This window comes from Flavobacterium gelatinilyticum (assembly GCF_027111295.1).
In the GTDB taxonomy this organism is placed as follows: domain Bacteria; phylum Bacteroidota; class Bacteroidia; order Flavobacteriales; family Flavobacteriaceae; genus Flavobacterium; species Flavobacterium gelatinilyticum.
Window position 1 is genome coordinate 2306859 of sequence record NZ_CP114287.1, and the last position, 230686, is coordinate 2537544.

Here is a 230686-nt window from a genome sequence, read left to right on the forward strand (position 1 = left end):
TTTGATATAAGTATCTTTGATCTTAGTATCAAACCATTTTGCAATAGCGTTGATTTGTTTTTCTTTTAATGCTAATTCTTTAATTTTAGTGTAATCTTTAGCATAATCAGCAGTATGCTCGTCAATTCTGTTGGTAACCGTAATCAACTTGTATGTTTTCTTACCTCTGTCATCTGTATTTAAAAGAGGCTGTGAAATTTCATCATCTTTTAAATTAGAAACCTGTCCATACAATGTAGGGTCCATTTTTGTAAGTTCGAAACGTGTATCCTGAGTATTTGGATTTACTAAAGTACCTCCGTTAGCTCTTGTTTCTTTTTCATCAGATTCATTTCTTGCAGCATCTGCAAAAGAAATTTCTTTGCTTGCAATTTTAGCTCTGATATTGGTAATTCTTTCTTTTGCATCTTTTAAAGCACTTTCAGAAACTGTTGGCGCAATCAAAATATGACGTAATTCAACTTCCTGACCTTTAATTTTATCTACCATAATAATATGGAATCCAAAACTGGTTTCAAACGGAGCTGAAATCTCTCCTTCCTGCAGACTAAACGCAACATCTTTAAATTCTTTTACGAATGGTGTCTTACGGGTCATTTTATAATATCCTCCATTAGGCGAAGACCCTGGATCCTGTGAATATAAAACTGCTTTTGTAGCAAAACTAGAACCGTCTAAAACATCCTGTCTGATAGCATTTAATCTGTCAATTACTTTTTGTTTATCTTCTTTTGAAACTTTTGGTTCAACTACGATCTGTGCTACTTCCATTTCAGCACCAAAAGTCGGAAGTTCTTCTTTAGGTATTTTTTTGAAAAAATTACGAACTTCCTCAGGCGTAATTTCTACTTCTTTTACGATTTTATCTCTCATTTCTGAGGCCAGTTTCTGCTCTTTTAAGATATCGGCAAAATACGTTTTAAATTCTTCTACAGAACTCTTTTTATAGTAAGCTACAACCTTGTTGATATCTCCAACCTGCTGCGTCATATAATTCAGACGTTCTTCCATCATACTTCTAACTTCGGCATCACTTACAATAATACTATCCTGAATAGCCTGGTGTGCATATAATTTGTCTTCTAAAAGTTTTCCAAGCATCTGGCATCTTGTAATATCTTTAATATTCCCCCCCTGACTTGTTATTTCCAGAAATCCTTTGTCGATATCAGAATCAAGTACAATATAATCTCCTACCGTTGCAATAATACCGTCAACTTTAAGCTTTCCGCCCGAAGGAATTTCAGCTGGTTTTTCAGCCACAACATCAGGAATTATCTCTTGTGCTGCTGCAATTGAAGTGAAAAAAAGTGAAAAACAAAACATTATTACAAACTTGTAATCAATTGTTTTTAGCTGTAATTTTTTTAATAACATTTATTCAGAATTTTATTTTAATGTAAAATCGCTTTGGTATTTAATTCAATTTTAAACTTTTAGAAACACTAAAAAGCCTAAATAATAAATCTCGGTTCTTTTAACTAATAACGAACAAAAATAACAATTCAATTACATAATACAACTATCAGCAATAGTATTAACAAAAAATTATGGGACAGAAATAAAATCAAATAAAGTACGGATTTATTTTAAGCCCTTTTACGGCACGGAATCAAACGAAATATTGCTTTGAAGTACAAAATTTTTTAATCATAAAAAAAGTTCTCAACACTACAACGTTTTCGTAAAAAACTATTTTCTTACAAATTAAAACCGAATCAAAAAAAACCTACATTCGTTACGTAATTAATAATTTACAGTATCTAAAAATATCAATATAAATGTTTTTGATGTTTAAAATTAAGAATTACAAAATTTACTATTTAACCTTAACCACATCTATTATGAAAAAACCTATTGCAAAATTATGTTTGCTGGCTGCTGTTACCACATTTCTCTATTCTTGCTCGGAAAACGAAACAAACGAAATTGAAGCAAAAGCAGAAAGCAAAGAATTTCAAATCATTAACGTAACACATCACGATGGAAAACCTTTTAGTACCGGCGATTCTAAATCGTCGCTGACAGGGAAATATGTTGATAATCCGGGAGGAGGTGTTATGATGCAGGCCTTTTACTGGGATGTTCCTGCGGGCGGAAACTGGTGGAACACAGTAAGCAGTAAAGTAACTGCCTGGGGAAATGCTGGAATTGGTTCGATCTGGCTTCCTCCTGCTTCTAAAGCACAAAACGGAGCTTTTTCGATGGGATATGATCCAACAGATTATTTTGATTTTGGAGATTACAATCAGAATGGAAGCGTAGAAACCAGATTTGGTTCTAAAACCGAATTGGTAAACTTAATTACAGCTGCTCATAATGAAAATATTAAAGTTTATGCCGATATCGTTATCAATCATAACAGCGGCGGACAATCTGAAGCTAATCCTTACACCGGAACCAATACCTGGACGAATTTCAGCGGTGTAGCCTCGGGAAAATTTACTCGAAATTACAATGATTTTTACAAAAACAGTTACGGAAACAATGATGAAGGTGCATTTGGAGGCTTTCCTGATTTATGCCATGCAAATCCTCATGTTCAGGACTGGCTGTGGCTGAGAGCTGACGGAGTTGGGAAATATTATAAAAACACGATGAAATTTGACGGATGGAGATTTGATTATGTTAAAGGTTTTGGTCCGTGGGTAGTAAATGCATGGAATGCAAATGTAGGCGGATTTTCTGTTGGAGAATACTGGGATTCAAATGTAAACACTCTTGAATGGTGGGCTAATAATGCCAATAGTTCTGTTTTTGATTTTGCCTGTTATTATAAAATGAACGATGCTTTTGACGGAAATAATCTTGCGCTTTTAAATGATGACATGATGTGGAAACGTAATCCATACAAAGCCGTTACTTTTGTAACCAATCATGATACGGATGAAATCTGGAGCAAACTTCTGGCGTATTCGTATATATTGACTCACGAAGGATATCCAACTATCTTTTACAGGGATTATGAAGAATGGTTAGACAAAAACAAGCTGAATAACCTAATCTGGATTCACAACAATAAAGCAACCGGAACAACTTCTATTTTATATTCTGATAATGACGAATATGTAGCAAGAAGAAACGGCTACAATGGAAATCCGGGATTGGTAGTTTACATTAATAATTCTGACACCTGGCAGGAAAGATGGATTCAAACCAATTGGGCCAATACACAAATTAAGGATTTCACAGGAAATTCAACCTGGTACCCGACTACTCAGGCAGATAAATGGGTAAAAATACAATGTCCTCCAAAAGGATATTCAATTTGGTCAATTAATCAGTAATTTAAAATGACTAATTCAAAGGCTGTTCGTTTGAACAGCCTTTTTTATTAATTTTTTCGCTCTCAAAAGAACCGAATATTTTTATTAAGCGGTAATTAATAGTATTTTTGCAACCTATTTATACGAAATATGAGCTTTTTAAAAGAAATACAACGCAGAAGAACATTTGGAATTATATCGCACCCTGATGCCGGTAAAACTACATTAACAGAGAAATTACTGTTATTTGGAGGTGCTATTCAGGAAGCAGGAGCAGTAAAAAATAACAAAATTAAAAAAGGAGCAACGAGTGACTTTATGGAAATCGAACGCCAGAGAGGTATTTCGGTTTCGACTTCTGTACTTGCTTTTAATTATAAAGACAAAAAAATCAATATCCTTGATACTCCGGGACACAAGGATTTTGCCGAAGATACATTTAGGACTTTAACCGCTGTTGATAGTATAATCGTTGTAATTGACGTTGCAAAAGGGGTTGAGGAGCAGACTGAAAAATTGGTTGCCGTTTGTAGAATGCGTAACATTCCGATGATTGTTTTCATCAACAAACTGGACCGTGAAGGTAAAGATGCTTTTGACCTGATGGATGAAGTTGAACAGAAATTAGGTTTAAAAGTAACACCTTTAAGTTTCCCTATCGGAATGGGGTATGATTTCCAGGGAATTTATAATTTATGGGAAGAAAACATCAATCTTTTCAGCGGAGACAGCCGCAAAAACATCGAAGAAACAATTGCTTTCTCTGATGTTCAGAACAATCCTGAATTAGATAAAATTGTGGGTGAAAAAGCAGCCAATAAACTTCGTGAAGAATTGGAATTGATCGATGAAGTTTATCCAAAATTTGAGCGTCAGGATTATTTAGACGGAAAAATCCAACCCGTATTTTTTGGTTCTGCTTTAAATAATTTTGGAGTTCGCGAATTATTAGATTGTTTCATTACAATTGCACCATCTCCAAGACCAAAAGATTCAGAGACCAGAACAGTTGATCCCGCAGAAGAGAAAATGTCCGGTTTCGTATTTAAAATCCACGCTAATATGGATCCGAAGCACCGTGACCGTTTAGCTTTTATTAAAATCGTTTCGGGAACATTTGAAAGAAATAAACCCTATTATCACGTTCGTCAGAAGAAAAATTTAAAATTCTCAAGTCCGAATGCCTTTTTTGCAGAGAAAAAAGAAATCGTAGATATTTCTTATCCGGGAGATATCGTAGGATTACACGATACAGGAAACTTTAAAATTGGAGATACTTTAACCGAAGGCGAAATTATGAGTTTTAAAGGAATTCCTAGTTTCTCTCCGGAACATTTTAGATACATCAACAATGCCGATCCAATGAAAGCTAAACAGCTGGAAAAAGGAGTTGATCAGTTAATGGATGAAGGTGTAGCACAGTTGTTTACACTTGAAATGAACAATCGTAAAGTTATCGGGACAGTTGGGGCACTTCAGTATGAGGTTATTCAGTACCGTTTGGAGCACGAATACGGTGCAAAATGTACTTATGAAAACTTTCCTGTCCATAAGGCCTGCTGGGTAAAACCTGACGATGCAAAAAATGAGGAATTCAAAGAGTTTAAACGTATTAAACAAAAATTTCTTGCTCATGATAAATTTGGTCAGTTGGTATTTTTAGCCGATTCTGATTTTACTATTCAAATGACACAGAGTAAATATCCTTCTGTGAAACTATACTTTACATCAGAATTTGATTAATACTTTATTCAATAAATATGTAAAAGGCTGTCTAAAAAAAATAGACAGCCTTTTTTATTTACATTCCCCAATATGTAAATCTGATTATCGTTCAGTGTAATTAATTCCTAGTCCTCCGGCAATATAAATCCTGGTAAGTTCATCTTGACTCACTATTATATTCTGCATCAAGACATTATTTTTAACTGATTTGATCGAAAAAGATATTTCTTTTGACAAATAATAGTCATTTCCGCTAACTGTAATCATTAGACTTTTACTATTCTTTAAAACTTTTGTTTCTATAGCAAACTCTCCTGTCTTAGGATTTACAGTTACAGGGTTTGATGAAGCATTAACGGCGAGCATTAAATTTGAATATTCTTTTCTGTCGAAGGGTTTTCCTGTTTTAGCTTCTAGTAATTTTCCTTTTATTGTTATTGAAACTTCTTCGTTTACTTTTTGGCGATAAGCTGCTTTACCAACTTTATAACCATAAGGTTTTGGACTTACTTCAGTTTTAACTGGCTCTTTTTCTTGCGCTGTAAGATTTGAGGCCAGTAAAACAGATGCTGCAACTGCTGCATATTTTAAAGTATTCATCTTAGAAGTTTCATTGTATTCAAATTTCTCATTTAACTGTGTTGTTTTCAGTCTCGCACAAATATTTTTGTCTTTGTTTTCTGCAATGAATTTAGCTACTTCTGAATTCGTTTTTTTGCTCAAATCAATTACATTTTTCATGCATGAATTACAAAATGAACCTCCTGTATTAGGAATCATTTTATCAAAATTTTCAGAACAAGGATCTGCAATTTCTAAAGTGAATCTCTTTTTCATACTTTACTCTATTTAAATTTAAATCATTCCTGATGACTCCTATTTATATAGAGCATATTTTTTAAGAAAAGGTTGGGAAGGAAAAAAGAAATATTTCAAAATTTATAAAGAACAAAAAAAAGCGCTGATTCAATCAGCGCTTCTCTTAATTTGAATTAAATCAACCTTACTAAGTCATTATATTTCAAAAATTAATCTTTCATAGGCTTAAGCAAATTAAAACAATACTTAACCAAAAAGAAATTTAGTCGATGAATGCAAATTAAATCAGTTCAAATGCACTTTGTCTCAACTATATACAAAAAAAAGACCCCAAATAAATGGGGTCTTTTAAAAATTTATGCTTGTCCCGCAGGACCAAAATTAAGCGGTATTGGTGCTTGTTCCGTTTCTTTGATTTCGCCATGAGCTGCTTCAAATCTGTGGATATTTTCACCTATTGCTCTTAATAATCTTTTAGCATGTTGTGGTGTCAAAACAATTCTTGACTTTACCTTGGCTTTAGGAATCCCTGGCATAATGCTCACAAAATCTAAAACAAACTCTGATGATGAGTGATTAATAATCGCAAGATTAGAATAAATTCCTTCTGCGATAGTTTCGTCTAACTCAATATTAATTTGATCCTGTTGTTGTTTCGGATTACTCATAGTTTCCTAATTAATAAATGTATTCTTCTTTATTAGCCATCATTTCGTTGTAATCGTCTTTAGATCCTACGATAGTGTTATCGTATTCTCTCATACCAGTTCCTGCAGGAATTCTGTGTCCAACGATTACATTTTCTTTTAATCCTTCTAAATCATCTACCTTACCAGCTACAGCAGCTTCGTTAAGTACTTTCGTTGTCTCCTGGAATGAAGCCGCAGAAATGAATGATTTAGTTTGTAACGAAGCTCTTGTAATACCTTGAAGAACTGGCGTTGCAGTTGCAGTAATTACGTCTCTTGCTACAACAAGATTTTTATCATTTCGTTTCAATAATGAATTTTCATCACGTAATTCACGAGGTGTAATGATCTGACCTGGTTTCAATACTGAAGAATCTCCCGCATCTTCAACCACCTTCATACCATATAATTTATCATTTTGAACGATGAAATCTTTAGTATGAATTAATTGATCTTCTAAGAATAAAGTATCACCAGGATCCTGAACTCTTACTTTACGCATCATTTGACGAATAACTACCTCAAAGTGCTTGTCATTAATTTTTACCCCTTGTAAACGGTAAACCTCTTGAATTTCATTTACCAAGTACTGTTGAACAGCAGCCGGACCTTGAATTCTTAAGATATCATCTGGCGTAATTGCACCGTCAGACAATGGAACTCCCGCTCTTACGAAGTCATTTTCTTGTACTAAGATTTGGCTAGAAAGTTTAACTAAATACTTTTTAATTTCACCAAATTTAGACTCGATAACAATCTCACGGTTACCTCTCTTAATTTTTCCAAAAGATACAACACCATCAATTTCAGATACAACAGCCGGGTTAGAAGGGTTACGAGCCTCAAGCAGCTCAGTAATTCTAGGAAGACCTCCCGTGATATCGCCCGCTTTAGAAGAACGACGTGGGATCTTAACTAATACTTTACCTGCTTTAATTTTCTCTCCATTCTCAACCATTAAGTGTGCACCTACCGGTAAGTTGTAAGAACGAATTAATTCACCTTCTTTACCGTAAACCAATAAAGTTGGGATTAATTTTTTGTTTCTAGCCTCAGAAATTACTTTTTCCTGGAAACCAGTCTGCTCATCGATCTCAACCATGAACGATTGTCCTTGCTCTAAATCCTCGTAAGCAATCTTACCAGTAAACTCAGAAACAATTACACCGTTATATGGATCCCATTTACAGATTACAGTTCCTTTAGCAACAGTATCTCCATCATTTACAAAAATACTAGATCCATAAGGAATGTTATGTGTATTTAAAACAATTCCGGTTTTCTCGTCAACTAATTTTAACTCAGTTGAACGTGAAACTACGATATCAACAGAGTTTCCTTCGCTGTCTTCTCCTTTAACTGTTTTTAAATCTTCAATTTCAAGTCTACCTGCAAATCTTGTAATAATACTAGACTCTTCAGAGATACCTCCGGCAACCCCTCCAACGTGGAACGTACGAAGTGTTAACTGTGTACCTGGCTCTCCAATAGACTGAGCGGCAATAACTCCGACAGCTTCACCTCTTTGTGTCATCTTACCTGTAGCTAAGTTTCTACCGTAACATTTAGCACAAATACCTTTTAAAGCTTCACAAGTTAATGGAGATCTAACTTCTACTTTCTCAATTGGAGAAGCTTCGATAGTTCTCATAATTGATTCAGTAATTTGCTCTCCAGATTTAACCATTACTTCGTTAGTAAGAGGATTAATAACGTCTTGTAATGCAACACGTCCTAGAATTCTCTCTCCTAAAGATTCAACGATTTCCTCATTTTTCTTCAATGCTGCAACTTCAACACCTCTTAAAGTTCCACAATCTTCGATGTTAACAATAACATCTTGAGAAACGTCATGAAGCCTTCTTGTCAAGTAACCAGCATCGGCTGTTTTAAGAGCCGTATCCGCAAGACCTTTACGAGCACCGTGAGTAGAAATGAAGTACTCAAGGATCGAAAGACCTTCCTTAAAGTTAGAAAGAATCGGGTTTTCAATAATCTCACCACCACCGGCAGTAGATTTTTTAGGCTTAGCCATCAAACCACGCATACCAGTTAACTGACGAATCTGCTCCTTAGAACCCCTCGCCCCAGAGTCAAGCATCATATATACAGAGTTGAAACCTTGCTGGTCTTCTCTAATATTTTTCATTGCCAACTCTGTTAACTGAGCATTCGCTGAAGTCCATACGTCAATAACCTGGTTGTAACGCTCGTTATTTGTAATAAGACCCATGTTATAGTTAGTTGAGATACCTTCAACTTGCTCTCTGGCATCTGCAATTAACTTCGTTTTTTGTTCTGGGATTCTAATATCACCTAAAGAGAATGATAAACCTCCTCTAAATGCGAATTTATAACCCATATCTTTCATATTATCCAAGAAAGCTGCCGTTGTAGGTACATCAGTCACACTTAAAATGTGTCCGATAATATCTCTAAGGTTTTTCTTAGTCAATACGTCGTTGATATATCCAGCTGCTTCAGGTACTACTTCGTTAAATAATACACGCCCTGCAGTTGTTTGAATAATTTTGTACACTAATTCTCCAGCGTCATTAAAATCTTTTGCACGGATTTTAACACGAGCATTCAATTCTAATCTTCCTTCGTTTAATGCAATATTTACTTCTTCAGCAGAGTAGAAAGTCAAATCCTGACCAATAATTTTGTGATCTTCTGTAGAAATACGCTCTTTGGTCATATAGTATAGACCCAAGACCATGTCCTGAGAAGGTACAGTAATTGGAGCACCATTTGCAGGGTTCAAGATATTGTGAGAAGCCAACATTAATAATTGTGCCTCTAAAATAGCCTCTGGTCCTAATGGTAAGTGAACCGCCATCTGGTCACCATCGAAATCGGCGTTGAATGCCGTACATACTAATGGGTGTAACTGGATCGCTTTTCCTTCAATTAATTTTGGCTGGAATGCCTGAATACCAAGTCTGTGCAAAGTAGGAGCACGGTTAAGTAATACTGGGTGTCCTTTAATTACGTTTTCAAGGATATCCCAAACTACAGGCTCTTTTTTGTCAATGATTTTCTTAGCAGATTTTACTGTTTTTACAATACCTCTTTCGATCAACTTACGGATAACGAATGGTTTGTATAACTCAGATGCCATATCTTTTGGCAATCCGCACTCATATAATTTTAACTCTGGACCAACGACAATTACCGAACGAGCAGAATAATCCACACGTTTTCCTAAAAGGTTTTGACGGAAACGTCCTTGTTTACCTTTTAACGAGTCAGATAATGATTTTAATGGTCTGTTTGATTCTGTTTTAACAGCAGAAGCTTTACGTGTGTTATCGAATAATGAATCTACAGATTCTTGCAACATACGTTTCTCGTTTCTTAAGATAACTTCTGGAGCTTTAATCTCCATTAATCTTTTCAAACGATTGTTACGGATGATTACACGACGATATAAATCGTTCAAATCTGAAGTTGCAAAACGACCTCCATCAAGTGGCACAAGCGGACGTAATTCCGGCGGGATAACTGGAACCACTTTCATAATCATCCACTCAGGACGGTTTTCACGGTTTTCGTTAGACTCACGGAAAGACTCAACAACTTGTAATCTTTTTAAAGCCTCAGTTTTTCTTTGTTTAGAAGTCTCGTTGTTAGCGCTGTGTCTTAATTCATAAGATAAAGCATCTAGGTCAATACGAGCTAATAAATCCATAATACACTCTGCTCCCATTTTGGCAACAAATTTATTAGGATCTAAATCGTCTAAATATTGGTTTTCTTGTGGAAGAGTATCTAAAATGTTTAAGTATTCTTCTTCAGTTAAGAAATCTAATCTTTGTAATGATTCTCCATCTGCATTTTTAGCGATACCAGCTTGGATTACTACGTATCTTTCATAGTAAATGATCATATCTAATTTCTTAGATGGAAGACCAAGGATATAACCAATTTTGTTTGGAAGAGAACGGAAGTACCAGATGTGAGCAATTGGCACAACAAGGTTGATGTGTCCTACTCTATCACGACGTACTTTTTTCTCAGTAACTTCAACACCACAACGGTCACAGATGATACCTTTGTAACGAATTCTTTTATACTTACCACAAGCACATTCGAAATCTTTTACTGGTCCGAAGATTCTTTCACAGAAAAGTCCGTCACGCTCTGGTTTGTGAGTTCTATAGTTAATTGTTTCTGGCTTTAAAACCTCTCCTCTTGATTCTTTTAGGATAGATTCTGGTGAAGCCAATCCAATAGAGATTTTGTTAAATCTTTTTACTGGATTTTTATCTTTATTGTTTCTGTTATTCATCATAGTTTTTACTATTGATTTATTTGCAATTAAAAAATTGATTCTTAGCCTAGTCTAAAGTCAAATGTCATAAAGTTGTAAAGTCACGAATGACTTTAGGCTTTGGACTTTCAAACTTTCGACTTAAAACACTACCTCGGGTTACTTCTCTAAACTTCAAATTCTTGTCTGAAGCGCTAGTTATAAAATGCCTCGCATTGTTATAAAAAATCGGAACGGGTTACGGGTATAAATCTTTAAAAACTTATTATAAATGAGTAATCAGTCCCATTAAAAAATGAGACCGATTACAAAACTTTTATTATTCTTCCAAACGAAGATCTAATCCTAGACCTTTCAATTCGTGCATTAATACATTGAATGATTCTGGTAAACCTGGTTCTGGCATAGTTTCACCCTTAACGATAGCTTCGTAAGTTTTAGCTCTACCAATAACGTCATCAGACTTAACAGTTAAGATTTCACGTAGTGTACTAGAAGCTCCATAAGCCTCAAGTGCCCAAACCTCCATCTCTCCAAAACGCTGACCTCCGAATTGAGCTTTACCTCCAAGTGGCTGTTGCGTAATCAATGAGTATGGTCCGATAGAACGTGCGTGCATCTTATCATCAACCATGTGTCCTAATTTAAGCATGTAAATTACACCCACAGTCGCTTTTTGTGCAAAACGCTCTCCAGTTCCACCATCAAATAGGTAAGTATGTCCAAAACGTGGTACGTTAGCCTCATCAGTCAAAGCGTTGATCTCGTCTAGAGAAGCACCGTCAAAAATTGGAGTAGCAAATTTTCTACCCAAGTTCATACCAGCCCAACCTAATACCGTCTCATAAATCTGACCGATGTTCATACGTGAAGGTACTCCAAGTGGGTTCAACACGATATCAACTGGCGTTCCGTCTTCCAAGAAAGGCATATCTTCATGACGAACGATTCTAGCAACAATACCTTTGTTACCGTGACGACCCGCCATTTTATCCCCTACTTTCAACTTACGTTTCTTAGCAATATAAATCTTAGCTAATTTCAAGATTCCAGATGGTAATTCATCTCCAACTGTAATAGTGAATTTCTCTCTTCTTAAAGATCCTTGTAAGTCGTTCAGCTTAATTTTATAGTTATGAATCAAATCATTAACCATTTTATTAGTAGCATCATCAGCAACCCATTGACCTTTGCTCAAGTGAGCGAAATCTTCTACTGCGTAAAGCATTTTTTGAGTGTATTTTTTACCTTTTGGTAAAACTTCTTCACCCAAATCATTCATTACACCTTGAGATGTTTTTCCGTTAACGATCAAGAATAATTTTTCAACTAATCTGTCTTTCAATTCAACAAATTTAGTTTCAAACTCCATTTCTAAAGCGCCTAAAGCATCTTTATCCTGAGTACGTTTACGTTTATCTTTTACGGCTCTTGCAAATAATTTTTTGTCAAGAACTACACCATGTAAAGATGGAGAAGCTTTTAATGAAGCATCTTTCACATCACCAGCTTTATCCCCGAAGATTGCACGAAGCAATTTCTCCTCTGGAGTTGGATCTGATTCCCCTTTTGGCGTAATTTTTCCGATCAAAATGTCGCCAGGTTTAACCTCTGCTCCAATTCTGATCATCCCGTTTTCATCTAAATCTTTAGTAGCTTCTTCAGAAACGTTAGGAATATCGTTTGTTAACTCTTCGTTTCCTAACTTCGTATCTCTAACCTCTAATGAATAATCATCAACGTGGATAGATGTAAAGATATCATCACGAACTACTTTCTCAGAAATTACAATCGCATCCTCGAAGTTATATCCTTTCCATGGCATGAACGCAACTTTTAAGTTTCTACCTAAAGCTAATTCTCCATTTTGAGTAGCATATCCTTCAGACAATACTTGACCAGGAACAACTCTGTCACCTCTTCTTACGATAGGTTTCAAGTTGATACTTGTACCTTGATTGGTTTTTCTAAATTTAATTAAGTTGTACGTTTTCTCATCAGCATCAAAACTTACCATTCTCTCGTCTTCTGTACGATCGTATTTAATAGTAATGATGTTAGCATCAACGTATTCTACAGTTCCATGCCCTTCAGCATTGATTAATACTCTAGAATCTGAAGCTACCTGACGCTCTAAACCTGTACCAACAATCGGTGCTTCAGGACGGATCAAAGGAACTGCCTGACGCATCATGTTTGATCCCATCAACGCACGGTTCGCATCATCATGCTCCAAGAAAGGAATCAAAGATGCAGAAATCGATGCAATCTGGTTAGGAGCAACGTCTGTATAATGTACTGAAGTTGGCTCAACAACCGGGAAGTCACCCTCTTCACGAGCAATAACATTACCAGCAGTGATTTTACCATTATCATCCATCTCAATGTTTGCCTGAGCAATCATTTTTCCTTCTTCTTCCTCAGCACTTAAATAAATTGGTGCGCTTTCTAAATCAACTACCCCATCTGTTACTTTACGGTAAGGAGTTTCGATGAATCCCATTCCGTTTACTTTTGCATAAACACCTAGAGATGAAATCAAACCAATGTTTGGTCCCTCAGGAGTTTCAATCGGACATAAACGACCATAGTGAGTATAGTGAACGTCACGAACCTCGAAACCAGCTCTCTCTCTCGAAAGTCCACCTGGTCCAAGTGCAGAAAGTCTTCTTTTGTGTGTAATCTCAGCTAATGGATTCGTTTGATCCATAAATTGAGATAACTGGTTAGTACCAAAGAAAGAGTTGATAACTGATGATAATGTTTTAGCATTAATCAAATCAATTGGAGTAAACACCTCGTTATCTCTAACGTTCATTCTCTCACGAATAGTTCTAGCCATACGTGCTAAACCAACACCGAATTGTTGAGACAATTGTTCACCAACTGTTCTAACACGACGGTTTGATAAGTGATCGATATCATCAATCTCTGCTTTAGAGTTGATCAATTCGATCAAATATTTTACGATTGTAATAATATCCTCTTTAGTAAGCACTTGCTTATCCATAGGGATATCTAAATCTAATTTTTTGTTCATTCTGTAACGACCTACTTCACCTAAGTTATAACGTTGGTCAGAGAAGAACAATTTATCTATAATACCACGAGCAGTTTCCTCATCAGGCGGTTCAGCGTTACGCAACTGACGGTAAATGTGCTCTACAGCTTCTTTTTCAGAGTTTGTTGGATCTTTTTGTAACGTGTTGTGGATAATAGCATAATCTGCTTGGTTATTATCCTCTTTGTGTAACAAAATAGATTTTACGTTAGAATCGATGATCTCTTCAACATTATCTTTGTCGATAATGGTATCACGATCAAGGATGATTTCGTTACGCTCGATAGAAACTACCTCTCCGGTATCTTCATCAACGAAATCCTCGTGCCATGTGTTCAAAACACGTGCAGCAAGTCTTCTTCCAATATATTTTTTAATTCCTGTTTTAGAAACTTTAATCTCTTCCGCTAAGTCGAAAATCTCTAAGATATCTTTATCTCTTTCGAATCCGATAGCACGGAATAAAGTTGTTACAGGTAATTTTTTCTTTCTATCGATATACGCGTACATTACGCTGTTGATATCTGTAGAGAACTCTATCCAAGAACCTTTAAAAGGAATTACTCTCGCAGAATAAAGTTTAGTTCCATTTGCGTGGAATGATTGTCCAAAGAAAACCCCTGGAGAACGGTGTAATTGAGATACTACAACACGCTCGGCACCATTGATTACAAAAGTACCACTCGGAGTCATGTAAGGAATTGTTCCAAGATAAACATCTTGTACAATTGTTTCAAAATCTTCGTGTTCTGGATCTGTACAGTATAGTTTCAACCTAGCTTTTAAAGGCACACTATAAGTAAGACCTCTCTCTATACATTCTTGAATTGTATAACGTGGTGGGTCAACAAAATAATCTAGGAACTCCAATACGAAGTTATTTCTCGTATCTGTAATTGGGAAGTTTTCCATGAAGGTATTGTATAACCCTTCGTTGCCTCTTTCGTCAGATTTCGTTTCTAATTGGAAGAAATCCTTAAAAGATTTAACCTGAACATCCAAGAAATCCGGATAGTCAGGAATGTTTTTTGTCGAGGCAAAATTCAATCTTTCAGTCTGATTTGTTATCATCAATGGACAAAATTTTGATTAAAAAAAAGTAATTTTTTTTGTGTAAAAACACACTGCGTAGTTTATACTTTCTTTTTAAAATCAATACATCTTTAAAAATAAACCAACAAAATTTAGTTCAATTTTCTTTCTTCGTATCGATCAAAAACTTTTTCGTATTTTAAACTATTTGATAATAAAATTTAATGGATTTTATTATACGAAAAATGGTTTAGGCCTTTGAGTGTTAACTCAGGACCTAAACCTAGTTCTTAAAACTGAGTTGAATTATTTAAGCTCAACTACAGCTCCAGCTTCTTCTAATGATTTTTTAAGACCTTCAGCCTCTTCTTTAGAAACACCTTCTTTAACGTTACTTGGAGCACCGTCAACTACATCTTTAGCTTCTTTAAGACCTAAACCAGTTAATTCTTTAACTAATTTTACTACAGCTAATTTAGAAGCTCCAGCATCTTTCAATACAACTGTAAATTCAGTTTGTGCTTCTTCAGCAGCACCTTCTCCACCACCAGCAGCAACTACTACAGCTGCAGCAGCAGGCTCGATACCATACTCGTCTTTTAATATTGTTGCTAATTCGTTAACTTCTTTAACTGTTAAGTTAACTAATTGTTCTGCGAATTGTTTCAAATCTGCCATTTTTTTCTATCGTTTAAAATGATTTGTAAAAATATAATTTATTTATTGTGCGCTAATTAGGCAACCAGGAAATAGAATTTCCCGTTTTTGTTATTAAGCTTCTGTCTCCTCGCTTCCAGCGAATTGATTTTGCAAAGCAGAAATAACTCTTTGAGCCGGAGATTGTAATAATCCAATGATTTCTCCAATAAGCTCTTCTTTAGATTTAATTGTAGCCAATGCATCTAATTGATTGTCTCCAATATAAACTTCAGAATTGATGTAAGCTCCTTTTAAAACTGGTTTATCAGATTTCTTACGGAAATCTTTGATAATTTTTCCAGGTGCATTAGCCACATCAGAAATGAATATAGCACTATTACCAGTTAAAACTGTAGGTAAATCACCATAATCATTAGCAGAAGCTTCCATTGCTTTTGCAAGCAAAGTGTTCTTTACAACTTCTAATTTGATACCCGCTTTAAAACAAGCTCTACGCAAGTTTGAAGTTGTCTCTGCGTTTAAACCAGAAATATCAGATACATAAATGATATTTGTACCAGCTAACTGCGCAGTTAAATTTTCAATCGCGATTGATTTTTCTTCTCTAGTCATACTAAAAATTTTTAACTACCAATTATACTGCTTTTGGGTCTAATGCAATAGCAGGACTCATAGTGCTTGTAAGGTGAATACCTTTGATGTATGTACCTTTAGCAGCAGTTGGTTTAAGTTTTATTAATGTTTGAATAATTTCGTGTGCGTTCTCAACGATTTGCTCAGCTCCAAAAGAAACTTTCCCAATACCAGCGTGAACGATACCAGTTTTATCAACTTTAAAGTCAATTTTACCAGCTTTTACTTCTTGAACAGCTTTAGCAACATCCATAGTTACTGTACCTGTTTTAGGGTTTGGCATTAAACCTCTAGGTCCTAAAATACGACCTAATGGACCTAATTTACCCATAACAGCCGGCATAGTGATGATTACATCAACATCTGTCCAACCGTCTTTAATTTTTTGTAAGTAATCGTCAAGACCAACGTGATCTGCTCCAGCCTCTCTTGCTTCAGCCTCTTTATCCGGAGTAACCAATGCTAATACTTTAACGTCTTTTCCTGTTCCGTGAGGTAAAGTAACCACACCTCTAACCATTTGATTCGCTTTTCTTGGATCAACACCCAAACGAACTGCGATATCAACAGACTCATCAAATTTTGCAGAAGCAACAACTTTAATTAATGCAGCAGCATCTTTTAAAGAGTATAATTTGTTCTTTTCAATTTTTGAAGCAGCCTCTTTTTGCTTTTTTGTTAATTTTGCCATTTCTTTTTCTTAATTAAAAAGGAGCATCTCCTGATACAGTTATACCCATAGATCTAGCTGTTCCAGCAACCATACTCATCGCTTTTTCGATTGTAAAAGCATTTAAGTCAGGCATTTTGTCTTCAGCAATAGCTCTAATTTGTTCCCAAGTAACGCTAGCTACTTTTTTACGATTAGGCTCACCAGAACCAGATTTTAGCTTTGCAGCTTCCATTAACTGAACTGCTGCTGGAGGAGTCTTAACAACAAAATCGAATGATTTGTCTTTGTACACAGTGATTTGCACTGGACAAATTTTGCCAGGTTTATCCTGAGTTCTAGCATTAAACTGCTTACAAAACTCCATGATGTTAACCCCAGCAGCTCCTAAAGCAGGTCCAACCGGTGGCGACGGGTTCGCAGCACCTCCCTTAACTTGTAGTTTAACTACCTTACTAATTTCTTTAGCCATTTTTAAAAAATTTAACACTGCAATCAATTGGAAGCGATTGCAATGGTTTATTATAGTGTAACAAAAAATTATACTTTTTCTACTTGCATAAAGCTTAATTCTAATGGTGTTTTTCTTCCGAAAATTTTAACCATAACCTCAAGTTTACGCTTTTCTTCATTGATTTTTTCAACCGTACCATTAAACCCATTAAAAGGACCATCAATTACTTTAACAGTTTCCCCTAAACTAAATGGAATTGAACGAGTATCTGTATTTACAGTAAGCTCATCCACTTTACCTAACATACGATTTACTTCAGAAAGTCTTAAAGGAACAGGTTCCCCTCCTTTAATTTCTCCCAAGAAACCAATTACACTTGTAATAGATTTAATAATATGAGGAATCTCACCAACCAAGTTAGCTTCAATCATAACATATCCAGGAAAATACACTTTATCCTTAGACATTTTTTTCCCCTCTTTTACAGTAACTACTTTTTCAGTAGGTACCAGAACCTGGGAAACATAATCTTCCATCCCTAATCTGGCAATCTCAGTTTCGATGTAAGCTTTAACCTTATTTTCCTGGCCGCTTACAGCTCTTACTACATACCATTTCTTCACATTATTATCTGCCATCACAAAAAAATTATCCTTTTAACCAGTTAAAAAATCCAGCCAAAGCTTTTGCAAAAAATTCATCTACTCCCCAAGTTGCCAAAGCGAACAGAATCGAAAATACAGCCACAACGATTGTCAATTTCTGAACTTCTGCCCAAGTAGGCCAAGTAACATTTGACTTTAATTCTTCGAAAGCCTCTGATAAATAATTAGTAACTTTTGTCATTTGATATATTTTTTATTGCACGGGCGGAGGGATTCGAACCCCCATCAACGGTTTTGGAGACCGCTATTCTACCCTTGAACTACGCCCGTAATTAAAGCCAGTGATTAAAAAATAACCACTGGCTTTTTATTTATTTTAATAGAATTACTCTACGATTTCAGTAACCTGACCAGCACCAACTGTTCTACCACCCTCACGGATAGCGAAACGTAAACCTACGTTCATAGCGATTGGGCTTAATAAAGCAACCTCGATAGTTAAGTTATCACCTGGCATTACCATCTCTACACCTGCTGGTAAAGAAATAACTCCTGTTACGTCAGTTGTACGTACGTAGAACTGTGGACGGTAGTTATTGTGGAATGGAGTGTGACGTCCACCTTCTTCTTTTTTCAAGATATAAACCTCAGCTTTGAATTTAGCGTGTGGTTTTACTGAACCTGGCTTAATAATAACCATACCTCTTTTGATATCAGCTTTATCAATACCTCTTAACAATAAACCTACGTTATCTCCAGCTTCACCTCTGTCAAGGATTTTACGGAACATCTCAACCCCTGTAATAGTAGAAGTTAATTTTTCAGCTCCCATACCAATGATTTCAACAGGATCTCCAGTGTTAGCAACTCCAGTTTCGATACGACCTGTAGCAACAGTTCCACGACCTGTAATTGTAAATACGTCCTCAACTGGCATCAAGAATGGCTTAGCAACGTCACGTACCGGCTCTTCGATCCAGTTATCAACAGCTTCCATTAATTCGATAATTTTAGGTACCCAGTTTGGATCATTGTTTAATCCTCCTAAAGCAGAACCTTGAACTACAGGACCATTATCTCCATCATATTCGTAGAAAGATAATAAATCTCTAATTTCCATTTCAACAAGCTCTAATAACTCAGCATCATCAACCATATCCACTTTGTTCATGAAAACAACGATTCTTGGAATACCTACCTGACGTCCTAAAAGGATGTGCTCACGAGTTTGTGGCATTGGACCATCTGTAGCAGCAACTACTAAGATAGCTCCGTCCATTTGAGCAGCACCAGTAACCATGTTCTTTACGTAATCCGCGTGACCTGGACAGTCAACGTGAGCGTAGTGACGGTTAGCTGTTTCGTACTCTACGTGTGATGTATTAATAGTAATACCTCTTTCTTTCTCCTCTGGAGCGTTATCGATTTGATCAAACGATTTTGCTTGACAGTAACCAGCATCTGACAATACTTTTGTAATTGCAGCAGTTAATGTAGTTTTTCCGTGATCTACGTGTCCAATTGTACCTATGTTTAAGTGCGGTTTGGAACGATTAAAATTCTCCTTTGCCATTTTACTTAATTTTTAATCTTAGTTATATATTAATTTTCAATTTCCTACTTACTTGAGCCAATGTCGGGATTTGAACCCGAGACCTCTTCCTTACCAAGGAAGCACTCTACCCCTGAGCTACACCGGCAGAGTTTTAATTTTAGATTTCAAATTCCTGATTTTAGATTAAAAACAAATCTAAAATTCGAAATCACATAATCCGAAATTAAAATTTGTGGGGAGAGCAGGATTCGAACCTGCGAAGTTCACACAGCAGATTTACAGTCTGCCCTCGTTGGCCGCTTGAGTATCTCCCCATAATTTTAAATTCTCAGTATTTTAAAGAACCTATCCTAAATCGCATTTAGAATATTTTTAGAGCCGATAGAGGGACTCGAACCCACGACCTGCTGATTACAAATCAGCTGCTCTAGCCAGCTGAGCTACATCGGCAATACATTAAAAAAGTCCGCTATTTCTAACGGACTGCAAATGTAGCTATTTTATCTTTTAATCAAAACATTTTTTAAAAAAAATTTCAATTAAATGTGTGCTCTTATTTTTTCTTTCCTTTTCACAAGTAAACGTTCTAATGATTCCGCCGAAAGCTCAACCGCCTCCTCAAATGATTTACACTGTTTTTTTACCAGAAATTCATCCCCTGGAACATTAATCTTAATCTCTACCGCCTTATTCTCCTTATCACTTGTTCTTTCAACTTTTAAAAAAACATCAGCCGAAACAACTCGATCATAATACTTCTCGAGCTTATCCATTCTTTCCTGAATAAAATCTACCAATTTTCTGTCGACAGTAAAGTTAACTGCATGAACATCTACCTTCATAATACAAATTTTAAAAAGTTAAACATTTCAAGAATTACTATTTATTCCTCGGATGAGCATCTGCATATACTTTTTTCAGCTCAGCTAAGCTGTTATGAGTATAAACCTGCGTTGATGCCAAACTGGAATGCCCTAATAATTCTTTAACTGAATTTAAATCTGCCCCGTTATTTAATAAATGAGTCGCAAAAGTATGCCGAAGCACGTGAGGACTCTTCTTTACCTTTTCAGAGACCCTACTAAAGTAAGAATTTATTAATCGATACACAAACGATTCACTCAATTTTAACCCTTTTTTCGAAATAAAAAAACAATCAGAATCCACAACTTCTTCAACAGATTCACGTTCTTTCAAATACAACACAATCTGCTCTTCAACAATAGGCAGAAGCGGAATTATGCGTTCCTTATTTCTTTTACCCAAAACCTTAATTGTACTTGAAGACAAATCAACATTTTTCATCAATAAATTTATCAATTCTGCACGTCTCATTCCAGTAGCATAAAAAAGATCCACAATAAGCTTATCCCTCACTTCTTCAAAACCAGAAACAGAACCTACACCAAACATCAAATCATTTATTTCTTTTTCAGAAAACGGAATCTGAACATTTTTCGGTGTTTTCAAAGCCTTATGCTTCAGCATCGGGTTCACCTCAATTTGTTTTATTTTCAAAAGAAACTTAAAAAAAGCTTTTAAAGAAGCCATTTTTCTATTCACAGAGACATTAGAAATCCCGCTATCAACCAGCGAAACAATCCAGCTTCTAATCTGACTATAATTTACCTTCTCAACTCCATCCTGCTCAAAATTATCCCGATTAAACTCCTCAAAAACATCAATATCCTTAAGATAAGCTATAATCGTATGCTGAGAATATTTCTTTTCCAGCTGCAGATAATCACGAAACGCTTCTTTACTTGACTGCATACAAATAATCTTTTATAATCTACCTTCAACCAATACACGATTCAGAATATTTTCAAAACAAAAAACCGTTAGTATCAAAATTATAACATTTTGACAACTAACGGTAATTATTTCTGAAAAGCTTACTATTAACTTTCTAAACTATCTTTCAAAGTTTGGATGTAAGCAGCTTTTTGAATTTGAGCTCTTTTTACAACAGAAGGCTTAATAAAAGCAGTACGTGCTCTTAATTGACGAACAGTTCCTGTTTTATCAAATTTTCTTTTATAGCGCTTTAATGCTCTATCGATATTTTCTCCGTCTTTAATTGGTATAATTAACATAATATAGACACCTCCTCTCGTTAAGGCTGCAAATGTAAAAATTAATTATTAATTATGAGTTATAAATTATTATTTTTTTCTGTTAAATGTAAAATGTGAAAAATAAGATGAAAAGCACATTTCACTTTTACAAAATTTACTCCTTCAATAAATTTCTGGAAATAACTAATTTTTGAATTTCAGTTGTTCCTTCACCAATTGTGCATAATTTAGAATCTCTATAAAACTTTTCTACAGGAAAATCTTTTGTATAACCATAACCTCCATGAATCTGCACTGCTTCATTTGCAATCTTTACACAAGCTTCTGAAGCATACATCTTTGCCATTGCACCGGCTGTCGTTACCGGTTTATGGTGTTCTTTTAAGTAAGCCGCTTTATGCAGTAACAATTCCGAAGCTTCAATTTCTGTTGCCATATCAGCCAGTTTAAACGAAATTCCCTGAAAATTACTAATCGGCTGTCCAAACTGATGTCTCTCTTTAGAATACTTCAATGCTGCTTCATAAGCTCCTTTTGAAATTCCTAATGACAATGCCCCAATAGAAATTCGGCCTCCGTCTAAGATTTTCATCGCCTGAACAAATCCCTCACCAACTTCTCCCAGCCTGTTGGCATCCGGAACACGGCAATTGTCAAAAACCAGTTCAGCAGTCTCACTGGCACGCATTCCTAATTTATTCTCTTTTTTACCAGAAGAAAAACCAGCCATTCCTTTTTCTAATATAAAAGCAGTCATTCCTTTAGAATCTCCTTTTTCTCCTGTTCGCACCACTACAACTGCTATATCACCAGATATGGCATGTGTAATAAAATTTTTAGCTCCGTTTATAATCCAGAAATCACCATCTTTAACAGCGGTAGTATTCATGCCTCCTGCATCAGAACCTGTGTTATGTTCTGTTAATCCCCAAGCGCCAATAAATTCTGCAGTTGCCAATTTGGGAAGATGCTTTTTCTTTTGTTCTTCGTTTCCAAAAGTCAGAATGTGATTTGTGCAAAGTGAATTATGCGCCGCTACTGAAAGCCCTATCGAAGGATCGACTTTTGAAATTTCTGTAAGCACAGTAATATATTCGTGATAACCCAATCCTGCCCCTCCGTAATCTTCCGGCACTAAAATCCCCATAAATCCCATTTCTCCTAATTTTTTAAAAAGATCAACAGGAAAGATCTGGGCTTCGTCCCACTCCATTATAAAAGGTTTTATGTTTTTTTCTGCAAAGTCTTTTATGGACTGAACAATCATGGACTGCGTTTCGTTATATTCAAAATTCATTGTTTCGCTATTTTTTAGAACTCCAAATATAAACTAATTATTTTTGCTTTTTCAACAGGAAAACCTTTAATTTTTGATAAATCCTCAATATTATTAAAATTTCCGTTCATACTTCTATAAATTACAATTTGTTTTGCAAGTGTGTATTTGAAGTACGGGAATTGAGACAATTCCTTTAAAGAAGCGTCATTTATAGCAATCTTTTTAAAACCGGAAGGCATGACAACTTTGAAACGATTGTTTAATTCTGCAATTACTTCCGGAGAAAGTCCCCAAACATCCTGAAGTTGTTCCATAGACACAAAACCTCCTAAAATTTCTTTCTGTTTTATTATTCGCAGAGAAAGTGCTTCGCCAATACCGTATAGTTTCATTAGATCTTCCTGACTTGCTTCATTAATATCCTGCAGTACTATTTTTTCCTTATTATAGTGAGGTTTTTTATCGAATACTTTTCTTTCTTCTTTGAATTCTGTTTTATTTTGTTTCCAATCCGGAAATTTAAAAAGTGGTGACAATACTTTTAACAACGAATCTGAGACCTGTGTTACTTTCTGAAACTCTTCGGCAGAATTCACATATTTATTTTCTTTTCGAAAAGCCAGCAGACGGTCTATTTCCTGAGTAGACATTCCAAGTTTATACCCTCTATAATCGGAAATAAAATTGGGGTTGAATTTGTATACCGTATATTTTGTTTTTAATTTTTCCTCCTTTTGTAAGTCAATTTCTTTTTGAAGCAACATCCACTGATCTTCTTCTACGGAAGAATAATAGGGCTGGCTAAAATCTGCAAAAAAGTAAAATAACTGTAAAGCAATCACAACAATAAACAATAATACGATACCTGTTTTCTGCTGGTTTGAGAACTTAAAATAATGATTAAGCAGCTTAAAATTCATTATCGATGAAATTTATTAGAATTATGAAAGTGCAAAAATCATAAGAATTTACTTATTTAACAAGAAAAATAACAGAAACTAAAATTTTCAAATAGTTAAACATACACTAATTCTTTCTCAATTAATTTAATGAATCTCAGGTATCAAAACAAACCCTGTATTTTTTTCCATTAAAAATTAAACATTTTGTAACTTAAAACATGATAATTGTTTTTATTTTTTACAAAAAACTATACATTTGGAACTTAATAACAAATAAACCAATAATATAGTATGTCAATTTGGAGAGTTAAACCAATATCAGCCTTTGAGGCCGATATGAAAAAGAGTGATTTAAAGAGAGTCCTTGGAAAATGGAGTCTTACTGCCATTGGAGTTGGTGCCATTATCGGTGGAGGAATTTTTGTACTTACCGGTACGGGAGCTTATTACCATGCAGGTCCAGCCTTAGCAATTTCGTTTATAATCGCAGGTATTGCCTGTGTGTTTGCAGCGCTTTGTTATTCTGAATTTGCCTCAATTTTACCTGTTGAAGGATCGGCGTATGCTTATGCTTACGGTACAATTGGAGAAATTTTTGCCTGGATAATCGGCTGGGGACTTATTCTCGAATATGCAATGGGATCTATGACGGTCGCCGTTTCCTGGTCAGGATATTTTAATAAATTACTCAAAATATTTCACATTCAACTCCCTGAATGGCTTACAACAGATCCGGCAACGTATACCGGAGAAGGTTTCTCAATGAACCTTCCGGCTTTCCTGATCGTTATTTTGGTTATTTCACTGCTTATTAAAGGTACAAAAAGTGCCGCTAAAGCTAATAATGCTATTGTAATCCTTAAAGTTTCTGCGGTAATATTTGTAATTGTAGCAGGACTTTTCTTTATCAATACAGCAAACTGGAGTCCTTTTATTCCTGAGGCTACTCAGATTATTGAAAAAGAAACTACTCACAATGCTTACGGAATTGGTGGAATTGTATCCGGAGCTGCTGCAATTTTCTTTGCTTATGTTGGTTTCGATGCTGTATCTACTCAGGCAGGAGAAGCTATTAATCCTAAAAAAGATGTACCATTTGCTATTATTGCTTCTTTATTAATTTGTACTACTTTATATATTCTTGTTTCTTTAGTTTTAACAGGAATGATGAATTACCAGGATTTTAATCCGCTTGGAAAATATCCTGAAGCAATTAAAGCTCCTGTTGCTTATGCATTTGACATTGCAGGACAAGGCTGGGCTGGCTTTATTATTACTATTGCCGCTACTATTGGACTTGTTTCTGTATTAATGGTAATGATCATGGGACAATCAAGAATTTTCCTTGGAATGTCTAAAGATGGTTTAATTCCGTCTGTTTTCTCAAAAGTTAACCCTATATCTGGTACACCAAAAACAAACTTAATGATTTTAGGAGGTATTATTGCCACGGTTGCTGCTTTTACTCCAATTAACAAATTAGCCGATATGACTAGTTTTGGTACTTTATTTGCCTTTACAATGGTTTGTATTGCGGTGTGGATCTTAAGAGTAAAACAACCTGGACTAAACAGAACTTTTAAGGTTCCTGCTTTACCAATTATTGCTGTCTTAGGAATTTCTATTAATACCTACCTTATTATCAATTTGAGCTTAGATGCTCAGTTATTATCTATTGGATGGCTTGCAATTGGTATTCTGGTTTATTTTGGATACAGTAAAAGAAGGTCAAGACTTAACGACTCTTCTGAAGAATAAGAAACAAAAAAACTCCAAATTTAGATTTGGAGTTTTTTTTATAAGTCAAATACAGAAGTTCTTTTTGAACGGATTAAGTCTTTCAGCCGAATCCAGAAAGCAAGTGTAAGGTAAACTCCAAAACCTAAACCTGCTGTTACAAACGAAATGTAAATAAAAAACAGCCGCACGCTCGTAACACGCATTCCCAGCTTATCTGCCAGTCTTGAAGATACATGAAAACCGTATTTTTCAAAAAAGAATTTGAGTTTTAAAATTGCTGACATTTTTTAATTTTAGATTTTAAATTTTTCGACCGCTTTGCCGTCGGATTTACAAAAGTACAAATTATCTAATTGCCGCATTTTCTTATTATCTAATTATTTTTAAGCAGTTCAAGTCCAAGAGCACATTTTAAGCAGGCTTTTTGATTGCAGTATTCATTTTTTAATTCCAATAAAGTCTGGCTTTCGAATGCATTTTTAGATTTAACTCCAAATAAGCTGAACTTATCAATAACCGCATTTTTCTCGGTATCAACTTCATTCATAAATTCAATTAGATCTTCGGCTGTAGATTCTCCCATTATGTCAGCATAGGTAAACTGAAACGGTATAATTGTATTGATGATCAGTAAATCTAAAAATGATTTAGAGATTGCTTTTGATTTTTTCGAACTTTCTTTATCAAACTGATAATGATTCTGCCAGTACGGGCTTACCGATACATTCAATAAATCGTAAACACTTTTAGCTGATTTAAGCGCAATTATTTTCGAAAACAAGTTTTGATACTTATGATACAAATTTGCCAGTTGAGAAAGTCGTATAGTCGGAAAATTATCGGGTCTGTGTTTAAAAAAGTGAACAGCATCTATATGTGATTTTTCAAGCTGATATTTATGCAGCAGAAAAAAATATCTGAATTTTAAATCTTTAAAATATACATCTTCTTTTTCAGATTCTAACAAACCTGCCGTTCCTAAAAATAATGCTTCGAGATTTTCGACTTCAAAACTTTCTTTTCTGATAACCGAAAACGGAATCGATTTCGCCATTTGCAGAAAAGCATTTCCATTTGTATTCAATCCGAAGTTTTTGGCTAACAAACAAAATAATACCGCTTCAAAATCCTGATTGGTTTCTTCGAGTAATTCACAAATAAACTTTGACTTGCGTTCTAACCGTTCAAAAAACAATCGTTCCTGCCAGTTTTTAAAAACGAAATCATCTATTTCTTTGATTTGTCTTTCGCATGAAATCCATGTCTTTGGAAAAAGCAATGCCTTATAATTTTGAATTAATTCCGGATCTACATAATCTTTTAGTACCAAAACCGGAATTTCCGTATTATCTTCTCTAAAAATAGCGGTATCATTTTCCCAGACAACATGCAGAATCACATTTTCATAAGCGGGATCTTTTTCATGATTGTGCAAATACCAATCTGAAGATTTCAAATGTACCTCTACATTTCCTGCCCATTTCTGGTCTGCGATTTTAATATGGGCGTTGAAAAAATCAGGTCCGGCAAGTTCTAAATAATCACCCGTTTTAATAATCGTAACTGGTTCATTCCGGACGGTCATTAAATTTAAGGTATTGAATTTTTTGAATTTCCAGAGATAATGAAGAAAGTCTTCTTTCATTTTTAAATTTTATTTGTGTAACAAAATTTAAAAATAACAAATTTAATATTATTCTTACAAATAAAATTATCTATTTAGCGAAGCAGATATAATTTAGCACATGCCCTGGCATCTGACAACGCTTCATGGTGGTTTAATTTAATATCCATTTCACGGCAGCAGTCACTTAGAGTTGTTGGTTTTAGACCTTTTGCTTTGTAGATTTTAACTGTACATTCCCATTTGTGAGCAATGTTCAAATCTTCATAATTTAATCCGTACAGCAGCATGGATTTCATTAAAACATTTCGGTCAAAACTCTCGTTATGTGCCACTACTACTTTATTTTTTAATCTCTTTTCGATTTCGGGATAAACCTGCAAAAAAGATTTCGAATTAATCGTGTCTTTGGGATAAATACCATGAACGCGAATTGTGAACGGACTGTATTCGTTTTTAGGCGGTTTAATCAGGGTCACAAACTCATCGACAATTATTCCGTTTTCGACCGTAACAATTCCAACAGAACACGGATGGTATCCCGTCGCGGTTTCAAAATCTATAGCTGTAAAATTCATTCTATTTTCTTTAAAGACAAATCCATAAACCCAATTACTGATGCAATTAGATTTATGGATAAGATTTTATTTTTTCAGGGTTTATTTTATAGAGCCAATAATATCATATTTGGTTATAATATGATGATTTCCGTTTCCTAAATCAATCAAAACAGCATCGTTTTCTTTTGAGAATAGTTTAGAAACTTCTTCGATTGGTGTTCCCAGTTTTACAATTGGGAAAGGTTTACCCATCACTTCTTTGATTGGTTTTTCGGCAACATTTTTATCGGCAACATAACTTCTGAACAAATCGGTTTCGTCTACAGAACCTACAAAACCGTTTATATCCACAACCGGAATCTGCGAAATTTTATATTTACGCATGCGCTCGATAGCATGAGAAACCAATTCTTCTGTGCGAACCACGATTAATTCTTTATCGATATGATCTTTGATTACATCTTCTGCCTTTGTTACATTTTCTTCTAAGAATCCACGCTCACGCATCCAGTCATCATTGAACATTTTACCCACGTAACGGCTTCCTGAATCGTGAAATAAAACTACAACCACATCGTCAGGTTTAAAATGTTCTTTTAACTGTAATAATCCTTTTATACAGGCTCCTGCTGAATTACCTACAAAAATAGCTTCTTCAAGGGCAATTTTTCTGGTATAAACCGCAGCATCTTTATCTGTTACTTTGGTAAAACCGTCAATCAAAGAGAAATCAACATTTTTAGGCAGAATGTCTTCTCCAATTCCTTCTGTTATATACGAATAGATTTCGTTTTCATCAAAAATTCCTGTTTCGTGATATTTCTTAAAAACAGAACCATACGTATCAATTCCCCAGATTTTAATATTCGGGTTTTTCTCTTTTAGATATTTTCCTACTCCAGAAATTGTTCCTCCTGTTCCAACACCTACTACAAAATGCGTGATTCTTCCATCCGTCTGTTTCCAGATTTCAGGACCTGTCTGCTCGTAATGTGCCAATGAATTTGACATGTTATCGTACTGGTTTACGTACCATGAATTTGGTGTTTCTTCGGCCAGACGTTTTGAAACTGAATAATAGGAACGAGGATCTGTTGGTTCAACATCTGTAGGACAAACCACTACTTTTGCTCCAACTGCCCGAAGAATATCCATTTTTTCTTTGGACTGTTTGTCAGATATTACACAAATCAGTTTATAGCCTTTTACAATGGCAACAAGCGCCAGCCCCATTCCGGTATTTCCCGAGGTTCCTTCGATAATCGTTCCGCCCGGTTTTAGTCTTCCGTCCGCTTCTGCATCTTCAATCATTTTTACGGCCATTCTGTCTTTTACAGAATTCCCCGGATTAAAGGTTTCGACTTTTGCTAATACTAACGCATCAATTTCAGCAACAATTTTGTTGAGTTTTACCAATGGTGTATTACCAATTGTTTCTAAAATATTATTTGAAAAGTCCATTCTATTAAGTTTTTATATGTGGTTCTAAGGGGTACGTTTTTTATTGGAAGAAATTCCACACTAACCCAAATCGGATTACAAAATCGCGATACGGATTATTAGGTGCAGAATAATAATTGCCTGATGAAAACAATGCATTTAAATGTTCGGCTTTTAAATAAAAACGCGTCTGACGAATTCTTGCATTTAAGAAAACATCGATAGTAGCAAAATTTCCTATTTCTTTTTTATCCTGAACAAAGAATTCTCCAATAACCGGGTTATAATCGTTACCATAATATTTGGTAAAATAATTAAATACAACTCCAGCTTGTGCAAACAAAGCTTTTTTGAAATAATAGTTTGAGTAATAAAACGTATTTCTGGTTACAAAATCAGGGACATTCAAAATCAAATCTGACTGATCTACTTTTTGATATAATAAGGTATTATCCAGCGCAAATTTTCCAAATTTAAACTCTCTGTTGGCTTTTATTTCCAGATAATTAATCACATTTCCATATTGAGCCGGCTTTATGATTTGTGTCTGTGCCACAACTTCGGCTGCACTAGATGCATCTCTAAAATACAAATGATCATTTAGTACTGTATAATTTACTTCTGCATTTAACCAGGGTGTATAAACATTAGCGCCGAGAGAGTTAATTTTTTCGTTTTTAAAATTATTTGACCAATTATACTGTACATAACTGCTTTGGTACAAATTGTAATTGTTATTTGGCAGTTTGTTTATATTTCTGTATCTGAAATCAAACTGGATTTTCTCGTTTAAATTATAACGCAGTTTTGCATCAAGATCTGAGAGTGACTGGTTTGTAATGGATCTTGAGTACAAGAAACGTCCGTTCCATTTGTTTTTTTGGTATTCGTACTGCGCCCCAAAATTATTAATCTGCAAATACAAATTATTAGGTACAATTGTTCCGTCTTTATAAATTATAATCTTACCATATTCATAGTTCGATCTGTAATCATCAACAAAAAAATTAAATTTTCCTAAAAGCGAATTTTCATAGGCAGCACCCACTCTGTTATACAATCTTTCGAAGCGTGTGTGATCGTTTATATTGCTTGTCACATACGATTCCCCAAAACGCTGTACCTGTTCTCCATCAACAGTTGAAAGTACTGTTGGCTGTTTGTATTCGAAAGCTTTATTTTCGTAATTAAACTGATGATTTATGTACAGGTTATTATTTCCGTGCGTAGGATTTATTCTAAAAGCGTGGTCAAAGAACAAACGTCGTCCTTTTAAAAACGATTCAGCATTGGTTAAATAAACCTGCAGACGCTGACGGTTTTTAAAATCAGGGTTATCGCTTTCAAAATCTGCAGGCGTTGTAATACCGCCGTTTTCTTCATTCAGATTATCCTGATAGGTATAATGCGCATTTAAGGCATATCTTCTGTTTGTGGTTGCATAACTCGTTGTAAATCTGAAATTTCCGGCACTTACAAGCTGATTTATATAATTTCCTTCTGAACGCAGACCTCTGTAAGCGATAGAAAAATTTAGATTTTTTGACGTATTTAAAGTAATAAATGAATCTACGTTTTGTCCTTTATTAATTGTGGTATTAAAAAATAACTCTGTAAAAGGTGTTGCAGCAGAATAATACCGAATATCTTCTGCCCGCATATAATTAGAATGTTTAGCTGTAAAACCTATTTCAGGATAAGGAGAAAAACTTGTTAAACTGTATTGCAAAGTATTTAACGGCTGCCCAATATTTGAAAATTCTAAAAGTCCGAAAAGATCTTTTCGAAGATGATTTTGTTTGTATGCACTTTTAATCGTAAGAGAAGTATCGGCATAAATAGTGTCATGCTCCAGTGTAATAATCTGATACTGATCAATTTTTGCAATTTTAGATTGTTTCTTTTTAACTGTATCTGTAATACTTGAATATTTTGTATTCATATCTAAATTATTTTTAGAAGCAGGTTTTTCCTGAGAAAACAACAATGTTGGTACAATTAATAGATATAGAAAAATGAATATTCTCATTTGATGGCTTTGTATATGATTATTTCGACAAAATTTGCTAAGCAAAGGTAAATGATAAAAACATATAAATAAAAAAACACTTCAATTTATACAATTACCTTGACAGACAGAATGAAAACGAATATTTTTGCATAAAATTTTACTTATTATCTTTTAGAATTTTAAAAAATGCTTGAAAAAAATTTCTCAGGATTTGTTTTAGAAACCGGAACCGATGAAGCAGGCCGAGGCTGTCTGGCCGGCCCTGTAACTGCTGCTGCCATAATTCTTCCAGCCGATTTTGAGAATCAGATTTTGAATGACAGTAAACAGTTATCCGAAAAAACAAGAGCACTTTTAAGACCTGTAATCGAAGAACAGGCGGTTTGTTTTGCCGTTACACATTTATTTCCTGATGAAATTGATGAAATAAATATTCTTAATGCATCAATGAAGGGCATGCAGGAATGTATTTTGAAATTAAAACATGTTCCTGAATTTATTATCGTAGACGGAAACCGTTCTCTAAATGCAAAACTGGGACTTAAAAATACTTTTGGAAGACAGTTTTCTACAGAAGAAATTACCTTATTAAAGTCGATCCCAAACCAGAGCATTATAAAAGGTGATGCTAAATTTTTGAGTATTGCCGCAGCATCTGTCCTGGCCAAAACCTATCGTGATGAATACATGGATCAAATTCATGAGGAATTCCCAATGTATAACTGGAAACAAAACAAGGGGTATCCAACCAAAGAACACCGCGATGCAATCAGGGAATTTGGAACTACTAAATATCACCGCATGAGTTTTAGACTTTTACCGGAACAATTAGAACTTGATTTATTCTAAAAAAGGAAGACTTTTCAAATTGATAAGTCTTCCTTTTTTTATGATAAATGATGCTGTATTTATTACACAAATTCAGCTTCAAATAAATTTGTAAAATGTTTGATGATTTTAGATTTCACTTCTTCTTCATCTACTTTTTCGACACCCAATTCTACATTTAAAGAAGTAACCCCTTTTCCGCGAATGCCGCACGGAATAATATTATCAAAATATCCTAAATCGACATTTACGTTTAAAGCAAATCCGTGCATGGTTACCCATCGTGAAGCACGAACTCCCATTGCACATATTTTTCGGGCAAACGGAGTTCCTGCACCCAGCCATACACCGGTTTCACCTTCGCTCCTGCCTGATTCCAGTCCGTATTCCGCTAAAGTTAAAATAATTGATTCTTCCAGCAGACGCAGGTATTTATGTATATCTGTAAAGAAATTTTCTAAATCCAGAATAGGATAACCTACAATCTGTCCCGGTCCGTGATAGGTGATGTCGCCTCCGCGGTTGATTTTGTAAAATGTCGCTCCTTTGGCTTCGAGCTGTTTCTCGTTTAATAACAAGTTTTCAAGATCGCCGCTTTTACCCAGAGTGTAAACATGCGGATGCTCAACAAACAACAAATAATTAGGTGTTGGCAGATCGCGTTCTTCTCTTCTGTTTTTGATCTTTAAATCGACAATATCTTTAAAGATTTCTTCCTGATATTCCCAGGTCGATTTATAATCTCTATTTCCCAGATCCTGAAGTTGAATTTTTTTATTCATTTTGATTATTTTTCAAACTCAACATCAAAGTTAAGCTTGTCCGGATTCTCCATATAATCCGTAAAAGAGTATTGAATGGTAATTGATTTACGATCGTCGCTGAATAAAGCATTTGGATTAGAGACTTTCTTAACCTTTTTCGGGAAATGGTATTTTACAATATAACTTGATGATGCAAAAATCATTTTTGACATATCTGCAGCAGAATCTTTTGCTTTTGCTGCCAATTTCTGCTGATCGATTACAGCTTTTCTTGTAAACATCTTTCCGTCGTATGTATAACTTAATTTACTGTTGTTGTCTCCAAAACTACTTCCCATTGGGTTTGCACCTGATTTTCCATCTATTTTTTGGAGTGTACTGGCTGTCTGCAGAATATCCTGAAGTTCGTTTACATTTTTAAAATCAGTTGCCATTGTCATTAAAAACTGCTTTTTCTCGGCGCTCATTTTTGTTGTTACCACAAAATTTTCCAGTTTCTTAATCTCTTTTTGAACCTCCGGAGATAATTTGGCAATACTGTCTTTTTTTTCAGCAAATAATTGTTTGAATGTAAAAGTCGAATCAATATCTCTTTGCGCATTGGCTCCCATTTGATTTCCTATCTGGTCTCCTGCCATTTCCATTAAAGCAGAACCGTCAATGTCTACAGAGAATTTTCCCGTTCCGTTATCGTTGATGTAAATATTTTCAGTGAAAGTACAGCTCGTCAGTGCTGCTAATAAAAAAGAAAAACTCAGTAATTTATATAATTTCATTGTATTGTAATTTTTATCAAAGATACGAAGACTATTTTTAATTGTTTGATTGCGGCTTTTATCTAATTTTCAAATACTACTTTAAAACCCATTTTTTCTTCATCTTCCGGAAGTTCCTTAATTGGAATATCCAGCGTAAAACTTTTTCTGTCTTTTGATATGACTGCATTCTTTAATGAAACCGTTTTTATTCTTTTAGGAAAATGGTATTCCATTGCATATTTGCATTCCTTAAAAGCCTCATCCATTTGTTTTGTTAAAATATTTTCCTCCTCTTTCTCTTTTTTCTTTTTTTCTTTCTTTGATTTAACAGCATCTCCATCTACTAAAATTTTTTCAAAAACTTTTCCGTCATAATTATAAGTAAACCTGCTTTTTTTCTTCTCATCCTCCGGAACGGCACTTAAGGCCCCTAATTTTTTACCCGGACCTAATTTGGGCATTGCTTCAAGACCTTCCAGAGGCGAAACCATATTTTTAAGACTGTCTGATGATGGAAAATTATATTCCATATTAAATTCAAACTGTTTTTTATCCTCATTTACCTTAAATGTCACCTTGAACTTTTCAAGGGCTTTTATTTTTTGCTGATCCTCTTTAGATAATTTGGCAATACTGTCTTTTACTTTTGCAAAAACCTCTTTAAAAGTAAAAACAGTATCTAATACTTGTTTCTTTTTTATAGAATCATTGCTTTTAAAACCCATTTTAAACATAGGCGACATATCAAATCCGTATGAAAAAGTTCCTGATCCATTTTCATTTATGATCATCTTTTCCTTAAACATACAGCTTGTCATGCAAATCAATACAATAAAACAGAGTAGATATTTTTTCATAATTTAGGTTATAGGTTATTCAGGCGAAGATACTCTCTTTTAAGAATTATTCTAATTTTTATTCTAAAACAACTTCCAGATTTGTACTCTCAGGATCTCTAAGACATTCCGCCAGCTGCAATTCTAAAATCAGCGATTTTTTATCTGTACTTATAGAAGCTTTATCATTTGAAACTGATTTTATTTTTTTCGGAAAACTATATTTTAAAACATACAGGTTAGTCAGGTTTAAATTTCCATATACGGGTTTCAGTTTTTCATATTGATCTTTTGCCTTTTGTAATTCTTCTGTATTTGTAATTGATACGACACGTTTAAAAACATTTCCATCAAAAGCATAATCTATTTTATAATAATGTTTTTCTGCTGTTAACGCATAATTATATTTAATGTCATCCGCATAATTTTCAGTTTTATATACATCCGGAATTTCCGAAACCTGATTAAAATGCAGAGACAATACCGTCCTGAATTCTTTTTCGAAAGAACTGTTTTTAATGTGTACTTTTACATTGGCATATTTTTGAAACAACTCCTGTTCCTCCGGTTTATATTTTAGAAAAGTTTCATTGTATTTTTCGATGTATTCTTTAAATACAAAAGAGGTATCCTGAACTATATTTTCTTTAGCGTATTCTTCTCTTGCCAATTGCATATAACTGTTTTCATCTCGTAATTGCACAACTTGCAAATCGCCGCTCCCGTCAGGATTGATGGTGATGGTTTCAGTAATCTTACAGCCGGGAAACAAAATCATCAATAGAAAAATCGACACGTATCTCATTATTTTTAAAGGATTTAAGATTCTGAGAGGCTAAGATACTAAGTTTTTTAGTTGATTTCTTACAGAAGCTTTGTGTATTTGTTTTTACTTCTTAATTACAAGCAGACAGTACAACAGAAGGTGATTGAAACCCAATAAATTGATGATGCAAAAAATCTAAAATCTGCATTCTAAAATCTACTTTCTTTTCTTTATCTTTGCGCACTTAAAAAATAGCAATAAAAATGGCATTATCAGAACAAGAAATCATCAGAAGAGAAAAACTTCAAAACTTACGCAGTCTGGGAATCAACCCTTATCCAGCTAATCTTTTTCCTGTAAATCATACTTCTAAGCAGATAAAGGAGTCTTTTGAAGAGGGTAAGAAGGTGATCGTTGCGGGACGTTTGATGAGTGTTCGTGATCAGGGTAAAGCCTGTTTTGCCGAATTACAGGACAGCGAAGGTCGTATACAATTATACGTAAACCGTGATGTTTTGTGCGAAGGCGACGATAAAACTTTATACAATCAGGTATTTAAAAAATTAACTGATTTAGGAGATTTTATTGGTATTGAAGGTGAATTGTTTACAACAAAAGTAGGCGCGCAGTGTATTCGTGTTGATGCTTTTACTTTCCTTAGTAAAACGTTGCGTCCGTTACCATTACCAAAAGTAGACGAAGAAGGAAACGTACACGATGCGTTTAATGATGCTGAATTACGTTACAGAATGCGTTATGTAGATTTAACAGTAAATCCGCAGGTTAAAGAAACTTTTATTAAACGTACCAAACTATTTACTGCAATGCGTGGTTACTTTAACGACGCAGGATATCTTGAAGTTGATACTCCGGTTTTACAGTCAATTCCGGGTGGTGCTTCGGCAAGACCTTTTATTACGCACCACAACTCGCTTGATATTCCGCTTTACATGCGTATTGCAAACGAATTGTACTTAAAAAGATTAATTGTAGGCGGATTCGAAGGCGTTTATGAGTTCTCTAGAAACTTCCGTAATGAAGGAATGGACAGAACGCATAATCCTGAGTTTACTGCCATGGAAATATATGTAGCTTACAAAGACTACAACTGGATGATGGAATTTGCAGAAGGCTTATTAGAGCATTGTGCCATTGCCGTAAACGGAACTAGTGAAGTTACTTTTGGAGAGCACAAAATCAACTTTAAAGCGCCTTATGCTCGTGTTTCCATGACAGATTCTATCAAACATTTTACCGGTTTTGATATTTCCGGTAAAACAGAACAGGAATTGTTTGAAGCGGCCAGAGGAATGGGAATCGAGGTTGACGAAACAATGGGTAAAGGAAAACTAATTGATGAGATTTTTGGAGCAAAATGTGAAGGAAATTACATTCAGCCAACTTTCATTACAGATTATCCAAAAGAAATGTCGCCGCTTTGTAAAGAGCACCGTGATAATCCGGATTTAACTGAGCGTTTTGAATTAATGGTTTGCGGAAAAGAAATCGCAAATGCGTATTCTGAATTAAATGACCCAATTGACCAGAGAGAACGTTTTGAAGATCAAATGCGTTTGGCTGCAAAAGGTGATGATGAAGCAAACGGAATTATCGACGAAGATTTCTTAAGAGCGCTTGAGTACGGTATGCCGCCAACATCTGGAATGGGAATTGGAATGGATCGTTTGATTATGTATTTAACAAATAATGCTTCTATCCAGGAAGTTTTATTGTTCCCGCAAATGCGTCCTGAGAAAAAACAAACAATTGAACTTTCTGATGAAGAGAAATTTATTGTTGATTTATTGAAAGGAAATGAAAACAGAATGGATCTGCAGCAGTTAAAAATTACAGCAAATTTAAGCGGTAAAAAATGGGATGCTTCTATGAAAAATTTATCTAAACACGGTTTGACTAAAGTTGTCGTTGACGGCGATTTTAAATTTGTGGAATTGGTGGGATAAATTCCAATTGAGCTTCATAATATTTCAAACCCGACAGTTTTTTTAAACTTGTCGGGTTTTTATTTTAATTTTAAAACGAATACTTCTCCAGCTTCTTCTCATAAATATCCAGCACTTTTGTACTTTCTTTAGGAACTTCTCCTTTCCATTTTTCTTCGATTGAAGGATTTGATGGATATTTTCCGTTTTTCATTTTTACGAGATGGAACAAACCGCCGCTTTTCATTAAAAGATTATAGAATTTCTCCGAAGAATCAGTTGTAACCAAAATAGGAAAATCGGTTACAGAAAAAGAATTGATTACACTTCCGTCATGATTTAAAATATAGCCGGAACAACCGCCGCTTCCGCAGAAATAAGAATTGGAAAAGCCTACAAAATACTCATCCTTTTTATCATTGTTTAAATCAAAAGCTTCATAATAAAAATACCGGTCTTCATTTGTCATTGACTTAAGATCATTTTTTAATAAGACCTTTAATTGTTTTTGGATTAATTTGACCGTTTCATCATTTTTTGGAGAAACATCACCAACATCTGCAGTTCCGGCAACAGTTTTAGACAAGGTATCCTGAGCGATTGCTTTTACGATATTATTGGATTCGGTTTGTTTGTTACGACAGGAATACAATACCGCAATTCCGATTATAAGTATGAATATACGTCTCATAATTTTGTATTTTAATTCATATCAGAGTTTTACATTCAATTAAATTACAAAAAATATTCAACATCATAACCCCGGCAGGTTTTAAAAAATCTGCCGGAGTTTGAACTTTTAATTTTAAACCAGCAATGCCGCTTTATTTTCTATATCATTTTCTTGCAGCAAGGATTGTATATTATTGAAAGTTACCAATGCAATCTGAGTTAAAGCTTCGTTGGTAAAAAACGCCTGATGCGCTGTTACCAAAACATTCGGAAAACTCATTAAACGCTGAATTGCATCATCCTGAATAATATCGGCAGAAAGATCTCTAAAGAATAATTTCTCCTCCTGCTCATAAACATCAATTCCCAGATGCCCAATTTTTCCTTCTTTTAAACCTTCAATAACCGATGAAGTTTCTATTAACCCGCCGCGGCTTGTATTGATAATCATGACGTTTTCTTTCATAAAAGAAATAGACGTTTTATTAATAACATGTTTGGTTTGATCGTTTAACGGGCAATGCAATGAAATAATGTCACTTGTCTTGAAAATCTCTTCTAAACCAACAAAAGCAACACCGTCTTTTTTCATTTCTTCGCTTTCTATAATATCATACGCCAAAACTTTACAGCCAAATCCTAATGCTATTTTAGAGAATGCTTTTCCGATATTTCCGGTACCAATGATCCCGATTGTTTTTCCGAATAAATCAAACCCCAACAGCCCGTTTAAAGAAAAGTTTTGCTCACGAACCCTGTTATATGCTTTATGCGTTTTTCGGTTTAAAGTCAAAATCATCGCCATAGCATGTTCTGCAACTGCCTGAGGAGAATAAGCCGGAACACGGCAAACCTTTATATTATGCTTTTTTGCAGCTTCTAAATCGACATTATTAAAACCGGCACAGCGCAGAGCAATAATTTTTACATTCTTTTCTGCTAATTGTTTTATAACCGATTCGTTGACAATATCATTAACAAAAACACAGACAATTTCGCATTTTTCGATTAAAGCAACGGTCTGCGGGTTAAGCTGCGTTTCGAAGAAATCTAATTGAAAACCAAAGTCGGTGTTGTACTTATTAAAGAAAGTTTTATCATAAGGCTGTGTTGAGAAAAAAGCAATCTTATTCCCGGCTAAAATATTTACTGTACTCATAATGATTGTTTTGGGGGATTATAATTTGTTGACTTTCTAAAAATAAGAAAATATTTTAATATAAAAGATCGATTCTCCGTTAAGAGATTAGAACTTAAATTAGTATTACAGATAATTTTAAAAGTCAGATTAAACCTATTCGTAAAAAAGAAATCTAAATACCATAACTTAAAAAAAACAAATCATGAAAAAATTAGTAATCGCAGCTTTGTTATTTGCAGGAATAGCGGGTTTTGCACAAGACAAAAAGGAAAAATTAACTCCTGAAGAACGCACTGAGAAACAATTGCAAAGACTAACATCTGAATTAAATCTGGATGCTAATCAACAGGCTCAGATAAAACAACTGCTGGCAGAAAAAAGTGCTAAAACTGAAAAAATCAGAAAAGAAAGAAAAGAAAATAAAACAAAATTAACCCAAGCAGAAAGAGAAGCTTTTAAAAACGAGTTAAAAGCCCAAAAAGAGGCTGTCGATGCTAAAATGAAATCGATTTTAAATGCTGATCAATACACAAAATGGCATTCTCTTCAGGAAAAAAACAAAGACAAAGCAAAAGAAAAAATGAAAGAATATCAGGAAAAAAACAATTAAATTAATCAAAAGAGGTCTAAAAAACCTCTTTTTTTATTTGTCTTTTTTAGGAATCAGAATAGAAATATCATATCCTAAATCGGTTAACATTTTTAATCCGTCAACAGGTTCAAATTTATTTTTCCCATTCCACCCTTTCGTTTTACCATACACAATAGATTCTCTGATGTACTTTGGACGGTTCAAGTTCAATATTTCTTCCTGTCCCGTTACTGAATTAAACAATGGAAATCCGGAGTTTAAAGGAAAACCTATTACAGGATCATCCCAGCTGCAGAAATTTATTACCAGCGGCGTTTGCTTATAACCGCTTAAAAATATTCTTAAATACATAGAACAATCTCCTGTTACGGCATTTACTTCTCCTGACATTTTGTATAAATACAAATTATCTTCTACAATTATTCTTCTCAGGGCCATATTACTATATAAGTTTCAAAATTAAATAATTCCATTTATTTACTTCAATATCCAGACTTAATTACAGCTGCAATCTGATCATAATACTACATTGTAAATTTTAAGAATATCTGTTAAATAAAAGATAAATCTGACAATCCCGTTAAACTTAATCATACTGATAAAGTCTAACTGCCATAAACCTTTAAAAAAAACAAGTTATGAAAAAAGTATTTATCGCAGCTTTATTATTCGTTGGAATGGTAAGTTTTGCACAAGACATCAATCAAAAACCGGCACGTGAGCAGCGAGAAAAATTAACTCCGGAACAGCGCAGTGAGAAACAACTGCAAAAACTAACTTCTGATTTGAATCTGGATAAAACGCAGCAGGAAAAAGTAAAACAGCTTTTGGCTGAAAGAAATACCAAAGCAGAAAAGTTTAAAGAAACAAGAAAAGCCAATAAAACAAAACCAACCGATGCTGAAAAAGAAGCTTTTAAAAAAGAAATAAAAGCTGAAAAAGAAGCAAACGATGCAAAAATGAAATCGATTTTAAATGCTGATCAATACACAAAATGGACTGCGTTAAAAAAAGAGCACAAAAATCATCACAGAGGAAAAAGAGACCATAAATCGTCTCAGGAACGTAATCAGGCTCATTTGCAAAAGCTGTCAACAGAATTAAATCTAAATGCTGATCAGCAAAAACAAGTTAGTGAACTTTTAGCTGATAGAAGTACAAAAATGGCAATGATTAAAAAAAGCAGAAAAGATTCTACTGCTCAGCTAACCGATGCTGAAAAGAAAGCCATGAAAAAGCAAATGCAAGCAGATCATAAAACTTATGATGCAAAAATGAAATCGATTTTGACTGCTGACCAGTATAAAAAATGGACTGCGATTCAAAAAGAACGAAAAGATAAAATGAAAGAACACAGAAAAGACAAAAAATAATCTTGTTCTAAAAAGAAAAAGGAGGCTAAAAGCCTCCTTTTTTTTTATTAAAATGATTTTGATACTTTATCAATCGCATTGATTGTAAAATCTAAATCTTCGTAAGTCAATGCATCTGTAATAAACCATGTTTCGTATGCAGACGGTGCAATGTAAACCCCTTCTTGCAACAATCCGTGGAAGAATTTCTTAAACGTTTCGTTATCACCTTTTGCAGCAGTTTGAAAATCAGTAACCGGATCTGCATCAAAGTGAACCGAAATCATAGAACCAACTCTGTTAATGGTGAAAACAACATTATTTGCTTTTAAAACCCTGTCAATTCCTGCTTCTAAATAAGCTGTTTTTTCTTCTAAACGGGTAAAGATTTCTCTATCAGAATCAAGCGCTTTCAACATTGCCAATCCAGCAGCCATTGCTAACGGATTTCCTGATAATGTTCCTGCCTGATAAACCGGCCCAAGAGGCGCTAAATAATTCATGATTTCTTCGCGTGCAGCAAAAGCTCCAACTGGCAATCCGCCCCCAATAACTTTTCCGAAAGTTACGATATCAGCATCAATACCATATAATTCCTGAACACCGCCGCGAGCTAAACGGAAACCTGTCATAACCTCATCAAAGATTAATAAAATCCCGTTTGCAGTACACAAATCTCTTAAACCTTGCAGGAAACCTTCTTTAGGAACAATACAGCCCATATTTCCGGCAACTGCTTCAATAATAATAGCAGCAATTTCGCCTTTATTAGCTTCAATCAACGTTTTTACATTCTCTAAATCATTGTATTTTGCCAGTAAAGTATCTTTTGCAGTTCCTTCTGTAACGCCCGGACTGTTTGGTGATCCAAAAGTTACTGCTCCGCTTCCAGCCTGAATAAGGAATGAATCTGAATGCCCGTGATAGCAGCCTGCAAATTTTACAATTTTATCTCTTTTTGTAAATCCGCGAGCCAGACGAATCGCACTCATACAAGCTTCTGTACCTGAATTTACAAAACGGATTTTATCAATATTTGGAACCATAGAAACTGCCAAAGCTGCAATTTCTGTCTCCAGTTCTGTAGGCATTCCAAATGAAGTTCCCAGTTTTGCTTTTTCGATCACAGCATCTACAACCGGCTGATAAGCATGACCCAAAACCATTGGCCCCCAGGAGTTAATATAATCGATTAATTTATTTCCGTCTTCATCATATAAATAAGCACCTTTAGCACTTTTTACAAAAATCGGAGTACCGCCAACGGCCTTAAATGCTCTTACCGGCGAATTTACTCCTCCGGGAATTACTTTTTCTGCTTCAGCAAAAAGCTGACTACTTCTTTTATATAACATTTTTTTATTTTAGATTTTTGAGTTCAGATTTTAGATTAAAATTATTGGCTTAAACCTTGTCCCTTAATAAACTCATTGAAATATTTTTGTTCTATTTGTTCTTCTTTTGAAAGCTCTTCCATTTTTGTATCAGACATTCCTATTGGTGAATAAAAACTCCATTTCCAAGTTGGTCTGTATTTTACAAAAAAATATTTTTCTGCAAATTCATCGTGATGATAAACACCGCAAAAAAGTCTGATTGTTAAACCTGTGACAAAAATTAAAATCAGAATTAAAATTTTCCTTTTCATAATTTACTGAAAACTGTCACTGCGACTAAAAACTACTTCACCTTCAACCTCTGCCCTATCGAAATAGCATTATCAGTCAGATTGTTTTTTTGTTTTAAATCATCAACCAGTAAATTGAATTTTTTCGAAATGGAATACAGCGTATCTCCCTTTTGAACTTCATATAAATTTGGGTCATATGAGTTCATATTTATTTTTGGATCAGAAGAGGCCACAGAAGACGAACTTCTTGCTGGAGCCGAAGTATTAATTGGCACATAATTCCTTCCCGTAACCTGACAATCGTATTGATGTAAATTGTAACGCTCGATATAACTGATCAACTTATCCGGATATTTTGGATCTGTGGCATAACCTGCTGCTCTTAATCCTTTTGCCCATGCTTTGTAATCGTCTTTTTCGTAAGTAAATAAGGCTTCATATCTTTTTTTGCCCACTAAAAATAAAGCATGATCTTTATACGATTCTGAAGCCTGAGGATATTTTCTAAAACATTCCTGCGCTGCATCATCATCGTGACGAACGCTTTCACCAAGCCAGTCTTTATGACATTTAATCCCGAAATGGTTATTAGCCTCAACAGCCAGATCACCTTTACCCGCACCCGATTCTAAGATTCCCTGCGCCAGAATAATACTGGCCGGAATTCCGTATGTTTTCATGTTTCCCATCGCAATATCTTTATACTGCAAAACATAATTCGAAATTAAATCGCTGGTTACAACTGTTCTCGAAGTAGACTGAATAACCTCGGTTGTATTATTTGTAGAAGGATATTTTTTAACGGTTCTTACCGGTTTCTTTGCTGCAACTCTTGATTGCTGGGCTGCCGCTTTTTTGGTCGTCGCGATAGCAGGTTTGCTTGATGAACAACTTGCCAAAATTAGTACTGTAAAAAGCAATACGATTTTTTTAATCATCTTGTTTGAGTATTGGTAATTTCTTCTGCTTCAACTTTATATTCATTCCGTCAATTCCCTGCAGTCCGCCGGTGTGAATGAGTAAAATTTTTGAATGTGCAGGAAAATAATTTTTGCTGATTAAATCTATAACGCCAAAAACCATCTTTCCTGTATAAATTGGATCTAAGGGCACTTTTGTTTCTTCAAAAAAAGCATTAATAAATTCTATTAATTCTAAATTTATCTTGCCATAACCTCCAAAATGATAGTCAGAAATTAAATTCCAGTTATCTTTTTTTGCAAAAATACGAATTTCATCCTTTAAAAAGTCACCTTTTAACGCCGGAAAGCCTAAAATTTTCTGATTTTGCAGCGAACTGTTAATTAATCCCGAAATCGTGCCGCCTGTTCCAACAGCACAGCAGACATAATTAAAAACCGAATCTTCGTCTGTTAAAATCTCCTTACAGCCTTTTACAGCCAGTTCGTTTGTACCGCCTTCGGGAACCAGATAAAAATCACCAAATTTGGCTTTCAGCTTTTCTATAAAAGAAGCTTCACTTTTCAAACGATACTCTTCTCTCGAAACAAATTCAAACTGCATTCCGTTTTCCTGAGCGAATTTCAGGGTTGGATTTTCTTCAATTTTATCAAAAAGTTCATCACCGCGAATTATGCCGATTGTTTTAAAACCCTGCTCTTTTCCTGCATATGCAACAGCTGCAATATGATTGGAAAATGCGCCGCCAAAAGTTAATAAAGTCGTTTTATTTTCGGCTTTCGCCTGAAGTAAATTGTATTTCAGTTTCCTGAATTTATTTCCTGAAACAAACGGATGAATGAGATCTTCGCGTTTTATAGTTAGAGAAATATTATTTGGAAATTGAATATTTATATGTTGATTAAAAACTGGATTCATTTTAATTTAAGTCGAAAGTTGGAAAGTCGAAAGTCAAAAGTGATAATTCACATCTTAATATTGTAAAGCTTAAAGCCTATTGCTTATAGCCTAAAGCTACAAATAATGCAGAAATTGAAAAAAAGATCGGTTTTTCAGATAATTTAAATCCCTTTCTTTAGTGTAAGCTTCTCTTTCAAAACTAATATTTCGGTACGCTAAATCTTTGTTTTTATATTGAATTAACCGAATAAAAAATTCAAAAACATACCAGATAAAAAACGGCAGAACTAACATTTCTAACTGCTGCCGCAAATGGATTTTTTCATGATTAACAAATACCGCATTATTTCTGTCAAGATCGTATTTCATCAAAACAAAAGGAAAAACAACCATTCCCCGATATCCTTTCGGAATTAAATATTTAGCAACAATCAGAAACATTGGCTGTAAAATTTATAAATTTGTAGCTATAGAATTGTTCAATTTCAACAAAACTACAATCAATATTTATATTTTTGATTTTTACATTTATTAAAATTGAACCCGAAGCAGATTTATGAAAGAGCAAAGTAATGAAAATAAATTAATCGAAGGCGAAGATTTTTACTATACGCCCGAAGGTTACAAATGCTTTACTGAAAAACATCATTTAAAACGCGGCTATTGCTGTAAAAGCGGCTGCCGCCACTGTCCGTACGGATATGATAAAAAAACAGGAAGAATAAATAAAAATTAGAATACTACAAATGAAGGTTTTTATCAATAAAAATATACCCGAAGCCGGAATTAAACTGCTTCAGGACAAAGGAATTAACTTTACAATAAACCCAGCAGATAATGTATTATCAAGAGAAGAATTTATAAAAATATGCCAGCAAAATGATGTTCTTTTAAATGTTGGTTCTAATAATTTAGACGAAGATTTTTTTCAGCAATGCCCGAATCTAAAAGGAATCGCTTTATTTTCCGTAGGATTTGATGCTGTGAATATTCCATCAGCAAACAGCAGAAAAATTCCTGTTGGAAACACGCCGGATGTTTTAAGCAGAGCAACCTCTGATGTAGCTTTTTTACTGATGCAGAGTGTTGCGAGAAAATCATTTTTCAATCATAAAAGAATTTTGAATGATGATTGGGGAAGTTTTGATCCGTTAGCCAATTTAGGTCAGGAACTTTACAGCAAAACATTGGGGATTTTCGGTTTGGGAAGAATTGGTTTTGAAATGGCTAAAAAATGCAAAGCAGCTTTTGGAATGAATATTATTTATCACAATCGTTCTCATAATACAATTGCCGAAAAAGAACTGGATGCGAAATATGTAGATTTTGAAACCTTACTTTCTGAAAGCGACGTTTTAAGTATTCATTCTAATTACAGCGAAGAAAACAATGAAATTTTCAATAAAAATGCTTTTGCTAAAATGAAACGCAGTTCGATTTTCATTAATACAGCAAGAGGAAAATTTCATAATGAAGATGATTTATATGATGCTTTAACAAATGATATAATCTGGGGCGCTGGATTGGATGTAACGAATCCTGAACCTATGGAATTTGATAATCCGTTATTGTCCCTTCCTAATTGTTGTATTTTACCGCATATTGGTTCTGCAACTTACGAAGCCAGAAATGGAATGGCAGTTTGCGCCGCACAAAATATAATTGCACTTTTTGAAGATAAAAAGATGCCATTTTGTGTTAACGAAGAGGTATATCTTTAAATTCCAATTTTTTAAAATACCAAATTCCAATCTAAAATCAACAATCTAAAATCTAAAATTATAAATGGATATTCGTTCAAGAAAGTTTAAGATTACGATTTACAAATCGTATCACAGGTCGGATATCCGTTATCCCTAGTTATTTTTAATTAGAAAATGTGACAATTTGAAAATTAGATAATTTCAATCTAAAATCTAAAATCAGAAATCTAAAATTAAAAAAATGACTTTCAAAGAACAAATACAACAAGGAATACCTTCTATATTACCTCCAAAACAAGCTTACGATCCGGCTATTAATCATGCTCCAAAACGAAAAGAAATTCTTTCGGCAGAAGAAAAAAAGCTGGCGCTGAAAAATGCCTTACGTTATTTCGATCCAAAACACCACGCCGAATTACTTCCTGAATTTTCAGAAGAATTAGAAACTTACGGACGTATTTATATGTATCGTCTTCGTCCGGATTACAAAATGTACGCAAGGCCAATTGACGAATATCCTGGGAAATCATTGCAGGCAAAAGCGATTATGCACATGATTCAGAATAATCTGGATTATGCGGTGGCGCAGCATCCGCATGAATTGATTACGTATGGAGGAAACGGAGCCGTTTTTCAAAACTGGGCGCAATATTTATTAACGATGCAATATTTGTCTGAAATGACAGATGAGCAGACTTTAACGATGTATTCAGGACACCCAATGGGATTGTTTCCTTCACATAAAGAAGCACCGAGAGTTGTGGTTACAAACGGAATGGTCATTCCAAATTATTCTAAACCTGACGATTGGGAAAGAATGAATGCTCTTGGAGTTTCGCAATACGGACAAATGACGGCAGGAAGTTATATGTATATTGGTCCGCAGGGAATTGTACACGGAACTACGATTACGGTTTTAAACGGTTTTAGAAAAATAAAACAAAATCCCGAAGGAAGTTTATTTGTAACTTCTGGATTGGGCGGAATGTCGGGCGCACAGCCAAAAGCAGGAAATATTGCAGGATGTATTACGGTCTGCGCCGAGGTAAATCCAAAAATTACGAAAATCCGTCACGAACAAGGATGGATTAACGAAGTGGTAACTTCTACAGATGAGTTGGTTACCAGAGTAGCTTCGGCGAAAGCCAAAAAAGAAACCATTTCTATCGCTTATCTAGGAAACGTGGTTGATGTTTGGGAACGTTTCGACAAGGAAAACATCAAAATTGATTTAGGTTCAGACCAGACTTCGCTTCATAATCCTTGGGCCGGAGGGTATTATCCGGTTGGAATTTCGTTTGAAGAAGCTAACAAAATGATGGCTGAAAATCCGGATTTGTTCAAAGAAAAAGTTCAGGAAAGTTTACGCCGTCATGCAGATGCCATCAATAAACATACTGCAAAAGGAACTTATTTCTTTGATTACGGAAATGCCTTTTTATTAGAAGCTTCTCGCGCCGGAGCCGATGTAATGGCCGAAAATAATATCGATTTTAAATATCCTAGTTACGTTCAGGATATTATGGGACCAATGTGTTTCGATTACGGATTTGGGCCTTTCCGCTGGGTTTGTACTTCGGGGAAACCGGAAGATTTGCTAAAAACAGATGCGATTGCGTGTGAAGTTTTAGAAAAAATGGCCGAAACTGCTCCAAATGAAATTCAGCAGCAAATGCAGGATAACATTAAATGGATTAAAGGCGCTCAGGAAAACAAATTAGTTGTAGGTTCACAAGCTCGTATTTTGTATGCGGATGCCGAAGGACGAATTAAAATAGCCGAAGCTTTTAATCAAGCCATTGCAAAAGGCGAAATTGGCGCAGTGGTTTTAGGACGCGATCATCATGACGTTTCAGGAACTGACTCGCCTTACAGAGAAACCTCAAATATTTATGACGGATCTCGTTTTACTGCCGATATGGCGATTCATAACGTGATTGGAGACAGCTTTAGGGGCGCAACCTGGGTATCCATCCACAACGGCGGCGGCGTGGGCTGGGGAGAGGTTATAAACGGCGGATTTGGTATGGTTCTTGATGGTTCTACAGAAGCTTCAAAGCGTTTAGCTTCAATGCTTTTCTGGGATGTTAACAACGGAATTTCAAGAAGAAGCTGGGCCCGAAACGAAGGTGCTGTTTTTGCCATAAAAAGAGCAATGGAAGCTGAGCCTTTACTTAAAGTAACTTTACCTAATTTTGTAAATGAAAGTTTGCTTTAGAAAAAATAAAAAGAGAACATTAAATTTCCATAATATGAAAACATTCAAATTAGTTCCGATTTTGCTGCTTTTGATTCTTTCTTCCTGCAGCAGTGTTACTGTATATTCTGACTACGACAAAAACGTCGATTTTGCGCCTTACAAAACGTATGCTTTCTTTAAGCCCGGAATTGACAAGGTCGAGATTTCTGATTTGGATAAAAGACGAATTCTTCATGCCATAGATAATGAAATGCAGGCAAAAGGTTTAACCAAAAGTGAAAATCCTGATTTACTGGTAAACATTTTTACCAAATCGAGAGAACAGGTAAACGTAAACCAGTTTAGCGCCGGATGGGGCTACGGATGGGGATGGGGATGGAATCCGTGGATGATGTACGGCGGAAACCAGACTATGGTATCTACTTCTACCGAAGGTACTTTGTTTATTGATTTAATCGATGCCAAAAAGAAAGAAATGATCTGGCAGGGCGAAGGTCAGGGAACTTTAACTAAAAACGTCGATAAAAAAGATCAGAAAGTAGCTGAGTTTGTAAACAAAATTTTAGCTCAGTATCCGCCGGTTAAGAAATAGTTTTTAGTCTCCGTTTTCAGTTTTTGTTTTTTTTTATAAAACTTAAAACAGCTGTTTACTACTTCAAAAAATAATTAATACATTTGCTATTCAGACAACAAAAATGACAAACAATACCAACATTATTATCGCTATTAGCAGCATTATTGCAATTCAGCAGTAATGGCGGGGTGTTGTATAAATATGTAAAATATAATTATGAAGACCTCCCAATTCGGGAGGTTTTTTATTTTAACAGATTAAAGATTCTCACAGAAAAAATCTTTTTTGGATCATTGAATCTTTGGCAAAAAAACTTAAAACACTATGGATTTATTTAACGAAGTACTTAACGCAAAAAGGCAGCTCGAAAGCGTAGTTGCTGCCACTCCCCTGACCCAAAATTTAAATCTTTCTGACGAATTTGAATCTACTATATTATTAAAACGGGAAGATTTACAAATTGTACGTTCGTATAAAATCAGGGGTGCTTATAATAAGATTTCTTCATTAAATGAAAAAGAAAAAGCAAACGGAATTGTCTGCGCCAGTGCCGGAAACCACGCGCAGGGTGTTGCTTATTCGTGTAATCTTCTTAAAATAAAAGGCAAAATTTACATGCCGAAAACAACGCCAAAACAAAAAGTAAAACAGGTACAGTTATTCGGGAAATCGTTTGTAGAAATTGTTTTAACAGGAGATACTTTTGATGATGCTTACGCTTCTGCAACGGCAGATGCCATTAAAAACCATAAAACTTTTGTTCACCCATTTGATGACGAAAAAGTAATTGCCGGACAGGGAACTGTTGGTTTGGAAATTTTAGAAAGTTTTAAAGAACCTATTGATTATGTCTTTGTTCCAATTGGCGGCGGCGGACTGGCTTCCGGATTATCGGAGGTTTTTAAGCATTTAAGTCCGCACACAAAAATTATTGGCGTTGAACCCAAAGGCGCTCCTTCGATGAAAACTTCGATTGAAGAAAATCAGAATACAGCCTTGAAAACAATTGACAAATTTGTCGACGGCGCCGCTGTGAAACAAGTCGGTGACAAGACTTTTGAAATCTGCCGTTATAATTTAGAAGATATTATTCTGGTTCCCGAAGGAAAAGTCTGCACTACAATTTTACGTTTATACAATGAAGAAGCGATGGTTGTAGAACCTGCTGGTGCTTTAACAATCGCTGCCCTTGATTTTTATAAAGATAAAATCAAAGGAAAAAATGTGGTATGTATTGTAAGCGGCAGCAATAATGATATCGAACGAACTGCCGAAATAAAAGAGCGTTCTTTACTCTATGAAGGTTTAATGCATTACTTTATGATTCAGTTTCCGCAGCGTCCGGGCGCTTTAAAAGAATTTGTAAATAATATTTTGGGACCTGATGACGATATTACCTATTTTCAGTTTCATAAAAAGAACAATCGCGAAGTTGGTTCTGTAGTGGTAGGTTTGGAACTAAAAAACAAAAACGACATTATGGCCATTAAACTGAATATGACGCAAAACGGATTTGAATTTCAATACTTAAATGACAATCAGGATTTGTTTACACAGCTCATTGGATAATAACTTCAATAATCTATTATCATAACCGGTGTAACTGTTTCAGCATTTGTATAGTGCTTAATAAAAGCATTATAATGACTAATTTTATCATTTACAATTCTTACCCAAACAACAGCATTCTAAATTTTTAACCTCTTAGTGTCTTCCTAAATTATCTGTTTGTTAAATGACAAATATCATGGATATTACAAGCACTTATGTTGTATTTTTGCATTTTTAAATTATCTGGTAAAAACATGGAGACACTAAAAGATATTTCAACTCTGGAAGACATCAAACAAATGGTAAACAGCTTTTATGCTAATGTTAGAAAAGATGATCTTATAGGACCAATTTTTAATGATAAATTACAAGACCGCTGGGAACCGCATTTACAAAAAATGTACGGATTCTGGCAGACCATTTTATTTGATGTTCGTGCTTATTCCGGATCACCTTTTCCTCCGCACAAACAATTACCAGTAGAAAAAACACATTTTGACCGCTGGATTTCGATATTCAATACTACAATTGATGCCCAGTTTGCAGGCCCGGTTACAGAAGAAGCCAAAATGCGTGCAACAAATATGGCACACATGTTCAGCCACAAAATTGAACACTTTCGAAATATCGAAAATGAATTAAAAAATATGGTTATTAAATAGTAAAAAGGTTCTTTCAGATTGGAATACTATTATTATTTAAATACATTTGGTTTAGCTGAAAAATTAAAATAAAAGCCAATAACCAAATCAAATTTATAATGAAAAAAACAGTTCTTTTTTTTGCCGTTTGTTTCTCTTTTTTAAATCTAAACGCCCAATCAAAACCCCTGGTTTCAAATCTATATAAAGGAACAGTTGACGGAAAAACTCCTGTAACTTTTTATATCAAAGCACAAGAAAATCAGTGTATTCCTGATGTAACCTATATTGCGATGTACCGCTATAAATCAAATAAATGGATTTATCTCGATGTTACACAGAACAGAAAAGTCGAAAGTGAATTTATCATGATTGAACATGGTTTCAGTGGTGCTTTAATTGTAAAAAAAGCAGGAAATACTTTCTCTGGTTTATGGATCAGCACTGATGCTAAAAAACAATTAAAAATCGATTTAAAGGAAATCCCCATGACTAAAAAAGAACTTCAAGAATACGAAGCCGAAATGGAAAGAGTAAGTTTCGAGAATAATGACTGTTAAAAAGAAGTTCTTTTTTAAAACTTTAAAATCAGTAAAAAACGCAATAAAAGATTCTTTCGAATAAAAATATTGTGATGAATGATAAAAAATAGCAGCCTAAATTCGTAATTTTACATTCTAATCTACAACGTTTTCGAAATGAACCCGAATATTGAAACCAATCCGTTATTAGACAGACTGCCTAAGCATTTACAGCAATTTATTAAACCTCAGGATTATAGCGATTACACTCCTATCAATCAGGCGGTTTGGCGATATGTTATGCGCAAAAATGTAGATTATCTTTCTAAAGTTGCCCATCATTCTTATTTGGAAGGTTTACGCAAAACCGGAATCGAAGTTGATTCTATCCCAAGTATGTACGGCATGAACCGAATTTTAAGCGAAATTGGATGGGCTGCTGTTGCGGTTGACGGGTTTATTCCGCCAAATGCCTTTATGGAATTTCAGGCGTATAATGTTTTGGTTATTGCCTCAGATATCCGTCAGTTGGAACATATCGAATATACTCCGGCACCGGACATCATTCACGAAGGTGCCGGCCACGCTCCTATTATTGCTAATCCTGAATATGCCGAATATTTAAGACGTTTCGGTGAAATTGGCTGTAAAGCGATTTCTTCTCATAAAGATTACCAGATGTATGAAGCAATTCGGCTGCTTTCTATCTTAAAAGAAGCAGAAGATACACCACAGGAAAAAATTGACGAAGCTGAAAAAGCGGTTGCCGATTTACAAAACGATATGGGCGAATTGTCTGAAATGGCTCAGATTAGAAATCTGCATTGGTGGACAGTTGAATACGGTTTGATTGGAACCGTCGAAAATCCGAAAATTTATGGTGCGGGATTACTTTCTTCAATTGGTGAAAGTGCTCACTGTATGACCGATAATGTGAAGAAAATCCCTTATGATATTTCGGCTGCGAATCAAAATTTTGATATTACACAGTTACAGCCTCAATTGTATGTAACGCCTACTTTTTCTCATTTAAGTTTGATTCTTGAAGAATTTGCCAATAAAATGGCTTTAAGAACCGGAGGTTTATCCGGAATCAAAAAACTGATTCAGTCAAATGCATTAGGAACGATTGAATTAAGTACAGGTTTACAGATTTCAGGAGTTTTTACGAATGTTATTGAAGAAGACGGAAAACCGGTTTACATTCAGACAACTGGAAAAACTGCTCTTTCTTATCGTGAAAAAGAATTGGTTGGCCATGGAACTTTAACACATTCTCATGGTTTTGGAAGCCCGATTGGAAAACTAAAAGGTTTTAATCTGGCAATTGAAGATATGAGTCCGAAGGATTTACAGGCGTATCGTATTGTAGAAAGCGAAACGGTTAAACTGGAATTTGAAGGAAATATTATTGTAGAAGGTGAAATCATTACCGGATCCCGAAATCTGCACGGTGAAATTATTTTAATCAGTTTTAGAAATTGTACCGTTACTCACGGCGAAACTATTTTGTTCCAACCGGAATGGGGCAATTATGATATGGCAATTGGTAAAAAAGTGATTTCTGCTTTTTCAGGTCCAGCCGATGTAAACAGTTTTGACTTAATTAATATTGTTCCGAAAACAAAAACCATAAAAGCCAAGCATTCTGATGAACGTGATGATTTAGAGATTCTTTATGCAACGGTTCGAAACATCAGAAATAATAAAGATTCTAAAACGGAACTAAAATCTGTTTTTGAGAAACTAAAAAAAGATCATTCCAACGATTGGCTGTTGACTGTTGAAATTGCAGAACTTTTAAAGGATTCTGATGAAAAACAGCTTTTACAGGAAGTTTTAGTTTATCTGGATCAATTGAAAGAAAGACGTCCTGAAATTGCACATTTAATTTCCGGCGGATTGGATTTGATTTTTGATAGTTCTTTGCCACAAAAGCACTAAGACACGAAGTTATTCTTTTATTTATTTCACGCAGATTTTTGTTTATTTAAGCTGATTGCACAGATTTTTTCTCTCTGCACAATCCAGATAACTATCTGGAGCAGAGTTGCAAAGTTTTAAATTGCGTCCTGCTTTAGCTTGAGGAAAAATAATTTATACTCAAAAAGGCTTTAGCCAAACAGTAGTTTTGGCTAAAGCCTTTTTCTTTATTAAAATAAAAAAAACTCTGAACCTTTGCAACTCTGTCACTTTGAACCTTTAACAAAATCTAAAGCTTCAAATCCTGATTCAGTTCAGTTTCTGATTCGATTACTTTACCATTGTATTGTAATTTCCATCCCATAGAATTGGTCATGATTAAAATCTTAGACAATTCGCTTATCAGTCTGTTCTGGGCGTTGGTTTTTAGTGTAGATTTTTCGATTTTTTTTGCCAGATTCGCTTTTACTGATTTGTTGATTTTATTATAATCATCACCCGTAAAAGGGTTTAATTTACTCTGTTCAACATCGTAAAACTGAATATCGGGATTGATTTTAATCTCTTCTTTTGGAATATTTAAAATCGTGATTGTTTTATTTTTTTCGTCAATGTCATACTTCATCTGATGCAGATCGTAAGCCACAGTAACATCGGCATTGACCACAATAAGCGCTTTTTTCTCAAAAGAAATCATGTCCATCAAATACTTCTGTTGATTTTTATAAGTGATTACTTCTGAGAAATGCCCTTCGGTAACAACGAGTTTTCCAACATTTAGTATTTGCTGCTGAATTAAATTAGTATTATAGTCAATTGAAGAATCATCGTCTTTTTTGAATTCACAGTATTTAAAAGCGAGAACAATGAGTAAAACAATAACTCCAACTCCTATAATTCTTTTGATCAAGTTTTGCATTCGAATAAAATATTTATGACCAATTTAGTTCTTTTTTATCTTTTTTTCGCCACGAATTCACGAATTTTCGCTAACATCTTAGGAATAAATATGTTCCTATTTCACAAATTAAATAGGAGATAATTCGTGAATTCGTGGCAAATCGACTCCAGCAAAAAACCTAAAAAGGATATCCAATTGCGATATTCAGTATTAAGTTGTCTTTTCGCCAGGAACCACTTCCAAAATTAATATCGTCAATTACCCATCTTTGTCCGTCTGGTAACGCGGGATTTCGAAGCGGGATTGCTAAATCTGTTCTTAAAATCAGGAACGACAAATCGAAACGAAGTCCTACTCCTGCTCCAACGGCAAGTTCTTTCATGAAGTCTTTTGAAATTTCGGCTCCGGGTTTGTTTGGATCGGCATTTAAAAGCCAAATATTTCCAGCATCAAAAAATACCGCACCTCTTACAATACTGAAAAGTTTTGCTCTGTATTCAGTATTAAACTCCAGTTTTATATCTCCAGACTGGTCAGGCGTATAATTATTGGTTAAATTATCAGGAACAACGTAACTTCCGGGACCTAAAGTCCTTGCTCTAAAAGCACGTATACTATTGGTTCCTCCTGCTACAAATTGTTTTGATGTTGGCAGTGTATTCGAGTTTCCGTACGCAAATCCTGCACCTACGATTAATCGGCTGGCTAGTTCGCTTTCTTTACCTAATTTAAAATAATGCCTAAAATCTGATCTGATTTTGACATACTGACTGAACGGAACGTCAAATATTTTAATAGTATCATTTTTTTTGATATTTGCCCCAGTCACTAAACCGGTTAAATTACCCGCCAAATCCAATTCGCCATTAAAATATATGGTATTTTTTCGGCGTTTCTGCATTGTATTGGTATATGTATAATTGTAGGTTGGACCAAAAATCAATTGTTTTTCAATTACTTTACCTAACGCAGCATCCTGAGCAATATCGGCCATATATTCCGGCGTAACATGATTTGGACTCACATACGTAATATCCATCACATTTAATTGATGTTCTTTACGGATGTTCTCTTTCCATAAATATCCAAAAGAGGTATTAAATGAATTCAAGGCATACAACTGAGTTCTTTTTTGATATTCGTATCGAAGTGTTACTTTAGTTCTGGGCACATACTCACTGTTTCCTTCAATGTTAAAAGGCGTTATAAATCTTGGCCATGTCAAACTGGTTTCTGCTCCGAGTTTATAGATGTTTTTACCTTTATTTACACCTCCAAGCTGAAAATCTGCACCTCCAAAAATGGAGAAAGAAAACAATTCTGCACCTCTGAAAAAATTACGATTATTCCAGTTTACATTTACTTCTGTTCCGGTATAACTTGCTGAATTGGTTTTTCCTAAAACCTCAACGCGTATGAATTTCTTCGGTAAAAGTGTTAAGTAGTAATAGGAATCTAAGGCATTTTTAATACTGTCTGACGGTTTAAATTCGTTCTTTACAAAACTAAAAGTTCCCAGATTTACAAAACGGTTTAAGGTTAGATTATGATCTTTTCTATTGTACAAATCTCCTTTTTTAAAATAAATCGTACGATCATAAACTCTTGGTTTAAAAGTCTCTGTAGTATCTATAATCGTAAAATCCTTATACTGCTGAACGTTTCTTTTTCTGTACACCATGCTGTCGTTGGTCAGCGAGTAATTAGGATACACAAAGATTTTATCAATTTTATAAGCTGTAAGTGCTTTTACAGGTGTATCATCTTTTATTACCAATCGAATATTGACTTCGTGATCGCCTTTACTGCTGTCCACTTTTGCCAGAATATAATCGGGATTAAAATAGTAATATCCTTTTTCTTTTAATCGGGCATCGATTCGTTCTCTTTCGGCTTTTATGACATCCAGATCATATGGATTTCCGACTTTTAATAAACTTCTTCGGCTTGATCTTCCTATAATTCTTGACATCGCCAATGAATCATCCGGAAAAATTACGCTTTTAATTTTATATTGTTTTTTAGGTGTAACTGTATATTCTGCTGTCACTCTTTTATTTTTAGCAGTAGAGTCAGCGCTGACACGGGTTTTAAAAAATCCTCTGTTTTCTGTATAATTTCTTAAAACAGATGAGTTATAATCTAAATCAACCTGACTGAAAAGCACCGGCGGTTCGCCCACTTTATTGCGAAGCCAATATCGTGTTCCTTTTTCTTTTGTTGGTTCTCCGGCAAGATTATAAATCCATAATTTGGGACGTAATCCCAGAATTTGTTTGTTGGGTTTCGGACGAAGCAATCCTTCAAGTTCTGTTTCAAGCGCTTTTCTTTCTTTTCTTTTCATCAAAGAATCTTTCACTTCTACAGAACCTCCTGTGTAAAGCAAATCGCCTTCCGGCAGGTATTTTGTATTACTGCATCCTAAAGCAAAAAATAAGGAAAACAGTGCCATATACTTTACAAAATGCTTTTTTATATGATTATGTTTTTTGTTCATTTCCCTGAATTTGATTTTCCTGCTGCTCTTCCTGCAATTTTTCCTTTTCTTTCTCTTCTCTCTTTTTTTGTTTTTCTTTCTCTTTACGGAGTTTCTCTTCTCTTATCAATTCTCTTTCCTGTTCTGTACGATGAAAAAGCTCTCTGAATTTATTGTAACTCATCGTGATAATAAAAGCAACTCCGGTTTCAATAACCTGGCCTTCAACTGCCACTTGATACTGGTTTTTTCTATAAGCACGAACCATATAACGACCGTCTTTTGTTAATTGATAATCCAGCGCAACATCTCCGGCAATATTGGTGCTTTCTTCATTGGCGCGTTCCTGGCCTTCTACCCCAAAGCTGCTTCCCACAGTTACTTTTAATCTGTCATCGAGGAGTTTTTTCGAAACCTCAACATTAAGATCCGTACGGTTTTGCATGGTGCCTGTTGTGTAATCTTCTGTAGACTCAAGATCAAAATTAACTTCAAATCCGGTTATTAATTCACCTGCCAGATTGTTTAATTGCTGCGAAAGAATCTTACTCACACTCTGTCTTGCAAAAGATTCGGCATTTACACCGCCGCTTTCGCTTTGAAAAGGATTTTCGCCTACAAATCGATTTAGTAATAAAAGGGCAAAAACCTGTTTGTTTAATTCCGCCGGATCTTGTTCTAATTGTTTTAATCGGCTTTGCGTAAGTTCAACCACATCAGACGCTACATTGTAATTGCCTTCCGGAAGTTCAATTCCAAAAGAGATTTCCGGTTTCATTAATTCTCCATTCATTTTTAATAAAGTATTGAATGGCAGTTTCTGTTTGTATGTATTTTGTATCGTTGTACTTTCGCTTTTCAGCTGGTTTCCTAATAAATCAATTGGTGCTGTATTAACTTTATAAATTGCAGTTATATTTACAGTAGCCATTGTAGGTTCGCCGTTCCAGGTAATGAAACTTCCTTTCTGAATATTAAATTTTCTTTTTATTCCATTGAAATTCATTTGATAGGCACCATCCGAAAATTCATATTTCCCGGTCAAAGTTGTTTTTCCGGATTGATCGATTCCGCCCACCAATTCAGCTTCTCCTTTTAAATTTAGGTAATCACCGTTTGCTTTGTCAATCAGTAAGGTTAATTCAGCTTCTTTATCAATCGAAATAGCAACATTCACGTTCATTCCTTTAAGCTCAGACTGATTCAGCTTATTTTCCAGTTCAACTGTTTGTTTCAGGTACATATTGTCTTCATTCACAAACTCAACAATTCCCTCGCGGTCAGCGATTGAAGGATCTGACTGCGGCAGCACGACTGTAAATTTGGTTTCTTTATTGATTTTAACTGTTCCGTCGACAACCGGGCTTTCCAGATTTCCTTTAATATTTAGTTTCGTATCCAAAAACAAATCGCCATAGAATAAATCATTGTCTTTTGCTTTTGAATTTATGGCTCTGAAATCGTTAGCTTCAACTTGTAAATCAAAACTATATTTCCTAAAATCAGGCGATTTTATATTTCCGTTTACATATAGTTCATTATCATTTTCATCAAAAAGAGAGAACTTATCAAATGTAATCGTCTCATTACTGAAAGTAATTTTTTCGTTTTTAGTTTTAAAATACGAATTCAGCTGTGTGACTCTAAAACCAGTATCGTTAAAATTTAATTCTCCATTAATCTGCGGTGCTGCAGTATTTCCGGTTACTTTAAAATTGCCTGATAAGTATCCTGTTCCTTCGGTAATATTACCCATTGTAAAACCCTGAATACTTTTTATGTTCAGTTTATTGATGTCGATATCAAAATCAAAATTTCCGGCATCGAGCTGATAATCTCCCGTCAATTTAAGATCATTTCCTTCGTCGCTTAACGTCACATTGGCAGCAAGAGTATTGGCAGTTTTGTTATCCACTTTAACTTCTAAATCGCCGACTTTTTCTCCTTTAAAGGCAAAATCATCAATTTTTAGGTCTGATGTAAAAGTCGGACTGCTCATTACGTTTTCGACTACTGCATTTCCGTTAATTAAACCCTGCATCAAAACTTCATCTTTTTTGACCATATTCATAATAGTCTCAATTTTGAAGTTTACAAAATCGACCTGCAAAGGTGCGTTGTCCTGCGTTCCCTGAGACTGAACTTTTAATTCATTTCCGTTATTATTAAGATTGAATTTATTTACATACAATCTTTTTTCACCAAATTCAATGGTATTTTCAGGATCAATATTCCATTTATCATAATTTAAAACAAAGTTTTCGGCATCGAGTTTTACAATGTTTTTAGAATCTTCAGTTTTAAATTCTCCGGCTATGTAATATTGTTGTTTTTGTTTGGCATCCTGAACTTCAAGAGCATATGTCAAAGTATTATTCTGCACATCGCCTTTTAAAGTTGTAAACGGAATTTTTAACGAGCCGCTTTCGATTGTAGCGATAGAAACCGAGTATTCTAAAGCATTTTCTTTGGCTTCAATATTTATTCTTCCGTCAGAAATTGTGTTGTCGCCATACGTAATTCTTGGAATTGTTCCTCTAACTTCCAATGAATCTGTTGCATTATTATACTTTCCGGTAATTTTAATTGGCTCCAGACCAGTTAATTTCGGAATCAGTTTAAAAAGAATCGGGTCATTATCAACCGTTAAAGTAAATGCCAGTCTTTGTTCATCTGATTCTGCGTTTACTTTTGGAGTTTTTAAATCAATATATTTCGATAATGATTTTTTTACTGCATCGGCAAGTGTTGTTAATTTGTATTTCCCGTCAACTTCGGCTTTTAGAAACTGAGACGAGATTTTTATATTATTTCGGGTATTATCTGAAAACGCAATTACACGAACCGAATCTAAAACGATTGGCTCCGCATCCTGTAAAATCTGAACATTCGACAGGAATACTTTTCCGTTTAGAAAATCAGGATTACTATTGGTAATATCGGCATCGACATTGCCGCGCAGTTTCATTGGCCCTGCGTGTAAGTTTAGTTTTTCTAAATCGGCAATATCCAGATTTAGTTTTAATTTGACAGTTGGATATTTTTCTTTTGTATCACCGCTGGCCGTTAAATCGAAATTCAAATTAGGATCTTTCATTCCTGACTTTACAGCAAAAGATCCGTTTTCGATATTTCCTTTTAATGCTAAATTTTTATACTCATATCGGTTAAAAACAGCTTTCTGAACCAAACCGTCAATTACTGCATTGGCTGTTTTGGGGTCTAAACCATTTCCTTTAACTTTCGCTTTAAGCGTAATTTTTCCAATTGAATCGTTTTTAATTAATCTGCCCAAATCGAATTCCTGCAGCGAAACTTCAGCATCGTATTTTTCTTTTTTCTTGATACGCTGATCGAATAAAGCATCGACTTTAGCATTTCCGAAACTGCTGTTTAAAGCCAGATTGGTTTTAAAATTCTGAACCGAACCTTTAAATTTTCCCTGAAGATTTAACTGCGAAGGCAATTGAATATTTTTAGGAATTGTTCCGGCCGGTACAACCATATTAATATCTTTTGAAGTACTCGAAATCCTCTTGATATTCAGATCGTAATAGGCTTTTTGAGCATCAGGAAGTCCGGCAATTTTCCCTGAAAGGGAAACTTTTGTTGCGCCAATACCGCTCATTTCGAATTTCGAAATAGTCAAATCTTTCACTTTCCCGCTTACACGGCTGTCTACATATAAAATCGCATTTGGATTGCTTTTAAACGGATTTGTTTTTTGTAAATCCGGAACGAATAACAAAATGTCTTTGAAACCAATTTTAGACTGTTTTAAATTCGCGTCAACAGCAAGATTTCCTAAATCTTTTTGAAGTGATGCAAGCGATTTATATTGTGCTTTTACTTTGTCCTGAACTAATGTCTGCGGTGTTTTTAAATACAAATTATCTAAAGATGCATTTTGAGGTCCGTAAAAGAAATCGGTTTTTAATGCCTGAATCTGTAAACCGCTTTTTTCGTTTACTGTCAAAGTTTTTATATTTCCCGAAATGGTGTCATTTCCGTAATATAATTTTTCTGCTTTAAAGTTGAATTTATTCAGATCCAGATGCATGTAATCAATACCTTTTGTAACTGGTTTTGACTGCATATCATCAAATTTGAAAGCGATATTTTCCAGATTGGCATCGTTTAGTTTTACTTTCCAGCCGGCTTGTTTTATGGCAGTCGAATCTAAATCTGGTGCTTGAATCTGCTTATCTTTTGCCCCCAGACGTAAATTTCCCTTAAGATTTTTAACTTCAAAAGTATCAAAATCTAAAAACTGTTTATTAAGATCAACCTCATTTACTATTAAATTTAAATTTCCTAAACGAATTCCTGAATTAAGTTTAGAATCTTTGTTATCGTAAAGAATATCAATTTTAGAAAGGCTTATTTTTCCGAGTTCTAAATTGAAATCTTTTCTTTTTGAAATTGTATCAACCGTTTCAACCGAAACTTCAGCTATTTTTTCGACAACATCCTGATCTAAAACAAGCTTTAACCCGTCAAGATTAATATTCGGGATATTAAATTTCATATTATCCAGGTCGAATTCCCTGAATTTGGTATCGAAATGCGCCAGGTTTACCCGAATATCATTTTTAGAATAATCGTCTTTAAAATTGAATTTTACCTGATCCAGATTTACTTTTACAACCGATATTTTAAAGGGTTTGCTGTCTGGATCTTCTACTTTTGGTTCTTTAGATTCGAATGCTTTTATGATATAATCGAAATTGAAAACACCGTCTTTGTTTCTGGAAATATTCGCTTTTACATTTTCAAGTGAAACTGAATTGATTTCGAGTTCGCTGCTAACGAGTTTAAAAAGATCAACATCAACCTCTAAACGTTTACCTGCCAGCAGTGTATCTTTTTTTTGATCTTCGAAATAGAAACCTTCCAGAACTACATCTTTAGGGAATTTAATAAGGATTTTATCGAGTGAAATTTTTGTTTTTATCTTTTTATGAAGATATGTAACCGCTTTATCCTTAACAAAATTCTGAACCGACGGAACCTGAATTAAAATAATAACAAGTAATAAGAGTGCCACAACAGAAACCGCACACCAAAGTAGTATGCGAAGTGTTTTTTTAAGAAAATAAACGGGTTTCTTATTCATACGCCAATAAAATCAATAGATTAACTGCTTCTGAAAAAAGCAGAATTACACATCTTACAAAATTGTAAAATTTAAACCTTTAACAATTTACATAATTATGAGCAATTATTCTAAAATTTTACGATGAAACACTTAATTTTCTTACTTTCTAATCGCAAGAGACAAGGTGCAGAAGTTCAAAGAAACAGAACTTTTTTCTTTCTAAAATTTTATATGCGGCTGTTTTTCTCCTAAAGTTTTTATTTTTTGCTGAAGTTTGGCTAAGAATTTTTGGTGCTGTTCAGATTCGGGATTGAAGCTTCGGTGGCGGAGGCTCTTTTGGATTTCGTCTACTTCTTTCATTACCGGAAAACTGTTTTCTGAAATGTAATTTTCACTAAAAAGTTTCCAGATATAATCAATCGCAATTTGGTTGGGATGAAGCATATCTTCGTTGTAAAAACGATAATCGCGAAGTTCGTCCATCATGATTTCGTAGGACGGAAAATAGTTATGCGTTATAAGTTGTGAATTATGAGTTTTTAAAACATCGTGAAGTGCAGTAAATAAGTGTGATTTGCTTAACTGGTTTTCTACAAAACCATCTTTTATATGACGTACGGGTGAAACAGTAAAAATGAAATTTATATCTGGATTTAATCCCTGAATTAATTCAATTGTATTTTGAATACTTTTCTGGATTACCTCTATTGAAAGTAATTCTTTTGAGAATTGTTTTTGAGGTACTTTATGACAATTGGCGGCAATTTGATCACTTTCTATATTTCTGTATACCCACGCAGTTCCCAGAGTGATGATAATATGCGTCGCTTCCTTTAACTGTTTAAAAGTTTCTGTTATAGCTTTGTTGAGTGTTTCCAGTAACTGTTGTCTGTCAGCATTACTCAAATCAGAATGTACCTCGAAAGAATGCCAGCGTTCGTTATAAAAAAAAACGTCTTTTTCGCCAAAGAAATCCTGTTCGCAGACTCTTCTAAATAATTTTTCAATAGAAACGGGATTAAAAATAATTCCAAACGGATTGGTCTCGTTTTGGAATTTAAAGTAGTCAAATTTTAATGACATATTTTCTGCAAAACAGGAACCAATAGAAAGCACTTTCGAATTATAACCGACGGGATTGTTACTTTTTGAAATTGGGATCTGGGTTCTGAACTGCATGGTTTGTAAATTTAAACACGAATTTCACCAATTTTCATCAATAAAAAAACCAAATACAAAAAGTATTTGGTTTTTCAAGATTTTAAATTTTGCCTAAATTAGTATTTATATTCAGTTATTTCGCCTGTACCATCCCCCGTAAATGATATTTTTTTAGTTGGATAACCTTCTCTATTATATTCATATTTAATACCATTAGCATAATCATAGTTGATATAATCAAATTGATACGTTGTATAATGACTCACTCCGCTTAAATTGTTTACGGGAGAAAAAATTCCTATTCCATCAAAGCTCCCTTCATCCAATAAGTATTTTACTCCTAAGACGTTTTTAAATGCACTATTACTTGTGTCGTAAGTGTATAAAAGAGTTTTAGTAAAAGTAATAGCGTCATACTCATAATGTGATTCTGTTTTTGTTAAATTTCCTTCAGTAAAAGTTAAAATTTCATATGTCTTGGTTTTCAATTCTTTACCCGTATTATTATCTATTGAATACTCTTCTCGTGTAATTGTCCCATTTTCATTATGAATGTATAGGTATTTAAATCGGCTGTCTTTTAAAATTTTATCTGCGACAATCAATTTATCATTTTCATAAGTAAATGATGTTTCCGAAATTTTCACCTCTCCTCCTGATTCAGAACTGTATTTTATCTCTTTTACAATTTTATCTCCCTCATACAAATATTCATTTCTCTTATTTATGCTGTTAATTTCTAAAATCTTATTGCCGTCAAAAAACAGGTTTGTTACAGTTTCGTATGATCCATTCACGGATTTGTAAATTATTGATTTAGGTAAGACCAATTTGTTTTCAAAACTCTTTTCATCATCGTTATTGCAGGAAACTAAAACAGTTAAGCAGCTTAATAAAAAGAAACCTATTTTTTTCATAATGATTTTGATAACAAAGTTTTATACAAAAATGATTGATTTCTAAAATCCTTAAAATCCACAAAAAGACATTTTTATAACACTATAAGACATAATTCAAATCAACACAACATTCAGCATTCTTTTTTCATTAAAATTGTATTCCGGTTAAATCAAAATCTTTATGAAAAAATTCTTTTTTTTACTGATAAGCCTAACCTGTTTATCGTATTCCTGTACTTCTGACAAGACTGAACAAACCATTGAATCAAATGCTGATGAGGGACTTGTTTGTACTTTTGATTTAATTAATGACCAAATAAATGGTGCACCTAAACCTGGAACAGTAATTATTAATTACCCTCGCTGGAAAATAGGCGATACTATTAAAATCAAATTTTTGGATGGCACTTCAACAGAGCACGAAATAGTAAAAAAATATGCTAGTGAGTGGACAAAATATGCAAATCTTAAATTTGATTTTGTTTCAAAAGAAGAAGATACTCATCTCAGGATTGTCTTTAATAATGATGACCGAGGTGGTGGTGCGTGGTCTGATTTAGGAGCACAGCTTTTGCTTCCACGATCTATTTATAAGGATTACCAGGACACCCCATCAATGCGATTAGGGCCAATTGATGACAGCGAAAGTTCCAGAAGAACGATACTACATGAATTTGGACATGCATTAGGTCTAAAACATGAAATGACAAATCCAAAGTCTCCTATTAAGTGGAATTTATCAAAAGTATATGCTTACTATTATGATTTGATGGGCTTATCAAAAGAAAAAGTTGACAAAGATATAATTAATAAACCTATTGTAAATGATTATAGTGAATATGATCCTTTGTCAATTATGCATTATTATGTACCTGCTGCTTTAACATTAGACGGTGTTACTGTAGCAAGACAAAGTGTTTTATCTGATATTGATAAGCTTTCTATACATAAATGGTATCCTTTTAAATCAGCCATTGGAGCTGGTCAAATAACTTATACCGCTCTTAAAGAAATAAGATCTCCAAACGGGAGGTATTCACTCACGTTTTCGCCTATTGGCACTTTATTTGTCACAGATATAATCAGCAATAGAATTCATTGGCAGATATTTACCGTTAACCCAAACTTCTACACCAATATGTCGTATTTTTTGCTGCCAAATGGGAATTTTGTAATAAAAGGGCAAAAAAGAGGCGAACTTACTCAAAATATAATATGGAGCACAGAAACTGCCGGGTATCCGGGAGCTGTACTTAGTCTTCAGGATAATGGACATCTTTTGGTATTATGGAATGGTTATGCTGTTTGGAATTCAAAAAAAGCAAAAAGAAAGTATTTTTAAGGTATAGTATTTCCATAAACAATAATTTACATTTTAAATAACAAAAAGGAACTTTACAAACCCAAACAATTGTTTATTTTTGCATCTTCCATTTTTTTAATCTTATATGAAATTATTATACTCTTATATAATCAAACATAAAATGCTTTTGTTTTTTGCTTTGATTATGGCTACTATAAACATTTGTTTCAGTTTATCAGACTCTATTATTACCGGTAAATTAATGCAGGACTGCGGTGTCGGGATTGCTAAATACGCAGGAAACGAAATGGGCTTTATCAAATCATTAGCCTTCTGGCTTGGTCTTTCGCTTGGTGCTGCAATGATTTCCAGAATTACCAAAAATTTCCAGGATTATTTTACCAATGTTGTCATTCAGAGAACCGGTGCTCAAATGTATACCGATGGTATTAAAAAATCTCTTGATCTCCCTTATGCAGAATTTGAAGATCAGCGAAGCGGTGAAACGTTAAGCAAACTGACAAAAGTTCGTGCTGATTCTGAAAAACTAATTACACTGTCGATCTCTCTTATTTTCCAGACCATTGTCGGGTTTATATTTGTTATTTTCTATGTTGCAAGAATCGACTTTCGAATCTCGCTTATCTTTTTAATTACAGCGCCAATTATCGCATTGGTAAGTTCATATCTGGGTAAAAAAATCAAAGTAGTTTCGAAAAAAATCGTGAATCAGACCAATGCTCTGGCGGGTTCTACAACCGAAAGTTTACGTAATATCGAATTGGTAAAAAGCCTTGGTTTAACGTATCAGGAAGAGAAACGTCTGAACTTGAATACCTTTAAAATCCTTCAGTTGGAATTAGAGAAAATCCGTTTTATCCGTAGTTTAAGTTTTATTCAGGGAACCACAGTTCACTTTTTAAGAACCTGTGTAGTTTTTACTTTGTATTATTTCTTATTTGGAGGAAAAATTATTGTGGGTGATTTATTGACCATGGTATTTTTTACTTTCTTCATTTTTGGTCCGTTACAGGAACTTGGAAACTTTATTATTGCGGTTAACGAAACCAAAGTTTCAATGGAAAATTTTAGAAATTTATTAAATGCCCCGAAAGAATTCCGTCCAAAAAACCCAAAACATGTTGGAGCAATTCAGTCTTTATTATTTTCTAATGTGAGTTTTCAGCATAGAACCGCAAAATTTAAGGCTGTAGAAAATATCAATTTCGAAATTAAGCAAGGCCAGACCGTTGCATTTGTAGGTCCGTCAGGTTCCGGAAAAACTACTTTGGTGAAATTATTAGTAGGTTTATATACCCCCGCAGAAGGTCAGGTTTTGTACAATGATATCGATTCGACTGAAATTGATTTATTAGATCTACGAAAACAATTGGGTTTTGTAACGCAGGATGCACAATTATTCTCAGGAACAATTCGCGAAAATTTATTGTTTGTAAAACCAAATGCAACCGACGAAGATTTATATGATGCTTTGAAAAGAGCAAGCTGTGACAAACTTTTAAAACGTGCCGAAGATGGCTTAAACACTACAATTGGTGAAGGCGGAATTAAAGTTTCGGGCGGCGAAAAACAGCGATTATCTATAGCAAGAGCAATTTTAAGAAATCCTAATTTATTGATTTTTGACGAAGCAACTTCGGCTTTGGATTCTATTACAGAGGAGGAAATCAATGACACGATCCGAAATATTTCAGACAAAAACAGAATCACAGTTTTAATAGCGCACCGTTTATCAACGGTAATGCATGCCGACAGAATTTTTGTTCTGGAACAAGGTAAAATCATCGAACAAGGTAAACATGATGATTTAATTGTAGAAAAAGGCTTGTATTATGCTATGTGGCGTCAGCAGATTGGGGAAAGAAAATAATTCTCTTGTTTTAAATAATCTCGCAAAGACGCAGAGTCGCAAAGTTTTTTTATAAGCTTTGCGACTCTGCTTTTATTTTAAGTTTTTAAAGATTTGAAACTACTCTTTTTATACCAAACTTAATTATTGGAACATTGAAATTGATTAACAATCCTAATTTCATTTTTGTGATTTTGAGATACGTTAGAACCTGTTTGGCATGAACATCTGTAAGCTGCTCAATTGATTTTATCTCCAAAATAACTTTATTTTCAACAATTATATCTGCACGAAACCCTATATCCAAATTTATTTGATCCCAAATTACAGGTAATACTTTTTGCCTTTCAACACTTAAACCTTTTTTAGTTAATTCATGAAACAAGATCGCTTCATAAACAGATTCTAACAATCCTGGTCCGAGTTTTACATGTATTTTATAGCAAACATCAACTACGACAGCTGAAATTTCATTTTCAGTCATACTTAAAATTTAAAGTATAAACTTACAAATTAAAATTAGACAAACAAAAACTTTGCAACTTCGCGATTCTGCGAGATTAAAACATTATTCGTCAATAATATTTTAAAAAAAGTCGCAAAGCTTATAAAAAAACTTTGCGACTCTGCGTCTTTGCGAGATTAAAAAAAATTACTTCAAGAAATCTCCAGCTTTAGCAAGTGCCTCAGCGATTCCATCTACATTTTTACCTCCTGCAGTTGCAAAGAAAGGCTGTCCACCACCACCACCTTGGATGTATTTCCCTAATTCACGAACTACTTGTCCGGCGTTTAAGTTTTTGCTTGCTGCAATTTCTTTAGAGATGTAGCAAGTTAACATTGGTTTTCCTTCGTGAGCTGTAGCAAAAACCACAAATAGATTATTGTATGAATTTCCTAATTCATAAGCCAGATCTTTTGCTCCTTCAGGATTTAAATCAACTTCTTTTGCTAAGAACTGAACTCCATTGATTTCCTGTAATTCTTTCGCTAAATCAGCTTTCATATTTTTCGCTTTATCTTTCAATAAAGTTTCCAATTGTTTTTTCAACTGAGCATTTTCGTCTTGCAATGACAGAATCGCTTTTACAGGATCCTGAGCATTTTTAAGTGCTTCTTTAATTTCAGTTAAAGAAACAGCCTGAGACTCAAAGTATTCTTTAGCAGCTTCACTTGTGATTGCTTCAATTCTTCTGATTCCAGATGCAACTGCACCTTCAGAAATAATTTTAAAGTCCCAGATATCAGATGTATTGGCAACGTGTGTTCCTCCGCATAATTCGACAGAATCACCAAATTTAATGGTACGAACTAAATCGCCGTATTTCTCACCAAACAAAGCAATTGCGCCGTCTTCAAGAGCCTGCTCTTTCGGGATAGCTCTTTTTTCGATTAATGGTAAGCTTTCGCGAATTCTTGCATTTACGAAGTTCTCTACTTCTACTAATTCTTCATCAGTAACTTTAGAGAAATGAGAAAAGTCAAAACGTAAAGAAGCATTACGAACCATAGAACCTTTTTGCTCAATATGCGTTCCTAAAATCTTGCGTAACCCTTGATGCAATAAATGCGTAGCCGAGTGGTTTGACGAAGTTTTAGCTCTCTGAATTTTGTCAACAACAGCATTGAATGTTCCTGTAAGATTGTCAGGAAGCGATTTTGCTAAATGTATTGTTTGGTTGTTCTCTTTTTTAGTATCGATAATATAAACGATATCACCGTTTTGAGCTTCAAGGTATCCTTTATCTCCTGTTTGCCCGCCGCTCTCTCCATAAAACGGAGTTGCATTGAAAACCAACTGAAAAATTTCACCGTCTTTTGCGCTCTCAACTCTGCGGTATTTCGTAATTTTTACCTGATGAGCCAATCTGTCGTAACCTACAAATTCCTGAATATCATCTTCTATAATGACATGCCAGTCACCAGCCGTTACTTTTGATGCCGCACGGGATCTTTCTTTTTGTAATTGTAATTGTTCCTGAAATCCTTTTTCATCCAGTTTCAATCCTTTTTCCGAAAGAATCAAAGCTGTTAAATCAATCGGGAATCCGTATGTATCATACAATTCGAAAGCTTTTTTACCATCGATTGTATCACCTGAATTATTTAAAATTACAGCGTCTAAAAGAATTAATCCCTGATCTAATGTACGAAGGAATGAATTTTCTTCCTCACGAATCACATTTGAACAAAGTGCTTTCTGCGATTTGATTTCAGGGAAAGAATCTCCCATCTGCTCGCTTAATGTTTCTACTAATTTATAGATGAAAGCTTCTTTAGTCCCCAAGAAAGTAAATCCGTAACGAATAGCACGACGTAAAATTCTTCGGATTACATAACCCGCTCCTGTATTAGACGGCAATTGACCATCGGCAATAGCAAAAGCTACCGCACGAACGTGATCTGCAATTACACGAATCGCAATATTTACTTTTTCTTCGGCTTCGTTTGATGCTTTTACAGTATATTTTGTACCCGTAATGGTTTCAATTTCTCTAATTAAAGGCATAAAAACATCTGTATCATAATTCGATGTTTTTCCTTGTAATGCCATACACAAACGCTCAAATCCCATTCCGGTATCTACGTGCTGTGCCGGAAGTTTTTCAAGAGAACCATCTGCTTTACGGTTGAATTCCATGAATACATTATTCCAAATTTCAACTACCTGCGGGTGATCGTTATTTACAAGGCTTTTTCCTGAAACTAAAGCTTTTTCTTCTGCAGAACGTAAATCAACGTGAATTTCAGAACAAGGTCCGCATGGTCCCTGATCTCCCATTTCCCAGAAATTATCTTTTTTATTTCCTAAAATAATTCGGTCTTCATCGATTAAAGTTTTCCAGATATCCCAAGCTTCCTGGTCAAACGGAACATTATCTTCTTTACTTCCTTCAAAAACAGAAACATAAAGATTTTCTTTTGGGATTTTATAAACTTCAGTCAATAATTCCCAAGCCCAGTTGATTGCTTCTTTTTTGAAATAATCACCAAAAGACCAGTTTCCTAACATTTCAAACATGGTATGGTGGTACGTATCGATTCCCACCTCTTCAAGATCATTATGTTTTCCTGAAACACGAAGACATTTTTGCGTATCGGCTATACGTGGACTTTTTGGCGTTCCGTTTCCTAAGAAAAATTCTTTAAACTGGGCCATTCCCGAGTTATTGAACATTAAGGTTGGATCGTCTTTAAGTACAATAGGAGCCGAAGGAACAATGGTATGCCCTTTACTCTCAAAAAAATCTAAAAATTGTTTACGTACGTCTTGTGATTTCATATTTAAATTAGAAAATGTGTCTGTTTAAAATGTGTTGATTTGATAATGTGATAATTAAAGATCTTATTAAATTAATAATGCGTTAATTTTAAAACTGAAAATTAAAAAACTTATGATTTTCAACAATAAATTCGCTATTTTGCGCATTATCTAAATTATCCAATTGCCCCAATTATCAAATTCTTTTGATCTTGTAAAAAAGCCCCGACTAACTGAAACATTTCGTGTTTTTGTTCGTCTAACTTATTTTACAAGCAGCAAAAATAGCGTATTTTAAAATATGGCGAAAGTAAAATATTATTATGACTCAGAAAATCTGGCTTATACAAAAATAAAAACCAGAAAAAGAATAAAAATCGGTTATGCATTGTTGTTTTTGCTTGCTTCTGCCCTGTTCGGATTTTTAGTTTTTGTGCTTTTAATTAACACTCCTTATTTCGAAACTCCAAAAGACAGGCTTCAGGCACGTGAAATTGAAAACTTAAAACTGCAGTACTCGATTCTGAATAAAAAACTGGACGAAATCGACGCTGTTGCGGATGCCTTAGAAGACCGCGACAATAATATTTACCGAATTTATTTCAATAAAGCCGAAATTCCGGATTCGGTTAGAAAAGCAGGTTTCAGAAACCCGGAAAGATACAAGATTCTGGAAGGCTATAATAACTCGCAATTGGTATTGAATACCACGAAACGTGTAGATCAGCTTTCTAAAGAACTTGCGATTCAGTCAAAATCATTAGATGAAATTCTAAAACTCGCCAGTGCAAAAGGAAATTTATTACTGGCAATTCCTGCCATTCAGCCAGTCCGCAACGAAAATTTAAAACGGGTTGCGTCAGGTTTTGGATACAGAATTGACCCTTTCACGAAAGTGAGAAAAATGCACAACGGAATGGACTTTACAGCCAGTACAGGAACTCCCGTTTATGCAACGGGCGACGGTGTAATTGACAGGGCTGACAACTCGGCCTCCGGATTTGGAAACCATGTTGTCATCAGGCACGGTTTTGGATATGAGAGTCTGTATGCTCATTTAAGCAAATACAACTGCAGACCCGGACAGCGCGTAAAAAGAGGTGATGTTATTGGGTATGTAGGAAGTACCGGAAGATCTGAAGGGCCACACTGCCATTATGAAGTCCATAAAGACGGAAAAGTGGTCAATCCGCTTAATTTTTATTACGGTAATATTTCGGCGGCGGAATATGTTGTAATTTCACAAATGGCAAACCAGGAAAATCAGTCATTAGATTAATACTGTAAAAAGTATTATTTTTGAAATAAATTAGAACAAAAAACATGCACATTGAGCTTTCAAAAGATAAAAGATATTACAGCATTGGCGAAGTTGCCAAAGCTTTTAATGTCAATGCATCATTGATACGTTTTTGGGACAGCGAATTTGATATCCTGAAACCAAAAAAGAATGCCAAAGGCAACAGAATGTTTACTCCCGAAGATATTACCAATCTGCAGCTGATTTATCATCTGGTTAAAGAAAGAGGTTTTACACTTGAAGGTGCCAAAACACACCTGAAAGAGGGACAAAAGAAAACGTTAGATAAATTCGAAATAATACGTAAATTAGAAGCTATCAAAACACAATTAAACGAAATCAAAAACGAATTGTAATTAAATAAAAATAAACTTAAATCAAACAAACATGAAAAAGTGGTTAATCCCTGTAGGAATTATTGTAGCGCTTATCGCTATTATCGCATTTTGGTCGATTGGAATTAAAAATACTGCTTTACAACACAGTCAGGCTGTAAATAAGGATTGGGGAAATGTACAAACAGCTTACCAAAGACGTAATGATCTTATTGGGAATTTAGTAAACACTGTAAAAGGTGCTGCTGATTTTGAAAAATCAACTTTAACTGCTGTAATCGAGGCTCGTGCAAAAGCTACTTCGGTAACAATTGATCCAAGTAACGTAACTCCTGAACAATTAGCACAGTTTAATCAGGCACAAAGCGGTGTATCTTCGTCTTTATCAAGATTATTGGTTTCTGTTGAGCAATATCCAACATTAAAAGCAAATGAAAACTTCTTAAAATTGCAAGATGAATTAGCCAGTACTGAAAATCAGATTTTAACTGCCAGAACTCGTTTTAATGAATCTGTACAGGTTTACAACGGATATGTATTAAAAATCCCGAACAACTGGTTCTTAAGCGAATATAAAGAAAAACCATACTTCGAAGCTTCTACAGGTGCAGATAAACCGGTTGAAGTAAAATTCTAAGTTTTTTAGAAATATATCTAAAATCAGAACTCTAAAATCTAAAATTATTCACCATGTCAAAAGTAGAAGATTTTTTAACCCAGGAAGAGGAGAAGGAAATTGTTGAAGCTATTCGCATAGCCGAAGAAAACACTTCCGGAGAAATTAGAGTTCATATAGAAAAAACATCTTCTAAAGCTCATTTTGACAGAGCTTTAGAAGTTTTTCACCATTTACGAATGGACGAAACCAGATTGCAGAACGGCGTGCTTTTCTATTTTGCAGTTGAGGACAAAAACTTTGTAATCTGCGGTGATAAAGGAATTAACGATCTTGTTGCAGATGATTTCTGGAACTGCACCAAAGATGTTATGACCAATCATTTTAAAGCCGGTAACTTTAAGCAGGGAATCGTTGATGGTATTTTAAATGCCGGTGAGCAATTAAAAAAATACTTCCCTTCAACAGAAGACGATACAAACGAACTATCTAACGAAATTTCAAAAGGATAAATAATGAAAAATTCCAAAAATAAAATCCCAAATTCCAATAGAATTTTTCAGATTACCCTTTTGTTTATCGCACTTTTTATCAGCAATACTATTTTTGCGCAATTTGAGATTCCACCCAAACCAAGTTTTCAAACATCTGTTTATGATTATGGAAAGGTTTTAAGTGCTTCAGAAAAAGCACAATTAGAAGAAAAACTTATCCGCTATTCCGATTCAACCACAACCCAGATTGTTGTAATTACCATCGAAAGCCTTAAAGGAGAAGATGTAAGCCAGTTAGCAACCAAATGGGGACAAACCTGGGGAATTGGAGGAACAGCCCAAGATGATAATGGTGTAATTATTCTTTTATCTAAAAATGACAAGAAAATTGCAATAAATCCCGGTTATGGACTTGAAGATCGTTTAACTGCAGGAATTGGCGGTACAATTATCAGAAATATCATTATCCCTGAATTTAAAGCAGGAAGTTTTTATAATGGCTTAGATAAAGGAACAGATGCCATAATTGATGTTTTTAAAGGAAAATTTAAAGGCGAACGCAAACAAGCCAAAGGAAAAGACTTCCCTATACTCCCATTTGTTATTATTGTCGTTATTGTTTTAATCTTACTTTCGCGAGGCAGAAAAGGCGGCGGCGGAAATTCCGGCAGCAATGGCGGCGGTCCAAGTCTTTTAGATGTTATTATCCTGAGTAATCTTGGAAGAAGCGGCGGTGGATTTGGAGGCTTCGGCGGCGGATCATCGGGAGGTGGTTTTGGCGGAGGCGGAGGCTTCGGCGGTGGATTTGGCGGAGGCGGATTCTCCGGAGGAGGTTCAAGCGGAAGCTGGTAATTTCACGTTTCAAGTTTTTTTGTTTCAGGTTTCAAGTTTAGTAATTAATAATTCATACTTTTACAAATTACAATTCTATTATAATGTTATCACATAAAGCAAAATACGCCCTGAAGGCCTTACTTTATTTAGCAGAACAAGACGAAAATCACATTTCCAGAACGGTGGAAATTGCTGAGGGTGCTAATATTCCTAAAAAGTTTTTAGAGCAGATTTTACTGGATCTAAAAAGAGGACGTTTTGTGAGCAGTAAGCAGGGAAAATTTGGCGGATATTATCTGATAAAATCAAAAAATGACATCACACTGGCAGAAATTCACCGATTATTTGATGGTGCAATTGCTCTTTTGCCATGTGCTTCCTTAAATTTTTACGAGCCTTGCTCTGATTGTAAAACTGAGGCTGAATGCAGTCTGCGCCACGGTTTAATGCTTATTAGAGACAAAACTTTAAAGGCGATGGAAGGCATTACTATAGCTTCATTAGTGAAGAAATAAAAAAATATTTTCTAATTCCTACTAAATCTATAGAATTTATATATACATTTGCAAAAAACATTTAACAAACCAATTAGAATTTTTAACTCATGAAAGAAAAATTTAGTCCCTTAGATGTCAGGAGTCTTTTGCAAAAAAAACAGAATAGCTTTTTCACAGCTGTAAAAAACAGTTCATGTATGATGTGTATGTGTTGGTAAAAAAAATTTACTTTAAATTCTACTAATCATATATACTTAATATAAAATGAAAACATCTATACAAAATATATTTACAATTTTATTCTTTTTAACCTTCTCTTTATCATTTGCTCAAAATATTGAAGGTGTAATTACAACTAATGAAAATATTCCTTTAGAAGCTGCCAACGTAGTAATAAAAGGAACTACATACAGTGCTGTAACAGACAACAGCGGAAAATTTGTCATCGATTCAAGAGGTCGTTTACCATTAACTTTATTAGTTCAGTACGTAGGTTATGTAACTGCTGAAATTGAAGTTACAGCAATACCGGTTAATCCAATTCAGATTTCATTAAAAGAAGAAAACGAACTTATTGAAGTAGTGGTATCTTCAAGACGCCGTATCGAAAAAGTTCAGGATGTACCAATCGCAGTATCGGTTATTACCGGAAAACAGGCCGAACAAACCGGAGCTTTCAACGTAAACCGTATTAAAGAATTAGTTCCTTCTGTACAACTTTACTCCTCTAATCCAAGAAATACAGGTATTAATATCAGAAGTTTAGGTTCTCCATTCGGATTAACTAATGACGGAATCGATCCTGGTGTTGGTTTCTATGTAGATGGTGTTTACTATGCACGTCCGGCTGCTACAACGCTTGACTTTATCGATGTAGAGCAAATTGAGGTTTTAAGAGGTCCGCAAGGTTCTTTATTTGGGAAAAACACCACTTCTGGAGCCTTTAACATTACCACTCGCAAACCAAGTTTTACTTCTGGTGCTGATTTCGAAGTAAGCTACGGAAATTTTGCTTTCCTGCAGGCCAAAGCATCTGTTACAGGAGCTTTAGGCAAAAAAGTAGCGGGCAGATTATCATTTTCAGGAACTCAAAGAGATGGTCTTGTTGATAATGTGGCAACAGGAAGAGCTACAAATACTTTAAACAATCAGGGAATCCGAGGTCAGTTACTTTGGACTCCAACAGAAAATACAAATATTATTTTAGCAGGAGATATTACAACGCAGCGTCCTGACGGATATGCGCAGGTAATTGCTGGTGTTGCTCCTACTCAAAGAGCGGCTTACCGTCAGTTTGATGCCATTATTGCCGATTTAAATTATCAGCTTCCAAGCCGAAATGCTTTTGACCGCAAAATCGATCAGGATACACCTTGGCGTTCAGGACAGGATATGGGAGGTGTTTCTTTTAATGTTGATACTAAAATTGGAGGCGGAACGCTTACCTCTACAACAGCATGGCGTTTCTGGAACTGGGATCCTTCAAATGATCGTGATTTTACAGGGCTTCAAGTATTGGCTAAATCTCAAAATCCAACCAGACAGACACAAATTACTCAGGAAGTTCGTTATGCCGGACAGTTAACCTCTAAATTAAGCGGTGTTGCAGGTGTGTTCTTTATCGATCAGACTTCGCAGACTGATGGTACAGAAGAGTCTGGAAATGCGCAATGGAGATTTTCTCAGAGTTCTACAAGTCCATTATGGAAAACTCCGGGGCTTTTTGAAGGTTACGGAATTAAGACAGATGCCAGAATCAGAGCTTCCAGCGCAGCTGTTTTTGGTCAGTTAGACTGGGCTATTACAAATCGTTTACACGTTTTGCCAGGTTTACGATATAATTTTGATAAAAAAGATGCTAGTTATTCCCGTACAACATACGGCGGATTACAAACGACAGATCCTGCTTTACTGGCTTTGAAAAAACAAGTTTACTCTGATCAGGCATTTGACTCAAGTACAGACAATACAGACTTTTCAGGGAACATAACGCTGACTTTTAAAGCAAGTGATAAAATCAATGCTTACGGAACTTTTGCAAAAAGCTACAAACCGGTTGGTGTAAACGTAGCTGGTCTTCCAACTAATTCTGCCGGTCAGCCTTTATTAGAACTAGCAGTTATTAAACCTGAAAAAGTATATCATTATGAGGTTGGTGTAAAAACATCGCCATTTAAAAACTCAATTTTCAATTTAGCGTTCTTTAAAACAGATATTAAAGATTTCCAAACCAACGTTCAGGCTGCTGAATTAGGCGTAAACCGCGGTTATCTTGCCAATGCCGATAAAGTACGTGTACAAGGTGTTGAGCTTGATGCAAGTTTTGTTATCAGTTCGCACTTAACTATAAACGGTGCTGCAACTTATACAGATGGTAAATATGTAAAATTTACAAATGCACCGCTTCCATTAGAAGAAACAGGAGCTCCGGTATCTTTCAAAGATGTTTCGGGTTCTGCCCTTCCGGGTGCTTCAAGGTGGGCAGGATCATTAGGCGGCGAACTTTCAGATCAGGCAAAATTCTTTGGTAACACAGGAAAAGTTTTCCTTGCTGTTGATTCTTACGCGCGTTCTGAATTTTCTTCAAGCCCTTCGGCTTCAAAATATTTAGTAGTTCAAGGTTATGCTATTTTTAATGCCCGTTTAGGTTTTCGTGCTTCTCAGGGATTATCGGTTCACTTTTGGGGACGTAACCTGTTAGATAAAGATTATTACGAGCAGTTATTGCCTGCAGGTGGTAACGCAGGACAATATGCTGGTGTTCTTGGTGATCAAAGAACTTATGGAGTTACTTTGAAGTATTCGCTGTAAACAAGTTAGTTAGTTAAAGTTAAGAAAACGAGATACACAAATGTATCTCGTTTTTTTATTCCTGAAATCAAAATCACAAAATAGCATTTAAATCAAATTTAATTCTGCTTCAGATCAATTCTTCTTTCTCTATATTCGCAGCCTGAATTTATGGGTTGAATGAAGATTTTCAAATTAGTATTTATTTTAGGTCTTATAAGTCCTTTTTTATCGGCACAAAATATAAAGAAAACAGATCAGCAGACACTGACCTGGATTCGCTATTACAATATTTTTCCTCTTACTGAAAAATGGGCCATTCACTCGGAATTTGATAATCGAAGTTTCATTAATCCCATTCATCAAAATCTATTTGTATTACGGGCACAAGGCCGATATCGGGCTTCTAAAATTGCAGAATTAGGCGGTGGTTTTGCCTATTTTAATGTAAATACGCAAGATCCGCATAACGACCCTGATTTCTCGGTTCCCGAATATAGGGCGCAGCAGGATATCACACTTATACACGATATTGCCAAAATTACTTTCCATAATCGTTTTCAGCTTGAAGAACGCTTTATTCAGAAAGCAGCAAAGACAGAATTACTGAATGATTTCTCCTTTGCATACCGTTTTCGTTACAGACTTCAATCGACTTTTACACTTTGGGAAAAAGAAAAAAGAAGCCTTAAAGGGATTATTTCTGATGAAGTTATGTTCAACTTTGGAAAAGACAATAAACGAAATACTTTTGATCAAAATCGTCTTTATCTTGCAATGCGTTATCATATTAATCCAAATATAGGTTTGGAACTGGGATATTTAAATAGTTTTCAAAGACGTTCCAGCGGACTGGATTTTTATGACCGCGATATTATCCGGTTTACTTTTTATCATAAAATTGATAGATTTTAGATTTTAGATTTTAGATTTTAGATTTTAGATTTTAGATTTTAGATTTTAGATTTTAGATTTTAGATTTTAGATTTTAGATTTTAGATTTTAGATTTTAGATTTTAGATTTTAGATTTTAGATTTTAGATTTTAGATTTTAGATTTTAGATTTTAGATTTTAGATTTTAGAAAAAAAGCGGATCAAATTTCCAATTTGATCCGCTTTTTTTCTTGATTCTTTACTCTTTTTTCTATTTTCTCTGTCAAAAGAAAAACTCTATCCTCTCGCTTTTCTGTTTCCTCCTTTTTCAGATCCGGTGAAGTTTCCAATTTTATAGGCTAAAGAAAACATTACGTAACGTCTTAAGACGGTGTTTTCTTCATCACGAACAGAAGTCGCCGAAATGGTTCTGGTTGCGCTTAAATTCTGATTTAAAACGTCATACACTTTTACTTTTGCATATAATTTTTTATCTAAAAATCCATACGATAAACTGGTATTCCAGAGATAAAAATCTTTTTTGAATCCGTCAGAAATATTAGAGTTGTACGTGTATCCAAAATCATTTCCAAAGATTAAATTTTTAGGCCAGTACGTAGTCGTCTGCAAATTGATGCGGTGTACCACATTCGAAGTAGCGTCTCTCGAATAATTTTCATATTTTGACTGATTGTATGATAAATTATAAGAAGGCGCAATGCTCAATACTTCTCCGTAATCATAAGACATATAAACCTTTGGTGTAATTCCTGTTGATTTTGCATAGTACAATACATCATTGGTAAATCCTTTATCATAAGAATAATTTCCGCTCAGTCCCAATCCGTAACGCAAAGTATGTGCCCCGCTTTTTACCGACTGATTCCAGTTTGCTCCTGCTGAAAGATTGTAAACTCCCGAAATATTGGTATAGGTCGTAAACCTTTGTCCGCCCTCATCAAAGCTTGAAATAGAAACAATATCATTATTATAATAATCTCCTTTTAAATTAAAACTATATCCTGAACGAGATCTAAAATCATAATTTCTGAACTGGAAATTAACGCTGTTTTTTTCAACTGGCTTCAAATCAGGATTACCAACAATAGTATTCAAAGGGTTATTCAAATTTATAATCGGCATTAATTGATTCGCTGCAGGCAATGCATTTGAATAATCGTATTTGAATGATAAATTTTTAGAACGGCTGAATTTATATCGCAGCAAGGCAGCTGCGAAAGGCAGTGCATACTTTTTACTTAAATCTGTTGCAGTACTTTGGTAAAATGAATAGTTATCAAATCTTACAATTGAAGTACGGCTGTCAAGATTTATGGTAAATTTATTCTTTTGCAAAGTAATCCCAACTTTTGGTGTAACCGAATTTTGAATTGAGCTTGTATAATTACTAAATCTTGAATCAAAATCAGAATATTCCTGAGTAGTTTCGTTAAAGTTATACGTTTTTTGATCGTTACTATTGCTTTTCCAATCCAAATCAGCACCAATTCTTACCCTTAACGAATCGGTTATCGGTTCTGTATACTCAATATCAGCAGAATAAGCATCACTTACGGCTCTCTTTTTTGTGTTCTGATTTCTGAAGTCATTAGGTCTATTTCCTTGGTAATAAATTGTTTCAGAAATATTCAACGCATCAGAATCACTGTCTGTATTATTGTTTGTAAATACAAAACTTAAATTTCTTGATTTTTTATCAAATGCTTTATTAAAATTTAATGAATTAGAGAAATTTGTATTGGTACCTTCAGACAAAGAGCTTCCCTCACTTGTATTTAACTCATTTCCATTTTCATCTTCTGTAGAACTTGAAGACGATGAACGGCCAATACTTCTTGACTGACTTACTTTTGGCGCAAAAACAATTCGTGTTTTGGGATCCAGTCTGTATTCTAATTCAAAGTTTGCGTTATTGCCTGTATTTTCATTTCTAGATTTAGACTCACTTTGTGTTATATTATTTCCAGTAGGCTGAAAAACAAGCTCATTAGACTTGCTGTCATTATTATTTACTGTGTTCGAAAAATTGTAGCTTCCCATTGCCAATAATTTTTTCGTCCAGTCATCAGAATAATTAAGCCCCACTAAATTAGACTGCGTAATTCCTTTTCCGCCTCCGCCAGAATTAGAACTCCCTCCTCTTCCGCTGCTATTTCGACCTCCTCCCATATTATCAAAAACATCATCCATCGAAAATCCGGTTGAATTGATATTATTAGAAGATGCCAGCAGACTTATTTTTTGCTGATTATTAAAATAATTTAAATTGATATTTGCTTCATAGCGATCATCGGTTCCGTACCCGCCCATTACTTTTCCAAAATATCCTTTGTTTTTCTTTTCGTCAATTGTGATATTGATACTCGAAAAATCTGAAGTTGATTCTTGTTTAGAAAGTTCTTCTTTTTTGGTTTTAAAATCCGAAACCTGAATCTTTTTTATAATATCTGCCGGAAGATTTTTGATTGCAATTGCTCCGTCTTTATCAAAAAAAGTTTTTCCGTTTACCAGGACCTGGTTTACCTCCCGTCCGTTTACGGTAATTTTTCCATCATTATCAACATCAAAACCTGGAAGCTGTTTTATCAGAGTCTCCACATTCGAATCCGGACGGACTTTGTAAGACGCTGCATTAAATTCTAAAGTATCTTTTTTAATGGTAATCGGTGCGGCTTCTGTCTTAATTACAACATCGTTTAAGGTATTTACACTTTCAATAAGATATAATTTCCCAAAATCTTTGCTTTCTGTAACACTTTTGTATTCTTCATAATAGGTTTGATATCCCATATAATTCACTTTTAAGAATACAGGCCGGTCGTATTTTTTCATATTTAATCGAAAAGTACCGTTTTTGTCTGTAGTAGCGTATTCGATTACGGTAGAATCTTTTACTGTGGTAAAATATACCGTTGCAAGTTCTAATGGCAATTGGGTATTAACGTCCAGTACTGTCCCTCTGACAGTTATATCGTTTTGTGCATGGCCAGCAAAAACGAAAAGAAAAAAAAGCGATAGGAATGAAATTAATTTAGTCATAAATTTTGGTTAGGTTTGATTGGTTAGACTGTAAAAAAACAAAAAGGTTTAATTGTGTTTTTTACATTTATCCAAATAACGTGCCATTAAAAATGCGGCAAAAAAAAGTCCCCTTATTTCGGGGGACTTGATTTTTTCTATTTCTCTCTGATATATATATCAATTGGAACTCCTGCAAAATCCCAATTATCGCGAATTTTATTTTCTAAATATCGCTTGTATGGTTCTTTTACATATTGCGGTAAGTTTGCAAAGAAAACAAACTGAGGCGTTTGTGTTGGCAATTGCATGCAGTATTTAATTTTTACATATTTCCCTTTCATAGCCGGCGGCGGATATGCTTCGATTACTTTCAGCATATATTCGTTGAATTTTGAAGTCGGGATTCTTTGTTTTCTGTTTTCAAAAACCTGAACTGTAGATTCTAAAGCTTTTAATAAACGCTGTTTTGTTAAAGCCGAAACGAATAAAATTGGCACATCTGTAAAAGGCATTAATTCTTTACGGATTTTCTCTTCGTAATCGCGTGACGACATGGTATCTTTTTCTACCAAATCCCATTTGTTAACTAAGATTACAACACCTTTACGGTTTTTCTCTGCCAGCCAGAAAATACTCTGATCCTGACCTTCGAAGCCACGTGTAGCATCGATTACCAATATACAAACATCTGCGTGCTCAATAGCTCTTACAGAACGCATTACAGAATAAAACTCTAAATCTTCCTTAACTTTTGCTTTACGACGGATTCCCGCAGTATCGACTAAGTTAAATTCGAAACCGAAACGGTCGAATTTTGTATCAATAGCATCACGGGTTGTTCCGGCAATATCGGTTACAATATAACGATCCTGACCAATCAGGGCATTGATAAAACTTGATTTTCCGGCATTTGGACGCCCTACAACAGCAAAACGAGGTAAATCTTCTTTAACCTCAACTTCTGGTTTTTCCGGAAAAGCTTCAATTAAAGCATCTAATAAATCTCCTGTTCCGCTTCCTGAAATACTAGCAAAAGTATAATAATCTCCTAAACCAAGATTATAAAATTCAACAGCATCTTTTTCGCGCATTGCGTTATCTACCTTATTTACAGCTAAAAGAACCGGTTTTGTTACTTTACGAAGCAACTTAGCAACCGTTTCATCCATCGGTGTAATACCTTCTTCTACATCTACAACAAAAATAATAACATCGGCTTCATCGATAGCAAGTTCTACCTGTTTACGGATTTCACCTTCGAAAACGTCATCAGACCCTCGAACGTATCCACCTGTATCAATGACAGAAAACTCTTTTCCGTTCCACTCGCTTTTACCATAGTTTCTATCACGGGTAACCCCAGATACTGAATCTACAATAGCTTCTCTTCTTTGTATCAGCCTATTAAAAAGGGTCGATTTCCCTACATTAGGTCTTCCTACTATCGCAACAATGTTATTCATTTTTTTGAATTTTAGATTCCAGATTTACAATTTCAGATTTCGTTTTTGACTAAATCATAATGAATTACAAATCCAAAACACTTTATTTAAATTTTTTGCAAAGGTAGTTAAAAAAAGTTGCTGAGATGCTAAGTTTCTAAGTACCTAGTTTTTTTGTTTCAGGTTCACGCTTGAACAGAACTGGCAACGTGAAACCTGAAACAATATTATATCTTATTGATTATATCCAAATCGTTTCAGCATATTGGCGTTGCTTCTCCAGTTTTTGTTCACTTTTACATAAAGTTCAAGGTGAATTTGTTTTCCGAAGAATTTTTCTAAATCGGCACGGGCATCAGTTCCTACTTTTTTCAAAGCAGCTCCTTTGTGTCCAATGATAATTCCTTTTTGTGTATCACGCTCAACCATAATTACAGAACGAATTCTGATAATATTATCGGTTTCGTGAAATTCCTCAGTCACAATTTCAACCGCATACGGAATTTCTTTACTATAATTCAAAAGGATTTTTTCACGAATGGTTTCGTTTACAAAAAAGCGTTCCGGTTTATCGGTTAATTGGTCTTTTGGATAATAAGGAGGTGATTCCGGCAGTAATTCGATAATTCTTCCAAAAACTTCCGGTACATTAAAGTTTTGAAGCGCCGAGATTGGGAAAATTTCAGCATTTGGCAGTTTTTCTTTCCAAAAAGCCACCTGCTCCTCTAATTGTTCCTGATTTGAATTGTCAATCTTGTTTAAAAGCAGTAAAACGGGAATTTTTGCATAAAAAATCTTTTTAAAGAAATCCTCGTCTTTTAAATCTTTCTCTCCTATCTCGACCATATAAACTAAAATATCAGCATCTTCAAAAGCCGATTTTACAAAGTTCATCATCGACTCCTGCATTTCGTAAGCCGGTTTTATAATTCCGGGAGTATCAGATAATACGATTTGGAAATCATCGCCATTTACGATTCCGAGGATTCTATGACGGGTTGTTTGCGCTTTTGATGTAATAATCGATAATCTTTCTCCAACAAAGGCGTTCATTAATGTTGATTTTCCAACGTTTGGATTTCCGATGATATTTACGAAACCTGCTTTATGTGACATTTTTTGTTTTATTTATTTTGCAAAGGTAGTCATATCAAGTTAATACAGAAAATAAAACATTTTTTAAAATTTTCGTTGGAATTCTCAAAAATCGACGTATCTTTGCACCCGAAACATCGCGGGATAGAGCAGTAGGCAGCTCGTCGGGCTCATAACCCGAAGGTCACAGGTTCGAGTCCTGTTCCCGCTACTAAGACAAAAGCTTCAGAGAAATCTGGAGCTTTTTTATTTATCCTCATAATCAAAGAGCTCATATCCGCCACGGCGGACACCAGGTTCGAGTCCTGTTCCCGCTTTTTTTGTTTATATTTACTTTTATTTTCTTTGCGGGAGCAGATTACAAATCTGCGCTATCGTTGTGTTCGGAGTGATCGGCGTTCACTGTGAAAAGATCATAGATTTCACAATCCCATTATTAGGAAAAACATTCAACAATTAAAAGTCCTTTTGATAATTATAAGTTTATTATTACATATTTGACAATAAACCCTAACGTTTATTAGACATATCTATCAATTTTGGGGTAATAAGCATTCGGTTATCAGTAGTATATACTAGTTATGTGATATTTTATATGAACAAAAATGTAATAATAGAAAATGGTCAAAATATAATTGACATTTCTTTTGATGGTCTCGTTATATGTCTAAAGATTTTAAAACCAATCATTGCAGACTGGAACGATAATGAAGGAACTGTTGGTCATTATTTTATTTTGAACGCAGAATATGATAGAAAACAACTTATTTCTGAATTTAATGAAGTTTTAATTAATGGAAGTGAAGAAGAATTGGAATCTAAAATACTTACCTTTTTAAAACTATTAAAATCAGGTGAATACGAAATTAGTTCGTTTAGTAAATTGTTAAAATTTGCAGATATACATTCCGAATATGGAGATAATGAAAATTCAAATATTTATGGTTATCATTTTTTAAATTATAATCAAAATTTCAATTATATGTTTACTCAACCTTATTCACTAATTTCAAATGAAAGAGTGACCTTTTACAAGAATTTAATAAAATCAGGTGGTAAACCAAAGGTCTTAACAATTGCAAATAATAATTCTGATAATAATGTAGAATTTATTTTAGATGGTCATCATAAAATCTTAGCTTATTTATATTTAGGCATGCCTTGTGAATTTATTACAATCACAAAAATTAGTCCTGAAGATGAATATACAAAGATCAATCTCTTTAATGAATATGCATATCTGTTAGATAATACACTCAAAAATAACATAATTGAAAATAATCCGATTTTGAGAACGGACAAAAGTACTGATTCTCAAAAATACAATATGGAATTTGATAGATACTTAAAAACATTTCAAAAATACATTTCTGGAGATGTTTACAAATTAATATTTAAATCAATTAATTCACTTAACAATGAAGAAAAAAAATGGGGATTGAATAAATTAAGAATTATTGAAAAAAGAGATTTTTCAAATGAAAAATTAATACTGTGGAATATAATTAACGAACACCTTTCTCTTTCCTATCGTGAAATAAAATCTAAAGAAGAATTTAATTATTTTATTTTGGAAACTTTTGGAAGATCATTAGATGATATTGAGAAAAACATCAAATAACAGTTACTACAACGGATTTAGTTGTAAAATATCCCTTTAAGATGCGAATGCAAAAATCTCATAACAATCTGCAATAAAGTGGTTAGATAATTTGATGCTTCCCGCTACTAATACAAATCTTCAGAGAAATCTGAAGATTTTTTATACTTTAGTAAATTCATCTATCAAAACCAATCTTTCCTGTTTTGGGTGCATAAAGCAATTTAAGATCTAAATAATATTTATCAAATTCCTGTTTTGAAATTGCTTCAACATTTCTGAGCCATTTCAAATCATTTACTTGAGTTTCATAACTCAAATTAGGATCTAAACTTAAATATTTTTCTTTTAAATATTCATCCCTTTCAGCAAACAATTTTAGTATAAAATCGTTTACAGTACTTTCATTTGGACTTTTCTTCAATAAATAGAGATAACCATTGCTATGAGTTCTTATTCTCCACGAATTCTCATTCATAAAAATATATACTGCAAATAAAACTACTCCCGGCAATGCAAGTGCAATCCACATTTCAGGATCTACCTCTTTATCATTTCGATAAGAAAAAGACATTCCGCTAAGCATGAAAAAAAACAAAGCAAATACCAAAATGATATTATTTGTTGTTTTATAAGTAGTTTTTTCTTTTACCAAATTCTCAAATGCAACCATACCTTCACTTTCACCCCCGAGATAAGATGTTTTATAATGCAATTTGTTTTCAAGAATGTTATATTCTATTTTTTTAAATAATCTACGTTGTTTTATTCCCTGCATTTTCCTTTAAGTTTATCCAATCTGCAACATCAAATATATCATTTTTCGCAACTCATTTGATTAAGTCTCACAAAATTAAAAACATCTTCATTTTAATAGTAAAATATACAATTTCAAATGTAAAATTGTTTTTTTACCATCGATATTTTTTTATAAATGAGCTAGAAAAACATGCTTTTGAATTGAAAGAATATTAAATCCAATCGCGCGGATTTGTAATCCGTGCCTGCAAAATATATCATAAAATGCAAGTGCAATACTCATATAATAATCTTCCATAAATGGTTTCAGTATTCCAAACAAATTGCAGCAACTCTTTAATCATATATTGAAGTAATTTATCCCATTCTTTTTTCTTTAGGCAGATTAAATCTGGTTTAATTTTATATAAAGATTTACCTCACTATCAGCTTTTAAAGCCTTATCTAAAAAAGCATCTTTTTTTGATTTTCTCAACTTCCATTACTTATCCAAATTCGTTGTGTTGTTACAATGCATTTTTTTCTATCCATTCTTGAAGCGTTGCTTTGGTCAAATTAGAACAATATGAACCATCTTGTCGATTTTCTAAAGGCGAGAAGAAAACGGCTACTTCTCCACTTTCTTCATTTCCTCCTATAAAACTAATATTAAATTTTATAGCACAATCATATGCAATTTTCTCATATCGTTTCCCTTCTTTTGGTGACATTGGATAATTAGGCTTAAAGCCCTTAGGAATATAAATATCCTCAATTCTAGCATAAAATATTTTTTCTCCAGTTGTGGCAACTGTCTCTATAAATGACGCTTTGAATTCGTTTTTTTTATCAAGCTGCGGTATTACGTAATTTATTTGAACAGTTTCGGGCACTAATAATGACTTTTCAATACATTCTCCTGCAATGACAACATCAACGCCCTTAGAAAATGTTCCATAATTTGTTAAAACCCACCCACGGTCTTTCTTTTCACCTTCTTTGATGTCAATTAGCCCTGCGCCTGAGAGCATGCTGAATTTAGTCAAACCTAATTCCGTATTTTCCTTTTTATCTTTTTGTGCAAAATTTAGTTTTATTCCTTCGCTTTGATTTTCCTCACTTATGTAATTATAACCTGTCAACAGTTTTGAACTGTCTACATTGATAAATTTCGCAAATTCAGTCAAAAATCCCTCAACAAAAAAAGAGCTGTTTTGCCAAGCCATTTTAATATCGTCAAATGCGTAATTGCCTAAAAGTATGTCAGTCCAAGCATTCGGCTTGCTTTTATTAAAATCAACTTTTTTGGATAAATTACTTATTGAGTCTTTAAGTATTCCATTATTATTAAGACCAACATACACTGAATCACTATCATTTACTAAAATACTAAGTGCAGTGGTTTTAAATTGTTTTGATAGTACTGATGCTAACTTATTAAGTTTTCTTGGACCTTCGTACTCCATTTCTTCATCATAAACAGATACCCATTCTGAATCGTTAGAAAATGAAATAATTATTGTTTTGTCTGCATCTGCTTCGTTGTCTACTTTAACAAAACCTGACTCCTGATTATAATTTGTAATGTATTGAATTACTTTTTCCGTTATTTCAGTTCTATCAAAGTTCGAAGTCTTTAATTGAATGTTTGTAAAAAATGCTCCCATTTTGTTTAATTATCTCATCTATCTGTGTCGTTCTAAAATGCCCAATAACTTTTATATATGTGCGACAAAGTACAAAAAGCTATACAAATTAGGGCAGATGTTTGCGACAGTTTATTTTAGCACACTATTTAATTCAACGATTTCAAAGTCGTCGTTGTTTTGCAGCAAGTGTTTTAATATAGGAATATGTCCTTGTCCAAATATTAGAATAACGTATGTGTCGCTAGAATTTACCTGATTTACAATATTTGAATAAATAGCAAGATTTCGTAAATACCAATCTGATACATATTGTGCTCCGGCAAAATTTTTACCAGCACCAACTTTTGCTATATACTTTAGATAAATTGATAAATTTTTCTGTAACTCTTCGGGTTTATTTAAGTGTTTTAAAACTTCGGTTATTGAGCTTTTTTTCAATTTATCATCATAATCCTTGAGCATTCCATTTGCCATGACGCCTAGATCTTTTAGCAGATAAAGTTGATTGTTTTCTTTTGCAGTTGCCGCCATTAAGCTGTCATGCTTTAAGCCATAGAATTTATCTACACAATTTATTTGATTCAATTTTAATTTTTTACCTAACCTAAAGCCAATTTGTTCTCTTTCTGAAACTGGAAGTTTATACTGGCCTGTTACATATAAATTATACAAACTGTCACTGGAATGTTGATTTTCGACTGGTCTTTCAATCATCACTTTAGTCGCTTTTGTTTGAGACAGAACATTCGTTAAGTCTTCTAATTCTGTTTGTCGTTTAGCACTAAGAAAATCGTCTGTTTTTAATTCAAACTTATCTGTATGCGGGTTTTCAAAATGAATTGTCCCAATTAATAAGATTTTAGTTTTATGTTTAGATTCTTGCCCAAAAGCTGTTGTTAAAAATAAAAACGCAATTAAAAATGTAGAAATTGTTTTAATGAAAGTCATTTTTTTAGTTTATTTTTTAGAATTATCACTACGCAAAAGCAACCCAAACTGAGCTAAATATGTGTGAAAAATATCTCACAATACTATGCTCAAATATATAATTTTTACATTATAAATCGCGATACGTAATATTTATTTTTCCTTGCAGATTACACTTCTGCAAGAATAAAATATTCCATTTTTTAGATATAATAATCTGACAAAAAAAACACTTTACGGTATATTTTTTTATCTTTGAAATTCAGACTTTTTATCCGAATGACTTTATCTTTGAGCCTTCGGGAAAATCAAAACTTATTATGGAACAAAAAATACATCAGGGAAGAAATGTAAAACGTTTTAGAGAAATGCTTGGCATCAAACAAGAGGCATTGGCTTATGATCTTGGGGACGATTGGAATCAGAAGAAAATTTCGATGCTTGAGCAGAAAGATGTAATTGAAGAAAATCTGCTTAAACAAATTTCAAATTCTTTAAAAATTCCTGTTGAAGCTTTTCAGAATTTTGATGAAGAACAGGCCATAAATATTATTTCGAATACTTTTCATGACACTCAAGGTCTAATAAATTACAACCCGACTTTTAACAACAATCCAATTGAAAAATTGATCCAGCTTCACGAAGAAAAAATTGCTTTATATGAGCGTATGTTAAAAGAGAAAGATGAAATGATGCAGAAGCTTGAAAAACTGATCGATAAATAATTATTTATAAAAGATATATTAATTCAAACAAAAAGAGACTTCGAGTCTCTTTTTGTGTATTTTTTTTCATAAATGTGCGTTTAAAATTTCTGCCAATTTCTATTGTTTTACAACATAACCAGATATTATTTCTGTAAAACCTCATATAAATAATTCTGAATTCACTATTTATTTTAGAATTAAACTAATATTTAATTTAAGTCTATCTGTAATCACATTGGCTGGGCTTTCTTCTTTATAGTATTTTTATATTTAGTTATATAAATAAAAGCGCCAGCAACAATCATTATGATTAATAATACAATTAATTGTCCCATTGTCTTTTTACTGTTAGATACAAGAATATAATCCTCGTTACGCAAATATCTCCGACTTTGCGTTTTCAAACAAATATAAATTAAGAAGCGTTAAAAAAATACACAAAGTCAGATACATTTGCACAACATGCGCGGCGTCGGCAAAACAAAGCATCGAAAAAACACATAAAAATATTCCTTCAAAATAAAATTTTACCAAAATTTTTTCACTTCAATAAACTAGAACAAAAACAACTTCTTCATACAAAACAATCAATTATTAATCAAACAAATACAACACACTTACACTTAATTTAGCACCGCTTTATCATTCAAAAAACGAAGCTTAGTTTAAAAAACCTCAAAAAAAATCCTCCATTCTTTTGCAAATATGGAATTAATTCCCTTGTTTTGCACCCGAATTAAAAAAGCAGGTCCGTTCGTCTATCGGTTAGGACGCCAGGTTTTCATCCTGGTAAGGGGGGTTCGATTCCCCCACGGACTACTTTCAAAGACAAAAGCTTCAGAGAAATCTGGAGCTTTTTTTGTTTATATTTACCCGATCAAATTAGAGCGAAATAAAACCTTGTTCGGCATTAATTCGGTTCATAGTTCACAATTAGCAAAGTGATTGTAACTGCGAATTTAACAAATGCAATAATTAAGCAGCCTACAAGTTATGAATGGGTAATTTCGAATCTAAAAAAGCAATCAAGAAATAAAACCAAATCTTAAAATGAAACAAAAACTAATAACGCTTTTATTTGTATTTACTTTTATAAGCATGTTTGGACAGGCTCCGGCCAACAAAACTAATTACTCCAACAAAGCTTTACCTGCAGGCGAAATGGTCACTAACAAGTCGGTGCGACCGCTTAAAAAAGTAAAGTTATACGATGAATCAATCCTGATTTACGATTACGACGGCGCTCTTTTTTCATACGATTTAGAAACCGAATCAATCGCCTGGACTGTAAAAGCAGCAGATAATCATTCTGAAATGTGCGCCAATAAAATAACTCTGCATGACGGAGTTGTGTATGTTCCGTTTGTGAATGGCGAAATTTTCGCAGTCGACAATCTTACGGGTGACATTTTCTGGAAATCAAGACTCGGAAATATTACAGATCAGATTGTTTTAAAAGATCAGACTCCGGTTATCGCTAACGGAAAATTGTACATAACCGCTCAAAACCAAAACGAAGGAAGCAATTTGTATGCGCTTGATTTAAAAGACGGAAGTCTGGCATGGAACTACAAACTCGATACTGCAGCCAACGATATTCCGGTGCTTTTTTTCGACAACAAAATTTTTACTCAAAGCGGACCAAATGTTTACAGTTTTGATGCCAATACAGGAAAAGTACTAAGCCAGAAAACTTTTGAAGAAGCCATGACAGGAAAACCTGTAACAGATGGTTTAAATGTTTTTATAGCAAATGAAAAAAATACGCTGTATGCTCTAAGCCCTGATAAACTGGATATTGTATGGGAATTTAAATTAGACGAAAATCAATTCAACGTAAAGGAACGCATTTTCGAAAAAGATAAAATTCTTTATTTTGGAGCGCAGGGCACAAATACAACTTCAATATATGCTGTTGATTCGAAAACAGGATCTCAGATTTGGAAAACCGATTTTAAAGAAGATAACATTGAATACATTGTAAGAGAGGTTGAAAATTTATGGGGATACACCAAAAAAGGAAGACTTTTTGAACTCGATTTGACAAATGGCGAAATCGCATACGAAGTTAAACTAACAACGCAGCCGGTTTCAAACATTGAATTCCCGAACGATGATAACTTGTTTTATTATTATTGCGATGCCGGCTTAATTCAGTTTGATTTAAAAGAAAAAGACGAAAACGTGTATTATATGCGAACTTCTCTTAAGGAAAACATTTACAGCGCTTATCTCAAAATAGTTCGATAATAAAAAAGAAGCTTTCTCAAAACCGAGGAAGCTTCTTTTTTTGTCTTTTAATTTTTCCTCACCGTTTGAGATGTTACAGGTTCTCCTCTTTCAGTAAAAACATCATCGGCATAATAGTTTACGAATTGCATAGGCAGCCCGGTACCGGTAGCAAGAGACGAAGTGGTCTGCAAATGATAATGCAGATGCGGCCCTGTAGAGTAACCGCTGTTTCCCGCCAGACCTACTTTTTGACCTCTAACTACAGCATCTCCAACTTCGACTATTATCGAGTTCTTTTTTAAATGAAGCATAAAAGAATATTCTCCGTTTAAATGATCAATTATAATATAATTCCCAAATGTTTGTTTCGTGTTTTTAACTCCCGGAACATTATCCTCAATAGTATTTTCCATTGCTATTATCTTTCCGTCTCCCGGAGCATTTAAACGCTTGCCAAAACAGTAATAATCTTCATTTTTTGTTCCGTCTCCTGTATTGCCTCTTCTGTTTATTATCTGAACCATATCAAGTGCATATCTTTGGTGGCGGTTAGGCGAAAAATGATGATTTTCTTCCAGCGATTTTCCTCCCGCAGCTATGTACCAGTCGTCTTCAAAAGGCAGCTCCAGAACTGTTTTTGTTTTGTAATTCAAATAAACTTCTTCGTCGAATTTACCTTCGTCTCCCATAAGCATTTCGGCACAAGAAGTCAGCAAAAAAGCAAATGCAAAAGCGTAAACTGTAGATTTGATATGTTTCATGATTAAAATTTATAGTTAATACCCAGATTTAGCTGATGCTGCAATTCTCTATAAGCACTCGGAATCTGAAGTCGGGAATAATTGAAGTTGTATGACGCCTTTACATCAAAATGATTGGAAATTTTATAACCATATTCTAAATTCCATAAAGCACTTTGATACTTATCTAAAGCATAAAATTTACCCTCGGCATTCGTAACCCTGAGCAATATTAAAGGAAGAGTAAGCTTTGACGACAGATAGTGTTTCTCATTTATTTGATAACCAATCCTGCCCGAAATTCCAAATTCCTGATGAAACGAAACATAATCTCCATTGTGATATACAGACAAAGTAGTCTGCGATTGCAGCCCTGCATGAATGGCAAATTTATCTTTGCTGTAAACCTGTTTTAAATACGAAAACTCCATTCCTCCCTTATAATAATCTGTGTTGAGATTAGAAAGTCTGTCGGTTTTTAAATCCGTAGAAAGATAATGCAGCTTTGCCTCAAATAAATTATCATTTTTACTCGTGCGGGTATAGTTTAGTTTATAAACCGGACCTTCATACTCATATGTTGCCACGGGAGCAAATTCGAGATTTTTTAAAAACCCAAAATTACTGCCGACAGAAAATTCGAGCTGATTCTTTTTTTGAGTCGTTTGTGATTGAACAGATACTGCAGACAAAATCGCAGTAGTAAACAAGAGCCGATTTAGTTTCATACCATTTGAAATGTTAAGTTGATTATGATGCCTCAAAAGTAGAGAGACCAAAAGAGCCGAGGTTTCAAAACCTTAAAAGTGAAGAAATCCGAACTTATTCAACAATATGAAACTCATCAATAGTTAATCATTTCATAATCTCTTAAGAAAATCATCGGCATTACTATAAATTCGTCGTGTCAATTCGTACAAATAAGTTATGTTTTAACAAATAACTCATTTTGCCGATTGCTTAAAACAATTTAGAACCCAATCTTAAAAACAACCTTTACAGCAAACCTTGATTTATACAACACTTTTAAATATTGCGATTTTTCAGGGAATAATTTTAGGTTTTATTATCTTAAAATCGCCGTTATTCAACAGTACTTCAAATAAATATCTGGCATTTGCAATTTTAACCCTTTCGATACTTTTACTTAATCTTGTTCTCGAAATCGAAGAAGCCTATACGCCCTACCCTTTTTTACGTTTTATAGACGATGTCGAATGGGCATTTTTATTGCCGGTCTTCATTTTTCTGTTTACAATCAACCGGATCGATGATGCCGTGAAAAGCCGGCAAAAAACAGCTTTGGTTTTTATTCCGTTTGCTTATTCGGCTGTGCTTAATATTACCTGCGATCTCGATACCGTGGGCGGCGTTTACCATATTCCGGAATGGAGCAAAGGACTAATTGATATTCTGAGTCAGATCGAACTCATTTTAGCACTTACCTTTATCCCTTTCCTGCTGTTTTATTCTTATTTTATGATAAAACATTTAAAAGATAAGCAGGAAAAAAAATGGATTTTTATTCTGTTAAGTCTTGTCTCAACATTACTTTTCTCGTGGGTTATCACTATTCTTACCGGTTTGTTTTTTCAATACGACATTTCGTATATAATGAAAATACTTGCCTTGTTTGGCACATTTTTAATTCACTGGACGACATACATTGGCATTTACAAATACAAACTGGCCAAAGACAAAGATGGTATTTACAATTTTCTAAATAAAGATTTAGCGATTTCGTACATCGATCTGCCAATTGAAGAAACTATTGAAGCAGAAGAAACCAGAGAACCCATCACGGCCGATAATATTTATTTTCAGAATCTTGAGATTCTCTGCAAAGAACATCACATTTACACCGACAGTACGTTGAGCAGAGAAAAAACAGCCGAAAAACTAGGTATAAGTGCCGGATATCTTTCGCAGATTGTAAACACAATTACGGGAGACAATTTCGCTAACTATATTAATCAATACAGGGTTGAAGCGGTTAAGGAAATGATTTTAAACTCTGAATACGAAAACTACAATCTCTTAACAATGGGGTTAGAATCTGGCTTTACCTCAAAAACAACTTTTTATAATGCTTTTAAAAAAGTAACGGGAAAAACACCAAACGAATACAGAATCTCGAACAAATAAGTGTCAATAAAACTGACCGTAATATTGTTTCAAAAATTGGATTAAGTGCAGGTTATCGATTTTAATTTTAGCCGAAATATAATCTTTGTCAAAGCTTTAAAACTCTGACAAAGATGTTTTTACACAATATTATTTATGATTCAGCCGAAAATTCCTGAATAATATCCAGAAGTTCAAATTCATCCGAAGGAAATAATTCTAAAACATGTTCTAAAATTAAACTAACATTTATCGATGCATTTTTTTCGGCATTCTGGTCCAGCGCCAAAATACATAGTTTTAGCATATTTGTAATCACACATCCTCTTTCGTAATACGGCAGCGAATTATTTTCTGTTTTAACCGATGATTGTTTTAGAGCATTTAAATACCGAACAGACAATTTTTTAATATCTTCTAAACTTTTAATTCCTTTTGTTTCCATTATCAAAAATTCATTCATTTTACAATGTTTCAAATTTCAATAAATGTTCTCTAAAATCGGTTATCCTGTATGATAACTACCCAAATGTTTTAATGATCCGCATTTAAAACTATGCTAAAATCTTTAGGAATATTATCTGCAAACTGCTTCATTTCTTCTGATTCTAGTATTATTTTTTCAAAATCTGACATGTATAAATACCCCAAATCAGTATTAAAAAAATCATTCAACTGATCTCTTTCAATGTCAAAGTAATAATAAACATCTTTTAAAGGTGAAATATCAAAAATTAACTCACAACGTATTTGATACTCTTCATCACAGTCCTCAATACATATTTGACGTTCAAAACTAATTTTGTTATTATAATTATTAATAAAAGCAGAAACCGTAATAGAATCTCTTATTATATTAAAGTCTTTAAAACAAGTGAATGCATTGTTTTCCTCAAAAAAATCAAGAAAAATTTTGAGATAATTTTTAACCATCAATAAATGACCAGCTTCAAGTTTCTTCTGTACTTTATCTCTAAAAATATCCGCAAACTTTGGCAAACGTCGTCCGTAAAAATAGTTTAAGTCCATCAAATTTGATTAAACAATTCTATAATAGCTTCTCTTACTGCCTGAGCATGGACTGGTCTCTCTAAATCCCTAAAACCTCCATCCACAATTGAAAAACGAAAAACATGGGGATCTTTGTTTAAAACAGAAAAAATTTCAATAAACCTTGTCATTTCAGATCTAATCAAATATTCATATTGCTTTGGCAATTTATTCTCTTCGACCTCCCATTGGTAAGTATGGTAATTTTTATTTTCTTTATAACGTTCCTTATACTCATTTACAACATTTAATGCATGTAAATCACTTTCTACTTCCAGTTTTATTTTAACCTTACCATAACGACCAACTGATAAATTTAAAATCTCTTTTTCCCCATACAAGGGAAGCATTGACAAATCTATTGGTTTTGCAATTTTATCTACTATTTTACCGTATGGAGATCTAATAATTTCAATCATTATTTATTTTCAATTTTCCAAGTTTAACCTATTATTCAAAATCAAAAGCCTGAAAAATCTATATTTTCAGGCTTTAAATCTAATTCCAAATTTCGTTTGTTTCTGTCAGAATAATTGGTTTTCCTTCGGTCACTACGATTGTATGTTCGTGCTGCGCCATAAAACCGCCTCTGTTTCCTACCATTGTCCAGCCGTCCTGCAGGGTTTCGGCATAAGTAGAAGAGGTTGAAATAAAAGTTTCGATAGCCACAACAGAGTTTTTTTTGAATCTTGTAATATTAAATCGATCTCTGTAATTGGCAATTTCGTGCGGTTCTTCATGAAGACTTCTGCCTACTCCATGCCCCGTGAGGTTTTTAATTACTTTGTAACCTCGTTTTTTGGCTTCGGTTTCGATTAAAAATCCAATATCCTGAATACGAACGCCGCCTTTTATGTTGTAGATCGCTTTATGCAGAATTTCTTTTGATGCGTCGACCAGTTTTTGATGCTGATTTAGATCTTCGCCAATAACAAACGAACCGCCATTGTCTGACCAAAATCCGTCTAATTCTGCCGAAACATCAATATTAATCAAATCGCCTTCCTGAAGTATTCTTTTGTCTGACGGGATTCCGTGGCAAAATTCATTATCAACGCTAATACACGTCCAGCCTGGAAAACCATACGTTAAATACGGCGCCGATTTTGCTCCTAAATCATTCAAAATTTGTCCGCCGTAATCATCCAGTTCTTTTGTTGAAATGCCCGGTCTGGCAAATTTTCTCATTTCTTTTAAAGCAAAAGCTACTGCTTGGCTTGCTTTTTTCATTCCGGCTAATTCTGCTTCTGTAGTTATCGACATAATTTTATTCTTTTTATAATTTTCAGGTTCTGCTTACAAAACCTTCTCATTTACAATATTACGACCTATTTGCTCATTTCCGGAACTTTCTCGACTATAATTACAAGATTCGATCTAAAATCTTTGCCTCTTACATTTTTAAGACTAGCCAGATAACCGTCTTTTATATAAATTGTTTCATTAGGATCAGCCTCAATTCCCAGATCTTTTGCAACAATTTTTTCAAATCCTATTGCTGCAAATTTATCCCCCATTTTAAAATCATTGCCATACCCTGTCGGCATCATCAAAACAACCTGATCGGGATTTTTTCTGGTAGAAATAACCTGTTGGCTTTTATCATTAACCCAAACCCCTTCAGAATCATTAAAAACCCAGTTATTGCTGATTTTGTTAAGTTCGGTTCCCAAATCTGAATACGAAACCGTGCTTAATTTTAAAAGATCATCAGGTTCAATTTCTCTATTTGTTTTTCCTTTCATTTTATACATAGCCGTACCGTCTATCAATAAATCGATATTATGAGGATCGTTTTTAGAGTACACAATATTCAGTTTTTGTCCCAGATAAAAATCCTTAAACTCATAAGTCGAAACATCTTCGACTGCCGAAATAACTCTGCCGTCTTTTGTTGTAAATTCGACTGTAACAGAAGCATAATTTAATTTTCCTTCAACCGAAGAACCATTAATAACTGTTGCTACAGCATCTTCCTGAGTTTCTTTTAACATTCTGTCTGCTCCCGAAGACAAACAGCTCGAAATGATGAAATAAAAAATAAACCCCGGGAACAAATTCACAATAAGATACCCTTCAACAGGCAGTTTTGGTTTTCCGAATTTTTCGATATAAAGCTTTTTCCAGCTTCCATAATAAACAAAAACATGCAAAAGCGAAATACTTAAAAGTATTGTTCCTACCAGAGAAATCAAGAATATGTTTTGGCTGATTCCTAATCCTGGAAATATAAAAAAGAATACTATCGCAAAGGACAAAAACAAAATAGTCCAGATTATAAACCTGATAAGATTCTGCCTTGGATAAGTTTTTAATTTATATTCTAAAATTTGAGCCAGTGCCTCGCCTATCAAAGCATCAAATTGAGAAGGATCGATTTCTCTTCTTTTTAAAGAAGCCTCAATGTCATCCTGATCATTGCCGGCGTTTATAGAATCAACAATGTATTCTACGATTTCGTCTTTGTTCATAAACGATTCTGTTTTATGTTTTTAATATGCTTGAGCATTGGTAATGACTGCATTTTTGCCGTGACGAATATAAAGCAATCTGCGAATATTTATCAAATTGTGAATATCTATTTTAAAAATCGCAGCTATATTTTAACAGCAAAATTTATCTTTGGCATCCTTTAAAAAATATAGAAGATGAGCGCAACTTGGTACGAATGCAAAGTAAAATATAGAAAGACAGATGAAACCGGAGGTCAAAAGGTTGTAACTGAGCCTTATTTGGTAGATGCTATATCGTATACTGAAGCCGAAAAAAGAATTAATGAAGAAATGGCCGCGTATGTAAGTGAGGAATTTAAGATCACGAATATAAAAGTGGCGAATTTTGCCGAAATACATCCGTTTGAAAACACTGATCGCTGGTTTAGATCTAAAGTTTCTTTGATTGCCTACGATGAAGAAACCGGAAAGGAAAGAAAATCGAACATGTACATGCTTATTCAGGCAAACGATGTGAGAGAAGCTTACGACAATACGATTCATGTAATGAAAAATACAATGGGCGAATATTCGATCCCGGCAATTTCTGAATCGCCAATTATGGACGTTTTCCCATACTTTAGCGGTGAGGAAGAAGAAACCGAAATGCTGGAAAGATTCAACGCGCTTAAGGCATCAAAACCTGTAAAAGCAGAAGAAATCATTGACCACATGGAATTTGAAACCGCAGAGGAATAAAACGCAAAGCTTCAGAGAAATCTGGAGCTTTTTTATTTTAATTTCTAATCTGTTTCCTGAAATCAATTTAATACATAATCCCTTTGTGTTTAAATAATTTCAGCATCAAAATAAATATTATATTAGCTTTCATTTTTCAAACTGAAACAAAACTACTTACGCTAAAACCAAATTTTCTATGAACAAAAAAACGATTATTTTAATTGGGTTTATCATTTTAAAATTTGTTTTACAATACGCACTCGTAAGTCCTGAATATGATTTGCAGCGCGACGAATATCTGCATCTCGATCAGGCACATCATCTGGCCTGGGGCTATTTGTCTGTTCCGCCTGTAACTTCGTGGTTTTCGTATATTATTCTATTACTCGGCAATTCGGTTTTTTGGGTCAGGTTCTTTCCTGCCCTTTTTGGCGGTTTAACAATTTTGGTGGTATGGAAAACTATCGAAGCTTTAAAAGGAAATTTGTACGCCTTGGTTTTGGGCGCCTTTTGTGTTTTGTTTTCGGCTTTGCTGCGAATCAATATGCTGTTTCAGCCCAACTCGATTGACGTTTTGTGCTGGACGGCATTTTATTATATTGTAATTCAATATATTTTGACCCAAAAACCCAAATGGTTTTATATTGGCGCCGTTGTATTTGCTTTTGGTTTCCTGAACAAATACAATATTCTTTTTCTGTTAATAGGTCTTCTGCCAGCGCTTTTGGTTTCGGAACAAAGAAAAATTCTGACTGAGAAAAAACTCTATTTCGCGCTTGTTCTGGGAGTGCTTTTAATTCTTCCGAATTTAATCTGGCAGTACAACAATCATTTCCCAATTGTACACCACATGAAAGAACTGGCCGAAACGCAATTGGTAAACGTTGACCGATTTGATTTTTTAAAAGAACAACTATTATATTTCATTGGCAGTCTTTTGGTAATTCTTTCATCTTTCTATGCTTTGTTGTTTTACAAACCTTTTGAAAAGTTTAGATTCTTTTTTGCATCGCTGCTTTTTACGCTTATTGTGTTTATATATTTTAGAGCCAAAGCCTATTATGCAATAGGTTTATATCCGGTTTACATTGCTTTTGGATCGGTTTTTTTGGCTGATGTTTTAAATTCAGGATGGAAACGATATTTGAAACCTGTATTTATTGCACTTCCTTTATTGTTTTTTATTCCGATGCACCAGCTTGCATTCCCAAATAAAAGTCCGGAATATATTGTAAAAAACAAATTGGGCACTCATATCTGGGAAGACGGAAAAGAACACAATTTATCGCAGGATTTTGCTGATATGCTGGGATGGAAAGAACTCGCCCGAAAAACAGATTCTATTTATGTAAAATTTCCAAAATCTGAAAATACACTCGTTCTCTGCGACAATTACGGACAAGCCGGAGCGATTAATTATTATACTAAAAAAGGAATAAAAGCCGTTTCCTTCAATGCCGATTATGTAAACTGGTTTAATCTCGACATTAAATACACCAACCTCATCAGGGTTAAAACATTTGAAGAAAACAGTAATGAATTTAACGAAACGAGTCCGTTTTTTGAGGCTTCGTCTGTTTGTCCCGGCATAACAAATCCGTATGCGAGAGAATATAAAACGACTATTTTTATTTTTAAAGATGCCAAAATCGACATCAGAAAAAGACTGGAACAGGAAATCGCAGAAGAAAAAAATTACGATAAATGATTCACTTCGAAACACTCGATTATTTGAAAGACGGAAACCCGAAACAGATTCTGGCTTACAAAACCCTGACCGAAAATAAGGTTTTGGAAAACCTCTCTGAATTTAATCCTATTCTGGCAGGCACAATCCCGATAAATATTGATATTGAAAACAGCGATCTTGATATTATCTGTTACTGGAAAAACAAATGTGATTTTATCGAAAAAGTGACTTCTCTTTTTAAAGACAATCCCTATTTTAAAATTGAAGAAACAATTGTAAACGGAAAGGAATCTGTAATTGCAAATTTTAAACTAGATGCTTTTGAAATTGAAATCTTTGGGCAGAATATCCCAACGAAAGATCAAAACGCATACAAACACATGATTATAGAATACAAAATTCTGATGTCAAAAAACGACGATTTCCGACTGAAAATTATAAAACTCAAACAAAACGGTTACAAAACCGAGCCTGCTTTTGGCGAATTATTGGGCTTAAAAACAGACCCTTACACAGAATTACTTGATTTTAAAATCTGATTTCTCAAAACCCAAACAGTTAATCAATTACATGTCAAACAATTAGACTTGTAAAATAGTTTTTTAAAATAATTCACGAATTTCTTTGGATAACTGTATTTAGTGTGTATCTTTGCACCCGAAACATCGCGGGATAGAGCAGTAGGCAGCTCGTCGGGCTCATAACCCGAAGGTCACAGGTTCGAGTCCTGTTCCCGCTACTAAGTAAAGCTTCAGAGAAATCTGGAGCTTTTTTTAATTTATAAACTAAAGGAACTTCGTGTGTTTTGATCGATTTTCTTTACTTTCACGAACAAAGAATAGTTAATTATCTTACATTTTCTTGTTCGAAATATATGATAACCATAATTAAAAAGTACTATGCTTAGAAAAAACAAACCCCAAATTCTAATTCTTATTCTTTTAAATTTATTTTTTACCCTTAATTTATTTTCTCAAAAAAATCACTACGCCGGAATCGAAGTCGGACGCCGTGCCATTAAAATCTCTGTTATTCAGGTAAACAATATCAGAAAAGCAGAATATAAAATTGAATACTTCGCAACCGACAGAACTAATTTTGCCGAGCATATTGCCACAACCGGCGAAGTGCCTCAGGACGACATTAACAAAATTGGCACCATCGTTATTGATCAGTTAAAAAGAATCAGAGCCGAATATAAAATTCCGGAAGAAAATATCTTTATCGTTGCTGCTCCTGTTTTTGCATCTGCCCGCAACATCGACGCTCTAAAAAATAGAATTTCTACCCTAACCAGCAAAACTCTTGATGTGCTTAACGTTAACGAAGAGGCTAAAGTTTTGGTTAAAGGTGCTATTCCTCCAGTTGATTATTCAAGTGCCTTATTGCTTGACATTGGTGCGCAGACTACAAAAGGCGGTTATATCGATGAACCGGACGATAAATTAGAGTTTATTCCGCTGGAACTTGATTTTGGAACTATGACGCTTACAGATGCGGTTCAGAAAACGGTATTGAATCAAAGTCAGGCAAATGACATGCTGGTTTATCAGGAAAAAGCTTTTGATTTTACGCCGACTATCCGTAAAAAAATAAAAGAAATGCTGGATGCGAATCCGCTTTTGGCAAAAAAAGATAAGATTTATTTATCTGGTGGTGCTGTTTGGGCGTTTTCAACCTTGTATTATAACGAAAACGTTAAGGAGCATTATATTCCTTTGACTCTGGAAGATGCTGTTAATTACGATGCTATTTTAAAGAATAACTTTGGGAAGTTTACCAGTCTTGCAAAAACAAACAAAGAAGCAGCGAGAGTTTTAAGTACTTATGATCAAAAATATCTTATCTCGGCCAATACTATTTTAGTGGCTTTCCTTGAAAGTTTCCCTAATCTGGCAACAAAGAAAGTATTGTTTGTAAAAGAAGGTCAGGTAACATGGCTAATCTCATACATTGCAGACCGTTCTAAAAAAGTAAATACAAATTTTTAATACTTGTTTTTTTAATCCTATAAAGCTTCGGAGAAATCCGGAGCTTTTTTTTGGTCTTATTGTTTTGCAGCAAAGACACGAAGACACAAAGGTTTAAGTTCTGTTAGGAATTAAATATGGGCAGCAACGGATGAAATCCCGTTGATTGATAAATGCCCCGGATTTAGAAGTTATCTGCTTTAAATAAGTATCTGTATTGCAAACAATTTTTCTTTATATAAATATCTTGGTCTGCTTGAAAATTGATGTAATAATATTTATTACACTTAAAGTCAAATTTGGCAATTCCAATCAATTTCTCTTTTTTGTAAAATAGCATTATATCCTGATAACACGTTAAACATTTGTAATCAGGCATTTTTCTACCGGGATTTTCATCTGTAAAAAAGTCTGTTATTTTATCCGAAAACTCATTACTGATTTCGTTTTTCACAAATCCAAATTCTGAAAGTTTTTTATAATTATTCTTTTCGTTTTCATCAACAAAATCAGAATAATAAACATCATATCTTGCTCTTTGTTCCGGACTTTCATTTGGAGCCGGCGGCGTAGGCATCTTATAATAATCGCTGTGATAATATTCTACGTGGTCATAGAAAGCATTTTCTTTTTTGTTTTTTCCGCACCCAGCAAAAAATAAAACGACAAATGAACTTAAGACTAAAACTTTTTTAAATGTATTGTAATTCATTATTTAAGTTTATTTATACAGCTTAACAAATGGGTTTTCTGCTATTAAAGATTATCCTTCATCTTAAAAACACAGCCTTCGTTTGTAATTAATTTTTCGCCATCAAACCCTTCAATATTCTCTGCTGTGATATTTTGCGTTTTACAATTGTTATCTTTTATAAATATGCCTCTTTCCCATAATTCGCCGTTTTCATAAAAAACAATTGCGTCGATTTTCTTTTCTGAAAGTGAATGAAAAACAATCCAGCATCCTCCATCGAGTCCTCCTTTCCAGACCGCAGTTTTAGGAAGATTGGCAGGTCTTTTTCTTTCATTTGAATCACAACTGAAAAAAGTTATAATCAGAAGGAGTATAAATAATTTTTTCATAGTTTTTTACTACCAGTAAAACGTCTTATCGATTAAGAACTATCACTTTATAATTGCATAAATTTATCAAAATAGAAATACATTCTGCTTATATTACTCAAAATGACTACTTATCATTACCAACATTAATCTCAAAATACCCTTTACCCGATTCTTTCAAAGAAACATTCGTTTTAAAGCTTTTTTTGGTGATGTTTATTATAGAGTCCTGAAGGTTTTTAATATTGGTATCTGCAAAATTATGTCTGTGATACTGAAGGAGTATAAAACCTTTTTTAACCAAAAGACTATCCTGATATTTTTGCAAATATTCGGAATATTCATTTATGTATTCCTCGGTTTTTAATTGTTCGCAAGGACCTGACAGAGCAAAATTTAGAATACAATCTCCATGTTTAAATCGCATTTGAAAAGCACCGCAGTCTTCTGAAATATCCCTTTCTGTTAATATATAAGGATCCGGTCTGCCAATTTCTTCATCATTGTTTTTACATGACACAAAGAGAAAAAGAACCATCGTGAGTATTATATATTTCATGTTTTTAATTTTATTCTATTGATTTGAAAAAATAAGCAATTGAAGCTATTACTAGACATAAAATAACTGCCCAGCTGTTGAAGTTCTGCAATTTTGTATGGGGCTTAGAATAAATATCCGGATTCTCGTTTCCGTCTTTGGACTTTAAAGACCACTTATTAAACTTATAATACGCAAATGCTCCTGTTAAGAACAAAATGCTAAAAAGTAAATATCTATAATTCATAAATTATTACAACTAAAAAGACAGCTCTTCTTTTCTAATTAAATCAATTGAATTAAGATAGTAGATATCAAAATCAAATTCTTTAACAGATAACTTTAAACGATATTTTTTATAAAAATTTTCAGTACTGCTTTCTGGCTTTGAAACCTGATTCGCTAAATCAAAAGGTCTATCAAAAGTTTTCCCTTTAAAATCAAATAGTACTCCATCCACTTTTCTTGTATAATATCCTTTAATTATAACAGTATATACTTTAGTTTCTACGTTATTTTTATTCACAAAAGCATAAGACATAAATACTGTGCTAAATAAAATAAAGAAGGTATAAATTATAACAATTGAATTGAACACATTCAATTCAAGATCCCATTTCATTTTGTTTTTTACGCAAAAAAAGATCAAATAAAATATGACTGAAACTAAAATTGTAATCAGATAAAAATAATAAGAAGCGAATATAAATTGCAAATAAAGAAGGAAAAATAAAAAATTCACTCCTATAAGCAACCATAAAAAAACTTTATTTTCTAGGAGCATGATTGTTTGTCTTTATCATTTTTTTATTACACAATAATATAATTGCCATTAATGCAAACTTATGAATATACTATCTATTGATTCAAAACAGATAAAGATATAGGATAATCTCTTTTAAATTCTTCTCTTTTCTTATCATTCGCATCAAGACCAACTTCTAAATATTGATTTACAGTGATTAAATCATTTCTTGATAACTTTTTTAAAATAGCCGTGAATTCATTATCACTATATCTTTTTATTAGTTGATATAAAATATAACCATGGTCATATCCTCCTGCATCGTAGATATAATCAATTTTTAAGATCCTTATTGCTGCACTTCTATCTTTTTCATAAGCTAAATTTAAATTTGTGACATAAGAAGAGTAATTATCACCTAGGGCAATTTCTAATGTATTTGAAATCGGTATTCTAGATTCCTCTTTACATCCATAACACAACAAACAAATTAATATAATTACGATTTTTTTCATTTGATCATTTATTTACCGTTGCTCATTTTATAAATAAACAGACTATCCCCTTTTACAAAATAAAAAACATCATCTTTAACTTCTGAAAATTTTATAATTTCTTCAGAAATAACATTTTTGTTATCAACCTTATCGCAGCATAAACATTTTTTGGTAAACAAAAAATATTTATAAGCTATCGTATCATTCTTTATTTTGGTTTGAACAATATCAATAAGTTTTAAATCTTCTTCCTCAATATATCTATGCTGAGAAAATACTCCCCAAATTTAAGAAATTACATTGCGGGCACGGATTGCAAATCTCCACTATCATTGAAAAATATCCGAGTGATCGGAACTCTTCGGAGAGCTGGGGTAATCCTACTAGTCAACTTTACTATATAAATAAAGATTATCAAATTGGAAATTTGATCTAACCCATTTACCTTTTACCCAATCACTTACATAAAGGTGCTTTAATTTATTATCCACAATTATTAATTCATATAGTTTTCTTTCTGCCCTTTCAGTTGAACCTTCAGGCAATTCATTATCATTAAGACTACCCTTCTGGTCAATAAATAATGTGTCATTTCTAAAATAATAATCTCCGAAATAATCATCCTCCATTTCACAACTATGAAGAATAAATTTGTTATTAGCTTTAAACTCATATTTATTTACACAGTCGTCGCTTATGGCACATTCCCATCTTGTATTATTCAGATTTACACTATCTTGTCTTTTCAAGTTTTGATTTTTAATTTTATTTTTATCAACATTTGTGATCGCTTCTGATTTATTATTTATACATGAAAAGCACATGCTTAATAAAACAGATAAAAAAAATAATTTGTTCATAGATATTTGATTAAAGTATTATTCTTGGTTTCGCAACATACGTTTTATCTATATTAATGCTTCTATTTACTGTTGGTAATCCATCTGTTCCGTATAAATTATAAATTCTTATTGCTAATTCATTGTGATATTTTTTAGTGTTTCTATGACTAAATTTTGCGCTATACAGTCCTTCTGCTAAAGTACCAGATTTTGCAAGTAGATATCAAAATTAAATTCTTTAACAGATAACCTTAAACGATATTTTTCATAAAATTTTCAGTAGTGCTTACTTAATTTGAAACCTGATTGACTAAATCAAAAGTTTTTCCTTTAAATCAAATATTTCTCCATCCACTTTTTTTGTATACTATCCTTTAATAACAACAGTATATTCTTTAGTTTCTACGTTATTTTTATTCGCAAAAGCATCAGACATAAATACTATACTAAATAAAATAAAGAAAGCAATAAATTATAACAATCGAATTGAACACATTCAAATCAACATTCCATTTCATTTTCTTATTTAAGTAGAAAAAAATAAAATATAATATCAAAAAAACTAAAATTGTACTCAAATAAAAAGAGTATGATGCAAAGACAAATTGCAAATAAAGAAGGAAAAATTCACTCCTATAAATAAACATAAAACACTTTATTTTCTAACAGCATAATTATTTGTCTTTATCAATTTTTCATATCCCAACTTTTAAATTTATAAGCATTGCAATCTGCATTAGTTCTATTAAAGTACAACATAGTAAATTCTGAGCACAACTTCATTTAATTTAGATTGCTAAAAAGGTATTTTTAACAAATCATTTAGTATTCCTTTTTCTACTGTTGAAAAAGGAATACTAAAAGTATAATTTGACATGTCAAGATTCTATACTTGGCATCTTATCAATTTTTACAGATTAAATCTACAATTAGAGTGGTATGCTTTCTTACTATTGTCCTTGTGATTGTTGCTTTTGTTTTTGCTGTTTTTGCTGCTTTTCATACTGATCCTTTCTAATTTGTGTGTATGTCTGTGTTTTTGGATTGTAAGTTGTAACGTAGTCATCATCTTTAGCCTTTGACTTAAGTTCACGTTTCCCTTTATATTCATCAACAGCTTTTTGTACACTTTCAGCAGCTCTCCCACCTAAATCTTTACCGCCAAACACATCATTTAGTGCTTCAGCAAAATCTTTGACCTTTTTATATTTATTTCCGGTTTTTGCTCCTCCTGGTGCTGCTGTTAAAAAGGCATCTGCATCGATATTGTCACCATGCTTTTTACCAGTTGTTTTTTCGTTCTCATTCCCTCCATTTTTTGAAGTTGCGGTAGATCCAATATCATCGTTTCTCAATTTGGCTTTTGTCTCTCCTTTATATGTGTTAATTTCTTCAACCAAACCAGAAAGAGCATATATTGGAGCAGCAGCAACATCATGATTACTTGTCTCTGGGTTATAGGATTTATCCCATGCTTTATTCCATATCTTTAAGGCTGTTGCTGCCTGTTTAAGGGTAAAACCTGGCCATGGCCAATTACCATCTGGGTCAATAAAATTAACTGGATTATTGAATGAATAAACATATGCTGAAATGCTAAGATTATTTTCACTCATTTTATCAACACTCAACCATAAACTTGTTTTTGCATCATAATACCTCGCCCCATAATAAGAAAGATTTGTCTCCCTGTCCAACTCCTTTCCATTAAACAAATAAGGCGAAGAAAAACTAGAAGAATGCTCTTCAAATAAAACCTCACCGAAAGCAATATACTCCACATGTTGCGAAATAGAACCATTTTTAGTTGTAATATACGAAGTACTTCCCAAATGATCAGGATGAAAATAAAAAATATCATTTTCAGGCATTCCGGTTCCTGTAAAGCCTTCCCCAGGCTTCACTGTTGCAGGCTCTACTGGAGGCCCGAATTGTACAGGAGGTCCAGGAACATCGCCTGGTGCATTGAAAATTGGGTTTCTAGGCCAGCCTTCCGGCGGTTCCTGATTTTCTTCTACCGGTTTTAAAACTTCACTTGGATAAGGATCTCCTGTAAATTCCGGAGTGGCATAAATTCCCTGTTGCGTTGGTGGTCCGGGAGGCACTCCAAGACTTCTTACATAATTATTTAAAGCTTTCTGCTGTTCTGCTGTCAGTTTGCTGTAATTTACACCACCAGCGGTAATGCCTAATGGCTGTGCAAAAGTTCCATTACCCAGTTTACTTACTATACGTCCAGTGCCTTCAAAATAATGTTTTGTAAATTTCCCTTTACTTATTACAAAATAAGGGCTTACATAACCCGTATAATCATCTGTGTGTACAATAGTCGCAGCGGTTTGTCCGTTTATTGCCACATTCTGCGAATCTCCCGAACTTTTTAACACTCTTTCTCCATTCGCATCATAGGTAAATTGATGAATTCTTCCATTATCGTTTATTCCCATCAAGCGGTTTTCTTCGTCCCAGGTCATTTTTCTGAAGCTTTTATCTTCGGTATAACTGGTTGGATTTCCGTTTCCGTCATACGCATATTGCCTTGGTTCTGCTTTTCCGGTTTCTACAATTTTATTTGGTGCATTAGGATGCAGTTGGTTATCGTAATTGTAATCTAAAACATAACCTTTCTGCTCGTTATTTACGATATGTACCAAATCTTTTTTGGTAACATTGTGCATCTTGTTATAACTCATATTGAGCTCATAGCTGGCTTTGGTAAACTCTCCCTGATAACTTGCTTTTGCTGATTTTAACCTGTAAAAATCATCGTACTGATATTCGTGAGACGAAGTTCCTCCCAATGTATTGTTTACAACCGGAGCCGTATTTTTTATACTTAAAACATTCCCAATCAAATCATATCCATACGCATTGTTCATGACTTGTCTTGATCCGCTTTTAACCTGTAATTGCTGCAATCTTCTCATGACAGGATCATAGGTGTAATTCGTTTCGGCATCGTTACCGTATTTTAAATATTTACGCTGTTCAAACTCATCGTAACTCAGTTGTTTGATATAATCGTAGGTATGACTCTCTTTTTTACCCTGCATGCTTTGCAGGTTTCCGGCACGGTTATAAGTATATTCTACTACTTCGCCATCCGGATAAGTCATTTTCTGGATACGGTTCCAGGTGTCGTATTCGTACTGCGAAATGTAGGTCTGCACATCTGTAGGGGTAATACGCAGTGTTCTGATTTCTTTTTCGACTTCTCCTAATTTTCCATAGAAAAACTCCTGACCGCCGCTGGCGTCCTGTACAAACCATAATCGACCTCTTCTGGACGCTGTTCCGTCAGCTTTTCCGTAATTATACTGCACATTATTCTGCGGGTTTTTAGGATATTTTATACTTTCTAAACGGTTATAATTGTATCCATATTCTATCATTCCTCCATTTGGTACCGTGTTTTTAATATCCTGTGTGATACGTGAGATTAAGTTCCCTGCCAAATCGTACTGCATGGTAATTATTCCGGCATCAGGATGAACAAATTCAGTACGTTTTCCTAACCAATCATAACTGCTTTTGGCAGTATTAGCCATTGGATCAGTTACTTTTATAATTTCTTCTAACGCATTAGTCTCAAACTTAGTTAATAAATCATTGTGCATGCTTGCCAAACTTTGACCAGTTGCATCGGTGTAAGTCTGGCTTGTATTATTTAAGCCGTCTGCCTGTATAGTACTCAATACAGTAAGTCCCTCATAATTCTCTAATGCGAATGTTGTTATGTTATTGCTTCCATCCGGTAAAGTTACTTTTACAACACGTCCAACTTCATCATACTCAGTTTTAGTTGGCGTCACATTGGATACTGCCGTACTGAAATTATTATCAATTGTAGTAGTGCTAGTCGGATAATAACTCTCAGCTTCGCGTCCTAAACCATCGTAAATAATTTTACCAGAAATAATTTGTGCCTCCTGATCTGCACCTCCTGACTGAGTAAACAAACTGGCTGTCTTTTTTACCTGCAATACTCTCTCTAAACCGTCAGTGTATGTATATGTTTCATTGTCTTTGTCCTGTTCTTGATCATAATTTTTTGTTTTCGCGTAAGGTACTTTTGCTTCCGGGAAATACTCGTAAGCAATGGTATAAGGTTTACCAGAAGCAATTTCATAAGGTCCCTTTATAGTTGCTAGACGGCCTCTAGCATCCAGTGTATAAATAGTGTTTTGATCATTTCGGTCAGTTGTTTTCAGCGGCGCGGCAAAACGGTAATCGTATTCCGTTTTATTTTGATAACCAAATGCATCTTTTATCTCCGTTATATATTGATTGTTTTCTGTGTCAAACACATATTCCAAAGTCATACGCTGTCCTTTATGATTCACCGGGCCTGTAATTTTCTGCAGGTTTCCATAGGTATCATAAGCAATATCGGTAACTGCGATTTTATCTGCAGCAGCATAATTCCTTATCTGTGTAACTTCGGCCGTTGTCGTATTGATTGTTGTGGCTCTTTTACGGCGTAGTCCCTCGGTTGTGAACACTTCCAGTTGTTTTGCTATTCCGCCGTAATATGGCGTTGTGCTTTCGTAATAACTGATTTTAGCCGTTACTTTATCATCTGCAGTGCCGTTACCTAAATCTTCATACTGAATGATATTTCCATTGGCATCGTAGGTATTAAAAATATTAGTTTCCAGATAATCGCTTCCTCCTTCATATACTTTTTGATTCGTGTGGATCAATCCAACGAAAACACGCTTGCCATCATAAGCAGGTGAAGTTAAATCTGAAACCGGAACGCTGGCCTGTGTCGCCACATCGACAAGACTGTATTCATTTTCAGATTCCTGACGCATTTTTCCGTTTTTGTCTAACGTGTAACTGTGTTTCAAAAGATTTTTTCTAAAATAATCCTGATTGTAAAACTCCTGAACTGTGGTTGTAAAAACAGAATTATCGGCTGCATCAATCTGTTCCTGGATTACTTTACCAAAACCATAAAATTCTCTTTCACGGCGGTCCTGATAACCGTCTTCATATCTGAATTTGGCAATAGAATGATCAATACCATCACCCACATGTCCGTCAAAAACGTCAACTGATTGTAAAACCCATTTTACTGAAGGGTTTTCATAAGTTGGCTTGGTTAATTCGTAATCTACAACATAACTGTTTCCAGCTCCGTTTGAAACGCTTTTTAGTTTATTGGTTCTTTTGATATTGGAAAGCTGTGCTGTCAAATGGTTATTATCTTTAGAAACAATATAATCCAGATTTCCGTCACCATCAATATCCATATAAGTTCCTTCAGAACGGCTTGTACTCCAGCCTTTACTTCCTCCAACAGTTGGTGTAATACGCAATAACCAAACCGTAATATCAAAAGAGAAATTAGCATTCATTCCGTAACTTACTCCTTTGTTTAAATTCATTTCTGAATATTTTGGATAAATTATCGGGGTATCAAACGAATCTCCTAAATTAAATGCAACACGCATTGTATTGCCCTGATAACTTATTTTGTCTGCCAGACCATCACCATTAATATCCATAAACGACTCATCTACATCTGATTCTGATCTTGCATAATTGGCACCTCCAGAAATTGATCCCTGTTTAATGCTAAAACCTAAGCCAGCACTCCAGTCTTTTGAAAATCCTTTATTTAAACTTCCCAGATTCCAATTTCCTCCGGGCACAAATCCGTAACCCGTATTCAGCATTACATCCCCGGCGTCTGTAATTTTATCCGGCAGTCCGTCACCGTTGATATCACTATGAATCATTCGGGCACGGTCTGTTCCTTTTCCTTGAGATGCACTTACAGAAAGCTGGTCTTTTGCTTTTTCAGCTTCTTTTTCAGCAGCTGTTTTTGCTGATTCACGCTGTGCAGCTACTTTTCCAACTGTCATTCCTAAACCACTTTTCGCTGTACCATGGCTGTAGCTTCCTCCAAAGTTTGGTCCCTCAGAAGTGGTAGTTGCATGACTGAAATTATCGCCAATATTGATTACTTCATCAGAAACTTTTCCTACAGGAGCCGTAAGCTGTACATTACCGCCTCGGATATAATCCGGGAATCGGTCGCCATTGAAATCGCTCATTGTTTGTGTAACGTACGAATCTCCGTCAATCGATTTACTGTACCCCACATTTGCAAATCCGGCAGAAGCGCCTGCAGAAATACTTTTACTTTTATTTTCGCTGATCATATCCAGCGCCGAAGTACTGCCGCCCTGCAGGTTTGGAAGTGAGAAATCTGTATAATCTGCAATGTCATCTTCTCCTAATCTTGAAGTGGCAATAGTCTGTCCTTTTATATAAATTCCTTCTTCAAGACCTTCCCATGTTGTTTTGGTATAAGACGGATTCAATGACACAAAATAATTATCGGCCATTTCATATCCTTTTCCGTCATAGTTTTCAGGATCTGTATTATCCAGATCCGGCTCATTGTTATAAGCATCAGATTGTTTTAACTTCGTCTGATCGATCGTGTTTGAAGCCAGAGTTCCGTTAATAACAAAGCCTCCCCATTGGCGATGGTACAATCCAAGTGTTCTCTCGTCTGTTTTTAAAAGACTGTAAATTGCAAAATCGTCTGTCGCTTTTGTCCAGATAATATCGTCAGTAAGATCTGCTATGTCTTTTAAATCTGTAACCTGAACCTGAACATTAAGGGCATCCGCTTTTGGATAGTTTTTGATAATTGTAATAGACTGTTCATTAGAAACGGTCATTTCTAACTGAATTGGTTCCCCTAAAACAGCATCTGGATAATTAACCGCATTATCAAATGCATTATTTAGCAAGACTAATGCTCCTGCCGTAATCTGATAGCGGTTACGTGCCAATAAAACATTGTTTTGTTTAGCCGAAATAATTACCTCTCCATTATAGTTATTGATATTGCCTGGATACTGAAAAGGAGTCGCCAATACCAGATCCTGAGGCAGGATGCTTAATTTTACTTTTCCGCCTGTCGAAGCAGTTACTCCCGGCATATTATAGTTGCCTTCTCGTTTATTGTACAATAAATGAGATACTTCCATAGGAACTTCTTCTGCAGCTGCTCCGGGATATACCGGAACTCGTACAGTTGGCGCAAAAGAAATAGTCTGCCAATTGATATTGGTTGCCGTCTCTAAAGCCATGCTGATCTGCGTTTCGGCCTGAAATGCAGGTAAAGAAACAGAAGCCAGATCGAATGTCGTTACCTCATTTGCTAAAAATGTTTTTTCGAAAACCACCACAGAAGGACTGCTCTGATCTAAATAAGTTTTAGTAATAACCAAACGAATATGATCTGAAGTTACGGGCTTATTCAAAATTCCTTTCAGTACCACATTTCCGGCTGCCGGAACTGCTTTTCCTGCAAGTGAACTGCTGAAAAAATCGGTGCTTGCCTTGTAAGTCGCTAACGAGTACAAATTAGCATCTTTTAATGCAGAGGTAACTGTAAAATCGCTTTCTGTTATATTTCCGCCGGCACCTCTGTCAAAATGTTTAAACTGTGTATAAGTAATAGCAGGGTCCCAGATTACGGTATCAAAATTTCCGTCTTTTACAGAACTGACTCTGAAATACAATCTTTCTCCTTTTTCAACAGAAACTACCGTGTTTTGTTTGGTTTTAACAGCATAATCTTTGGCTCCAATCGCTTCGTTCCATAGTAACTGGTTTCCTTTCTGAAAATACAAATGAACCCCGTCTGCTTTATCATCGCCGGCATTGTTTACATATTCTGCACGGGCTTTTATTCTTTCCGGAGTTGTTTCTTCTACTAATTGATATTGATGTGAAATCGAAATAATTCCTTTAACCGGAGCTTCCCACATACGCACTACATCGTGCAGCGGATTTTGTTTTTCTATTTCCTCTGCCGAAATTGTCGTGTATCCCGGAATAGTAATATTACCTCCTCCAAAAACAGGCGACGGCGTTCCGGTACTGCTGTTTTTAAAAGTTGGTATTCCGTTTTCTAAACGATTGTAATATACTTGTCCGTTACGAACAAAATCGACTAATCCGTCTCCGTTAAAATCCATGAAATACGATTTGGTTTTACTGGTCGAACGCTGCTGATCGTAACCAATATTACCGTATTTCAAATTTAAATCGACACCCCAGTTAAACGAAGTCGATTTAGAAAAACCAACATCGCTGATATTAATTTCCTGCAATTCGCCAAAAGCCAATTTACCTGTACCTGCCAGATTTTTTCTGTAATAAACTCCGTTTTTATTTTTAAATACCTTATCCGGAAGTCCGTCACCATCTATATCCTCTAATACTGCAGCAGTATCAGATCGCCCCCAGCTGTTTCCTCCGTGTCCTCCAACAGTAAATCCTTTAAGGCTTCCTGCATTGGTTGCCAAACCAATACCCAGCCTATAACTCACTCCTTCTGTCGTTCCTTCAGTACTGCTTACCAGAGAATGTTTTCCTGAAAATAAAACATCGCTGAAAGACGGAATTGAAGAATTCGAAAGATTATCATCAGGTACGCTCCAAGCCTGCTCCGGTCCAAAAGGAACATATTTACCTGAAGCGTCACGAACATCATCAAAATAGCTTAAGGTATTGGTGTAAAACAGGTTTGATTCTGAATCGTATTCTGAAATGGATTCCAATAAAGTCTTTTTGAACGCACCTTCTTTATATTTCAGTTCGTAACTGCGGATCATGTCGTTTTTGTAACGCACTTCGATTTTGCGCAGCAGCTGGTTGTTTAGCTGTTTGAATCCTAATCGGGCTGAAACCTGAACGTCGGGACGGTTTGACTCGCCCAGATCGGCATTTTTTATAAACGTTACGCTGTAGTTTCCTTTCTGGGTTCCAAATCCGGTGTAGTATACTTTTTTAAGGTACAGCTCGCCGTCTCGTTTATCGTATTCGTATTCTACGGTATTTCCTTTTAAATCGACCTGAAGACAAAGCGCCCAGTGTGCAATATTTCCGTTTGCGTCCTGAAGGATGCCGCTTGTCTGGAGTCCGCCTGCTGTTCCTCCGTAATAACTCGCCACACCGCTTTTGTCTTTTACCACCCAATAGTAGTTTTTAGGAGATGATCCTTTACGGATAATCTGCTGAAAAGCGCCTTCGCGTCTTGGGTAAAACTGCTTATCTGTGGTTCTGCCGATCCATTCTGCTCTGTGCGAGTTCGGGATCAGGGCTTCTCCGGCAATCGAATAACTTTCGGTTTCGTTTGAAGTATCGTATCGCGGTGCTCCCCAGCGGGTTTCGATATTTACCGAAGGGGCAGAAACATCCCAGCCCATTCCGGCCCAGCTGTGTCCGCCGTCACTGTCGTACTGAAGGTTTAACGACGGCTGCATACCTCCTCTTCCGTTCGGGATCACAATTGCAAAACTGGTGCTTGCTGTTCCTCTTCCGTTTGCTGATGGCGGGGCAATAGATTGTATGCCTACCAGTGGACTTGCCGCTTTAAGGTCTTTAATGCTTGTCGGGGTATATCCTGATGTTTCAGGAGATTCCGGCATTTTGATAATTCCGGCTATAAAATCGGTAAAATGGGTGGTTTTAGCCTTAATTACCCCTTGTTTTATATCTAATGAGTCTTTGGTTACTTCCTGCCACAAACGTTTGTTTTCGTCAAAGTAAAATACGTTGATGTCTTTTTCTGTATAACCTTCGGGAATTGCTTTTTTATTGTACGGAAGCGACAGGGTTACGGCATTTTCAAAAGTAGTTCCGTGAGGCAGTAATCTGAATCCGGCATTTACATTGGTTACATTGACCATAGCCGAATTTAAAGGCGCGATGTCAATTTTTCGAAGTCCGCTTACTGAAACTGTTACATTGTTTTTTAAAGCTCCTATTGGGAATACAGCTGAAAATTCTTTGTAGGCTAATGTATTTGCGGTTTCAAAGTTTATATTTTTAAAGATACGTTCTTTTGCATTTTCTAAAGGCCTGTAATTTTCGGCTTTAGAAAACTGGCTTAATTCTATTTTATCGCTTACCAGTACGCCTGCAGCTGTTTCTTTGATAATCGAAATGGATTTTCCTGCATTTTCGGCATCCAAAACCAATTCAAATTCAGGCTGATTTACATCGATGCTGATTCCGGCAATGGTAAGTTTTTTGATTTGGGAAGGAAAGTTGGTTCCTTTTATATATAATTTATCTTCTGCTTTTAAGAGTGTAAGGTGGTCCTGTTTTGCTGTGGTTCTATAAACAATGCGGACATTTTTTACTTTATAGGCATTTGAAATTCCTTCGGGTGCTGTAAATAATAATACGTTGTCTCCTTCTCGCAGTGATTTCTCAGAAAGTAATTCTGATTGTCTGGTCCAAGCTTTATTCTCCGATACAAATTGTCCTCCAATACTGGGCTGATTGTTCAAACTTCTTGAAACCGATGCTGCCTGATCGTAACCAAACAATTCGTATTCCAGATAGGCGTTTTCACCAGTCTGCGGCAGTTCATCAACTTTAAGATGAAAAACGTTATCATAGGCATCATCTACTTCATCTGCATGGCTTGTACCAATGATTCCTTCTTTGATATCGGCAGTAAATAGTTTTGCGGTTTTTTCTTCATTTTTAAAAACGGCTGCCGAATCGGATTCTATAACAGCTTGCTTTTCTTCTGAATCATTTTCAGAAAAAAAAGAAGGGATTTTGTACTCGCCAAAATTAGCAGCGAATAGAAAGGTGCCTATTAAAAACAGCAGGAATATAATTTTATTTTTCATAAAACAGGGTAATCGATTAGGGATAATCGGTTTATATTATATTTCGTTCAGCGTGAAGGTTTGTTTCTTCTAATGCCGGATTATTTTACAATAACTTTAAACGTTTTGGTGCCCGAGTCTGAGCTTACTTTTACCAGATACATACCGGCAGAACCTTTTATAGCGTCTTCGTGCAGATAGGTTTCGATCTGGCTGTATTGTTTTTCTTGTATAAGTGATCCTGTCGGCGAATAAATGCTTATTGAGGCATTGGTCTTTTTAGGGAACTGCATCGCTATGGCAAATTTTCCGTCGGGTGTCGGGTTTGGGTATAAGATCAGAATATTTGAATCTGTAACTTCTTTACCGTCTGTGCTAACGGCAATTTTCTTTGATGTTTTACATTCCTGATCGTTTATCAGTCGGAGTTCGTAATCTCCGGGCTGATCGATTAATATTTTTGAATTGTCATCTATAAAATTGCCTTCGTAAAACCATTCATACTGGTAATTTCCTGCCGGAAGGTCTTTGCCTGCATCAAGAAGCAGTGCATTGCCGTCTGTGAGGAGATAATCTGATTTCAGGTTTGGGAATGTTCCTTCTTTATCGGCCACAAAAACGGTTTCTGAGTACATATTTCCTTTTTTGTCTTTTACGATATAATCATACGTTCCTGAGGAAAGCTGTACGCCGCTTTGGCTCTTGGCTGCCTGGTTCCATTGTTTTACAACGGCTTCGCTGCCTTCTTTTTTAACGGTTACGGTAAATGGGGCTTCTCCTCCTTCAATAGTATAATTGAGTTCTCCTGATCCTGCCACACCGCATACTGCCTCGGTAATCCAGACTCTGCTGAACATCTGCGGGGCTACTTTTATGGTAAATTTTGCAGTTCCGGTTTTGTGCTTGTTCCAGTCAAAATCTTTTAAAACTAATTTTTCTTTTGCCGAAGTGCTTCCTAAACGAATGTATTCCGAGTCATTTTCGTCATAAGTTCCTTTTCCTGAATAGTCTACCAAAAGCCAGTAATAGGTATCTTTGGGCAGCGTTCCTTTTACAAATGATGGATTAAAGGTCCAGTCAAGGCTTAGATCGGTTGGGTTTTCGAAATCAAGCTGCCATTCTCGTGAAACGCCTACAGGTTCGCCCTGTTCTTGTTTTTTTACGAGAAGGTTTTTACCGTTATCGCTCCAAAATGCAAAATAGTTGTTCGGTATTTTGTTGGTTTTGCTTTTCAGCTCCATGGTCAAAAGTCCTTCTTCGATCATATTATTGCTTTTTACCTGAAGCAATCCGCTGGCATCATCACGTCCCACAGCCGTTATAGACGAAGTAAAGTCTTTGTGTTTTTCGACATCCCAAATGGTTTCTCCTTTACTGTTTACGTAATTTTTATTGTCAAACTGTGAAAGGGAAATTCCGTATTTGATGGCCAGATAACTTGCTGCTCTCTGAGTTTCCTGTCCGGATAAAACTCGGTTGTATACCAGTATTTCGCTGATGTTTCCTTTAAATTCTTCCGGCGGGAGTTTCTCCATTTTGGATTTCTGCCCGATGGTCAATGAGGAAAGTTTGGCCACACTGTCCGTAATATTCTGCTGAAAAAAGTGAATATTGGCTTTATGGGGTTTGATTTTTTCCTGATACGACTGGTAGGAATATTTTTTTAGGTCGACTAATCGTTTGTTTGTTGCGGCCGAAATGATTTTCTTCGGGTCGTTGATGGTCCATAAAAACTGTTCTTTCAGACTGTCTTTTACTTTGTATACCATAAAAAGCGTCTGACGTCTTTTACTGCTTACGCCAAGGGGTACAATTAATGAGTCCTGAGTAGTGTCAAAAACAATACTCGGGTTAAAATTGAAAGCGGCACCGCTTTGTTTTTGGGCTGTTATTTTGGCTTCATTATTTTCAATGAGGCTTTCCCAGTAATAATTCTCGCCTGTATTTTTAGATTTCAGCCAGAAATAAGGCTCTAAAACGGCTCCGGGAAGTACTTTTTCCTGTGAAAAAGCAAAGTCAGCACAAAAGGCTGACAGTATAATTACCAGTAAAAAAATCTTTTTGTTCATAGTCTGAAAATGATTTTTATGATGATGCTGTATTAAAAGTTCCCCAAATCGTCAAAGTCGAATGAGTAGCCCAGGATGATCGAAAAGGCGTTTATTTTGTTTTTCTTTTCGGTGTATTTATGTCCGTTTTCTTCGGTCATAAGGGCATCTGTAAGTCCAAGCATATATCGAGCACCTACCGAAAAATTAGAATTGAATTCGTATCCTAGTGAAAAGGTTCCGTAGAAATAGTTTTTTCCTGTAAAGGATTCTTTCAGCACCTTCTCCACATTGGCATCGGGCTCGAAATAAACGCCTGAATCTGCAAAAATCTGCTGGGCATTTGAGGTGTATTTGACATTATCTGACTGTACATTAAAAGCCACATAAGGTCCTGCTCCAATGTAAAATCCTTCAACCGGGTAGTATTTAAACTGTGCCCCGACGTTGATGTACGAGTAATCGAAACTCATCGTATACTTAAGTCCTTTTATGTCCTGATAATCCAAATCTGTGCCCTGCATTGAGTACGAGATTTCGGTCTGGATTCCTACATTGGCATACGGATATTTCCAGTTGATGAAAAAACCGCCCATAGGTCCAAATTTGCCTTTTTCTTTAAAACTAAATCCGTCATACAAACCTTTTTCAACTATCATATCAGGAAGTCCCGACATTGATGAATAAATCCCTCCCGCAAAAAGTCCGTATGTGATTTCTCTGTCGCCTTGTGCAAATAACGTTTTGGTGCTTACTAGTAAAAGAAGCAGAATAAGTTTTTTCATTTTTTATTAAATTACCATTGGTGAAAACTGTAGCCTAAAGAAAAACAGAACACACTGCTCTTGTTTTGGTTTTCGATAAACTGAAATGAGGATGCGTTGCTTTTGATCATGTCCTTTACGCCCAGATAGTAGCGAAAGTCAAAGTGAACGCTTTTATGAAGTTCATAGCCTAATGCCAGGCAGAGCGAGAAATCATCCGCTCCGTCAAGTCCGTCTTTGTAAAACTGTCTGGTGGCAACGTCATACGCTCCGTTTGCTTCGTTCGAAGTATAGGTGATATCGTTTGGCGATAAGTTGATTCCGTAAAAAGCGCCCACTCCAAAATTAAGGCCTTCATACGGGTATACTTTGTATAAGGCTCCTAACTGAAGAAATGCGTAATTAAGCCCCAGTTCGAATTCTTTACCCACTGCATCACGGTAGGTAACGGTTTCTCCTGATTGTCTGAATAAAATTTCAGGCTGAATGGCAACACGGGTATCGTGAAGTTTGCAGTTTAAAAAGAATCCGCCCTCGAGTCCGTACTTGCCTTTGCTTTCCAAAACACTGTTATCAAAGGTGTTATCTCGTCCTTTGATGCTTGCGGGTAAATTACTGAATGTAGAGTGTAAAGCTCCTATTTTTAATCCGTAGGTGATGTTGGTTTCGTTCTGGCTGTAACTTGTGGTATTAAATAAACAACTGAATATTATTAAGGGTAATATTACTTTCATAGGCAAAAATTTCCGCGAATATATGTATTAATTATTGATGTGATAAACCGAAAATCGACTAAAAAGTGAAAATTACCTGATTCGAGGTATTAATTTTCTGAAAAATAAAATGTAGGGCTATACCAACAAAATCTCTTTTTTAGCCAAAACAGCTTTTAAGATATATCGTAAAGACTAGGTTGTTAGTATTTTACAAATCAAACTCTTTGATTGTTTTCAAATAAAAATTAAGAATTATCTTATTTTTAAAATTTAGCAGAGAAGTTTTACTTTTGCCATTTTAAAAATGAAAAAAGCGTATAATAAAATATTTTACGCTTTTCCCGGAAGTTGATTTTATTATCAATCTTAAGTAATAATTAAGGAACCGGTATAACGGCTTTAATCCAAAAATAACCCTAAAGATTTTCTAGTCTAAATTACCGGTCATATCAACTCTTTTATAAAAAAATGACACGAAGCAGAGATTATGAGTCACAAGACAATTTTTATCAGGAATAAAATAAACAGGACGTACAAAAAAATGCAAAATCCGGAGACATTTGCACTTGAAATTCTTAACTGCTAAACAGTAACATCTATATAAACCAAAAAGACCGTTCAAAAAGAACGGTCTTTCTTAAAAATATCTTTTAAAATAATTAAGCTCTAAACAAAGCGTATTTATTATAATTGTACAAAACCTTATCGTATGGCACGTAAAGCGAAACAATTTTTTCTGATGATTCATTAAAATTGATTCCGTGGTGTTTTCTGAATAAGTAAATTTCTTTTAAACAATTCGAAAGACTCTGGTGAATTTCGGTTGTAAAAGTCGGCAGTTTTTTATCGCCTACCAAAAGGTCGATCTGATAGTTTGAACTGCTTTTTGATAAATTATTACCAATAATTCTAATTGTGAATGTAGTTGGCTTTCCGTACTCTTCGCCCTGATATTGTAGTGTCATAATTTTATATTTTTAAGGTTGGTATTTTCTTTTTCGTAATTTCAGATAGAACTTAGTATTCACATTTAAAGTTAGGAAAAAAAACGAAACTGATTTACAAACTTAAATTAAATTTAAGATTGACATTTAATTTAAGATACTATTTTCTGATTTTTTTTCTTTGGCAGCATCCAGCAGATAAGGTTTTCCATTTTCATCAAACATGGTCATATTCATGGCGTCTAATACAATCAGGTTTTTTGAAACTGAACCTTTAAATTTATTGTATGAAAGATTCATTTCAGATAAATTTTCGAGTTCTTCGAGTTCTTTCGGAATCTCTCCTTCAAAATTATTATTGAAGAAACTTAGATTCTGCAAAGCCTTAAAGTTCAAAATTTCGGGACTTATGTTTCCTGAAAACTGGTTATTATTTAAAAGAAGAATTTCTAAAGACGAAAGCTTGTATAAAGAATCCGGAATTGTTCCTGCTAATGTATTGTCAAACAAACAAAGGATTTGCAGCTGATTTAGTTTTCCAATTTCTGACGGAATCGTTCCTGAAAAATTGTTTTTGAAAAGTTCTAAATCTCTCAAATTCTTTAAATCGCAAATGGTTTCCGGAATTGTTCCTGACAATTGGTTATGGGAAACATTCAAAACTTCGAGTTTCTTTAAATTGCCAATTGATTGCGGCAGCATCCCTGTCAGCTTATTTTTATGAAGGTCGATGACGGATAAATTTGCTAAATCGAAAAATTCGGCAGGAAGTTCTCCCTGTAAATTATTATCGGATAAATATACTGCGGTTACTTTTCCTTTTTCGGTATGAACGCCATACCAGGCCGAAACCGACAACGATAAATCCCATTTTACTTTCCACTGCGATCCATTCGTCGCATGATATAGTTTTAATAGCGCGTTTTTCTCTTTTTCCGAAACTGTGTCTGCAAAAATATTCAGAGAAAAAACAAATGCTAAAAAAAGAGTTGCAAGGCTTTTCATAACAGATTTGGGACTTTGTTTTTCCGCTCCAAAATTAGATAAATACAAGACACAAAGCGAATTATATTGATAAAGTTTTGATAAATAAAAGTCTGTGTTATTTTTCTTGTTTTTAAAACTTTTACTTGTAATACTTTTTTTTGATTAATTTTGAACTAACTAATTACAAAAACCTAATAGTATGGAATTTCACTTTTACGCATTTCTGGTCTCTGCAGTCGTAACGCTTGTCGTGGGCTTTATCTGGTACAATCCAAAAGTATTTGGAACCATCTGGATGAGAGAAAACAACTTAACTCAGGAAGAACTGAGAAAAGGCAATATGCTGAAAATTTTCGGGCTTACTTACATTTTCTCTTTAATGATTTCAACGACTTTATTGTCGCTGACCATTCATCAGTCAGGAGCAGTGGGAATGATTGGCGGTCCGCCTATGATTGCAAGTGCTAAACCCTCTTTTGCTGCTTTTATGGCTGACTACGGAACGGCTTTCAGAACTTTTAAACACGGAGCACTTCATGGCTTCATGTCGGGATTATTTTTTGCTTTCCCACTTATCGGAATCAATGGTTTATTCGAAAGAAAATCATGGAAATACATTTTTGTACATGCCGGTTTCTGGATCGTATCGCTTACTTTAATGGGCGGTATTATCTGCGCATTTGTATAATATAAAATATTCTTAAACCCGTTTGAAATTTATCAAGCGGGTTTTTCTTAATAATAACTTAAAGGAATTGAGTTATTGTAAATATTATCTAATTTTGAAGAAATTAGTTCACTCATTTGAATACAACTTATTCTTTCCGAATTTATAAAAGCGCTTCGCAGCTGCCTTCAGAATGGAATGCGCTTGCCTCATCTAACATTTTTCTAACGCGGGAATATCTCGAAGTACTGGAAAATTCTTCTCCGGTTAATATGACCTGTCACTTTATAGGGATTTTTGAAGAAGAAAAAAAACTAGTCGGGATTGTTTTATCTCAGTTTCTGTTTGCCGAAAAACTTGAATCGTTTGGTGAACGCGATAAATGTTTAAAAACGTCTGTTCGGAATTTTGCTCTTAAAAATTTTGCCTCGCACGTATTGTTTATAGGCAATAATATGCTGACGGGACAAAATGCTTTTGCTTTTGATAAAAACATAAAACAATCAAAAGCAATTAAAACGCTGCACAAGGCTATTACACAGCTCAAAAAGGATTTAAAAGAGAAAGGCAAGAAAGTTCACATTACCAGCATAAAAGATTTTACCGAAAAAGAAATCAAACCGCTGCAGGATGAATTCAAAAACAATTATACGTTTTCTACTCAGCCGAACATGATTTTTGACATTAATGAAAACTGGAAAACCGAACAGGATTATATTGATGCATTATCCAAAAAATATCGGGACCAATACAAACGTGCCCGAAAAAAAGCGGACGGAATTGTAAAACAGCAAATGTCATTATCGGATATTAAAAAATACGAAGACGTAATTTATGATTTGTATTTTCATGTGGCAAAAAACGCTCCTTTTAATACTTTCTTTTTAGCACGAAATCATTTCAGTTTTTTCAAAGAAATCATGGGAGAAAACTTTTTGCTTTATGGTTATTTTTTAGATGAAAAACTAATAGGTTTTAATACTCTTATAAAAAACGGCGAGGTCATGGATACCTATTTTTTAGGTTATGACGAAAGTGTACAGCGCGAAAAAATGTTATACCTCAACATGTTGTACGATATGATTGCTTATTCTATCAAAAAAGGTTTCAAAGAAATTGTTTTTGCCAGAACCGCACTCGAAATTAAAAGTTCGGTTGGTGCAAAACCGGTAAAAATGTACGGGTTAATCACACACAGCAATGCATTGATTAATCATAATATTTCCCGATTTTTTAATTATCTGGAACCTAAAACGGAATGGCAGGAACGTAATCCTTTTAAATAAAAAATGTACCGCCCCGCTGGAGTTTTTTACTACTTTGATATATTTTTCTATAAATATTTCTTCGTTTCCTGAACTGAAAAAGCTCCTTTAGGAACGAAATATTTATAGAAAAATCTGCGATAAAGTAAAAAGCTCCGGCGGAGCGGCATAATGCATACCAATATCTGCAATAAAAGCATCAATCAAAATTACGGAACCGCCAGTTTCATTTGTTTGTGCAGAATATCAATTTCTAAAAATTTTTGCGCACCGCAATATTCTCCGTCAATTTGAAAATTAACCGGATAATCGGTTTCTATTGTTGCTTTGTCTGTCGAAATAATTACAATATCATCTGAATCAATGGGCATGTTTCCGGTAATTATTTTTCCAATCAATAATAAATCAAGGCTTTTCAGAATCACCAGTTCAAATTTACCGTCGTTCATCGTGCCATTCGGATTAATGATTACGCCTGTTCCGTATTTCTGCGAATTGGCAATTACAATCATTCTTGCGACATGCTGTACTGTTTTGTTATTTGCCGAAATTGTGGCTACAAAAGGTTCTTCAGATTCTTTTAAAGTTGTAAACGCCTGCAGGGCATATCCCCAAAAACCCCGAACATCACTTTGCTCGTAATTTTTAACCAGATTGGCATTTAAACCCAGATCGCTTAAATGGATGCTTTTTTTACCGTTGATGCAAATCATATCCATTTCGATATAATGATGCAGAAAGGCAATTTTAAGGTTCTCCTCGATTCCGGCAGGCAGATTTAAATCGACCGAAAGTCCGTTTGCAGATCCGGCGGGCAGAATTCCAATGATCACGTCCTGATCTTCCATGGCTTCTGCCACCATTTTTATTGTTCCGTCGCCTCCCGCAACGACAATTCTTTCGGGAGCATATTGATTGTATATGTTTTGTATTGCTTTCAAATCGTTTTTTCCGGTGGTTTCATATACCTCCAGATCGAAATGATTTGTCGCTGCAAATTCCTGAACAGCCTCGATTAGTTCAGATTTATCAAGGTCTCCCGATATGGGATTTACGACAAATAGGATATTCTTTTTCAAAATTTTATTTTTAAAACCAATTAAAATAAGTAAATTACAGTTACATAAATATACGTAATTAATGAAACCAATTTTACAATTATACCGGGGTTATGCAAATGAACAGGAATTAATTGTGATGGGGCATGTTTTAAGAAGAGAACACAATTATGATTTTGAGAAAAAGAAATTAAAAAACGCAACCTCAGTCCTCAAATTATTCCGAATTAAAACCATTAAAAATTTTGATATTTATCTTCATTACAACGACAAGATAATTCATACCAAGACTTTAGACGATGGTTTTTTTAATTTTTGTATTCCGCTCGAGAAAGAAACACATTTTGGCTGGATGCCTTATGAAGTAAGCCTGAAATATAAAGATCAGACTGTGCTTTGTAAAGGCAGTTTTATTAGGCCGCACAAAGGAAATCTCGGCATCATATCGGATATTGATGATACGTTTTTGATTTCGCATACCAATAATTTCTTCCGTAAAATTTATATTTTATTATTCCGAAATGTAAATGACCGCAAAGTTTTTAAAGATGTTGTACCGCATTATCAGGCTTTAAGTTCGGCCGGAAGACATACTACAGAAGAAGTAAATGCTTTTTTCTACATTTCCAGCAGTGAATGGAATTTATACCGCTTTATTGCCAAATTTACCCGAATAAACAAACTTCCAAAAGCAGTTTTTCTGCTGAAGGACATCAAAAGAGGTATCACTGATTTTTTTATGAGCGGCAGAGGGAATCACGATCATAAATTCGAAAAAATAAAACACGTTGTCGAATTTTACCCTACTCTTAAATATGTTTTAATGGGTGATGATTCGCAGCACGATCCGGTTCTATACGAGCGTATCTGCAAAATATTTCCGGTTACGGTAATTGCGGTTTACATCAGGCAGACGGGAAAATATCAGAAAAGGGAAGTTCAGAAAATATTGAAGAATCTGGAAAGTCTTGATGTTGCGGTTTGTTATTTTAAAGACAGCAGCGAAGCGATTGAACATTCCCGCTCTATTGGGATTATTAAGTGAGTTTTTCTTGTTTCAGGTTTCAGGTTTTCAGTCTTGCTTTTACTCTGAAATTAAAAAACCTTTGTCAAAGTTTTAAAAACTTTAACAAAGGTCTGTAATACGTTCCTGCTGAACTTGAAATCTAAAAATTGAAACTCTAAAAAACTAAGAATTAAAATTATCAATCTCTTCCTGAACAGCTTCCCAGTCAATTAATAACTGATCCAGATCTTCTTTCTTTTTGTTGTATGCTGTAAAGAATGAAGCGTCTTCGATATGTTTGTCGTAATTAGTTTCGAGCATTTTATCGTCGTGCTGAATGTCTTTTTCTAACTGCTGAATCTGGCTTTCGATTTTGCTTAATCTATTTTGAAGCGCTTTTGTTTTTTTCTGGTCTTCGTAAGATGCTTTTGTCGTTTCTTTTGGAGCTGTTGTTTTTACAACATCTTTTTTCTCTACTTCACGCATGTTTTCAAGATTGCGCTGTTCTAAAAAGAAATTAATGTCTCCCAGATATTCCTTGATTTTTTGATCTTTAAATTCGTAAACGATATTCGACATTCCCTGAAGAAAATCCCTGTCGTGAGAAACTAACAGTAATGTTCCTCCGAATTTTTGAAGTGCTGCTTTTAAAACGTTCTTAGATTTAATATCTAAGTGGTTCGTAGGCTCATCCATCAGCAATACGTTGATTGGCTGTAATAATAATTTACAAAGTGCCAGGCGGTTACGCTCTCCTCCTGAAAGTACCTTTACTTTTTTCTCAACATCATCGCCTCTAAAAAGGAAAGAACCTAACATATCGCGCACTTTCATGCGGTTTGTGTCGGTTGCGGCATCTTCCATTGTTTGAAGCAAAGTGATTTCTCCGTCTAAATATTCGGCCTGATTTTGAGCAAAATATCCTAACTGTACATTGTGTCCCAATTTGATATTTCCATCATACTCAAATTCGTTTACTAATGCTTTGATGAAAGTTGATTTTCCTTGTCCGTTTTGACCAACGAAAGCAATTTTACTTCCTCTTTCGACCAATAAACTAATATCTTTAAGAATCGTTTTGTCGCCGTATGATTTGGTTACATGTTCTGCTTCGATAACTACTTTTCCAGGTTCTTTAGAAACCGGAAACGAAATGTTCATTACTGAATTATCGTCTTCATCAACTTCGATTCTTTCTACTTTATCTAATTTTTTAATCAAAGACTGCGCCATCGAAGCTTTTGAAGCTTTTGCACGGAATTTCTCGATTAATTTTTCGGTTTCTTCAATCTTTTTCTGCTGGTTCTTTTGAGTTGCTAATTGTTTTTCGCGAATCTCATGACGCAGTTCTAAATATTGAGAATAGGGTTTATTAAAGTCGTATGCTTTTCCTAAAGAAATTTCGATTGTACGATTGGTAACGTTATCCAAAAACATTTTATCGTGCGAAACGATTACCACAACTCCCGGATAATTACGAAGGAAATTTTCTAACCAAATGATACTTTCGATATCTAAGTGGTTGGTAGGCTCATCCAGAAGCAGTACATCGTTTGACTGCAATAATAATTTAGCCAATTCGATACGCATTCTCCATCCTCCGGAAAAAGTTTCTGTCTGGTTATTAAAGACTTCTCTTTTAAAACCAAGTCCTAAAAGAATTTTCTCGGTATCTCCTACATAGTTGTAACCTCCAAGAAGTTCAAAACGATGGGTGTAGTCAGATAAATCTTCAATGATCTGACCGTATTCTTCGCTTTCGTAGTCTGTTCTTGTAACGAGTTGGTGATTAATTTGTTCCAGCTTTTTTTCTACAATCTTAATTTCTGTGAAGGCTTCATAAGCTTCTTCCAAAACTGTTCTTCCGTGTTCGAAATCAATATCCTGACGTAAAAAGCCCATCCGGATGTCTTTTTCCTGAGAAATTACTCCTGAATCCGGTGCGAAATCTCCTGCCAGCATTTTAAGCATGGTCGATTTACCCGCTCCGTTTTTACCTACAAGACCTACGCGGTCTCCGGCGCCTAAACGAAAGGTAACTTCTTCAAATAAATACGTTCCGCCAAAAGAAACTGAAAGATTGTGTATGTTAAGCATAATATTTTGCTGCAAACTAAAGGCTGTTAAAAACCTTTATGATTTAGTAATTAAAAACAAACTGTAAATAAGCCAATTGCCTTTTACAATTTTTAAAGTGCAAAAGTATAATTTTTAATTGAAGTTTTTACTTTGAAAAACAACAGGTTTTGGAATATTACCAATAAAAAAAGGACTGAAAATTAAATCTAACTTTCAGTCCTTCTTAAAATCTTATTTTGTTTTATAACTTTTATTCTTCTTCTTTTGGTTCCGGCATTAAGATCGAAGCGATTACAGAAATGATCAATACACCGCCAATTACCATTAATGAGTAAACAGAATCGATATGGTAGAATGGAGAAATAATCATTTTAACTCCGATGAATGACAAGATAATTGCCAGACCATATTGTAATTTACTAAACAAGTGAATGAAGTTGTCTAGTAAGAAAAACAATGCTCTAAGTCCCAAAATAGCAAAAATATTAGAGGTATACAGGATAAACGGATCGTTTGAGATTGCAAAAATCGCAGGGATAGAATCTACTGCAAACAGTAAATCTGTAAACTCAATTACGGCTACTACTACTAAAAGCGGTGTTGCTAATTTTTTTCCGTTTTCGAATGTAAAGAATTTGTCTCCGTCGTATTTATCGCTGACTTTAAAGAATTTTCTAATTAATCTTGCACCTCTTGTGTTGTTGTAATCCTGATCGTCGTCATCGTCTCCTGAAGACCATGATTTGATACCTGCATATACAAGAAATAATCCAAAAGCAGTCATAATCAGGTTAATGTCATATTTGAATCCTTCTATTCCGGCAAGACCTAAAAGTTTGTTTAGATACGTAAGTTCGATTAAGAAAGCTCCTGAGAATATAAAGATGGCTCTTAATACTAATGCTCCAATGATTCCCCAAAACAGCACTTTATGTTTGTTTTGATTAGGTACATCAAAAAATTTAAATACTAATATGAATACGAAAAGGTTATCAACTGATAATGCTTTTTCAATCCAGTAAGCCGACTGAAATTCGTAAAATTTGGCTGCTCCGGCATAGTGATATACCAGTCCGCTGAAAATCATGGCTAAACTTATCCAGACTAATGACCAGGTAATTGCCTCTTTGTTTGATACTACGTGGCTTTTTTTGTTGAAGATTCCCAAATCCAACAACAGCATGATGACTACTGCAACCGCAAAAACGATAATTAAACCGGGATGTTCCGAAAAAATTGGGTGTTGATTCATTTTAGATATTAATTTAGTTAATTTTTTATTTTTATGTATTGGCCATGGTCACATGAATTATTCTTCCACCTTCTTCATTCGAAAGCAGTATTTTTTTTCCGTCTGTAAGCTCCACCATTGTACCAATCGGTATTTCTTTGTCTTCTGTTAAATCTTTTAGCGAAGTCAGTTTTTGATTGACCAAAACCCACTTCCCGTTAAAAAATGTAAAATACCCTACAGGCACTTTTTGCACCTGGGTTAATTTCTCATTTCTGGCAATATTACGATTAACATGCCATTGAAACAAATATTGATCATTATAAACCATCAATCTGTGATTCTCGGGCTTCCAGGTGCCTTCCTGAAACTGATAATAGAGATCTAAAACCGGAAGTGTACCCTGATGTGCTGTACTACAAAACGGACATTTTGGAGTATTAGTATTATCAAATACATACCATTTTTGTTCGCAGGCCGGATTATGGCATTTCTGCATTAAATCGGTTGTTTTGAGTAACGCAATTTCCCATTCTTCCGCATTAGGGCGCTGCATCGGGTTATGAAGTCCATCTACAAAGACTTTATCAAATAAGGTTTTTAAATAAGGCCCTGTAATGGTATATGGGAGTTTAGTTATATCCGCCCATGGCAAATCCCATTTTGAAACCTGATTGAGTTTAGGTCTGTTTGTATCATCTGTCGGGTGTTCGATAAACATCGCCTTCTCTCCCATTGACAGTAAATCATCTTTTTCTGTATCAAGATCATGGACTTTCCCGCCTTTTAACGGGTGTCTGTGTAATAAAAACATATAAATTAAAACCGGAAGTGCATGCAGGTCTGTTAACCTGTTTGGCAACTTTCTATTCGGGTCGTTTTTATCTAAATGTTTGCTTGAAAGTACTTCGGGAGCAATAAATTCGGCAGTACCAATTACTTCCGCAGGAAATAACCCCGGAACAACTAATCCGTCCAGATCGATCATGCAGGCTGATCTTTCTATAGGATCGATCAAAACATTGTTGTATGATAAATCAGAATGCGCCAGTCCCATAGCATGCATTTTTTTAACACCTCGGGAAAGGTTTACGCAAACCTGAAAATAGCTTAACCAGTCGCCTAATTCTGAAGTGGCAACACGCAATGGAAAATGAGGGTTTCTGAATTTTGGTCCTGCAAACCATTTTCCGTTTTTCTCTTTGCCCTGAATTAAATCACTGGTCTGATATCCTTTTCTAAAAAAGAATTTCGGCTTGTAAACCGGAACAATTATCCCTGTTAAACTGTTATATTCGATGACATCTGTCGGCCATCTGAAAACTTCATTTAAATAATATTCTCCTGCTTCTCCGTTCTGAATCTGCATGTAATATTTATTGGTGATTTTCTGAAGTCTTTCTTTTTGATTAAAATCTAATTTTTCTCTAAAAATTGCCACAACGTATTTTCTGTCGGGGCTGAAGTAGACATCTTTTACACCGCCGCGCATAGGTTCGCCATTATCAACAAATTGATAGGTTTTTGCAGGGTCGTTTATTGATTTTACTGTAACTGTACTCATGTTTAGTAAATTATAGCAAGGGTTCTGTCATCATGATTTCCGGGACTCCAAAAGTCCATCCAGTTTGAAAGCTGTTCTGCTATAGGTGCATTATCATTTTCGAAATCAACTTTAGAACCGTCTTCATTATTTCCTTTCAGATCAGACAGAAAGTTGTTCCATTTTTCTATTTTTTCCAGATTGGCTTCTACAACAAATTTCGGGTCGTAAATACCATCTGTCATCAGCATTAAATAAGAGAAATCATCAACTAATTTAAATCCGAAACGGGATGAAAGTTTTTCGCTCTGAAAAATCTCCGGCATGGTTATAAATCGTGTACCGCCGCCAAATTCGCCCACATCTATAGTGTTCATCAGCGTGATTTCGGTTACATCTTTATTAAGCAGACCAATCGGGCAGTCACCTACTCCGAAAGTTAGAACGGCGTAACCAAACTCATATTTTTTGACTAAAGCAAAAATTAAAGTGGCGTGGAATTTTTTAAGTTCTTCGTTATTTTCAAGGGCAAATTGTTCGATTTTCTGATTAACAAAATGGGCGCCTTTTAATAACGTACTGTAAACAAAATGGCTGATTTTTTTTGATGATTCGGGATCTGTTTTTTTATAATGGCTGAATAAAATTTCGTCAAAATCCGCAAGGTTTTCTTTATCGAGATTTTCTTCAAAATAATCAATTACGGTATCGCAGGCCAGTTTTGAACCTTTTCTGGACAACGCTGCAGAGCCAGCTCCGTCTGAAACTGCCAGAACGCTCCAGCCGTTTGAACTGAAATTTTTGAATGCAAAATCGTCTTCTCTAAATGAGCCTGAATTGGCATGACTTCTTCCTCTTTTTGAAGCAACAACAATTTTTTTATCTAAGAAAGTACCCGAAACTGAGATATTATCTTCTTTGGCAAAAAGCGCATTTTGATCGGTTTCGATATTCTTCCAAAGTGATTTTGGATCCGGATTTACAATAAGTGTAAAGACTTTTTCATTTAATGGTGTTTCTTCAGCTTCACCATCAATTTTAAAAAGCAGTTTTATTTTTAAGTCACCGCTTACTTTTGGGTTTCCTGAAAGAAGTTCTTTTTCGGGATCAAAACTAAGTCCGGTTTCTTCTAAATTCTGGATTTCGTACGAAATAATATCATCCCAGCCCAATTGAATAAAGTCAATTTTGGCTTCGTATGGTTTATTTACAGTACCGTTTGGCAGAAAAACAGACTGATGCATTATATCGTCAATTCGGTTTTTTAAGTTCCAGTTCTGCATAATCATCTGCTGTTTTTCTTTAATTAATTTTACTGCTATAATATTGGTTTCATTGGAAATAAAATCTTCAAAAAGCGATTGTTTGCTTTTTGGAATTTCGATTTTATTCTGGAATAAAAAAGACTCTAAATATCTTTTAGTCTCTTCCATAGGTTTATCCTTGTGTTCTGTTTACATCAAAACCGCCTTCTCCATAGCCGTACGATCCCTGATTGTTACACCACGGGCATGTGCTTACCTGCTCGTCGCCAATACAATGTATTTTTTGACATACACATACGGCAAAAGCAATCTGATTACCGCAGCACGGACAAGTTGGTCCTCCAATAAGTTCTTCTGTATTTACTTTAGTATTAAAATTACTAGAATCTGCCAGTTCAAAATAAGTATTATCAACCTGATAGGCTCCAACAAGTTTGTAGTTTTTAGATGCCAGTTCGATTCCTGCATATATCGAAGGCGCAATAACTTTGCGGTACTTCATTAGATAGGGTCTTTTGGTGTTCTGACATTTTCCGTTTAAAACTACATAATTGTCATCAACGTATTGTTTGTTGGGTTCTTCTTTGGTTAAATCTATTTTAGAAAGTGTTTCGCCGTCTAATTTTGCGAGTTCAAAACCTGACGAATTATTTTCTACCGAAATACTGCTGGTTTTGATAGAATCTGTTACCCATTTAAAAAATTCTTTATACGATTGTACATTGGTGTTTTTAAAGTGAAGCACGTTTTCTGTCAGCTGTCCTAATAATTTTGTGTCGGTCTCATTTCCAAACGAAACGGCAATTAAATTTGCTGTTCGCTGCCAGTTGTTTTTCCATTCATTTATAGCGGCCTGTGTGTCATCTGTAGGGACTCCGTCTGTGAACAGAAATACAATTGGTTTCCAGTCTCCTTTAACTTCATAAGTTGTTTTAACAATATTGCTTCTTAATTCATACATCAAATGTCCGAGTCCTTTGCTTAGTGATGTACCGCTTCCTATTGGGAATTTAGGCGGATAAAAACTCACTATTTCCTGCAGCGGCACCAAAGTTTTTGGCTGTCCGGCAAAAACAATAATAGAGACATAAACGGTTTCAAGCGCATGCGGATCTGTTTTTAATGCCTGAATTATGGTAGATAGTCCTTCTTCGACCTGCTGAATAGGTTCGCCAACCATTGACTCTGAAATATCAATTAAAAAATATATTGGTAATCTTCTCATTTTAAAGGAATTTTAATAGCATTAAAAATATAATTAAGAGTACAATCTGGCTCATATCGACTGCTAATCCTGCTCCAACCTGAAAAGGTTTTATAAAGGTTTTCAGAAAATTGAATATGGGCGAAAATATAGTGTTGAAAAAGTCAAAAATCGATTTGTACTGAGGATGCAATTTATCTTTGTAAGGCAGTAATTTTGAATATAAAAACAAGCCGACAATTAGAATATTGAGGAATATTTTAATCAAATCCATTACAAAAGTGACTTTATAAGCTCGTTGGCTATTTCTTTAAAAACTTGTCTTTCAGCAGCATTTTTAGTTGAATATCCATATACCGCTACTCCATTATTAGGTTCCATATAATTAATTGAAAAACAGGCACCGTAGCATTTATTTCTTCCCTGAAGCGGAATATCATGTCTTACTTTTAGATACGCACAGTTTTTCCGAACAATAACATCATGAATATCAAACTCGTTTTTGGTGTAATTTTGTTTTAAAATCTGTTCTGTTTTTTTTATATCAAAATTGGCAATTCCGGTAGTTTCATAGCATATAGTAATGTTATCTATATCCATGGTTTCTAATATCTGATCCGAACTTAATTCTATATTTTCAAGCTCATTTTCTCGTCCTTCCTGATAGGCCTCATCAATTGCTGTTGCTGCATGAATGAGTAGTTTTGAAAATGTAATTAGCATATCCGGTATTTTTTAAGATTAAACTACAACTGTTATTTCGCTTGGCGGTGGCGGCAGTGTTACACTTTCTCCTGTTCCCTGGCTTTTATTTCCCTGTTCGATTGTTTCGGAAACCCATTTAAAAAATTGTTTTAAAGTAGAGCTGTCTGCCGAATCAAGATGAACCACATTATCTGTAAGTTCTTTCAGAATACTGTCGTTTGCCATATGACCTGCTGCACAGCCTACAACGGCGCCAAAATTCAGGGCTTTTATTTCCTGTATCTTTTCTCTGTAAAACTGAATATCGGATGGTTTTCCGTCTGTAAAAACAAAAAGCAGCGGTTTCCAGTCGCCTTTGAGCGTTGCTGATCCTTTTATAACTTCGGTTTTTACTTTCTGAATTACAAAATCCAGTCCTGCTCCTGTATTGGTAGGGCCACTCTGCGGACAAGTTATTTCGGGAAGCTGAAAATGAACCAGTTCTGTTAACGGCACAATTTCTTTTACTTCTCTGTCGTAGGTTATAATACTAATCCACAGCGAATCAAGAGCCTGAGCGTCTGAGCGCAGCGTATTAATCATACCGCTTAAAGCATTATTCAGAGCCTGAATAGGTTCTCCATACATAGACCCTGAAGTATCCAGCAAAAAATATACGGGTAGTCTTCTCATATTACTTTTTAAAAAATATTAAAACAATGAAAATGCAAACTTTAAAATTCAATTTATTTAACTCCGCCACGACTGAAATTAAACTACAATGTTTAATTCAGATGGTGGCGGAGGTAATTCTTTAAAATTGGTGAGTTCTCTGCCTGAATCTTCTATTTTTGTTGATGTTACGCCAATCGAAGCGGTTACCCATTGAAAAAACTTCCCGATACTGGAACTGTCTGCGTTTTCCAGACTTACAACAGTATCTGTAATTTGTTTCAGGACATTCGTATCTGCGCCTCCTCCTGCTGCACAGGCAACAGTAAAAGCTGTTTTTACTTTTTTAAATTCTGCCAGACCGTTTTGCCAGTTATCTGTCGGGATTCCGTCAGTCATAATAAATACGAGCGGTTTCCAGTCTCCTTTTTGTTCTGTTGTTGTTTTGGCAACTTCAGATTCAATTTTTTGTGCCGTTAATCTCAAAGCATCTCCCAGAGCCGTTACTCCTGTTGCTTTTAAATCGACCATTTGAAAAGAAGCCAAATCGGTTAAAGGAATAATCTGTTGTGCAGTACTGTCAAAAGTAATCACGCTTAAGAAAGCTGTTTCGATTGCCTGCGGATTCTGACGTAATGAACTAATCATCATTTGAACGCCATTTTTTACAGCTTCAATAGGTTCTCCGGTCATTGATCCGGATGTATCTAACAATAAATATACAGGTAGTCTTCTCATCGTGTTATTTTATTTATACAGGAATATTGTAAGTTGGTGCCTGAGCCGTATCGTCTCCTGAATTTGAGCTTACTACCCCGCCAATGTTATATGTGCTTGTATTTGCTTCCGGATCGTGCTGGATTAATTCACTCATAACTACCTGAGTAAAATCTTTTCCTCCCACGATATGATGATAAAGCGACCCGATTGTATAAATTGGTCCCCATGGAAATCCCCACCATCCAATGAAGAAATTCAGCAAGACATATCCGTACGAATATTTAAAAGTGTTTTCGCCGGGTCTGATAAAATAAATGTCTGAACTTCTTTTCAAAGTCATTAATATGAACGAAATAGTATATGGGAAAACAACAAATTTTCCGCCCTGATCGACCAGGTCTCTTATCTGAGAAACTCGCAGTCCTTCTATGTTTTTGATTAACATTACAGGTACGACTGAACGATTTTGTGAATAGTCTGTCCTAAGAATGTATCATCCGTTGGATCTCCAATAGCACTAAATTTCCACTCTCCGTTACGTTTGTACAATTTACCCATGATGATAGAGCGTTTGTTTACGTACTGACGGTCTGCAGATACATTGTATGATGCAAACTCAGAAACTACTTTTGTCGGCGTACCTTCGTACATTCTGATTTTTGCGTATGGAATTTGAGAGAAATCCTCTTTTCCGGCATTGTTTAAAAAGAAAAATATCTGATTTACTTTGGCATCAACTTTCGAAAGGTCAACTGTGATAATTTCGTTGTCTAAACCATCATCTCCTCCCTTATCACCTTCAAGATCATCACCTGTGTGTCTTAAAGCACTGTCAACACTTACTAATTTACCTTTTGGTAAACCAAACTGCTGCAATACTTCAACTCTGTATAAAGGTGAGTATAAATGATCGCAAAGTTTGTTCTGATCATCAATTAAAACGCAGCTTAAATCTAAGTCGATGTCTACTACATTTTTTGATAATCCTAAAAAGCCTTTTGTTTCAATTGCTCCCCAGTTTACTCCCACACAGAAGTTTGTTAATGTTTCTCCGCTTGATTTTCTTAAATCAATCTTTTGTCCTTTGGTTAAGTTAATTGCCATTTCTGTAAATCTTGTTTAAATTAATTATATTTATTTAAGTAATCCTGTAAACCGCCTTTCATTCCAATTCCAACCGCTTCGAACTTCCATTCGTCATTTCTTTTGTAAATTCTTCCAAACTCAACTGCTGTTTCGATAGAGAAATCTTCGTCAAGTTCATATTTTACCAATTCTGTATTTGATTCATCCAAAATTCTGATAAATGAATTTCTGATCTGTCCGAAGTTTTGTCTTTTCGTATCGGCGTGGTGTATCGTAACTACAAATGAAATTTCCTGAACTTCCGGAGAAATTTTAGATAAGTCAACGTAGATTTTTTCATCGTCGCCATCGCCGTCGCCGGTTAGGTTATCTCCTGCGTGAATAACTGCCTGATCCGGAGATTTTAAGTTATTGTAATAAATAAAATGATTGTCGTTTGGAATTTTTCCGTTTGCACCAACTAAAAAAACTGAAGCATCCAAATCAAAACTTGATCCTGTGCTGCTTGAATTACTATCCCAGCCTAATCCTACAGTAAATTTAGGAGCGCTGATGCTTTGTCTTTGTCCTTTCTCTAAGTTAATTGCCATTTTATTTTTTTAATTAATATTAATATTCAACATTGTTTTTAAAATATTGGTTTGTTCATCGACATTCTGCAATTCATCCAGAAAATCTACTGATGAAATTTTTTCAAGATACTCTTTTAATACTTCCAGAACACTTTCCGGCAATGTGGTTTTTATCGTGCTGAGTTCTTTCTTAAGTTCGGCATTTTTGTTTTTTAATCCTTTTACAATCGTTTCTTTAGAAGAATCATTTTTAGAAAGATCAATTCCTTTTACAGCTTCTTCATTGAGAAAGTAAAACGATTTTTCATTGGCTACAAAAACAAACTTATCGTTAGAATCCCTAAACTCGTAAATCTCTATTATTTCATTATTACAGACCAGTCCGCACGAAAATTTTATTTTGAAATTCAGGATGTTTAAACGTCCTAAAAGTCTTCGTTCAAATCTGGCATGTGCATTTTCGTATACACTTTTGTTAAACTGCGACAATTTTTCATACTGGTCGATGGTTATTTCCCTGTAATATTCGGATTGCACCCTTTGAGAAAATGTTATGAGATCGTTCCAGTTAAAGAAAACATCTTTTTTATCTGACGCTAGCTGCTGATAGAGTTCTTCTATCTTTTTGGACATATTCAGCGCATGAAGCTGCATTTGTTTAGCAAACTTTGTATCGCCTATTTCCTGTTTTAGTTTTACCAGAATGTCTTCATTAATATAAATCTCATCTGAAATTAAAACGTACTGCTGTTCCTTTGATTTTTTTAGTTTTTGAAATAAATCGATCAGACTGTTAGTATATTGAATATGAAAAAGTTCCAGTTTATTAATATCTAATATTCTGTTGTTTTCAAAGAGTTTGTGTATGATTTTTGTCCGTACCAAAACTCCAACAAGATCCTTGTGATTAAAGAAATTGGCCAGCAATTCTAAAATCACAAGTTTTCTGTTACTTTCTTTTATTATTTCAAGATATCTTTCCTCTTCCTCCTGCATTTATCTATTTTCAAACATTCTTTTTATTATTCTTAGCTTACTACGCCTTTTTTCAGTTCTTGTTCAAGACTTTGTAAACCTGCGTCAAGCTGTCTTCTGGTTTCTGTACCCTGCTCGTGTATTTGTTTTACTTCTGTCAGTGTATCAATCAAAGATTTTGTTGTCATTTTTAGTGTTTCAAGAGAAACGATTGTGTTTTCGTTTTCTTTGGCTACTTCGATACTGTTTTGTTTCAGCATTTCGGCATTTTTCTGCAAAATAGTATTGGTAGTTTCTGATACTTTTCTTTGTACTTCGATATTCTGTTTTTGTCTCTGCAATGCAACGGCAAGCGTCAGCTGGTTTTTCCAAACTGGCAGTGTTGTAGTCAGGATAGACTGTGCTTTTTCGGCAATCGACGTGTTGTTGTTCTGCACCACTCTAATTTGAGCCAGAGACTGAAGCATAATAAAACGCACGATTTTCATATCAGCAAGACGTTTGTCTAAACGATTAATGAAAGTTCTTTTATCAGAAATCTGATAATCCTGATATTGTGCGCTGTTTCCTTCCATTACAGCAAGTTCTTCGTTTAATTCCTTAAAACGAATTTGCCCTGCAATAATGTGTTTTTCCATTTCTTTGATCAGATTCACGTTTCCGTCAAACATAGTCTGAAGGGCGCTGTTATCTTTTACAGAATTGATCATTCCGGCTTTTACCTTATTGCTGATTTTATCAATGTTTACAGTAATTTTATCGTATTCCTGAAACAGTTTTTTAACATCGATAATAAATTTATTCAGCAATGGAATTTTTGAAACAAATCGTTTAAAAGGTCCCTGATCCAGCTGATCAACATCAACATAATTTAGTTCTGTTAATAAATCATTGATCAAACCTCCTACTTCACCTGAATTATAAGTTCTTACGTTTGTTAAGAAATTATCACTTTGTTTGGCAATAGAATTTTGAATTTCAGCGCCATAATTCAGTATCGAATTGGCATCGTTCTCGTTTAACTGATTTGATATAGATTTGTAATTATTTACATCTGCTTCTGTAACAACAGCTAAATTTACATTTCCGTCTTTATCAATTAAGGCTGTATTCTCCTGAGTAACTAATTGATTTTCCATGATCTTATAAGTGATTCTGTTGAATTGTAACGATTGTCTGTTCTAGTTTTTTATCGCTTGTAGGCACTCCTACTGCGTTGAATTTCCATTCGTCGTTTCTTTTGTAGAAAACGCCTAATACCATCGAAACGTTTCCTGCAAAAGAAGCATCGTTTGCGATATCATAACGGGCAAATTCCTGACTTACTCTTGTTGGCGTTCCTTCGTATATTCTGATAGAAGCAAAAGGAATATCTTTAAAATCCTGGCCTCTAAAACTGTTTATAAAAAATGCAACATAACTTGCAGAAGGCGTTAATTGAGAAAAATCTAAAGTAATAACTTCATTATCAAGTCCGTCGTCGCCATTTAAATCTCCTGTTAAATCATCTCCGCTGTGTTTGATAGCGCGGTCGTTTGAAATTAATTTTCTAAAGTTTACGGAGTCAATATGTGTTTTTTTCTCATCGTAAACTGCACAGCTTGCATCTAAATCTACAGGTTCTTTTTTGGTGCCAAAAAATCCTTTTTTCTCGATTGCTCCCCAGTTTACTCCTACGCAGATGTTTACCAGTTTTGAACCGTTGCTTTTTTCAAGATTTATACGTTGTCCTTTTTCTAAATTAATTGCCATATCTTAGTTATATTTATTTAAGTAATCCTGTAATCCGCCTTTCATTCCAACACCCATTGCTTCAAATTTCCATTGTCCGTCTTTGTTGTAAATTCTTCCAAATTCAACTGCTGTTTCAATAGAGAAATCTTCTTCAAGTTCGTATTTCACCATTTCTGTATTATTAGAATCATCTACAATACGAATGAATGAATTGCGCACCTGCCCAAAATTTTGTCTTCTGCTTTCGGCATCGTGAATGGTAACCACGATACAGATTTCTTTTACGGCAGAATTGATTTTAGTCAGGTCTATTTTGATTTGCTCGTCGTCTCCGTCGCCATCTCCCGTAAGGTTATCTCCTGTATGAATAACTGATTCATCCGGAGCTTTTAGATTATTGTAAAAAATAAAATGATCGTCAGATAATATTTTCCCATTAGCTCCAACAATAAAAGCCGAAGCGTCAAGGTCAAAACTAGAACCTGTACTGCTGTTGTTTGTATCCCACCCTAAACCAATTGTAAATTTGGGTGCATTTATATTTTCTCTTTGTCCTTTCTGCAAATTAATAGCCATAATCTAATCTATTTTTATTACGTTAATATTGTTTTTATATTCTAAAATCTGATGGTAGTTGTTACTAATCGCCAGATGAAATAATTCGTTGCTTTTTTTTCTTGAAATGTTCGAAATCAGATACGCGAATTGTTTATCATCCATACTCAGGATAAATTTTACAATTCTGGTATTGTATTGAAAATCTTCGCTGTTAACAATCGAAATAATATCTTCTACGTTTTTAACGGCGAAATAATTATAATGATTTTCGATTTTTGGGTGAACCTCTTTGTTTGTCAGTTCGGCATAATACACAAAAACAAAATCACCCTGAACATCGTACTGGTTCAGGATTTTGTTTACGGTATGTTCATGGCTTCCGGTTATTTTAATATCGTCTACAAAAATGCACAGCTTCCCTTCGATAAAATTACGATCAATGTAATAGGTATCGTTTGAGATTAGTTTTACCCTTTGCTCAAAATCGAGATTGCCGTAATCTGTTACATAAGTCTGGTTTCTGTAAATTTTTGATTCGATACAGGCTTTTTTACCGTTTTTAAATAAAAAGCCGTTGAGTTCTTTTTTAAAATAATAGCATAAAAAATTGGAAGCCGTAGGAATAGACAAATACGGACTTGGGAGAATTACAATGTCTTTATCTGACAATACTAAATCTCCGTATTCTTCTATAAATCCGTCAAAAAGATCCTCAGCAAATTTCTCTGCATAGAATTTGTCGCCAAATTTAAACCGGCTGTATTCTGCTTCTTTAAAAGGACAAATATCCTGATCTGTGATTTTATGTAAGCTGTAACTTTTATTCACTTTTATATTTTTAGAAGGTGTGCATTAAAACCAAATTGTATCGCTCCGTTGTAATCAGCGATACTATTGTCGCCAATATGCAGTACCTCTTTTTTTTCTATTTTTTTATATTTACTTATTTCATCGAGTACAAGCTGAAAAATAGCTGCACTTGGTTTTGAAAACCCGGCTTCATCAGAATAAATCTGAAATTTGAAATAATCTGACAGTTCATAATATTCGAGCAGTTTTCTTAAAGCCGCTCCTTTTATAAATGCCGTATTACTCAAAATACTTATCGATTTGTCCTGATTTGTAATTTCCTGAAACATTTTTTTTATATCGGGAAAAATCAAAACTGGCTTGTATTCTAAAAACAATTCCTCTGTATGTCCGTAAAACTGAAACAGACGATCTGTGTCATTTTTAACAATATCAACGTCCAAAGCGCTTAAAATTAGGTAATAAATTTCGTATGTGTCTATATTTAATCCTGTTTTTTCGTTAATATTATTACACAAAACATCAAAATAGCGCACAATCTCATTTACTTTTTCGATTGGATGTTCAATTTCAAAAAAATCCCTGAACAATGCATTTCTTTTCTGCTTAAATTCAGGGGATGATTTTATTAATGTAAGCCATAAATCAAAAGACAGATGGCTGTAATTTTCATAGTTTATTTTCAAAAGTCTGTTTTTAAAATTTACAATAAAAACATTGGTTTAGTGACTAAAACCAAATGCACTGCAAAACTGAAATTTTATAATTATTTAATGATTTCCCCTGAATAATATTTCTCAAGAAAAAATCCCAGATCAGCTTTATAACCAATACCTGAAGCTTCGAATTTCCAGTTTCCATTTCGTTTGTACAATCTTCCAAACTCAACACCGGTTTCAATAGAAAAATCTTCTCCAAGTTCATATTTGGCAATTTCCTGTCCGTTTGCATCATCGACAATTCGGATGTACGAATTTCTTACCTGTCCAAAATTTTGTTTTCTGCGTTCAAAATCTTCAATAGTAACCACAAAAAGAACTTCTTCAACAGCAGGATCAATTTTGCTTAAATCAACTTTTATTGCTTCATCGTCATCGCCGTCACTGTTTCCTCCTGTCGGGTCGTCTCCGGTATGAATTAATGCACCGTCCGGAGATGATAAATTATTATAAAAAACAAAGTAACTTTCACCTAAAAGCTTTCGGTCTGAATTGATCATAATTGCCGAAGCATCTAAGTCAAAATCATGTCCTGTGCCTTCATTTGGGTCCCAGCCTAAACCAACAGTTATATTAGACAGTCCAATATCGATCCTTTGTCCTTTTTGTAAATTTATTGCCATTATACTATTTATTTAAAATTTTAACCTATACAATAATACAAAAAAGCCGACCTTAAAAAATGCGGGATCGCGTAAAAAGAGAAATACTTATTAACAAAATCAATAATTATCTTATTAAATTAAAATGATTTCAGTATTTTATAGTGAAGCTGTTCAACGACAAAGGACTACAAATTTTATGGCTTCAAAAACGCAAAAGAGATCACTGATTTGAGCAGAAAAGACAAACTTTATCACTATATTTACAGCCTCTTTTAAATGATCAAAACCGGCATTACGAGCTGTAAATTCAGACACTTTTACTAAAGGGTTCGTAATACTGCAAAACACATCTAATACAAATGTTTAAAAAAGGATCCAAAATCAATAGTATCTTTACAGGAAGCTGTCCAAAATGCCAAAAAGAAAGCATGTATGAAGACAAAAATCCGCTTCATTTAGCCAAAGTTCTCAAAATGAATGATCACTGCAGCCACTGCGGATTAAAATATCAAATAGAGCCCTCATTTTTTTATGGGGCAATGTATGTGAGTTACGGGTTGAATGTTGCAGTAGGAATTGCTGCCTTTATCGTATCATTTGTATTTTTTGGATCTACAATAGAAGAATCTTTTATTGCAATCGTGATTACCTTAATTCTTTTGTTTCCGTTTGTACTTCGTCTTTCTAGAAATTTATACATTAATATGTTTATTTCTTACGATCCAAAGGTCGGCCAGAAGTAATAGATTTCAAATATCTTTTGTGAAAACGTCTAATATCGGCCTCGCGGTCGACGGGCATTCCTTTTTCGATATGATCAAATAATGCTTGTGCCATAGCCGGTCCAAGCATAACGCCTCTTGTTCCTAAACCGTTAAGCAGATGTATGGATTTATATTCTTCATGAGTTCCAATAAGCGGTCTTCTGTCTGCAACAGTAGGACGAACCCCTCCAAAATGTTTCACGATCTCAAAATCACAGGTTATAATTTCTTTGATACGGGCCAAAAGTTCCTGTTTTCCTTCTTCTGTAGGATCATCTGTTTTGTCATGCCAGTTGTAGGTAGCACCAACCTTAAATAAATCATCTCCTATTGGCAGAATAAATACACTTGTATTTACAACCACATCAAGATTTAAATCCGGGGCTTTGATAACAAACAATTCGCCTTTTGTGCCATCTAAAGGCAGATACTTAAAAAAGGGATTTTTAAGCATTCCGAATCCTTCTGCAAAAATGATATTTTTTACCTGAATATCCTTATACTTAACACCGGACTCAAGAAACTCAATCGCATCGTAATCAAAAGTTTCTTCGCGTAATAAATTATTTTCGAGCAGGTATTCTTTATAGGTATCTAAAAGTAATGCCAAATCAACATAACCGGTATTTAAAACTTCTCCGTAATCGTGCGGCGAGTCGATGCTGTTAAACTTTCGGGTAATTAATTTTGTAGATAAAAAAGGTGCTAAATTTATTTTATCTGAAGCAGCAAACCAGTTATTTTGTTCTTCGATAGAAAAGAACTTTCTAAGAACAGGCATTCTGAAATTGAATTTTTCCTGTAATTTATCCTCAACCCGATCATAAAATTCTTTCATCAGAACCAAGTGTTCCTGCGCATTCCAAACCTCACTAAAACGCTTTAAAATAACCGGATTATACAAACCTCCCGCCACTCTCGATGAGTGTTGTGACTTATCATCAATCACTAAAATTGTTTTGTTGTTTTTAAGAGCGACTTCGGAAAATGAAATTCCGGCTAATCCGGATCCGATGATTAAATAATCAAGCATGATATAATGTATAAAATAAAAAAACTCTGACTACAAAGGTAGTGAGAGTTTTTTTTATAATAGGTCCAGAAGCCTAGTAATTCCACATATCTTCTTCGAAATTACGAATCTTTTCTTTTACTCTTTCAGATTCCAGCAGCTGACTTTGAGCATTATCTTTCATGTAATCTTTAATCTCACGATCTCCATACATATTTTCTTCTTTGTAGATAATAGCGTTAAAGCGTCTTGAGTTTAAGATCTGATCAAATGAGATAGGAAGCGCAGAGTTTTTGTCATTAAAAGCTTTTGCTTCATGAAGTACTTCCCGGGCATTGGGAAAGAAAACCCAGAACAATTCTATATAATCTTTTTCATCGCTGTTCATGGTATAAACGTCCGGAGTCACAGGACAAATTCCAAGCATACGGTATTTTAATTCGCTCTGGCGTTTATCAAAATACCAGTAGCCTTTTACTTTATACTGAGACACATCGGCTGCTGTAAGATCTTGCTTTAAAATATACTCCGCAGGAACAGTTCTCGTAGGACCAACAGTTTCTTCGACATAATTTACTTTTTTATTTTTACCTGTACCGGTTACTACTTTTTTCTTTATAACACGTGATCTGAAATCATCCGGATATTGGTTAATGAGTTCACGACCTGCATCGGTAGTATCAACACGCGTTAAAGATCCCTGGATATCTTTTAATGATTTCTTGGTATTAAAGTAACTGTCTGTATACACCTCGGTTATCCTGCCTTGTCTGATGGCTTTTGTTAAAACATCATAAAGAGAGCGTCTGTCTGCACCAATATTAGATGTATCTACCGGAAAATACAACGGAAAATTTATCTTCTCATCTAAATCAATAATTTCCCAAGTTGTTTTACCCATTAGTATATCCCTGTCATCTACATAACCATAAGGTAATGGTTTATCGTCATCTGACATCATCTGGGCAACGGTTTTCAGTCCTATTTCCGAAGGTGTTTTTGCGTTAAGCAGATTGGATTGCGCAGTAGAAGCAAAAACTCCGGCAAAGGAAGCAATAGCTAGTAAAATCTTCTTCATTTTCATCATGATAATAATTATAAGAAATTAAACGTAAGTTATTATTAAATATTGTTTTATTTTTCTTACATGAATAAAATAAAGTATAAATCTCTATTGGCTTTAAAAAAAATTAGTCGGTTGTGAATTATCCATATAAAAAAAACTCTTACTACAAATGTAGTAAGAGTTTTTCTTGTTCTGTATCAAATACTTAGTAATTCCACATATCTTGTTCGAAGTTACGAATCTTTTCTTTTACTCTTTCAGATTCTAATAACTGATTTTGTGCGTTATCTTTCATGTAATCTTTGATCTCACGATCTCCGTACAAGTTTTCTTCTTTGTAGACAACAGCATTAAAACGTCTTGAATTTAAAATCTGATCGAATGAAATAGGAAGAGCAGAATTGCTGTCGTTAAAAGCTTTCGCTTCATGCAGCGCTTCACGAGCATTTGGGAAGAAAACCCAGAATAATTCGATATAATCCTTTTCGTCACTGTTCATTGTATAAACGTCCGGAGTTACAGGGCAGATTCCTAATAAACGATATTTTAACTCACTCTGACGTTTGTCAAAATACCAGTATCCTTTAATCTTATACTGAGCCACGTCTGCCGAAGTAAGATCTTGTTTTAAGATATACTCAGCCGGAACTGTTCTTGATGGTCCTACTGTTTCCTCAACGTAGTTTACTTTTTTGTTTTTACCAGTTCCTGTAACTACTTTTTTCTTCAATACACGTGATTTGTAGTCATCAGGGTATTGGTTGATAAGCTCTCTACCAGCATCTGTTGTATCAATACGAGATAATGATCCTTCGATGTCTTTCATAGATTTTTTAGTATTGAAATAGCTGTCAGCGTAAATTTCAGTTATTTTACCCTTCTTAACAGCTTTCGTCAGGACTTCATAAAGAGAACGTCTGTCTGTACCAATATTAGCTGTATCTATAGGAAAGTATAATGGAAAGTTGATTTTTTCATTCAAATCAATAATTTCCCATGTTGTTTTTCCCATCAAAATATCTCTATCGTCTACATAGCCATAAGCTAATGGCTTATCGTTATCTGAGATAAGCTGCGCAGGAGTTTTAAGTCCTATTTGAGCAGGTGTTTTCGCATTTAGCAAATTTGATTGCGCATTAGAAGCAAAACCTCCAGCGATAGTAACAACAGCTATTAAAAAATTTCTTACTTTCATCGTGGTATCGTTATAAGATATTGAGTGTAGTTTTAAACTACTTTATTATTGTATTTCGTAAATTACCGGAGCAGTTCTTGGTAATAAATAACTTCCGGCTCCAACAAGTTTAGTTTTAATTTCAGAAATAGTAACCTGATCTCCTTTACCTGCTCTTGCAAGAACTGATTTACATTGTGCATTCATTTTATTACCAGTAACAACAACTGTAGGCTGTCCTGCTATTTTCATGTTAAATCCAACAACATCTAAACCAACTTCGAAATCGAAATCAAGTAATTTAGCACCAATAGTAGCAATCTCTAAGTTAGATTTAGGACCTTTAACAACTCCCATCTCACCTCTGATTGTTCCTGTTGGTCCAGGAATACCTTTAATTCTGAATGTTTTCTTATCTGTAACTTTATCACCATTTGGCAATGTTCCTGTAACAGAAATTGTAGCTTCTGTACCTTGTCCAGGGTTCATGTTGTATTTACCAGGCTTGCCAGCAGATGATAATCCTGGAGCACTTGCATTAATTTTATTAGCATCAACACCTGCGAAAGATATAGAGATTGGGTTAACAACACCTCTATAGACTACATTCATTTTATCTGCAGAAATTGTAGCAGAATTTGGTCTTGGTACTACAACATACGTTCCTTTAAACGGTAAATTAATTTTCTTATTATCTTCAATAAAATTAAATTGTCCATTAATATTTTGTTCTCCTACACTTCCTGCAGTAAGATTAATTTTGGCCTGACCTGTAGCAGCATCTAAAACCGCACCTGTAACGCTTTCTGGTTTAGTGTTTTCGTCATAACGACCTAAAACTACTTTACCAGTTACTTTTTCTCCTTGAAAATAAGCGTTTTTATCTAAAACCACAATTGCCTGATAGTTACTGTAAGATGCAGCAGCAACCGCAGCTTTTCCTAAAGCACTGTTGTAAACGTCAGCTTCAGTTTTCTTAACGTCATTCTGCCAAGTTGAAAGTTTTGCAGCAGATGCAATTGCAGGGAAACCTTTAAAGTGGTAAGCTAAGTATTTTTCTTTTATACCTTCTTTGTTTTTTACGTCAGAAACATCAAATTTTTTCTCAACCTCAGAAATAATACTTGCATATTTTTTATCTGTTCCTAAAGCAGCTTTAAGGTTTGATTTATATTTTTCGATTGCAGCGATAATACTATTACCTTTTGCTGTATATCCGTCTCCTGTAAACCAGTCGTCGATATTATCACCTCTGTCCATTGACTCGTAAGGTAATTTTCCAGTTTCTTTTTCAACTTCGAAACCTTTGATAGACTGAGCTTTTAAGCCTGCAATAAAATCATAAAATTCTTTAGAGATTGCCTGAACTTTGTGTGCTGTTTCAGCAGCTTTAGCAAATTCTCCTTTTGCCTCAGCAGCTTTTTGATCTAAAGATGTTAATAAACCTTCGTTTGTTGTAATCGAAGTAGCATTTGCAGCTTCGAATTTTTCATTCATCAAACCAAAAGCCGAAATAACTTCTTTTGATACGTTCATTGCTAACATCGCGATGAAAACCAGATACATCAGGTTAATCATCTTCTGTCTAGGGGTTAATTTTCCTCCTGCCATTTTTTTCTAATTAGTTCTTATTAATAAATCTACTATAATAGTTAAAAACTAATTATCCTTTGTTACTCATTGCAGAAAGCATACCACCATAAACATTGTTCAAAGAAGCAATGTTTGCAGTCATAGACGCCATTTGTTCTTTTAATTTAGATGCGTTTTCAGCGATTTCTTTGTTAGCTTCAGCGTTTCTTGAAGCACTTTCTAATTGTACTTTATATAAACTGTTTAATGATTCCATTTGAGCAGCAGCAAGAGATAATTCTTCTCCGTATTTTTTAGTAGAAGCGATAGAATCTACAGTTGGAGCAATTCCTTTAGCAGCTGATTCGAAGTTTTTGATGCTGTTTCCTAAACTTGCCATTAACTCACCGTCAACTTTAGCTTCTTTTAACATTGCATCTAATTTTTGAGATAATAAACCTTGGGCATCAGTTGTACTCTCTACTTTGTCGGCTTTTTTTCTAGCTTGTCCGTTAGCTAATTCCGGGTAAACAAGAGTCCAGTCTAACTCATCCTCAACTGGTTCAAAAGCAGATAACGCGAAGATTGCCGCCTCAGTCAAAAGACCCAAAGAAAGCATTACAGTTCCTGTCAATGGTCCAATCTCAAAGTGAGTAATTTTGAATAAAGCTCCAACGATTACCACTGCCGCTCCCATACCATAAGCGAAATTCATAACTTTTTTACTTAATAATGCCATAATAATTTTTTTTTAGGTTTTAATTTTAAATAGATTCGATTTGGTTTTTGTATATTAACTATTAATTATACTCATTATTATTATTTTCTTCCGCCTCCGGTTACCTGAGTTCCCATGTAATCTTGTACAGTTCTGAAACCAATGTAACTTCTTGCTGAATCAGCATATTCGTGGTCACGAGTACTCACTTGTAAGAAGTAAGCAACATCTTTCCATGATCCACCACGAACCACTTTTCTTTGGTTGTTTCCGTCAATAACGTTAGGGTTCATTGTAGAAACGTATTCGTATGCATTTGGGTTGTAAGCTGAATCTGTCCACTCAGAAACGTTTCCTGCCATGTTATACAATCCGTAACCATTTGGTTCGTAAGATCTTGCTTCAACAGTATACAAAGCTTCGTCAGCTGCATAATCTCCTCTGTTTGGCTTAAAGTTTGCCATAAAACAACCTCTGTCACTCTTAGTGTAAGGACCTCCCCATGGAAAAGTTGCAGACTCAAGACCACCTCTCGCAGCATACTCCCACTCTGCTTCTGTTGGAAGTCTGAAAGAGTTTACTAAATCACGTCCTTTTTTCTTAGATTTAATATAACTGTTTTTATTTAAAGTTCTCCATGCACAGAATGCTTTTGCCTGTATCCATGTTACACCCACTACAGGATAATCCCCGTAAGCTTTGTGCCAGAAATAGTCATTATGCATTGGTTCATTATATGAGTAAGAGAAGTCTTTAATCCATACTGTTGTATCAGGATAAATTTTAACTTGTTCAGTTTTAACGAAGTCTTTTCTTTTTCCAACTTTAGCTTTTGCAGCAGCCTGGATGTCCATCCAAGAATAACGGAATTTTAATTTGTTTACATCAATTGTTCTTAAACCATTGTATGATTCTTCAATTGGTAAATACATAGAGTCCATTACTTCAGCATAGTACTCATCCGGGTAAGCTTTAGTATCTCTAATTAATTTTACTTTTTTATTCAATTTTCTACCAGCATACGGATCATCTTTTGTCCCTACACTATAGTAGTTATCATACATATATTTATCGTAAGCGGTCATTTTATCCGGCTCAGAATCATTAAATGCATAATCAGCGATACTACCGCCTTTACTACCTTTTCCACCAGTGCTTTTTTGACCAGTTTCATCAGCTAAAATAGCAAGACGAACTCTCATTGTAGAATCTTTTACCCATTCTACAAACTGACGGTACTCACTGTTAGTAATTTCAGTTTCGTCCATGTAAAAAGAACGAACGGTTACTGATTTTGTCGGAGCATCTTCGACATTCGCTAAATCAGCATCAGATTTACCCATAATAAAGGATCCGCCCGGAACCAAAGTCATTCCATAAGGTTTTTCAGGATGCCATTTCCCTCCGGTAACACCTACTAATTCACCTTTGTCACCTGACTTACCACAGCCAATTACTAGTGTTAACATTGCTGCAAATGCAATAAACTTCTTCATATAAATTTGGATTATCTATTCATTATTAAAAGTCCGTAAACGTATTTATTATTTATCTAAAAAACAATACTACTTGCGAAATTTATTTTACCGGTCAAAAATAATGTTAAATAAAATAAAAAAAAAATATTTCATCGACAAACTGATTAAAAAAATCGATGTAAAACATTAATTTTTATGCTTTATAAACCTTATCTTACTAATTATTTTAACTTAATTTCTTTAATTGTACAAAACGAAAAAATTCCTTCATTTTTTCTTCTTACAAAGCATTTTTTCGTTGTGCTTTCCACCATCTTTCGGGCAGTTCCTGATTGCAGGCGCTCAAATATTCGTCATAAGAACACGGTAATAACGTATTTCTTTTCAATTTATTACTGCCGTTTGTTTCGTATGGGATCTCAATCCACCATCTCTCTGTTTTATCGCTTTTATAAAACACCAATTCTTCTTCTTCAAGCGGTACAATATATTTTAAATAATTGGTTCTGCTTCCAAACGGATATTCCTTAGAACGATAGTGATATCCTTCGATAAAATACCAGACAATCTGAGCAATAATAGGAGCTTCCTGCACTGTGCTGTTGTGATTAAAAACGCCAAAAGAAGAGACTTTGTCGCTTATTCCGGCATATCTTGCTAAAGCACAAATCTCTTTTCCGTTAAATCCGTTTGGCTCGAAGGAAATCATATTGCCTGAAGCTGAAGATTTTACCGAATTTAAGTCTATACTTACCAAATCAGCATCTCTAAAAACAGGCTCTGCTAACGTAATTTTATTAGAAATCTCACCTAAGCGATAGGCATCAAAAAACAATTTCTCAATTAAATCAATCTCTTCCTGAGAATTATAATAAGTCTGATATCCTATATTACAATAATTAAAGAGATTATTTGGTTCATCTATAATGATTTGAGTAAGATACGAATTAGCAGAAACGCTTTCGTTTTCTTTGCCAAAATCAAATTTATTATCTACTGAAACCAGGTTAACCATCTGCTCTAAATCGTCATAAGCACGATACAAAGCGTACGTAAGATCCTGAGAACCTCCCAGAACTATAGGAATGATTTTATTCTTGATTAAGGCAGAAGTTACCTTCTTAACTGCAAAGTAAGTATCCTCTACAGAATCACCTGCAAGAATATCCCCTAAGTCTGCAATTGAAGCATCCCAATTACCTGGAAACATTCCGTAAAGTTTCTTGCGGACTGCAGTAAGATTAACTTCATTGACCATATTTATATTACGACGGTCTTCTAAAACACCTACAATCGCAATATGAATTTTATCCATATCCGGAAACTGATCTTGAGTATGAAAGACTACTTTGCTGCCAAGCTCTTGAGAAGACAGTGAATGGACATATTTTACAATTACGTCGTTTACTGGTTCTAAAAAATCAAATTCCATCTATTGTTTTTAAATTATTTCTTCTTTGCTGTTGTTGTCTTTTTAGCCGGAGCTTTTTTCGCTGCTGTCGTTTTTTTTGCTGCCGCTTTTTTAGCCGGAGCCTTTTTAGCCGGTGCTTTTGCTTCGATCATTTCCTGAACCTGAGCCAGTGTTAATTTTGAAGCATCCACATCTTTACTTAATTCAATTTTGACTTTTCCTTTCAAAATTACTGAACGTCCCCAGCGTGCTTTTTCAACTACAATTCCTTCTTCTTCCCAGTTATGAATAACCTTATCGATATTCTTCTGTAATTTATCTTCGATTAATTCTTCAACATCTGCCTGAGATAAATTATCGAAATTGTACTTTTTACTCACATTTACAAAAAGACCATTCCATTTAATAAAAGGACCAAAACGACCTACTCCTTTTTGAACGGCTTCTCCTTTATACATTGCGATCGGTGCATCGGCAAGTGCTTTTTCATCAATCAGTTCCTGAGCTCTTTCTTTTGAAACCCCTAAAGGATCTTCACCTCTCGGCAATGAAATAAACACACTTCCGTGACGTACATAAGGGCCGTAACGACCATTATTTACTTCAACTTCTTCTCCTTTATATGTACCTAAATTTTTAGGAAGCAAAAATAAATTCAAAGCTTCTTCAAGTGTAATATTTCCAATATTCTGATCTGCCATTAAACTGGCAAACTTTTTATCTTCATCGTCTGCTTCTCCAATCTGTGCCATCGGCCCAAATTTCCCTAAACGAACAGAAACCTGTCTTCCGTCAGCATCTTTCCCCAGAATTCTTTCTCCGCTTTCACGTTCAGCATTTGCCTCAACTTCTTTTACATTAGGATGAAACTGGTTGTAGAATTCCTGCATCATTTTAGCCCAGTCGATATTACCTTCGGCAATTTCATCGAAATCCTGTTCTACTTTTGCAGTAAAATTATAATCTAATATATTCCCGAAATTCTTAACTAAGAAATCCGTTACAATGGTACCGATATCTGTTGGAACAAGTTTTCCTTTATCAGATCCTGTATTTTCTTTTAAAAGCTTCTCACCTACTTTACTATTTTGCAAAGTAAGTTGTGTGTAATTACGCTCATGCCCTTCAAGAGTCCCTTTTTCAACATAATTTCTGTTGATAATAGTCGAAATTGTTGGTGCATAAGTAGACGGACGCCCAATTCCAAGTTCCTCTAGTTTTTTAACTAAAGATGCCTCTGTGTAACGTGCCGGCGGTCTTGAATATCGTTCTGTAGCTGTAATATAGTTATTAGTAAGCTTTTCGTTTACTTTTAGTGCCGGAAGCATTCCTTCCTGCTCTTCTTCATCATCATCGTGTCCTTCTAAGTATACTTTTAAGAAACCTTCAAAAAGTAAAACTTCTCCTGATGCTGAAAAAAGTTCATCATGATTATCTGCTTCAATTTTTACGTTTGTTCTTTCAAGCTGTGCATCGCTCATTTGCGAAGCCAGTGTTCTTTTCCAGATCAAATCGTACAAACGAGCCTGATCACGATCAATGTTTACTGAATGGCGTGACATATCCGTCGGACGAATTGCCTCGTGCGCTTCTTGTGCGCCTTTGTTTTTATTGGCAAAAAACCTCGGTTTAGAAAACTCTTTTCCGTATGATTTTATAATTTCAGCCTCAGCTGCATCCATGGCGTCTTTAGAAAGATTCACAGAGTCGGTTCTCATATACGTAATAAGTCCCGCTTCGTATAAACGCTGTGCTAACTGCATGGTGATTCCAACCGGCAGATACAATTTTCTCGCTGCTTCCTGCTGCAAAGTAGAAGTTGTAAAAGGAGCTGTTGGTGATTTTTTGGTAGGTTTAGTTTCTAAATCGGCTACCTTATATTTAGATCCGATGTTTTGATTTAAGAAATCTTCGGCTTCTTTTTTAGTATTGAAGTTTTTAGGCAGTTTTGCTTTGAAGGTTTTACCTCCTTCATTAACAAATTCAGCAACAATTGAGTACGTTGCAACTGCGTTAAAACTTTGAATTTCGCGTTCTCTTTCAACTATTAAACGAACAGAAACCGACTGTACACGGCCTGCTGAAAGTCCGCCTTTGATTTTTCTCCATAAAACCGGAGACAATTCGTAACCTACTAAACGATCCAGAACACGACGTGCCTGTTGTGCGTTTACTAAATTATAATCAATTTCTCTAGGATTATCAATTGCTCTAAGAATCGCAGATTTTGTAATCTCATGAAAAACAATACGTTTGGTCTTTTTTGTATCCAGTTTTAATTCTTCCGCCAAGTGCCATGAAATAGCCTCTCCCTCGCGGTCCTCATCGCTTGCTAACCAAACCGTTTCGGCATTCTTAGATAGTGTTTTAAGTTTACTTACCAGGGATTTTTTATCAGGAGAAACTTCATATTTAGGTTTAAAACCATTTTCAACATCTACTCCTATTTCCTTGGAAGGTAAGTCGGCTATGTGACCATAACTCGACTCCACCTGAAAATCACTCCCGAGAAATTTCTCGATCGTTTTCGCCTTTGCAGGTGACTCCACTATTACTAAATTCTTTGCCATCGCTCTTATTTTCTGCAACAAAAGTATTTATTTTTTTTAAATATTAACCTTATGAATGCATTTTTGAGGTATTTTGATATTATGAAACTTAAAATTGAAGATTTATCTGTAATATCATCTATTATATATATAGGTACAATTTTTAATGGTTTATGACCGAGAATGCTCTTTTTATTTTAGAATTTAGAATTTCTCGAAAAAACCGCGCTTTTTTTCCTAAACATTTAATCCGCGATCTAAAATCTAAAATTTCCCTTCTGCCATCTTGTCATATTTAGAGCTTTTTGCCCTATCTTTGCACTTTGAATTTTTATAATGGAAAAGATTATCGAAGAAAGCAAACAAGGTGAAAGTCTTGTTTTGGAAAATAAACCTGAGAATACTAAAAAACTATTTATAGAGAGTTACGGCTGTGCGATGAATTTTTCGGACAGCGAGGTCGTAGCTTCCATTTTGTCCGATGGAGGATACAATACCACTTCAGTTTTAGAAGAAGCTGATTTGGTTTTGGTAAACACCTGCTCCATCCGTGACAAAGCGGAACAGACTATTCGCAAACGTCTCGAAAAATACAATGCTGTAAAACGCACCAATCCGAAAATGAAAGTAGGTGTTTTAGGCTGTATGGCAGAACGTTTGAAAAGCCAGTTTCTGGAAGAGGAAAAAATAGTTGATCTTGTTGTAGGTCCCGATGCTTATAAAGATCTGCCGAACTTATTGGCGGAAGTTGAGGAAGGCCGTGACGCAATCAATGTAATTTTATCGAAAGAGGAAACGTATGGCGATATTTCGCCTGTTCGCTTAATGAGTAACGGAATTACTGCTTTGGTTTCAATCACTCGTGGATGCGATAATATGTGTACGTTTTGTGTCGTACCTTTTACACGAGGACGTGAACGCAGCCGTGAACCGCAGAGTATTATGGCTGAAATTCAGGATTTATGGAGCAAAGGTTTTAAAGAAATCACACTTCTTGGACAAAACGTTGACAGTTACCTTTGGTACGGCGGGGGATTGAAAAAAGATTTCGTAAACGCTTCTGAAATGCAAAAAGCAACAGCTGTTGATTTTGATCAACTGCTTGAAATGGTTGCTGTTGGTTTCCCGAAAATGCGTATCCGATTTTCGACTTCTAATCCGCAGGATATGCACGAAAGCATTCTGCACGTTATGGCGAAATACCCTAATATCTGCAAACATATTCACTTACCTGTTCAATCCGGAAGTAACCGAATTTTAAAAGAAATGAATCGTCTGCATTCTCGTGAAGAATATATGGCTTTGATTGATAAAATCAGAGCAATTGTTCCGGATGCTTCGATTTCGCAGGATATGATTGCCGGTTTCCCAACAGAAACTGAAGAAGATCATCAGGATACAATGAGTTTAATGGAATATGTAAAATATAATTTCGGTTATATGTATTCGTATTCTGAACGCCCGGGAACTTTGGCAGGAAGAAAAATGGAAGATGATGTCGAAGAAGAAACCAAAGCCAGAAGATTACAGGAAATTGTTGATTTACAACAAAAACACGCCTGGTTTAGAAGCGAAGAATTTGTTGGTAAAACAGTTGAAGTTTTAGTCGAAAAAGTATCTAAAAAATCGAAAGACGAATTCTCAGGAAGAAACTCTCAAAGCATTACAGTAGTTTTTCCGAAAGAGAATTATAAAATCGGTGATTTCGTAAACGTAAAAATTACAAGTTGCACCAGTGGAACTTTAAAAGGTGAAGCTGTGGGGCTTAGCAGCATGAACTAAAAAGTTATTTCAAGTTTCAGGTTTCAAGTTCTTTGCGTAACTTGAAACTTGAAACCTGAAACAATAAAATTATAAGCCTAAAAGTTAACTTGAAACCTGAAACAAATAAAAACTTGAAACAAAATCTAATATGGAAACAGTTCAAGCAATAAAACAACGATTTGAGATTATTGGTAATGATCCGAAATTAAATCGTGCTATCGAAAAAGCCATTCAGGTTGCTCCTACTGATATTTCGGTTATGGTAACTGGGGAAAGTGGTGTTGGTAAAGAAAACATTCCAAGAATTATACATTCGCTTTCGCACAGAAAGCACGGAAAATATATTGCCGTAAACTGCGGTGCTATTCCGGAAGGAACTATTGACAGTGAACTTTTTGGACACGAAAAAGGCGCCTTCACCGGAGCGACAAGCACACGTGAAGGATATTTTGAAGTAGCCGATGGCGGAACCATCTTCCTTGATGAAGTGGGCGAACTGCCATTAACAACACAAGTACGATTACTTCGTGTTCTTGAAAACGGAGAATTTATAAAAGTAGGTTCGTCTCAGGTTCAAAAAACAAATGTTCGTATCGTTGCCGCAACAAATGTTAATTTGTTTAACGCTATCGAAAAAGGAAAATTCCGTGAAGATTTGTATTACCGTTTAAGTACAGTCGAAATCACACTGCCTCCTTTAAGAGAAAGAAACGATGACATACATTTATTGTTCAGAAAATTTGTGGCTGATTTTGCCCATAAATACAAAATGCCGCCTTTAAAACTGGATGATGATGCGGTGCAGCTTTTACAAAAATTCAGATGGAGCGGTAATATACGTCAGCTTAGAAATGTCGCTGAACAGATTTCGGTTTTAGAAACCAACCGCGATATTAATCTGGCAACATTACAGTCGTATCTGCCTGCCGAAGGAAGCAATCTGCCTTCTGTAATAAACGATCAGAAAAAAGACAGTGATTTTAGTACCGAAAGAGACATATTATATAAGGTGCTTTTTGATATGAAAAGCGACCTGAACGATCTAAAAAAACTGACTCTTGAATTAATGAAAAACGGCACCTCAAAAGTGCAGGATATCAATCCAAATTTAATTCAGAAAATATATGGAAATCAGGAAAATGAAAGCGAAATTGATTTTGAAGAAGAACCAAGAACCGCTGTAATGACTCCTGCTGTACGCGAAGAAAACTATCAGATTCCTGAAGACAATTATTTATTTGCCGAAACTATAGAGGAGGAAGAAATTTTACGTCTGGAGCAGAAAGAAATTGAAATGATCAAAAAATCTCTGGAAAAGAATAAAGGAAAACGAAAAGCTGCCGCAGATGAGTTAGGCATCTCAGAAAGAACTTTATATAGAAAAATCAAACAATTCGATTTATAAAAATTATAAAATTCTAAGTTAAAATTCCTGATTCCAATTTCGAGAAAGTAAAATCTCAAACTTCAAATTAGTATATTTGACCCAAATTCAATTTTGAAGAGCAGACATTACAGCTATTAAAATCAGGATTTTTAAACATTGGAATTCATTAAAATACATATGAAAAAAATATATTCTCTATTCGCATTTCTCAGCCTTTTCATGTTAAGTGGCTGCGGGTATTACAATTTTACCGGAAGCACAGGCCAAATCAATGCAAAAACGTTTCAGGTAAACTTCTTTCAAAACAATGCCGATTTGATTGAACCGGGAATCGATAGAGATTTTACACTGGCATTACAGGATTTGATTATGAATCAGACCAACCTGAATCTGGTAAGCAACGGCGGTGACTTAATTTACGAAGGAGAAATTGTAGATTACAGAGTTACCCCAATGACCGCAACAGCAGTAACATCCGGCGGTGATGCGGGTGCAGCACAAAACCGTCTGACTATTCGTATCAATGTACGATTTACGAATAAAGCCAAAGAAAGTGATGATTTTGAGAAACCATTTGAATTTTATTTTGATTTCCAAGGAAATGCACTACCTACCGGAAGTGTTCTAAATGAAGCTATTAAAACCATTTTTGAAAGAATTACGCAGGACATCTTTAATGAGTCTCTTGCAAAATGGTAAGTTTTTAATACATTGCTGACAAAACAAAAAACCAGAAACAATTAATTAAGACAATTCGAAGATTAAATAAAAAATAATGAATGTAACTGATTATACCTACTTAATGAACAAGCCCGATGCTATTACAGAAAAGCAAACGGAAGCATTAGGAAGTGTTCTGAATGAATTTCCGTATTTTCAAAGTGCAAGAGCACTTCGATTAAAAGGACTTTACAGCCAGAACAGCTTTAAGTATAATTATGCTTTAAAAGTTACGGCTGCACATACGGCAGATCGTTCGGTTTTGTTTGATTTTATTACTTCAGAAAAATTCACTTCGATCCAAAATGACTTTTATGACCAAAAACTCAGAGAGCTTATGGATATGAATGTTTTTGGAAGTGAAATCGTTTCATATGAACAAGTTAAAAAAACTCCCGAAATAAGAATTGACCCAATTGAACAATCAATTCTAAAATCGATTAAAGAAGCCACCACAGTTGTTTTTGAAAGACCAGTTAAAGAAGAAGAAAAAACAATTGAACCGGTAATTGAAGAGCCGGCTGCAAATACTGCTCAGGAAACAGAAATTTTCATAGAACCTATTCCTACCGAAGAAGAAATTCTGAACAGTTTTGTAAAAGTTTCAGAAGCTGAAGAAAATACTTCTGAAGAAATTATTGAAGCTCCTATTTCAATTCCTACTGAAGAAGAAATCTTAAATTCTTTTGTTGAAAATACAAATACAGAAGAAGAAGCTGAAGAAACCACTGCAGAAGAACCTGTAATTGTAAGCCCAAGCGAGGAAGAAATTTTAGATACCTTTAAAAAGGTAGAGGAAGCAGTTTCTGACTCTGTTTTAGCAGATAAAACCGAGGAAGAGATACTAGAAACTTTTACTGAAGTAACAGAAGTTGAAGAACAAACCTTTGAGCCTGTTATTGAAGAATCGATTGCAAGTCCAAGCGAAGACGAAATTCTGAATACTTTTACTAAAGTTGAAGAAAACGATTCTGAACCTATTGAAAAACCAGTTTCTGACAGCAGCAAAGAAGAGGAAATTATAAATATTTCAGCAGAAACCGAAAATACAGAAAAAACCACTCAGCCAATTGTAGAAAAACCTGCAAAACCTGTGAGGCTAACCTTTTTTGAGGAATTTGTTGACGATGAAGATGATGAGGAAATTTCAGAAAAAACCGAGATTCCTGCCGCCAAAATCGTAAACGCGATTACAGAACCTGCTGAAGTTGTTTTTGAAGAAGCTAAAGAAGCTGAACAAAATGATGCAGCTAACACTGATTCTGCTGAAGAAACTACAGAAACAGCTGTAAGTGAAGTGATTTCTAAAACGGAAGACACAACTCAATCAGAGGAAGTTATCCAAATTGAAAATGTTTCTGAAATTGTAAAAACAGCAGAGGAGAATTTAGAAATAGGAAAACCAATAGACTTTTCCGGCAATGAAAAACATTCTTTTCAGGAATGGCTTCAATTAGCAAGAACTGAGCCTATTGACCGGACAGCAGATGCGCATCAGGAAACCGATAAGGGTGAAAAAAAAAGCGGTGAAGTAACCGGAACCGATTCAACTGAAGACGAAAAGAAGAAAAAAGCAGAAATAATTGACAGATTTATTGAAGCAAATCCAAAAATTTCTCCAATAAAACCAACAATGGCAAATCCGCCGATTCAATTTAACATCAATGAAGAGGAGAATTCATACCTGATGACAGAGACTTTGGCCCGTGTATATTTAGAACAAAAAAAATATACAAAGGCCATACAAGCATATGAAATATTAATTTTGAAATATCCAGAAAAAATTAGTTTCTTTGCAGACCGCATTTCGGATATAAAGATTTTACAACAAAATAACAATAACAATTAATACAAATGAGCACATTTTCAATTTTCTTAGTTTTAATCACAATAGTTTGCTTTCTATTGATCGTAGTGATTATGGTACAAAACCCTAAAGGAGGCGGATTGTCTTCTACTATCAGCGGAACTCAAATGTTAGGCGGTGTACAAAAAACAACTGACTTTTTAGACAAAAGTACATGGACGTTAGCTACTATTTTGATTGCTTTAATCCTTCTTTCAAGCTTAAGCTTCACTGGAGCTTTAGGTGATACAGGATCTAAAATCATTGAAAAAGGTGAAGCTCCTGCAGCAACTGCACCAGCAGCGCCAGCACAAGGAACTCCTGCTCCGGCAGCACCAGCAGCAAAATAATAATTTTGATATAATTGAAAATGCCAGCCTGTCAAAGCTGGCATTTTTTTTAGGAAAAAATGTCAGTTTATAGAGCATGGCACAATTTCTGAAAGTTTTTAGAACATTAAAAAACGTATAACCTATTAATAATATAAAATCATGGCTTTAAACATTAAACCGCTTTCAGACCGCGTACTTATTGAGCCTGCTGCAGCTGAAACTAAAACTGCCTCAGGTATTTTTATTCCAGATACTGCCAAAGAAAAACCACAAAAAGGTACTGTTGTAGCAGTAGGAAACGGATCTAAAGATCACACTATGACTGTAAAAGTTGGAGACACTGTTCTTTATGGTCAATTTGCCAGAACAGAAGTAATAAAATCAGAAGGAGTTGATTATTTGATTATGCGTGAAGACGACATCTTAGCAATTATCTAAAAACATATTGTATCAAGTACGGATTTTTAAGGATTAAGAACTCCGATAACTTGAAACAAATCAAACTTTAAACAAAATTAAAATGGCAAAAGATATAAAATTTGATATTGAAGCACGTGACGGTTTAAAACGTGGTGTTGATGCATTAGCAAATGCTGTAAAAGTAACTCTTGGACCAAAAGGTCGTAACGTAATCATCGGAAAATCATTTGGCGGACCAACGGTTACTAAAGATGGTGTTTCTGTTGCAAAAGAAATCGAATTAAAAGACGCATTAGAAAATATGGGTGCGCAAATGGTAAAAGAAGTAGCTTCTAAAACCAATGATTTAGCGGGTGACGGAACTACAACTGCTACAGTTTTAGCTCAGGCTATCGTAAAAGAAGGTCTTAAAAACGTTGCTGCAGGTGCAAACCCAATGGATTTAAAACGTGGTATCGATAAAGCTGTTGAAGCTATCGTTGCCGATTTAGCAAAACAAGCTAAAGTTGTTGGAAGCGATTCTGACAAAATCAAACAAATTGCTTCTATCTCTGCAAACAACGACGAAGTTATTGGTGAATTAATCGCTGATGCTTTTGCAAAAGTGGGCAAAGAAGGGGTTATCACGGTTGAAGAAGCTAAAGGAACTGACACTTTTGTAGACGTTGTTGAAGGAATGCAGTTTGACAGAGGATATCTTTCTCCTTACTTCGTAACAAACCCAGAGAAAATGGAAGTTGAATTAGACTCTCCATACATCTTATTATACGACAAAAAAGTTTCTTCTTTAAAAGAATTACTACCAGTTTTAGAGCCGGTTGCACAATCAGGAAAACCATTATTGATTATCGCTGAAGATGTTGACGGTGAAGCTCTTTCTACATTAGTAGTAAACAAATTAAGAGGAGCTCTTAAAATTGCTGCTGTAAAAGCACCTGGTTTTGGAGACAGAAGAAAAGCAATGTTAGAAGATATCGCTATCTTAACAGGAGGAACTGTAATCTCTGAAGAAAGAGGATATACTTTAGAAAATACAACTATCGAAATGTTAGGAACTTCTAAAAGAGTTTCTATCGATAAAGACAATACTACTATCGTAAGTGGTTCTGGTGAAGCTGACATCATCAAAAACCGTATCAACCAGATTAAAGGCCAAATGGAAACTACAACATCTGATTACGATAAAGAAAAACTACAAGAACGTTTGGCTAAATTAGCCGGAGGTGTTGCTGTTCTTTATGTTGGTGCTGCTTCTGAAGTAGAAATGAAAGAGAAAAAAGACAGAGTTGACGATGCTTTACATGCAACTCGTGCTGCTGTTGAAGAAGGAATCGTTGCCGGAGGCGGTGTTGCTTTATTAAGAGCAAAAGCTGTTTTAGCTGATCTTAAAGCTGACAATGCTGACGAAGCAACCGGAATCCAGATCGTTTCCCGTGCAGTTGAATCTCCATTAAGAACTATTGTTGAAAATGCTGGTCTTGAAGGTTCTGTAGTTGTTGCAAAAGTTACTGAAGGTTCTGGTGATTTTGGATACAATGCAAAAACTGACGAATATGTAGATATGCTTGCTGCAGGTATTATCGATCCTAAAAAAGTAACTCGTGTAGCTCTTGAAAACGCTGCATCTGTTTCTGGAATGATCTTAACAACAGAATGTGCATTAATCGATATTAAAGAAGAAAATGCCGGAGGCGGAATGCCAATGGGAGGCGGAATGCCAGGAATGATGTAATTCATTCTCTTCTTAAAACTTAAAAGCGCCGGATTTTATCTGGCGCTTTTTTTGTTCGCCACAAATTCACGAATTATTTTTTTCTAATCTTTACACCTATTTTTATTTACCACAGATTTCGCAGATCAAAAGAATTATAATCTGCGGTAAATTTTTTCCATACAAAGCATTCGTGTAATTTAAAGACAATTATTTTTAAACACAAGATTTAAAAAAACAATTCGTGAATTTGCGGCTAATCTTTTATTTAACATTCTCTTTTTCTTAAAAAAATCTATTATAGATAACTTTGCAAAGACAATAAATTTTTAAAATGAAAAAATATTTCACTCCACTCCTTTCTTTATTTTTCCTTGCACTTTCTATCACTTTACAAGCTCAAAACAACAAAGATTCCTATGTTGTTTTAGTTTCTATGGATGGATTTCGCTGGGATTATGAGAAACATTTCAATCTCCCTAATTTAAAGCAGATTGAAAAAGAAGGCGTTCATGCCAAATCAATGAAACCTTCTTATCCAACCAAAACTTTTCCAAATCATTATTCGATAGTAACAGGTCTTTATCCGGATCATCACGGTATTATCAACAATGTTTTTTATGATGCTTCTTTAAACCAATCATTTTCATTATCAAGCGATGCCAAAAATGATTCCCGTTTTTATGGTGGAAATCCAATTTGGAATTTAGCTGAACAACAAGGTGTTAAAACCGCTTCGTTCTTTTGGCCGGGTTCTGATATTGACAAAAGAAATCCGACTTATTACAAAAATTACGATGGCAAAACTCCATACGGAGCCAGAATCGATACGGTTATGAAATGGCTGCAGCTTCCTGAAAAACAACGACCTCATCTGGTTACTTTATATTTTGATGAACCGGATCATACCGGGCATAATTTTGGTCCGCTTTCGCCTCAAACCGAAAAAACGGTAATCAAAATGGATTCGATTATGGGTGAATTATCCAGAAGACTAAATGAATTGCCAATTGGAAAACAAATCAATTTAATCATAGTTTCAGACCACGGAATGGCTGATATCAGTAATGAGAAAAAAGCAGCGGTTCTCGATTATTTAAAACCTGAATGGCTAGGTTACAAAGATGTAATTAACCCAATTATGAGTTTACAGGCAAAACCGGGGTTTCAGGATTCTATTGCAAAAGCTTTAAAAAAAGTACCGCATATTAAATTCTGGAAAGCATCAGAAGTTCCGGAAAGATTACATTACGGAACAAATCCGCGTGTACATGATTTTGTTATTGAGGCCGAAAAAGGATGGAGTTTAGTAAGCAAAGAAAGTAATCACATAAAAGGAGGAACTCACGGTTATGATAATAACGAGAAAGATATGCACGCTATTTTTTATGCCAAAGGTCCAGCTTTTAAAGTCAATAAGAAAATTAAAACATTTGAAAATGTTTCTGTTTATCCTTTAATAGCAGAGATTTTAGGCTTAAAAATTGGAGAAATTGATGGCAAATTGAGCGATGTTGATGGAATGCTTAGATAATGTGTCAATTAGAAAATGTGCCAATTAGAAAATTTGATAATACAGGACTGCCCCATAGGCTTCGGCTTCGCTCAGCCTGACAAAACAAACAATAAACCCGACAGATTTTAAAACCTGTCAGGTTTACTGGACATAAGACGCACTGCAGCGCGTCTCTACAGATATGCGATATGTCAAATCATTTTCTGATTATCTAATTCTCTCATTGACACATTATCTAATTAAAAATTAGTCCCAACAGAAACCTCTTTCCATTTCCCTAATTCACTTTGAACACTAGCAATTTTCTGGTTTGCCATGTTGAAGGCATCTTCACCTAAAAACAAATGCAGCGGCGGATTTTGATCCTGACTTACTTTAATTAAAGCTTCGGCTAATTTTACAGGATCTCCAGGCTGATTTTCATTGATATCTTCTTTGTGCGCACTTTGAGATTGTCTCACTTCTTTGTATTCGGCAATTGGATTTTCAGGCAATAATAATGAGCTGTCTTTTAAGAAATCAGTTCTAAAATAACCCGGATACACTATAGTCGCGTGAACTCCAAAAGGTTTTATTTCTGCAGCTAATGATTCTGTTAAACCAGCAACGGCGAATTTAGTCGAACAGTAAATTCCCCACCCCGGAAATTCTCCATAATATCCTCCAACAGAAGAAATATTAAAAATATGTCCTGATTGATTGGCACGAAGAATCGGCATTGTATTTCTGATTACATTTAACAAACCAAAAACATTTACCTCAAAATTCTTTCTGGCCTCAGCATCTGTCAGCTCTTCTAATGCACCTAACAATCCGTAACCTGCATTATTTACTAAAACATCAATAGTTTTAAAATGGTGTACAGATTTTTCTATCGCATTTTTTACGCTTTTTTCATCTGCCAAATCCATTTCAAGGGGAAGAAAATTTTCTGATGAGTTTCCTAATTCTTTGATCAAAGAAGATTCATTTCTTGAAGTTGCGGCAACTTTAAAACCTTCTGCTAATAATTTTTTAGCTAATTCTAATCCAAGTCCTTTTGAAGCACCTGTGATAAACCAAACTTTGTTATTTTCCATGATTTTAAATTTTTACGTTTATAATTACAGGACAAAGGTATTGGCGAAGTGCTTCTTAAAAATTAAAGCAATCAAGTAAGAAGTTGCAAAAATCAAACAATTTCGTTCAAACGATAGTTTTTAGGCGAAACCTGAACGTTTTTCTTGAAGAAATTAATAAAATGAGACAATTCTTCAAATCCTAAACACCAGGCTATTTCATTAATATTCCAATTGGTCTGTTTAAGAAGAATCATCGCTTCCTGAATAACCCTTTCGGCAACAATCTGCGAAGTGGTTTTTCCGGTTGTTTCTTTTAAAGCTTTATTTAAATGATTAACATGCACATTTAACTGACTGGCATATTCTGAAGGCGAACGGAAGTTAATCTGCTGTTTGATGGATTCTATTGGAAACTGACGCTCAAGCAATTCCAAGAATAAAGAAGAAACTCTTATTGTGGCATTTGATTTACTATATAATGAAGCGGTTACAGTCTGCGTTTTCAATGCTAAATGAATAATTTCAAAAACCAGATTGCGAAGAACATCATATTTAAAAGCATAATCTGAATTGATTTCATCAAACATCCTTAAATAGACTTTTTTCAGGGACTCGGCTAATTCTTCAGAAACCGGAACGACCGGATTACCGCCGGGCTGAAATAAGGGATATTCTTTTAAATTCCCAAACTGACTAAAAAAGGCATCGGTAAAAATGCAGAAAAATCCGGTTTGATTTTCATCTATATGTTCCCAGCTGTAAGGAATCTGCGGATTAGCAAAAAACAAAGCCTGATCCTCAATAGCCACAACTTTATCTGCATAATGCACTTTGTTTTTCCCTATAATGAGACTTATTTTATAGAAGTCTTTCCGTGTATACGGTAACGGATTACAGGTACTTCCCACGTAATCATCTAGTTTAAAAACATTAAAATGTCCGATTTCTTTTTTAAGGTTTTCGGGCATTCCGTTTATCTTAACGGTATAAAAATCTTCTAAGGTTTCTGTCGGCTTCATTTTCCAAAGTTACAAAAATCAAATTATTTTTAATTAGATAATTTGAGAATGTGTCAATTAGAAAATTAGATAATGATCTGACACAACACATATTTGTAGAGACGCACTGCAGTGCGTCTTACGCATGTAATCTCAACATTTCATACACGGCACGTAGACGCACTGCTGTGCGTCTCTACAGAAATCGTCATGAATTAAAGTAACCCCAACAGGTTTTTAAAACCTGTCGGGGTTATCAAAAAATACTACAATACGTTTGTTGCGATTATTTTCTAATTATCAAATTGACACATTCTCTAATTAGGACACCACTTTATAAGTCGGATCTTCAATTACATTTACATCAATAACAGCATCGGCATTTTTCAGCAGCTTTCTGCAGTCTTCGCTTAAATGTTTCAGCTCAACCACTTTATTGGCCTGATTGTATTTTTTTGTCAGATTGTTAAGCGCTTCAATCGCCGACATGTCTGAAACACGGCTTTCTTTAAAATCGATTATAATATGTTTTGGGTCATTCTGAATATCAAATTTTTCTAAGAATACGGTTGTAGAGCCAAAAAATAATGGTCCGTAAATTTCATAATGTTTTATTCCGTTTTCATCGATATAATGACGTGCACGGATTCTTTTGGCACTTTCCCAGGCAAAAACCAAAGCTGAGATAATCACTCCAATCAAAACCGCCAAAGCCAGATTATGCAACACAATGGTAACGACAGCAACCAGAATGCCGACAAAAATATCATGTCGCGGCATTTTATTGATAATCCTGAAGCTTGCCCATTCAAAAGTAGTAACCGCTACCATCATCATAACACCAACCAGAGCCGCCATTGGTAATTTCCCAATAACCGGAGCGCCAAAAAGAATAATAATCAAAATAGTCAAAGCGGCAATAATTCCCGAAAGTCTTGCTCTTGAGCCGGCACCAAGATTCACTAAGGTCTGGGCGATCATAGGACAGCCTCCCATTCCGTAGAAAAAACCGTTTAAAATGTTTGAACTTCCCTGTGCTATGCATTCTCTGTTACTGTTTCCGCGGGTTCCGGTAATTTCATCAACCAAATTCAGCGTGAGCAGACCTTCTGTTAAACCAACAGCCGCAACAATTACCGAATAAGGAAATATGATCTGTAAAGTTTCAAATGAAAATGGAATATTCGGGATGTGAAAAGGAGGAAATCCTCCCTGAACAGATGCAATATCTTCTACCGTTTTGGTTTCAATATTAAAAACAATTACTAAAGCAAAAACTACCATAATGGCAACCAAAGAAGCCGGAACTGCTTTAGTAATCTTCGGAAAAAGCAGTACAATCCCGATAGTCAGCGCAACCAAACCCAGCATAATATATAAAGGTGTTCCCTGAAGCCAGGACACCTGTCCGTTTACAATAGTCTTAAATTGTTCCAGCTGCGACATAAAAATCACCACTGCGAGTCCGTTTACGAAACCAAACATTACAGGCTGAGGAACGAGTCGGATAAATTTACCGAGTTTAAAAAGTCCGATGACTATTTGTACAATACCTCCAAGGGCGACTGCTGCAAAAACATATTCAATTCCGTGCGATTTCATCAGCGCAATCAAAACAATGACTGTTGCTCCTGCCCCGCCCGAAATCATTCCGGGTCTTCCTCCAAAAATGGCAGTTACCAATCCGGCAATAAAAGCCGCGTACAATCCTACCAAAGGCGGAAATCCGGCTAAAATGGCAAACGACAGAGATTCCGGAATCATCGTCATAGCCACAGTTAAACCAGCTAAAATTTCATTTTTATAATTAACCTTTTGGGTAAAATCGAAGAGTTGAAACGTTTTTTTCATAGGGCACAAATGTAGAAAATAATGCCCAAAAAGAGAATATCTCTTTCTAAACCTGAAAAATGTAATAAAACCGTAACTTAATTTTTGTTTTTGTTTGTTTCAAGTTTCATGTTTTACGTGACTAATCTGACCTGAAACATGAAACATGAAACATGAAACCTGAAACAAAATAATCATTCCAGCCGGATACACATGAATCCAAGGCAATTTACATAATTGATAATATTATCGCATTGTAGTTCTATACCTTCTACACGCAGGATTTTATCGCAATCCTCTAAATCAAAATTAATTTTATAGGCCGGAAACTGTCTTTTAATTACCGCTATTATATAATTGGTCTCAGCTTCCTTCTGCACGTTGGTTTTAAAAATCTCAACAATCATAACTATTAGATTTAAATCTTAAAAACTCTGAATTACTTTTTACCAAAAAGATTATACGATATCCCAAATCGCACATACCCCTGAGGATCTTCTTTATGATCATACACATATTTGCTTGTGCGTTCTCCCCTTTCGGTAAGACGAACGCTGAAAACATTATTGACACCGCCTTTTACAAAAGCTATAATTTTTGGGGTAAAACAATATTCATAGGTGATTCCGGTTTTTAATTCCAGCTGGTTCAGCTCATAAATTCCTTTTAGATTTGAAGTATTTAAATTGAGGTAAAAATTTTCTGTGTTTAATTCTGTTCCCAAAGAAATTCTTCCATCTTCAAGCAGTTCTCTTCTAAACAAAAGACGCTGCGGCAGAATAAAATCCATATCCCACTTTGAATTTTTAAATTTATGATTGACAGAAAAAAGTGGTGTAACCGGCACAATCGACGACGGATCCAGCAAAGCCAGAACCCCCAGCGTCATCGTTGTACTCGGCGTTCTTTTAATCACCACTACGGCAGAGGCAAAACCCTTTACACGCTGTGCATTATCTTCATTTCCGTCAACAGTTATTGTAGCATTGTAAATAGCCGGTTTTTTAAAAAGCGTAGACATATAGGTTCCTGTTAAAGCACCTGCCCAAAAATGAAATTCCCGACGGTCTCTTCTAAAAGTTTCGGCAGTTGTATAATTATAGATATCACCAAAATCATAACTTTCGTATTTATAACGAAGCGAGGTTGTCAAAACCAGTTTCTTAGATTTTGAAGCATAAAACGGCATATTGAAAGCGGCTTTAAACCTATTGTGATTTTCAATTCTTCCTCTTTCAAATTTATTCCCCAAAAAATCCGAATCATAATTAGACGGTCCTAATTCTTCGTACTGCACATCAAAAGTTCGTGTATTAGGAAACTTATCTACAACCGCTTTGGCAAAGGTTTTTACGCCAGGTTCTTTTTCCTGAGCGGTTAAACTAAAAGTGGTACAAACGAATAAAACCGACATGATTTTTGATTTCATAAAATTGGAGTATAGGATTTTGTTAGAGATTGTAATTGAAATTCAGCGTCAAAAGTAAATTACCAACTCCTATTATAACAGTAATTTTATACCAGTGGCGTCTATTTTATACGAACGGCGTTTGTATAATTTATCTCCTCCAAAACAGTAAAAACTATACTATTATAGTATTTTTGCCGTTATGACGATTGCAAAAATTTATCAAAACTTTATCCTTCGAAACATCTTCGTAAATACACTTGTATATCTTGTTATTCTGGCTTGTGTTTACGACGAAATAAAACTCGACGGACATACCTGGCAGTATATCCTCAGCCAGATTGCCATTGGTTATTTTCCCTGTATTATCTGGATAACCTGCTTTAATGTTTTTATTATTAAGCCGTTTTTATTCCGTAAAAAGTTTCAGCTTTTTTGTCTGCTGCTTTTAATCTACTGGACCGGTTTTTACTTTTTTATGGATTGGTTTTTTCCGTTTGTAGGATTAGGAAATTTAAAAACACTGCAAATATTATCTCTGATTATCAACGGAACATTTTTCTATTTTGTGCATATCGTCATAACCAAAAAAATGACTCAGGCTGATAAAGACATTATGAATTTCAAATCTGAACTTTCGTTTTTAAAACAACAGCTGAATCCGCATTTTTTATTGAATGCCATGAATAATTTATACGGAGAAGCACTGGCGGAACCTGATAAAGTTCCGGACCGAATCCTGAATCTTTCGGATATGCTCAGGTACCAGATCGAAGCTTCTAAAAAGGATTATGTTTTGATGGAAGAGGAAATAGGGTTTGTTCAGAAATACATTGAATATTATACATTTAGAAACGAAAGGCTTTCTGTAACCCAAAATATCGAAGGGGTTCATGATGAAATCGAAATTCCGCCTTTGTTCTTTTTACCTTTGGTAGAAAATGCTATTAAATTCTCCGGTGAAACATCGGAGCCTTTTATAAATCTGGATTTAAAAGTAAAATGCCGAAATCTGACGTTTACTTTAAAAAACAATTATCTGGATTCGGGTTCGCGTCTTTCGAGTACCGGAATTGGCATTGAAAATCTTAAAAGACGTCTGGAAGTTTATGGCTTAAAACACGATTTAAGCTGTAAAAAAGACAAAAACATGTTTACTGTAAAATTAAGTATATGGCATTTACCTACCGCTGTCTTATAATCGATGATGAGTCTCCGGCGCACAAAGCACTGATTTCGCACATCTCAAAATACGACGAACTGGAACATTCCGGAAGCGCCTTCAGCGGTATGGAAGCTTTGAAGATGCTCAATGCCAACCAATACGATATTATTTTTCTGGACATTAATATGCCGGTTATTTCGGGTGTAGAATTAATGGAATTACAGCCCAACCGACCGCTGACAATTGTCACCACCGCTTATTCTGATTTTGCGCTTTCGGCGTACCAAAACGACGCTATTGATTATCTGCTGAAACCCATTTCACCGGACAAATTTGCCAAAGCAATCGAAAAAGCAAAAACCTTTTTCTCAGGCAACAGCCTGAAAAAGGAAACCTCAACAAATTCCAAAACACTTTCTTATCGCATAAACGGACAAACGGTCGACATGCCGCTTGAAGATATTATTTATATCGAAAGTCTGGGCAATTACATGAAACTCTACAGCACCAAACTGAATCTGCCGCATATTATTTACGGTTCGCTCTCAAGCATTTCCTCAGAAATTGACAGTACAAATTTTGTACAGGTGCATCGCTCTTTCATCGTAAATGCGGGTAAGATTTCCTCTGTTACCTCCAAAAATTTAACCATGTCAAACGGAGAAAATATCCCCGTAGGCCGAAAATACCAGATCTTGCTGGACAGCTTCTTTAAGTAAACGTTACATAATCATTACGCATATAAAAATCTCAAATACAAATAGTTGAGATTTTTTTTTGTGGTAAAAAACCGTATAAATACTTGACATTATTTTTTAGAATTGTGGTATTCTTGATACAAATTAGTCCACAATAATTTGTTGGCTTTTACCAAAAAACAAACCTAAAAACAAACCAATTATGAAAAATTATGTAACCTTCACACTATTGATATTTTTTATCATTTCGTGTAATTCCAGCAAAGATTTAAAAAGATTAGATTCGAAATCTTTTTCTGGAAAAAATAATGTATTAGGATTAAATGCAATAAATGCAAATAACAATTATTATACTAAAGCTATAATTGATTATCTCCTAATTAAAAAAATAATAGATGGAAACAGTATTAGAGAATTTGGAATTCCGAAAAACAATCCCAAAAATGAAAACACTGAAAAAGTTCTTCAAATTGCACTTTTCCCAGAACTATCCACAAATACATCATATGCAAACACTAACACTGATGCAACAATAACAAAATTATTAGAATCAGGGATTAGAACCTGCTTTTATGATTTACCTTTAAAATTAAAAGATTTACAGAGTGGCTTTCAATTTAACCATTATGTATTTAAAAGTTCTAATCGTGCTGCTATGCAAGCATTTGGCATTGTCAATAGTGAAGTAAAAGAAAACTCTTTATACATAATTACAGATTATCTACAATATCAAGATATCAATTGCTCCGGTCTACCCACAATACGATATGCAGTAGGTATAAGAGCTGAGTTTAGAATAATTGGAATAGAATCAGAATCTCAATTACAAGGCATTGGTTCATTAGCTGGTCTCGCCGCTCAGGTTGAAACCAATTCACAAAAAGTAAATTTAACAATAAAAACAATAGGACTAACAGGTATTGATTCCAGACTTTCTATACCATCTAATACTACCTTCGATGTAAAAACATATAGTGATTACGAAAAAATAATTGATTTCATAAGAAATCTCAAAGATAACGAAGACAAAGAAGTTAAAGATAATAAACAACTAATTGTTCAGCCACAAATAATCCCAGTAATGGATGAATATAGAGCATCTCTTGAGTATTCATTTTATCCAATGCTAGAATCAATTGAGTTATTAGAATTAAAGCTAAGAACAATTGAAAAAAATAATTTATCTCAAATTGAAATTGATACAATTAAGAAAAATATAAATAGTTTAAAATTATCAATTTTACAAGATGAAACTAAGGATTTAATTAGGAAGTATAGACAATTAAATAATAATTATAATACTATAAATAGTACTTCGAATATTACCGAAATTTTCACCTATTTAAACAGAAAAAGTAATATCGAATCTTCTTTAGAGCAATTTTCAAAAGATACCACAAAAGATTCTTTAGCTCATAACACTTCAAAAAAAACACCTAAAATCATAGATTTGGTTGGAGGCAGAAATGTTTTAATTGCAAAAGAATGGGAAGAAAAAGGTTTCGATTATATTTTATCAAAAGAATTCGATAAAGCTATATTCGCTTTCAAGCAATCTGAAATTGAAGTACCACAATTTCATAGTTCATCTGAAATAGTAAAGTTTTTAAATGACAACAAATCTAAAATAACAAATAATAATAACGAATACCTTAAAGCATTAAAAATAATTCGTGAAAATTATACTTGGAGAGTTTCAGAAGAAATAATCAAAAAATTAGATACCAAATTAAAACCATAACAAATAACCATATACATTTAATTAAATACTTCCACTTGAAAGCTCAACTCAAAAAGTTGAGCTTTCATATCTCAATACTAAAAATCACGTAAAGATACGTTATGCCCTATGCTTATTTATTAATGCAATTGTTGAATAAAATTTTTATTTGAATTATGTTTTTCCATAAAGCAAATAATTAAGTTATTCAGATATTTGAAGACAATAAACAAAGTAAGAATTTAAAAAGAGATTAAAGTTTACTAATTGATACTAGAAATCAACTAACCAAAACAACTATGTACTCAACAACCCAACAAGAAAAAGATTTTTTAAATCAGGTAAAATCACCAACTACAAACTCTTTAAAAGAGTTAACTGATAGAGAACTAATGGAAAAACAAACTATTCATTTAATGAATATTGAGAAAAGTAACGAAAGAATAAAAGTCAATTTGCAATTTTGGTTTTATTTCGCGATTGTCGGTATTGTAATAGCTATTTTATTTTCAATACAATAAAAACATATCCAAAAACATTTTTCTATAATTAAAAAAGAATCTTTAATTCACAATATACCTTAAAAAAGAGTCGATCTTAAATAAAGACAGACTCTTTTTCTATATTTAACCCCTCCTCCTAAAATACCCAATAGCCCCAGTAGACCACAAAGCCAGAAAAATTAAAACAGGCTGAAAAAATAATCGGATGAGGCGTGCCTGATCTGTGTCGAGTCCGAAAGCAGGAGTTTTGTTTATATATTGAGCTATATTGCCCGGAAAAACCAATATATAAAATACTGCGAGAGCAATACCCGCTATAACTTTATATCTCGTTAGAAATACCATACTCAATCCCAAGGTTATTTCTACTACTCCGGAAAGTATTACAACTAAATCTTTATCCATCGGAACCCAGTTTGGAACCTGCGCCTGAAATTCCGTTCGCTGGAAAGTAAAATGACCAATCGCTGCTGTTATCATAAAAAGTCCCAGAAGTATCCTGAAGAAATTCTGGGTTTTAGTAGTTTCTATCGTTTCCATACGTTTTGTTTAAATCTTCTTTCAAATTTACAACAGAAAGACTTTCATTTCTTTGTAAAGTTTCGATCAAAAAATTATGAGATACCCACGTTTCAAATAGAAAGTTCATAAAACTCGCTGTCTATCTCGGCATTATCTTTGTGTTCCTCTCTAAAACCAGAAACGTCTAACCCTCAAAATCCTCACAAAAATGAAAAAACTGATACCCGCCTTCATTTTATTAAGCTGTTTAAGCAGTTTTGGACAAACCATTAACGGAATTCCAATTAAAGATTTAAATGTAAAATATCTGCAGATTATCGGAACCGAAAAATACATGTCGTCGAAATTAAATATTGCAATCGACATTGGCCAGCGAACCGCACTCCTTTCGAGCAACAAAGACACAGCACGCATTAAAGATGAAAAAGGAGAAGTCCTGGACTTTAACTCTATTATGGATGCTTTAAACTACATGTCGGCATACGGATATGAATTTGTACAATCTAATATCGTAACCATCGAAAAATCGAATACCTATTATTACTTAATGAAGAAAAAGGAATAAAAACCAATTTCTTTTTACAGCAAACAAAAAATCAGAACTGCAGCAAAAACCTGCAGTTTTTTTATTTTAAGTTAAACAAAAATCGCCTGTATTTTGGGCAGAAAATATAATGGTGTTAATTTTCTCTTTTAAAAAACGCCTTCCTTAAATAAATTTCCTACTTAATTAATTACCTTCGCAAAGCCGTAAAACGTTAATCCTATTTTTGTAGAACAATGAGCATTTTCAATTTATTCAGGAAAACAAATTTAGAATGTCCAAGATGTCTTGGCAAAGGACTTGTTGACTGGGAAGATATTCGGCGTTTAAACAAACAGCTTCGCTGGGTTCCGGCTCCATGCGCATATTGCAACGGCATTGGCAAGGTTCCAAAAGAGCAGCTCTTAAAAGTAGCTGTAGATTGTACATATCTTACGATTGACCTGCCCGATTCTGAAATAGAAAAAATAAAAGAAGGTCACGAAGAGGCCATAGAAAAAGGAAAACAACGCGAACTTTTTGTAGACAATATCATTCGCTATGCAGAGCATCATTTGTCGCAAAACATGGATGCCGAAAGTATCGCAAATCTCTATCTCAGTACCGAAGACGAAAAAGCTCCTTTTTCGGTCGAAAAAGAACACCTTATCAAATACATACAGTTGGTTATTGACTCTAAAGTTTAGTCTTAGTTTTCAATTTCAGTATTCAGTTTTAAACGCAGATCAAATTACCGCAAGCTTAAAACTGAATACTGAGACTGAACCCTGCATTAAAACTGCGAATTAATTCTAATCGAAGCCTTAACCAGTGCAATAGCCTTAATACTTTCCAGAGGAAATTCAAAAGTTTGATGATCTGGGTTTTGCGCTACAAACTGCACAAAAGAATCACGATCTGATTTCTTTAAAATACGGGTAAAGAAATTCTCATTACCATCGTTATTCACATAAATCAGATACATTTCGCCCCAGATAATATTCTCTTCCGGATTTTTTAAAATCTTATAAATAACAATATCGCGGTTTCGCAGCAAAGGGCTCATGCTGTCTCCCGCAACATACATAGCACCATCGCAGTCCGAGATATTAGGCATGCTAATCGTATCTACAGGTCTTTGGTGATTATGATCTCCAAACAATTCCACAATTTCCGCCGCGGTACTGCTGTCATAAAGCGGAATGTTTAAATTCTTACGCGGTTTACCGTTTCGTAAATAGGCAGCCGCATTTTCATTCAGGATATTCGGTCTGCACATATCGCCCACACCGTACATAAGCCATTCTACATTAATATCAGGGTATCTGTTTAAGATATTCTCTAATTTATCAACTCCAATAGTTTTATCGTTTTTTAGCTGGCTTGCAAAAGATCCGTTAGACATTCCCACTTCTCTTTCAAAAGCACTCACTTTCATTCCCCGGAAATCAATATATTGCTTGATTCTTTTAATTGTATTTTCTACCATAGCTTATTTTTTTAGAAATATTCTTATAAATCCTTTCAATTAAGAAATATCTTACGTATATTTGTCTTATTTTTAATACAAATTGAACAATGAGCAAAAATATAAAAACTAAGTTAAGTTACAACCAAGACGTGCTAAATATTCTAAAAAATAAATACGGGTATTCTTACGACTATATACGAAAATCGATTAGAGGAGACCGTGCAGGCGTTATCTGCGACATTCTGAAAAACGAATATCACAGGCTAAATAATGAGGCAAAAAAAGCCATCGAGAGTAAGGCCGGAGATTTATAGAATTTGAACTACAAACCATTTTACCTAAAATAAATTTTTGCTCAGATTAGCCGCGAAAGGCAGACCGTAATGACTGATTTTTCTAATTGCGGCTTTGCTTTTTAACTTTTCCTAATATAATCTTCGTATCTACAATTTATCACATCAAATGCAGTACAACAAAAAACAGGTATAAATACGTGTTGCAGAAACTTTAATTAATAGTATCATTGCGGTCTGAATAATTTTTTTTTAGAATTTAGTTTTCCGAAAGGATAATTTGTGTAAACGTTGTCATTTTTTTGAAAAAAACAAAGTGAGATTCAGTCCCAGCCGATTTGGATCTCGCTTTTTTTTATGCCTTTATGCAGAGTCGGCTTCGAAGGCACTAATATTTTTTGTTTCACGCAGATTTAAAAGGAATTTTAACTGCTTTGGAAGATTTAAAATTCAATTACCCACAAACATTATGGCAGAAATTCTTTGCGAACTTTGCAGTTAAATACCAGCCGCTAAAAAAACTTTATGTCATAAGATACCTTAGCAAAACCTTTGTACCTTTACCTCATAAACGCCACGAAAATTAAAGCCAAAAAATCGATATGAAACGAGAACATTATATCCCGTTCAACAAAGAATTTTTACTCGAACAACAGCTTGCCGCTTTCGCTGAAGATCCGCAGAAGACAGACGATTTTAAAAAATTATTCGATATAATCGAACATTATTATCACTACGAATCGTTTAACCTGAACCGAAACTTAAAGCAAAACTATGCTTTGTATGATCCGGATTTGAGCGAAAAAGAACGTGAGCAGTTTATAGGAAAAAGTAATTTCCCGGTTTTTAAAGAAACACTGCTCAAAGTTTTGGAGCGCGGCAATTATTACCGGATTGAAAAAGAAACTTTAGAGGAGGCTTTTAACGAATCTGACTTAATTGGTCTGGATCTCGTTATCGATTTTAATGCCTTTAAAGATTATGAACTCTATGCACGCGGCACACATAAAGCAAAAGAAAAAATTACAAAATTTTTCTTCTGGAAAAAAGAAGTCGAAATCGAATATTACGATCGTGTCCTGATTTACCTAAACTACAGCGATGCCGATTTCCTGACAGCCAAAAAAGTCAAATTAGGAAAAATGCCAATCGATCCGGGTTCTATCGCTCTGAAAATCTTTAAACGCGTTCCTAAAAATGATATTGAAACGGTTTTCCCAAATGCGATTCCTAGAATGTCCTTAAAAGACAAATTACTGCTTTGGGTTCCGGGTATTTTTGGAGGTATTTCGCTGCTGAGTGCCAAAGTAATTCCGGCTTTAGTTAATATGTACGAAGCTTACCAAACTGGAGAAACGATCAATTTATTAAACAGTAAAACGTCTCTGAATCAGGGCTTAATCGCTTTAGGAATTCTGGGAGCTTATTGTTTCCGTCAGTACAATAACTTCATCAATAGAAAAATCAGATATTCTAAAACGTTGTCCGACAGTTTGTACTTTAAAAATGTGGGGAACAACAGCGGTGCTTTTTACTCGCTTCTAAATTCATCCGAAGAAGAAGCTTTAAAAGAAACTATTCTAGCTTATACGTTTTTACATGTAAGCGAAAAACCGCTGACCGCCGAAGAACTGGATGAACAAATCGAATCCTGGTTCGAAACCAAACTCAAAACTAATCTCGATTTTGATGTTCACGATGCTTTACTAAAATTGCAGAGCATTGGTCTTGGCACAGAAAACAATGGCAGATGGACGGTTATTCCGCTCCACGATGCACTGGTTAAGATTGATTATTTGTGGGATAACGTATTTCAGTACAATCAAAATTAGGTATTGGATTTTATATTGAAAATTAACGCTTAAAAAATGCTTTTTTTAGCGGGACTTTGCAATCTATTTTTAAATTTGTAAGAAGAATACGGGTTTTGTAAATTATATTTTTAGAAAATCTCTTTATTTATTCGTCCTATAACTAATAGTAAACAACTTTAAAAGCCCCAAAAAATGAAACTTACCAATTTTTTAAGCGATCAGGGTTACGACATTATCGAAGGTCCTGTACGAAACCACAAGCCCCTGCAATTATGGATTAAAAAACCATTTGATGAAGCACAGCTGTACTACGCCCATATTGAGCATGCTTTTAAAAGCAGTGTTGTTTTGACTGAAATCGAAAATCCGGCATTAAATGTAAGCACCAATCAAAACGATGTATACGGATTTAATATTGGTATTACCCTTTTGCAGGAAATCCTGAAAACGCTTGGTCTGGGCGCATTTGAGCTTGAAAATAAAATCAAATCCGGGAAAAAAGTAACAATTAGTTACGATAATTCGGTTACCAAAGAATATGCACTCGGGAACATTGAAGATTTTATGTACAACGCTGATTTTGTGCATCCAAATCCGTCTCTATTAAAAAACGCAAACCGAAATCATATTCTTGTTATTACCGGAACCGTATTTGCTAAAAACCTGATCGTTGATATTGAAACAGATTTTACGCTCGATACTAATCTTATCGCAGGTTTAAACGAAGTCGCCAACGGAAAACTGGATTTTTCGATCAGTAATCAGAAAAAATTAAAAATGGTTTCGAGTTCTGAAATTTATTTCCCCATAGCCGTAAAAGCCAGCCGTATAGATTACGACAAAAGCCGTTTTAAAAAATTGATTCTGGTTACAGATTTTAATAATATCTTTTAATTTTTTTTGCCGCTAAGGATCAAGGTTAAATCTTAACTTATCTAAAAGACTTTGTGCCTTAACGCCTTAGCTGCAGATTACATTTATTTTATTAGCTTTACAAAACTAACCTTACAAACCAAAAAAATGAAAACACTAGAACAATGGTTTGCGGAATATTCCGTAAGCCACCAGCATCCAAGAAACAAGGCTATACATTATATCTGCGTTCCGGTCATTTACTTTTCGATCGTGGGTTTATTAATGAGTATTCCGAGCGGGATTATTGCCGAAACTTTAAAACTGAATTCACCGGTAATTGAAAACTGGGCTTGTGTTGTTCTTGTTTTTGTCCTGCTGTTCTACATTCGGTTATCGGTGGTAATGGCGCTTAAAATTGCTGTTTTTTCTTTTTTCTGCCTTATTGCAAATTATTATCTGGCGCAGATATTTCCGTTATGGATATTTTCGCTTGGCTTATTTGCAGTGGCATGGGTCGGACAATTTTATGGTCATGATATCGAAGGCAAAAAACCGTCTTTCTTAAAAGACATTCAGTTTTTACTTATAGGTCCGGCTTGGGTTGTGGAGAATTTATTTTCTAAAAAATAATAGTAATCCAGAATTTAAATATTCTTTATAATTCTAAAATATAAAATTATCTCAGCTTCATTTTCTTTATGTAAATGGAGCTTTTTTATTTATTAGCTTTATCCCATCCTCAAATAGTGAATTACAAAAATTAAATAATGTTTTACGGAAGCCCTCATATAGACACTATAATTAGTTTATTTATTCATATCATCCTCTTTTTCTTAGTTTCAATAGTTTTCTCAATTGTATTAATAACTATTTTTAGAAAATGGAAAGTGATTTCTTTTTCAACAGTTCTAAAGTCAAATTTAGCGCTGTATGGAACTTTAATCTGCGTCTATATCCTCAGTTTCATATTCGGTGTTTATATTTTGATGTTTAGCCAAAAAAATGATTTACCTGAAAAAATTCTTTACATTACATTTTTCATTATTCTATTTCTTATTCAGACATTCTTCTTCTCAAGATATTTTTACAAACATCAAAAAGACAGATTTATACAAGTATACAAGTCACTCACTATACTTATTTATTTTAGTTCATTAGTGTATATCTTAATATGTTATTTTCCAATTGATAATTATGACAAATACTTAACACATTCTAAAACTTACACTTATCTGCCTGTAAATAATAAAAAAACATTACTGGACGGATCAACTCTAAAAATAGATTCTGCAATTTCAACTATTGAATATTTTAGCAATAAAAAAACTGTAGAAAATGATTTAAGTTTTACAATTTACTTTGATTGTAAAGAAAATGAAACGAAAATGCCTCCTTTTAGCTTTAAAGCTTTAGATTCTATTAATGAATTTGGAGGATCAAGTAGTCAGATGAAGTATAAAGAGTTGTTTTTAAAAAAATTAGATGATTCTATAAAAATTATAATTGAGGAATATTCAGAAAAAAGTACATTAAAAAATGATCCTATACTATTTGTAAAAAGAAAGACCTTCATAAAACGTTTTCCTTAAACTGATAGATTTAAAACAGTTACAAAAAATAAGTATTTCCCGCAATGAAACATTACTTATATTAGCTCTGCCAAAACCAAATCTTTATCAGCATTAAAGATATAGCCGAAGATCGTAAGAACTATATAAAGCTGATTATTGAGTTAACCCGAAAACATAAAATGAAAATAAAAAAAACTATTCCAAATCCTGTTTCCAACGAAACTTCTGAATTGTGGAAAGAATTTTTCAAAAGGCTTCTGTATATCGGATTGTGTATCATTATCATATGCCTTTTTGCCAATAACAATGATGCTTTCAGACTCGTTCCTCTGCCCTTTCTTTTCATTGCGCTCTACCAGATTATTGCAATTATTAAGGTTTGCGAATATCTAATCAATGAATATTTCCCGCTAAAAACGCCATCGAATAAAATTGCTAAACCACTGGATAAGTTCTTTCATTATTTTGCGCTGACCATTTTTTTCTCCGGATTATTAGGTTTGATATTTGAGATTAGAAATTTTGACCGTACCATTAACGGAGCCGTATTTTTCCGCAACACCTGTTTTATTGGAATAGGAATTGGAATTGCATTTGCTGTTCTTTTAAAAATACTTTCGCCGAGTGTTTATGACGAAAACAATCGAAGATATACCGTGATTTCTGGTTTCATATTAGGTTTCTTTCTCCTTACTCCCTCCGTTTCCAGCTTTGTAAATCACACTCTTGCTGACGAACAAAGAGTCTGCAAAAATTTCACCATAACCGAAACAAGAATTACTAAAAAAAGATCTAAAGAATATTTCGTTTACCTCGATATGGAAGATCATCGCAATGAACGATTTTCGGTAAATAAAAATAAAACCTTTTACAAAGGAGAACAAATCGAGCTTTGTATCCTGAAAGGCAGACTGGGTTACGATTATGTTGTTGAGTTTAATAAAATGACGAAATAAAATCCTGCTTTATGAAATTACTATACCCAATTCTTTTAATTTTTATACTTACTGCCTGTTCCGAAAAAAAAGCTCCCGAAAAACTGAGCCGTGATTGTCAGCTTGAACTTAGAATTTATGGCAGACCGGGAGAACATGCCTGCGCTGCTTTTTTTAATCTGACAGATAAAACAAAAGATACTTTGTATGTCTCGAACTTCAGGAATATAGACGGCAAAGATTCGACTATAACTAAAAAAATTAAACTAAATCCTGCTGAACAAGATACTCTTTTCAGCTGTTTTCAGAGTGTTAAAGAAAAATTTAATCCCGAAGACAGCCATCCTGCGCTTGACGGCACTAGAGTATGTGTAAGTATTCTCAATTCCGGCAGAGCGGTTTCATACTATTATTTAGGCTTAAGCAGGGCGAATGATGCAGGTTATGCAGTAGATAAAATGATTCGTTTTATAAACAAAAGACTGGATGAAGATAATCAGATGAAGTAAAATTTGCTGACCTAAAATTCTCATTCAAACTTTTATCAACCCAATCAGATTCAAAAACCATGAAAACTATAATTGATAAATCGAAGCTTCTAGTAAAGCTCTTTTTAAGCCTTTACAGTCTTGCAGTTACTGCTCAGGACAAAACAGCCGATGAACTGAAAAATTTATTAGATAATGATCAATTTGACAAAATAATCAGTCAGTACACATCAGATTACAAAGAATATTCGGCAAAATCGCTGTATTACATCGGGCAGGCTTATTATATGAAAGAAGATGATGCAAACTGTCTTAAATTCCTTGATTTATCTATAAATAAAGACGATAAAGATCCTTCGCCAATATATATAAAAGCTTCAACTTTAAATTATATGGGCAAATACGACGAGGCTGTAAAATGGTTCAAAAAAGCCATTAGTTTAAAAGCAGATGATGCCGAATTTTACAGCGGACTCGGAGATTCTTATTATCAAATTAAAGATTACAACGCCGCTCTGGACAGCTACAAAAAAGCTACAGAACAAAATGCATGTCCAAACCGGCCTTATTTAATGATAGGTCAGATTTATTCGGCTCAAAAACAAAATGACAAAGCTCTGGAAGCATTTTATACCGCAAAATCTAAAATCTCAAAAGAATCCCCTTCTTATTTAAGTGCTTTGTTTAATATCGGTCTTTTTGAATCTTTACAGGGAAATTACGAAAAGGCAGAACCGGCATTTACAGAACTCATTCAAATAGACCCTTCTGACTATCATTCTTATGCAAAACTCATTCAGGTATATTACCACAAAAAAGAATATGAAAAAGCAAAACCGTACAAAGACAAACTATACGAAGCGTACGCAAAAGGAGTACTAAAAGATAATGTAAAAGATATGTTTTGTTTCGATCAATTTAAATGGAATGGTTATTCTGTTCAGGTATTTGAGCGTTACGAAAATAAAAACACAGGCAATATTTACAATAAACATATTTTTTATTTTTTTGATGATTCAGATAAGCTGGTATTGCGGGTTCAAACCGAATTTTCGCCCATTTCTGTCGAACTGGGCGGTCCTAAATATTTGCTTTGTGCCACTAAAACAGGTGCACGTTATAATCCGGGAATAGGATTTAATGATGACCTTAATTATGATGATTTAAAAACTCAGGCATTAAAGGTTTTTGATAAGTATAAGTAAAATCTAATATTCCAAACTTCGATAATCTTTGGTAAATTTGTATATAACCCAACTTCAAGATTATGAGAAAGATAATTGTATTGTCGATGATTTCACTAGATGGTGTAATGCAGGCACCGGGCGGACCAAAAGAAGATACTTCAAACGATTTTAAATTTGGCGGCTGGACAGCACCTTTTGGCGATAAAGTGTATAGCAAAGCGGTTGAAAACGAATTAAAACCAGCAGATTATCTCTTAGGAAGAAAAACTTTTGAAATTTGGGAAAACTATTGGCCAAACAATGCTCAATTCTGGCCGGGGATTAACGAAGGCAATAAATATATTCTCTCTAAAACCAGAGAAAAATCAGACTGGAAAAATTCTCATTTTATCTCAAGTCTGGCAGATATAAAGAAACTTAAAAATTCCGAAGGCTTGGATATTCAGGTTTGGGGAAGCAGTGAACTCATTCATTTATTATTAAAAAATGACTTGGTCGACGAACTCCGATTAAAAATTCATCCTGTTCTTCTTGGTAAAGGAAAAAAACTTTTTGATGATAATGCTCATCCATCAGGATTTACATTAACCGAAAGCACCGTTACTACAACTGGAGTCATTCTCGCCAGTTATAAACGAGCCGGAGACGTAAAAACAGGAAATGCCGGAGAAACTATTAAATAAGTTATTAAATTAGAAAACTAAAATGAGGAATTATGTACAAGTAATTCCTTTTACCAAAAAACACAAATGAAAAGATTTATAATTACAGGAATTACAGCAGCAGTCTTAAGCTTATCAGGCTGTACTGGAAATAAAAAAGAGGAAAACTACTTAAAGTCAATCGAAAAAGAAATTAATAAATCTGTTGAAGATTTTAATAATAATCCCGTTTATAAGCTGACTGAAAAAACAATTGATACTACTGACGATAAACATTTAATGGAAATCGTTTTTTTTTACTTATCAAAAGAAATAACAAATTATAACAAAGAGTTTGAAATTGTAAGTTCCTGGAATAAATCAAAGCAGGCCATTTATATAACTGAAATTTGGGAAGCAGAAGTAAACAATGGAGGTCACAACCAATTTTACGCCAACTCAAGCGGACGGTTAAACGAATTTCTGCCTGACGCTTTAAAGTTAATTGGAGCTGTTAAAAATTCTGAACTGGCAAAAAAAGCCAATGAAACTTTCGAAAAAGAAAACGCCAAAATTACGCAGTATCAGGATGGAACGGTAAAAGGGTTCAGCAAATCGTACGAGAACAATCCGTTGAACAAATATGACGATGAATTTTATGACCTCAAGAAAACTGAAAATTTAGAGCAGTTACAAGTAAATTTTATAAGAAAACACAAAGCTGAATTTGGTAATTAAAGCAGAAAAAAAACAGGCAAAACTGCTTTTCTCCTTGTTCTAGTTTATTACAAACAAATTCATTTTTTTTTTTACTTGATTAATTTTTCAAGCCTTTGCATCATTTCCTCTTTTTCTTTGAGCATACGCTCGTACAAAGCAATCTTTTCTTCATGGAGTTTTAAAACCTCTGTTACAGGATTAAATATGGGATGAAGATTAATTGCCGAGGCTCCATCTTTAAAATCTGAAAAAGTATTAGAAATAATATTTATGGCTTGTTCTTCATCAAAATTTTGAAAAGCTTCAACGGGAATTTTCAATACTGCCGAGATTTGTTTCAGCAGATTATCTTCGATTACATCTTTCTGCTCGAGCATCGAAATTTTCTTTTGGTTCCAGTCTTCTCCCAAATCATAAGCCAAAGCTTCCTGCTTTATGTTAAGCATTTCTCTAAAACGTTTTACGTTTCGTCCCTGATGTATTTTCTGTTCCATAATGCATATCTATTTTTTCCGAATCATCAAAGATAAAGTTATTCGGATTAAAAAATTTGATTTCTAAAGATAAAAAATATCCCGAAAAACAGATTTTTAAAGGATATTATAGCCGTTTTTTGAATAGATTATCCTTTTTAAGAATTTGTGTTTTTTTCTTGTAATATCTTCTAAATATAAGTTCTAAATAAACTGTTTAGTTATAGAGTAACTTTTACAACTTTTTATAATCGCCATTTTGGAAAGAGGCTGAAAACTATGATACATTATTGAAGTACTTGACAACTTTACACAAAGCTAAAGTATTAAATCCCATTTGATGATTTATATGCTTATTATTATATATTTGATATGCATTAGGCTGGACGCCATTTATAAAACCAAAGACAATTTAATTAACTAAACCTAACTAAAATATGCACAAACTATTTTTATCATTCATTCTATTATTCCTTCTTCCTAACAAATCTCAAAATAATATAACTGCTGATATTGATGGAAATAAATACAATTTAGTAAAAATTGACAAGTACTTAATCTCTAGTGAAAATTTAAATGTAAGCCGTTTTAATAATGGTGATTTAATACCCGAAGTAAAAACAATGCAAGAATGGCGAAAGTATGGCAAATTAAAAAAACCAGCCTGGTGCTATCACGAAAACAATCAAAAAAACAAGAAAAAAATAGGGAAAATTTATAATGGTTTTGCCGTTAATGACCCCAGAGGTATATGTCCTAAAGGATTTCATATTCCAACACATAAAGAATGGAAGGCAATAATTACTTCTTTAGGCGGTTACGACAATGCTGGTTTACATTTAAAATCTAAAAAATGGGATGGCGATAATAGTTCTGGCTTTAACGCTCTTTCAGGCGGATACAGAAGTACTGTAAATGAAACCGATTTTTACCCATTAGACTATTGTACTTTGTTTTGGAGTCTTCAGGCAACTAAAAACAGTAATGATTTTATTGGTTTAACGACAGAAGATAATTCTGTTATGGGTGAAGTTTCTGCACATACCACAGCGAATGGAATGTATGTTCGATTTATCAAAAATGATTAAAAAAGGTACCTGTTTTGGTGAAAGTGACAAATAGAAATTAAAACAAAATAATGAAATATATCGCAAAACTTTTAACACAGAATTTTTAAAGAAATATATTTTTTAATTGTTTGAAAAAATAAAAAACTACCGTTACAGCTAATACAATGGAAATACTCATAACATTATTATGTATAATTACAGTGTTAGTAATTTTATATTTTGGATTAGCATTTATTTTAATTCAAATCCGCAGACCAAAATTCAATAACAAGGGATATACAAAACTTGAAAAAAAACTTTTGGATATTTTTACATCTATGTTTGATCCTGATTTAGCTGAAAAAATCAAGAAACAAATTGAATACTTCGAAAACAAACGCAAATGGAGGCAGTATTGGGAGAAGAGTATGTCAATAGAATTATATGGAGATAAAAAAATGTCACCTGACTTAAAATATTCGAGACAAGACGAAAGTAAAATTGCAACCATTAAATTTAAAGTAAACGAAGAACAATACAGCATTGTGTTTGATAGTTATGACGGTAGGATTTGGGGATGGAAAATAAGACCTAATCCCAAGCGAATTCAGAAGACAGACAATATTGAAATAATTAGCAAAAAGATTAACAATGATCCAAATGAGAAGGTTGTAATTAGTATTGAAAAAACAAAATTCAAGACAATTCCAAATTTTGACGGCGTGATTGGAGAGATTGTAAAAGTGAAAACAATTAAAACTGCATATAATCCGTTAATTTCACAGCAAATTGAGACATTTAAACGAAAAATTGACTCTGTACTCCCTAATGGTTACATACAAATCATTGAGCAAACTGAGGGCTTAGAGTTTAATGATTTTCGAATTTTAGGAATTTCTGAAATACAAAGAACCGGATTAGATGATGGAGATTATTTTCATTTAGTTGAATTTGATGATGGAATAATTGCTGTAAAAGAAAATGATCAAAATGGTGAACTTTATTTTTGCCATTTTTCTGATGGATTGATTGATGAACTGGGAACAGATTTCGACAAAACATTAAAAGAAAGAACTACCTTAAAGAAAAATTGTGAATAATAGAATTTTAACATTAGAAAAATTAAAAGACAAGGAAAAATTCTCAAACGAAGAATGGGAAAGTCGTGGATTGAATCCGTCAGAAAAAAGTCTATGCATTTCACTTGAAAATTCTTTAAACGATCTATTAACTAATTTAATTTTTGCAAATAATACAAAAAAATCAGATAAAGAAATTGAGGATATATTTGATCTCCATTACAAGGAAATTAAATTTGACGAATTAGATACAGAAGAAAGAGAATTTGTAATGGATTATTTTGACGAGATTGCCGAAATTTTAAAGATCGATAGTCTTAACGAAAAACTAAACTTTTGGGCATACGGAACTGAAACTTATAATCATGAAGAAGCTGTAAGAAAAGCATCAGAAGAAGTATTAGCAGAAGAAAAGAAAAGACATGAAATTCTTTCTATAGAATGTCAAAAATGCAAAACTCAATTGGAAACTTTTATACTGCAACGAGATAATGAAATTCCTAGTTTTGAGTTTGATATAATTAAATGTGTAAAGTGTTCTGAACTTAATATTCTCGATAAAGGCTGCGGAATAAAAAGATATAGATTTCTAAATTATGAACTTATAGAAGAATTGCCCAAAGAAGAATATGATTTATCCAAAGCTTTACTAAGATTAGAACAATTAAAAAACAAAGAATAAAAGCAAGTAGTAACAGTTGCTATAATATTAGCCTGATTTTGAATTAAAAAAAGATGAAACGAAATGAATTTCCGAACCATAAAAAAGCCTGCAAAATATAAACTTTGCAGGCTTTTCAAATTTTATTAGTGACCTTGACGGTACAGAATTCGAACCATTTGATGGAAGATTTGAAAATTTTAGATAGCAGCTTATAAGTCCATGTTACTTTATTCAATTATTTTATTATTCATCCATTTTAAATATTTTAAAACAATTTCAAATCAACGTATTCTTATATAGCTAAACTACCCATTTAAAATTAAAGTTTTTAAATACGAGTCAATAGAGTCTCAATGTGTCTTAGGTATTCCTGTTCAGTAACATTACCGATTTTCACACCTTTGACATTGATTAATGAATCAACTATTTTATGTTTTAAAATCTTTTTCTCTAAATTACTATTATTATTAAAACTTCCAAGATAGAGTAAGATTATAATTTTTTCTGCTGTGGTAAGATTTCCTTTTAAAAAATCAATATAAAATACAGAGTTCTCACTCTGTTCAATATGATTCATTATCAAATCTAAAGTTTTAAAATAACCATCAAAAAAACTACTATTTTCTTTAATTAATTCATTTAAAATGTTTTGGTAAAATCCTCTAATATAACTAACAGGTAAATAATAAAATTTAGAACTTATCAGTTCTTTAAGAGTTCTATTAAGATTGTCTTCATAATCAATGTCATACATGTTAATTCTATATCTTTCATCATAATCAGCTTTCAAATAATCATGTTTGAATTTTTCAAATGTTGGAAATATTGTTCTAGAAACAACATGCTTAAATATTTTTTCATAGTCTTCATCTGAAAAAATATTTGGATCATTTAAAAATATTTTTTTTGAAAAAGATTCCATTCTTTTATCAATTCGCACTTGAATTGTTTTTAAGAAATAACTCAAAATATTATACCCTGAATAATGTTCGTCATTTGTTGCTTTAAAAGAATATAATGTAATTCTTTTATCTAATGAGTCTATTAAACGAAAATAATGCTGATCATCATTTTGTCTCTTAAATTGTACTTGAATATCTTGATTCGCTTTAAATTGCACTTTAAATGCAAGGTACACTAGAACGCTTCCTGTTAAACTTAGAAATGGCGCTAGTATCCCTGCTATATTACTACCGACATTCGATGGATCATCTAAGTATTTTAAATCAATATGATCATTAAATACAATTAATGGCATACCTAAAAAAAATATGCCCAGAATTATTATTAACAATATTTCCCAAATCGTAAATTGGAACTTTCTATTTTTATCAAAAAAATTTGTCATTTGTTTACTGAAAAAGTTCGTTACTTCTAACTCTTGGATTTATCTTTGGGCAAGCCTTTTTAAATTCTTCTATATATATATTCTCTATTTCTTTTCGAATTTTATCGTATTCGATTTCATTTATTTGATACAGAGTTCCATCGTGCATTGGGATCAAAAATTCAACACCTCTAAAAAAGTTATTATAAACTTGTAATAATGCATTCTTGTAGATTAACGATGCAGTAGCTTGGATTTTATGACTTAGAGACCATATAATCTCTTCGTCGTCGTCTTTTGGACACCTAAAGTTGCCATTTAAAGTCCCTATTTTCTTATTTTGAAAAATTTCTAAAGCAATACTTTTTCTATAATTCTCTAACTTTCTAAATTTATGAAAGTAGGACTTAGCCTGTAAGTCTAATGATTTATCTCCATACATATATCTATAAAAAATTATTTTCGCATCATCTCTTTTGCTTTCATCTCCTAAAACACTTTTAGCTAAATCTTTATAAATATCAGAATTATACAATGCAATCATATTTTCATCATCACTTAATGATGCTAAAATTCCTGCTTCAAACTGAGAATAATCAATGTATAACAATTTCATGCCTAAATCGGGAACAATTACATCTCTATTAACTTTTCTTAAGTTTTGTAAAGATGGTTCACGTAAAATGATTCTTGATGTTATAGTACCAAACCCCAAATATCTTGGATAAGTTCTCTGTTCTCCTCCCCATCTCGATATGATGTACAAAAGACTTTCTAAATCCTGTTTATTTCTAAGAAGATCATAGAAATACTCACAAATTAAATCATCATTTCTTCTAGTTTTAAAGGTATAAAGTAAAGATTCGAAAATTGTATAACCTTTTGAGTTTAGATAAGTTTTTTGCTGTTTTTCATTTTCGGGTGCAAAAATATTATATTGTAGTTGCAGAATATTTTTTATTCTATAAATTTCCTTATCTATTTCAACACATTTCTTTTCAGCAATTTCTTTATTAATTCTAACACCTTTTATTTGTCTTTCATGAATTAATTTATTTATTGTTATTTCAACATTTTCAAAACGATTCTTTTCAGAAACATCGTTTTCTATAAGTTTTAAATACAAAACAGCTAAATGTTGCAGAACTAATTTAAAGTTATCGAAATTTAACTCAAATCCAGAATCTATAATTTGATGATGCTTTAAAAAATTTAATACTTTCCAATTTTTATACTCTCGGAATTCTTTGCCCTCCTGTGACATCTGTTTATCAAACGATTCTAAATCTATAATTATTGGTAAATTAACCTTTGGATTTCTTGAATACAATTCCCTAATCAAATCACTAGCTTGAAAAGTTATCAATCTATCGGTACTTCTGAATCTCAAAGAATTATTTGCTTCAAAACTTTCAAAATCTTCTAAGTTTAACGAATACCATTGAGACTCAATGCACATTAAGATATACTTTTTCATATTTAAATTGAATATAATTGTTCCATTAAATTTTCTGATTCTTCGTCATCTTGTTCTTCAAAGCCTTGGACAAATATTAAATCTCTATTTTTATATTTATGTGTAAATTGATGTGCACTAATTAAAGATTTATCAATAATCTTACTATCAATGATATCAACTGGAAATGATCTTAATGCTATTAAAGCAATTCTATTCTGAAAATATCTACGTGTGAATTTTTCTCCAAACTTGCGCAGAATTACTCTTCTATAGTCGGTATCCACAGAACATATATACAATATCATAGATGCAATAACTGCACGATTTGTTTCATCATTTTTTTCAATTTGTTCACAGGCAAATCTTCTTAAATCTCTTGCATCACATTTGTGTTTTGCTAAAAGCAACCAAATTTGATACGTTTGAAAAGAATATGTATTATATCTATCATCTAAAACGATCATTTTGAGAAGACCCAAATAATCATTTATTATTGTTTCTGTTGGAATTAAGTTTAATACTTTACAAATTTGGGTAGTAATCCATGGTTTGTCTTTTAAACTTGATACAGCACTCTTAATTACTCCTTCAAAACTTGTAGTATGAGAATTAATATCTGTTTTAACTAATAATGCAATTGTATTTAAGGAGTAATTTAATTTACTAGCTGATTCCTCGGAATTATTTAAATCTTCATTTAAATTCTCTTTCAGCAATCTTATACTTAAATGGAATGCTTCATTTCGATGAGTATAATTTTCAGACTTCCTAAGTGTAGCTAATTTATTCAGCTCTAAATCAAATGTGTCATCATAAAGATTTCTTAGACATTCATTACTTAATAACGTAGTCTTTTCAACATCTACAAAATTCAGTATTTCTGTTTTTTGGGAATTAACAGATAGATGACATCGTCGTAATTCAAATTCAAATGTCTGGAGAATTCGTCGTGCCTCATATTTATCTTTGCAAAAAATCCTAATATCGTCCATAAATCGATAATACGCTGGAGAAATATTTCTCATGAGTACATCTATTTGATTTAAGTAAAATGATGCTAATAGTGATGATGCATCACTATTTTGAGGTAGACCTAGTTCTTTTTTAGAAAAATTCTTTATCATTCCTTCGAGAAGGGTTGATGCATTTTTTTCATTTTCAGTTTCACAAACTCTCTTTATCTTTTCAACTAAAAGTTTTTTATTGATATTATCATAAAAATTAAGAATGTCTATTTGTATTACAGCTCCATATATATAATTTCCATGCTCGTCCACCTGATTAGCACTTTCTGAACAGATATACTTCATCTTTCTCCATTGCTCAACCCCATTAAGAATAAGTTGATTTTCAGAAAATTTATTATACCTTGCAGAATAAACATTGGGGATCATTGATTTATCAAGTTTGTCCGCAAGAACTCCTACGGTCGCCATATACATAATTCTATCTATAAATGGAGAAATTAAAGCTTGTCTAAGAGTCAGTTTCTTTTTAGGAACAAAAAAATTTTCAGCTTCTTCAGCTTCATATTTATTTACCTCGAAAAAAGTCTTAAACTGCTCAAATAAATAATCTTGATTTAAAAGATCAATATATTGCAATGGATCATGAAACCAATCATCCATCATGTCTATCTTCAGCCTTTTTCTTGCAATTTCCAAGTCTAGACAAACATTATTAATAAATGCTTGATGGATATCAATAATTTTATTGTTAATTTCTCTTTTACTTCTTGATGATTCTGTATCAAGCTCAATTTTATTTAATAGTTTTAATTTCTCATTAACTTCTGAAAAATTAATTAGAGTACAATCTATTGTCTCTCCTTGAAATTTTTCATTTGGATACTTACATATTATTCCAAACAAAATGTTTTTATTTGCATGGAAAACACCACCTCCAGAAATACCAGGTAAATAATTAGGATCATAATTTCCTTGTAGCTTAAAACTCTTCATTTCTGTGTCGTCCCTTTTAAGCTCGAATTTTTTCAATCGATCTTTATTTGCTAGAAATACGCCCCAAGAAAAGAAATCCAGATCTTCATTTTCTAATTTATCAGAAACAAATATTGGAGAAAATGTTATCTCCTCATTCTTGTTGATTATTATTATAGCAAAATCTTTTTCAAAACCGATCAATCGCTTCTTAACATCTGATTTTTTAATATATTCAAGTCGTTTAAGTTGCCCTTCATGACTACTATACAACACTTCAATTTTACCAATATTATCGTGATTCAGAGGCAAATCAGGATCCTCCTGAAAAATATGCTTTGCTGTAATTATATAATTATAATCCAGATAATTTGGCGTAACGTATACTACTCCCGAACCAAAATTATGAACTCCTTTTATTGTCGTCAATATCTTAACTCCACAGTGCTTAAGTTCATCAGATAATAATCCCATAGTCCTTATTATTTGGAGTTAATTTAAAATTATACTTTTCTTTTTCTTTTTCTGTTATCTGAAGATTTATTAAAGCCTCATTGTAATTAAATATAAAATCCAGTTTATCTTTATCTCTCTTAACAAATTTTAATAATTTTAAAAGTGCCCTTTTATTTGGCAGATAATGTCTTTTACTACTAGTGCTGAAAATATAATTATTACATTTTATCTTTTCTAAAATTTTTCTATTTAAGCTTCTATAGCTTCCATGATGCGGAAGTTTAATGTAATCAAAAGACAGTCTATCAGTAAGAGATTCTGCTAACAAATTCAGAACAATTAATTCTAATCTATCAGGTGTTACATCTCCAGTCAGAAGGACTTTTTTATCATCACATTCCACATTAATAACGATACTGCATTTATTAGGCAAAGAGGTATCCTGATTTTCATCATCTATATATTTTTCTAATTCAGACATTGTGGATGTCCAATCGCATTTAGCATCAGAAAGCCTTACACTCTTATGGCTGCTGTACATATTGAGATCTTCAGAAGTTGGAGAGAGGAAATCAATTTTTAAATCATCAAAAACTATCTGAGCAGTTTCTTCAGTACATTGTTCCCACTTGATAGATAGTTCCAAAAACAAATTTTCTAATTCAAAAGATTGTTTATAAGAAAGTAGATTGTCATTTTGAGGTAAAGGTACTAGTCCTAATATTTTTCGAGGAGAATTAAATAAGACTCTTTTAATAAAATCCTTTCCATAATTTCCATTTTTTATAGATTTTACCAATTCTATTATGCCTTTAATGTGATCATCATCATGATGAGTAATAATCAATAAATCTATTGCTTCTTCCTTAGAATAAATTTCATTTACTTCATTTATCAGATAGCTACTATCATTACCACCATCAATCAAAACATTATACTTTTTATGATGAATTAGTATTGAATCACCTGATCCTGCCTTTAAAAATTTTATGTTCATTCAAATTACTTTACTTATCTTAAAAAGACTGTTAAATTATTTCAAATATATAGATATTTATCCCATCTCAAAGAAAAAGCAAACTTTAAAATGTATAACGAATGACATTACGAAGTTAAGAATGAGAGGGTTTTTATTTATTAAAATGGTAAATCATTATCGACATGATTATACCTTTCAATTTTGTCAAATCTTTCCCAAAGATTATTAAGTATGATTTTTCTTTTATTGTCTGAATTAGATTTGAATAATTGAATAATTGAAGATAAATTAGATACACTAAATTGTTTCTTTGGGTAGTAACTAAATTTACCGTTAATAAAAATTTTGGTCAACTTGTTATTATTTTGAATATTATCTTCAAGTATTGAATTGTTATATAATTCCTCAAGCTTTTTTAGTATCTCATCAAGATTTGAATTATACTTAGTTCCGTAGGGCATTTGACTAAATAATTCAATTAAGTTGTTTGCAAAGAACTGATAGTTTTTTCTCTCTTCAAGTGTAAATTCATTTTCTGACAATGTAGACTTAATACTATCTCTGTAAATATCAAAAAATGAAGAATATCTCTCTTCATGAGGTAATATCATTTTGGAAATTAGTGCTGAAAACTTGAAATTAACATTTTCACTATCTAATAATATTTCTTCAAATAGTTTACCCACAAAATAGATTTCAGTTTTATTATCGTAGATGTTTTTTGTAAACTCGTTAGGGGTTGTATATCTCCAATTTAATGAAATGCTTTTAGTTTGCTCTTCAAAATTGATATTCTTACTAAATCCAAAATCAATAATTTTTACTACTCCATCATCAGAAATTAAAATATTTTCTGGTCTTATGTCTCTGTGTAAAATATTATTTTCCTCTAAGTATCGAAATCCTTCTATTGTTTGTAAAAAAATATCTTCAATTTTATCTAGGTTAACACGTAGAAAATCTGTTATAATTTCTCCTTTAATGTATTCCATTAAAATATAGCCAGTATTTCTATCGGGATATAAATAATGATTAAAAACTCGTACTATATTTTTATGATAAATTGTATGCAAAATTTTTATTTCATCTATGAAATATTTGAAAAACAATTTAGTATGTTCTTTATAGAAAGGCTGATACTTTTTACATACAAAAAGCTCATCTATTAATTCATCTTGAAGCAAAACTGTTCTGCCAGTTCCACCTTGTCCTATTTCTTCTAAAAATTTATAATCTTTTTTTCTTATAAATTCAATTGGACTTTCTTTTTTCATGAAGTAGAAATTTATTTTATAAAAAACATAAACTTATGGTTTACTATGCAGTTAAATTGACAAAATGCTCAGTATAACTTTTCTGCTGTAATAAAAAGATTTTTCAACCCTTCTCCAGTATAATATACTTACTATTAGCATCAGAGTTAAATATTCATACCAGTGTAAATCCAAATGATTAGATGTGACTATAGCTAATGATAACATTATGAAAGCAAAAAAGATATTTCTCGAAAATATATATGAGAAATAATATTCTTTTAAATGTGCATCATCTATTTTTATTTGATTTATCTCTTTAAAAATCTGAGTAGTTTTATTTTCTATTTCAGAAGGTGTATCTAAAGAAGGATCAATTTTAATAGAAAATTTTTGTTCTATTTTATTCTCAATAACTTCAAGGTTTGTTAATCCAAGCTTCTTTTTGCAAGAGTTGGTTAAAATATGGAATGAAGGTCTTTTGATGCAAGGATATAAAATGTAATTTTCAAAATAGCTACTTATGGAATCGATCAAATAACCAAGTACATAGCTTACTGAAAGAATCACAAACAATATAATTTCAGAATATTCTTTTAAATCAGATTTTATAATTTGTTTTATATCCTCAAATGTTATTTGATTAATAAATACTAAAGTTACTGATAAAAGAACGATAGTCCCAGGTATTATGTTTTTTAATATATCTTCAAATCTAAACTCCATAATCGTTATTTATTTTTAATTCTGTTAGTAACATATGTAGGATCAAAATCGGGAGGTAAAACTTTAAAAGTTTTATCATTTTTTGTTAACCCATATTTCTTTCTTTGAAATTCTCTTAATTTATCAATCTCAATTGTACCCATTACTGTTACATTATTTTCTCCACCTTTTAATTTTACAATATCCTTTCTATAAGTTTCTGAAGGTTGAGAAATTCTGGTGTCTCCATAGTGACTTGAATTAACCTGTGCTACATAACAATGTAAATCTCTTGAGACTGATTCTACTAAATTTGAAAAATAATTTACATCCTTATTGTATTCAACTGCGATTAATAAATCTATCTTATTTTTTATTAAACTTCTATGTATGATATTTGCAAGTTCAAAGCAATAGAAAACACTAAAATAAATATTTTTCCAGTTAAATATATGATATCTTGTATATAAAGGTTTCGGTATTAAATAGTGATTACCCACAATAATATCCTCTTCTACAGGTGCATAATGATTTTTTAAACGAAATACCAAAGTAGCATCCTTATAACCATCAATATTAATAGGCATAATAGTTACTACAAAATTAAAAGCAATATTATTTACTGTTATATGCTCTAATCCTGAAATTAAAAGCGATTCATTTTTCTCTGAATATCTAACTAAACTTGAAAGAATTTCAATAGGAATAAAAAATTCTGGAAAAATAACTATATCGGAATTATTTTTTCTTGTTGATTTGAGAAAATCCACTAAGTCTTGGTACCTACTTTTAGATACATTAGGTTTATTCCGTAAAGCATCAATTATATTTTGTTCATTGACAAATGTATTAGCAACAGAAATTTTTGGTTTTGCTAGTTTATTAATTAAATTCGAATCAGTTTTTATAGTTATAATTTCTTTTGATGAAGATGGAGAAAATTCAAAGAATTTATTTTTGTAAGGATTTATTTTATCCTCAAATAAGTCTTTTGATTTATGATTGCGATTTGCTAATCTAAATCTTTTAAAAGCTTGATCTAGAAAATGTTTTGACCCTTTTACCTCCCAGTCGGCAATATTAGTTTTAAGATTTCCAACTGATATTTTGGAACTTGTACTTTTTAAATTGGTAAATAATTGTGAAATACTGCATTCCCAAAATTTCACTGGACGTGGAGAATTCTTGATTAAATATTTATCAATCGTATACTTTTCAATTTTAAAATTATAATTAATTAAATTAATTTTTCCTTCATAACTTTCTTTTGTGTAGTTTAACAAGGGAATAGAAACGTAATGATGTCGCATCATATTTGTCTTTCTATATCTAGATACCCATATTGATTTGCTACGCGTAATTTCATTATAGAAATACTCGCTTTCAATTAAATTGCTTTTATATTCAAAATTTTTAAGAATTTTTTTGTCATTATTTATAAAATTTGGATGTAAAGAAAGTACAATCTCATGGGCACTATCTAAATATGCAATTAAGGAATCCTGAATTCTATTGTAGGATACTCTCGTGCCAAAAAATACTTTTTCACTTTTTCCAATTTTGTGAATTTCATTTACGCAATGAAAATAAAAATCCACATATTCTTTAGGTTTATTATTAACCATTAAGAATGTGAAAATTTTTTCCCAAAGCTTAAAAAATTCAATACAATTTTTTCCTTTAAAAATTTTTAGCAACTTGCTTATTTCATCATCATCGACATTCTTTTTATGCTTGATAGCTCCTAAAATTTTATTTGTAAGATATACGGTTAGACCATACCTGTTTTCTTTATAATCTTTTAGTGTCCTAATTTTGCCATCTGAGTCAGTGTAATTTAAATAAAAGGCATTTTTATCAAAATCTCCCAAATTTTCATTATCATCAGGCAAATCTCTGAATTCACTTGATTTATAATTTAACTCCTGTTTTAGTTTGTCAATTACTAAATCAGATTCGTCAGCATGAAAATAATACATCAAAGTTTTGTCAGGTTGACAATATAAAGAATGATATTTGTCGATTTGAATCAGTCTTTTATTATTTTCTGCAGGTACAATTTTAAAGAGTGGACTTAAATTATACAACAAATATTTTTCGACTGTTGTTAAATCTTTTTCTTTAAAACCTAATTCAACATCTAGATCTAAAAATTGCTTTTCATACTTTTCGAACTTAAATTTATAATCTTTGTATCTCGATTTTGTATTAATTTCATCTTTTGGCTCCGCAAAAACGATTAGAATATCATCTACATATCTACCGTAATAAGCCGGTTTGTATTTTTTGCAAATTATATTATCAAGATCATGTAGATAATGGTTAGCAATTATATAAGAGGATAGTAATCCAATTGGTAAGATTGACTTATTATCTAGTTCTTTAGAAAAATCCTTTGGAAGTTTATAGTTTTTTGATAATTTAAGTGAATATAATAAATGAACCTTTCTTAGAATTGTATTAATACTATCATTATCATCTTCTGGAAAGTATAAATCTAGATCAATTCGTGTAGAATGATAATAGTCCTTTATATCGAGATTTATAAATAATGCATTTTTATTACTTTTTAGCAATTCTTGAGCAGTTGATACAGATTCATCTCTCCACTGTTGATATTGACTAAAATAAGGTTTAAATAGTGATGAATTCTGTATTAGTGCGGTTTTATCCTTATTTAGAAGTAACCTATTTCCTTTGCAGACATCCATTAATTGGGATTCAAATATATATCCATTCTTAATTATCCACATTACAGAGAAAAGATGAATTTCAATAGGAACATCTATAAATGCTGTGATTTTTTCTAAGGAATATTTATCATCTGTCTTTTTATTGGAAATAAAATTTTCATTTAATTCATTTTCATTTGGTTTTATTTTTTTTGGAAAAAAAGAAGAATCAATTGAAGCATAAAGATATTTTACAAATTGGCTTTTCTCATTATAATCATTAATTTCTTGTAAAATACGGTTGAATTTTATCTCTAAATTTGATTTTACTGTTTGTTTGTCACTTTTAAAAATATTTATCAATTCATCTTCAGACTCGTTATAGGGATATGATATTCCCCATACAACATAATTATTGTCCTTTTTAGTATCTGTTTCAAATTCAACTAATTTTTGTCTTAATAAAAGTTCTGTATTGTCATAATATATATATGTTCTTAATTTATTATAAGCAAGTTTAATATCTTCAATCGTATACATTTTATTTTTTTAAGTATTATTCATTTTTTTTACCTATTACATCATGAATTATAATAGTGTCTAGCAATTTCTATAAAGCGGTTGCATTTTATCAATTATTAAACCAATTTTTATAGTTTCGATCCTTAGATTAGAATTAGAAATTTCTATAACAAACAAATATTAAGATTTAATTTGAAATATTTTTACGGAAAACCATAAGTCAAAATTTCTAAATTCTGAATTTGTAAAAATATTAATTTACAATTATGAGGACATAAGTGTTTATACCTAATTATCTTCCTTTCTCCAATATATATTGGAATCATTTTATTTTTAATCTAAATTTTTAAAATTCTCCCATTACCGAGTTCGGAGGTAAATGGTGGTAGAAAGGTAGTTGTTTAACAACCTGACATCTGGCAGATTACAGAAACGAGGTAATCTTTAAAATTCTTAAAGAAGTTTTCAAGTTATTAAAGGAGGATAAATTTTAAAAATATTATTACCTAATATTGATCCTATAGTTTTAAATTTGATTGAGTTACAGAAGATTAAAATCAAATAAGGTCAAAGAAATAATTTACGGTAATGTATACAGGTAAAATTTTTAGCGGAAAAGGATCAATAATTGAATATCTTAGATCGAAAGTGCAAAAAATCCATTCAGAATTAGACTTGGTAAGTGAAAATTATCTACTTAATGTAAGTGAGGAACAATATGCAGAGTATATAGTCAGCGAAAATTCTATTGAAGAACCAGTTATACATTTTGATGATGTTTATGCCGATCATTATGAAAAAGAAATTTTGGCATCATTCTTTCCTCCCAATTTTGATGTTTATTACGGGGAGAAATATAAACGGAAAATTATTCAATTTTTTATTCCAGTTACTGGTGATTATGAATTACTTAAATATAAACCTGCTGTAAACAATATGGTCTTTGATGATGAAGGTACAAATTTCGAAGTCGAGAAGGGAAAATTAAAACTTGAAATTATTGATTTTTATGATGACCCACAGCATATAAAAGATATATACGATGAAAATGTTTTACAGTCAAATGAAAAGTTTTCTATACTCAAAAAAAATATTGCTGATTTTAACAATTCTATGAATTCTTACGTTATTAGTGAAATTAGAAAAAGAAAAAATGAATTGTTGGCAAAAAATGATTTTATGTCTTCTTTAGGTGTGCCCTTGAGAAAAAAAGCTGACACACCAGAAACATTTGCTATTCCAAAACCGTTATTAAGAACAAAGATTAAAGTTACTAAGCCTGAGGTTGTAAATTCAAACTTCAAACCAGAACCAACTATAGAAAATGGGACTTATCATCATATCCTAAAATTAATAAATGATGTGGGCAAAAATTTTGAAAGATTGCCAAGTGTTTATAGCAATAAAGGAGAGGAAGATTTAAGAGATCATATAATAATGACTCTAGACCCTAATTTTGAATACGGAAGTGTTACAGGGGAAACTTTTAATAAGACGGGCAAAACTGATATTCAATTAAGATTCGACAGTTCAATTGTATTTATTGCGGAGTGTAAATTTTGGACAGGAGAAAAAGGTTATTTAGAAACTATTGCTCAACTACTTAAGTACTTGACATGGAGAGATACAAAAGCCTCAATTATAATATTTGTCAAGCAAAAAGATTTTACTGCTATTCTTTCTAAAGTAGAGAATGCCACAGAGAAACATAGTAACTATTTATCATTTGTTTCTAAAAGTGACGAAAATTGGTTTAATTATCGATTTCATTTAAACGGAGATAGAAATAGAGAAATAAAACTTGCAGTACAATTATTTCATATTCCATAGATTTTTTACTTTTTGGACTTGATGTAAAAAAAAGAATAGAAAATTAAGGAAATTATTGTTCCATTATGTTTTTTCAAGTTAAATAAAAGTATTCCTAAAAGAAAAAAAGCAAGCAAAGTTATAGGACATCAGAGAGTGAAAATGCGCATAATTTCATGCTTCGTTCCTCACCATAAAACCCTTTGGGACTTATAGCATTTTCACTCTCTGACATCCTGTTTTTTTAAGGCTTTCTTTTTCTCTTTTTTCTTTTAAAAATTTTATTTTGAGGATGATTTAATTCTATTTTTCCATTTCTTTTTGATTTTATTTTGCAGTCATCTCACAATTATTATTCTTTGAAAACAACTTTAAGATTGCTGTCTTTTTGCAATCTGCAAGATGTCCGGTTGTATCACAACCGATATCTTGCTGCCTTTTTTGCTCGGAACTCGCTGGCAGAGATTTTTGAAAATTTATAGAGTAGGAAATCAGTAACGGAAAACAAAATTAGAAGTTTATTTTTTGATTTATTTAATCGGTTTTAGAATGCATTATATTAGCTGGTAGAAACGGATTTAAATGATTGCTTAAACTCATTAAAATGTCAGACAATATTATATCTAAATTAAAAGAAATTCATAAAAAACATCGGGTTCAATCTGGTGACGTATCTACCCAAACTAAGGATGCACAAATGATTACTCGTGAATGGCAGAAGGAAGTTGTAAAGGGGAAAATTATAAAATCAGAAGTAAGGGTTTCTGAAATGAATAATGAAAGGTTTGATTTGGTAGATTACGAGAAATTGATAGCCTATGAATTAAAAGTTTCAGGAAAAAATACTCATCATGAGTTTTATAAGAATGTAATTAAAGTGCTTACTCATAACTGTAACAATGAAATTAAACTGGAAAAATTAGTTTTCTTGTCAGAGAAAAAAGGGATTGACAGTCTGGAAAAAAGAATTGATCACAAATTTAAAGAATTGCTTAAGGATGCTCACAACATTACAATCGAATTAATACCTCTAGAATAACATATAATAATTAGATGCTCATAACTTAAGTGGATTTTTTTGGAATTTTCTTTTAAGTTTTTCCACCGCCGAGTTCCGAGGCAAATGGGTGGCAAGATAGGTGGTTGTTTAACAACCGTTCATCTTGCTGATGTCAGGAACGTGGACATCTTTGGAGATTTTTTAAAAGCAGGCTTCTAATTTAGAGAAAATAATTGAATGTATCATGCGCAAAATATGTGCATGATGGCCGTAGGCTGTTACAACCAATAAATGCTTAAAAAAAGAAAAAGGGAAAAAAGAAAGCAGTCTAAAATTGGACAGGCAGACAGCTGAAGTGCTATAAATCCCGCAGGGCATTTTTTGAGGAACGAAGAAAAATGTTATGCGCACTTCTCTGACTGAGTCCAATACCTTGCTTTGCTTTTTTTCTTTTATGTAGTTTTAGCTAGCAAAAGATATAGGTATGTGTTGGTTATATTTTAAAGAAGTGACCAGCAGGCTCAATTTTGATATTTAGAAAACATTTTTAATTTTACGGTAAACCGTACAGCTTTTCTATATTTTTTATTTAGTATTGTGCCGTTAGGCTACTTTAATGCCCATATTATTATGGAAAAAGTATTCGACAATTTTAAAAATTATAATAATGATATACATAATTCCAACAAAAGGAGGTTTAGGAGTAGAAATTTGGGGGACATCTGAAGATTTAAACAATTTTTATGAAGTTATGAGCAAGTTTTGGAATGATGAAAACAAATTAAACAAAAAAGGATTTAAGAATAGAGATTATTTAATTAGTGGGTTTTCTTATGAAATTCGTAAGGCAAAGGACGGAGATAGATTAAAACAAGACAACAGCCATTTTTCATTTACTCAACAAACTCATTATGGTGCTCAAATATCTTGGGTTCATTTTTTATTTTCACTTGCTTCATTGAAATTTAACATGAGATATAGTGAAACTAATAAACTTGATATTTCACAAATTCTTTTAATTGAATTTTGGCTCGAAAAAGCAATGAAGGACTATGATGAAATTGGAGCTAAGAATTTAATTGGCTTTATAGAAGATGGGCTTTATGGAGGTAATGATTACATATATCAATTTATGAGAAGCATTAATCTTGATTTTTTCCTTTTAGGAGGTGGAAAGCGAGCTTTCAGAAAGCTGCCTGAATTACTAAAAAGAGGTGTGTTTTATACAGAGGAATATAAAAGTTATCTAACGTTTTTAGAAACAGACGCTAAGAAGCTAAACTGTGAAATATCTGAACTTGAAATAAATGATGATGATTTTGACTATGAAAATTTGAAATGGTAAAAATGATTACATATTGCTGTTGTAAATGATCTATGGAGTTAGATCAATTAACTTATTAAACCTTATTTTCAATTAGTCGAAACATTTAGCTCAATCTTTTAATTTTTTAAAATATGAAAAACATTATAATTTTATTAGTCTCTTTGGTTTTTACGAGCTGTCTAAATAAAAATCATTCTTCAGATGGGGAAGTTATTGCTGTTAAACAAAATGATCTGAAAAATGAGAAGATTAGAAATTATAGGATTTTAGAAGAAATGTACAACGATTCTTATTTTCCTCCACAATCTGTTGACAAGGTCAGAGATGTCTTATTGGAATTTTGTTTCAATATTGAGAAAAGAAAGCCTAAGAATCTTGATCAATTATATGAATTGTCTCATACTGCTACTGAGAAAATTAATAACCTGCAAGATGATTTCTATAGAAACGGGAGCGAACTTGAAACAGGGGCTAGAGAATCAATCGCGATGGATTTTGATTTTATTTGCAAATCATATGGTTTCAAGGCAGATGTCGAAGAGCTTATTTCAAATAGAGATTGGTAAAGTTATTATTAACTTGCTTTAGAATTAGCAATAAACTTTTAGCATAGAACAATAAAAAGAGACTGTAAAGTCTCTTTTGTGCGAATTAATATGTCTTTTATAAAAGCTTATTTAGCTTTTAGTAATTTTTCCAAATATTCAACTTTGTCTTGTTCAGCTTTCAATAATCTTTCGTAGAGTTTTTTGTTCTCTTCTACGGATTCCATTAGTTTATCCAATGGATGGAAAGTACAATAATTACCTGAATGACTCCCTGAATTAAATGTACTATCCTTAGTATCATAATAGGTGTTAAAATAATTAATCACGCCTTCGTCAGAAAAGTTTTTAATTGCTTCCACGCTTACTCCTAAGGCTTTTGCCACTTCTTTTAATTTTTCATCATCAATGGTTTCGCTGTTTTCCAAAATAGAAACAGCCTGCTGGTTTGTTCCCATAGCCTGCGCCAATGCTTCCTGCTTCATGTCTTTCAGTTCACGGATACGGCTGATCTTACGCCCCATGTGATTTGGTTTTGTTAGTGTGCTCATAGCTCAAAGGTAATAATTAAGAATAAAAAAGCCAGATTTATGTATGATACATACTTTCTTATGTACGGTACGGAACAATTTGATAGCGTACCATACGGGTAATTGCTTACTTGCCAGTGTGTTTAACAAAAATACAATTTTTCAGACAAGTATTAACTAAAATGAGTAAAATTATGAAAGCAATTCAAAACACCGCATCCGATTTAATTTATCGAGTTATTTCACAAAACATCGATCCGATAGGCATCTACTGTTTTGCACAGAAGAAAAGCAGTTATACTTTTAATGAGCCTTTTCAGAAATCTGTTCAGAAAGAAAAGCATGTCCATCTTTATCTGCTTATTATAGCCGAAGAGTTCGAAGATAACATAGGCAATGACATCACCGATAAAATAAAGAGCAGATCAAGAGGCCAGATAACCGTCACAATTCTGCTTCACAGAGTGAGAAATATTATAAAACTATATGGAGACCAGCAGTATTTTTTCTGGAACGTTTTTAAGAATGCGCAGAGAATTCATATAGACGCATACAGGTCGCCAATAATCTGGGCTAAGAATCCAGAAAAGAGATATGTGAAAAGCACTTCAGCATATGCAGGAGACAGAAGAAATGTTACTGCATCAATCTGGGATCTTATCTATAATAACGACCAGTATTTTTCGTATGAAGTCAGAATGTGCTCCCTTCATCAGATAGTAGAACAGATCTGCCTTTCTCTTATAAGGGTATTTCTGGGATATACACCTAATCATTTTTCTCTTGGCTACTTATTTGAGCTTTGTGAATACTTCACGAGCTTGACTTCTGAACACTTTCCCCGAAACAGCAGGGATGAAAAAAATATGTTCAAGCTTTTGAAAAAGAATCCGAACACGCTTCGATTCAGCAGAAGGAACAGTTTTGATTATCTGTACTATGGGCTGATGGAAGACAGATGCCGTGATTTTATGAAAGAGGCAGAAGTTCTGATTCAAAAAGAACTGGAGAGGCTTGAGGGAATTCATTTGGAAGAAGCTTTATCAGCATAAAAGCCGAAGTTATGGAAACCGATGAAATCAAAAAACTGGAAGACATCAGGAGGTTAAGCGGAAAACTGCTTAATACCCTGAAAAAAGCAGAGGATAAAAGAAGGATGTATAATGCAGAAATCAGGGTTTATGGCTATTGCGAACTCGGTTCTGTTGTTAGAAACCTAATGAAACTGTGCATTATCGCATTAGATCAGGATAGCGCAGAAGTTCCGCCTACAATTCAAAACCGATACATTGATGTTGGGCTTATACTAGGAATTGCTTTGCAGTTACTTCCAGTTGACGAACTTGAATTTTTAAATGAGATTACGGATCTGTTTTCAGAAAATAAAGAAGAAACAGAATAGCCAACATAAAGTTTTAATATTTAGAATTATGGAAACTGACAAAATAAAAACATTGGAAGAATTTAAAGATTTTGCATCTTATCATTTTAGACTGCTCAAACCTGCTCAGGACAAAGACGGGGAATCAGTACGGGAGATAAGATTTTACGGATATTCAGACATGACGAGTCTGGGAGTGAATCTGATCCGCATGTGTTTGAATATCATTTATTCTGATGAAATTGATAACAGAGAAATATACATGGGTTCTGTTCTGGAACTTGCCCTTCAGCTTATTCCAAGCGCAGAAATAGAAGTTCTGGATGAAATTTACAGAATGCTAAATGAAAAGAAAGAAGATAAATGAATATTGGGCTTATCAATGGTTTCAATACCGTTTTCATGAACATATTATGTCCATGACATTGAGAGGAAAGCATTTTATCTTTGTTAGAATCAAAAATTGGATTGAGTGATGATAGGTAAATTTTACTTATGATCCTCAGCGGATTAGGTTTTATATTTGTGTTATCCTACCCAAATTTTGCGCAGGATAAAATGATAAAAGTGTTTTAACTTTATAGCAATGAATGATTGTGGAACAAAAAAGACCGAGGCTCGGTCTTTTTTTAATGAAGAGGAATTGTGAAATGAGAAGTGAAGATGAGAATGAAAGAGGGAAGATGACGGCAGAGCAAGCCATGAAAATGCTGAAAGATGAGAATGTAAATGTAACGCTTGAACAAGCAGGAAGAGTATTAGAATTTTTACGACTGCTTGCCAAAGTAACGGTTTTAAATTATTTAAAGAAGAAGAGGGATGAAAAAGACAGCAGATTTATATGTGAGAGTGAGTACAGACGAGCAGGCGGAAAAAGGCTACTCTCAAAGAAATCAAGAGGAAATGCTAAGAAAGTACTGTGAGATTAATTCTATTGCGGTAAGAGATATTATTTATGAAGATCATTCTGCAAAAACATTTAACAGACCCAGATGGAAACTTTATCTGGCAACAATTAAAAAATACAAAAACAAAACCGATTTGATTCTGTTTACCAAATGGGACAGATTTAGCAGAAATGCAGGTGATGCATACCAGATGATTAACACACTTAGAAAACTGGGTGTCGAGCCTCAGGCAATAGAACAGCCTTTGGATTTGTCTATTCCAGAAAATAAAATGATGCTTGCTTTTTATTTGGCAGCTCCAGAAGTAGAAAATGATAGACGTGCATTAAACACTTTTCATGGTATGAGAAGAGCAAGAAAAGAGGGTCGATACATGGGGCTTGTCCCTTCTGGCTATATAAACAAAATTACTGAAGATGGTAAGAAGTATATAACTTTTGACCAGCCTGAAGCATCTATCTTAAAATGGTGTTTTGAAGAAATTGCAAAAGATGTTTTTAATACGGAACAGATTTTTCTTCAGGCAAAAAGCAAAGGACTTAAGACAAGCAAAAATAATTTCTGGAGACAGATCCGCAATCCTATTTATTGCGGAAAAATATTAATTCCCAAATACAAAGATGAGGAAGCAAAATATGTAATGGGATCACATGAGCCGTTAATTTCTGAAGCGTTGTTTTACCTTGTTCAAGATGTTTTAGATGGACGAAGAAAGAATTTTAGAGCTAAATCTGTAACCTCTGAACCGTTTCCGCTTCGTGGCTTATTTAAATGCCCTTTATGCGATAAAATTTTAACTGCAAGCATATCTAAAGGCAGAAACAGCCATTATTCATATTATCACTACTATAAAGGCTGTAATTACAGAATCAGATCATGTGAGGTTAACCGCATTTTCTATGATCAGCTGAGAAAGTATATTCCAAAACCTGAAACAGAAAAGATCTACATTACAGCTGTCAAAGAATACTTTAATGATTTCAACAAGGAGGCAGTAGCAGAAAAAAACAGAGTCATTTCTCAGCTGAAAGAATTTGAACAGAAGATTTCCTGCATTAGGGATTTACTGGCTTCAAGAAAGATCGATGTGAAAGATTACAGCGAAATGAAAACAAATTATGACGGCAAAATTCATCGACTTGAAGTTAAATTAGCGGATTTATCTCAGGAGAATATCAGCGTTTCGGATTTATTAAAAACAGGAATTAAAAATTTGATGAAACTCAATGAATGCTGTAGTGAAGCGGATTTAACTCATTTCCGAAACATTATCGGTTCAATATATCCCGAAAAATTCACAATTGACGAAAAGCAGTTTCGAACCGCAAGAATAAATGAAGTTGTTCAGATAGTTTATTTAATTAATAAGGAATTAGACCCAAAGAATAACGGGGCAAAGAAGAAAAAATCTTCTTTGCCCCGTCAAGTGACCGCGGAGGGGTTCGAACCCCCAACCCTCAGAGCCGAAATCTGATATTCTATCCAGTTGAACTACGCGGTCAGTTTGATTTATGATTTCAGATTGTAGATTTTAGATTACTCAATAGAATCTAAAACCTACAGTCTAAAATCTAAAATTATTTACGAAAGTAATTTCTTCACGATAGTAGAAATAGTTTTTCCTTCAGCAGTTCCGCCTAATTGAGCAGATGCTAATCCCATCACTTTACCCATTGAAGCAATTCCTGATGCTCCGGTTTCAGCAATGATTTTTGCGATTACAGCTTCTACTTCCGCTTCGCTTAACTGAGCCGGTAAAAACTTCTCGATTACAGCTACCTGAGCCAATTCTGGTTCAGCTAAGTCAGGACGGTTTTGTTCTGTAAAGATTCTTGCGCTTTCTTTACGGGTTTTAACCAGTCTCTGAAGTAATTTAATTTCTTCGTCTTCTTTTAAATCTTCTTTAGATCCCGAAGCTGTTGAAGCTAATAATAGTTCAGATTTAACTGCTCGTAATGCTTCTAATGCCACTGTATCTTTTGCTTTCATGGCCGTTTTGATTTCGTCCATGATTTTTGCTTGTAAACTCATCTTATATTTTATTTAAATAAGCCAAATGCTTATGAATTGTTATTGTATTGAAAGTTTCTTTTAATTCATGCTGAAAGTACTTAAAAAACGTCAGACAGAATAAGATTAACTTTAAAAGTTAATTAAAGAAGTCAAATTTCTAAATTCTGTGCGAAGATAAAAAAAATAACCCGAAAATTAAATGCAATTTTCGGGTCATCTTAAATTATTAAGATTACAGCCTTAATCTACGTTGTCGTGCAAAAATGAATTATTTGAACGCAGCTGTAAATCGTTGTTACTGTCTGTCCCTACAGAAATTCTGGAACTTCCGTTGTTTGACTGCGAATTCGACAAATCGATTCCTAATCTTTTATAAGCCGGTTCTTTTTCCAGCTCGTCGATTCTTGAAACGTTATTGTGAAATTTATAATTAAATTCTTTTAGTTTCTTTCTTCTTTCCTCTGCACGTAAACGCAGTGTTTCTTCAATTGTCAACTCCATTGGAGAAACCTCCGAAGTTGTTGAAAAATCAGGCTGGCTTGCAAAATCAGCTCTTGATTTTAACGTAATATTCAATTCTTCCGGAATGGTATCTTCAACCACTTTTTCAACTGGTTTAGATGCCATTAGGTCGTTTTCGACTTCCATGTATTCTTCCAGAGAATATTTAATAATTCCTTTATCAGAAAGCTCTGTTACCGGAACAAATGAAACCGGATCGTTTACTTTGATATTTTTAGTTTCGTTTGTTAATTCGAAAACAATTTTATTATCCTGCTGTTGTTCTGCAGCCGGTTCTTTTTTAACTTCTGGCTCAGATCTGAAAAGCGGCAGATCAAATGAAAAAGTCTGTTGTTGTTCTTCTCTTTCAAAAGTTCTTTGCTGCTGTACAGGTTTTACTTCCTGCTGGAAAGTTTCGGCTGCCGGAGTCGAAATTTTAAAATCAATATCGGTAATTGGCGAAACGATTTCAAAAGTTACATCAAGATTCTTGATAAACTCAGACATTACCACCAATTCCTCCTGATTGATTGTTGGTGTAGATGCTTGTGTTACCGGAGTTTGAGCTACGGGAGCAACCGTATCTTCCATTAAATCAAATACAATTCTTTCTTCTTGTTTTGCTGCAGGTGTTTCAGCATTTACATCAAAAGAAGTAAGAGTTCTGTTTGTTAAATTATGAACGCTTCTCTGCTCATCTTCTAACGTGTGAATGATTTTTTTAGGCTCCGTATTTACGATTTCGTTTTGTTGTTCAACATCAAAACCAGTAGCAATAATAGTTACGGCAATAGCCTCACCAAGAGTTTCGTCTTCACCAACTCCCATGATAATATTAGCATTGTAACCTGCTTCTGCCTGGATGTGATCGTTGATTTCCCCGATTTCGTCAAGCGTTATTTCGTTAGACCCAGAAACGATAAGCAACAATACGTTTTTGGCTCCTGTTATTTTATTGTCATTTAATAAAGGTGAATCCAGTGCAGATACGATAGCATCTTTTGCTCTGTTTTCTCCTTCTGCCACAGCAGATCCCATAATAGCTGTTCCGCTGTTTGCCAAAACAGTTTTGGCATCACGTAAATCGATATTTTGGGTATAGTGGTGCGTAATTACTTCGGCAATACCTCTTGAGGCTGTTGCCAAAACTTCATCAGCTTTAGAGAATCCTGCTTTGAAACCAAGGTTTCCGTAAACTTCTCTTAATTTATTGTTGTTGATAACAATTAAAGAGTCAACTTGTTTACGCAGTTTTTCGATCCCTAAAAGCGCCTGCTCCTGACGTACTTTCCCTTCAAACTGAAACGGAATTGTCACGATACCCACCGTAAGGATTTCTCTTTCTTTTGCCAATTGAGCAATTACCGGAGCAGCACCTGTACCTGTACCACCACCCATACCAGCAGTAATAAATACCATTTTGGTACCGCGGTCTAACATTTTTTCGATGTCAGCAATACTCTCAATAGCAGACTGTTGTCCTACATCAGGATTTGCTCCTGCTCCCAGACCTTCTGTTAAATTTACTCCTAACTGAATTTTGTTAGGCACCGAACTGTTCTGCAGTGCTTGCGAATCGGTATTACAAACTATAAAATCAACACCTTTAATACCTTGTTTAAACATGTGGTTAATAGCATTGCTTCCACCTCCACCTACACCTATTACTTTGATTACATTTGATTGGTTTTTTGGTAAATCAAATGAAATACTTCCAAATTCTGAGTTGCTCATCATCTTTTTGGTTTTTTGAAATTCTTATTTAGTACATTTTTTACTTCTTGACTTGGGGCAAAAAGTAATTCCTTTTCTCTCTCTATTATTATTCAGCGTTGTCTAAAAAATCTTTGATTTTGTCGACATATCTGTCAAAAAATGATCTTCTAATTTTTGTTTCTGTAGATTCTGCCCCAGCTTTCACTGTTCTTGTTTCTACAGTTTTTTCCTCGACAGCTTCTACTCTTTCAACGTAGTTTTCTTCTACTTCGTATCGCTGTACCGGCGGAGTTACGTTTTTATACACCACTTTTGGCTGTTCGTTAACCAGCTCCATTCTTACAGCACTTTGTGTACTGTTTTCGATACTGTTCATTACTAAACCAACAGCAGTTGCAAATAACGGACTTGAAATTTCTTCGCTTGAATTTCCTGCCAGATGCTCGTTTGGATATCCAATTCTGGTATCCATTCCTGTGATGTACTCAACCAACTGCTTAATATGCTTTAATTGCGCACCGCCTCCTGTAAGAACAATTCCTGCAATTAACTTCTTGCGTGGATCTTCGTGTCCGTAGGCTTTAATTTCTGCAAAAACCTGTTCTACAATTTCCACCACACGAGCGTGGATAATTTTAGAAAGATTTTTTAATGAAATCTCTTTTGGTTCTCTTCCTCTCAGCCCCGGAATAGAAACAATCTCGTTGTCTTTATTTTCTCCCGGCCATGCTGATCCGAATTTTATTTTTAAAAGTTCGGCTTGTTTTTCGATAATCGAACAGCCTTCTTTAATATCATCTGTAATTACATTTCCTCCAAAAGGGATTACGGCTGTATGACGGATAATACCGTCTTTGAAAATAGCCAAATCGGTTGTCCCGCCCCCAATATCGATAAGCGCAACACCGGCCTCTTTTTCTTCCTGGCTCAAAACCGCATCTGCAGAAGCTAATGGCTCTAATGTTAATCCAGATAATTCAATTCCTGAACTCTGAATACATCTGCCTACGTTTCTGATAGATGAAGCCTGTCCCACTACAACGTGAAAACTGGATTCTAGTCTTCCGCCATACATTCCGATTGGTTCTTTAATCTCAGACTGTCCGTCGATTTTAAATTCCTGAGGCAGTACGTGAATAATTTCTTCTCCCGGCAGCATTGCCAGTTTATTTACCTGATCGATTAAAAGCTGAATATCTTTTTCGCCAATTACTTCTTCGGGATTGTTACGGCTGATGTAATCTGTATGCTGAATACTTCTGATGTGTTGTCCGGCAATACCCACAACAACATCTTTTATTTTATATCCTGAATTATTTTCTGCTTCAAGTATCGCCTGTTGAATTGACTGAATAGTCTGCGTAATATTATTTACAACTCCTCTTGCAACTCCCAGACTTTTGGATTTGCCAATACCCAAAATTTCCAGTTTGCCATACTCATTTTTCTTGCCTATCATGGCAACTATCTTTGTCGTTCCAATATCTAGACCTACTGCAATATTATCTTTTTCCATTTTCTATTATTTAGTGCAAACTACTTGTTCCGTAAACCTAAGGTCAATTTTACTGTATTTATATAACGAACTATCCAAAACAGCCTTTTGAAAAAAGGCTTTATAGTTTCTAAATTTTCTGTCAACATTCATTGTACGGCCAAAATCTATGAAGTAATCATAGTTTCGGTTAAACATTTTTAGGCTGCCATTCGGCATAATTTGAATGGCAATGATGTTTTTTCTCAAAAACGCATCGTCGTAAATTGTGCGAAATAAAGCAGCTAAATCTTCGTTATTTTTTTCATTTATTGCCCCTGAAACAAGAGGAACTCGCGCCGTAAAATTGTCTGATAAAGGCATTTTATTTCCTTCATAGTCAATATAAAAAGAGCTGACACCATCATAAACTCTTGCTATGGGTGTCTTCTGTTTTACTACCGCTTTCAGAACCCCGTCAATACTTACAAAAACATCCGACTTCTCGATCATGTCCTGTTCATTGAGGGTTTTCTCTATTTTATTCAAATCTACTTCATCTTTTCTAATACTGGAAGCCTGTTGTTTATTTTCTATTAACAATTTATTAACCGCTTCAGGCTTGATGAAAAGCGTATTTTCACCTACAAAAACGACCATAGATTTTTTCAGTTTTCTGTCTCCGTTTCGATGCTGAGCGAACGAATATAAGAACAAAACAAGGCCTAAAATGAGTACTAATCGAATGTTTGTCCAATTAAATATTTTCATTTAAAATCTTTTTGATTGACGGTACCATTTCTCCAATATCACCAGCTCCTATTGTTACAATTACCGGCGCATCACTGGCTTTGATTTCTGCTGATAATTTTTCTTTTGTAACAATTTTTTTGTTCGAATTTGTCATTTTTCCCAACAGCCATTCTGATGTAATTCCTTCCATAGGAAGTTCTCTTGCAGGGTAAATATCCATTAAAAACACCTCGTCAAACTGCGATAAACTTTCTGCAAATCCATCGGCAAAATCCCTTGTTCTGCTGAATAGATGAGGCTGGAAAACAGCCAAAACTTTACGTCCCGGATACAATTCCCTAACAGCTTGATGTACAGCATTTATTTCTGTTGGATGATGTGCATAATCATCTATATAAACTAATTTTTCTGATTTAATCTGATATGAAAAACGTCTTCTGATTCCGTTAAACGAAGCAAGTGCTTTTGCAACAGCATCTGTTGTTGTTCCGTATGTTTTTGCCATTGCAATTGCCATTAACGCATTCATCAGATTGTGTTTTCCCGGCAGTCCAAAACGAAGGTCTTTCATGATTTCTGACGGCGTCTGCACATCAAAAACATAACTTCCGTCTTCAATTCTAACATTGTATGCTTTGTATACCGCGTATTCATTTATCGCACACTGAACGCCTTCAAGAGGCAATTCTTTGGTAATGAATAACTTGTTTCTATCTTCTACTTTTGAGGCAAATTCAACAAATGAAGCCTGAATTGCATCGCTGGTTCCGTAAATATCCAAATGGTCTGCATCCATAGAAGTTACACACGCAATATTGGGGTGTAAATGCAAAAACGAACGGTCAAATTCATCTGCTTCTACAACGGTTACAGTTTTACCGTTTCCAATTAAGTTTGAGTTGTAGTTTTCTACAATACCGCCTACAAATGCCGTAACATCGGCACCGCTTTCATGTAAAATATGCCCTAAAATACTGGATGTTGTGGTTTTACCGTGTGTTCCGGCTACTGCAAAACTAAAGGTGCCTTTTGTAATGATCCCTAAAACTTCGGCACGTTTTTTAACCTGATAATGTCTTTCGATAAAATAATTCCACTCTGAATGTGTCATAGGTACAGCCGGCGTAAAAATAACCAGTGTGTTTTCTACATAATAGTCAGATGGAATTAAACTGATATTATCTTCAAAATGAATATCAATACCGCTTTCAATCAATTCACTTGTAAGCATGGAAGGCGTTTTATCATAACCGGAAACATTTTTCCCGATATGCTTAAAATAACGAGCCAAAGCACTCATCCCGATGCCTCCGATACCTATAAAATAAACGTTTTGTATTTGATCTAAATTCATTTTAAATTTGTTTTTCAGACTTGTTTACCGTCTTACGTTTTTTTGTAAGAATCTAGCAATTAACTCTTTGCGTTTTCTAAAGTCTTTTCAAGCCTAAATTGCCTAAAATAGCCTTCTTTTTTACTATCTGCGTTGTATAATTTTCGTAAAATATTATATTATAACAACTTCTTAATTTCTTCTACTATAACTTTTGTTGCATCCGGTCTAGCCAGTTTTTTAATGTTTGCACTCAGTTGCTTTTGTTTTCCGTCATCTTTCAGCAGCGCTTCAAAAACAATGCTAAATTCGTCGTCGAGCTGAGATTCTTTCAACAAAATCGCGCCTTTTGCTTCTACAATCGCCTGAGCATTTTTAGTCTGGTGATCCTCAGCTACATTAGGAGACGGAATAAAAATTACCGGTTTTCCCACGATGCATAATTCTGAAACTGATGATGCACCGGCACGTGAAATAATGACATCTGCGGCTGCATACACAAAATCCATTCTTTCGATAAAATCAACCACTTTTACGTTTTCCTGATTGTATTTTTTGTAATCCTCAAAATACAATTTTCCGCACTGCCAGATAATCTGAACGTCCTGCGAAAGGAAATTCTGCAGTTCTTTTTCGATTAGCTGGTTGATCCTTCTCGCTCCTAAACTGCCGCCTAAAACCAACAGTGTTTTTTTATTTGGATCCAAACCGTAAAAAGCAATTGCCTCGTCACGTTTTGTTTCAATATCTATAAGATCCTGACGAACCGGATTTCCAGTTAAAACGATTTTATCTTTTGGAAAAAAACGTTCTAAATTTTCGTATGCCACACAAATAGCATTCGCCTTTTTGCTCAGCAGTTTGTTTGTAATTCCCGGAAAAGAATTCTGCTCCTGAATTACAGTTGGAATTCCTGCCCCGCCTGCCGCCTGCAATAAAGGACCACTGGCAAATCCTCCGGTTCCAATTACTACATTTGGCTTGAATTTTTTAATAATTCGTTTTGACTCCAATAAACTAGATGCCAGTTTTAACGGAAACATCATGTTTTGCAAGGTCAGTTTTCGCTGTAAACCGGCGATCCAAAGACCTTTTATTTCATACCCCGCCTGAGGCACTTTCTGCATTTCCATTTTATCTTTGGCGCCTACAAAAAGAAATTCAGCATCAGGATATTGCATTTTTAATTCATTTGCAATCGCAATTGCAGGATAAATATGTCCTCCTGTTCCGCCTCCGCTTAGTATGAATTTATACTTTGTCATATTCTAATAGTTATCGTTAAACTATTTATCCCTTTATTTATTTAAAACTGCATTCATTGGATTTCTCGAAGCATCTTCGATTGAATACATTGCTTCTTCTTCGTAAATCTCTTCTTTTTCATTACTTGCCAAATCTTCTTCGGCGAGTTCTTTATCTATTAATCTTTGCAGTGCTTCTTTTCTTCTTTCTTTTTCCTGCTGTTCTTCGGCAATTTCTTCTTCTTTCTTGGTTACACTGATAATGATTCCAAGAGAGAAACAAGTCATCCAGATTGAACTACCTCCGGAGCTGATCAGCGGCAATGTCTGCCCTGTTACCGGCAGCAATTCTACGGCAACTGCCATATTAATCATGGCCTGAAATATCATAGGGAAACCGAGACCAACGACGACTAATTTTCCAAATAATGTTGTGGCTTTATGTGAGGCAATTACAAATCGGAAGAGTAATAATAAATACAATACCAATATTGAAACCCCGCCTACTAAACCATATTCTTCTACTACAATGGCATAAATAAAGTCGGAAGATGATTGCGGTAAAAAGTTTTTCTGAACGCTTTTTCCCGGTCCTAATCCGCCTAACTTTCCTGATGCAATTGCAATTTTTGCTTTTTCAATCTGATAATCATCTTCGTCGGGTTTGTCTGTGGTAAAGTTCATAATACGACTTTCCCAGGTTGACACCCTGCTGAAGAATCTTGAATCCGGAAATGCTTTTGCCACCAAAAGGAAAAATGCCAGCATAGCAATTCCTGATCCTATGATAAAGGCAATATATTTTAACGGATATTTTCCAATGAACGTCAGCATCATTACCATTGCAAAAATCAACGCGGTGGTCGAAAAGTTTGCCGGTAAAATTAATGCCAGTGTAATAAAAACCGGAATCCAAAGCTGAATAAACGAAGTTTGAAACGGTTCGTTTTCTTCTTTGGTTTTCGACAAATAACGGGCAACGTAAATAAATAATACGCTTGCCGCTAAGGTTGATGTCTGAAACGTGATTCCGATAAAGGGTACCTGAATCCAACGACTTGCATTTGCTCCTGCTATTACAGTTCCTTTCAGTAAGGTATAAAGCAATAATAACCAAACTACAGGAAGCGCAATTTTTGAAATCGCCCTGAAATAATGGTACGGCACTTTGTGAACCCAGTAAATAATCAGGAAGCCTATACAAACATGAGCTAAATGTTTTACCAGATATCCTAACGTATTTCCTGTTCCATGACCAATATACGCCAGATTACTGCTCGCACTAAAAACAGGCATAAACGAAAACAAAGCCAATAAAGCCACGAATGACCATATTACTCTATCTCCTTTTAGTTTGTTTACCAGCTCTTTCATAATCTTAATTTTAGATTTCTGATTTTAGATTTTAGATTATTTTTAAAATCTTCGATTTTTTTATTTATCGATTCTGTTGTTTACTGTTTTTAAACTGCTTACAAAAATTGCTGTCAATTCATTCGCTTCTTTTATAGCTATTTCCAGTTCTTCTTTGGAAAGCCACATTTTTTCTTTTATAATTTCGATCCAAAACAAGGTTTCATCTGCTTCTTCTAAAACTATATTCATTTTGGCAACAAATTCTTTATCACTTCGAGCTCTGCAAACGGCTCTATAATTCGCCCCTACCGATGTTCCACTTCTTACTATTTGACTTGCAATTGATCTAATTACATTGGTATTAGGCAGTTTTTCAGCTAAATCAATTACCATCAAAGAGAATTTCTTAGTTCTCACCTTCATTTCATTCGTCGTCATACTCAAAAGAACTTATCGTTGAATTCAAAGATTAGAAACAATCTAAAATCTGAACTCTAAAATCTAAAATTATAAATTATGCACTGCTTGTTTAAACTGCTTTCCACGATCTTCGTAGTTTTCGAATAAATCGAAACTTGCGCATGCTGGAGACAATAAAACGGCATCACCTTTTTCTGTTAATCTTTGCGCTGTTTTTACAGCATCATTCATGTTATTTACTTCAACCATAATATCTACTACGGCTCCAAAAGCGTCGATGATTTTACGGTTATCGATTCCTAAACAAATAATGGCTTTTACTTTTTCGCGCACTAATGACATTAATTCGTTGTAATCATTCCCTTTATCAACCCCGCCTACAATCCATACCGTTGGAACATTCATGCTGTCTAAGGCAAAGAAAGTAGCGTTTACATTTGTTGCTTTTGAATCGTTGATGTATTGTACATTCTGAATTTTTAATACTTTTTCTAAACGGTGTTCAACACCTTGGAAATTAGATAAACTTTCGCGGATTGTTGCATTTCTAATTTGCATCAATTTTGCTACAGAGCTTGCTGCCATTGCGTTTTTCATATTATGTTTTCCTTCTAACGCAATGTGTTCTGTGTCCATTGTAAACTCTTCTTGGTTGATCTTAATTTCCATTTTGTTGTTATTTATAGAAGCTCCTTCATCGAATGTTTTGGTCAATGAAAAAGGAATTAATTTTGCTTTTGTTTTATTGTTTTTTAACCACTCTGTACTTGCCTCATCGTCTGCATCATAAATGAGATAATCACTTTCGGTCTGGTTCATCGTTATTCGGAATTTCGAATTGATATAATTTTCATATTTATATTCATATCGGTCCAAATGATCCGGGCTGATGTTCGTTATTATAGCGATATCGGGCCTGTAATTTATAATTCCGTCTAACTGAAAACTGCTTAATTCAAGAACGTATGCGTCGTATTTGTTTTCGGCTACCTGCCAGGCGAAGCTCTTTCCTATATTACCTCCCAATCCTACATTTAATCCTGCGTATTTCAGCAGATGGTGCGTGAGTATTGTGGTGGTGGTTTTACCATTGCTTCCTGTAATCCCTATGGTGAGTGCTTCTGTAAAAGGTATAGCAAACTCGATTTCTGAAATTACTTTTACTCCCGCAGCAATCAGCTTTTTTACTATCGGAGATTTCTCCGGAATTCCAGGGCTTTTCATCACTACATCGGCATTTAGAATCAAATCTTCTGTATGCTGTTCTTCTTCCCAGGCAATTTTATTAATAATAAGAACTTCTTTGTAACTCTCTTTTATTTTTCCAAAATCGGATACAAAAACATCGTATCCCTGTTTCTTACCGAGGATCGCGGTTCCAACGCCGCTTTCGCCTCCGCCTAATATTACTAGCCTCATACTCTATTTAATTAAAAATTGAGAATTAAAAATTAAAAATCAGCTGTGACTTTTAATAAATTCCTATTTTCCTTTTAAGGTTAATATAATTTTCGCCAATATTCTGCAAATCTCATCTGCTTCTTTAAAGATGCTCTCGAATTCATTTACAGAGATATAATCTGTTGTTTTTAACAACTTTAACCAATAAATCGTTTCTCTTGCTTCTTTATATGAAATTTCAAGCTTGAATAAAAACTCTTTATCAGAACGTCCTCCAATTGATTCTTCGATGTTTGCTCCTATCGAAGTTCCAGATCTGAGAACCTGCTTACTCAGAACAAACTCTTTTTTTGTTTCGGTTAGGTACTTGTACAAATTGACAATCCTCACCGCAAAATCAAATGATTTATCCTGAACAATATTTTCTTTCATTTTATAAGAACGTGCAACCTTTTAATTTTTAATTCTCAATTTTTAATTGAGATTATCTTAATTTTAAAGTAACGATTGATAATATGGCTAACATCACGGCTACAATCCAGAATCGGGTTACGATTTTACTTTCGTGATATCCTTTTTTCTGATAATGATGGTGCAGTGGTGACATCAGGAAAATTCTTCGGCCTTCACCAAAACGTTTCTTGGTATATTTAAAATAACTAACCTGTATAATTACCGAAGCACTTTCGGCAAGGAAAATACCGCAGAATAAAACAATCAATATTTCTTTACGAACTGCAATTGCCAAAACTGCGATGATACCTCCAATTGTTAAACTCCCTGTATCACCCATAAACACTGAGGCAGGAAACGAGTTGTACCAGAGAAAACCAATCAAAGACCCCACAAATGCCGAGATAAAAACCGTCATTTCACCTGAATTGGGGATATACATTATATTTAGATAGTTTGAGAAAATAATATTCCCCGAAACAAATGTAAATATCCCGAGTGCAAGTACTGAGACTGCGGAGGTTCCGGCCGCGAGACCGTCGATGCCGTCTGTTAAATTTGCTCCGTTTGAAACTGCGGTGATAATAAAAATTACTACCGGAATAAAGATCAGCCAAGCCCATTTTTCGTATCCGTCTCCCATAAACGAGAGAACTTCCGCATAATCAAATTCATTGTTTTTTACGAAAGGAATCGTCGTTGCTGTCGATTTTTCTTCAACCGGCGCCGGAAGTATAACTGTTGTATTTGCTGCTGCTTTAAAAACATCGGTACGGCCTGTATCTGTTCTTACGGTAACGGCAGGATTGAAATAAAGAACAGCTCCTACGATAATTCCTAATCCAACCTGACCAATAACTTTAAAGATCCCTTTAAGCCCTTGTTTGTCTTTTTTGAATATTTTGATATAATCATCCACAAAACCAATTGTTCCCATCCATAACGTTGTCACAATAAGCAAAACAATATAAATGTTGTGCAGACGGGCAAACAGAAAAACCGGAACTAATGTTGCAAAAATGATAATTAACCCTCCCATAGTTGGTGTACCCGCTTTTTCGTTCTGACCTGCTAAACCAAGTTCACGTACTGTTTCTCCAACCTGCTGGCGGCGAAGGAAGTTAATCACTCTTTTACCATAAATAGTTGACAACAGCAATGAAAGCAAAAATGCCAATGCCGATCTAAAAGTTATATACTGGAAAACTCCTGTTCCCGGTATATCCAGTGTCTTGTCAAAATATTCAAATAAATAGTACAGCATATTTTTCTATTTTTTAAATTCCAATTTTGAAACTCCAAATTCCAATTGTGCGGCGGTATTTGAACTTAAAAATTTATTATTATTTATTTAGTTGATCTAAAATTTCTTTTACCGTTTCCATATCATCAAAATGATGTTTAATACCATTTATTTCCTGATAGGTTTCATGTCCTTTTCCGGCAATCAGAATAATATCATTTGGCTGAGCCAATTGACAAGCCGTTTTTATAGCCTGCTTTCTATCCGTAATTCTTAATATTTTCTTGTAATTATGAGCTTCTACACCTTGTTCCATTTCATCTAAAATCACTTCCGGATCTTCGTTTCTTGGATTATCTGATGTTAAAATTGCTTTATCACTTAAATCTGAAGCAATTTTTGCCATAATTGGTCTCTTTGTTTTGTCTCTGTTTCCACCGCAGCCTACAACTGTAATCAATTGTTCGTTTTTTGTACGGATATCATCAATTGTTTTCAGTACATTTTCTAAAGCGTCCGGTGTATGTGCATAATCTACAATTGCAGTTACTTTTGCATCGGTTACGATGTACTGAAAACGTCCTGAAACGCTTTCTAAATCAGACAATAAACGCAGGGCTTCAAGGCTGTCCATTCCCAGCTCTACGGCAGTTCCGTAAATAGCCAGAACATTGTATGCATTAAAAGTTCCTATTAGTTTTACCCAGACTTCATTATCATTTATCTTTAATAACAATCCTGATAACTGGCTTTCTAAAATAACAGCTTTAAAATCGGCATACGATTTAAGAGCGTAGGTAAACTTTCTTGCCACTGTGTTTTGAAGCATTACGGTTCCGTTTTTATCATCGATATTTGATAATGCGAAAGCTGTTTTTGGCAGCGAATCAAAAAATGATTTTTTAACGTCTCTGTATTCTGCAAAAGTTGCGTGATAATCCAAATGATCGTGAGAAAGATTCGTAAAAATCCCTCCTGCAAAATGCAAGGCTTCGGTACGTTTTTGATGGATTCCGTGTGAACTTACTTCCATAAAACAATGTGTCACACCTGCTTCAATCATTTCATTCAAATATTGATTGATCGTGACTGAGTCTGGTGTAGTATGCGTTGCCGGATATTCTGTTTCATCGACCATTATCTTTACGGTTGATAATAATCCAACTTTAAATCCTGCTTTTTTGAAAAGCTGAAACAATAATGAGGCAATTGTAGTTTTCCCGTTTGTACCGGTTACGCCAACTAATTTTAATTTTGCAGAAGGATCTTCAAAATAATTAGCAGCCATAAATGCCAAAGCTGTATTGGTATCTTTTACCTGAATATAAGTGATTCCTTTTTGAATATTTTCAGGAAGCGTATCACAAATAATTGCAGCTGCCCCTAGTTGTATCGCTTTTTCTATATAATCATGCCCGTCTGAAAGTGAACCGCGAATGGCCACAAAAACATCTTCTGACTGCACTTTGCGTGAATCAAATTCAATTTTTTGAATGCCGATTTCTGTTGAACCTGTTACAGATTCAATGGCAGCTTTATATAATATGTCTTTTAGTATTTTCACGATAATTCTAATACTATAGTTGTGTTTTTAATTATAGTTTCTCCGGCCTGAATAGATTGTTTTTTAACCTTTCCAACTCCAATAATTTTCACTTTTACATTCAGATTTTCAAGTAAGGCAACGGCATCCATTCCCGGCATTCCTTTTAAATTCGGAATCTGATTGGTTTTCTTTCTTGATTCTAAATCGTATTTATCATAACTGGTTTCCTGTTTGGCGATTTTAGAATCAAGCTGTTTTATTTTATTGGTTGATGGTGCATCTGTAAAAATCTTTTGAGCGATTCTTTTAAAAACCGGCCCTGCAACATCTGCTCCGTAATAATTATTCTTAGCTGTATTTGGCTTGTGAACCACTACAATACAGGAATATTTGGGATGATCTGCCGGAAAATATCCTACGAAAGAAGAAGCATAATACATTCCCTCTCTTCCTGCTTTGCTATAATTAACCATAGCTGTTCCGGTTTTTCCTGCCATCGAAAAATCTTTCGAATACAATTTAGAGCCTGTTCCTTTTTTAACTACATTTTCTAAAACTGCTTTTACTTTCTTCAACGTTTCAGGTGAACAAACCTTTGGATTAATTACCTCAACATCAAACTTTTTAATGGTTTTATTCCATTCTTTAATTTCAGATACAAACTGAGGTTTTACCATTACGCCATTATTGGCAACTGAATTGTAAAAAGCCAGTGTCTGCATTGGCGTAACCGAAACATTATACCCAAAAGCCATCCACGGAAGTGTAGTTCCTGACCAATGTTTGTCTCCTGGCTGTGGAATGTACGGTCTTCCTTCTCCTTTAAAATGCAGTCCTAATGTTTTATCTAATCCGTATGATTTAATATGATTTACAAACTTTCTGGGATTGTTTTTGTAATTATTGTAAACTGCCTGAACCATTACCGTATTTGACGAAAGTTCGAATCCGCGTGCTAATGAAACTTTTCCGTAGCCGCCATGATGCGAGTCACGTACAGATCTTCCGTAATATTTAACGACACCGCCCTGACTGTCATAAACGGTACTTGTATCAGCTACTTTATCTTCTAGAATAGCCATTAAATCAACTAGTTTAAAAGTAGATCCTGGTTCATGAGACTCAGCAATTGCATAATTTGTAGTTTCGTAATACGATCCGTCTTCTGCTCTTCCTAAATTCGAAATCGCTTTTACATGCCCTGTTTCGGTTTCCATAACCACCACACAGCCATGATCTGCTTCGTAATCTTCTAATTGTTTCAGTAAAGCGTGATGCGCAATATCCTGAATAAAAACATCTATTGTCGAAATTACATCGTAACCATCAATTGGATCTACCTCGTTTACATCACGAATAGGCTTCCATTGTCCTTTTGCAATTTTTTGTTTTAAAATTTTACCGTCTTTTCCGTTTAGGTAATTTTTAAAAGCCCATTCGATTCCTTTTCCTACCTCTGTTCCTGTTGCAGGATCAATACGGTCATAACCAATGGTTCTTTCGGCAATTTTCCCTATCGGGTGTTTTCTTACTGTTTCCTGTTCTACTATTATACCACCTTTAAAAGCGCCTAATTTGAATAATGGAAATCCTTTGATTTTTACATATTCTGTGTAACTTAAATTTCGGGCAATCAGGTAATAACGATTTTTATTGACTCTTGCTTTTCGTAATTCCTTTTCATAATATCCTGACGGTCTGTCTAAAACTGTTTCAAGAGAATCTGAAAGTTGTTTTACATACTTTTCAAATGTTTCCTGTTTTGGCGCTTTTGCATCAAAACGAATTTCATAATTCGGGATTGAGGTTGCCAGTAAGCTTCCGTCAGCAGAATAAATATTTCCTTTGTTGGCCGGAATTACAAAATTTCTAACAGTACGCTGTTTTGCCAGTTTTCTGTAATAGTCTCCCTGCACCCACTGAATATTGGTTAATTTAACGACAATAGCAATTGCCATCAAAAAGATGAAAACTGCTACGAGGTAAATTCTGTAGGATATATGTTTATCGTCTACTGCCATATTCTTTTAAAGAAACTTTTTTCTTCTTCTTTTTTAACTTCTATTTTTATTGGCGGAACCGTCGATGGGAATATTTGCTTTTCCTGCATTTTATCCGAAATCGTGGATTCCATTTTTAATTTCATCAATTCAGAACGCCTGTCTACAAATTCAGATCTTAGTTCTTTAACTTCATTGTTTAGTTTTGCTATTTCAAAAACCTTTTGTTCGTATCGCTGTGTATTTGCAATCATCAAAATCGCCAGCAGAATTATAAACACAATGAACCTCCAGTTTTTTATGGCATCATCATGAATTAGAAACCTTGCTTTTAATATTGCGAATACTCCACTTTTCATTTTTTCTACCTATATATATTATATCTTTTCGGCAATTCTCAATTTTGCACTTCTTGCTCTGTTGTTTATTTTGATTTCTTCGTCGTCCGGGACAATCAGTTTTCCGATGGTTTTAAACGGTACCGAAAAGTTTCCGTAAAAATCTCTTTCTGGTTCTCCTTCGAACATTCCGTTTTTAATAAATCTTTTTACCAGTCTGTCTTCAAGAGAATGGTATGAGATTACTGAAAATCGTCCGCCCGGTTTTAAAATTTCAAGAGACTGCTCAATGAACTCTTTTAAAACATCCATTTCCTGATTTACCTCAATTCGAATCGCCTGATAAATCTGGGCCAGAATTTTGTTTCGTACTTTTTCCGGCAGGTATTTTTTCAGCACTTCTTTTAATTCATCTGTCGTTCTGATTGGGTAATCTCTTCTGGCTTCTACAATTGTTCTGGCCAGAACCGGTGCGTTTTTCAACTCCCCATAATCAAAAAAAACACGACGTAAATCCTGTTCTTCATATTCGTTAACCACCCGATAAGCATTTAAATCATTCTTCTGACTCATCCGCATATCCAGTTCGGCATCGAATCTGGTAGAGAAACCTCTTTCCGGAACATCAAACTGATGTGATGATACTCCTAAATCGGCCAGAATCCCATCCACCGCTTTAACACCATGAAAACGCAGAAATCTTTTTATAAATCTGAAGTTTTCATTAATTAAGGTAAACCTTTCGTCCGGCAGTGCATTTGCCAGTGCGTCTTCGTCCTGATCAAAAGCAAACAGCCTTCCGTTTGGGCCTAATCGTCTTAAAATCTCTTTTGAGTGCCCTCCTCCGCCAAACGTAACATCTACGTAGATGCCGTCCGGCTTAATATCTAAACCATCAACAGTCGGATGAAGCAAAACCGGATTATGATATTCCATTGTCGTCGTCATTAATATTTCCCATTACTTCCTCGGCTAAATCAGCAAAATCCATATCTTCGCCGCTTATTGATTTTTCGTATAAATCTTTATCCCAAATTTCCACAATATTAACCGCAGATGAAAAAACAACATCTTTAGAAATACCCGAAAACGTAACTAAATCTTTTGGCACCAATAATCTACCTAATGCATCAATCTCTACCACTTTTACGCCGGCAGTAAATCTGCGGATGAAATCATTGTTCTTTTTTACAAAACGATTCAGCTTATTAATTTTCGCCATCATTAAATTCCATTCTTCCATTGGATACAACTCCAGACATTGCTGAAAAACAGAACGTTTCAGGACAAAACCATCCTGAAGCGAGGAAGACAACTGCTTTTTTAGGGGTGCCGGTATCATTAACCTCCCCTTTGCATCTACCTTACACTCATATGTTCCAACAATCGTATTCAAGAAAAAAAACTACTTAACATGTTACACAGCAAAAATATAAAAAATTTTACCACATATTACCACTTAATACCACTTTGTTGATAAGTTTAACCACTTTACTACCACTTCGCGTAAAGATTAATTAATCAATACTTTAGACATTAATTAATCAAAAGATAATTTCTTTTAACAATTACAAAAATTAAACAGTCATTCTCTTAAAAAATTAAGTATATCGCAGCCTATTTAACATTTACATAATCTAACAAAACCCACTCAAAAAGTTGATTTTTAATTATTTAGAAATTCTACTAAAATTATGTAGTTAAAAAATGGCGTCAAAAATCCATTTTTATTTATTAAACCCTATATTTGTCGAAATTGAAATTGGCACAAAACCAGATGGACAAAAACTACAAAAAAGAAGGCAAATACAGCTATTATGAAGCTGGAGAAGGAACCCCTATTGTTATTTTACATGGATTAATGGGAGGCCTTAGCAACTTTGATGGTGTAGCACAATATTTCCCAACGAAAGGATACAAAGTTGTTATTCCTGATTTGCCAATATACACGCAGAGTATCTTAAAAACGAACGTAAAAAGTTTTGCTAAATATGTAAAAGACTTTATCACCTTTAAAGGCTTTGACAAAGTTATTTTACTAGGAAATTCATTAGGAGGACATATCGCACTATATCACACGAAGCTATATCCTGAAAAAGTTGCAGGACTCGTAATCACAGGAAGTTCAGGTCTTTACGAAAGCGCAATGGGAGACAGCTACCCAAGAAGAGGCGATTACGAATACATTAAAAAGAAAGCCGAAGATGTATTTTATGACTCAAAAATTGCAACTCCGGAACTGATTGATGAAGTATACGCAACAGCAAATGACCGCATCAAATTAATCAAAACTTTAACAATTGCCAAGAGTGCAATACGCCATAATATGGCCAAAGATTTACCAAAAATGACAGTTGAAACCTGTATCATTTGGGGTAAAAATGACTCGGTAACACCGCCAAATGTTGCTGAAGAATTCCATACTTTACTGCCTAATTCGACTTTGTACTGGATTGACAAATGCGGACATGCAGCTATGATGGAGCACCCTGACGAATTCAACGAAATTCTCGAAAAGTGGCTTACCGAAAAGAATTTATAGCATCTAACTTCGCTTTTTTAGAAGTTAAAAAATAAAAAACATGAAAATTAACAGCGCCGAATTTATTGTCAGTAATTCTGATGCTTCAAAATGTCCGAAGGATTTTTTGCCGGAATACGCATTTATCGGCCGGTCAAATGTTGGTAAATCATCGTTGATTAACATGCTTACCAACCATAAAAATTTAGCAAAAACATCAGGAAAGCCGGGAAAAACTCAATTAATAAATCACTTTAAAATCAACAACAACTGGTTTTTGGTCGATTTACCTGGTTATGGATATGCTAAGGTTTCTAAAAAAACAAAGTCGGTTTTCCAGCAGTTCATTACAGACTATTTTGAAAACAGAGAGCAGTTAGTATGTGCTTTTGTTTTGATTGACATTCGTCACGAAGCTCAAAAAATAGACATTGAATTTATGTCATATATGGGCGAAAGTGAAATTCCGTTTTGTATTATTTTTACCAAAGCAGATAAAATAAGTAAAGGAAAAATTGATTCCCATATAGCAGCGTACCGCAAACAGATGTACGCGAATAACTGGGCAGAGATGCCTCATTACTTTGTAACTTCTTCAACAGAATCAATTGGAAGAGATGAAGTCTTATCTTATATAGATGAAGTAAACCAGGAAATGTTTAAAAACAACTCATAGTTTTAAAAATTAAATTCCAAATTCGGAATCAATACTATTGAAATCCCAAAATCCAATTGCAAAGCTTGGATTTTGGGATTTTTTTATTGAATATTAACTCCGCTTTATTGGAATTTGAAATTTCACCATTGATTATTACCCTTACTTTTGGAATTTAATTTGATTATATTTGAATTAACTAACCCTAAGATCTATGAAAACCAGACTGCTTTGTTCTATTTTTCTTCTTTCTCTTTTTTTATCGTGCAGTTCACCATCGTACATTTTCTTAACTCCAAAACAAACCGGCGTTGACTTTACTTCCGGAAAATGGTTATTAAACGAACTGGACGCGCCAAAAGATTCCAAAGACGAATTAACCGAGACGTCTTTAAAATTCTTTAGAAAAAACTTAGTAGATCGTGTATCCTATATTCATGATGTAAACGGATTGCTTGTTCCCAGAAAAATTCCGCTAAATCCAAATGCAACCCGATTAAAAGAACTGAAGGAAGGAACGGGATTTGATTTCTTCATTAATATTTCTACAAAAAAGAACAGAAGCGACTTTTCTGCTATTGAATTATATCAAAGTGATCGTGAAACAGGAAAAAATGAAGCTTCGGTAATTGTAGAAATTTACGACTTAAACCTGCAGCAAATTATTTACTCGCAAAACGTGGTAGGTGTAACCAGAAAACAATCTACAGAATCGGTTTGGGAAACACAAAAATCAGATAAACTTATAGATAATGTGGCGCTTTACAAAAATACGTACGCGCTGATGAAGGGAGCTCTAAAAAAGGCATTTAAAGACATTGAGAAAAAGTCTGTCAAGTAGAATAAATTCCACCAATACTGGATCGTACTTTTAACCGCAATGTATGCAAAGGCTTTAAGCAAAGTACAAAAGAGATTTTACAAGCAAAAATTGAGATCGCAGATTTTTTTTATTTTTCTCTTTTTTTTACGAAATAACAAAATGTATATAATCAACACATGAGTCAGTAAAATTAGTACAATACGCAGAAAAAATTACACAAAAAATTCCAAACCCCAACAGAATTGGAATTTGGAATTTTAATATCGAAATTTTGATTTATTATTTCGTAAGCTCCAGTTTCTCTGCAAAGTAATCGCAGAAATCTTTCATAGTATCTGACATTTTTTCGTCGTCTGTGGCACGTTTAAAAGTATCTGCCATTGCAACCAAAGTCTGGTGGAAGAAAATTTTCATTTCATCAACCGGCATATCTTTTGTCCAAAGATCAATACGCATAGTTTCCTGCGCCTTACTGTCCCAGATAGACAACATAATGGCTTTTGCTTCTTCTGCAACTACACCGCCATCCTGTGCACTCCATGTTAATTTTTCCGGAACACGGTTTTCGTCTAATTCGACGTTAAATTTAATTTCTGATTTTATTGTATTTGACATTATTTCTTAGGTTTATATTTTGACTTTTCGAAAATTTCTTTTGCATTAATTTTTAATAATTCTGACAGCGATACGTTGTTGTTCTTCATATACGAGCGAACAATCTGCCAGCCTATCCAGGCCCCGACTCTTCCCGGAGATTCATTATCTATTTCTAAATAAAATTTAGAAAACGGTGCCGGTGCTATAAAACGGGATGTTAATTTAGGATCTAAACTATAGAGCATTTCATTTTCAAGAAAATAGCGCCACATATAGTTTTCATTTTCTTCACACCATTTTATCTGTTCCGGAGTGTATCCCATTTTATCGGCATCTGTGTATTCAGGCAGCAGTAAATCTTTTGCATACAATTGTTTCCCTTCAAAAATCATTTGCGAAATCAGGTTTTTATCTGCGTAGGCTGGAATATTTCTGTATGTAAAACTCGAAACAACATCCGGCATGATCTGCTTTTCTTCAAAATTCTGTTTCAGGTAATTTGGAAACTCATAAAATTTATGATCTTTACCTAAATACAATTCTAAAGCAACTACAACAAGACTGTCTGCGTAAATCGCTTTAGAATTATAGTCCATCTCTCCTATTATAGTAATAACCTTTGGCGTTTTGGTTTTTGGGAAATAGTATTTCACGTGCTGGAAAAGCGAATTAAATTCTTCACGAACCGGCTCAAAATTGCTGTATTTCTTCTGAACCTCATCATACACCTCTTTCCAGATTGGTTCTTTCATTTTTTGAAGCCATACATTATCATCATTCCCCGGAAAGAAATATGGGTATTGTTTTTTTATTTTAGAAAGATCTTCGGGTTTAGATTCAAAAAACACTTTATCAAAGCGCTCTACTTTAATATCAACCGGAATTTCCTCAACTGCTTTTTCAACCTTTGTTTTTTGATCACAAGACAAAAAAAACAAGCATAGAACCACTGCAAAGCGATATAATTTCATTTTATTTTAATTAGATTTGTGTTGCTGGATTTTAAGTTATGATATACTTAAAAATAATTCTGCAAATATAACCCCTGCATCTTAAAACTTGAACTATTATGGCTAAAAAAAGCACAATTCAGACAGAAAAAGTAAATACCTATATTGTTGAATGGTTAAAAAATTATGCTGTTAACGCAAAATCGAACGGTTTTGTGATTGGAATTTCCGGCGGAGTAGACTCTGCAGTAACTTCTACGCTGTGCGCCCAGACCGGACTGCAGGTTTTATGCGTCGAAATTCCAATTCATCAAGCTGAAAGTCAGGTCTCTAGAGGAAGAGAACATATTAATCAGTTAAAAAGTCGTTTCCCAAATGTTTCAAGTGTTGAAACTGACTTAACTTCGACTTTTGAAGCTTTTAAGAGTATTGTACCCATATCAAAAGATTCAACAAAAGTTAATTTATCGTTTGCTAACACAAGAGCACGTTTACGCATGACTTCTTTATATTATTTAGCAGGAATAAACGGGCTATTAGTAGCAGGGACAGGCAATAAGGTCGAAGATTTTGGTGTAGGATTTTATACAAAATACGGGGATGGAGGTGTAGATTTGAGTCCGATTGCCGATTTAATGAAATCTGATGTTTACGCCTTAGGAGAATTTTTAGACATTCCGAAATCAATTTTAACTGCCGCTCCTACTGACGGACTTTTTGGAGATAACCGTACAGATGAGGATCAATTAGGCGCCAGTTACGACGAATTAGAATGGGCTATGCTGGCCTCAGAGTCAGGAAATACGGCAGATGACTTCGATGGGAGAGAAAAATCTGTCTTTGAAATTTATAAAAGATTAAACACCAGCAACAAGCATAAAATGGATCCAATTCCGGTTTGTATCATCCCAAAAACGTTAAAATAAATATTTTAACATTTGTCTGCAATTAATTACAGAATTTATTTATTAATTTTACAGCTCCAAA

The 230686-nt window shown here is 34.1% G+C and carries 205 protein-coding genes and 8 tRNA genes (1 of these 213 running past the window's edge); 80 read left to right on the plus strand and 133 right to left on the minus strand.

The annotated features are described in order from the left end of the window. On the minus strand, nt 1–1377 hold the 5' portion of the coding sequence (locus OZP11_RS09660) for a peptidylprolyl isomerase (protein WP_281235003.1). 54 nt of this gene lie to the left of the window's left edge; the window shows 1377 of its 1431 coding nt (coding positions 1–1377); its start codon is at nt 1375–1377; its stop codon lies beyond the left edge, outside the window. 467 nt (nt 1378–1844) lie between these two features. Here OZP11_RS09660 and OZP11_RS09665 point away from each other — a divergent pair, with 467 nt between their 5' ends. After that, a complete protein-coding gene (locus OZP11_RS09665; RefSeq protein ID WP_281235004.1) occupies nt 1845–3287 on the plus strand; it encodes an alpha-amylase in 1443 nt (480 codons plus the stop codon). Between the two features lie 129 nt (nt 3288–3416). Continuing rightward, nucleotides 3417–5009 (plus strand): peptide chain release factor 3, encoded by a 1593-nt coding sequence (locus OZP11_RS09670; RefSeq protein ID WP_281235005.1) that lies wholly within the window; start codon nt 3417–3419, stop codon nt 5007–5009. Nucleotides 5010–5093: 84 nt separating this feature from the next. On the opposite strand, the gene OZP11_RS09675 is transcribed toward OZP11_RS09670, so the two are convergent. The 20 genes from OZP11_RS09675 to OZP11_RS09770 form a co-directional block, all read right to left on the minus strand. Then, entirely contained in the window at nt 5094–5828 is a 735-nt protein-coding gene (locus OZP11_RS09675) for a hypothetical protein (RefSeq protein WP_281235006.1), read from the minus strand. 338 nt (nt 5829–6166) lie between these two features. Further along, on the minus strand, nt 6167–6478 hold the full coding sequence (locus OZP11_RS09680) for a DUF3467 domain-containing protein (RefSeq protein ID WP_281235007.1): 312 nt from the start codon (nt 6476–6478) through the stop codon (nt 6167–6169). A 10-nt stretch (nt 6479–6488) separates the two neighbouring features. Beyond that, nucleotides 6489–10796, minus strand: a complete 4308-nt coding sequence (gene rpoC / locus OZP11_RS09685; RefSeq protein ID WP_281235008.1) for a DNA-directed RNA polymerase subunit beta' — start codon at nt 10794–10796, stop codon at nt 6489–6491. 298 nt (nt 10797–11094) lie between these two features. Then, nucleotides 11095–14907, minus strand: a complete 3813-nt coding sequence (rpoB, locus tag OZP11_RS09690; protein ID WP_281235009.1) for a DNA-directed RNA polymerase subunit beta — start codon at nt 14905–14907, stop codon at nt 11095–11097. 267 nt (nt 14908–15174) lie between these two features. Continuing rightward, a complete protein-coding gene (gene rplL / locus OZP11_RS09695) occupies nt 15175–15546 on the minus strand; it encodes a 50S ribosomal protein L7/L12 (RefSeq protein ID WP_057123938.1) in 372 nt (123 codons plus the stop codon). 93 nt (nt 15547–15639) lie between these two features. Further along, nucleotides 15640–16140 (minus strand): 50S ribosomal protein L10, encoded by a 501-nt coding sequence (rplJ, locus tag OZP11_RS09700; RefSeq protein ID WP_281235010.1) that lies wholly within the window; start codon nt 16138–16140, stop codon nt 15640–15642. Nucleotides 16141–16162: 22 nt separating this feature from the next. Further along, nucleotides 16163–16852 (minus strand): 50S ribosomal protein L1, encoded by a 690-nt coding sequence (rplA, locus tag OZP11_RS09705; protein WP_008466920.1) that lies wholly within the window; start codon nt 16850–16852, stop codon nt 16163–16165. A 13-nt stretch (nt 16853–16865) separates the two neighbouring features. Next, nucleotides 16866–17303, minus strand: a complete 438-nt coding sequence (gene rplK, locus OZP11_RS09710) for a 50S ribosomal protein L11 (RefSeq protein WP_281235011.1) — start codon at nt 17301–17303, stop codon at nt 16866–16868. A gap of 68 nt (nt 17304–17371) precedes the next feature. Beyond that, nucleotides 17372–17923, minus strand: a complete 552-nt coding sequence (gene nusG, locus OZP11_RS09715; protein WP_281235012.1) for a transcription termination/antitermination protein NusG — start codon at nt 17921–17923, stop codon at nt 17372–17374. 10 nt (nt 17924–17933) lie between these two features. Continuing rightward, nucleotides 17934–18131: a preprotein translocase subunit SecE gene (gene secE / locus OZP11_RS09720; protein ID WP_281235013.1), complete on the minus strand. Its 198-nt coding sequence runs from the start codon at nt 18129–18131 to the stop codon at nt 17934–17936. Between the two features lie 18 nt (nt 18132–18149). Continuing rightward, a tRNA-Trp gene (locus tag OZP11_RS09725) sits at nt 18150–18220 on the minus strand. Between the two features lie 55 nt (nt 18221–18275). After that, the gene (gene tuf / locus OZP11_RS09730; RefSeq protein WP_012024011.1) at nt 18276–19463 is read right to left on the minus strand and encodes an elongation factor Tu; all 1188 of its coding nucleotides are present in this window, start codon (nt 19461–19463) and stop codon (nt 18276–18278) included. A 55-nt stretch (nt 19464–19518) separates the two neighbouring features. Then, nucleotides 19519–19590 (minus strand) — tRNA-Thr (locus OZP11_RS09735). An 88-nt stretch (nt 19591–19678) separates the two neighbouring features. Then, nucleotides 19679–19759, minus strand: a tRNA-Tyr gene (locus tag OZP11_RS09740). Between the two features lie 62 nt (nt 19760–19821). Continuing rightward, nucleotides 19822–19895 (minus strand) — tRNA-Thr (locus tag OZP11_RS09745). Nucleotides 19896–19984: 89 nt separating this feature from the next. Beyond that, a complete protein-coding gene (hpf, locus tag OZP11_RS09750; RefSeq protein ID WP_053472330.1) occupies nt 19985–20287 on the minus strand; it encodes a ribosome hibernation-promoting factor, HPF/YfiA family in 303 nt (100 codons plus the stop codon). Between the two features lie 37 nt (nt 20288–20324). Then, nucleotides 20325–21218, minus strand: a complete 894-nt coding sequence (locus tag OZP11_RS09755; protein ID WP_281235014.1) for a tyrosine-type recombinase/integrase — start codon at nt 21216–21218, stop codon at nt 20325–20327. Between the two features lie 128 nt (nt 21219–21346). Further along, entirely contained in the window at nt 21347–21541 is a 195-nt protein-coding gene (gene rpsU, locus OZP11_RS09760) for a 30S ribosomal protein S21 (RefSeq protein ID WP_012024008.1), read from the minus strand. Between the two features lie 136 nt (nt 21542–21677). Beyond that, on the minus strand, nt 21678–22820 hold the full coding sequence (locus OZP11_RS09765; RefSeq protein ID WP_281235015.1) for an acyl-CoA dehydrogenase family protein: 1143 nt from the start codon (nt 22818–22820) through the stop codon (nt 21678–21680). A 14-nt stretch (nt 22821–22834) separates the two neighbouring features. Next, nucleotides 22835–23722 (minus strand): ComEA family DNA-binding protein, encoded by an 888-nt coding sequence (locus OZP11_RS09770; protein WP_281235016.1) that lies wholly within the window; start codon nt 23720–23722, stop codon nt 22835–22837. A 273-nt stretch (nt 23723–23995) separates the two neighbouring features. On the opposite strand from OZP11_RS09770, the gene OZP11_RS09775 reads away from it, so the two are divergent. Then, nucleotides 23996–25462, plus strand: coding sequence for an APC family permease (locus OZP11_RS09775; RefSeq protein WP_281235017.1), 1467 nt, complete (start codon nt 23996–23998; stop codon nt 25460–25462). 38 nt (nt 25463–25500) lie between these two features. Here OZP11_RS09775 and OZP11_RS09780 read toward each other — a convergent pair whose 3' ends face one another. From OZP11_RS09780 to OZP11_RS09800, 5 genes are all read right to left on the minus strand, one after another. Beyond that, nucleotides 25501–25728 carry a PspC family transcriptional regulator gene (locus OZP11_RS09780; protein WP_008466940.1) on the minus strand — a complete coding sequence of 76 codons (228 nt, stop codon included), beginning with the start codon at nt 25726–25728 and terminating at the stop codon, nt 25501–25503. Nucleotides 25729–25817: 89 nt separating this feature from the next. Then, on the minus strand, nt 25818–27089 hold the full coding sequence (locus OZP11_RS09785) for a DUF2851 family protein (RefSeq protein ID WP_281235018.1): 1272 nt from the start codon (nt 27087–27089) through the stop codon (nt 25818–25820). 74 nt (nt 27090–27163) lie between these two features. Beyond that, complete coding sequence (locus tag OZP11_RS09790; protein WP_281235019.1) at nt 27164–27646, minus strand: 3'-5' exonuclease; 483 nt, start codon at nt 27644–27646, stop codon at nt 27164–27166. Between the two features lie 81 nt (nt 27647–27727). Next, entirely contained in the window at nt 27728–29089 is a 1362-nt protein-coding gene (locus OZP11_RS09795) for a pyridoxal-phosphate dependent enzyme (RefSeq protein ID WP_281235020.1), read from the minus strand. Nucleotides 29090–29129: 40 nt separating this feature from the next. Next, complete coding sequence (locus OZP11_RS09800; protein ID WP_281235021.1) at nt 29130–31097, minus strand: putative porin; 1968 nt, start codon at nt 31095–31097, stop codon at nt 29130–29132. Between the two features lie 168 nt (nt 31098–31265). Between OZP11_RS09800 and rnhB the strand changes: the two genes are divergently transcribed. Then, complete coding sequence (gene rnhB, locus OZP11_RS09805; RefSeq protein ID WP_281235022.1) at nt 31266–31928, plus strand: ribonuclease HII; 663 nt, start codon at nt 31266–31268, stop codon at nt 31926–31928. 62 nt (nt 31929–31990) lie between these two features. Here the strand turns inward: rnhB and lipB are convergent, their stop codons facing one another. From lipB to OZP11_RS09825, 4 genes are all read right to left on the minus strand, one after another. Further along, complete coding sequence (gene lipB, locus OZP11_RS09810; protein ID WP_281235023.1) at nt 31991–32689, minus strand: lipoyl(octanoyl) transferase LipB; 699 nt, start codon at nt 32687–32689, stop codon at nt 31991–31993. A gap of 5 nt (nt 32690–32694) precedes the next feature. Further along, nucleotides 32695–33447: a hypothetical protein gene (locus OZP11_RS09815; RefSeq protein ID WP_281235024.1), complete on the minus strand. Its 753-nt coding sequence runs from the start codon at nt 33445–33447 to the stop codon at nt 32695–32697. 62 nt (nt 33448–33509) lie between these two features. Further along, nucleotides 33510–34286 carry a hypothetical protein gene (locus tag OZP11_RS09820; protein WP_281235025.1) on the minus strand — a complete coding sequence of 259 codons (777 nt, stop codon included), beginning with the start codon at nt 34284–34286 and terminating at the stop codon, nt 33510–33512. A 58-nt stretch (nt 34287–34344) separates the two neighbouring features. Next, nucleotides 34345–35070: a hypothetical protein gene (locus OZP11_RS09825; protein WP_281235026.1), complete on the minus strand. Its 726-nt coding sequence runs from the start codon at nt 35068–35070 to the stop codon at nt 34345–34347. A gap of 224 nt (nt 35071–35294) precedes the next feature. On the opposite strand from OZP11_RS09825, the gene lysS reads away from it, so the two are divergent. Then, complete coding sequence (gene lysS, locus OZP11_RS09830; RefSeq protein WP_281235027.1) at nt 35295–36995, plus strand: lysine--tRNA ligase; 1701 nt, start codon at nt 35295–35297, stop codon at nt 36993–36995. A 70-nt stretch (nt 36996–37065) separates the two neighbouring features. On the opposite strand, the gene OZP11_RS09835 is transcribed toward lysS, so the two are convergent. Beyond that, complete coding sequence (locus tag OZP11_RS09835) at nt 37066–37665, minus strand: hypothetical protein (protein ID WP_281235028.1); 600 nt, start codon at nt 37663–37665, stop codon at nt 37066–37068. A gap of 114 nt (nt 37666–37779) precedes the next feature. Continuing rightward, nucleotides 37780–38805 carry a 2-hydroxyacid dehydrogenase gene (locus OZP11_RS09840; protein WP_281235029.1) on the minus strand — a complete coding sequence of 342 codons (1026 nt, stop codon included), beginning with the start codon at nt 38803–38805 and terminating at the stop codon, nt 37780–37782. A gap of 184 nt (nt 38806–38989) precedes the next feature. Here OZP11_RS09840 and OZP11_RS09845 point away from each other — a divergent pair, with 184 nt between their 5' ends. Beyond that, the gene (locus tag OZP11_RS09845) at nt 38990–39397 is read left to right on the plus strand and encodes a DUF4890 domain-containing protein (protein ID WP_281235030.1); all 408 of its coding nucleotides are present in this window, start codon (nt 38990–38992) and stop codon (nt 39395–39397) included. 33 nt (nt 39398–39430) lie between these two features. Here OZP11_RS09845 and OZP11_RS09850 read toward each other — a convergent pair whose 3' ends face one another. After that, entirely contained in the window at nt 39431–39817 is a 387-nt protein-coding gene (locus tag OZP11_RS09850) for a hypothetical protein (RefSeq protein ID WP_281235031.1), read from the minus strand. Nucleotides 39818–40017: 200 nt separating this feature from the next. Here OZP11_RS09850 and OZP11_RS09855 point away from each other — a divergent pair, with 200 nt between their 5' ends. Further along, nucleotides 40018–40752: a DUF4890 domain-containing protein gene (locus OZP11_RS09855; protein ID WP_281235032.1), complete on the plus strand. Its 735-nt coding sequence runs from the start codon at nt 40018–40020 to the stop codon at nt 40750–40752. Between the two features lie 47 nt (nt 40753–40799). On the opposite strand, the gene hemL is transcribed toward OZP11_RS09855, so the two are convergent. The 5 genes from hemL to OZP11_RS09880 all read right to left on the minus strand — a co-directional run bounded on the left by hemL (nt 40800) and on the right by OZP11_RS09880 (nt 44623). Beyond that, nucleotides 40800–42086, minus strand: a complete 1287-nt coding sequence (gene hemL / locus OZP11_RS09860) for a glutamate-1-semialdehyde 2,1-aminomutase (protein WP_281235033.1) — start codon at nt 42084–42086, stop codon at nt 40800–40802. A 41-nt stretch (nt 42087–42127) separates the two neighbouring features. Beyond that, nucleotides 42128–42379 (minus strand): hypothetical protein, encoded by a 252-nt coding sequence (locus OZP11_RS09865; protein WP_281235034.1) that lies wholly within the window; start codon nt 42377–42379, stop codon nt 42128–42130. Between the two features lie 32 nt (nt 42380–42411). After that, nucleotides 42412–43299: a glucosaminidase domain-containing protein gene (locus tag OZP11_RS09870; RefSeq protein ID WP_281235035.1), complete on the minus strand. Its 888-nt coding sequence runs from the start codon at nt 43297–43299 to the stop codon at nt 42412–42414. Further along, on the minus strand, nt 43292–44200 hold the full coding sequence (locus OZP11_RS09875; RefSeq protein WP_281235036.1) for a 1-aminocyclopropane-1-carboxylate deaminase/D-cysteine desulfhydrase: 909 nt from the start codon (nt 44198–44200) through the stop codon (nt 43292–43294). The genes OZP11_RS09870 and OZP11_RS09875 overlap by 8 nt, the downstream gene beginning before the upstream one ends. A 96-nt stretch (nt 44201–44296) precedes the next feature. After that, complete coding sequence (locus OZP11_RS09880; RefSeq protein WP_281235037.1) at nt 44297–44623, minus strand: hypothetical protein; 327 nt, start codon at nt 44621–44623, stop codon at nt 44297–44299. 115 nt (nt 44624–44738) lie between these two features. On the opposite strand from OZP11_RS09880, the gene OZP11_RS09885 reads away from it, so the two are divergent. The 8 genes from OZP11_RS09885 (at nt 44739) to OZP11_RS09920 (ending at nt 53316) form a co-directional block, all read left to right on the plus strand. Then, nucleotides 44739–44918: a C1orf53 family protein gene (locus OZP11_RS09885; RefSeq protein WP_095928730.1), complete on the plus strand. Its 180-nt coding sequence runs from the start codon at nt 44739–44741 to the stop codon at nt 44916–44918. A 10-nt stretch (nt 44919–44928) separates the two neighbouring features. Continuing rightward, on the plus strand, nt 44929–45903 hold the full coding sequence (locus tag OZP11_RS09890) for a 2-hydroxyacid dehydrogenase (protein ID WP_281235038.1): 975 nt from the start codon (nt 44929–44931) through the stop codon (nt 45901–45903). 223 nt (nt 45904–46126) lie between these two features. Continuing rightward, complete coding sequence (hutU, locus tag OZP11_RS09895) at nt 46127–48103, plus strand: urocanate hydratase (RefSeq protein ID WP_281235039.1); 1977 nt, start codon at nt 46127–46129, stop codon at nt 48101–48103. A 34-nt stretch (nt 48104–48137) separates the two neighbouring features. Next, nucleotides 48138–48677, plus strand: a complete 540-nt coding sequence (locus OZP11_RS09900) for a DUF4136 domain-containing protein (protein ID WP_281235040.1) — start codon at nt 48138–48140, stop codon at nt 48675–48677. 306 nt (nt 48678–48983) lie between these two features. Next, the gene (gene ilvA, locus OZP11_RS09905) at nt 48984–50228 is read left to right on the plus strand and encodes a threonine ammonia-lyase IlvA (RefSeq protein WP_281235041.1); all 1245 of its coding nucleotides are present in this window, start codon (nt 48984–48986) and stop codon (nt 50226–50228) included. A gap of 236 nt (nt 50229–50464) precedes the next feature. After that, nucleotides 50465–50872, plus strand: coding sequence for a group III truncated hemoglobin (locus tag OZP11_RS09910; RefSeq protein WP_281235042.1), 408 nt, complete (start codon nt 50465–50467; stop codon nt 50870–50872). A 98-nt stretch (nt 50873–50970) separates the two neighbouring features. After that, complete coding sequence (locus OZP11_RS09915; RefSeq protein ID WP_281235043.1) at nt 50971–51411, plus strand: hypothetical protein; 441 nt, start codon at nt 50971–50973, stop codon at nt 51409–51411. Between the two features lie 138 nt (nt 51412–51549). Beyond that, nucleotides 51550–53316 carry an aromatic amino acid hydroxylase gene (locus OZP11_RS09920; protein ID WP_281235044.1) on the plus strand — a complete coding sequence of 589 codons (1767 nt, stop codon included), beginning with the start codon at nt 51550–51552 and terminating at the stop codon, nt 53314–53316. A gap of 268 nt (nt 53317–53584) precedes the next feature. Here the strand turns inward: OZP11_RS09920 and OZP11_RS09925 are convergent, their stop codons facing one another. The 5 genes from OZP11_RS09925 to OZP11_RS09945 all read right to left on the minus strand — a co-directional run bounded on the left by OZP11_RS09925 (nt 53585) and on the right by OZP11_RS09945 (nt 63848). Continuing rightward, nucleotides 53585–54214 carry a DUF4230 domain-containing protein gene (locus OZP11_RS09925; RefSeq protein ID WP_281235045.1) on the minus strand — a complete coding sequence of 210 codons (630 nt, stop codon included), beginning with the start codon at nt 54212–54214 and terminating at the stop codon, nt 53585–53587. A 160-nt stretch (nt 54215–54374) separates the two neighbouring features. Further along, a complete protein-coding gene (gene tamL, locus OZP11_RS09930; protein ID WP_281235046.1) occupies nt 54375–56693 on the minus strand; it encodes a translocation and assembly module lipoprotein TamL in 2319 nt (772 codons plus the stop codon). Continuing rightward, nucleotides 56677–61788 carry a translocation/assembly module TamB domain-containing protein gene (locus OZP11_RS09935; protein ID WP_281235047.1) on the minus strand — a complete coding sequence of 1704 codons (5112 nt, stop codon included), beginning with the start codon at nt 61786–61788 and terminating at the stop codon, nt 56677–56679. The genes tamL and OZP11_RS09935 overlap by 17 nt, the downstream gene beginning before the upstream one ends. Before the next feature lie 201 nt (nt 61789–61989). Next, nucleotides 61990–62949: a GSCFA domain-containing protein gene (locus OZP11_RS09940; RefSeq protein ID WP_281235048.1), complete on the minus strand. Its 960-nt coding sequence runs from the start codon at nt 62947–62949 to the stop codon at nt 61990–61992. A 98-nt stretch (nt 62950–63047) separates the two neighbouring features. Next, nucleotides 63048–63848 carry a hypothetical protein gene (locus OZP11_RS09945; RefSeq protein WP_281235049.1) on the minus strand — a complete coding sequence of 267 codons (801 nt, stop codon included), beginning with the start codon at nt 63846–63848 and terminating at the stop codon, nt 63048–63050. A 163-nt stretch (nt 63849–64011) separates the two neighbouring features. Here OZP11_RS09945 and OZP11_RS09950 point away from each other — a divergent pair, with 163 nt between their 5' ends. Together OZP11_RS09950 and OZP11_RS09955 are read left to right on the plus strand one after the other, a co-directional pair. After that, nucleotides 64012–65172 carry a zinc metalloprotease gene (locus OZP11_RS09950; protein WP_281235050.1) on the plus strand — a complete coding sequence of 387 codons (1161 nt, stop codon included), beginning with the start codon at nt 64012–64014 and terminating at the stop codon, nt 65170–65172. Nucleotides 65173–65278: 106 nt separating this feature from the next. Beyond that, entirely contained in the window at nt 65279–67024 is a 1746-nt protein-coding gene (locus OZP11_RS09955) for an ABC transporter ATP-binding protein (RefSeq protein ID WP_281235051.1), read from the plus strand. A gap of 85 nt (nt 67025–67109) precedes the next feature. Here the strand turns inward: OZP11_RS09955 and OZP11_RS09960 are convergent, their stop codons facing one another. After that, nucleotides 67110–67487 (minus strand): GxxExxY protein, encoded by a 378-nt coding sequence (locus OZP11_RS09960; protein ID WP_281235052.1) that lies wholly within the window; start codon nt 67485–67487, stop codon nt 67110–67112. Nucleotides 67488–67655: 168 nt separating this feature from the next. Then, nucleotides 67656–70286 carry an alanine--tRNA ligase gene (gene alaS, locus OZP11_RS09965; protein ID WP_281235053.1) on the minus strand — a complete coding sequence of 877 codons (2631 nt, stop codon included), beginning with the start codon at nt 70284–70286 and terminating at the stop codon, nt 67656–67658. A gap of 280 nt (nt 70287–70566) precedes the next feature. On the opposite strand from alaS, the gene OZP11_RS09970 reads away from it, so the two are divergent. The 8 genes from OZP11_RS09970 to OZP11_RS10005 all read left to right on the plus strand — a co-directional run bounded on the left by OZP11_RS09970 (nt 70567) and on the right by OZP11_RS10005 (nt 78046). Further along, on the plus strand, nt 70567–71544 hold the full coding sequence (locus OZP11_RS09970; RefSeq protein ID WP_281235054.1) for a peptidoglycan DD-metalloendopeptidase family protein: 978 nt from the start codon (nt 70567–70569) through the stop codon (nt 71542–71544). A 44-nt stretch (nt 71545–71588) separates the two neighbouring features. After that, a complete protein-coding gene (locus tag OZP11_RS09975) occupies nt 71589–71921 on the plus strand; it encodes a MerR family transcriptional regulator (RefSeq protein ID WP_281235055.1) in 333 nt (110 codons plus the stop codon). A 31-nt stretch (nt 71922–71952) separates the two neighbouring features. After that, entirely contained in the window at nt 71953–72537 is a 585-nt protein-coding gene (locus tag OZP11_RS09980; RefSeq protein ID WP_281235056.1) for a LemA family protein, read from the plus strand. 53 nt (nt 72538–72590) lie between these two features. Further along, complete coding sequence (locus OZP11_RS09985) at nt 72591–73028, plus strand: TPM domain-containing protein (RefSeq protein ID WP_281235057.1); 438 nt, start codon at nt 72591–72593, stop codon at nt 73026–73028. Between the two features lie 3 nt (nt 73029–73031). Further along, nucleotides 73032–73862 carry a TPM domain-containing protein gene (locus tag OZP11_RS09990; protein ID WP_281235058.1) on the plus strand — a complete coding sequence of 277 codons (831 nt, stop codon included), beginning with the start codon at nt 73032–73034 and terminating at the stop codon, nt 73860–73862. Between the two features lie 83 nt (nt 73863–73945). Next, a complete protein-coding gene (locus tag OZP11_RS09995) occupies nt 73946–74359 on the plus strand; it encodes an RrF2 family transcriptional regulator (protein ID WP_281235059.1) in 414 nt (137 codons plus the stop codon). A 246-nt stretch (nt 74360–74605) separates the two neighbouring features. Next, nucleotides 74606–77152: a TonB-dependent receptor gene (locus OZP11_RS10000; RefSeq protein ID WP_281235060.1), complete on the plus strand. Its 2547-nt coding sequence runs from the start codon at nt 74606–74608 to the stop codon at nt 77150–77152. A gap of 159 nt (nt 77153–77311) precedes the next feature. Further along, nucleotides 77312–78046 carry a DUF2490 domain-containing protein gene (locus tag OZP11_RS10005; RefSeq protein WP_281235061.1) on the plus strand — a complete coding sequence of 245 codons (735 nt, stop codon included), beginning with the start codon at nt 77312–77314 and terminating at the stop codon, nt 78044–78046. Between the two features lie 256 nt (nt 78047–78302). Here the strand turns inward: OZP11_RS10005 and OZP11_RS10010 are convergent, their stop codons facing one another. From OZP11_RS10010 to era, 3 genes are all read right to left on the minus strand, one after another. Next, complete coding sequence (locus OZP11_RS10010) at nt 78303–81065, minus strand: outer membrane beta-barrel protein (RefSeq protein ID WP_281235062.1); 2763 nt, start codon at nt 81063–81065, stop codon at nt 78303–78305. A 137-nt stretch (nt 81066–81202) separates the two neighbouring features. Continuing rightward, entirely contained in the window at nt 81203–82510 is a 1308-nt protein-coding gene (der, locus tag OZP11_RS10015; protein ID WP_281235063.1) for a ribosome biogenesis GTPase Der, read from the minus strand. 213 nt (nt 82511–82723) lie between these two features. After that, nucleotides 82724–83605: a GTPase Era gene (era, locus tag OZP11_RS10020; protein WP_281235064.1), complete on the minus strand. Its 882-nt coding sequence runs from the start codon at nt 83603–83605 to the stop codon at nt 82724–82726. A 117-nt stretch (nt 83606–83722) separates the two neighbouring features. Here era and OZP11_RS10025 point away from each other — a divergent pair. Beyond that, nucleotides 83723–83795: transfer RNA gene (locus OZP11_RS10025), tRNA-Met, on the plus strand. 384 nt (nt 83796–84179) lie between these two features. Continuing rightward, complete coding sequence (locus OZP11_RS10030) at nt 84180–85205, plus strand: hypothetical protein (protein ID WP_281235065.1); 1026 nt, start codon at nt 84180–84182, stop codon at nt 85203–85205. A 157-nt stretch (nt 85206–85362) separates the two neighbouring features. On the opposite strand, the gene OZP11_RS10035 is transcribed toward OZP11_RS10030, so the two are convergent. The 3 genes from OZP11_RS10035 to OZP11_RS10045 form a co-directional block, all read right to left on the minus strand. Next, entirely contained in the window at nt 85363–85962 is a 600-nt protein-coding gene (locus OZP11_RS10035) for a hypothetical protein (RefSeq protein ID WP_281235066.1), read from the minus strand. Nucleotides 85963–86449: 487 nt separating this feature from the next. Then, nucleotides 86450–87589 (minus strand): hypothetical protein, encoded by a 1140-nt coding sequence (locus tag OZP11_RS10040; protein ID WP_281235067.1) that lies wholly within the window; start codon nt 87587–87589, stop codon nt 86450–86452. 111 nt (nt 87590–87700) lie between these two features. Next, a complete protein-coding gene (locus OZP11_RS10045) occupies nt 87701–88519 on the minus strand; it encodes a DUF5694 domain-containing protein (RefSeq protein ID WP_281235068.1) in 819 nt (272 codons plus the stop codon). Nucleotides 88520–88818: 299 nt separating this feature from the next. Between OZP11_RS10045 and OZP11_RS10050 the strand changes: the two genes are divergently transcribed. The 3 genes from OZP11_RS10050 (at nt 88819) to OZP11_RS10060 (ending at nt 91455) form a co-directional block, all read left to right on the plus strand. Beyond that, nucleotides 88819–89223, plus strand: a complete 405-nt coding sequence (locus OZP11_RS10050) for an XRE family transcriptional regulator (protein ID WP_281235069.1) — start codon at nt 88819–88821, stop codon at nt 89221–89223. Nucleotides 89224–89952: 729 nt separating this feature from the next. Further along, nucleotides 89953–90024: transfer RNA gene (locus OZP11_RS10055), tRNA-Glu, on the plus strand. 231 nt (nt 90025–90255) lie between these two features. Then, a complete protein-coding gene (locus OZP11_RS10060; RefSeq protein WP_281235070.1) occupies nt 90256–91455 on the plus strand; it encodes an outer membrane protein assembly factor BamB family protein in 1200 nt (399 codons plus the stop codon). A 47-nt stretch (nt 91456–91502) separates the two neighbouring features. Here OZP11_RS10060 and OZP11_RS10065 read toward each other — a convergent pair whose 3' ends face one another. Further along, nucleotides 91503–92198, minus strand: a complete 696-nt coding sequence (locus OZP11_RS10065; RefSeq protein WP_281235071.1) for a M23 family metallopeptidase — start codon at nt 92196–92198, stop codon at nt 91503–91505. 2 nt (nt 92199–92200) lie between these two features. Beyond that, a complete protein-coding gene (locus OZP11_RS10070; RefSeq protein WP_281235072.1) occupies nt 92201–92905 on the minus strand; it encodes a hypothetical protein in 705 nt (234 codons plus the stop codon). A 280-nt stretch (nt 92906–93185) separates the two neighbouring features. Here OZP11_RS10070 and OZP11_RS10075 point away from each other — a divergent pair, with 280 nt between their 5' ends. Further along, nucleotides 93186–94322, plus strand: coding sequence for a helix-turn-helix domain-containing protein (locus tag OZP11_RS10075; protein WP_281235073.1), 1137 nt, complete (start codon nt 93186–93188; stop codon nt 94320–94322). A gap of 133 nt (nt 94323–94455) precedes the next feature. On the opposite strand, the gene OZP11_RS10080 is transcribed toward OZP11_RS10075, so the two are convergent. The 5 genes from OZP11_RS10080 to OZP11_RS10100 form a co-directional block, all read right to left on the minus strand. Further along, nucleotides 94456–94764 carry a hypothetical protein gene (locus OZP11_RS10080; protein WP_281235074.1) on the minus strand — a complete coding sequence of 103 codons (309 nt, stop codon included), beginning with the start codon at nt 94762–94764 and terminating at the stop codon, nt 94456–94458. Between the two features lie 71 nt (nt 94765–94835). After that, a complete protein-coding gene (locus OZP11_RS10085; protein WP_281235075.1) occupies nt 94836–95330 on the minus strand; it encodes a hypothetical protein in 495 nt (164 codons plus the stop codon). Next, nucleotides 95330–95770: a hypothetical protein gene (locus tag OZP11_RS10090; RefSeq protein ID WP_281235076.1), complete on the minus strand. Its 441-nt coding sequence runs from the start codon at nt 95768–95770 to the stop codon at nt 95330–95332. Before OZP11_RS10090 ends, OZP11_RS10085 begins: the two co-directional genes overlap by 1 nt. 79 nt (nt 95771–95849) lie before the next feature. Continuing rightward, on the minus strand, nt 95850–96614 hold the full coding sequence (gene map, locus OZP11_RS10095; protein ID WP_281235077.1) for a type I methionyl aminopeptidase: 765 nt from the start codon (nt 96612–96614) through the stop codon (nt 95850–95852). 65 nt (nt 96615–96679) lie between these two features. Next, nucleotides 96680–97822 carry a hypothetical protein gene (locus tag OZP11_RS10100; RefSeq protein ID WP_281235078.1) on the minus strand — a complete coding sequence of 381 codons (1143 nt, stop codon included), beginning with the start codon at nt 97820–97822 and terminating at the stop codon, nt 96680–96682. A 177-nt stretch (nt 97823–97999) separates the two neighbouring features. On the opposite strand from OZP11_RS10100, the gene OZP11_RS10105 reads away from it, so the two are divergent. The 5 genes from OZP11_RS10105 (at nt 98000) to OZP11_RS10125 (ending at nt 102205) form a co-directional block, all read left to right on the plus strand. Then, a complete protein-coding gene (locus tag OZP11_RS10105; protein WP_281235079.1) occupies nt 98000–98542 on the plus strand; it encodes a DUF4494 domain-containing protein in 543 nt (180 codons plus the stop codon). Between the two features lie 178 nt (nt 98543–98720). Next, nucleotides 98721–100232 carry a glycosyltransferase family 39 protein gene (locus OZP11_RS10110; protein ID WP_281235080.1) on the plus strand — a complete coding sequence of 504 codons (1512 nt, stop codon included), beginning with the start codon at nt 98721–98723 and terminating at the stop codon, nt 100230–100232. Continuing rightward, nucleotides 100229–100753, plus strand: a complete 525-nt coding sequence (locus OZP11_RS10115; RefSeq protein ID WP_281235081.1) for a DUF4269 domain-containing protein — start codon at nt 100229–100231, stop codon at nt 100751–100753. The genes OZP11_RS10110 and OZP11_RS10115 overlap by 4 nt, the downstream gene beginning before the upstream one ends. Before the next feature lie 127 nt (nt 100754–100880). Next, a tRNA-Met gene (locus OZP11_RS10120) sits at nt 100881–100953 on the plus strand. Between the two features lie 160 nt (nt 100954–101113). Beyond that, nucleotides 101114–102205 (plus strand): Ppx/GppA phosphatase family protein, encoded by a 1092-nt coding sequence (locus OZP11_RS10125; RefSeq protein WP_281235082.1) that lies wholly within the window; start codon nt 101114–101116, stop codon nt 102203–102205. 163 nt (nt 102206–102368) lie between these two features. Here the strand turns inward: OZP11_RS10125 and OZP11_RS10130 are convergent, their stop codons facing one another. From OZP11_RS10130 to OZP11_RS10185, 12 genes are all read right to left on the minus strand, one after another. Continuing rightward, the gene (locus OZP11_RS10130; RefSeq protein ID WP_281235083.1) at nt 102369–102896 is read right to left on the minus strand and encodes a hypothetical protein; all 528 of its coding nucleotides are present in this window, start codon (nt 102894–102896) and stop codon (nt 102369–102371) included. 44 nt (nt 102897–102940) lie between these two features. Then, nucleotides 102941–103267, minus strand: coding sequence for a hypothetical protein (locus OZP11_RS10135; protein WP_281235084.1), 327 nt, complete (start codon nt 103265–103267; stop codon nt 102941–102943). 106 nt (nt 103268–103373) lie between these two features. Further along, nucleotides 103374–103805, minus strand: coding sequence for a hypothetical protein (locus OZP11_RS10140; RefSeq protein ID WP_281235085.1), 432 nt, complete (start codon nt 103803–103805; stop codon nt 103374–103376). A gap of 238 nt (nt 103806–104043) precedes the next feature. Then, on the minus strand, nt 104044–104406 hold the full coding sequence (locus OZP11_RS10145) for a hypothetical protein (RefSeq protein ID WP_281235086.1): 363 nt from the start codon (nt 104404–104406) through the stop codon (nt 104044–104046). A 236-nt stretch (nt 104407–104642) separates the two neighbouring features. After that, nucleotides 104643–105044, minus strand: a complete 402-nt coding sequence (locus OZP11_RS10150) for a hypothetical protein (RefSeq protein ID WP_281235087.1) — start codon at nt 105042–105044, stop codon at nt 104643–104645. A gap of 365 nt (nt 105045–105409) precedes the next feature. Continuing rightward, entirely contained in the window at nt 105410–105886 is a 477-nt protein-coding gene (locus OZP11_RS10155; protein ID WP_281235088.1) for a hypothetical protein, read from the minus strand. Between the two features lie 932 nt (nt 105887–106818). Continuing rightward, nucleotides 106819–116550: a SpvB/TcaC N-terminal domain-containing protein gene (locus OZP11_RS10160; protein WP_281235089.1), complete on the minus strand. Its 9732-nt coding sequence runs from the start codon at nt 116548–116550 to the stop codon at nt 106819–106821. 80 nt (nt 116551–116630) lie between these two features. Further along, a complete protein-coding gene (locus OZP11_RS10165) occupies nt 116631–118598 on the minus strand; it encodes a T9SS type A sorting domain-containing protein (RefSeq protein WP_281235090.1) in 1968 nt (655 codons plus the stop codon). A 32-nt stretch (nt 118599–118630) separates the two neighbouring features. Next, nucleotides 118631–119362, minus strand: a complete 732-nt coding sequence (locus OZP11_RS10170; RefSeq protein WP_281235091.1) for an outer membrane beta-barrel protein — start codon at nt 119360–119362, stop codon at nt 118631–118633. 11 nt (nt 119363–119373) lie between these two features. Continuing rightward, a complete protein-coding gene (locus OZP11_RS10175; protein ID WP_281235092.1) occupies nt 119374–120075 on the minus strand; it encodes an outer membrane beta-barrel protein in 702 nt (233 codons plus the stop codon). Between the two features lie 641 nt (nt 120076–120716). Further along, complete coding sequence (locus OZP11_RS10180) at nt 120717–121022, minus strand: hypothetical protein (RefSeq protein WP_281235093.1); 306 nt, start codon at nt 121020–121022, stop codon at nt 120717–120719. Between the two features lie 126 nt (nt 121023–121148). Continuing rightward, nucleotides 121149–122006: a leucine-rich repeat domain-containing protein gene (locus OZP11_RS10185; RefSeq protein ID WP_281235094.1), complete on the minus strand. Its 858-nt coding sequence runs from the start codon at nt 122004–122006 to the stop codon at nt 121149–121151. A 181-nt stretch (nt 122007–122187) separates the two neighbouring features. Here OZP11_RS10185 and OZP11_RS10190 point away from each other — a divergent pair, with 181 nt between their 5' ends. After that, nucleotides 122188–122676 (plus strand): DUF1761 domain-containing protein, encoded by a 489-nt coding sequence (locus OZP11_RS10190; protein ID WP_281235095.1) that lies wholly within the window; start codon nt 122188–122190, stop codon nt 122674–122676. Nucleotides 122677–122792: 116 nt separating this feature from the next. Further along, complete coding sequence (locus tag OZP11_RS10195) at nt 122793–123941, plus strand: peptidogalycan biosysnthesis protein (RefSeq protein ID WP_281235096.1); 1149 nt, start codon at nt 122793–122795, stop codon at nt 123939–123941. Nucleotides 123942–124129: 188 nt separating this feature from the next. Here the strand turns inward: OZP11_RS10195 and OZP11_RS10200 are convergent, their stop codons facing one another. Further along, nucleotides 124130–124999 carry a diacylglycerol/lipid kinase family protein gene (locus tag OZP11_RS10200; protein ID WP_281235097.1) on the minus strand — a complete coding sequence of 290 codons (870 nt, stop codon included), beginning with the start codon at nt 124997–124999 and terminating at the stop codon, nt 124130–124132. A gap of 61 nt (nt 125000–125060) precedes the next feature. On the opposite strand from OZP11_RS10200, the gene OZP11_RS10205 reads away from it, so the two are divergent. After that, nucleotides 125061–126023, plus strand: a complete 963-nt coding sequence (locus OZP11_RS10205; RefSeq protein ID WP_281235098.1) for an App1 family protein phosphatidate phosphatase — start codon at nt 125061–125063, stop codon at nt 126021–126023. 144 nt (nt 126024–126167) lie between these two features. Here OZP11_RS10205 and OZP11_RS10210 read toward each other — a convergent pair whose 3' ends face one another. From OZP11_RS10210 to OZP11_RS10300, 19 genes are all read right to left on the minus strand, one after another. Continuing rightward, the gene (locus OZP11_RS10210) at nt 126168–128081 is read right to left on the minus strand and encodes an ABC-F family ATP-binding cassette domain-containing protein (protein WP_281235099.1); all 1914 of its coding nucleotides are present in this window, start codon (nt 128079–128081) and stop codon (nt 126168–126170) included. A 232-nt stretch (nt 128082–128313) separates the two neighbouring features. Then, on the minus strand, nt 128314–129315 hold the full coding sequence (locus OZP11_RS10215; protein ID WP_281235100.1) for a TerC/Alx family metal homeostasis membrane protein: 1002 nt from the start codon (nt 129313–129315) through the stop codon (nt 128314–128316). Between the two features lie 31 nt (nt 129316–129346). Further along, nucleotides 129347–130858: a helix-hairpin-helix domain-containing protein gene (locus tag OZP11_RS10220; RefSeq protein WP_281235101.1), complete on the minus strand. Its 1512-nt coding sequence runs from the start codon at nt 130856–130858 to the stop codon at nt 129347–129349. A gap of 2 nt (nt 130859–130860) precedes the next feature. Further along, nucleotides 130861–132270 (minus strand): PP2C family serine/threonine-protein phosphatase, encoded by a 1410-nt coding sequence (locus OZP11_RS10225; RefSeq protein WP_281235102.1) that lies wholly within the window; start codon nt 132268–132270, stop codon nt 130861–130863. Between the two features lie 4 nt (nt 132271–132274). After that, nucleotides 132275–133327, minus strand: a complete 1053-nt coding sequence (locus OZP11_RS10230; protein ID WP_281235103.1) for a TerY-C metal binding domain-containing protein — start codon at nt 133325–133327, stop codon at nt 132275–132277. 1 nt (nt 133328) lies between these two features. After that, nucleotides 133329–133580 carry a YggT family protein gene (locus OZP11_RS10235; RefSeq protein ID WP_281235104.1) on the minus strand — a complete coding sequence of 84 codons (252 nt, stop codon included), beginning with the start codon at nt 133578–133580 and terminating at the stop codon, nt 133329–133331. Beyond that, complete coding sequence (locus OZP11_RS10240; RefSeq protein ID WP_281235105.1) at nt 133580–134029, minus strand: hypothetical protein; 450 nt, start codon at nt 134027–134029, stop codon at nt 133580–133582. Before OZP11_RS10240 ends, OZP11_RS10235 begins: the two co-directional genes overlap by 1 nt. An 18-nt stretch (nt 134030–134047) precedes the next feature. Next, nucleotides 134048–134683, minus strand: a complete 636-nt coding sequence (locus OZP11_RS10245; RefSeq protein WP_057117141.1) for a vWA domain-containing protein — start codon at nt 134681–134683, stop codon at nt 134048–134050. A 78-nt stretch (nt 134684–134761) separates the two neighbouring features. Further along, nucleotides 134762–135400 carry a vWA domain-containing protein gene (locus OZP11_RS10250; protein WP_281235106.1) on the minus strand — a complete coding sequence of 213 codons (639 nt, stop codon included), beginning with the start codon at nt 135398–135400 and terminating at the stop codon, nt 134762–134764. 13 nt (nt 135401–135413) lie between these two features. Then, a complete protein-coding gene (locus OZP11_RS10255) occupies nt 135414–135827 on the minus strand; it encodes a hypothetical protein (RefSeq protein ID WP_281235107.1) in 414 nt (137 codons plus the stop codon). Then, complete coding sequence (locus tag OZP11_RS10260; RefSeq protein WP_281235108.1) at nt 135827–136486, minus strand: TerD family protein; 660 nt, start codon at nt 136484–136486, stop codon at nt 135827–135829. Before OZP11_RS10260 ends, OZP11_RS10255 begins: the two co-directional genes overlap by 1 nt. Before the next feature lie 20 nt (nt 136487–136506). Further along, nucleotides 136507–137058 carry a TerD family protein gene (locus OZP11_RS10265; protein ID WP_281235109.1) on the minus strand — a complete coding sequence of 184 codons (552 nt, stop codon included), beginning with the start codon at nt 137056–137058 and terminating at the stop codon, nt 136507–136509. 9 nt (nt 137059–137067) lie between these two features. Further along, the gene (locus OZP11_RS10270; protein WP_281235110.1) at nt 137068–138036 is read right to left on the minus strand and encodes a hypothetical protein; all 969 of its coding nucleotides are present in this window, start codon (nt 138034–138036) and stop codon (nt 137068–137070) included. A 32-nt stretch (nt 138037–138068) separates the two neighbouring features. Next, a complete protein-coding gene (locus OZP11_RS10275; RefSeq protein ID WP_281235111.1) occupies nt 138069–139154 on the minus strand; it encodes a toxic anion resistance protein in 1086 nt (361 codons plus the stop codon). A 4-nt stretch (nt 139155–139158) separates the two neighbouring features. Continuing rightward, nucleotides 139159–139767, minus strand: a complete 609-nt coding sequence (locus OZP11_RS10280; RefSeq protein WP_281235112.1) for a TerD family protein — start codon at nt 139765–139767, stop codon at nt 139159–139161. A 3-nt stretch (nt 139768–139770) separates the two neighbouring features. Further along, on the minus strand, nt 139771–140325 hold the full coding sequence (locus OZP11_RS10285; protein WP_281235113.1) for a TerD family protein: 555 nt from the start codon (nt 140323–140325) through the stop codon (nt 139771–139773). A 3-nt stretch (nt 140326–140328) separates the two neighbouring features. Next, nucleotides 140329–141135, minus strand: coding sequence for a phosphoribosyltransferase family protein (locus tag OZP11_RS10290; RefSeq protein WP_281235114.1), 807 nt, complete (start codon nt 141133–141135; stop codon nt 140329–140331). Nucleotides 141136–141137: 2 nt separating this feature from the next. Next, on the minus strand, nt 141138–141803 hold the full coding sequence (locus tag OZP11_RS10295; RefSeq protein WP_281235115.1) for an HAD family hydrolase: 666 nt from the start codon (nt 141801–141803) through the stop codon (nt 141138–141140). Nucleotides 141804–141883: 80 nt separating this feature from the next. Beyond that, nucleotides 141884–142459 (minus strand): TerD family protein, encoded by a 576-nt coding sequence (locus tag OZP11_RS10300; protein WP_281235116.1) that lies wholly within the window; start codon nt 142457–142459, stop codon nt 141884–141886. Nucleotides 142460–142800: 341 nt separating this feature from the next. On the opposite strand from OZP11_RS10300, the gene OZP11_RS10305 reads away from it, so the two are divergent. Continuing rightward, a complete protein-coding gene (locus tag OZP11_RS10305) occupies nt 142801–143184 on the plus strand; it encodes a DUF983 domain-containing protein (protein WP_281235117.1) in 384 nt (127 codons plus the stop codon). On the opposite strand, the gene OZP11_RS10310 is transcribed toward OZP11_RS10305, so the two are convergent. The 8 genes from OZP11_RS10310 to topA form a co-directional block, all read right to left on the minus strand. Continuing rightward, nucleotides 143150–144238, minus strand: a complete 1089-nt coding sequence (locus OZP11_RS10310) for an NAD(P)/FAD-dependent oxidoreductase (RefSeq protein ID WP_281235118.1) — start codon at nt 144236–144238, stop codon at nt 143150–143152. The genes OZP11_RS10305 and OZP11_RS10310 overlap by 35 nt on opposite strands. 73 nt (nt 144239–144311) lie before the next feature. Beyond that, complete coding sequence (gene porN / locus OZP11_RS10315) at nt 144312–145301, minus strand: type IX secretion system ring subunit PorN/GldN (protein WP_281235519.1); 990 nt, start codon at nt 145299–145301, stop codon at nt 144312–144314. Nucleotides 145302–145488: 187 nt separating this feature from the next. Next, nucleotides 145489–146478 (minus strand): type IX secretion system ring subunit PorN/GldN, encoded by a 990-nt coding sequence (gene porN, locus OZP11_RS10320; protein WP_281235119.1) that lies wholly within the window; start codon nt 146476–146478, stop codon nt 145489–145491. Nucleotides 146479–146523: 45 nt separating this feature from the next. Further along, on the minus strand, nt 146524–148068 hold the full coding sequence (gene porM, locus OZP11_RS10325) for a type IX secretion system motor protein PorM/GldM (protein ID WP_281235120.1): 1545 nt from the start codon (nt 148066–148068) through the stop codon (nt 146524–146526). Between the two features lie 52 nt (nt 148069–148120). Further along, nucleotides 148121–148768 (minus strand): type IX secretion system motor protein PorL/GldL, encoded by a 648-nt coding sequence (gene porL, locus OZP11_RS10330; protein ID WP_281235121.1) that lies wholly within the window; start codon nt 148766–148768, stop codon nt 148121–148123. Nucleotides 148769–148848: 80 nt separating this feature from the next. Beyond that, nucleotides 148849–150243 (minus strand): T9SS ring complex lipoprotein PorK/GldK, encoded by a 1395-nt coding sequence (gene porK, locus OZP11_RS10335; protein ID WP_281235122.1) that lies wholly within the window; start codon nt 150241–150243, stop codon nt 148849–148851. 262 nt (nt 150244–150505) lie between these two features. Continuing rightward, complete coding sequence (locus OZP11_RS10340; protein ID WP_281235123.1) at nt 150506–151657, minus strand: formimidoylglutamase; 1152 nt, start codon at nt 151655–151657, stop codon at nt 150506–150508. A gap of 14 nt (nt 151658–151671) precedes the next feature. Further along, nucleotides 151672–154206, minus strand: coding sequence for a type I DNA topoisomerase (gene topA, locus OZP11_RS10345; protein ID WP_281235124.1), 2535 nt, complete (start codon nt 154204–154206; stop codon nt 151672–151674). A 315-nt stretch (nt 154207–154521) separates the two neighbouring features. Between topA and miaB the strand changes: the two genes are divergently transcribed. The 8 genes from miaB (at nt 154522) to OZP11_RS10385 (ending at nt 163899) form a co-directional block, all read left to right on the plus strand. Beyond that, the gene (miaB, locus tag OZP11_RS10350) at nt 154522–155967 is read left to right on the plus strand and encodes a tRNA (N6-isopentenyl adenosine(37)-C2)-methylthiotransferase MiaB (protein WP_281235125.1); all 1446 of its coding nucleotides are present in this window, start codon (nt 154522–154524) and stop codon (nt 155965–155967) included. A gap of 130 nt (nt 155968–156097) precedes the next feature. Then, nucleotides 156098–157354: a sigma-54 interaction domain-containing protein gene (locus OZP11_RS10355; protein ID WP_281235126.1), complete on the plus strand. Its 1257-nt coding sequence runs from the start codon at nt 156098–156100 to the stop codon at nt 157352–157354. A 159-nt stretch (nt 157355–157513) separates the two neighbouring features. Further along, nucleotides 157514–158035, plus strand: coding sequence for an LptE family protein (locus tag OZP11_RS10360; RefSeq protein ID WP_281235127.1), 522 nt, complete (start codon nt 157514–157516; stop codon nt 158033–158035). 76 nt (nt 158036–158111) lie between these two features. Further along, nucleotides 158112–159905, plus strand: a complete 1794-nt coding sequence (locus tag OZP11_RS10365) for a tetratricopeptide repeat protein (RefSeq protein ID WP_281235128.1) — start codon at nt 158112–158114, stop codon at nt 159903–159905. A gap of 5 nt (nt 159906–159910) precedes the next feature. Beyond that, nucleotides 159911–160252, plus strand: a complete 342-nt coding sequence (gene secG / locus OZP11_RS10370; protein ID WP_281235129.1) for a preprotein translocase subunit SecG — start codon at nt 159911–159913, stop codon at nt 160250–160252. 141 nt (nt 160253–160393) lie between these two features. Further along, a complete protein-coding gene (locus OZP11_RS10375) occupies nt 160394–160672 on the plus strand; it encodes a co-chaperone GroES (RefSeq protein WP_144215271.1) in 279 nt (92 codons plus the stop codon). Nucleotides 160673–160754: 82 nt separating this feature from the next. Beyond that, the gene (gene groL, locus OZP11_RS10380; RefSeq protein WP_281235130.1) at nt 160755–162386 is read left to right on the plus strand and encodes a chaperonin GroEL; all 1632 of its coding nucleotides are present in this window, start codon (nt 160755–160757) and stop codon (nt 162384–162386) included. A gap of 313 nt (nt 162387–162699) precedes the next feature. Continuing rightward, the gene (locus tag OZP11_RS10385) at nt 162700–163899 is read left to right on the plus strand and encodes an alkaline phosphatase family protein (RefSeq protein WP_281235131.1); all 1200 of its coding nucleotides are present in this window, start codon (nt 162700–162702) and stop codon (nt 163897–163899) included. Between the two features lie 221 nt (nt 163900–164120). Here the strand turns inward: OZP11_RS10385 and OZP11_RS10390 are convergent, their stop codons facing one another. The 5 genes from OZP11_RS10390 to OZP11_RS10410 form a co-directional block, all read right to left on the minus strand. Next, nucleotides 164121–164960 (minus strand): oxidoreductase, encoded by an 840-nt coding sequence (locus tag OZP11_RS10390; RefSeq protein WP_281235132.1) that lies wholly within the window; start codon nt 164958–164960, stop codon nt 164121–164123. Nucleotides 164961–165052: 92 nt separating this feature from the next. Next, nucleotides 165053–165961 (minus strand): helix-turn-helix domain-containing protein, encoded by a 909-nt coding sequence (locus OZP11_RS10395; RefSeq protein WP_281235133.1) that lies wholly within the window; start codon nt 165959–165961, stop codon nt 165053–165055. Nucleotides 165962–166261: 300 nt separating this feature from the next. Beyond that, nucleotides 166262–167791: a SulP family inorganic anion transporter gene (locus OZP11_RS10400; protein ID WP_281235134.1), complete on the minus strand. Its 1530-nt coding sequence runs from the start codon at nt 167789–167791 to the stop codon at nt 166262–166264. Between the two features lie 173 nt (nt 167792–167964). Then, nucleotides 167965–168177 carry a hypothetical protein gene (locus OZP11_RS10405; RefSeq protein ID WP_281235135.1) on the minus strand — a complete coding sequence of 71 codons (213 nt, stop codon included), beginning with the start codon at nt 168175–168177 and terminating at the stop codon, nt 167965–167967. Nucleotides 168178–168209: 32 nt separating this feature from the next. Beyond that, nucleotides 168210–169199: a DUF6268 family outer membrane beta-barrel protein gene (locus tag OZP11_RS10410; protein WP_281235136.1), complete on the minus strand. Its 990-nt coding sequence runs from the start codon at nt 169197–169199 to the stop codon at nt 168210–168212. A 181-nt stretch (nt 169200–169380) separates the two neighbouring features. Between OZP11_RS10410 and OZP11_RS10415 the strand changes: the two genes are divergently transcribed. From OZP11_RS10415 to OZP11_RS10430, 4 genes are all read left to right on the plus strand, one after another. Then, complete coding sequence (locus OZP11_RS10415) at nt 169381–170379, plus strand: sensor histidine kinase (protein ID WP_281235137.1); 999 nt, start codon at nt 169381–169383, stop codon at nt 170377–170379. Next, on the plus strand, nt 170352–171062 hold the full coding sequence (locus OZP11_RS10420; RefSeq protein ID WP_281235138.1) for a LytR/AlgR family response regulator transcription factor: 711 nt from the start codon (nt 170352–170354) through the stop codon (nt 171060–171062). The genes OZP11_RS10415 and OZP11_RS10420 overlap by 28 nt, the downstream gene beginning before the upstream one ends. 181 nt (nt 171063–171243) lie before the next feature. Beyond that, nucleotides 171244–172782, plus strand: a complete 1539-nt coding sequence (locus OZP11_RS10425; RefSeq protein WP_281235139.1) for a hypothetical protein — start codon at nt 171244–171246, stop codon at nt 172780–172782. 278 nt (nt 172783–173060) lie between these two features. Beyond that, the gene (locus tag OZP11_RS10430) at nt 173061–173282 is read left to right on the plus strand and encodes a hypothetical protein (protein ID WP_281235140.1); all 222 of its coding nucleotides are present in this window, start codon (nt 173061–173063) and stop codon (nt 173280–173282) included. Between the two features lie 105 nt (nt 173283–173387). Here the strand turns inward: OZP11_RS10430 and OZP11_RS10435 are convergent, their stop codons facing one another. Continuing rightward, complete coding sequence (locus OZP11_RS10435) at nt 173388–173804, minus strand: DoxX family protein (RefSeq protein WP_281235141.1); 417 nt, start codon at nt 173802–173804, stop codon at nt 173388–173390. Nucleotides 173805–173994: 190 nt separating this feature from the next. Here OZP11_RS10435 and OZP11_RS10440 point away from each other — a divergent pair, with 190 nt between their 5' ends. Further along, nucleotides 173995–174351, plus strand: a complete 357-nt coding sequence (locus OZP11_RS10440) for a hypothetical protein (protein WP_281235142.1) — start codon at nt 173995–173997, stop codon at nt 174349–174351. A 215-nt stretch (nt 174352–174566) separates the two neighbouring features. Then, nucleotides 174567–175016, plus strand: a complete 450-nt coding sequence (locus OZP11_RS10445; RefSeq protein WP_281235143.1) for a hypothetical protein — start codon at nt 174567–174569, stop codon at nt 175014–175016. Nucleotides 175017–175102: 86 nt separating this feature from the next. Here the strand turns inward: OZP11_RS10445 and OZP11_RS10450 are convergent, their stop codons facing one another. Continuing rightward, nucleotides 175103–175798 (minus strand): S24 family peptidase, encoded by a 696-nt coding sequence (locus OZP11_RS10450; protein WP_281235144.1) that lies wholly within the window; start codon nt 175796–175798, stop codon nt 175103–175105. 89 nt (nt 175799–175887) lie between these two features. Between OZP11_RS10450 and OZP11_RS10455 the strand changes: the two genes are divergently transcribed. From OZP11_RS10455 to OZP11_RS10500, 10 genes are all read left to right on the plus strand, one after another. Beyond that, on the plus strand, nt 175888–176094 hold the full coding sequence (locus tag OZP11_RS10455) for a hypothetical protein (RefSeq protein ID WP_281235145.1): 207 nt from the start codon (nt 175888–175890) through the stop codon (nt 176092–176094). Between the two features lie 581 nt (nt 176095–176675). After that, nucleotides 176676–177905: a TMEM143 family protein gene (locus tag OZP11_RS10460; RefSeq protein WP_281235146.1), complete on the plus strand. Its 1230-nt coding sequence runs from the start codon at nt 176676–176678 to the stop codon at nt 177903–177905. Between the two features lie 174 nt (nt 177906–178079). Then, nucleotides 178080–178781 carry a gasdermin gene (locus tag OZP11_RS10465; protein ID WP_281235147.1) on the plus strand — a complete coding sequence of 234 codons (702 nt, stop codon included), beginning with the start codon at nt 178080–178082 and terminating at the stop codon, nt 178779–178781. A 126-nt stretch (nt 178782–178907) separates the two neighbouring features. Then, entirely contained in the window at nt 178908–179372 is a 465-nt protein-coding gene (locus OZP11_RS10470) for an Mpo1 family 2-hydroxy fatty acid dioxygenase (protein ID WP_281235148.1), read from the plus strand. 137 nt (nt 179373–179509) lie between these two features. Then, nucleotides 179510–180331, plus strand: coding sequence for a hypothetical protein (locus OZP11_RS10475; RefSeq protein WP_281235149.1), 822 nt, complete (start codon nt 179510–179512; stop codon nt 180329–180331). A 161-nt stretch (nt 180332–180492) separates the two neighbouring features. After that, entirely contained in the window at nt 180493–181269 is a 777-nt protein-coding gene (locus tag OZP11_RS10480; RefSeq protein WP_281235150.1) for a hypothetical protein, read from the plus strand. Nucleotides 181270–181280: 11 nt separating this feature from the next. Continuing rightward, the gene (locus OZP11_RS10485; RefSeq protein ID WP_281235151.1) at nt 181281–181757 is read left to right on the plus strand and encodes a hypothetical protein; all 477 of its coding nucleotides are present in this window, start codon (nt 181281–181283) and stop codon (nt 181755–181757) included. 59 nt (nt 181758–181816) lie between these two features. Next, on the plus strand, nt 181817–182941 hold the full coding sequence (locus OZP11_RS10490) for a tetratricopeptide repeat protein (RefSeq protein ID WP_281235152.1): 1125 nt from the start codon (nt 181817–181819) through the stop codon (nt 182939–182941). A 62-nt stretch (nt 182942–183003) separates the two neighbouring features. Then, nucleotides 183004–183606, plus strand: a complete 603-nt coding sequence (locus tag OZP11_RS10495) for a dihydrofolate reductase family protein (RefSeq protein ID WP_281235153.1) — start codon at nt 183004–183006, stop codon at nt 183604–183606. 66 nt (nt 183607–183672) lie between these two features. Then, nucleotides 183673–184302, plus strand: coding sequence for a DMP19 family protein (locus tag OZP11_RS10500; RefSeq protein WP_281235154.1), 630 nt, complete (start codon nt 183673–183675; stop codon nt 184300–184302). A 71-nt stretch (nt 184303–184373) separates the two neighbouring features. On the opposite strand, the gene OZP11_RS10505 is transcribed toward OZP11_RS10500, so the two are convergent. After that, nucleotides 184374–184778 carry a helix-turn-helix domain-containing protein gene (locus OZP11_RS10505; RefSeq protein WP_281235155.1) on the minus strand — a complete coding sequence of 135 codons (405 nt, stop codon included), beginning with the start codon at nt 184776–184778 and terminating at the stop codon, nt 184374–184376. A gap of 416 nt (nt 184779–185194) precedes the next feature. Here OZP11_RS10505 and OZP11_RS10510 point away from each other — a divergent pair, with 416 nt between their 5' ends. The 3 genes from OZP11_RS10510 to OZP11_RS10520 all read left to right on the plus strand — a co-directional run bounded on the left by OZP11_RS10510 (nt 185195) and on the right by OZP11_RS10520 (nt 187567). Beyond that, complete coding sequence (locus OZP11_RS10510; RefSeq protein ID WP_281235156.1) at nt 185195–185845, plus strand: fibrobacter succinogenes major paralogous domain-containing protein; 651 nt, start codon at nt 185195–185197, stop codon at nt 185843–185845. A gap of 146 nt (nt 185846–185991) precedes the next feature. Then, entirely contained in the window at nt 185992–186906 is a 915-nt protein-coding gene (locus OZP11_RS10515) for a hypothetical protein (RefSeq protein ID WP_281235157.1), read from the plus strand. Next, on the plus strand, nt 186899–187567 hold the full coding sequence (locus OZP11_RS10520) for a DUF4844 domain-containing protein (protein ID WP_281235158.1): 669 nt from the start codon (nt 186899–186901) through the stop codon (nt 187565–187567). The genes OZP11_RS10515 and OZP11_RS10520 overlap by 8 nt, the downstream gene beginning before the upstream one ends. A gap of 310 nt (nt 187568–187877) precedes the next feature. Here OZP11_RS10520 and OZP11_RS10525 read toward each other — a convergent pair whose 3' ends face one another. The 7 genes from OZP11_RS10525 to OZP11_RS10555 all read right to left on the minus strand — a co-directional run bounded on the left by OZP11_RS10525 (nt 187878) and on the right by OZP11_RS10555 (nt 198880). After that, nucleotides 187878–188897, minus strand: a complete 1020-nt coding sequence (locus OZP11_RS10525) for a hypothetical protein (protein WP_281235159.1) — start codon at nt 188895–188897, stop codon at nt 187878–187880. A gap of 4 nt (nt 188898–188901) precedes the next feature. Next, nucleotides 188902–190353 (minus strand): DNA polymerase, encoded by a 1452-nt coding sequence (locus tag OZP11_RS10530; protein WP_281235160.1) that lies wholly within the window; start codon nt 190351–190353, stop codon nt 188902–188904. 2 nt (nt 190354–190355) lie between these two features. Next, the gene (locus tag OZP11_RS10535) at nt 190356–192749 is read right to left on the minus strand and encodes an RNA-directed DNA polymerase (protein WP_281235161.1); all 2394 of its coding nucleotides are present in this window, start codon (nt 192747–192749) and stop codon (nt 190356–190358) included. After that, complete coding sequence (locus OZP11_RS10540; RefSeq protein ID WP_281235162.1) at nt 192733–193728, minus strand: ComEC/Rec2 family competence protein; 996 nt, start codon at nt 193726–193728, stop codon at nt 192733–192735. The genes OZP11_RS10535 and OZP11_RS10540 overlap by 17 nt, the downstream gene beginning before the upstream one ends. Before the next feature lie 140 nt (nt 193729–193868). Then, complete coding sequence (locus OZP11_RS10545) at nt 193869–194984, minus strand: protein kinase domain-containing protein (RefSeq protein ID WP_281235163.1); 1116 nt, start codon at nt 194982–194984, stop codon at nt 193869–193871. Between the two features lie 51 nt (nt 194985–195035). Next, nucleotides 195036–195689, minus strand: coding sequence for a hypothetical protein (locus OZP11_RS10550; protein ID WP_281235164.1), 654 nt, complete (start codon nt 195687–195689; stop codon nt 195036–195038). A gap of 5 nt (nt 195690–195694) precedes the next feature. Further along, nucleotides 195695–198880: a reverse transcriptase domain-containing protein gene (locus OZP11_RS10555; RefSeq protein WP_281235165.1), complete on the minus strand. Its 3186-nt coding sequence runs from the start codon at nt 198878–198880 to the stop codon at nt 195695–195697. 570 nt (nt 198881–199450) lie between these two features. Between OZP11_RS10555 and OZP11_RS10560 the strand changes: the two genes are divergently transcribed. The 4 genes from OZP11_RS10560 to OZP11_RS10575 all read left to right on the plus strand — a co-directional run bounded on the left by OZP11_RS10560 (nt 199451) and on the right by OZP11_RS10575 (nt 203564). Further along, nucleotides 199451–200692: a hypothetical protein gene (locus OZP11_RS10560; protein WP_281235166.1), complete on the plus strand. Its 1242-nt coding sequence runs from the start codon at nt 199451–199453 to the stop codon at nt 200690–200692. Between the two features lie 583 nt (nt 200693–201275). Further along, nucleotides 201276–201710, plus strand: a complete 435-nt coding sequence (locus OZP11_RS10565) for a hypothetical protein (RefSeq protein WP_281235167.1) — start codon at nt 201276–201278, stop codon at nt 201708–201710. A 628-nt stretch (nt 201711–202338) separates the two neighbouring features. Continuing rightward, complete coding sequence (locus OZP11_RS10570) at nt 202339–203016, plus strand: DUF6904 family protein (RefSeq protein ID WP_281235168.1); 678 nt, start codon at nt 202339–202341, stop codon at nt 203014–203016. A 113-nt stretch (nt 203017–203129) separates the two neighbouring features. Continuing rightward, nucleotides 203130–203564, plus strand: coding sequence for a DUF5713 family protein (locus tag OZP11_RS10575; protein ID WP_281235169.1), 435 nt, complete (start codon nt 203130–203132; stop codon nt 203562–203564). Between the two features lie 107 nt (nt 203565–203671). On the opposite strand, the gene OZP11_RS10580 is transcribed toward OZP11_RS10575, so the two are convergent. Next, nucleotides 203672–204094: a helix-turn-helix domain-containing protein gene (locus OZP11_RS10580; RefSeq protein ID WP_281235170.1), complete on the minus strand. Its 423-nt coding sequence runs from the start codon at nt 204092–204094 to the stop codon at nt 203672–203674. Between the two features lie 173 nt (nt 204095–204267). Here OZP11_RS10580 and OZP11_RS10585 point away from each other — a divergent pair, with 173 nt between their 5' ends. From OZP11_RS10585 to OZP11_RS10605, 5 genes are all read left to right on the plus strand, one after another. Beyond that, a complete protein-coding gene (locus tag OZP11_RS10585) occupies nt 204268–205125 on the plus strand; it encodes a hypothetical protein (RefSeq protein ID WP_281235171.1) in 858 nt (285 codons plus the stop codon). An 11-nt stretch (nt 205126–205136) separates the two neighbouring features. Continuing rightward, complete coding sequence (locus tag OZP11_RS10590; protein ID WP_281235172.1) at nt 205137–205475, plus strand: hypothetical protein; 339 nt, start codon at nt 205137–205139, stop codon at nt 205473–205475. Between the two features lie 28 nt (nt 205476–205503). Then, the gene (locus OZP11_RS10595; protein WP_281235173.1) at nt 205504–205821 is read left to right on the plus strand and encodes a hypothetical protein; all 318 of its coding nucleotides are present in this window, start codon (nt 205504–205506) and stop codon (nt 205819–205821) included. Nucleotides 205822–206044: 223 nt separating this feature from the next. Continuing rightward, nucleotides 206045–206377 carry a hypothetical protein gene (locus OZP11_RS10600; protein WP_281235174.1) on the plus strand — a complete coding sequence of 111 codons (333 nt, stop codon included), beginning with the start codon at nt 206045–206047 and terminating at the stop codon, nt 206375–206377. Beyond that, entirely contained in the window at nt 206274–207836 is a 1563-nt protein-coding gene (locus OZP11_RS10605; protein ID WP_281235520.1) for a recombinase family protein, read from the plus strand. The genes OZP11_RS10600 and OZP11_RS10605 overlap by 104 nt, the downstream gene beginning before the upstream one ends. Here OZP11_RS10605 and OZP11_RS10610 read toward each other — a convergent pair. The 17 genes from OZP11_RS10610 to OZP11_RS10690 form a co-directional block, all read right to left on the minus strand. After that, a tRNA-Arg gene (locus OZP11_RS10610) sits at nt 207790–207863 on the minus strand. The two genes, OZP11_RS10605 and OZP11_RS10610, sit on opposite strands and share 47 nt — an antisense overlap. Nucleotides 207864–207943: 80 nt before the next feature. Continuing rightward, nucleotides 207944–208393 (minus strand): GatB/YqeY domain-containing protein, encoded by a 450-nt coding sequence (locus OZP11_RS10615; RefSeq protein WP_281235175.1) that lies wholly within the window; start codon nt 208391–208393, stop codon nt 207944–207946. Between the two features lie 222 nt (nt 208394–208615). Next, complete coding sequence (ftsZ, locus tag OZP11_RS10620; RefSeq protein WP_281235176.1) at nt 208616–210613, minus strand: cell division protein FtsZ; 1998 nt, start codon at nt 210611–210613, stop codon at nt 208616–208618. 85 nt (nt 210614–210698) lie between these two features. Next, on the minus strand, nt 210699–212108 hold the full coding sequence (gene ftsA / locus OZP11_RS10625) for a cell division protein FtsA (RefSeq protein ID WP_281235177.1): 1410 nt from the start codon (nt 212106–212108) through the stop codon (nt 210699–210701). A gap of 6 nt (nt 212109–212114) precedes the next feature. Further along, nucleotides 212115–212837 (minus strand): cell division protein FtsQ/DivIB, encoded by a 723-nt coding sequence (locus tag OZP11_RS10630; RefSeq protein WP_281235178.1) that lies wholly within the window; start codon nt 212835–212837, stop codon nt 212115–212117. Next, on the minus strand, nt 212824–214173 hold the full coding sequence (gene murC / locus OZP11_RS10635; protein ID WP_281235179.1) for a UDP-N-acetylmuramate--L-alanine ligase: 1350 nt from the start codon (nt 214171–214173) through the stop codon (nt 212824–212826). Before murC ends, OZP11_RS10630 begins: the two co-directional genes overlap by 14 nt. A gap of 158 nt (nt 214174–214331) precedes the next feature. Then, nucleotides 214332–215417 (minus strand): undecaprenyldiphospho-muramoylpentapeptide beta-N-acetylglucosaminyltransferase, encoded by a 1086-nt coding sequence (murG, locus tag OZP11_RS10640; RefSeq protein WP_281235180.1) that lies wholly within the window; start codon nt 215415–215417, stop codon nt 214332–214334. Nucleotides 215418–215450: 33 nt separating this feature from the next. Then, the gene (locus OZP11_RS10645) at nt 215451–216770 is read right to left on the minus strand and encodes an FtsW/RodA/SpoVE family cell cycle protein (protein WP_281235181.1); all 1320 of its coding nucleotides are present in this window, start codon (nt 216768–216770) and stop codon (nt 215451–215453) included. Nucleotides 216771–216830: 60 nt separating this feature from the next. Beyond that, nucleotides 216831–217190 (minus strand): four helix bundle protein, encoded by a 360-nt coding sequence (locus OZP11_RS10650; protein ID WP_281235182.1) that lies wholly within the window; start codon nt 217188–217190, stop codon nt 216831–216833. A gap of 69 nt (nt 217191–217259) precedes the next feature. Continuing rightward, entirely contained in the window at nt 217260–218591 is a 1332-nt protein-coding gene (murD, locus tag OZP11_RS10655; protein WP_281235183.1) for a UDP-N-acetylmuramoyl-L-alanine--D-glutamate ligase, read from the minus strand. Between the two features lie 63 nt (nt 218592–218654). Then, nucleotides 218655–219005, minus strand: a complete 351-nt coding sequence (locus tag OZP11_RS10660) for a four helix bundle protein (protein ID WP_281235184.1) — start codon at nt 219003–219005, stop codon at nt 218655–218657. 52 nt (nt 219006–219057) lie between these two features. Continuing rightward, nucleotides 219058–220290, minus strand: a complete 1233-nt coding sequence (mraY, locus tag OZP11_RS10665; RefSeq protein ID WP_281235185.1) for a phospho-N-acetylmuramoyl-pentapeptide-transferase — start codon at nt 220288–220290, stop codon at nt 219058–219060. Nucleotides 220291–220369: 79 nt separating this feature from the next. After that, complete coding sequence (locus OZP11_RS10670) at nt 220370–221833, minus strand: UDP-N-acetylmuramoyl-L-alanyl-D-glutamate--2,6-diaminopimelate ligase (RefSeq protein WP_281235186.1); 1464 nt, start codon at nt 221831–221833, stop codon at nt 220370–220372. Continuing rightward, nucleotides 221830–223836, minus strand: coding sequence for a penicillin-binding protein (locus OZP11_RS10675; protein WP_281235187.1), 2007 nt, complete (start codon nt 223834–223836; stop codon nt 221830–221832). The genes OZP11_RS10670 and OZP11_RS10675 overlap by 4 nt, the downstream gene beginning before the upstream one ends. Beyond that, nucleotides 223827–224174: an FtsL-like putative cell division protein gene (locus OZP11_RS10680; RefSeq protein WP_281235188.1), complete on the minus strand. Its 348-nt coding sequence runs from the start codon at nt 224172–224174 to the stop codon at nt 223827–223829. The genes OZP11_RS10675 and OZP11_RS10680 overlap by 10 nt, the downstream gene beginning before the upstream one ends. Before the next feature lie 18 nt (nt 224175–224192). Further along, nucleotides 224193–225101, minus strand: coding sequence for a 16S rRNA (cytosine(1402)-N(4))-methyltransferase RsmH (gene rsmH, locus OZP11_RS10685; RefSeq protein ID WP_281235189.1), 909 nt, complete (start codon nt 225099–225101; stop codon nt 224193–224195). Next, nucleotides 225076–225549, minus strand: a complete 474-nt coding sequence (locus OZP11_RS10690; protein WP_281235190.1) for a division/cell wall cluster transcriptional repressor MraZ — start codon at nt 225547–225549, stop codon at nt 225076–225078. Before OZP11_RS10690 ends, rsmH begins: the two co-directional genes overlap by 26 nt. A gap of 381 nt (nt 225550–225930) precedes the next feature. Here OZP11_RS10690 and OZP11_RS10695 point away from each other — a divergent pair, with 381 nt between their 5' ends. From OZP11_RS10695 to OZP11_RS10705, 3 genes are all read left to right on the plus strand, one after another. Beyond that, nucleotides 225931–226695, plus strand: coding sequence for an alpha/beta fold hydrolase (locus tag OZP11_RS10695; RefSeq protein ID WP_281235191.1), 765 nt, complete (start codon nt 225931–225933; stop codon nt 226693–226695). Between the two features lie 40 nt (nt 226696–226735). Beyond that, nucleotides 226736–227350: a ribosome biogenesis GTP-binding protein YihA/YsxC gene (gene yihA, locus OZP11_RS10700; RefSeq protein WP_281235192.1), complete on the plus strand. Its 615-nt coding sequence runs from the start codon at nt 226736–226738 to the stop codon at nt 227348–227350. A gap of 193 nt (nt 227351–227543) precedes the next feature. After that, complete coding sequence (locus OZP11_RS10705; protein WP_281235193.1) at nt 227544–228170, plus strand: hypothetical protein; 627 nt, start codon at nt 227544–227546, stop codon at nt 228168–228170. 261 nt (nt 228171–228431) lie between these two features. On the opposite strand, the gene gldC is transcribed toward OZP11_RS10705, so the two are convergent. Then, on the minus strand, nt 228432–228767 hold the full coding sequence (gldC, locus tag OZP11_RS10710; RefSeq protein ID WP_281235194.1) for a gliding motility protein GldC: 336 nt from the start codon (nt 228765–228767) through the stop codon (nt 228432–228434). Next, nucleotides 228767–229720 carry a gliding motility lipoprotein GldB gene (gene gldB / locus OZP11_RS10715; RefSeq protein WP_281235195.1) on the minus strand — a complete coding sequence of 318 codons (954 nt, stop codon included), beginning with the start codon at nt 229718–229720 and terminating at the stop codon, nt 228767–228769. The genes gldC and gldB overlap by 1 nt, the downstream gene beginning before the upstream one ends. A 98-nt stretch (nt 229721–229818) precedes the next feature. Between gldB and nadE the strand changes: the two genes are divergently transcribed. Continuing rightward, nucleotides 229819–230625, plus strand: a complete 807-nt coding sequence (gene nadE / locus OZP11_RS10720; protein WP_281235196.1) for an NAD(+) synthase — start codon at nt 229819–229821, stop codon at nt 230623–230625. Nucleotides 230626–230686: the final 61 nt, after the last annotated feature.

Excerpts from the sequence above, each read along its gene's own strand:
- OZP11_RS09665 (WP_281235004.1), top strand. The coding sequence starts at position 1,845 with ATGAAAAAACCTATTGCAAAATTATGTTTGCTGGCTGCTGTTACCACA.
- OZP11_RS09670 (WP_281235005.1), top strand. The coding sequence starts at position 3,417 with ATGAGCTTTTTAAAAGAAATACAACGCAGAAGAACATTTGGAATTATA.
- OZP11_RS09675 (WP_281235006.1), bottom strand. The coding sequence starts at position 5,828 with ATGAAAAAGAGATTCACTTTAGAAATTGCAGATCCTTGTTCTGAAAAT.
- OZP11_RS09680 (WP_281235007.1), bottom strand. The coding sequence starts at position 6,478 with ATGAGTAATCCGAAACAACAACAGGATCAAATTAATATTGAGTTAGAC.
- rpoC (WP_281235008.1), bottom strand. The coding sequence starts at position 10,796 with ATGATGAATAACAGAAACAATAAAGATAAAAATCCAGTAAAAAGATTT.
- rpoB (WP_281235009.1), bottom strand. The coding sequence starts at position 14,907 with ATGATAACAAATCAGACTGAAAGATTGAATTTTGCCTCGACAAAAAAC.
- rplL (WP_057123938.1), bottom strand. The coding sequence starts at position 15,546 with ATGGCAGATTTGAAACAATTCGCAGAACAATTAGTTAACTTAACAGTT.
- rplJ (WP_281235010.1), bottom strand. The coding sequence starts at position 16,140 with ATGACTAGAGAAGAAAAATCAATCGCGATTGAAAATTTAACTGCGCAG.
- rplA (WP_008466920.1), bottom strand. The coding sequence starts at position 16,852 with ATGGCAAAATTAACAAAAAAGCAAAAAGAGGCTGCTTCAAAAATTGAA.
- rplK (WP_281235011.1), bottom strand. The coding sequence starts at position 17,303 with ATGGCTAAAGAAATTAGTAAGGTAGTTAAACTACAAGTTAAGGGAGGT.
- nusG (WP_281235012.1), bottom strand. The coding sequence starts at position 17,923 with ATGGCAGATAATAATGTGAAGAAATGGTATGTAGTAAGAGCTGTAAGC.
- secE (WP_281235013.1), bottom strand. The coding sequence starts at position 18,131 with ATGACAAAAGTTACTAATTATTTATCAGAGGCTTTCGAAGAATTAAAG.
- tuf (WP_012024011.1), bottom strand. The coding sequence starts at position 19,463 with ATGGCAAAGGAGAATTTTAATCGTTCCAAACCGCACTTAAACATAGGT.
- hpf (WP_053472330.1), bottom strand. The coding sequence starts at position 20,287 with ATGAAGGTAGATGTTCATGCAGTTAACTTTACTGTCGACAGAAAATTG.
- OZP11_RS09755 (WP_281235014.1), bottom strand. The coding sequence starts at position 21,218 with ATGCAGTCAAGTAAAGAAGCGTTTCGTGATTATCTGCAGCTGGAAAAG.
- rpsU (WP_012024008.1), bottom strand. The coding sequence starts at position 21,541 with ATGTTAATTATACCAATTAAAGACGGAGAAAATATCGATAGAGCATTA.
- OZP11_RS09765 (WP_281235015.1), bottom strand. The coding sequence starts at position 22,820 with ATGAATTTTGAATATAACGAAACGCAGTCCATGATTGTTCAGTCCATA.
- OZP11_RS09770 (WP_281235016.1), bottom strand. The coding sequence starts at position 23,722 with ATGAATTTTAAGCTGCTTAATCATTATTTTAAGTTCTCAAACCAGCAG.
- OZP11_RS09775 (WP_281235017.1), top strand. The coding sequence starts at position 23,996 with ATGTCAATTTGGAGAGTTAAACCAATATCAGCCTTTGAGGCCGATATG.
- OZP11_RS09780 (WP_008466940.1), bottom strand. The coding sequence starts at position 25,728 with ATGTCAGCAATTTTAAAACTCAAATTCTTTTTTGAAAAATACGGTTTT.
- OZP11_RS09785 (WP_281235018.1), bottom strand. The coding sequence starts at position 27,089 with ATGAAAGAAGACTTTCTTCATTATCTCTGGAAATTCAAAAAATTCAAT.
- OZP11_RS09790 (WP_281235019.1), bottom strand. The coding sequence starts at position 27,646 with ATGAATTTTACAGCTATAGATTTTGAAACCGCGACGGGATACCATCCG.
- OZP11_RS09795 (WP_281235020.1), bottom strand. The coding sequence starts at position 29,089 with ATGGACTTTTCAAATAATATTTTAGAAACAATTGGTAATACACCATTG.
- OZP11_RS09800 (WP_281235021.1), bottom strand. The coding sequence starts at position 31,097 with ATGAGAATATTCATTTTTCTATATCTATTAATTGTACCAACATTGTTG.
- rnhB (WP_281235022.1), top strand. The coding sequence starts at position 31,266 with ATGCTTGAAAAAAATTTCTCAGGATTTGTTTTAGAAACCGGAACCGAT.
- lipB (WP_281235023.1), bottom strand. The coding sequence starts at position 32,689 with ATGAATAAAAAAATTCAACTTCAGGATCTGGGAAATAGAGATTATAAA.
- OZP11_RS09815 (WP_281235024.1), bottom strand. The coding sequence starts at position 33,447 with ATGAAATTATATAAATTACTGAGTTTTTCTTTTTTATTAGCAGCACTG.
- OZP11_RS09820 (WP_281235025.1), bottom strand. The coding sequence starts at position 34,286 with ATGAAAAAATATCTACTCTGTTTTATTGTATTGATTTGCATGACAAGC.
- OZP11_RS09825 (WP_281235026.1), bottom strand. The coding sequence starts at position 35,070 with ATGAGATACGTGTCGATTTTTCTATTGATGATTTTGTTTCCCGGCTGT.
- lysS (WP_281235027.1), top strand. The coding sequence starts at position 35,295 with ATGGCATTATCAGAACAAGAAATCATCAGAAGAGAAAAACTTCAAAAC.
- OZP11_RS09835 (WP_281235028.1), bottom strand. The coding sequence starts at position 37,665 with ATGAGACGTATATTCATACTTATAATCGGAATTGCGGTATTGTATTCC.
- OZP11_RS09840 (WP_281235029.1), bottom strand. The coding sequence starts at position 38,805 with ATGAGTACAGTAAATATTTTAGCCGGGAATAAGATTGCTTTTTTCTCA.
- OZP11_RS09845 (WP_281235030.1), top strand. The coding sequence starts at position 38,990 with ATGAAAAAATTAGTAATCGCAGCTTTGTTATTTGCAGGAATAGCGGGT.
- OZP11_RS09850 (WP_281235031.1), bottom strand. The coding sequence starts at position 39,817 with ATGGCCCTGAGAAGAATAATTGTAGAAGATAATTTGTATTTATACAAA.
- OZP11_RS09855 (WP_281235032.1), top strand. The coding sequence starts at position 40,018 with ATGAAAAAAGTATTTATCGCAGCTTTATTATTCGTTGGAATGGTAAGT.
- hemL (WP_281235033.1), bottom strand. The coding sequence starts at position 42,086 with ATGTTATATAAAAGAAGTAGTCAGCTTTTTGCTGAAGCAGAAAAAGTA.
- OZP11_RS09865 (WP_281235034.1), bottom strand. The coding sequence starts at position 42,379 with ATGAAAAGGAAAATTTTAATTCTGATTTTAATTTTTGTCACAGGTTTA.
- OZP11_RS09870 (WP_281235035.1), bottom strand. The coding sequence starts at position 43,299 with ATGATTAAAAAAATCGTATTGCTTTTTACAGTACTAATTTTGGCAAGT.
- OZP11_RS09875 (WP_281235036.1), bottom strand. The coding sequence starts at position 44,200 with ATGAATCCAGTTTTTAATCAACATATAAATATTCAATTTCCAAATAAT.
- OZP11_RS09880 (WP_281235037.1), bottom strand. The coding sequence starts at position 44,623 with ATGTTTCTGATTGTTGCTAAATATTTAATTCCGAAAGGATATCGGGGA.
- OZP11_RS09885 (WP_095928730.1), top strand. The coding sequence starts at position 44,739 with ATGAAAGAGCAAAGTAATGAAAATAAATTAATCGAAGGCGAAGATTTT.
- OZP11_RS09890 (WP_281235038.1), top strand. The coding sequence starts at position 44,929 with ATGAAGGTTTTTATCAATAAAAATATACCCGAAGCCGGAATTAAACTG.
- hutU (WP_281235039.1), top strand. The coding sequence starts at position 46,127 with ATGACTTTCAAAGAACAAATACAACAAGGAATACCTTCTATATTACCT.
- OZP11_RS09900 (WP_281235040.1), top strand. The coding sequence starts at position 48,138 with ATGAAAACATTCAAATTAGTTCCGATTTTGCTGCTTTTGATTCTTTCT.
- ilvA (WP_281235041.1), top strand. The coding sequence starts at position 48,984 with ATGGATTTATTTAACGAAGTACTTAACGCAAAAAGGCAGCTCGAAAGC.
- OZP11_RS09910 (WP_281235042.1), top strand. The coding sequence starts at position 50,465 with ATGGAGACACTAAAAGATATTTCAACTCTGGAAGACATCAAACAAATG.
- OZP11_RS09915 (WP_281235043.1), top strand. The coding sequence starts at position 50,971 with ATGAAAAAAACAGTTCTTTTTTTTGCCGTTTGTTTCTCTTTTTTAAAT.
- OZP11_RS09920 (WP_281235044.1), top strand. The coding sequence starts at position 51,550 with ATGAACCCGAATATTGAAACCAATCCGTTATTAGACAGACTGCCTAAG.
- OZP11_RS09925 (WP_281235045.1), bottom strand. The coding sequence starts at position 54,214 with ATGCAAAACTTGATCAAAAGAATTATAGGAGTTGGAGTTATTGTTTTA.
- tamL (WP_281235046.1), bottom strand. The coding sequence starts at position 56,693 with ATGAACAAAAAACATAATCATATAAAAAAGCATTTTGTAAAGTATATG.
- OZP11_RS09935 (WP_281235047.1), bottom strand. The coding sequence starts at position 61,788 with ATGAATAAGAAACCCGTTTATTTTCTTAAAAAAACACTTCGCATACTA.
- OZP11_RS09940 (WP_281235048.1), bottom strand. The coding sequence starts at position 62,949 with ATGCAGTTCAGAACCCAGATCCCAATTTCAAAAAGTAACAATCCCGTC.
- OZP11_RS09945 (WP_281235049.1), bottom strand. The coding sequence starts at position 63,848 with ATGAAAAAAATAGGTTTCTTTTTATTAAGCTGCTTAACTGTTTTAGTT.
- OZP11_RS09950 (WP_281235050.1), top strand. The coding sequence starts at position 64,012 with ATGAAAAAATTCTTTTTTTTACTGATAAGCCTAACCTGTTTATCGTAT.
- OZP11_RS09955 (WP_281235051.1), top strand. The coding sequence starts at position 65,279 with ATGAAATTATTATACTCTTATATAATCAAACATAAAATGCTTTTGTTT.
- OZP11_RS09960 (WP_281235052.1), bottom strand. The coding sequence starts at position 67,487 with ATGACTGAAAATGAAATTTCAGCTGTCGTAGTTGATGTTTGCTATAAA.
- alaS (WP_281235053.1), bottom strand. The coding sequence starts at position 70,286 with ATGAAATCACAAGACGTACGTAAACAATTTTTAGATTTTTTTGAGAGT.
- OZP11_RS09970 (WP_281235054.1), top strand. The coding sequence starts at position 70,567 with ATGGCGAAAGTAAAATATTATTATGACTCAGAAAATCTGGCTTATACA.
- OZP11_RS09975 (WP_281235055.1), top strand. The coding sequence starts at position 71,589 with ATGCACATTGAGCTTTCAAAAGATAAAAGATATTACAGCATTGGCGAA.
- OZP11_RS09980 (WP_281235056.1), top strand. The coding sequence starts at position 71,953 with ATGAAAAAGTGGTTAATCCCTGTAGGAATTATTGTAGCGCTTATCGCT.
- OZP11_RS09985 (WP_281235057.1), top strand. The coding sequence starts at position 72,591 with ATGTCAAAAGTAGAAGATTTTTTAACCCAGGAAGAGGAGAAGGAAATT.
- OZP11_RS09990 (WP_281235058.1), top strand. The coding sequence starts at position 73,032 with ATGAAAAATTCCAAAAATAAAATCCCAAATTCCAATAGAATTTTTCAG.
- OZP11_RS09995 (WP_281235059.1), top strand. The coding sequence starts at position 73,946 with ATGTTATCACATAAAGCAAAATACGCCCTGAAGGCCTTACTTTATTTA.
- OZP11_RS10000 (WP_281235060.1), top strand. The coding sequence starts at position 74,606 with ATGAAAACATCTATACAAAATATATTTACAATTTTATTCTTTTTAACC.
- OZP11_RS10005 (WP_281235061.1), top strand. The coding sequence starts at position 77,312 with ATGAAGATTTTCAAATTAGTATTTATTTTAGGTCTTATAAGTCCTTTT.
- OZP11_RS10010 (WP_281235062.1), bottom strand. The coding sequence starts at position 81,065 with ATGACTAAATTAATTTCATTCCTATCGCTTTTTTTTCTTTTCGTTTTT.
- der (WP_281235063.1), bottom strand. The coding sequence starts at position 82,510 with ATGAATAACATTGTTGCGATAGTAGGAAGACCTAATGTAGGGAAATCG.
- era (WP_281235064.1), bottom strand. The coding sequence starts at position 83,605 with ATGTCACATAAAGCAGGTTTCGTAAATATCATCGGAAATCCAAACGTT.
- OZP11_RS10030 (WP_281235065.1), top strand. The coding sequence starts at position 84,180 with ATGAACAAAAATGTAATAATAGAAAATGGTCAAAATATAATTGACATT.
- OZP11_RS10035 (WP_281235066.1), bottom strand. The coding sequence starts at position 85,962 with ATGCAGGGAATAAAACAACGTAGATTATTTAAAAAAATAGAATATAAC.
- OZP11_RS10040 (WP_281235067.1), bottom strand. The coding sequence starts at position 87,589 with ATGGGAGCATTTTTTACAAACATTCAATTAAAGACTTCGAACTTTGAT.
- OZP11_RS10045 (WP_281235068.1), bottom strand. The coding sequence starts at position 88,519 with ATGACTTTCATTAAAACAATTTCTACATTTTTAATTGCGTTTTTATTT.
- OZP11_RS10050 (WP_281235069.1), top strand. The coding sequence starts at position 88,819 with ATGGAACAAAAAATACATCAGGGAAGAAATGTAAAACGTTTTAGAGAA.
- OZP11_RS10060 (WP_281235070.1), top strand. The coding sequence starts at position 90,256 with ATGAAACAAAAACTAATAACGCTTTTATTTGTATTTACTTTTATAAGC.
- OZP11_RS10065 (WP_281235071.1), bottom strand. The coding sequence starts at position 92,198 with ATGAAACATATCAAATCTACAGTTTACGCTTTTGCATTTGCTTTTTTG.
- OZP11_RS10070 (WP_281235072.1), bottom strand. The coding sequence starts at position 92,905 with ATGAAACTAAATCGGCTCTTGTTTACTACTGCGATTTTGTCTGCAGTA.
- OZP11_RS10080 (WP_281235074.1), bottom strand. The coding sequence starts at position 94,764 with ATGAATGAATTTTTGATAATGGAAACAAAAGGAATTAAAAGTTTAGAA.
- OZP11_RS10085 (WP_281235075.1), bottom strand. The coding sequence starts at position 95,330 with ATGGACTTAAACTATTTTTACGGACGACGTTTGCCAAAGTTTGCGGAT.
- OZP11_RS10090 (WP_281235076.1), bottom strand. The coding sequence starts at position 95,770 with ATGATTGAAATTATTAGATCTCCATACGGTAAAATAGTAGATAAAATT.
- map (WP_281235077.1), bottom strand. The coding sequence starts at position 96,614 with ATGTCGATAACTACAGAAGCAGAATTAGCCGGAATGAAAAAAGCAAGC.
- OZP11_RS10100 (WP_281235078.1), bottom strand. The coding sequence starts at position 97,822 with ATGAACAAAGACGAAATCGTAGAATACATTGTTGATTCTATAAACGCC.
- OZP11_RS10105 (WP_281235079.1), top strand. The coding sequence starts at position 98,000 with ATGAGCGCAACTTGGTACGAATGCAAAGTAAAATATAGAAAGACAGAT.
- OZP11_RS10110 (WP_281235080.1), top strand. The coding sequence starts at position 98,721 with ATGAACAAAAAAACGATTATTTTAATTGGGTTTATCATTTTAAAATTT.
- OZP11_RS10115 (WP_281235081.1), top strand. The coding sequence starts at position 100,229 with ATGATTCACTTCGAAACACTCGATTATTTGAAAGACGGAAACCCGAAA.
- OZP11_RS10125 (WP_281235082.1), top strand. The coding sequence starts at position 101,114 with ATGCTTAGAAAAAACAAACCCCAAATTCTAATTCTTATTCTTTTAAAT.
- OZP11_RS10130 (WP_281235083.1), bottom strand. The coding sequence starts at position 102,896 with ATGAATTACAATACATTTAAAAAAGTTTTAGTCTTAAGTTCATTTGTC.
- OZP11_RS10135 (WP_281235084.1), bottom strand. The coding sequence starts at position 103,267 with ATGAAAAAATTATTTATACTCCTTCTGATTATAACTTTTTTCAGTTGT.
- OZP11_RS10140 (WP_281235085.1), bottom strand. The coding sequence starts at position 103,805 with ATGAAATATATAATACTCACGATGGTTCTTTTTCTCTTTGTGTCATGT.
- OZP11_RS10145 (WP_281235086.1), bottom strand. The coding sequence starts at position 104,406 with ATGAAATGGGATCTTGAATTGAATGTGTTCAATTCAATTGTTATAATT.
- OZP11_RS10150 (WP_281235087.1), bottom strand. The coding sequence starts at position 105,044 with ATGAAAAAAATCGTAATTATATTAATTTGTTTGTTGTGTTATGGATGT.
- OZP11_RS10155 (WP_281235088.1), bottom strand. The coding sequence starts at position 105,886 with ATGAACAAATTATTTTTTTTATCTGTTTTATTAAGCATGTGCTTTTCA.
- OZP11_RS10160 (WP_281235089.1), bottom strand. The coding sequence starts at position 116,550 with ATGAAAAATAAAATTATATTCCTGCTGTTTTTAATAGGCACCTTTCTA.
- OZP11_RS10165 (WP_281235090.1), bottom strand. The coding sequence starts at position 118,598 with ATGAACAAAAAGATTTTTTTACTGGTAATTATACTGTCAGCCTTTTGT.
- OZP11_RS10170 (WP_281235091.1), bottom strand. The coding sequence starts at position 119,362 with ATGAAAAAACTTATTCTGCTTCTTTTACTAGTAAGCACCAAAACGTTA.
- OZP11_RS10175 (WP_281235092.1), bottom strand. The coding sequence starts at position 120,075 with ATGAAAGTAATATTACCCTTAATAATATTCAGTTGTTTATTTAATACC.
- OZP11_RS10180 (WP_281235093.1), bottom strand. The coding sequence starts at position 121,022 with ATGACACTACAATATCAGGGCGAAGAGTACGGAAAGCCAACTACATTC.
- OZP11_RS10185 (WP_281235094.1), bottom strand. The coding sequence starts at position 122,006 with ATGAAAAGCCTTGCAACTCTTTTTTTAGCATTTGTTTTTTCTCTGAAT.
- OZP11_RS10190 (WP_281235095.1), top strand. The coding sequence starts at position 122,188 with ATGGAATTTCACTTTTACGCATTTCTGGTCTCTGCAGTCGTAACGCTT.
- OZP11_RS10205 (WP_281235098.1), top strand. The coding sequence starts at position 125,061 with ATGAAACCAATTTTACAATTATACCGGGGTTATGCAAATGAACAGGAA.
- OZP11_RS10210 (WP_281235099.1), bottom strand. The coding sequence starts at position 128,081 with ATGCTTAACATACACAATCTTTCAGTTTCTTTTGGCGGAACGTATTTA.
- OZP11_RS10215 (WP_281235100.1), bottom strand. The coding sequence starts at position 129,315 with ATGAATCAACACCCAATTTTTTCGGAACATCCCGGTTTAATTATCGTT.
- OZP11_RS10220 (WP_281235101.1), bottom strand. The coding sequence starts at position 130,858 with ATGAGTACAGTTACAGTAAAATCAATAAACGACCCTGCAAAAACCTAT.
- OZP11_RS10225 (WP_281235102.1), bottom strand. The coding sequence starts at position 132,270 with ATGGAAGAGACTAAAAGATATTTAGAGTCTTTTTTATTCCAGAATAAA.
- OZP11_RS10230 (WP_281235103.1), bottom strand. The coding sequence starts at position 133,327 with ATGAGAAGATTACCAATATATTTTTTAATTGATATTTCAGAGTCAATG.
- OZP11_RS10235 (WP_281235104.1), bottom strand. The coding sequence starts at position 133,580 with ATGGATTTGATTAAAATATTCCTCAATATTCTAATTGTCGGCTTGTTT.
- OZP11_RS10240 (WP_281235105.1), bottom strand. The coding sequence starts at position 134,029 with ATGCTAATTACATTTTCAAAACTACTCATTCATGCAGCAACAGCAATT.
- OZP11_RS10245 (WP_057117141.1), bottom strand. The coding sequence starts at position 134,683 with ATGAGAAGACTACCCGTATATTTTTTGCTGGATACTTCAGGGTCTATG.
- OZP11_RS10250 (WP_281235106.1), bottom strand. The coding sequence starts at position 135,400 with ATGAGAAGACTACCTGTATATTTATTGTTAGATACATCCGGATCAATG.
- OZP11_RS10255 (WP_281235107.1), bottom strand. The coding sequence starts at position 135,827 with ATGTTAATCAAAAACATAGAAGGACTGCGAGTTTCTCAGATAAGAGAC.
- OZP11_RS10260 (WP_281235108.1), bottom strand. The coding sequence starts at position 136,486 with ATGGCAATTAACTTAACCAAAGGACAAAAGATTGATTTAAGAAAATCA.
- OZP11_RS10265 (WP_281235109.1), bottom strand. The coding sequence starts at position 137,058 with ATGGCAATTAACTTAGAGAAAGGACAAAGACAAAGCATCAGCGCTCCT.
- OZP11_RS10270 (WP_281235110.1), bottom strand. The coding sequence starts at position 138,036 with ATGCAGGAGGAAGAGGAAAGATATCTTGAAATAATAAAAGAAAGTAAC.
- OZP11_RS10275 (WP_281235111.1), bottom strand. The coding sequence starts at position 139,154 with ATGGAAAATCAATTAGTTACTCAGGAGAATACAGCCTTAATTGATAAA.
- OZP11_RS10280 (WP_281235112.1), bottom strand. The coding sequence starts at position 139,767 with ATGGCAATTAATTTAGAAAAAGGACAACGTATAAATCTTGAAAAAAGC.
- OZP11_RS10285 (WP_281235113.1), bottom strand. The coding sequence starts at position 140,325 with ATGGCTATTAATTTGCAGAAAGGACAAAGAGAAAATATAAATGCACCC.
- OZP11_RS10300 (WP_281235116.1), bottom strand. The coding sequence starts at position 142,459 with ATGGCAATAAATTTACAAAAAGGACAAAGGATCGATATTGGACTGTCT.
- OZP11_RS10305 (WP_281235117.1), top strand. The coding sequence starts at position 142,801 with ATGTTTAAAAAAGGATCCAAAATCAATAGTATCTTTACAGGAAGCTGT.
- OZP11_RS10310 (WP_281235118.1), bottom strand. The coding sequence starts at position 144,238 with ATGCTTGATTATTTAATCATCGGATCCGGATTAGCCGGAATTTCATTT.
- porN (WP_281235519.1), bottom strand. The coding sequence starts at position 145,301 with ATGAAAATGAAGAAGATTTTACTAGCTATTGCTTCCTTTGCCGGAGTT.
- porN (WP_281235119.1), bottom strand. The coding sequence starts at position 146,478 with ATGAAAGTAAGAAATTTTTTAATAGCTGTTGTTACTATCGCTGGAGGT.
- porM (WP_281235120.1), bottom strand. The coding sequence starts at position 148,068 with ATGGCAGGAGGAAAATTAACCCCTAGACAGAAGATGATTAACCTGATG.
- porL (WP_281235121.1), bottom strand. The coding sequence starts at position 148,768 with ATGGCATTATTAAGTAAAAAAGTTATGAATTTCGCTTATGGTATGGGA.
- porK (WP_281235122.1), bottom strand. The coding sequence starts at position 150,243 with ATGAAGAAGTTTATTGCATTTGCAGCAATGTTAACACTAGTAATTGGC.
- OZP11_RS10340 (WP_281235123.1), bottom strand. The coding sequence starts at position 151,657 with ATGGAATTTGATTTTTTAGAACCAGTAAACGACGTAATTGTAAAATAT.
- topA (WP_281235124.1), bottom strand. The coding sequence starts at position 154,206 with ATGGCAAAGAATTTAGTAATAGTGGAGTCACCTGCAAAGGCGAAAACG.
- miaB (WP_281235125.1), top strand. The coding sequence starts at position 154,522 with ATGGAAAAGATTATCGAAGAAAGCAAACAAGGTGAAAGTCTTGTTTTG.
- OZP11_RS10355 (WP_281235126.1), top strand. The coding sequence starts at position 156,098 with ATGGAAACAGTTCAAGCAATAAAACAACGATTTGAGATTATTGGTAAT.
- OZP11_RS10360 (WP_281235127.1), top strand. The coding sequence starts at position 157,514 with ATGAAAAAAATATATTCTCTATTCGCATTTCTCAGCCTTTTCATGTTA.
- OZP11_RS10365 (WP_281235128.1), top strand. The coding sequence starts at position 158,112 with ATGAATGTAACTGATTATACCTACTTAATGAACAAGCCCGATGCTATT.
- secG (WP_281235129.1), top strand. The coding sequence starts at position 159,911 with ATGAGCACATTTTCAATTTTCTTAGTTTTAATCACAATAGTTTGCTTT.
- OZP11_RS10375 (WP_144215271.1), top strand. The coding sequence starts at position 160,394 with ATGGCTTTAAACATTAAACCGCTTTCAGACCGCGTACTTATTGAGCCT.
- groL (WP_281235130.1), top strand. The coding sequence starts at position 160,755 with ATGGCAAAAGATATAAAATTTGATATTGAAGCACGTGACGGTTTAAAA.
- OZP11_RS10385 (WP_281235131.1), top strand. The coding sequence starts at position 162,700 with ATGAAAAAATATTTCACTCCACTCCTTTCTTTATTTTTCCTTGCACTT.
- OZP11_RS10390 (WP_281235132.1), bottom strand. The coding sequence starts at position 164,960 with ATGGAAAATAACAAAGTTTGGTTTATCACAGGTGCTTCAAAAGGACTT.
- OZP11_RS10395 (WP_281235133.1), bottom strand. The coding sequence starts at position 165,961 with ATGAAGCCGACAGAAACCTTAGAAGATTTTTATACCGTTAAGATAAAC.
- OZP11_RS10400 (WP_281235134.1), bottom strand. The coding sequence starts at position 167,791 with ATGAAAAAAACGTTTCAACTCTTCGATTTTACCCAAAAGGTTAATTAT.
- OZP11_RS10405 (WP_281235135.1), bottom strand. The coding sequence starts at position 168,177 with ATGATTGTTGAGATTTTTAAAACCAACGTGCAGAAGGAAGCTGAGACC.
- OZP11_RS10410 (WP_281235136.1), bottom strand. The coding sequence starts at position 169,199 with ATGAAATCAAAAATCATGTCGGTTTTATTCGTTTGTACCACTTTTAGT.
- OZP11_RS10415 (WP_281235137.1), top strand. The coding sequence starts at position 169,381 with ATGACGATTGCAAAAATTTATCAAAACTTTATCCTTCGAAACATCTTC.
- OZP11_RS10420 (WP_281235138.1), top strand. The coding sequence starts at position 170,352 with ATGGCATTTACCTACCGCTGTCTTATAATCGATGATGAGTCTCCGGCG.
- OZP11_RS10425 (WP_281235139.1), top strand. The coding sequence starts at position 171,244 with ATGAAAAATTATGTAACCTTCACACTATTGATATTTTTTATCATTTCG.
- OZP11_RS10430 (WP_281235140.1), top strand. The coding sequence starts at position 173,061 with ATGTACTCAACAACCCAACAAGAAAAAGATTTTTTAAATCAGGTAAAA.
- OZP11_RS10435 (WP_281235141.1), bottom strand. The coding sequence starts at position 173,804 with ATGGAAACGATAGAAACTACTAAAACCCAGAATTTCTTCAGGATACTT.
- OZP11_RS10440 (WP_281235142.1), top strand. The coding sequence starts at position 173,995 with ATGAAAAAACTGATACCCGCCTTCATTTTATTAAGCTGTTTAAGCAGT.
- OZP11_RS10445 (WP_281235143.1), top strand. The coding sequence starts at position 174,567 with ATGAGCATTTTCAATTTATTCAGGAAAACAAATTTAGAATGTCCAAGA.
- OZP11_RS10450 (WP_281235144.1), bottom strand. The coding sequence starts at position 175,798 with ATGGTAGAAAATACAATTAAAAGAATCAAGCAATATATTGATTTCCGG.
- OZP11_RS10455 (WP_281235145.1), top strand. The coding sequence starts at position 175,888 with ATGAGCAAAAATATAAAAACTAAGTTAAGTTACAACCAAGACGTGCTA.
- OZP11_RS10460 (WP_281235146.1), top strand. The coding sequence starts at position 176,676 with ATGAAACGAGAACATTATATCCCGTTCAACAAAGAATTTTTACTCGAA.
- OZP11_RS10465 (WP_281235147.1), top strand. The coding sequence starts at position 178,080 with ATGAAACTTACCAATTTTTTAAGCGATCAGGGTTACGACATTATCGAA.
- OZP11_RS10470 (WP_281235148.1), top strand. The coding sequence starts at position 178,908 with ATGAAAACACTAGAACAATGGTTTGCGGAATATTCCGTAAGCCACCAG.
- OZP11_RS10475 (WP_281235149.1), top strand. The coding sequence starts at position 179,510 with ATGTTTTACGGAAGCCCTCATATAGACACTATAATTAGTTTATTTATT.
- OZP11_RS10480 (WP_281235150.1), top strand. The coding sequence starts at position 180,493 with ATGAAAATAAAAAAAACTATTCCAAATCCTGTTTCCAACGAAACTTCT.
- OZP11_RS10485 (WP_281235151.1), top strand. The coding sequence starts at position 181,281 with ATGAAATTACTATACCCAATTCTTTTAATTTTTATACTTACTGCCTGT.
- OZP11_RS10490 (WP_281235152.1), top strand. The coding sequence starts at position 181,817 with ATGAAAACTATAATTGATAAATCGAAGCTTCTAGTAAAGCTCTTTTTA.
- OZP11_RS10495 (WP_281235153.1), top strand. The coding sequence starts at position 183,004 with ATGAGAAAGATAATTGTATTGTCGATGATTTCACTAGATGGTGTAATG.
- OZP11_RS10500 (WP_281235154.1), top strand. The coding sequence starts at position 183,673 with ATGAAAAGATTTATAATTACAGGAATTACAGCAGCAGTCTTAAGCTTA.
- OZP11_RS10505 (WP_281235155.1), bottom strand. The coding sequence starts at position 184,778 with ATGGAACAGAAAATACATCAGGGACGAAACGTAAAACGTTTTAGAGAA.
- OZP11_RS10510 (WP_281235156.1), top strand. The coding sequence starts at position 185,195 with ATGCACAAACTATTTTTATCATTCATTCTATTATTCCTTCTTCCTAAC.
- OZP11_RS10515 (WP_281235157.1), top strand. The coding sequence starts at position 185,992 with ATGGAAATACTCATAACATTATTATGTATAATTACAGTGTTAGTAATT.
- OZP11_RS10525 (WP_281235159.1), bottom strand. The coding sequence starts at position 188,897 with ATGACAAATTTTTTTGATAAAAATAGAAAGTTCCAATTTACGATTTGG.
- OZP11_RS10530 (WP_281235160.1), bottom strand. The coding sequence starts at position 190,353 with ATGAAAAAGTATATCTTAATGTGCATTGAGTCTCAATGGTATTCGTTA.
- OZP11_RS10535 (WP_281235161.1), bottom strand. The coding sequence starts at position 192,749 with ATGGGATTATTATCTGATGAACTTAAGCACTGTGGAGTTAAGATATTG.
- OZP11_RS10540 (WP_281235162.1), bottom strand. The coding sequence starts at position 193,728 with ATGAACATAAAATTTTTAAAGGCAGGATCAGGTGATTCAATACTAATT.
- OZP11_RS10545 (WP_281235163.1), bottom strand. The coding sequence starts at position 194,984 with ATGAAAAAAGAAAGTCCAATTGAATTTATAAGAAAAAAAGATTATAAA.
- OZP11_RS10550 (WP_281235164.1), bottom strand. The coding sequence starts at position 195,689 with ATGGAGTTTAGATTTGAAGATATATTAAAAAACATAATACCTGGGACT.
- OZP11_RS10555 (WP_281235165.1), bottom strand. The coding sequence starts at position 198,880 with ATGTATACGATTGAAGATATTAAACTTGCTTATAATAAATTAAGAACA.
- OZP11_RS10560 (WP_281235166.1), top strand. The coding sequence starts at position 199,451 with ATGTATACAGGTAAAATTTTTAGCGGAAAAGGATCAATAATTGAATAT.
- OZP11_RS10565 (WP_281235167.1), top strand. The coding sequence starts at position 201,276 with ATGTCAGACAATATTATATCTAAATTAAAAGAAATTCATAAAAAACAT.
- OZP11_RS10570 (WP_281235168.1), top strand. The coding sequence starts at position 202,339 with ATGATATACATAATTCCAACAAAAGGAGGTTTAGGAGTAGAAATTTGG.
- OZP11_RS10575 (WP_281235169.1), top strand. The coding sequence starts at position 203,130 with ATGAAAAACATTATAATTTTATTAGTCTCTTTGGTTTTTACGAGCTGT.
- OZP11_RS10580 (WP_281235170.1), bottom strand. The coding sequence starts at position 204,094 with ATGAGCACACTAACAAAACCAAATCACATGGGGCGTAAGATCAGCCGT.
- OZP11_RS10585 (WP_281235171.1), top strand. The coding sequence starts at position 204,268 with ATGAAAGCAATTCAAAACACCGCATCCGATTTAATTTATCGAGTTATT.
- OZP11_RS10590 (WP_281235172.1), top strand. The coding sequence starts at position 205,137 with ATGGAAACCGATGAAATCAAAAAACTGGAAGACATCAGGAGGTTAAGC.
- OZP11_RS10595 (WP_281235173.1), top strand. The coding sequence starts at position 205,504 with ATGGAAACTGACAAAATAAAAACATTGGAAGAATTTAAAGATTTTGCA.
- OZP11_RS10600 (WP_281235174.1), top strand. The coding sequence starts at position 206,045 with ATGATTGTGGAACAAAAAAGACCGAGGCTCGGTCTTTTTTTAATGAAG.
- OZP11_RS10605 (WP_281235520.1), top strand. The coding sequence starts at position 206,274 with ATGAAAAAGACAGCAGATTTATATGTGAGAGTGAGTACAGACGAGCAG.
- OZP11_RS10615 (WP_281235175.1), bottom strand. The coding sequence starts at position 208,393 with ATGAGTTTACAAGCAAAAATCATGGACGAAATCAAAACGGCCATGAAA.
- ftsZ (WP_281235176.1), bottom strand. The coding sequence starts at position 210,613 with ATGATGAGCAACTCAGAATTTGGAAGTATTTCATTTGATTTACCAAAA.
- ftsA (WP_281235177.1), bottom strand. The coding sequence starts at position 212,108 with ATGGAAAAAGATAATATTGCAGTAGGTCTAGATATTGGAACGACAAAG.
- OZP11_RS10630 (WP_281235178.1), bottom strand. The coding sequence starts at position 212,837 with ATGAAAATATTTAATTGGACAAACATTCGATTAGTACTCATTTTAGGC.
- murC (WP_281235179.1), bottom strand. The coding sequence starts at position 214,173 with ATGAATTTAGATCAAATACAAAACGTTTATTTTATAGGTATCGGAGGC.
- murG (WP_281235180.1), bottom strand. The coding sequence starts at position 215,417 with ATGACAAAGTATAAATTCATACTAAGCGGAGGCGGAACAGGAGGACAT.
- OZP11_RS10645 (WP_281235181.1), bottom strand. The coding sequence starts at position 216,770 with ATGAAAGAGCTGGTAAACAAACTAAAAGGAGATAGAGTAATATGGTCA.
- OZP11_RS10650 (WP_281235182.1), bottom strand. The coding sequence starts at position 217,190 with ATGACGACGAATGAAATGAAGGTGAGAACTAAGAAATTCTCTTTGATG.
- murD (WP_281235183.1), bottom strand. The coding sequence starts at position 218,591 with ATGAGGCTAGTAATATTAGGCGGAGGCGAAAGCGGCGTTGGAACCGCG.
- OZP11_RS10660 (WP_281235184.1), bottom strand. The coding sequence starts at position 219,005 with ATGAAAGAAAATATTGTTCAGGATAAATCATTTGATTTTGCGGTGAGG.
- mraY (WP_281235185.1), bottom strand. The coding sequence starts at position 220,290 with ATGCTGTACTATTTATTTGAATATTTTGACAAGACACTGGATATACCG.
- OZP11_RS10675 (WP_281235187.1), bottom strand. The coding sequence starts at position 223,836 with ATGGCAGTAGACGATAAACATATATCCTACAGAATTTACCTCGTAGCA.
- OZP11_RS10680 (WP_281235188.1), bottom strand. The coding sequence starts at position 224,174 with ATGAAAAGTGGAGTATTCGCAATATTAAAAGCAAGGTTTCTAATTCAT.
- rsmH (WP_281235189.1), bottom strand. The coding sequence starts at position 225,101 with ATGACGACGACAATGGAATATCATAATCCGGTTTTGCTTCATCCGACT.
- OZP11_RS10695 (WP_281235191.1), top strand. The coding sequence starts at position 225,931 with ATGGACAAAAACTACAAAAAAGAAGGCAAATACAGCTATTATGAAGCT.
- yihA (WP_281235192.1), top strand. The coding sequence starts at position 226,736 with ATGAAAATTAACAGCGCCGAATTTATTGTCAGTAATTCTGATGCTTCA.
- OZP11_RS10705 (WP_281235193.1), top strand. The coding sequence starts at position 227,544 with ATGAAAACCAGACTGCTTTGTTCTATTTTTCTTCTTTCTCTTTTTTTA.
- gldC (WP_281235194.1), bottom strand. The coding sequence starts at position 228,767 with ATGTCAAATACAATAAAATCAGAAATTAAATTTAACGTCGAATTAGAC.
- gldB (WP_281235195.1), bottom strand. The coding sequence starts at position 229,720 with ATGAAATTATATCGCTTTGCAGTGGTTCTATGCTTGTTTTTTTTGTCT.
- nadE (WP_281235196.1), top strand. The coding sequence starts at position 229,819 with ATGGCTAAAAAAAGCACAATTCAGACAGAAAAAGTAAATACCTATATT.